Origin of the sequence: Sinorhizobium garamanticum (assembly GCF_029892065.1) — a bacterium.
In the GTDB taxonomy this organism is placed as follows: Bacteria; Pseudomonadota; Alphaproteobacteria; order Rhizobiales; family Rhizobiaceae; genus Sinorhizobium; species Sinorhizobium garamanticum.
The window spans coordinates 1,916,779-2,110,000 of record NZ_CP120373.1 but is presented as its reverse complement, the minus strand read 5'-3'; the positions used below and the strand labels follow the sequence as shown (position 1 = coordinate 2,110,000).

The 193,222-nt window shown below is 61.9% G+C and carries 183 protein-coding genes, 2 tRNA genes, 1 other RNA gene and 1 pseudogene (2 of these 187 running past the window's edge); 88 read left to right on the top strand and 99 right to left on the bottom strand.

From position 1 onward, the window contains the following. Positions 1–1,641, top strand: the 3' portion of a protein-coding gene (locus PZN02_RS09750; protein ID WP_280661355.1) for a M23 family metallopeptidase. Its footprint begins 315 nt before the window's first position; 1,641 of the gene's 1,956 nt are visible here — the last part of the coding sequence; its start codon lies off the left edge, out of view; its stop codon occupies positions 1,639–1,641. A gap of 84 nt (positions 1,642–1,725) precedes the next feature. Here PZN02_RS09750 and clpB read toward each other — a convergent pair whose 3' ends face one another. From clpB to PZN02_RS09720, 6 genes are all read right to left on the bottom strand, one after another. Next, positions 1,726–4,332 carry an ATP-dependent chaperone ClpB gene (gene clpB, locus PZN02_RS09745; protein ID WP_280661354.1) on the bottom strand — a complete coding sequence of 869 codons (2,607 nt, stop codon included), beginning with the start codon at positions 4,330–4,332 and terminating at the stop codon, positions 1,726–1,728. A gap of 435 nt (positions 4,333–4,767) precedes the next feature. After that, positions 4,768–5,418 carry a DUF4167 domain-containing protein gene (locus tag PZN02_RS09740; protein ID WP_280661353.1) on the bottom strand — a complete coding sequence of 217 codons (651 nt, stop codon included), beginning with the start codon at positions 5,416–5,418 and terminating at the stop codon, positions 4,768–4,770. A 334-nt stretch (positions 5,419–5,752) separates the two neighbouring features. Next, complete coding sequence (gene prmC, locus PZN02_RS09735; RefSeq protein ID WP_280661352.1) at positions 5,753–6,634, bottom strand: peptide chain release factor N(5)-glutamine methyltransferase; 882 nt, start codon at positions 6,632–6,634, stop codon at positions 5,753–5,755. A 6-nt stretch (positions 6,635–6,640) separates the two neighbouring features. After that, positions 6,641–7,723, bottom strand: coding sequence for a peptide chain release factor 1 (prfA, locus tag PZN02_RS09730; RefSeq protein WP_280661351.1), 1,083 nt, complete (start codon positions 7,721–7,723; stop codon positions 6,641–6,643). Between the two features lie 171 nt (positions 7,724–7,894). Further along, positions 7,895–10,162: a phosphoenolpyruvate--protein phosphotransferase gene (gene ptsP / locus PZN02_RS09725; RefSeq protein WP_280661350.1), complete on the bottom strand. Its 2,268-nt coding sequence runs from the start codon at positions 10,160–10,162 to the stop codon at positions 7,895–7,897. A gap of 92 nt (positions 10,163–10,254) precedes the next feature. Then, positions 10,255–11,529: an aspartate kinase gene (locus PZN02_RS09720; RefSeq protein WP_280661349.1), complete on the bottom strand. Its 1,275-nt coding sequence runs from the start codon at positions 11,527–11,529 to the stop codon at positions 10,255–10,257. A gap of 586 nt (positions 11,530–12,115) precedes the next feature. Here PZN02_RS09720 and PZN02_RS09715 point away from each other — a divergent pair. Continuing rightward, positions 12,116–13,645, top strand: coding sequence for an ABC-F family ATP-binding cassette domain-containing protein (locus PZN02_RS09715; RefSeq protein ID WP_280661348.1), 1,530 nt, complete (start codon positions 12,116–12,118; stop codon positions 13,643–13,645). Between the two features lie 67 nt (positions 13,646–13,712). Here PZN02_RS09715 and PZN02_RS09710 read toward each other — a convergent pair whose 3' ends face one another. Next, positions 13,713–14,258 carry a methyltransferase domain-containing protein gene (locus PZN02_RS09710; RefSeq protein ID WP_280661347.1) on the bottom strand — a complete coding sequence of 182 codons (546 nt, stop codon included), beginning with the start codon at positions 14,256–14,258 and terminating at the stop codon, positions 13,713–13,715. Between the two features lie 85 nt (positions 14,259–14,343). Between PZN02_RS09710 and PZN02_RS09705 the strand changes: the two genes are divergently transcribed. Further along, positions 14,344–14,889 (top strand): dihydrofolate reductase family protein, encoded by a 546-nt coding sequence (locus PZN02_RS09705; protein ID WP_280661346.1) that lies wholly within the window; start codon positions 14,344–14,346, stop codon positions 14,887–14,889. A gap of 259 nt (positions 14,890–15,148) precedes the next feature. After that, entirely contained in the window at positions 15,149–15,895 is a 747-nt protein-coding gene (ubiG, locus tag PZN02_RS09700; protein ID WP_280661345.1) for a bifunctional 2-polyprenyl-6-hydroxyphenol methylase/3-demethylubiquinol 3-O-methyltransferase UbiG, read from the top strand. A gap of 65 nt (positions 15,896–15,960) precedes the next feature. On the opposite strand, the gene PZN02_RS09695 is transcribed toward ubiG, so the two are convergent. The 4 genes from PZN02_RS09695 to PZN02_RS09680 all read right to left on the bottom strand — a co-directional run bounded on the left by PZN02_RS09695 (position 15,961) and on the right by PZN02_RS09680 (position 18,365). Next, complete coding sequence (locus tag PZN02_RS09695) at positions 15,961–16,389, bottom strand: DUF1178 family protein (RefSeq protein ID WP_280661344.1); 429 nt, start codon at positions 16,387–16,389, stop codon at positions 15,961–15,963. After that, complete coding sequence (locus PZN02_RS09690) at positions 16,386–17,243, bottom strand: carbon-nitrogen hydrolase family protein (protein ID WP_280661343.1); 858 nt, start codon at positions 17,241–17,243, stop codon at positions 16,386–16,388. The genes PZN02_RS09695 and PZN02_RS09690 overlap by 4 nt, the downstream gene beginning before the upstream one ends. 71 nt (positions 17,244–17,314) lie before the next feature. Continuing rightward, positions 17,315–17,572: a glutaredoxin 3 gene (grxC, locus tag PZN02_RS09685; protein ID WP_280661342.1), complete on the bottom strand. Its 258-nt coding sequence runs from the start codon at positions 17,570–17,572 to the stop codon at positions 17,315–17,317. 46 nt (positions 17,573–17,618) lie between these two features. Further along, complete coding sequence (locus PZN02_RS09680; protein WP_280661445.1) at positions 17,619–18,365, bottom strand: ComF family protein; 747 nt, start codon at positions 18,363–18,365, stop codon at positions 17,619–17,621. A gap of 88 nt (positions 18,366–18,453) precedes the next feature. Here PZN02_RS09680 and PZN02_RS09675 point away from each other — a divergent pair, with 88 nt between their 5' ends. Then, positions 18,454–19,341 (top strand): methyltransferase domain-containing protein, encoded by an 888-nt coding sequence (locus PZN02_RS09675; RefSeq protein WP_280661341.1) that lies wholly within the window; start codon positions 18,454–18,456, stop codon positions 19,339–19,341. Between the two features lie 89 nt (positions 19,342–19,430). Here the strand turns inward: PZN02_RS09675 and PZN02_RS32225 are convergent, their stop codons facing one another. The 6 genes from PZN02_RS32225 to PZN02_RS09645 all read right to left on the bottom strand — a co-directional run bounded on the left by PZN02_RS32225 (position 19,431) and on the right by PZN02_RS09645 (position 24,073). After that, complete coding sequence (locus PZN02_RS32225; protein ID WP_425336280.1) at positions 19,431–19,745, bottom strand: Flp family type IVb pilin; 315 nt, start codon at positions 19,743–19,745, stop codon at positions 19,431–19,433. A 1-nt stretch (position 19,746) separates the two neighbouring features. Then, the gene (locus tag PZN02_RS09665; protein WP_280661340.1) at positions 19,747–20,067 is read right to left on the bottom strand and encodes a hypothetical protein; all 321 of its coding nucleotides are present in this window, start codon (positions 20,065–20,067) and stop codon (positions 19,747–19,749) included. A 341-nt stretch (positions 20,068–20,408) separates the two neighbouring features. Next, positions 20,409–20,822 carry an 8-oxo-dGTP diphosphatase MutT gene (gene mutT / locus PZN02_RS09660; protein ID WP_280661339.1) on the bottom strand — a complete coding sequence of 138 codons (414 nt, stop codon included), beginning with the start codon at positions 20,820–20,822 and terminating at the stop codon, positions 20,409–20,411. Positions 20,823–20,882: 60 nt separating this feature from the next. Continuing rightward, a complete protein-coding gene (locus PZN02_RS09655; protein WP_280661338.1) occupies positions 20,883–21,728 on the bottom strand; it encodes a GNAT family N-acetyltransferase in 846 nt (281 codons plus the stop codon). 33 nt (positions 21,729–21,761) lie between these two features. Continuing rightward, on the bottom strand, positions 21,762–23,003 hold the full coding sequence (argJ, locus tag PZN02_RS09650) for a bifunctional glutamate N-acetyltransferase/amino-acid acetyltransferase ArgJ (protein WP_280661337.1): 1,242 nt from the start codon (positions 23,001–23,003) through the stop codon (positions 21,762–21,764). A 215-nt stretch (positions 23,004–23,218) separates the two neighbouring features. Next, on the bottom strand, positions 23,219–24,073 hold the full coding sequence (locus tag PZN02_RS09645; protein ID WP_280661336.1) for a peptidylprolyl isomerase: 855 nt from the start codon (positions 24,071–24,073) through the stop codon (positions 23,219–23,221). A gap of 243 nt (positions 24,074–24,316) precedes the next feature. Here PZN02_RS09645 and secA point away from each other — a divergent pair, with 243 nt between their 5' ends. The 3 genes from secA (at position 24,317) to PZN02_RS09630 (ending at position 29,891) form a co-directional block, all read left to right on the top strand. Beyond that, the gene (secA, locus tag PZN02_RS09640; RefSeq protein WP_280661443.1) at positions 24,317–27,028 is read left to right on the top strand and encodes a preprotein translocase subunit SecA; all 2,712 of its coding nucleotides are present in this window, start codon (positions 24,317–24,319) and stop codon (positions 27,026–27,028) included. Positions 27,029–27,225: 197 nt separating this feature from the next. Next, positions 27,226–28,620: a lipopolysaccharide biosynthesis protein gene (locus PZN02_RS09635; RefSeq protein ID WP_280661335.1), complete on the top strand. Its 1,395-nt coding sequence runs from the start codon at positions 27,226–27,228 to the stop codon at positions 28,618–28,620. Further along, complete coding sequence (locus tag PZN02_RS09630; protein WP_280661334.1) at positions 28,617–29,891, top strand: GNAT family N-acetyltransferase; 1,275 nt, start codon at positions 28,617–28,619, stop codon at positions 29,889–29,891. The genes PZN02_RS09635 and PZN02_RS09630 overlap by 4 nt, the downstream gene beginning before the upstream one ends. A gap of 11 nt (positions 29,892–29,902) precedes the next feature. On the opposite strand, the gene PZN02_RS09625 is transcribed toward PZN02_RS09630, so the two are convergent. Together PZN02_RS09625 and PZN02_RS09620 are read right to left on the bottom strand one after the other, a co-directional pair. After that, the gene (locus PZN02_RS09625) at positions 29,903–31,540 is read right to left on the bottom strand and encodes an AMP-binding protein (protein ID WP_280661333.1); all 1,638 of its coding nucleotides are present in this window, start codon (positions 31,538–31,540) and stop codon (positions 29,903–29,905) included. A 110-nt stretch (positions 31,541–31,650) separates the two neighbouring features. Continuing rightward, positions 31,651–31,735, bottom strand: a tRNA-Leu gene (locus PZN02_RS09620). 213 nt (positions 31,736–31,948) lie between these two features. Between PZN02_RS09620 and PZN02_RS09615 the strand changes: the two genes are divergently transcribed. Then, positions 31,949–32,458 carry a disulfide bond formation protein B gene (locus PZN02_RS09615; RefSeq protein WP_280661331.1) on the top strand — a complete coding sequence of 170 codons (510 nt, stop codon included), beginning with the start codon at positions 31,949–31,951 and terminating at the stop codon, positions 32,456–32,458. A 103-nt stretch (positions 32,459–32,561) separates the two neighbouring features. Here PZN02_RS09615 and PZN02_RS09610 read toward each other — a convergent pair whose 3' ends face one another. Both PZN02_RS09610 and PZN02_RS09605 read right to left on the bottom strand, forming a co-directional pair. Further along, complete coding sequence (locus PZN02_RS09610) at positions 32,562–33,119, bottom strand: HNH endonuclease (protein ID WP_280661330.1); 558 nt, start codon at positions 33,117–33,119, stop codon at positions 32,562–32,564. 106 nt (positions 33,120–33,225) lie between these two features. After that, entirely contained in the window at positions 33,226–33,873 is a 648-nt protein-coding gene (locus tag PZN02_RS09605; protein WP_280661329.1) for a DNA-3-methyladenine glycosylase family protein, read from the bottom strand. Positions 33,874–34,029: 156 nt separating this feature from the next. Between PZN02_RS09605 and gluQRS the strand changes: the two genes are divergently transcribed. After that, entirely contained in the window at positions 34,030–34,914 is an 885-nt protein-coding gene (gluQRS, locus tag PZN02_RS09600) for a tRNA glutamyl-Q(34) synthetase GluQRS (RefSeq protein WP_425336279.1), read from the top strand. A 105-nt stretch (positions 34,915–35,019) separates the two neighbouring features. Here the strand turns inward: gluQRS and PZN02_RS09595 are convergent, their stop codons facing one another. Then, on the bottom strand, positions 35,020–35,922 hold the full coding sequence (locus tag PZN02_RS09595; protein WP_280661327.1) for a YihY/virulence factor BrkB family protein: 903 nt from the start codon (positions 35,920–35,922) through the stop codon (positions 35,020–35,022). A gap of 122 nt (positions 35,923–36,044) precedes the next feature. Between PZN02_RS09595 and PZN02_RS09590 the strand changes: the two genes are divergently transcribed. From PZN02_RS09590 to PZN02_RS09560, 7 genes are all read left to right on the top strand, one after another. Next, complete coding sequence (locus PZN02_RS09590) at positions 36,045–36,878, top strand: SDR family oxidoreductase (RefSeq protein ID WP_280661326.1); 834 nt, start codon at positions 36,045–36,047, stop codon at positions 36,876–36,878. A gap of 23 nt (positions 36,879–36,901) precedes the next feature. Further along, on the top strand, positions 36,902–37,105 hold the full coding sequence (locus PZN02_RS09585) for a twin transmembrane helix small protein (protein ID WP_280661325.1): 204 nt from the start codon (positions 36,902–36,904) through the stop codon (positions 37,103–37,105). A 17-nt stretch (positions 37,106–37,122) separates the two neighbouring features. Further along, complete coding sequence (locus PZN02_RS09580) at positions 37,123–37,695, top strand: cob(I)yrinic acid a,c-diamide adenosyltransferase (protein WP_280661324.1); 573 nt, start codon at positions 37,123–37,125, stop codon at positions 37,693–37,695. A 30-nt stretch (positions 37,696–37,725) separates the two neighbouring features. Further along, positions 37,726–38,517 (top strand): rhomboid family intramembrane serine protease, encoded by a 792-nt coding sequence (locus PZN02_RS09575; RefSeq protein ID WP_280661323.1) that lies wholly within the window; start codon positions 37,726–37,728, stop codon positions 38,515–38,517. Positions 38,518–38,807: 290 nt separating this feature from the next. Beyond that, complete coding sequence (locus PZN02_RS09570; RefSeq protein WP_280661322.1) at positions 38,808–39,557, top strand: electron transfer flavoprotein subunit beta/FixA family protein; 750 nt, start codon at positions 38,808–38,810, stop codon at positions 39,555–39,557. A gap of 24 nt (positions 39,558–39,581) precedes the next feature. Further along, the gene (locus PZN02_RS09565) at positions 39,582–40,511 is read left to right on the top strand and encodes an electron transfer flavoprotein subunit alpha/FixB family protein (protein WP_280661321.1); all 930 of its coding nucleotides are present in this window, start codon (positions 39,582–39,584) and stop codon (positions 40,509–40,511) included. 157 nt (positions 40,512–40,668) lie between these two features. Further along, a complete protein-coding gene (locus PZN02_RS09560) occupies positions 40,669–41,541 on the top strand; it encodes a 3-hydroxybutyryl-CoA dehydrogenase (protein WP_280661320.1) in 873 nt (290 codons plus the stop codon). A 3-nt stretch (positions 41,542–41,544) separates the two neighbouring features. Here PZN02_RS09560 and tlpA read toward each other — a convergent pair whose 3' ends face one another. Further along, a complete protein-coding gene (tlpA, locus tag PZN02_RS09555; RefSeq protein WP_280661319.1) occupies positions 41,545–42,240 on the bottom strand; it encodes a thiol:disulfide interchange protein TlpA in 696 nt (231 codons plus the stop codon). Between the two features lie 25 nt (positions 42,241–42,265). On the opposite strand from tlpA, the gene argH reads away from it, so the two are divergent. From argH to PZN02_RS09535, 4 genes are all read left to right on the top strand, one after another. Then, positions 42,266–43,669, top strand: a complete 1,404-nt coding sequence (gene argH, locus PZN02_RS09550; RefSeq protein ID WP_280661318.1) for an argininosuccinate lyase — start codon at positions 42,266–42,268, stop codon at positions 43,667–43,669. Between the two features lie 120 nt (positions 43,670–43,789). Further along, positions 43,790–43,981, top strand: a complete 192-nt coding sequence (lptM, locus tag PZN02_RS09545) for an LPS translocon maturation chaperone LptM (protein ID WP_136508852.1) — start codon at positions 43,790–43,792, stop codon at positions 43,979–43,981. Between the two features lie 14 nt (positions 43,982–43,995). Further along, a complete protein-coding gene (gene lysA / locus PZN02_RS09540) occupies positions 43,996–45,264 on the top strand; it encodes a diaminopimelate decarboxylase (RefSeq protein WP_280661317.1) in 1,269 nt (422 codons plus the stop codon). A gap of 249 nt (positions 45,265–45,513) precedes the next feature. Then, positions 45,514–48,147, top strand: a complete 2,634-nt coding sequence (locus PZN02_RS09535) for a TIGR02302 family protein (RefSeq protein ID WP_280661316.1) — start codon at positions 45,514–45,516, stop codon at positions 48,145–48,147. Positions 48,148–48,570: 423 nt separating this feature from the next. Here the strand turns inward: PZN02_RS09535 and PZN02_RS09530 are convergent, their stop codons facing one another. The 3 genes from PZN02_RS09530 to PZN02_RS09520 form a co-directional block, all read right to left on the bottom strand. Next, positions 48,571–48,930 (bottom strand): response regulator, encoded by a 360-nt coding sequence (locus PZN02_RS09530; protein ID WP_136508849.1) that lies wholly within the window; start codon positions 48,928–48,930, stop codon positions 48,571–48,573. A 328-nt stretch (positions 48,931–49,258) separates the two neighbouring features. Continuing rightward, complete coding sequence (gene hpt, locus PZN02_RS09525; RefSeq protein ID WP_280661315.1) at positions 49,259–49,804, bottom strand: hypoxanthine phosphoribosyltransferase; 546 nt, start codon at positions 49,802–49,804, stop codon at positions 49,259–49,261. 68 nt (positions 49,805–49,872) lie between these two features. Then, positions 49,873–50,505, bottom strand: a complete 633-nt coding sequence (locus PZN02_RS09520) for a hypothetical protein (protein ID WP_280661314.1) — start codon at positions 50,503–50,505, stop codon at positions 49,873–49,875. A 163-nt stretch (positions 50,506–50,668) separates the two neighbouring features. Between PZN02_RS09520 and PZN02_RS09515 the strand changes: the two genes are divergently transcribed. The 5 genes from PZN02_RS09515 to PZN02_RS09495 all read left to right on the top strand — a co-directional run bounded on the left by PZN02_RS09515 (position 50,669) and on the right by PZN02_RS09495 (position 54,345). Continuing rightward, a complete protein-coding gene (locus tag PZN02_RS09515) occupies positions 50,669–50,857 on the top strand; it encodes a hypothetical protein (protein WP_280661313.1) in 189 nt (62 codons plus the stop codon). 22 nt (positions 50,858–50,879) lie between these two features. Next, positions 50,880–51,503, top strand: a complete 624-nt coding sequence (ftsE, locus tag PZN02_RS09510) for a cell division ATP-binding protein FtsE (protein ID WP_234887029.1) — start codon at positions 50,880–50,882, stop codon at positions 51,501–51,503. Next, a complete protein-coding gene (locus PZN02_RS09505; protein WP_280661312.1) occupies positions 51,496–52,500 on the top strand; it encodes a cell division protein FtsX in 1,005 nt (334 codons plus the stop codon). The genes ftsE and PZN02_RS09505 overlap by 8 nt, the downstream gene beginning before the upstream one ends. 197 nt (positions 52,501–52,697) lie before the next feature. Continuing rightward, positions 52,698–53,399, top strand: coding sequence for a YdcF family protein (locus tag PZN02_RS09500; protein ID WP_280661442.1), 702 nt, complete (start codon positions 52,698–52,700; stop codon positions 53,397–53,399). Between the two features lie 160 nt (positions 53,400–53,559). Then, complete coding sequence (locus PZN02_RS09495; RefSeq protein ID WP_280661311.1) at positions 53,560–54,345, top strand: lysophospholipid acyltransferase family protein; 786 nt, start codon at positions 53,560–53,562, stop codon at positions 54,343–54,345. A 73-nt stretch (positions 54,346–54,418) separates the two neighbouring features. On the opposite strand, the gene PZN02_RS09490 is transcribed toward PZN02_RS09495, so the two are convergent. Both PZN02_RS09490 and PZN02_RS09485 read right to left on the bottom strand, forming a co-directional pair. Beyond that, positions 54,419–54,991 (bottom strand): gamma-glutamylcyclotransferase, encoded by a 573-nt coding sequence (locus PZN02_RS09490; protein ID WP_280661310.1) that lies wholly within the window; start codon positions 54,989–54,991, stop codon positions 54,419–54,421. A 29-nt stretch (positions 54,992–55,020) separates the two neighbouring features. Further along, positions 55,021–55,167 carry a hypothetical protein gene (locus PZN02_RS09485; protein WP_280661309.1) on the bottom strand — a complete coding sequence of 49 codons (147 nt, stop codon included), beginning with the start codon at positions 55,165–55,167 and terminating at the stop codon, positions 55,021–55,023. A gap of 67 nt (positions 55,168–55,234) precedes the next feature. Here PZN02_RS09485 and PZN02_RS09480 point away from each other — a divergent pair, with 67 nt between their 5' ends. Beyond that, on the top strand, positions 55,235–56,248 hold the full coding sequence (locus PZN02_RS09480) for a DUF2125 domain-containing protein (RefSeq protein WP_280661308.1): 1,014 nt from the start codon (positions 55,235–55,237) through the stop codon (positions 56,246–56,248). A gap of 124 nt (positions 56,249–56,372) precedes the next feature. On the opposite strand, the gene PZN02_RS09475 is transcribed toward PZN02_RS09480, so the two are convergent. The 3 genes from PZN02_RS09475 to PZN02_RS09465 form a co-directional block, all read right to left on the bottom strand. Beyond that, positions 56,373–57,299: a prephenate/arogenate dehydrogenase family protein gene (locus PZN02_RS09475; RefSeq protein ID WP_280661307.1), complete on the bottom strand. Its 927-nt coding sequence runs from the start codon at positions 57,297–57,299 to the stop codon at positions 56,373–56,375. Next, positions 57,296–58,402: a histidinol-phosphate transaminase gene (gene hisC, locus PZN02_RS09470; RefSeq protein WP_280661306.1), complete on the bottom strand. Its 1,107-nt coding sequence runs from the start codon at positions 58,400–58,402 to the stop codon at positions 57,296–57,298. Before hisC ends, PZN02_RS09475 begins: the two co-directional genes overlap by 4 nt. Positions 58,403–58,488: 86 nt before the next feature. Continuing rightward, complete coding sequence (locus PZN02_RS09465; RefSeq protein ID WP_280661304.1) at positions 58,489–59,241, bottom strand: class I SAM-dependent methyltransferase; 753 nt, start codon at positions 59,239–59,241, stop codon at positions 58,489–58,491. A gap of 109 nt (positions 59,242–59,350) precedes the next feature. Here PZN02_RS09465 and gloB point away from each other — a divergent pair, with 109 nt between their 5' ends. Both gloB and PZN02_RS09455 read left to right on the top strand, forming a co-directional pair. Next, entirely contained in the window at positions 59,351–60,121 is a 771-nt protein-coding gene (gloB, locus tag PZN02_RS09460; protein WP_280661303.1) for a hydroxyacylglutathione hydrolase, read from the top strand. After that, positions 60,121–60,561: a cupin domain-containing protein gene (locus PZN02_RS09455; protein ID WP_280661302.1), complete on the top strand. Its 441-nt coding sequence runs from the start codon at positions 60,121–60,123 to the stop codon at positions 60,559–60,561. Before gloB ends, PZN02_RS09455 begins: the two co-directional genes overlap by 1 nt. A gap of 4 nt (positions 60,562–60,565) precedes the next feature. On the opposite strand, the gene yddG is transcribed toward PZN02_RS09455, so the two are convergent. Together yddG and PZN02_RS09445 are read right to left on the bottom strand one after the other, a co-directional pair. Continuing rightward, positions 60,566–61,456, bottom strand: a complete 891-nt coding sequence (gene yddG / locus PZN02_RS09450; RefSeq protein WP_280661301.1) for an aromatic amino acid exporter YddG — start codon at positions 61,454–61,456, stop codon at positions 60,566–60,568. Positions 61,457–61,562: 106 nt separating this feature from the next. Continuing rightward, positions 61,563–62,339 carry a DUF3108 domain-containing protein gene (locus tag PZN02_RS09445; protein ID WP_280661441.1) on the bottom strand — a complete coding sequence of 259 codons (777 nt, stop codon included), beginning with the start codon at positions 62,337–62,339 and terminating at the stop codon, positions 61,563–61,565. Between the two features lie 365 nt (positions 62,340–62,704). Between PZN02_RS09445 and rpmB the strand changes: the two genes are divergently transcribed. Together rpmB and PZN02_RS09435 are read left to right on the top strand one after the other, a co-directional pair. Beyond that, positions 62,705–62,995, top strand: coding sequence for a 50S ribosomal protein L28 (rpmB, locus tag PZN02_RS09440; protein ID WP_280661300.1), 291 nt, complete (start codon positions 62,705–62,707; stop codon positions 62,993–62,995). A gap of 143 nt (positions 62,996–63,138) precedes the next feature. Then, positions 63,139–63,777 carry a VUT family protein gene (locus tag PZN02_RS09435; protein WP_280661299.1) on the top strand — a complete coding sequence of 213 codons (639 nt, stop codon included), beginning with the start codon at positions 63,139–63,141 and terminating at the stop codon, positions 63,775–63,777. A gap of 88 nt (positions 63,778–63,865) precedes the next feature. On the opposite strand, the gene PZN02_RS09430 is transcribed toward PZN02_RS09435, so the two are convergent. From PZN02_RS09430 to PZN02_RS09415, 4 genes are all read right to left on the bottom strand, one after another. Beyond that, positions 63,866–64,861 (bottom strand): esterase-like activity of phytase family protein, encoded by a 996-nt coding sequence (locus PZN02_RS09430; protein ID WP_280661298.1) that lies wholly within the window; start codon positions 64,859–64,861, stop codon positions 63,866–63,868. A gap of 129 nt (positions 64,862–64,990) precedes the next feature. Then, complete coding sequence (cobT, locus tag PZN02_RS09425) at positions 64,991–66,886, bottom strand: cobaltochelatase subunit CobT (RefSeq protein WP_280661297.1); 1,896 nt, start codon at positions 66,884–66,886, stop codon at positions 64,991–64,993. A gap of 103 nt (positions 66,887–66,989) precedes the next feature. Beyond that, positions 66,990–67,985, bottom strand: coding sequence for a cobaltochelatase subunit CobS (gene cobS, locus PZN02_RS09420; RefSeq protein WP_136508830.1), 996 nt, complete (start codon positions 67,983–67,985; stop codon positions 66,990–66,992). A 76-nt stretch (positions 67,986–68,061) separates the two neighbouring features. Beyond that, positions 68,062–68,697, bottom strand: a complete 636-nt coding sequence (locus tag PZN02_RS09415; protein ID WP_280661296.1) for a J domain-containing protein — start codon at positions 68,695–68,697, stop codon at positions 68,062–68,064. 241 nt (positions 68,698–68,938) lie between these two features. Here PZN02_RS09415 and PZN02_RS09410 point away from each other — a divergent pair, with 241 nt between their 5' ends. After that, complete coding sequence (locus PZN02_RS09410; RefSeq protein ID WP_280661295.1) at positions 68,939–69,220, top strand: BolA family protein; 282 nt, start codon at positions 68,939–68,941, stop codon at positions 69,218–69,220. Positions 69,221–69,282: 62 nt separating this feature from the next. On the opposite strand, the gene PZN02_RS09405 is transcribed toward PZN02_RS09410, so the two are convergent. The 3 genes from PZN02_RS09405 to PZN02_RS09395 are packed head-to-tail and all read right to left on the bottom strand — an operon-like array spanning position 69,283 to position 72,303. After that, on the bottom strand, positions 69,283–70,590 hold the full coding sequence (locus tag PZN02_RS09405) for an HlyC/CorC family transporter (RefSeq protein WP_280661294.1): 1,308 nt from the start codon (positions 70,588–70,590) through the stop codon (positions 69,283–69,285). After that, positions 70,587–71,720, bottom strand: coding sequence for a 3-dehydroquinate synthase (aroB, locus tag PZN02_RS09400; RefSeq protein ID WP_280661293.1), 1,134 nt, complete (start codon positions 71,718–71,720; stop codon positions 70,587–70,589). Before aroB ends, PZN02_RS09405 begins: the two co-directional genes overlap by 4 nt. Then, a complete protein-coding gene (locus PZN02_RS09395; RefSeq protein ID WP_280661292.1) occupies positions 71,713–72,303 on the bottom strand; it encodes a shikimate kinase in 591 nt (196 codons plus the stop codon). Before PZN02_RS09395 ends, aroB begins: the two co-directional genes overlap by 8 nt. Positions 72,304–72,516: 213 nt before the next feature. On the opposite strand from PZN02_RS09395, the gene PZN02_RS09390 reads away from it, so the two are divergent. From PZN02_RS09390 to PZN02_RS09365, 6 genes are all read left to right on the top strand, one after another. After that, positions 72,517–72,666 (top strand): hypothetical protein, encoded by a 150-nt coding sequence (locus PZN02_RS09390; RefSeq protein WP_280661291.1) that lies wholly within the window; start codon positions 72,517–72,519, stop codon positions 72,664–72,666. Beyond that, positions 72,663–73,616 carry a site-specific tyrosine recombinase XerD gene (xerD, locus tag PZN02_RS09385; RefSeq protein ID WP_280661290.1) on the top strand — a complete coding sequence of 318 codons (954 nt, stop codon included), beginning with the start codon at positions 72,663–72,665 and terminating at the stop codon, positions 73,614–73,616. Before PZN02_RS09390 ends, xerD begins: the two co-directional genes overlap by 4 nt. Positions 73,617–73,679: 63 nt before the next feature. Continuing rightward, positions 73,680–74,633 carry an acetyl-CoA carboxylase carboxyltransferase subunit alpha gene (locus PZN02_RS09380; protein WP_280661289.1) on the top strand — a complete coding sequence of 318 codons (954 nt, stop codon included), beginning with the start codon at positions 73,680–73,682 and terminating at the stop codon, positions 74,631–74,633. 213 nt (positions 74,634–74,846) lie between these two features. Beyond that, positions 74,847–76,283, top strand: a complete 1,437-nt coding sequence (locus PZN02_RS09375; protein WP_280661288.1) for a L,D-transpeptidase family protein — start codon at positions 74,847–74,849, stop codon at positions 76,281–76,283. Then, positions 76,283–76,519, top strand: coding sequence for a sulfurtransferase TusA family protein (locus PZN02_RS09370; RefSeq protein ID WP_280661287.1), 237 nt, complete (start codon positions 76,283–76,285; stop codon positions 76,517–76,519). Before PZN02_RS09375 ends, PZN02_RS09370 begins: the two co-directional genes overlap by 1 nt. 131 nt (positions 76,520–76,650) lie before the next feature. Beyond that, on the top strand, positions 76,651–77,133 hold the full coding sequence (locus tag PZN02_RS09365; protein ID WP_280661286.1) for a methyltransferase family protein: 483 nt from the start codon (positions 76,651–76,653) through the stop codon (positions 77,131–77,133). 55 nt (positions 77,134–77,188) lie between these two features. Here the strand turns inward: PZN02_RS09365 and PZN02_RS09360 are convergent, their stop codons facing one another. Both PZN02_RS09360 and PZN02_RS09355 read right to left on the bottom strand, forming a co-directional pair. Continuing rightward, a complete protein-coding gene (locus PZN02_RS09360) occupies positions 77,189–78,334 on the bottom strand; it encodes a CobW family GTP-binding protein (protein ID WP_280661284.1) in 1,146 nt (381 codons plus the stop codon). Between the two features lie 95 nt (positions 78,335–78,429). Further along, positions 78,430–79,518: a D-alanyl-D-alanine carboxypeptidase family protein gene (locus PZN02_RS09355; protein ID WP_280661283.1), complete on the bottom strand. Its 1,089-nt coding sequence runs from the start codon at positions 79,516–79,518 to the stop codon at positions 78,430–78,432. Between the two features lie 288 nt (positions 79,519–79,806). On the opposite strand from PZN02_RS09355, the gene PZN02_RS09350 reads away from it, so the two are divergent. Next, complete coding sequence (locus PZN02_RS09350) at positions 79,807–80,970, top strand: M20 aminoacylase family protein (RefSeq protein WP_280661282.1); 1,164 nt, start codon at positions 79,807–79,809, stop codon at positions 80,968–80,970. Positions 80,971–80,996: 26 nt separating this feature from the next. Beyond that, on the top strand, positions 80,997–81,461 hold the full coding sequence (locus PZN02_RS09345; protein ID WP_136508815.1) for a winged helix-turn-helix transcriptional regulator: 465 nt from the start codon (positions 80,997–80,999) through the stop codon (positions 81,459–81,461). A 289-nt stretch (positions 81,462–81,750) separates the two neighbouring features. On the opposite strand, the gene PZN02_RS09340 is transcribed toward PZN02_RS09345, so the two are convergent. Then, a complete protein-coding gene (locus tag PZN02_RS09340) occupies positions 81,751–82,797 on the bottom strand; it encodes an NAD(P)-dependent alcohol dehydrogenase (protein ID WP_280661281.1) in 1,047 nt (348 codons plus the stop codon). Between the two features lie 217 nt (positions 82,798–83,014). On the opposite strand from PZN02_RS09340, the gene PZN02_RS09335 reads away from it, so the two are divergent. Continuing rightward, positions 83,015–83,956, top strand: coding sequence for an AraC family transcriptional regulator (locus PZN02_RS09335; RefSeq protein ID WP_280661280.1), 942 nt, complete (start codon positions 83,015–83,017; stop codon positions 83,954–83,956). 55 nt (positions 83,957–84,011) lie between these two features. Here the strand turns inward: PZN02_RS09335 and PZN02_RS09330 are convergent, their stop codons facing one another. Continuing rightward, positions 84,012–86,939 carry an aminotransferase gene (locus tag PZN02_RS09330; protein ID WP_280661279.1) on the bottom strand — a complete coding sequence of 976 codons (2,928 nt, stop codon included), beginning with the start codon at positions 86,937–86,939 and terminating at the stop codon, positions 84,012–84,014. Positions 86,940–86,970: 31 nt separating this feature from the next. Further along, positions 86,971–87,714 (bottom strand): histidine utilization transcriptional repressor HutC, encoded by a 744-nt coding sequence (gene hutC, locus PZN02_RS09325; RefSeq protein ID WP_280661278.1) that lies wholly within the window; start codon positions 87,712–87,714, stop codon positions 86,971–86,973. A 133-nt stretch (positions 87,715–87,847) separates the two neighbouring features. On the opposite strand from hutC, the gene hutF reads away from it, so the two are divergent. From hutF to PZN02_RS09290, 7 genes are all read left to right on the top strand, one after another. Beyond that, entirely contained in the window at positions 87,848–89,224 is a 1,377-nt protein-coding gene (hutF, locus tag PZN02_RS09320; RefSeq protein ID WP_280661276.1) for a formimidoylglutamate deiminase, read from the top strand. A gap of 33 nt (positions 89,225–89,257) precedes the next feature. Beyond that, positions 89,258–90,292, top strand: a complete 1,035-nt coding sequence (locus PZN02_RS09315) for an ABC transporter substrate-binding protein (protein WP_280661275.1) — start codon at positions 89,258–89,260, stop codon at positions 90,290–90,292. A 150-nt stretch (positions 90,293–90,442) separates the two neighbouring features. Further along, positions 90,443–91,300, top strand: coding sequence for an ABC transporter permease (locus PZN02_RS09310; RefSeq protein ID WP_280661274.1), 858 nt, complete (start codon positions 90,443–90,445; stop codon positions 91,298–91,300). Continuing rightward, positions 91,293–92,120, top strand: coding sequence for a quaternary amine ABC transporter ATP-binding protein (locus tag PZN02_RS09305; RefSeq protein WP_280661273.1), 828 nt, complete (start codon positions 91,293–91,295; stop codon positions 92,118–92,120). Before PZN02_RS09310 ends, PZN02_RS09305 begins: the two co-directional genes overlap by 8 nt. Further along, the gene (locus PZN02_RS09300; RefSeq protein WP_280661440.1) at positions 92,113–93,600 is read left to right on the top strand and encodes an HAL/PAL/TAL family ammonia-lyase; all 1,488 of its coding nucleotides are present in this window, start codon (positions 92,113–92,115) and stop codon (positions 93,598–93,600) included. The genes PZN02_RS09305 and PZN02_RS09300 overlap by 8 nt, the downstream gene beginning before the upstream one ends. Then, the gene (locus PZN02_RS09295) at positions 93,597–94,181 is read left to right on the top strand and encodes a HutD/Ves family protein (protein ID WP_280661272.1); all 585 of its coding nucleotides are present in this window, start codon (positions 93,597–93,599) and stop codon (positions 94,179–94,181) included. Before PZN02_RS09300 ends, PZN02_RS09295 begins: the two co-directional genes overlap by 4 nt. 364 nt (positions 94,182–94,545) lie before the next feature. Continuing rightward, the gene (locus tag PZN02_RS09290; protein WP_280661271.1) at positions 94,546–94,851 is read left to right on the top strand and encodes a hypothetical protein; all 306 of its coding nucleotides are present in this window, start codon (positions 94,546–94,548) and stop codon (positions 94,849–94,851) included. Positions 94,852–95,349: 498 nt separating this feature from the next. On the opposite strand, the gene PZN02_RS09285 is transcribed toward PZN02_RS09290, so the two are convergent. The 4 genes from PZN02_RS09285 to PZN02_RS09270 form a co-directional block, all read right to left on the bottom strand. Further along, a complete protein-coding gene (locus PZN02_RS09285; protein WP_280661270.1) occupies positions 95,350–96,156 on the bottom strand; it encodes a hypothetical protein in 807 nt (268 codons plus the stop codon). Between the two features lie 251 nt (positions 96,157–96,407). Next, positions 96,408–96,484 (bottom strand) — tRNA-Met (locus PZN02_RS09280). A 135-nt stretch (positions 96,485–96,619) separates the two neighbouring features. Further along, the gene (gene mnmA, locus PZN02_RS09275) at positions 96,620–97,816 is read right to left on the bottom strand and encodes a tRNA 2-thiouridine(34) synthase MnmA (protein ID WP_280661269.1); all 1,197 of its coding nucleotides are present in this window, start codon (positions 97,814–97,816) and stop codon (positions 96,620–96,622) included. A gap of 198 nt (positions 97,817–98,014) precedes the next feature. After that, positions 98,015–98,761 (bottom strand): helix-turn-helix transcriptional regulator, encoded by a 747-nt coding sequence (locus PZN02_RS09270; RefSeq protein WP_280661268.1) that lies wholly within the window; start codon positions 98,759–98,761, stop codon positions 98,015–98,017. Positions 98,762–99,240: 479 nt separating this feature from the next. Here PZN02_RS09270 and sciP point away from each other — a divergent pair, with 479 nt between their 5' ends. Together sciP and PZN02_RS09260 are read left to right on the top strand one after the other, a co-directional pair. Continuing rightward, entirely contained in the window at positions 99,241–99,516 is a 276-nt protein-coding gene (sciP, locus tag PZN02_RS09265; RefSeq protein ID WP_003527546.1) for a CtrA inhibitor SciP, read from the top strand. Between the two features lie 192 nt (positions 99,517–99,708). Next, positions 99,709–99,990 carry a GNAT family N-acetyltransferase gene (locus tag PZN02_RS09260; RefSeq protein WP_280661267.1) on the top strand — a complete coding sequence of 94 codons (282 nt, stop codon included), beginning with the start codon at positions 99,709–99,711 and terminating at the stop codon, positions 99,988–99,990. Between the two features lie 276 nt (positions 99,991–100,266). On the opposite strand, the gene PZN02_RS09255 is transcribed toward PZN02_RS09260, so the two are convergent. Next, on the bottom strand, positions 100,267–100,617 hold the full coding sequence (locus tag PZN02_RS09255) for a flagellar export protein FliJ (RefSeq protein ID WP_280661266.1): 351 nt from the start codon (positions 100,615–100,617) through the stop codon (positions 100,267–100,269). 443 nt (positions 100,618–101,060) lie between these two features. Here PZN02_RS09255 and ctrA point away from each other — a divergent pair, with 443 nt between their 5' ends. Further along, a complete protein-coding gene (gene ctrA, locus PZN02_RS09250; protein ID WP_280661265.1) occupies positions 101,061–101,762 on the top strand; it encodes a response regulator transcription factor CtrA in 702 nt (233 codons plus the stop codon). A 395-nt stretch (positions 101,763–102,157) separates the two neighbouring features. Here the strand turns inward: ctrA and PZN02_RS09245 are convergent, their stop codons facing one another. Together PZN02_RS09245 and chpT are read right to left on the bottom strand one after the other, a co-directional pair. Then, entirely contained in the window at positions 102,158–102,520 is a 363-nt protein-coding gene (locus PZN02_RS09245) for a response regulator (RefSeq protein WP_153436523.1), read from the bottom strand. Positions 102,521–102,878: 358 nt separating this feature from the next. Continuing rightward, positions 102,879–103,523 (bottom strand): histidine phosphotransferase ChpT, encoded by a 645-nt coding sequence (gene chpT, locus PZN02_RS09240; RefSeq protein WP_280661439.1) that lies wholly within the window; start codon positions 103,521–103,523, stop codon positions 102,879–102,881. A 355-nt stretch (positions 103,524–103,878) separates the two neighbouring features. Between chpT and PZN02_RS09235 the strand changes: the two genes are divergently transcribed. Beyond that, positions 103,879–104,466, top strand: a complete 588-nt coding sequence (locus PZN02_RS09235; RefSeq protein ID WP_280661264.1) for a DUF1134 domain-containing protein — start codon at positions 103,879–103,881, stop codon at positions 104,464–104,466. 226 nt (positions 104,467–104,692) lie between these two features. Further along, positions 104,693–105,853 (top strand): coiled-coil domain-containing protein, encoded by a 1,161-nt coding sequence (locus tag PZN02_RS09230; protein ID WP_280661263.1) that lies wholly within the window; start codon positions 104,693–104,695, stop codon positions 105,851–105,853. A 121-nt stretch (positions 105,854–105,974) separates the two neighbouring features. Here PZN02_RS09230 and PZN02_RS09225 read toward each other — a convergent pair whose 3' ends face one another. Further along, complete coding sequence (locus tag PZN02_RS09225) at positions 105,975–106,805, bottom strand: TrmH family RNA methyltransferase (protein ID WP_280661262.1); 831 nt, start codon at positions 106,803–106,805, stop codon at positions 105,975–105,977. A 10-nt stretch (positions 106,806–106,815) separates the two neighbouring features. Continuing rightward, complete coding sequence (locus tag PZN02_RS09220; RefSeq protein ID WP_280661261.1) at positions 106,816–107,202, bottom strand: hypothetical protein; 387 nt, start codon at positions 107,200–107,202, stop codon at positions 106,816–106,818. 29 nt (positions 107,203–107,231) lie between these two features. Here PZN02_RS09220 and PZN02_RS09215 point away from each other — a divergent pair, with 29 nt between their 5' ends. Next, positions 107,232–108,260, top strand: a complete 1,029-nt coding sequence (locus PZN02_RS09215; protein ID WP_280661260.1) for an RluA family pseudouridine synthase — start codon at positions 107,232–107,234, stop codon at positions 108,258–108,260. A 309-nt stretch (positions 108,261–108,569) separates the two neighbouring features. After that, a complete protein-coding gene (gene rpoH, locus PZN02_RS09205) occupies positions 108,570–109,475 on the top strand; it encodes an RNA polymerase sigma factor RpoH (RefSeq protein ID WP_342394713.1) in 906 nt (301 codons plus the stop codon). Between the two features lie 273 nt (positions 109,476–109,748). Here rpoH and PZN02_RS09200 read toward each other — a convergent pair whose 3' ends face one another. Both PZN02_RS09200 and PZN02_RS09195 read right to left on the bottom strand, forming a co-directional pair. Beyond that, positions 109,749–112,025: a hypothetical protein gene (locus PZN02_RS09200; protein WP_280661258.1), complete on the bottom strand. Its 2,277-nt coding sequence runs from the start codon at positions 112,023–112,025 to the stop codon at positions 109,749–109,751. A gap of 63 nt (positions 112,026–112,088) precedes the next feature. After that, entirely contained in the window at positions 112,089–113,387 is a 1,299-nt protein-coding gene (locus tag PZN02_RS09195) for an adenylosuccinate synthase (RefSeq protein WP_280661257.1), read from the bottom strand. Between the two features lie 205 nt (positions 113,388–113,592). Between PZN02_RS09195 and PZN02_RS09190 the strand changes: the two genes are divergently transcribed. Beyond that, a complete protein-coding gene (locus PZN02_RS09190) occupies positions 113,593–114,483 on the top strand; it encodes a DMT family transporter (protein WP_280661256.1) in 891 nt (296 codons plus the stop codon). A gap of 116 nt (positions 114,484–114,599) precedes the next feature. On the opposite strand, the gene serA is transcribed toward PZN02_RS09190, so the two are convergent. The 14 genes from serA to tolQ all read right to left on the bottom strand — a co-directional run bounded on the left by serA (position 114,600) and on the right by tolQ (position 131,660). Continuing rightward, positions 114,600–116,195 carry a phosphoglycerate dehydrogenase gene (gene serA / locus PZN02_RS09185; RefSeq protein WP_280661255.1) on the bottom strand — a complete coding sequence of 532 codons (1,596 nt, stop codon included), beginning with the start codon at positions 116,193–116,195 and terminating at the stop codon, positions 114,600–114,602. A gap of 80 nt (positions 116,196–116,275) precedes the next feature. Beyond that, on the bottom strand, positions 116,276–117,454 hold the full coding sequence (locus PZN02_RS09180; protein WP_280661254.1) for a phosphoserine transaminase: 1,179 nt from the start codon (positions 117,452–117,454) through the stop codon (positions 116,276–116,278). A gap of 163 nt (positions 117,455–117,617) precedes the next feature. Further along, positions 117,618–118,466, bottom strand: a complete 849-nt coding sequence (locus tag PZN02_RS09175) for an outer membrane protein (protein WP_280661253.1) — start codon at positions 118,464–118,466, stop codon at positions 117,618–117,620. Positions 118,467–118,664: 198 nt separating this feature from the next. Then, the gene (locus tag PZN02_RS09170) at positions 118,665–119,420 is read right to left on the bottom strand and encodes a hypothetical protein (protein ID WP_280661252.1); all 756 of its coding nucleotides are present in this window, start codon (positions 119,418–119,420) and stop codon (positions 118,665–118,667) included. A 74-nt stretch (positions 119,421–119,494) separates the two neighbouring features. Beyond that, positions 119,495–120,253, bottom strand: coding sequence for an outer membrane protein (locus PZN02_RS09165; RefSeq protein WP_280661251.1), 759 nt, complete (start codon positions 120,251–120,253; stop codon positions 119,495–119,497). A 319-nt stretch (positions 120,254–120,572) separates the two neighbouring features. Beyond that, positions 120,573–121,925: a phosphoglucosamine mutase gene (gene glmM, locus PZN02_RS09160; RefSeq protein WP_280661250.1), complete on the bottom strand. Its 1,353-nt coding sequence runs from the start codon at positions 121,923–121,925 to the stop codon at positions 120,573–120,575. A 437-nt stretch (positions 121,926–122,362) separates the two neighbouring features. After that, entirely contained in the window at positions 122,363–124,300 is a 1,938-nt protein-coding gene (gene ftsH, locus PZN02_RS09155; protein WP_280661249.1) for an ATP-dependent zinc metalloprotease FtsH, read from the bottom strand. Positions 124,301–124,358: 58 nt separating this feature from the next. Continuing rightward, complete coding sequence (gene tilS, locus PZN02_RS09150) at positions 124,359–125,738, bottom strand: tRNA lysidine(34) synthetase TilS (protein ID WP_280661248.1); 1,380 nt, start codon at positions 125,736–125,738, stop codon at positions 124,359–124,361. Positions 125,739–125,748: 10 nt separating this feature from the next. After that, the gene (gene ybgF, locus PZN02_RS09145) at positions 125,749–126,774 is read right to left on the bottom strand and encodes a tol-pal system protein YbgF (RefSeq protein ID WP_280661247.1); all 1,026 of its coding nucleotides are present in this window, start codon (positions 126,772–126,774) and stop codon (positions 125,749–125,751) included. A 203-nt stretch (positions 126,775–126,977) separates the two neighbouring features. Then, entirely contained in the window at positions 126,978–127,508 is a 531-nt protein-coding gene (pal, locus tag PZN02_RS09140) for a peptidoglycan-associated lipoprotein Pal (protein ID WP_280661246.1), read from the bottom strand. Positions 127,509–127,989: 481 nt separating this feature from the next. Next, the gene (gene tolB / locus PZN02_RS09135; protein ID WP_280661245.1) at positions 127,990–129,300 is read right to left on the bottom strand and encodes a Tol-Pal system beta propeller repeat protein TolB; all 1,311 of its coding nucleotides are present in this window, start codon (positions 129,298–129,300) and stop codon (positions 127,990–127,992) included. A gap of 80 nt (positions 129,301–129,380) precedes the next feature. Then, entirely contained in the window at positions 129,381–130,451 is a 1,071-nt protein-coding gene (locus PZN02_RS09130; RefSeq protein WP_280661244.1) for a hypothetical protein, read from the bottom strand. A gap of 9 nt (positions 130,452–130,460) precedes the next feature. Next, positions 130,461–130,913 carry a protein TolR gene (tolR, locus tag PZN02_RS09125; RefSeq protein ID WP_173509197.1) on the bottom strand — a complete coding sequence of 151 codons (453 nt, stop codon included), beginning with the start codon at positions 130,911–130,913 and terminating at the stop codon, positions 130,461–130,463. 27 nt (positions 130,914–130,940) lie between these two features. After that, positions 130,941–131,660 (bottom strand): protein TolQ, encoded by a 720-nt coding sequence (tolQ, locus tag PZN02_RS09120; protein ID WP_280661243.1) that lies wholly within the window; start codon positions 131,658–131,660, stop codon positions 130,941–130,943. 289 nt (positions 131,661–131,949) lie between these two features. Between tolQ and PZN02_RS09115 the strand changes: the two genes are divergently transcribed. From PZN02_RS09115 to ligD, 3 genes are read left to right on the top strand one after another with little or no spacing between them, the layout of a single operon-like run. Continuing rightward, the gene (locus tag PZN02_RS09115; protein WP_280661242.1) at positions 131,950–132,246 is read left to right on the top strand and encodes a hypothetical protein; all 297 of its coding nucleotides are present in this window, start codon (positions 131,950–131,952) and stop codon (positions 132,244–132,246) included. Between the two features lie 10 nt (positions 132,247–132,256). Then, positions 132,257–133,111: a non-homologous end joining protein Ku gene (ku, locus tag PZN02_RS09110; protein ID WP_280661240.1), complete on the top strand. Its 855-nt coding sequence runs from the start codon at positions 132,257–132,259 to the stop codon at positions 133,109–133,111. A 9-nt stretch (positions 133,112–133,120) separates the two neighbouring features. Next, positions 133,121–135,718, top strand: coding sequence for a DNA ligase D (ligD, locus tag PZN02_RS09105; RefSeq protein ID WP_280661239.1), 2,598 nt, complete (start codon positions 133,121–133,123; stop codon positions 135,716–135,718). A 30-nt stretch (positions 135,719–135,748) separates the two neighbouring features. Here the strand turns inward: ligD and ybgC are convergent, their stop codons facing one another. Then, positions 135,749–136,216: a tol-pal system-associated acyl-CoA thioesterase gene (ybgC, locus tag PZN02_RS09100; protein WP_280661238.1), complete on the bottom strand. Its 468-nt coding sequence runs from the start codon at positions 136,214–136,216 to the stop codon at positions 135,749–135,751. Between the two features lie 130 nt (positions 136,217–136,346). On the opposite strand from ybgC, the gene PZN02_RS09095 reads away from it, so the two are divergent. From PZN02_RS09095 to PZN02_RS09085, 3 genes are read left to right on the top strand one after another with little or no spacing between them, the layout of a single operon-like run. Then, positions 136,347–137,567 (top strand): NAD-dependent epimerase/dehydratase family protein, encoded by a 1,221-nt coding sequence (locus PZN02_RS09095; protein WP_280661237.1) that lies wholly within the window; start codon positions 136,347–136,349, stop codon positions 137,565–137,567. After that, positions 137,564–138,442, top strand: a complete 879-nt coding sequence (locus PZN02_RS09090) for a glycosyltransferase (protein ID WP_280661236.1) — start codon at positions 137,564–137,566, stop codon at positions 138,440–138,442. Before PZN02_RS09095 ends, PZN02_RS09090 begins: the two co-directional genes overlap by 4 nt. Next, on the top strand, positions 138,439–139,368 hold the full coding sequence (locus PZN02_RS09085) for an NAD-dependent epimerase/dehydratase family protein (RefSeq protein WP_280661235.1): 930 nt from the start codon (positions 138,439–138,441) through the stop codon (positions 139,366–139,368). Before PZN02_RS09090 ends, PZN02_RS09085 begins: the two co-directional genes overlap by 4 nt. Positions 139,369–139,494: 126 nt before the next feature. On the opposite strand, the gene PZN02_RS09080 is transcribed toward PZN02_RS09085, so the two are convergent. The 4 genes from PZN02_RS09080 to ruvC form a co-directional block, all read right to left on the bottom strand. Then, positions 139,495–140,397: a metallophosphoesterase gene (locus tag PZN02_RS09080; protein WP_280661234.1), complete on the bottom strand. Its 903-nt coding sequence runs from the start codon at positions 140,395–140,397 to the stop codon at positions 139,495–139,497. Position 140,398: 1 nt separating this feature from the next. Then, complete coding sequence (ruvB, locus tag PZN02_RS09075; RefSeq protein ID WP_280661233.1) at positions 140,399–141,439, bottom strand: Holliday junction branch migration DNA helicase RuvB; 1,041 nt, start codon at positions 141,437–141,439, stop codon at positions 140,399–140,401. Positions 141,440–141,603: 164 nt separating this feature from the next. After that, complete coding sequence (gene ruvA / locus PZN02_RS09070) at positions 141,604–142,221, bottom strand: Holliday junction branch migration protein RuvA (protein WP_280661232.1); 618 nt, start codon at positions 142,219–142,221, stop codon at positions 141,604–141,606. Positions 142,222–142,284: 63 nt separating this feature from the next. Continuing rightward, on the bottom strand, positions 142,285–142,797 hold the full coding sequence (gene ruvC / locus PZN02_RS09065; protein WP_280661231.1) for a crossover junction endodeoxyribonuclease RuvC: 513 nt from the start codon (positions 142,795–142,797) through the stop codon (positions 142,285–142,287). A 271-nt stretch (positions 142,798–143,068) separates the two neighbouring features. On the opposite strand from ruvC, the gene PZN02_RS09060 reads away from it, so the two are divergent. After that, complete coding sequence (locus PZN02_RS09060) at positions 143,069–144,070, top strand: LLM class flavin-dependent oxidoreductase (protein ID WP_280661230.1); 1,002 nt, start codon at positions 143,069–143,071, stop codon at positions 144,068–144,070. Between the two features lie 88 nt (positions 144,071–144,158). Here PZN02_RS09060 and PZN02_RS09055 read toward each other — a convergent pair whose 3' ends face one another. From PZN02_RS09055 to PZN02_RS09030, 6 genes are all read right to left on the bottom strand, one after another. After that, the gene (locus PZN02_RS09055; RefSeq protein WP_280661229.1) at positions 144,159–144,905 is read right to left on the bottom strand and encodes a YebC/PmpR family DNA-binding transcriptional regulator; all 747 of its coding nucleotides are present in this window, start codon (positions 144,903–144,905) and stop codon (positions 144,159–144,161) included. 146 nt (positions 144,906–145,051) lie between these two features. Then, complete coding sequence (locus PZN02_RS09050; RefSeq protein ID WP_280661228.1) at positions 145,052–145,885, bottom strand: MBL fold metallo-hydrolase; 834 nt, start codon at positions 145,883–145,885, stop codon at positions 145,052–145,054. Positions 145,886–146,274: 389 nt separating this feature from the next. Continuing rightward, the gene (locus PZN02_RS09045) at positions 146,275–149,454 is read right to left on the bottom strand and encodes an efflux RND transporter permease subunit (protein WP_280661227.1); all 3,180 of its coding nucleotides are present in this window, start codon (positions 149,452–149,454) and stop codon (positions 146,275–146,277) included. Then, positions 149,451–150,611, bottom strand: a complete 1,161-nt coding sequence (locus PZN02_RS09040; protein WP_280661226.1) for an efflux RND transporter periplasmic adaptor subunit — start codon at positions 150,609–150,611, stop codon at positions 149,451–149,453. The genes PZN02_RS09045 and PZN02_RS09040 overlap by 4 nt, the downstream gene beginning before the upstream one ends. Before the next feature lie 287 nt (positions 150,612–150,898). Beyond that, complete coding sequence (locus PZN02_RS09035) at positions 150,899–151,723, bottom strand: TIGR00282 family metallophosphoesterase (RefSeq protein ID WP_280661225.1); 825 nt, start codon at positions 151,721–151,723, stop codon at positions 150,899–150,901. Positions 151,724–151,729: 6 nt separating this feature from the next. After that, entirely contained in the window at positions 151,730–152,311 is a 582-nt protein-coding gene (locus tag PZN02_RS09030) for a 5-formyltetrahydrofolate cyclo-ligase (RefSeq protein WP_280661224.1), read from the bottom strand. A gap of 337 nt (positions 152,312–152,648) precedes the next feature. On the opposite strand from PZN02_RS09030, the gene PZN02_RS09025 reads away from it, so the two are divergent. Further along, positions 152,649–152,864 carry a helix-turn-helix domain-containing protein gene (locus tag PZN02_RS09025; RefSeq protein ID WP_280661223.1) on the top strand — a complete coding sequence of 72 codons (216 nt, stop codon included), beginning with the start codon at positions 152,649–152,651 and terminating at the stop codon, positions 152,862–152,864. Here PZN02_RS09025 and PZN02_RS09020 read toward each other — a convergent pair. Continuing rightward, positions 152,840–153,073: a hypothetical protein gene (locus tag PZN02_RS09020; protein ID WP_280661222.1), complete on the bottom strand. Its 234-nt coding sequence runs from the start codon at positions 153,071–153,073 to the stop codon at positions 152,840–152,842. The genes PZN02_RS09025 and PZN02_RS09020 overlap by 25 nt on opposite strands. 109 nt (positions 153,074–153,182) lie before the next feature. Between PZN02_RS09020 and PZN02_RS09015 the strand changes: the two genes are divergently transcribed. After that, positions 153,183–154,046, top strand: a complete 864-nt coding sequence (locus PZN02_RS09015) for a LysR family transcriptional regulator (RefSeq protein WP_280661221.1) — start codon at positions 153,183–153,185, stop codon at positions 154,044–154,046. A 23-nt stretch (positions 154,047–154,069) separates the two neighbouring features. On the opposite strand, the gene ssrS is transcribed toward PZN02_RS09015, so the two are convergent. From ssrS to PZN02_RS09000, 3 genes are all read right to left on the bottom strand, one after another. After that, positions 154,070–154,228, bottom strand: a non-coding RNA gene (ssrS, locus tag PZN02_RS09010) — 6S RNA. A gap of 55 nt (positions 154,229–154,283) precedes the next feature. Beyond that, complete coding sequence (locus PZN02_RS09005; protein ID WP_280661220.1) at positions 154,284–154,661, bottom strand: cell division protein ZapA; 378 nt, start codon at positions 154,659–154,661, stop codon at positions 154,284–154,286. A gap of 10 nt (positions 154,662–154,671) precedes the next feature. Then, positions 154,672–154,941: a DUF4164 domain-containing protein gene (locus tag PZN02_RS09000; RefSeq protein WP_136508101.1), complete on the bottom strand. Its 270-nt coding sequence runs from the start codon at positions 154,939–154,941 to the stop codon at positions 154,672–154,674. 521 nt (positions 154,942–155,462) lie between these two features. On the opposite strand from PZN02_RS09000, the gene tkt reads away from it, so the two are divergent. The 6 genes from tkt to PZN02_RS08970 all read left to right on the top strand — a co-directional run bounded on the left by tkt (position 155,463) and on the right by PZN02_RS08970 (position 162,666). Continuing rightward, positions 155,463–157,445: a transketolase gene (gene tkt / locus PZN02_RS08995; RefSeq protein WP_280661219.1), complete on the top strand. Its 1,983-nt coding sequence runs from the start codon at positions 155,463–155,465 to the stop codon at positions 157,443–157,445. Between the two features lie 71 nt (positions 157,446–157,516). After that, a complete protein-coding gene (gene gap / locus PZN02_RS08990; RefSeq protein ID WP_280661218.1) occupies positions 157,517–158,527 on the top strand; it encodes a type I glyceraldehyde-3-phosphate dehydrogenase in 1,011 nt (336 codons plus the stop codon). Positions 158,528–158,532: 5 nt separating this feature from the next. Further along, a complete protein-coding gene (locus PZN02_RS08985; protein WP_280661217.1) occupies positions 158,533–159,123 on the top strand; it encodes a putative glycolipid-binding domain-containing protein in 591 nt (196 codons plus the stop codon). Next, entirely contained in the window at positions 159,123–160,322 is a 1,200-nt protein-coding gene (locus PZN02_RS08980; RefSeq protein WP_280661216.1) for a phosphoglycerate kinase, read from the top strand. Before PZN02_RS08985 ends, PZN02_RS08980 begins: the two co-directional genes overlap by 1 nt. 244 nt (positions 160,323–160,566) lie before the next feature. Then, complete coding sequence (locus PZN02_RS08975; RefSeq protein ID WP_280661215.1) at positions 160,567–161,592, top strand: class I fructose-bisphosphate aldolase; 1,026 nt, start codon at positions 160,567–160,569, stop codon at positions 161,590–161,592. A 156-nt stretch (positions 161,593–161,748) separates the two neighbouring features. After that, a complete protein-coding gene (locus tag PZN02_RS08970; protein ID WP_280661214.1) occupies positions 161,749–162,666 on the top strand; it encodes a PhzF family phenazine biosynthesis protein in 918 nt (305 codons plus the stop codon). 127 nt (positions 162,667–162,793) lie between these two features. Here the strand turns inward: PZN02_RS08970 and PZN02_RS08965 are convergent, their stop codons facing one another. After that, positions 162,794–164,686, bottom strand: coding sequence for an adenylate/guanylate cyclase domain-containing protein (locus PZN02_RS08965; protein WP_280661213.1), 1,893 nt, complete (start codon positions 164,684–164,686; stop codon positions 162,794–162,796). A 265-nt stretch (positions 164,687–164,951) separates the two neighbouring features. Beyond that, the gene (locus PZN02_RS08960; protein WP_280661212.1) at positions 164,952–165,107 is read right to left on the bottom strand and encodes a hypothetical protein; all 156 of its coding nucleotides are present in this window, start codon (positions 165,105–165,107) and stop codon (positions 164,952–164,954) included. Positions 165,108–165,350: 243 nt separating this feature from the next. Between PZN02_RS08960 and PZN02_RS08955 the strand changes: the two genes are divergently transcribed. The 3 genes from PZN02_RS08955 (at position 165,351) to rcdA (ending at position 168,153) form a co-directional block, all read left to right on the top strand. Next, the gene (locus PZN02_RS08955; RefSeq protein ID WP_280661437.1) at positions 165,351–166,655 is read left to right on the top strand and encodes an MFS transporter; all 1,305 of its coding nucleotides are present in this window, start codon (positions 165,351–165,353) and stop codon (positions 166,653–166,655) included. Further along, positions 166,642–166,830, top strand: a complete 189-nt coding sequence (locus tag PZN02_RS08950; protein ID WP_280661211.1) for a DUF1192 domain-containing protein — start codon at positions 166,642–166,644, stop codon at positions 166,828–166,830. The genes PZN02_RS08955 and PZN02_RS08950 overlap by 14 nt, the downstream gene beginning before the upstream one ends. 804 nt (positions 166,831–167,634) lie before the next feature. Continuing rightward, positions 167,635–168,153, top strand: a complete 519-nt coding sequence (gene rcdA, locus PZN02_RS08945) for a protease adaptor protein RcdA (RefSeq protein WP_280661210.1) — start codon at positions 167,635–167,637, stop codon at positions 168,151–168,153. Positions 168,154–168,289: 136 nt separating this feature from the next. On the opposite strand, the gene rpmE is transcribed toward rcdA, so the two are convergent. Continuing rightward, a complete protein-coding gene (gene rpmE, locus PZN02_RS08940; RefSeq protein WP_153436416.1) occupies positions 168,290–168,511 on the bottom strand; it encodes a 50S ribosomal protein L31 in 222 nt (73 codons plus the stop codon). A gap of 206 nt (positions 168,512–168,717) precedes the next feature. Here rpmE and PZN02_RS08935 point away from each other — a divergent pair, with 206 nt between their 5' ends. After that, a complete protein-coding gene (locus PZN02_RS08935; protein ID WP_280661209.1) occupies positions 168,718–170,520 on the top strand; it encodes an ABC transporter transmembrane domain-containing protein in 1,803 nt (600 codons plus the stop codon). 179 nt (positions 170,521–170,699) lie between these two features. After that, positions 170,700–171,692 (top strand): Bug family tripartite tricarboxylate transporter substrate binding protein, encoded by a 993-nt coding sequence (locus PZN02_RS08930; RefSeq protein WP_280661208.1) that lies wholly within the window; start codon positions 170,700–170,702, stop codon positions 171,690–171,692. Positions 171,693–171,829: 137 nt separating this feature from the next. Here PZN02_RS08930 and PZN02_RS08925 read toward each other — a convergent pair whose 3' ends face one another. From PZN02_RS08925 to PZN02_RS08900, 6 genes are all read right to left on the bottom strand, one after another. Beyond that, complete coding sequence (locus PZN02_RS08925) at positions 171,830–173,479, bottom strand: FAD-binding dehydrogenase (RefSeq protein WP_280661207.1); 1,650 nt, start codon at positions 173,477–173,479, stop codon at positions 171,830–171,832. Between the two features lie 179 nt (positions 173,480–173,658). Continuing rightward, complete coding sequence (locus tag PZN02_RS08920) at positions 173,659–174,690, bottom strand: peptidoglycan -binding protein (RefSeq protein WP_280661206.1); 1,032 nt, start codon at positions 174,688–174,690, stop codon at positions 173,659–173,661. Between the two features lie 4 nt (positions 174,691–174,694). Then, positions 174,695–175,795: a MotA/TolQ/ExbB proton channel family protein gene (locus PZN02_RS08915; RefSeq protein WP_280661205.1), complete on the bottom strand. Its 1,101-nt coding sequence runs from the start codon at positions 175,793–175,795 to the stop codon at positions 174,695–174,697. 247 nt (positions 175,796–176,042) lie between these two features. Next, positions 176,043–176,843, bottom strand: coding sequence for an inositol monophosphatase family protein (locus PZN02_RS08910; protein WP_280661204.1), 801 nt, complete (start codon positions 176,841–176,843; stop codon positions 176,043–176,045). A gap of 333 nt (positions 176,844–177,176) precedes the next feature. Beyond that, positions 177,177–178,343 (bottom strand): tetratricopeptide repeat protein, encoded by a 1,167-nt coding sequence (locus PZN02_RS08905; protein WP_280661203.1) that lies wholly within the window; start codon positions 178,341–178,343, stop codon positions 177,177–177,179. 9 nt (positions 178,344–178,352) lie between these two features. Continuing rightward, a complete protein-coding gene (locus PZN02_RS08900; protein WP_280661202.1) occupies positions 178,353–179,006 on the bottom strand; it encodes a thiamine phosphate synthase in 654 nt (217 codons plus the stop codon). A 206-nt stretch (positions 179,007–179,212) separates the two neighbouring features. Between PZN02_RS08900 and PZN02_RS08895 the strand changes: the two genes are divergently transcribed. Further along, entirely contained in the window at positions 179,213–179,992 is a 780-nt protein-coding gene (locus PZN02_RS08895) for a sulfite exporter TauE/SafE family protein (RefSeq protein WP_280661201.1), read from the top strand. An 89-nt stretch (positions 179,993–180,081) separates the two neighbouring features. After that, positions 180,082–180,342: an ArsR/SmtB family transcription factor gene (locus PZN02_RS08890; RefSeq protein ID WP_153436425.1), complete on the top strand. Its 261-nt coding sequence runs from the start codon at positions 180,082–180,084 to the stop codon at positions 180,340–180,342. 198 nt (positions 180,343–180,540) lie between these two features. On the opposite strand, the gene PZN02_RS08885 is transcribed toward PZN02_RS08890, so the two are convergent. Further along, on the bottom strand, positions 180,541–180,714 hold the full coding sequence (locus PZN02_RS08885; RefSeq protein WP_136508173.1) for a YdcH family protein: 174 nt from the start codon (positions 180,712–180,714) through the stop codon (positions 180,541–180,543). A gap of 213 nt (positions 180,715–180,927) precedes the next feature. Between PZN02_RS08885 and PZN02_RS08880 the strand changes: the two genes are divergently transcribed. From PZN02_RS08880 to PZN02_RS08855, 6 genes are all read left to right on the top strand, one after another. Then, positions 180,928–181,131, top strand: a complete 204-nt coding sequence (locus PZN02_RS08880; RefSeq protein WP_034855051.1) for a YdcH family protein — start codon at positions 180,928–180,930, stop codon at positions 181,129–181,131. A 69-nt stretch (positions 181,132–181,200) separates the two neighbouring features. After that, positions 181,201–181,665: a 5-(carboxyamino)imidazole ribonucleotide mutase gene (gene purE / locus PZN02_RS08875; RefSeq protein ID WP_168799271.1), complete on the top strand. Its 465-nt coding sequence runs from the start codon at positions 181,201–181,203 to the stop codon at positions 181,663–181,665. Further along, complete coding sequence (locus PZN02_RS08870) at positions 181,662–182,711, top strand: 5-(carboxyamino)imidazole ribonucleotide synthase (RefSeq protein ID WP_280661200.1); 1,050 nt, start codon at positions 181,662–181,664, stop codon at positions 182,709–182,711. The genes purE and PZN02_RS08870 overlap by 4 nt, the downstream gene beginning before the upstream one ends. Positions 182,712–182,884: 173 nt before the next feature. Continuing rightward, a complete protein-coding gene (gene ykgO / locus PZN02_RS08865) occupies positions 182,885–183,010 on the top strand; it encodes a type B 50S ribosomal protein L36 (RefSeq protein ID WP_280661199.1) in 126 nt (41 codons plus the stop codon). A gap of 99 nt (positions 183,011–183,109) precedes the next feature. Continuing rightward, positions 183,110–183,718 carry a tetratricopeptide repeat protein gene (locus PZN02_RS08860; protein WP_280661198.1) on the top strand — a complete coding sequence of 203 codons (609 nt, stop codon included), beginning with the start codon at positions 183,110–183,112 and terminating at the stop codon, positions 183,716–183,718. A gap of 143 nt (positions 183,719–183,861) precedes the next feature. Beyond that, on the top strand, positions 183,862–184,911 hold the full coding sequence (locus tag PZN02_RS08855; RefSeq protein WP_280661436.1) for an alpha/beta fold hydrolase: 1,050 nt from the start codon (positions 183,862–183,864) through the stop codon (positions 184,909–184,911). On the opposite strand, the gene pyk is transcribed toward PZN02_RS08855, so the two are convergent. Then, positions 184,878–186,317 (bottom strand): pyruvate kinase, encoded by a 1,440-nt coding sequence (gene pyk / locus PZN02_RS08850; RefSeq protein WP_280661197.1) that lies wholly within the window; start codon positions 186,315–186,317, stop codon positions 184,878–184,880. The two genes, PZN02_RS08855 and pyk, sit on opposite strands and share 34 nt — an antisense overlap. Next, positions 186,317–186,706 (bottom strand): annotated as a pseudogene (locus tag PZN02_RS08845) (DUF1036 domain-containing protein); the annotation flags it as partial. The pseudogene PZN02_RS08845 and the gene pyk, both read right to left, overlap by 1 nt. 279 nt (positions 186,707–186,985) lie before the next feature. Between PZN02_RS08845 and PZN02_RS08840 the strand changes: the two are divergent. The 3 genes from PZN02_RS08840 (at position 186,986) to PZN02_RS08830 (ending at position 188,645) form a co-directional block, all read left to right on the top strand. Continuing rightward, entirely contained in the window at positions 186,986–187,780 is a 795-nt protein-coding gene (locus PZN02_RS08840) for an N-formylglutamate amidohydrolase (RefSeq protein WP_280661196.1), read from the top strand. 115 nt (positions 187,781–187,895) lie between these two features. Beyond that, positions 187,896–188,201 carry a DUF1244 domain-containing protein gene (locus PZN02_RS08835; protein ID WP_280661195.1) on the top strand — a complete coding sequence of 102 codons (306 nt, stop codon included), beginning with the start codon at positions 187,896–187,898 and terminating at the stop codon, positions 188,199–188,201. A gap of 177 nt (positions 188,202–188,378) precedes the next feature. Further along, positions 188,379–188,645, top strand: a complete 267-nt coding sequence (locus PZN02_RS08830) for a DUF2312 domain-containing protein (RefSeq protein ID WP_280661194.1) — start codon at positions 188,379–188,381, stop codon at positions 188,643–188,645. Positions 188,646–188,874: 229 nt separating this feature from the next. Here PZN02_RS08830 and PZN02_RS08825 read toward each other — a convergent pair whose 3' ends face one another. Both PZN02_RS08825 and PZN02_RS08820 read right to left on the bottom strand, forming a co-directional pair. Next, complete coding sequence (locus PZN02_RS08825) at positions 188,875–190,746, bottom strand: peptidoglycan L,D-endopeptidase MepK (protein WP_280661193.1); 1,872 nt, start codon at positions 190,744–190,746, stop codon at positions 188,875–188,877. Between the two features lie 180 nt (positions 190,747–190,926). Continuing rightward, positions 190,927–192,471 (bottom strand): sigma-54-dependent transcriptional regulator, encoded by a 1,545-nt coding sequence (locus tag PZN02_RS08820; protein WP_280661192.1) that lies wholly within the window; start codon positions 192,469–192,471, stop codon positions 190,927–190,929. A 187-nt stretch (positions 192,472–192,658) separates the two neighbouring features. On the opposite strand from PZN02_RS08820, the gene PZN02_RS08815 reads away from it, so the two are divergent. Beyond that, on the top strand, positions 192,659–193,222 hold the 5' portion of the coding sequence (locus PZN02_RS08815) for a M3 family oligoendopeptidase (protein ID WP_280661434.1). 1,308 nt of this gene lie beyond the right edge of the window; 564 of the gene's 1,872 nt are visible here — the first part of the coding sequence; the start codon lies at positions 192,659–192,661; its stop codon lies beyond the right edge, outside the window.

The following is a 193,222-nucleotide window of genomic DNA, read 5'->3' as shown; positions in this document are numbered from 1 at the left end:
GTGATGGAAGTCTCGACGATGATCCATGACGGCGAGAAGGAGGTCGTCCGCCGGCAACCCTTCGTCCATGTCAAGATGGCGCTCGCGGCCAATCATCAGACGTCCGAAAACTATCCCGCATTCGACCCGCTGGCGATCTTTGCGACCGACGACGCGGACGCCGAAGCTCCGGCAGCAAGGACGGGTACCATCTACGGTTCGGATGTCGAATCCGAAGTGGCGCTGAAAACCGTCGACTTTCCGCTGAAGGGATCAGGCTTGACCTTCGGCCCATCCATGTCGCTCGACGAGGTGGAGGAAAACGTCCGCACCAACGGCTCGGTCCTGACGGAGGGCAATACGCAGGTCGCTTCGCTCTTCTACGTCGACCCGCAACGCTTCGCGTCGGATGCAGGCGATCTCGATCTGATCCAGGGGCTTTCTGCCCGGATCGTCGAGGAGAACATGAGCGTTTCGGCCTACGAGAACATCACCAAGCAGAGCACCGAATACGCTGACGACGTCATCCCGGTACGCCGCCCGACGCCGATCGCAACCGTGATGGTGAATGCTGGCTATGCCAAGGCGCAGGCCGAGGATGCCGGAGGCTATATCGCAGAGGCCCTCGGCGCCAAGGAACTGGCGGCCGGCGACGTCCTGCGCATCGGCATCATCCAGAAAGGCGAAGAAGCGCGCATCGTGCGCGCCACCATTTACTCGCGCAACCGTCACGTGCTCACCATGGCCGTCGACGACCAGGGCCGTTTCATCCCCGGTGCCGAGCCGCCGAAACTCGATGCGGTCGCGACCGCCTTCGACGACAACGGCACCCCGGTCGTTACCAGCGGCCACGATCTGCCGCGCGTCTACGACGGTATCTATCGAGCCGCTCTTTCCTACGGCATGAATTCCGACATGGTGGCCCTGGTCGTCAAGCTGTTGGCAAGCAATGTCGATTTCCAGGCACAGTTGAAGCCCACGGATTCGCTCGAGGCCTTCTTCTCGGTCACCGACGAAAGCGGGCTCGCGACGGAGGACTCAGAACTTCTCTACGTGAACGCCAAGTTCGGCGACGCCGAGACCCGGTTCTACCGTTTCCAGGATCCGGACGACAATTCGATCGACTACTTCGACAAGGACGGCAAGAGCATCCGCCAGTTCCTTTTGCGCAATCCCGTTCCGAACGGCCATTTCCGTTCCGGGTTCGGCATGCGCCGCCACCCGATCCTCGGGTTTTCCCGCATGCACACGGGTGTTGACTGGTCCGCGCCGCGCGGCACGCCGATCATCGCCGCCGGCAACGGCACGGTCGAGAAAGCCGGCTGGGATTCCGGCGGCTACGGCAACCAGACGCTGGTCCGCCATGCCAACGGCTACGTCTCGTCCTACAACCACCAGAGCGCGATCGCCAAGAACGTCAAGCCGGGCGCCAAGGTCGTCCAGGGCCAGGTGATCGGCTGGGTCGGCACGACCGGGCTTTCGACCGGTCCGCATCTGCACTACGAGCTGATCGTCAACGGCAACAAGGTGGATCCCCTGCGCATCCGCCTGCCCGGCGGCAAATCGCTTAAAGGAGAAGCGCTGGCGAAGTTCGAAAAGGAACGCGAACGGATCGATGAACTCCTCGGCAAGGACGAGGGCAACGAGGTCGCGAGCAAGTAACACTTACCGCAGCGTGTTCATGTGAAAAGGCCGCCCTTTCGGCGGCCTTTCATGTCCTTGATGCTCTACAGCGCCGCGCGTAGCTTACGCTGCTTCCTTCTCGGTGGAGGTTCCGCGCTTGAAGTTCAGCCGGTCGGAGCCGGCGAGAACCTTCACGACCGAGCCGTCCGGGAACTCGCCCTGCAGCATCTTCTCAGCCAGCGGATCCTGAACATATTTCTGGATCGCCCGCTTCAAGGGTCGCGCGCCATAGGCGGGGTCATAGCCCTTGTCAGCCAGGAAGGCCCGCGCATCGTCCTCCAGTTCGATCGTGATCTTGCGATCGGCAAGCAGCTTGCGCAGCCTTTCGAGCTGGATGTCGACAATCGCCCCCATTTCCGAGCGACGCAGGCGGTGGAACAGGATGATCTCGTCCACGCGGTTCAGGAATTCCGGACGGAAGGCGGCTCTCACCACCTCCATCACCTGATCGCGAACCGCATCGCTGTCCTCGTTCTCGCCAAGCGCGGTCAGGTATTCCGCACCGAGGTTCGAGGTCATGATGATCATCGTGTTCTTGAAGTCGACCGTACGCCCCTGGCCATCGGTCAGGCGGCCGTCATCGAGCACCTGCAAGAGCACGTTGAAGACATCCGGGTGGGCCTTCTCGATCTCGTCGAAGAGCACGACCTGGTAAGGCCGGCGGCGAACGGATTCCGTGAGCGCCCCGCCCTCTTCATAACCGACATAGCCGGGAGGCGCACCAATCAGCCGGGCAACCGAGTGCTTCTCCATGTACTCCGACATGTCGATCCGCATCAGCGCCGTTTCGTCATCGAAGAGGAACCGGGCAAGCGCCTTGGTCAGCTCCGTCTTGCCGACGCCAGTAGGCCCGAGGAAGATGAACGAGCCGATCGGCCGGTTCGGATCCTGGAGCCCGGCGCGCGAACGCCGGACCGCGCGCGACACGGCCTGCACCGCATCGCCCTGGCCGACGACCCATTTTGCCAGTTCGTCCTCCATCCTGAGCAGCTTCTCGCGCTCGCCTTCGAGCATCTTGTCGACGGGGATGCCGGTCCAGCGCGAAACGATATGGGCAATGTTGTCGGGAGTGACGACCTCCTGCACCATCGCATCGGCGCCTGAACCGTCCTGGCTTTCCGCTTCGGCAAGCTCCTTCTCGAGTTTCGGGATCACGCCGTAGGCAAGCTCGCCGGCGCGCTGGAATTCACCTTTGCGCTGAACGATCTGAAGCTCGTTGCGTGCCTCGTCGAGCTGCTTCTTGAGATCGGCAGCTTGCCCGAGCTTGTGCTTTTCAGCCTGCCAGCGCGCCGTCAGCGCGGCAGCCTCTTCTTCGAGAGAGGACAAGTCGAGTTCCAGCTTCGCGAGACGATCCTTGGAGGAAGCGTCGGTCTCCTTCTTCAGGGCTTCGCGCTCGATCTTCAACTGAATGACACGCCGGTCGAGTTCGTCGAGTTCCTCCGGCTTGGAGTCGACCTGCATCCTGAGGCGCGATGCAGCCTCGTCCATCAGGTCGATTGCCTTGTCCGGCAGGAAACGGTCGGTGATGTAGCGGTTGGAAAGGGTCGCGGCGGCCACCAGCGCGGAATCCGAGATCCGCACCTTGTGGTGCTGCTCGTATTTTTCCTTGAGACCGCGCAGGATCGAGATCGTATCCTCGACCGTCGGCTCATCGATGAACACCGGCTGGAACCGGCGGGCAAGGGCCGCGTCCTTCTCGACATGCCTGCGGTATTCGTCGAGCGTCGTCGCGCCGACGCAGTGCAATTCGCCTCGCGCAAGCGCCGGCTTCAAAAGGTTCGAGGCGTCCATCGCCCCGTCTGCCTTGCCGGCACCGACCAGCGTATGCATCTCGTCGATAAAGAGGATGATCTCGCCCTCTTCCGAGCGCACCTCGTTGAGCACGGCTTTCAGCCGCTCCTCGAACTCACCGCGGAACTTCGCACCGGCAATCAGCGCACCCATGTCGAGCGCCATCAGGCGTTTGTCCTTGAGGCTCTCCGGCACGTCGCCATCGACGATCCGGAGCGCCAGACCTTCGGCGATCGCCGTCTTGCCGACGCCCGGTTCGCCGATCAGCACCGGATTGTTCTTCGTCCGGCGCGAAAGCACCTGGATCGTACGACGGATTTCGTCGTCGCGGCCGATGACCGGGTCGAGCTTGCCCTCCCGCGCTTCGGCCGTCAGGTCGCGCGCGTATTTCTTGAGCGAGTCGAAGCCTTGCTCGGCATTGGCGCTGTCTGCGGTACGCCCCTTGCGGATATCGTTGATGACCTGGTTGAGCTTGGTCGGCGTGACGCCTGCCTTCGACAGGATCGACGCCGTGGCAGCCGAGCTTTCGATGGCCAGCGCCAGGAGCAGGCGCTCGACGGTCACGAAGCTGTCGCCGGCCTTCTTCGCGGCCTGTTCGGCTGCGGTGAAAACCTTGGCGAGCGGCTGCGACAGGTAGACGGAACCATTGCCGCCGGAAACTTTCGGAAGCTTGGCCAGAGCTTGGGCAGTGCCGGCTCGCGCCTCGCGTGCATCACCGTCGGCGCGCTCGATCAAAGACGCGGCCATGCCCTGATCATCGTCGAGCAATACCTTGAGGACGTGCTCGGGCGTGAACTGCTGGTGTCCCTCTGCCAGCGCATAGGTCTGCGCCGATTGCAGGAAACCGCGGACACGCTCGGAATATTTCTCGATATTCATTCTCTACCTCCATAGCCCGGCGAGCCCATCTTCGTGGCACTGGCCGGCGTTTCAGGATCAGGCTCCCGCATTCGGCAAGCCTGTCACTCCAGCGCCGCGCGTCTTATCAGACGCGCAAAGGTCGCTGACGCTTTGAAATGCTGCATAATTTCATCCTTAGATCGATTTCGATCTAAGGAATTATGCAGTGAGAGCTCGTCCTCGCATTGCGCGTGATCAAGTCTTCGAAGCGGAATATGGGGCAGCGTTTTCAGAAATTAAAGAGCCGTCGCGGCAGCCGCTCAGGAAATCTCGACGGGCACGTGGAGCGATCCGATTCCGGCAAAAACGTCAGGGTCCGGCGCGTGAGCAGCTGACATTAAAAAAACCGGCCGCTAAGCGGCCGGGTTTTCAACAATCCGTGGGCAGAGGCCGTAAGCGCAGCCGTGAAGGAGCTTATTCCGAGGTAGCAAGCGCCGGCGCATCGCCGGCAGCTTCTCCGTCCGACTGGGCTTCGCCCGACGCTTCGTCCTGCGCGCCGCGGCGCGGCTGACGGCGTGGGCGGCTCGCACTGCGACGGCGAGAAGCCGGGCGGCTAGACGCCGACGCCGGTGTTTCCTCTTCCATTGCTACTTCGGCAGGCGTGCCTTCGATCACTGGCTGCGGACCGGAACCATCGATAACCGGCTGAGGTGCGCTCACCGCGGGGCCGGCTGCAGTCGGGGCAGCGGGCGCGTCCTCGGAATAGACCTGATCCAGATCATCCTGATCGCGATCGATCACGTCCCGGTCCTGATAATCCTGGCGCTCTTCGCGCTGGAAACGATCCTGCATCTGCGCCTGGGCGGCCGCGATGATGCGGTTATAGTGCTCGGCATGCTGCAGGTAGTTTTCCGCCATAACGCGGTCACCAGAACTCTGGGCGTCGCGCGCAAGGGCACCGTATTTCTCGGCGATGTGCTGGGCGGTACCGCGAATCTTCACATCGGGGCCTGAGCTATCGTAAGTCCGCGTAAGCGGATTTGAACCCTTGCGGTTATGGTTGTTTCCGCTGTTATTGTTGTTATTTCGCCCACGGCCGCGCTTGTTTTGCTGTCCTGGCCTCATAGTATATTCACCCGAATTTTCTTGATAATGATGATCATGTGGTTCCGTATCCCGGCGGGATCAGTCCGCGCCCGAGAAAACACGCGCCGCAACAGACCACATATCGCGGTCTCGGCGCTGGCTGACGTCAAATTAACAGGTACCCGCACAAGGCACTGTCGAACCCTAGCAACTCTTTCTTGAGAGCAATCCCCGTGGCCAGGTCATACCGGAGCGAATCTTTGGTCGATGACCTTACTGCCCAGTGCGCGGGGGCAAACTAGCCCGCTTCCTTTAGGATTCCAAGCCCTTTCTTTGCCCTTCAAGAAAAGAGATGTGCCGATGCAGCATTTTTTCAACGGTGGCTGCCGCATTCCCCGTCGCGCTTGAATACAAGGACTCGGTCGTTGCCGCCGAGGTCCCTCGCGCTGCCACGCAAACGGAACCCTTGCGCTGCGAACAGCGCCGCTACCGCCTGCTTTTGATCGAAACCGATTTCCAAGCCTATTACGCCGTCTGCTTCAAGATGACGATCAGCGTGAAGGGCAATGGCACGATAGGCATTCAGCCCGTCGTCTCCGCCATCAAGAGCAGCGGCCGGATCATGGAATTTCACTTCCGGCTCAAGCTCTTCGACAACTTTGGACTGGATATAAGGCGGATTTGAGACGATCACATCGAACCGCCCCTCGACCTTTTCGAACCAGTTACTCCGAAGCGTCTGAAAGCGTCCGGCAAGGCCGTTGCGCTCCGCGTTGTCGCGCGCCGTTGCCAAGGCGTCTTCCGATATATCGGTACCGAGACCGCGGGCTTCAAGTACCTGATCGAGAAGAGCGAGACAGATTGCCCCTGTTCCGGTGCCGAGATCGACGATCCGGCAGGTCCCCTTGCTGGCGACAATCCGCCGCATATGCGGGATCATGCAGTCAACCAGTGTCTCCGTATCCGGTCTCGGTTCGAGCGTGTCCTTCGAGAGTTTGAGGGTCAGTCCGTAGAATTCTCTTTTGCCCAGGATACGGTAGACCGGCTCACGCGCCGCGCGGCGGGCGACCGCGGCACGGACGCGCGCGACGTCGGCGTCATCGACCGCCTCCCCTCCCCGTATCATCAATGCAGCCAGTGAAAGCCCGAGCAGCCCGGAAATCAGATGCCGCGCATCGAGCGCAGCCGTCTCGATACCGGCGGCCTTCAGCCTGTCGCGGCTCTCGGCAAGAAGGCGGTCGAGCGTCTCGGCCATCGCGGCTCAGCCCTGCTGCTCGCCGAGCAGCGCGAGCTGGCTCGCCTGATGATCCGCCAGCAGCGCATCCACGACATCGTCGATCTCGCCTTCCATCATCCGGTCGAGCTTGTAGAGCGTCAGGTTGATGCGATGATCCGTGATGCGGCCCTGCGGGAAATTATAGGTGCGAATACGCTCCGAGCGATCGCCGGAACCCACCTGGCTCTTGCGATCCGCCGACCGCTCGCTGTCGGCGCGCTGGCGCTCCATGTCGAAGAGCCGCGAGCGCAGCACCTGCATCGCCTTGGCACGGTTTTGATGCTGCGATTTTTCCGAACTCGTGACAACGATGCCTGTCGGAATATGTGTGATGCGGACCGCCGAGTCGGTGGTGTTAACATGCTGGCCGCCGGCGCCCGAAGACCGCATCGTATCGATGCGGATGTCCTCGGGCCGGATCTCGATATCGATCTCTTCAGCCTCGGGCAGGACCGCTACCGTCGCAGCGGAGGTATGGATGCGACCGCTCGCCTCGGTCTCCGGCACGCGCTGCACCCGGTGGACGCCGGATTCGAACTTCAATCGCGAGAAAACTCCACGACCGGACACGGTGGCGATGATTTCCTTGTAGCCGCCGGCCTCGCCCTCGCTTGCGGAAAGGACCTCGACACGCCAGCCCTTTGTCGAGGCATAGCGCTCGTACATTCGGAAGAGGTCGCCAGCAAAGAGTGCCGCTTCCGAACCGCCCGTGCCGGCGCGGATTTCAAGGATCGCGCTTTTTTCGTCAGCCGCGTCCTTCGGCAGGAGCAGGATCTGAATTTCCTGCTCGAGCGCTTCGATCTGCTCTTCGACCTCGGGCTTTTCCATCTCCGCGAGGTCGCGCATTTCCTTGTCCGTCGTCCGGTCGCCAAGCATCGCATTGATGTCGGCGAGCTCGGCCGTGGCCTTCTCATAGGCACGGATCTTCGTCACGACCGGCTGCAGCTCGGAATACTCCGAGGCCAGTTTCACATAGACGTCTGCCGCCGGCCCGGCCGACATGCGAGCTTCGATTTCACCGAACCGGCGCTCCAGTTCGCGCATCTTTTCAACGGGAAGCTTTGCCAAATGTAACTCCAAATGCGTTCGCCCCGCCCGGCATCATCCGGGCGTGGCTACTGCATGATTCCTTAAATCGGAATCGATCTAAGGACAAAATCATGCAGCAACTCAAAGCTCTACAGCGACCTTTGCGCGTCTGATTAGACGCGCGGCGCTGTAAGGACGCTTCAATCCTATCTAAACCGGTATGCCGTTCGCCGCGGCGAAATCGACAAGGAGCTGCCGAACGGACGTTTGCGATTTTACATCGTCGAGCGCAGCTTCCAGGATCTCGGCCAGCTTGCTGGCATCGAGCGCCAAAAGCATCGCCTTGACCGGCCCGACTGCGGTCGGCGACATCGACACCGAGCGGAAGCCGAGGCCGAGCAGCGCCATCGCCGACAACGGCTTGCTCGCCATTTCGCCGCAGAGCGTGACCGGCGTGTCGTTGCGCTCGCCGGCCCGCACTATTTCGCGCAGGATGCGCAGGAATGGCCGGTCGAGAATGTCGAAACGATCGGACACGCGGGCATTGCCGCGGTCGACGGCCATCGCGAACTGGAAGAGATCATTCGAACCGACGGAAACGAAATCCACCTCGGCCATCAGTTCGTCGAGCTGCCACATCAGGGCCGGAACTTCGAGCATCGCACCGAACTGCAGCTTGCGCGGCAACTGCTCGCCAAGCTTCGACTGACGCTCGATTTCCTTCTGCAAAAGTTCGCGCGCAGTCTTGAGCTCGGAGACTTCCGTCACCATCGGCAGCATCAGTTTGAGTTCTGCGCCGGCGGCTGCTCGCAGCATCGCCCTCAACTGCGTGCGTAGAAGCCCCGGCCGGTCGAGCGAAAGCCGGATCGCGCGCCAGCCGAGCGCCGGGTTTTCCTCTTCCGCCGCGCGGAAATAAGGTACGACCTTGTCGCCGCCGATGTCGAGCGTACGGAAGGTCACCGGCTTGCCGCCCGTTTGCTTCAGCACGCTGCGATAGAAGGCCTCCTGTTCCTCGGCCTTCGGCATGGTCGAAGCGATCATGAATTGCAACTCTGTGCGGAAAAGGCCGATGCCTTCCGCCCCCGCTTCGTTCAGATGCGGCAGATCGACCAGCAGGCCGGCGTTCATCTGCAGCGTGATGCGCTTACCATCCTTCGTCAGCGGCTCGACGTCTTTCAGTGCACGAAACTGCGCTTGCCGGCGGGCACGGAACCGCACTTTCTCCTCGTAGGCCCGCTGCAGGTCGGCCAACGGCCGCAAATGCACTTTCGCGTCGTCGCCGTCGACGATGATCGCGTCACGGTTCTCGGCAAGCGCCACGGCACCCGCCGCCTGCCCCACGACCGGAATCCCCATAGCGCGGGCGACGATCACTACATGGCTCGTGACCGCGCCCTCTTCAAGGACCAGGCCGCGCACTCTCTCTCGCGGATAGTCGAGCAGTTCCGCCGCACCCATGGCGCGGGCGACGACGATCGCGTCATTCGGGAAATCGGTGGCCGAAAGCTTGGCGCCATAGCCCGAAAGCTGACGCAGCAGCCGATTGGCGAGGTCGTCGAAATCGTGCATCCGCTCGCGGAGATAGGGATCCGTGAGCCGGATCATCCGCGCCTTGGTCTCGCTCTGGACGCGTTCGACGGCCGCTTCCGCCGTCAGGCCATTGCGGATCGCTTCTTCAAGCTTCCTCACCCAGCCGCGATCGTGAGCGAACATCCGATAGGTTTCGAGCACCGCCCGATGCTCGCCCTCCATCGACACGTCACGGCGCGACAGCATGTCGTCGATCGAGATGCGGAGCGACCCGAGCGCCTCGGCGAGGCGCTGCAGCTCCTGTTCGGTATCCTCGTTGAGCAGGTTCGTGACGACGATTCTCGGCTCGTGCAGTACGACGTAGCCGAGACCTATGCCTTCGCCAAAGCTGTTGCCCTCGATCGAGACCGGGCGTGAAAGATCGAGTTCGAGCCCCGGCTTGGTGATCTTCTTCAATTCGCCGGTCGCGACCATCTCGGCGAGAACCATCGCCGTTGTTTCGAGCGCCTCGACCTCGTCCTCGCGATAGTTGCGCATCGCCTTGTTCTGCACGACGAGAACGCCGAGCGCGCGCCCCGTGCGCAGGATCGGCACGCCGAGGAAGGAGTGGTAGATCTCTTCGCCCGTCTCCGGCAGGTAGGTGAAGGCTGGATGAGACTGCGCGTCGGACAGATTGAGCGGCCGTGCCGAGGCGGCAATCGTGCCGACGAGACCTTGCCCCATCTTCAACTGCGCCAGGTGAACCGCGGTCTTGTTCAGACCTTCGGTGGCGTAAAGTTCGAGCACGCCATCGGAACGCAGCACGTAGACGGAGCACACTTCCGCGACCATGTTCTGTGCGATTTGGCGCACGATCCGGTCCAGGCGCTCCTGCGGCTCGAGCGGTTCCGCCATGAGCTCGCGCAACCGCTTGAGGAGAACGCGCGGACCTGCGGAAAGGTCTCTCATCGCGTAAGGTCTCCAGAATAAGAATTACCGACGACATATATCAGGATCCGCGGCCTTTCGAGCCGCGAATCCCAAATCGAAATGTCTGCTGTTTAACTCTTATCCAGACCGTAGGCGGAATGCAAAGTGCGAACCGCCAATTCCGCATATGGACCGTCGATCAGAATGGATATCTTGATTTCGGACGTGGTAATCGCCTTGATGTTGATTCCCTTGTCGGCAAGCGCCCGGAAGGCCGATGCGGCGACGCCCGCATGGCTGCGCATGCCGATACCGATCACCGAGACCTTGACGAGGCCGGATTCCGACTGGGCGACGTCGTAGCCGATCTTTTCCTTGTTGTCGGAAAGTACCTTCAACGCCTTGTCGACATCGCCGGAGGGCACGGTGAAGGTCATGTCCGTCTTCGAGCCGTCTTCCGAGATGTTCTGGACGATCATGTCGACGTTGATATGGGCTTCCGCCAGCGGACCGAAGATCGCGGCGGAAACGCCCGGCCGGTCTGCCAGGCGGCGCAGCGAAATCTGAGCTTCATCCTTGGCATAGGCAATGCCGGTTACGACTTCCTGTTCCACGATCTCATCCTCATCACAAATCAGCGTTCCGGGCGGGTTCAGAAGGTCACCCATGCCCGGCGCATCGGGATCCTCGAAAGAAGAGCGCACGAAAGTGCGAACCTTGTGCACCATGGCGAGCTCGACCGAGCGCACCTGCAGCACCTTGGCGCCGAGCGAGGCCATTTCCAGCATTTCTTCGAAGGCGATTTTCTTCAGCCGCCGCGCCTTGGGCTCGATCCGCGGGTCGGTGGTGTAGACGCCGTCGACATCGGTGTAGATATCGCATCGCTCGGCCTTGACGGCAGCAGCGATGGCGACGGCCGAGGTGTCGGAGCCGCCACGGCCGAGCGTCGCCATGCGATTGTCCGGACCGAGACCTTGGAAGCCGGCGATGACCGCCACCTGGCCCTCGCCCATGCGGCGGATGATGTCCGCGCCTTCGATATCGAGGATGCGCGCGGCACCGTGGGCATTGTCGGTCTTGATCGGGACCTGCCAGCCCTGCCAGGAGCGCGCGTTGATGTCCATCGATTGCAGCGCGATCGCGAGCAGCCCGGAGGTGACCTGCTCACCGGAGGCGACAACCGCATCGTATTCACGCGCGTCGTAAAATGGGGCGTTCGAACCGGCAACCTTCGGCATGTTCTCCACCCAGCCGACCAGTTCGTTGGTCTTGCCGGACATGGCGGAAACCACGACGGCGACCTCGTGGCCGGCATCGACTTCACGTTTCACATGGCGGGCGACATTGTAGATGCGTTCCAAATTTGCGACGGACGTTCCGCCGAATTTCATCACGATGCGTGCCATTTCGCCTCTACCGGTACCGATGTTTGCGCGCGAGCGCGCGACAGGGAAAGCGTCCCCCGCCGGCGGCTGACGATCAAAAAAGCTTGGGACTTCTCGGACATCGGCCAGTCACCGCTACGGGGAGCGGAAAGTCGCGGCGTCTCTTAGCGGATCAATGGGCGACGTGCAATGGCAAGGCGACGGAATGGCCTTGGTTTCGGCGGGCGTTTGGGATGGTTTTGGGCCCTCTTGTCTCGCCTAGGTTGCAAGTCTTTTTCCGCGATGCTAAGACACCGCAACTCAAGTGATGAAGGGAGGGCTGCGCGTGATTACTTATTTTCGGCACCACCGCCAGCGTGGCCCCGTCTCCGCCCTGCAAATGCGTTTGCAGGGCTGACCAGAGACTGAATCTCTTTCTCATCGTTTCCTGGTCTGCCCAGTCGTCGTGCGGAGCCGAACCATAAGGTTCGTTGGCACCGCCCATCGTCACCAAACCGAGCCGAATGGCCCCAAGCAACGTGCTGACGTTTGCATCCGGCCATCCGCTTCCGCTCCTTCCGCACTTGTCGGAAACGGAAGCATAGCTCGGGCAGTCCAGAGAACCACAATGGCCTTGATCAACGTAAAGAACCTCGGCGTCACCTTGGGCGCGCCGCTCTTTTCGAACCTCAACCTTTCGATCGCAGCCGGCGACCGCATCGGCATCGTCGCCGCCAACGGCCGGGGAAAATCCACGCTCTTGAAATGCATCGCGGGCGGGTTTGATCCGACAGCCGGCGAAATCACGCGCTCGCGCGGCCTTACTGTCGGCCATGTCGAGCAAGCGGTACCGGCCGCCATCTTGGACAAGCCATTCTACGAAGCGGTCCGCCAGGCGTTGCCGGAGGAACAGGCAGAGACCGAGAGCTGGCGGGTCGACGTCATGCTGGATTCGCTCGAAGTTCCGCTGGAGCTTCGCGAACGGCCGATCGCGGAGCTCAGCGGCGGCTGGCAGAGGCTCGCGCTACTTGCCCGCGTCTCGGTCACCGATCCGGACGCGCTGCTGCTCGACGAACCGACGAACCATCTCGATCTTGCCAAGATCATGCAGCTGGAAAATTGGCTCAACAGCCTGCCCCGCGACGTTCCCGTGCTGATCTCCAGCCATGACCGCGCCTTTCTCGACGCAACCACGAACCGCACGCTGTTTCTGCGTCCCGAGCAGTCTCATGTGTTTTCGCTGCCCTATTCGCGCGCCCGCAGCGCGCTGGACGAGATCGATGCCTCGGATGGACGGCGTTATCAGAAGGAGATGAAGACGGCACAGCAGCTGCGCCGGCAGGCGGCCAAGCTCAACAATATCGGTATCAACTCCGGCAGCGATCTCCTGACCGTCAAGACGAAGCAGTTACGCCAGCGGGCGGAGCGCATGGAAGACGCGGCACGACCGGGCTTTCAAGAACGATCATCCGGGGCGATCCGGCTTGCCAACCGCGGCACGCACGCCAAGACCCTGGTGACACTCGACGATGTGCCCGTGGAAGCGCCTGACGGACGCCCGCTCTTCAAAACAGGCAAGCTCTGGATCTGCCAGGGCGACCGCATCGTGCTGCTCGGCCGCAACGGCGCTGGAAAATCGTGTTTCATCAACCTGATCAGGACGGCGATATCCGGACCGGGTCCCGCGTCGGAAGGCATCAAGACGACGCCGTCTGTTGTGCTCGGCTATAGTGATCAGGCCCTCGCCGGCCTGCCGGATGAGGACACGCCGCTTGCAGCCCTCGGCCGGCGTTTCGAGATTGGCGATCAAAGGGCGCGCGCCCTGCTGGCGGGCGCCGGCCTCGGCATCGACCTCCAGACGCGACCGATCGCTGTCCTTTCGGGCGGGCAGAAGTCGAGGCTTGCCATGCTTGTCCTGAGGCTCACCAATCCGAATTTCTACCTGCTCGACGAGCCGACCAACCACTTGGATATCGAAGGACAGGAAGCGTTGGAGTCGGAATTGATGGCCAACCAAGCGACCTGCCTACTCGTCTCGCACGACCGCAGCTTCGTGCGCGCCGTCGGCAATCGCTTCTGGCTGATCGAAAACCGACGGCTCGTCGAGGTCGAGGAGCCGGAGGATTTCTTTGCCTCCGCGGCACCTGGTCCGATGTGAGTGCACACCCTACGGCATCCCGCCCGCTGGCGGGTGCCGTATGGTCGACGGAACAACACAACTCACTTCACCGCTTCGGTTCGTCGGCACCAGCGACCGGCTTTGGAGGAAGGGCGATGACACAGGCGACGTCGCAACCCTCAAGCCTGTGCGTCAGCACCGCTTCCACTGTCCAGGCATTGCGCCTTATGCCCGCCTCAAGTCGGCGAGCAACGTCGTCGGCGCTGCGGGAGGGCTCGTCATGGAAGAGGAAGAGCCGTCCCGTAGGCGAAAGGTGCCGCCTCAGCACCATAAGCTCGCGCGCGGGGTCGGCGCGCGCGAAAACGCCGACGCGCAAGGCGAAGGCTTTGTCGAAACGCGCTTCGCCGAAATCCGCGGAGGCGAGCTCGGCGGTACGAAATTGCGCGCGGCCGGCGGCAAGATGAACGGCATTTCGCCGCTTTGCCGCCGCGATCATCGTCGCCGAACGGTCGACCGCGACGATGCGACCATTGGTCAGCCTGTCGCAAACCATCGTCACCGCGACCCCATGGCCGCAACCGATTTCCAGGATCTGCTCGGACGCTCCCGGCGATAGTACGTCGACCGCCCAGCCTATCCTGTCGTTCGGCACCGCCACCTCCTCGCCCAACCGTCATTACCGCCATGCATACTGATATCAAAACGGCGGCCGCACATCGTCACAGGGAGGAAAGACAATGCGCAAGATTATCATGTGGGACATGGTCAGCGTCGACGGCTTCTTCGAGGCGCCGGATCATGACATAAGCTGGTTCATCTTCGAGGACGAACTCGCTGCCTATATCGGCGAGACGCAGATGGAAGCAGGCACGCTGCTCTTCGGCCGTTCGACCTATGAAATGATGGCGGCCTATTGGCCGGCGGCCGAGGGTGACATCGCCACGTTCATGAACAGCGTCGAGAAGTTCGTGTTCTCTCGAACGCTGACGAGCGCCGACTGGAACAACACGACGCTCGTTTCAGGCGATGCGGTCGCCGAGGTGGAACGGCTGAAGCGCCTCGACGGCGGAACGATCTTCATCTTCGGCAGCGCCGATTTCGCCTCGACCCTGACGGCGGAGGGTCTCGTTGACGAATACCGCCTCGGCATCAATCCCGTGCTGCTCGGCAAAGGCGTTCCGCTCTTCCAGAACATTCCGGAACGCACGAATCTGAAGCTCACACATACGCGCCCGCTCAAATCCGGCGTCGTCATCCTGCATTACCAGCCGCAGTCCGCTTGATCTCCTCTTCGCCGGTCCGGGCGCCTACAGCGCCGGGCGTCTAATCAGACGCGCAAAGGACGCTGTAGCACTTCGAATTACTGCATGTTTTTTAATCGGCTACGATTTAAGGAAACATGCAGTAGGGTCTCGACGGCCTGCGTGACGGTTAAGCTCGCCCCTTGACATCGCCCTTCGATCGTCCGACTTCACGATCAGAACGGAGATATGTCGAGCGGGTCGAACCTTATCCGCCGGCGCGAAATGCAGGGAGGCTCTGATGAGCGACACGGCACGCACCACGATCGATCAGAGCGAAGTGGACCGGTTTTCTGCGATGGCGGCGGAATGGTGGGACCCGACCGGCAAGTTCCGGCCACTGCACAAGTTCAATCCGGTGCGCCTTGCCTATATCCGCGACAAGGCATCGGAACATTTCGGCCGTGACCCCAAGGGTCCGCAGCCGCTCAAGGGCCTGCGGCTGCTCGATATCGGCTGCGGAGGCGGGCTGCTCTCCGAGCCGATGGCGCGCATGGGCGCAGATGTCCTCGGCGCGGACGCATCGGAAAAGAATATCGGAATCGCCAAGACCCACGCGGCCGGGAGCGGCGTTTCCGTAGATTATCGCGCAGTCACCGCGGAGGCGCTCGCCGAAGCCGGCGAAAGCTTCGATGTCGTCCTCAACATGGAGGTGGTGGAACATGTCGCCGACGTCGATTTCTTCGTCACCACCTGCGCCCACATGGTGCGCCCGGGCGGGCTGATGTTCATAGCTACCATCAACCGCACGGTGAAAGCCGCCGCACTCGCGATCTTCGCCGCGGAAAACCTGTTGCGCTGGCTCCCGCGCGGCACCCACCAATACGAGAAGTTGGTTCGTCCGGAGGAACTGGAAAAGCCGCTCGAGGCAAGCGGCATGGAAATCGCCGACCGCACCGGCGTGTTCTTCAACCCGCTCGCCAATCAGTGGAACCTGTCGAAGGATATGGACGTCAACTACATGATCGTCGCCAAACGGCCGCTCTGAATATTGAAACCTCGCATTCCAAGCGGAGAACTACCCACTTTTCCGGAATTACTTGAGCAGCGGGCTCAGTTCGCATCATCCGGCAGCACAGGCAGGGGTGCGATCTCGATACCTTCTTCCAGAAGCGCCACCGCCTCTTCCGCGCTCGCCTTGCCGATCAGCCCGCGCTGCTCGGCCTCGCCATAATGGATCTTGCGCGCCTCTTCCGGGAAACGTTCGCCGACGTCCTCGGCATTCTCGCGGATCGAATTGACCAGTTCGCGGATCTTGGCGATCGTTTCTTTCTGGGCCCGATCCATCACCAGCGCGCGTGTCCCCTCCTTCTTGCGCGCGGTCGACACCGACGGCGCCATCAGCTGCTTGCTGACGGAGTGAGAGCCGCACGTGGGACAGGCGACCAGACGCCGCTCGACCTGGGAATCGAAGTCGTCGCTCGACGCGAACCAGCCTTCGAAGTCATGGCCATTATCACACGAAAGGTTGTAACGGATCACGCTGCAACGCCTCCTTTCCCGGTCGGCGTCACCTCGTCCAGCACGAAACTGCGGGCATTCTTGAGATTGGGTATCTTTGCGCGCGCGCCATGCACGGCGGCAGTGTCGATATCGGCGATGATAACGCCCTCGCGGGCCGGGCCTGCCTCGGCGAGCACGCTACCCCACGGATCGACAATCATCGAATGACCGAAGGTTTCCCGACCATCCTCGTGCTTTCCAGCCTGCGCCGCGGCGATGACGAAAAGGCCGTTTTCGATGGCGCGGGCGCGCAGCAGGATCTCCCAATGCGCCTCGCCGGTCTGCTTGGTAAAGGCTGCAGGCACGGACATGATCTCGGCGCCGGCAACGGCCTGCTGGCGGAAGAGCTCGGGGAAGCGGACGTCGTAACAGATGGAAAAGCCCAGCTTGCCAAAGGCAAGATCGGCGACACGGGCCGTGGTGCCGGGTCGATACGCCGCACTCTCGCGCCAGCTTTCGCCATTCTCCAGATCCACGTCGAACATGTGGATCTTGTCGTAGTCGCAGATCTTGACCCCGTCCGGCCCGAAGAGGAAGCCGCGATTGGCGATCTTACCGTCGGAAAGCGCAATCGGCGTCGAGCCGATATGGAGATAGACACCGAGCTCGCCGGCAAGGGCCGAGGCCTCGCACACGACGATGTCGTTCGCCTCGTCCTTCAGCACGGAACGAAGCCCCGCCCGATCGCGCTGGATGGCACCGGTCATTTCCGGGGTCTGGATATAGGTTGCGCCTTGAGCGGCCGCCTCGCGGACGAGCTTCGCCATCGTCTCCACGTTTCTTGCGGGATCGACGCCGGAGCACATCTGGACGGCAGCAGCTTTAAAACTCATCGTTCTTCTCTCCGTAGCCATCCGCACTCGCGCCAGGGCTCTGCTCGTGCGCGATGGCTGCGCCTCGAGCGCTAGGCGACGAGCATCTCGTCGAGCTTGCCGGCGCGGTCGAGCGCATGCAGGTCGTCGCAGCCACCGACATGGAGGTCGTTGATGAAGATCTGCGGGAAAGTCATGCCACCGTTGGACTTTTCGATCATCGTCTGGCGCAGACCCGGATCATGGGTCGCATCATGTTCGACGAAGCCGACGCCTTTGGTTTCAAGAAGTTTCTTTGCTGCCGAGCAATAGCCGCAGAACTGACGCGTATAAATGACGACCGAAGCCATATTGTTGAACCGCTCCTTCACAGGCACGACGCCGGATATTTGATTGTCATATAGGACCGGATATGGCTCTTGCAAAGGTCAAAACCGTGACGTCTCCGGCCCCTGCCCGCTTCAGCGCACGGGTGGCGGCCGAGACGGTTGCACCGGTCGTGTATACATCGTCAACGAGTATAATTCTTTTCCCGCTGAGACCCGGTCCGCCGCTTTCAGGGACGACGAAAGCGCCGCGGACATTCTCCTCACGCGCCCGGGCGCCAAGACCGACTTGCCGGCTGGTACGTTTGATGCGGCGAAGCACGTCCGGTCGGTAGGGTTTTCCCGCATGCCCCGCGATGACACGGGCGAGCTCGGCGGCCTGGTTGAACTTTCGCCGCCAGAGGCGGAATGCGTGGAGCGGAACCGGTACGATCATGTCGGCGGCCGCAACCGCGCCATCGCTCGCACGGATCATCCATTCGCCCATCATCGGCGCGAGATCAGTGCGGTCGCGGTATTTCAGACCGTGGACGAGATCGCGAACGATACCGTCGTGGATCGCCACCGAGCGAAGCCGATCGAAGACAGGCGGCTCGGCGATGGCTTCGGGGGAGACGGAACCGGGTCCCGGATCAAAGGCAAAGGGCAGCCCGAGGATCTCACAATAGGGGCGCTCGATCAGCCGGAGGCCGGACCAGCAGGCCGGGCATACGGCATGATGATCGCCAGTCAGGCGGCCGCAACCGCAGCAGACCGGCGGATAGACGATCCCGACGGCGTCGCTCCCGAGGCGGCGCAAGAGCGCCGCCCAACGCAAGGCCCGATTTCGCCATCCTTCCGATTCCATATGGTTGACTTTGTCCACGTCAGGGTTTCTTTGCATCCGTGATTTCGGAGAGAGTATCGTGGAAATCCTCTTTGACCAGAGCCTCGTCGAGGCGCACCGCCACAGGGCCCTCATCAACGGCGACCAGAAGGCAACCTTCCTGCTCGATATCGTGGCGCGGGAGCTTGCCGAGCGCGTCAGCGTCGTTGAACGGCATTTCGACCGGGCAATGGAATTGCATGGCTACACCGGCCCCACGGCCCGCTCGCTTGCCGCAACAGGCAAGGTCGGAACCATCGAGCGGGTGGAAACGGAGAAAGGTTTCGGTTCCGGCGACCAACCTGTTACAGTCGCCCCGCTGGAGCGGATACCCGCCGCACCGGAGTCGCTCAATCTCCTCGTGTCACCACTTTCGCTGCATCTGACCAACGATACACCCGGCGTCTTCATCCAGGCCCGTCGCGTGTTGAAGCCGGATGGCCTGTTCCTTGCGGCGATCCCGGGCAACGGCACGTTGCAAGAGCTTCGCGAGTCGCTTCTCGCCGCCGAGGCGGAACTCAGCGGCGGGGCGAGCCCAAGGGTCATTCCCTTTGCCGACGTTCGCGAAATGGGTGCTCTGCTACAGCGGGCAGGCTTTGCCCTGCCGGTCGCTGACGCCGAAACCTATACGGTCCGCTACGATTCGCTTTTCGGGCTGCTGAAGGACCTGAGGGCCATGGGCATGGCCAACCCGCTGGCGGCCCGCAGTCGCGTGCCGGTTACCCGGCGGTTCTTCCTGAGGGCAGCCGAGATCTATGCGGAACGCTTCTCCGACCCCGATGGCCGCATCCGCGCGACGTTCTCGATCATCTATGTTTCCGGTTGGGCGCCGCACGAGAGCCAGCAAAAGCCCTTGAGGCCAGGTTCCGCGAAGCAAAGGCTGTCCGAAGCGCTCGGCGTCAACGAACATCCGTTGAAAGAAAGCTAGGCGACACCACAGCGCCGGGCGTCTATTCAGGCGTCGCTGCAGCGCTTTGAATTGCAGCAGACGCCGCCTTTCGGCGCCGCCGGGCGTCCTCAACCCCGGTTCGACTCCATCGTATCCACCACCCTGTTGAAGAGGTCGAGCAGCGAATCGGAGAAACTCTCCAGACCGACCAGGAGACTGATGGAAATAAGCGCGGCGAGGAGGCCGTATTCCACTGCTGTGGCGCCGTCTCTGCTGCGAATGAAGCCTGCGAGCTTGGCCATGCGCCCCTCCTCCCGTTCGATCACCTTGAACGGCAAATGCCGGGCTGCAGCGCCATACGTTTTTTCGGACGCAGCACTTTGAATTTCTGCACGTCTGTGGATCGGCTCCGATCTAAAGAACAGGCAGGCCCGGCCGTTCAACTCAGCATCCGCTCCTGCTGCCATCCGCGTCGATGATGCAGACGGCGCCCGGCATTTCCTGCAGCACGCTGCGGCGTACAGTGTAGCGCCTGCTGGTGCCGTTCGAAGGAATCGAGCCGGTCGAAATATTGTCGTAGTTCATCGGCGTATTCGCCAGCATGCGCTTGTCCGCCTTTGACGACAGCATCGGCGTGAGGATCAGCGTCAGCGCAATCACCGCCGTTCCGAACAGCAGCGACAGATTGAGCACGCCCGTCCGGCGGGCCTGGCTCGCCGCCAGATCCTTGTCCTGAACTGTCCTCCAGAAATCTTCGTCCACCATCCCAGCCTCGCAAACACGTAAAAGAGCGGCGGGCGAAGCACCCTTCCCAAGCCTCGACCTGACCACACCTGCTCGAAACCGGCGCCACGGCATAAACCGGCAGGCACCGAAACTGATGGCGCTATCATGCCGCGAGGGTGATAAACTTTTGATTAATAAACTTCGAGATTTCCGGTAGATTCGCGTCCTACAGCGCCGCGCGTCTTATCAGACGCGCAAAGGACGCTGTAGCACTTTGAAGTGCTGCATGTCTTTGTCCTTAAATCGAGGTCGATTTAAGGAGACATGCAGTAAGGCGGAAACAATCGGGCCAAACGCAATGGCGTGCGGCCATTTCAGAATCAGAGCAAATCCATCAGAAATGGGATCAGCGGTTCGTCCGCCGGAGGCATCGGATAGTCGCGCAGCGCTTTCGGCCGGACCCACTTGATCGTCTGGCCTTCGCGTCCCTCGGCAAAGCCCTCGTATCGCCGGCATACAAAGAGCGGCATCAGCAGGTGGAAATCATCGTAGCTGTGGCTTGCGAAGGTGAGCGGCGCAAGGCATGCGACCTTGGTGCGGATGCCGAGTTCCTCCTCCAGCTCACGGATCAGCGTCGCCTCTGGCGTTTCACCGGGCTCCACTTTGCCGCCAGGAAACTCCCAAAGCCCGGCAAGCGATTTTCCCTGCGGACGCTGTGCCAGCAGAATGCGGCCGTCGGAATCGACCAGAGCGCAGGCGGCGACCAGCACGATCTTCTTTCCCTCGATGTCCATGCCCCAGGCCCTCCTGCATGTTCCCTTAAAGCGGAGCCGATTTAAGGACAAAAACGAGTGCTACAACGACCTTTGCGCGTCTGAAAAGACGCACGGAGCTGTAGGTGTCCGATAGAGATAGTGATAGACCTCGGTGAAGCCCGCCTTGCGGTAAAGTTCGACCGCCGCTTCGTTGTCCGCCTCCACCTGCAGCCAAGCCTTCTTCGCACCCTTGAGGCGCGCCCAGCGGAGCGACGCATCGAGCAGCGCCGAACCGACGCCCCTTCGGCGCACGGCCTCGGCGACTGCGAACTGCATGATTCCGGCCAGATCGTTGTCCTGGACCACCAGCGATACGGCGGTCGGGCCGATCTCAAGGTCTTCGAACAGGAACAAACCGCATTCCGGCTTGATGGCATTGATGATTTCAGTGAGCGCCGGCTTGGTCTGCGGCTCTTCCTTGCCGATCAGGATGCGCGCATCGACGAAACGACCGACATCCTTGATAGGGAGGTGGTCTATGCCGTCGCCGAATTCGCGCTCGGCCAGGTCCGCCGTCAGCACTAGGCTGTGCCCGAATGCGGCCCAGCCTTCATTGTCCATGTAGGCGACCAATTGCGGTGGCGTCAGCGGCGTCTGACGAACGGTGAGCGGACGGCCGTAGTCAGAGAAGTGCTTACCCGCCTTTTCGAGCCGGATGGCAATGTCACGGTAATCCGACGGATCGAGCGGGTTGACCGAGTTCAGGCGTTTGGACGCATGTCCCGCCGTAAGGCGGATCAGCCAGCTGCCGTCATACTGAACGCTCGCGGCCGGCCAGGCGCGGAAGCCGACGGCTTCCAGGCGGCGCACACTCGGAAGATCAACCATGATCGTTTCCCCAACCGCCGCGTTCGTCGTCGGCGGCTGCCTGTCATTCGATGTCATTCTTTCGCAACCTCGGACCAAGGAACCAGAGCGTCAGCTTCTGTAGTCGCCGTTGATCTCGACATATTCCTTGGTCAGATCACAGGTATAGACGGTCGCGCGGCCCGGACCGAGGCCGATGTCGACACGGATCGGAATGTCTTCGCCTTTCATGACGGCGCTTGCTGCCGCCTCCGAATAGTCCCGATCCCGCTCGCCCTCGACGGCAACGCGCACATCGCCGAACCAGATCGCCAGCCGGTCTCGTTCGGCCATCTCTCCGGATTTGCCGACAGCCATGACCACCCGGCCCCAGTTCGCATCCTCGCCGGCAACGGCCGTCTTGACGAGCGGCGAATTGGCGATCGACAGCGCAATCCGCTTGGCCGCTGCATCGCTCTCCGCACCCTCGACGGTTACGATCACCATCTTGCGGGCGCCCTCGCCGTCGCGCACGACCTGCAGAGCCAGATCACGCAGCACATCATTGAGGGCGGCGCGGAAGGCGTCGAGGCGCGGATCGGTGGCATCCACGACCTTCGCCTGACCGTCCTTCGCCGCCGCGCCGGTTGCAAACAGCATCAGCGTGTCGGAAGTGGAGGTATCGCTGTCGACCGTGACGGAGTTGAAGGTCGGGCCGACGCCGGCGGAAAGCAGGGCTTGAAGCGCTGGCGGCGCGATATCCGCGTCTGTCACCACGAAGGAAAGCATCGTCGCCATGTCGGGCGCGATCATGCCCGCACCCTTGGCAATGCCGTTGATCGTCACCGTGACGCCGCCGATCTCAGCGCTGCGGGTCGCGACCTTCGGATAGGTATCGGTGGTCATGATCGCCTTGGCGGCCTCGAACCAGAAATCTTCCTTGGCGGAGGTCGCAAGACCATCGAGCACGCCGGCGAATTTGGTCGCATCGAGCGGTTCGCCGATCACGCCGGTCGAGGCAAGGAAGATCTCGCTCTCGTTGCATCCGACAGCCTTGGCTGCGGACTGCGCCGTGAGTTCGGTCGCCTCTCGCCCCTTCTTGCCGGTGAACGCATTGGCATTGCCCGAATTGACGACAACGGCACGGGCAGCGCCTCCCGACAGATTCCTGCGGCAGAAATCGACCGGCGCCGACGGACATTTCGATCGGGTGAAGACACCAGCAACCGCTGCGGGCTCGTCGAAGATCATCATCAGCACATCGGTGCGGTTCTTGTACTTGATCCCTGCCGCGGCCGTAGCCATGCGCACACCTCGAAGCGGCGGCATTTCGGCGAAGGTTTTCGGAGCGAGCGGAGAAACAGAGCCGGACATGGGATGAACCTGCTTTGGAGAACCGTGGATGATGTTGCGACAAATGCCCGACCGGCACCGAAACCGTCGGGCATCGACATTGAGTGAAACCGGATGTCGTTCAGCCCTCTACAGCGCCGCGCGTCTAATCAGACGCGCAAAGAACGCTGTAGCACTTTGAATTGCCACATGTTTTTATCCAAACATGCAGTAGACCAAACGCATCCAGCAAAGGCTTACTTCGTTTCCTGCGGTTTGTTAGCGTCGTCATAGGCTTTCTTGAGCGCCGGATCCGAGATTTCGACGCCGGTTTCCTTCTTCGCGGAAGCCAGAAGTTCAAGATATTTGTCGCGCATGACGAGCTGACGAACCTGCGGCTCGACCTGTTCCAGCGTCGGCGGCGCCTGCGGGCGCTTGTCCTCGACGAGGATGACGTGGAAGCCGAACTGCGTCTTCACCGGGGTCTTGGTGTAGCTGCCCTTTTCGAGGGCGAAGGCGGCCACTTCGAATTCCGGCACCATCCGCCCCTTGGCAAAATAGCCCAGATCGCCGCCGTCATCCTTGTTCGGATCGGACGACTTGGCCTTGGCGAGCTCGACGAAGCTCTTGCCGGCCTCAAGCTCCTTAATCACGGCCTTTGCCTCGTCCTCGGTCTTCACCAGGATATGGCGGGCCTTGATCTCTTCCTGTGCCGGGATTGCGGCAATTTCCTTGTCGTAGCGTGCCTTGACGTCTTCCTTCGTCACCGCGTCCACGACATGCTTCTTGAAGAACGCATTGTGCAGCTCGCGCTCGGTGAGGTAGGCGATACGCTGCTTGAAGACGGCGTCGTCCTGCAGACCCTCCTTCTCAGCGTTCTTTGCCAGAAGCTTGACGTCGATGACGGCCGAAAGCGCGGCGGCGCGTTTCTGCTCTTCCGGCATCTGCTGAAGCTGCGGATCAAGACCACTGAGAGCGAGATTGAGTTCGGACTGATGGACTTCCTGCCCGCCAACTGTCGCGATCACTGGATCGGTCTCTTCGGCGCGCGCTCCGTTAACAGCGATCGCCACGACGAATGCCGCAGCCGCCAAAGTCTTGTATCTGGACATTTCACTAACCTTTCACCATTGGCCGCCGGCGCGATTGCCACTGGCCGTTGCGGCTGCACAACACCAGAATGTGGCCGTTCTGTAACCATCCGGCAGTGCAAGTGCGTTGACATAATCCGACCCCCCTCTTATCTGTCACGCAACCTCGCGTCCAGAACAGTTTCCGGGCGTTTCATGGCATTATGTGGTTTTTCAAGCCCAACCTGAAACCCCAGGCGACAAATGAAAGAAAGGGCCATTCATATGGTCAGTCTCGGCGGCTTAGCCCGCAAGTTGTTTGGTTCCGCCAATGAGCGCCGCGTCCGTAGTTACCAGGGCCGGGTGGACGCCATCAACGCGCTTGAAGCCGAAATGAAGGCGCTCAGCGATGAAGCGCTGGCGGCAAAGACCACGGAATTCCGCCAGCAATTGGCCGACGGCAAGACGCTCGACGACATCCTCGTCCCCGCCTTTGCCGTCGTGCGTGAAGCCGCGCGCCGCGTGCTCGGCCTGCGTCCCTTCGACGTCCAGCTCATCGGCGGCATGATCCTGCATGAGCGCGCCATCTCCGAGATGAAGACCGGTGAAGGCAAGACGCTCGTCGCGACGCTGCCCGTCTATCTCAATGCGCTTGCCGGCAAGGGCGTGCATGTCGTCACCGTCAACGACTATCTGGCCCAGCGCGACGCCGGCATGATGGGCCGCGTCTACGGCTTCCTCGGTCTGACGACCGGCGTCATCATTCACGGCCTCAGCGACGAGCAGCGCCGCGAAGCCTATGCCTGCGATGTCACTTACGCGACGAACAACGAACTCGGCTTCGACTATCTGCGCGACAACATGAAGTATGAGCGCTCGCAGATGGTGCAGCGCGGTCACTTCTTCGCGATCGTCGACGAAGTGGACTCCATCCTGGTCGACGAGGCGCGCACGCCGCTGATCATCTCCGGTCCGCTCGACGACCGCTCCGACCTCTACAATACGATCAACGAGTTCATTCCGCTGCTTGCGCCGGAAGACTACGAGATCGACGAGAAGCAACGCTCGGCCAATTTCTCGGAAGATGGCACCGAGAAGCTCGAAAACATGCTGCGCGCGGCCGGCCTCCTGAAGGGCGAGTCGCTTTACGACATCGAGAACGTCGCGATCGTCCACCACGTCAACAATGCGCTGAAGGCCCACAAGCTCTTCACGCGCGACAAGGACTATATCGTGCGCAACGGCGAGATCGTCATCATCGACGAGTTCACCGGCCGCATGATGCCGGGCCGCCGCTATTCCGAAGGCCAGCACCAGGCGCTGGAAGCCAAGGAAAAGGTGCAGATCCAGCCCGAGAACCAGACGCTCGCCTCGATCACCTTCCAGAACTACTTCCGCATGTACGAAAAGCTTGCCGGCATGACCGGCACGGCATCGACGGAGGCCGAGGAATTCGGCAATATCTACGGCCTCGAAGTGGTCGAAGTCCCGACCAACCTGCCGATCGTGCGCCTCGATGAGGATGACGAAGTCTACCGAACGGCCGGCGAGAAGTACAAGGCGATCATCGACGAGATCAAGTCGGCGCATGAACGCGGGCAACCGATGCTGGTCGGCACCACCTCTATCGAAAAGTCCGAGCTGCTGGCCGAGATGCTGAAGAAGACCGGCTTCACGAAGTTCCAGGTGCTGAACGCACGGTATCACGAGCAGGAAGCCTTTATCGTCGCCCAGGCCGGTGTGCCGGGCGCGATCACGATCGCGACCAACATGGCCGGCCGCGGTACCGACATCCAGCTCGGCGGCAATCCTGACATGCGCATCCAGCAGGAACTGGACGACATGGACCCCGGCCCCGAGCGCGAGGCGCGCGAAAAGGCGATCCGCGAAGAGGTGCAGAAGCTCAAGGAGAAGGCGCTCGCTGCCGGCGGTCTCTATGTTCTCGCCACCGAGCGCCACGAGAGCCGCCGCATCGACAACCAGCTGCGCGGCCGCTCCGGCCGTCAGGGGGATCCCGGTCGCTCGAAGTTCTTCCTGTCGCTCCAGGACGATCTGATGCGCATCTTCGGGTCCGATCGCATGGACGGCATGTTGCAGAAGCTGGGCCTGAAGGAGGGCGAAGCAATCGTCCATCCGTGGATCAACAAGGCGCTTGAGCGGGCCCAAAAGAAGGTCGAGGCACGCAACTTCGACATCCGCAAGAATCTGTTGAAATATGACGACGTGCTCAACGATCAGCGCAAGGTCATCTTCGAGCAGCGCATCGAGCTGATGGACGCGGAGAGCGTCACCGAGACGGTCACCGACATGCGTAACGAAGTGATCGAGGACGTCGTCAGCAAGCGGATTCCCGAACGCGCCTATGCCGAGCAATGGGACGTCGAGGGCCTGAAGGCGGATGTCCAGCAGTATCTCAATCTCGACCTGCCGATCACCGAGTGGGCTGCGGAAGAGGGTATTGCAGAGGACGATATTCTCGAACGCATTACAGAGGCCGCCGACAAGGCCGCGGCTGACCGGGCCGAACGCTTCGGTCCCGACATCATGCAATATGTCGAGCGCTCTGTCGTGCTGCAGACGCTCGACCATCTCTGGCGCGAACACATCGTCAACCTCGACCATCTTCGTTCGGTCATCGGCTTCCGTGGCTACGCCCAGCGCGATCCGCTGCAGGAATACAAGTCCGAAGCATTCGAACTGTTCCAGGCCCTGCTCGGCAATCTCCGCCAAGCGGTGACGGCACAGTTGATGCGCGTTGAGCTGGTGCGCGAGGCACCCGACGCACCGCAGCCTCTGCCGCCGATGGAAGGCCATCACATCGATCCGCTGACCGGCGAGGACGACTTCGCGCATGCTGGTGCGCCGCTGCTGGCCGCGGCACCGGCGAACCGCAATCCGGCCGATCCCTCGAGTTGGGGCAAGGTAGCGCGCAATGAGCCCTGCCCTTGCGGCTCGGGCAAGAAATACAAGCATTGCCACGGAATGTACGAAGCATGATCGAATGCCGCCTTCGGGCGGCATTTTCATAAGATGCGTTCGGCCCGGCCGCGGCGCGTTGCCGGCAGGCGTAACAGCCCTCCTGCGGCTGCCGCGCTGAACCGTTTGTTAACGCTGATCTGGCAGAAGTGAGGCCCTGTATTGCGTAGTGTCAGGGTGTCCTCGTGTTCATGGCGGTATGTCAATCGGCCGGACGAATGTTGCCGTCGGCGCTGAGGCAACGCCTGTCTCCGCTGCTGGTGAGGCTTGGACCGATCGCGTCCGGCTCTGATCCCAAGAGTCGCGCGCAACGCACGGCGCTGATTGCTTTTGCAGTCCGCATCTTCAGTGCAGCCATTGCCCTCGTCTCACAGATCGTTCTCGCTCGCCTGATGGGCGAGTTCGAATACGGGGTCTTCGTCTTCGTCTGGGTGCTGGCCATCCTGTTCGGCAACCTGTCCTGCCTCGGCCTGCACGCCGCGGTCATCCGCTTCGTGCCGGAATATCAAACGGCAGGCGCCGTGGCGGAAATCCGTGGGCTCACGACCGTGGCGCGTATCTTTGCGCTGTTGTCGGCGACCGCGCTCGCCACCATCGGCGGCATCGGTCTCTGGTTCTTTGCCGACATCATCGAGCACTATCATCTCGTCGCCCTTTATCTCGGCCTTTTCGCCCTGCCGATGATTGCGCTCGGCGACGTGATGGACGGCACGGCCCGCGCGCATAGCTGGCCGCTCGCGGCGATGAGCCCCACCTTCATCATCCGGCCGCTGCTCATCCTCGCCTTCATGGTGCTGGCCACCGCCGCCGGCTTGCCCAATTCGGCGAAGACGGCAATGGTTGCCGCGTTGGCGGCCACCTACGTCACGACGCTCGGGCAATTTCTCGCAATGACATCGCGCCTGCGCAGACGTTATGTTCATGGGCCGATGAAGATCAAGCTCGGACCATGGCTGCGCCTCTCCGTGCCGATATTTCTCGTCGAAGGCTTCGGTTTCCTGCTGACCAATTCCGATGTCGTGATCGTCGGGCTCTACCTGCCGCCAGACGACGTCGCGATCTACTTTGCGGCCGCCAAGACCATGGCTCTCGTTCATTTCGTCATGTTCGCCGTGAAGGCGGCGGCGGGGCCGCGTTTCTCCGAGGCGATGGCTTCCGGTGAAAGCCGCCGGCTCGCCGAAATCGCAACCGAAAGCGCACACTGGTCCTTCTGGCCCTCGCTCGCGATGGGCGGCACGGTGCTAATCGCCGGTCGTTTCCTGCTGTCGCTGTTCGGCCCCGCCTTCACCGCCGGCGCGCCGTTGATGGCGATCCTGTTTGCCGGGATTCTGGCCAAGGCCTTCGTCGGCCCCGTCGAAACCCTGCTCACCATGGCGGGCCGGCAGAAGCTCTGTGCGATCCTTTACGCGACCGCGCTCGCCGTCAACATTGCGCTGAACGTTGTCCTCATCCCGGCCTTAGGCCTGACGGGCGCGGCTTTCGCCGCAGCCGGCGCGATGGTCTTCGAGGCGGCAATTCTGCACCTCGCGGCAAGACGCACTTTCGCCATCCCTCTCCTCGCTTTCGCGGGCGCAGGAAGCGGCAACGACAAGAACGAGGCGGTCCGTCCATGATCGGCAATACACCCTTTCCCGGAGACACAAACGGCAGGGCGAGCCGCCTGCTCGGCGGATTGGCACAACCCGGCTTCGACGCGTCGCAACCCGAGCAGACCGTCAGCGTCGGGCGGCCCGGTCGCCACCTTTCGATCTATTCCGCAAGGGCTGGCTACGAGTTGCAGCGAGAGCTGGATTACCTCTCCAACCGCGCGATAGAACCGAACGTATTCTTTGCTGGCCGCTTCCTCGCTCCGGCCATGCCGCGCCTCGAGGACCGTGTCATCCGGCTCGCCGTGATCCGGGACAATGACGAGCGCCGCAGCCGAATGCGCTTCCTCATGCCGTTTTCGATCGAGAAGCCGGGCTTCGCAATCGGTGCGTCCATCATTCGCGCCTGGTCCAATCCGTTCGGCCCGCTGGGCGTGCCGCTGCTCGATGCAGAAGGTGCGGCCGAAACGATCAGCAATCTCTACGAAGCGCTGGCCGCCCCCTCCTCCGGTCTGCCGCCGGTGCTCGTGCTGCCGGATGTGAGGCTCAAGGGTCGGTTCGCACAGCTCGCACGCGCCGTCGCGATCAGCGAAAACCTGCCGCTCACCGTCACCGACACCTTTGAACGGCCGATGCTCGAAAGCCTGCTCGACGGTCCGACCTATCTGCGCAAGGCAATCAAACGAGGACATTTCAAGGAACTGCGCCGTCAGTGGAAGAACCTCGAAAAACATGGGCGGCTGATTTACAACGTCGCGCGCCAGCCGGAGGAGATCCGGTTGCGCATGGAGGAATTCCTGGCGCTTGAGGCTTCCGGTTGGAAGGGGCGCGAACGCAGCGCCATGATCACGGATCGCTTCCGCGCCGCCTTTGCCCGCGAGGCGATCACCAATCTCGCCGAGACGGATAGCGTCCGCATCCACACGCTCGATCTCGACGGCAAGGCGATCGCCGCCATGGTCGTTCTGCTCATGGCCGGCGATGCCTATACGTGGAAGACCGCCTATGACGAGCGATATGCCATATATTCTCCCGGCAAGTTGCTCCTCGCCGAGCTAACGGAATGGCACCTTGACGATGCCAACATAACTCGCTCCGATTCCTGCGCGGTGCCGGACCACCCGATGATCGCCCGCTTCTGGCAGGAACGCGAGGAGATGGGAACGCTCGTCATCGGCCTGCAGCAGAACCGTGACCGCGACGTTCGCCAGGTCGCGGCGCAGCTCCACCTCTATCGCAATACCCGTAACATGGCACGGCTGCTGCGCGAGAAGATACGGGCGCTTGCCGGCCGCTGACGTCGCCGCCGCTACTCCCGAAGCGCTTCGGCAGCCGCCCGGTCGCGCAAGAGCCGGCGGATTACTTTCCCTGAGGTCGTCAACGGCAGGCTGTCGACGAAATCGATCTCGCGCGGGTATTCGTGCATGGAGAGCCTGGTCTTCACCCAGTCGCGGATTCCGGCGGTGGTCTCTTCATCGGCGGAGGCGCCGGGCTTCAGCACCACATAGGCCTTGACGATCTCCGTGCGGAGCGGATCGGGCTTGCCGACAACCGCTGCCAGTTGAACGTCCGGATGACCAGCCAGGCAATCCTCGATCTCGCCGGGTCCGATGCGGTAACCCGACGAGGTGATAACATCGTCGTCGCGCCCGAAGAAGGTGAAGTAACCCTCCGCGTCCATCACGCCCTGATCCCCGGTCGTCATCCAATCGCCGATGAACTTCGTTTCCGTCGCCCGCTCATTGCGCCAATAGCCGAGGAACATCACCGGGTCCGGGCGCTGGACAGCCACCTGCCCGACCGTGCCCGCGGGCAGAACCCTCCCCTCGCCGTCAATGATCGCCACACGGTGACCAGGCGCCGCCTTGCCCATGGAGCCGGGCTTCAAGACACCGAGGTCCGCGGCCGAAGAAATGACGATATTGCATTCAGTCTGGCCATAGAACTCGCTGACCTCGATCCCGAGCGCTGCCTTTGCCCATTCGAAGGTCTCCCGCCCGAGCGCCTCGCCGGCGGAACCGATCGTCCGCAGCTTGAGGGTGTAACGGTCACGCGGCCGGTCGACGGCCTTCAGGAGCCGAAGCGCCGTCGGCGGAATGAAGGCATTGCGCACGTCCATCTCTTCCATGATCCGGAAGGCCATGTGCGGGTCGAATTTCTGCGCCGGCGACGAAACCACCGGCACGCCCAGCAGCAGCGACGGCAGCAGCGCGTTCAGAAGCCCCCCGGCCCAGGCCCAGTCGGCCGGGGTCCACATCCGGTCGCCCGGTTGCGGCAGGAAATGATGATGGAACTGGAAGCCCGGTAGATGGCCAAGCAGGACGCGATGCCCGTGCAGCGCCCCCTTCGGAGGCCCGGTCGTTCCCGAGGTGTAGATCATCAGCGCCGGATCATCCGGCGTCGTATCGGCGGCAGCAAAACGCCTCCCGCTGTTCGCGAGCCGGTCGAAACGAAGCGTGCCTGGTTCGTCCTCATCTTCCGCCAACACGACGAGACCGAGGTCCGGCAACTTCTCCCGGATCCCCTCAAGCCGCTCGTACCCGAACCGGTTGGTGACGATCGCAGTCGCAGCAGCATCCAGCAGGCGATATTCAAGCGCATCGACGCCGAACAGCAAAGCGAGCGGCAAGGCAATCGCGCCGAGTTTATAGATCGCAGCATGCGCGATTGCCGCCTCGAAACCCTGCGGCAGGAAGATCGCGACGCGATCACCGCGCTTGACGCCATGGTCCGCCAATCCGGCCGCAAAGGCGGACGAGCGCGCCGCGAACGCGCCATAGCTCAGAGACAGATGCGCGCCATCAGGCCTGAAATGCTGAAGGCAGACACGCTCCGGCTCCCGCTCCGCCCAGGCATCGCTGACTGCGACACCGATGTTGAACTTCTCCGGAATCCGCCAGCGGAAATCGCGGTAAAGTTCGTCGTAGGTTTCGATCTTCGGGAGCATGGGCGGCCGCAACAGATTTTTTCCGTCATGCAGCTAACATTTTCGCACCCGCCTGTTCAATGGAGGTGCGGCCGCGAGAAGATGTCGGGTGTTCTGCGGTATTTGTATGGTGGTGCCCCATGCCGGGGTCGAACCAGCACTCCTTTCGGAACTCGATTTTGAGTCGAGCGCGTCTACCAATTCCGCCAATGGGGCTCAGGCTGTGATGTCAGCGGTTTGCGATTTACACGATCGATTTCGCGCCGGTCAACCGCGAAAATGCATTTCGCCGCCCGGCGATCACAAAAGCGTGCAAACGGTGTGGCTTGCGGGCAATTTACAGCGCCGCTGATCCTTCCTAAGAAAGCGTCGTAATTGCATGGCCGGCCGCCGAGGCCGTCCACCCTGTCGCTCGACTGCGAGGTATCCATGACCGCAGCTTCCGCCGCCCAACGCCAGCATCTCGTTGGCGCCGTTCTCGTCACGCTCGGCATGGCGGCAGCGGTCGGCGGCGCGCTCGGCTTCGAGCACATCGGCGGCTATATCCCCTGTGCGCTTTGCCTGTTGCAGCGCAATCCCTATTACTATGGCATTCCGCTCGGCATCCTTGCGGTCGTTTCGAGCGCTCTCAAGTTACCGGCATGGATCACGCGAACGCTGCTTCTGCTCGTCGGCATCCTGATGCTCGTCGGCGTCGGCATGGGCATATATCACTCGGGCGTCGAATGGCATTTCTGGGAGGGACCGTCGACCTGCGCGACGGCTGCTCAGGGGATCTCGTCCGATGTCGGGGACCTGCTCGGCGATCTCGATGCGAAACACGCCCCCTCCTGCACGGACGCGGCGCTGCGCGTGCTCGGCCTCTCCTTCGCCGGCTGGAACGTGATCGCGAGCCTTATCCTGGCCGCAATCGCGTTGCGCGCTGCCGCCAAGGCTTGATGACGCCTACTGCATGTTTCCAAAAAACATGCAGCGATTCAAAGTGCTACAGCGTGTTTGCGCGTCTGATCTGATAAGACGCGCGGCGCTGTAGGCCTGACGGTTACGGCTGCAGTTCGACATCCCAGTAGAGATAGTCCATCCAGCTTTCGTGCAGATGGTTCGGCGGGAAGAGCCGGCCGTTGTTGTGCAGGTCCTGCACCGTCGGCTGGTACGGCCTCTGATGCGGGAACATGTTGGCCTGCTTCGGCAGCTTGCTGCCCTTGCGCAGATTGCAGGGCGAACAGGCCGCGACGACATTTTCCCAGGTCGTCTGGCCGCCATGGGCGCGCGGCACCACATGGTCGAAGGTCAGGTCGTCAGGCGATCCGCAATACTGACACTCAAACTTGTCGCGGAGGAAGACGTTGAACCGGGTGAAGGCCGGATGGCGCGACGGCTGCACATAACTCTTGAGACAAACGACGCTCGGCAGCCGCATCGAAAAGCTTGGCGACGAGACTGAATGTTCGTATTCGGCGAGGATTATGACGCGGTCAAGGAAGACGGCCTTGATCGCGTCCTGCCAGGACCAGAGCGACAAGGGGTAGTAGCTCAGCGGCCGGTAGTCGGCGTTCAAGACGAGCGCCGGCAGGGCCTGCGGTGAGACTGCAATCGTCAAGCGTATTCTCCTGATCGATTCGGCATCTGCACCTTCTATATTAGTCGTGTTGCAACAGGATTGTGAAGCCACAAAGAAAAACGGCGTGAAGGATTCGCTTTTTTCTTCAAGGCGTCACCGGCAGCGCGTCACGTCGCAATTCCTGTGCATAATAGGCCCAGAACAGCCGCGCGGCGACGCTGCGCCACGGTGACCAGGAGGTCGCGAGCGAATCAATTTCGCGTGCTGTCGGGCGCAGATCGAACGCGAGCGCATGGCCGATGGCGTTCTGGAGCGCAACGTCGCCGGACGGAAAGACGTCCGGATGGCCGGCGCAGAAAAGCAGGTAGACTTCCGCCGTCCAGCGACCGATCCCCTTGATTGCCGTCAATTCGTGGATCGCCACGGTGGCCTCGGCGTTGCAGATGGCATCGAGATCGATCTCGCCCGCCGCTGCGGCAGCCGCGACACGCCGCAACGTGTCGGCCTTGGCGCGGGAGAGACCGAATTGCCGGCAATCTTCGTCGTCGAGCGAAAGGACTGCGTCCGGCCTGATCTCGCCGAGGGCGGCCTCCATGCGCCGCCAGATCGCGGCGGCGCTCGCCTTTGAGACCATCTGCGAAACGATGATGTTGGCGAGACCGCGATACCCGGGATCCGTTCGCCTGAGTGGAACCGGCCCCGCCTTGGCGATCACGTGCTCGAGACGGGCATCGAGCATCACCAGACCGGCAAGCCCGGCCTCGATATCCTCGTGCGTCCGGATGATCCGCATGCGCCCTCCACTGCATGTTTCGTTAAATCGTAACCGATTTAGGGACAAAAACATGCAGCAAATCAAAGTGCTATAGCGTTCTTTGTGCGTCTGAAAAGACGCATGGCACTGTAGAAAGCGGATGACCTCTATACCGCTTCCATGCCAAAGGGAACGATGTCCATTTTGCCAGAGCAACCCGTTTTTCGTTTCGCACCGAGCCCGAACGGCCTGCTGCACCTCGGGCATGCCCTGTCCGCCATCCTCAATCATGACATGGCGGCCGCCACCAACGGACGCTTTCTGCTGCGTATCGAGGATATCGACCGCGCGCGTTGCCGCCCGGAGCTGGAACAGGCGATTTTCGACGATCTCGGCTGGCTGGGTCTCAGTTGGGAGCACCCGGTGCGCCGCCAGTCCGAACACTTCGACCTTTATGCCGCGATGCTTCAGCGCTTGCAGGCAATGGGCATCGTCTATCCATCCATAATGACGCGCGGGGAGATCAGGGCGGCGGTGGCCACGGCGGAGGCAGAAGGGTCCGTCTGGCCGCGCGATCCGGACGGAACGCCGATTTATCCGGGTCGCGAGCGCAAACTATCGCTTGGCGAGCAAGCCGCTCTCATCGCCGGCGATCGGCCCTTTGCCTGGCGCCTCGACGTCGAAAAAGCGATCGATCTCGTTCCCGGTCCTTTGACGTGGCAGGAGACCGGCGCGGGCCCTGCCGGAGAAACGGGCCAGATTCCGGCCGATCCCACAAGCTGGGGCGATGTGATCCTTTCGCGTTCGGACGCGCCATCGAGCTACCACCTCTCGGTCGTCATCGACGATGCGCTGCAGGGTGTCACCCATGTCGTGCGCGGACGCGACCTCTACCATGCGACTTCGGTCCATCGCTTGCTCCAGCGGCTTCTCGATCTGCCTGAACCGGTCTACCACCATCACCGCCTTATCCTCGGGCCGGATGGCAAGAAGCTGTCGAAGAGCAACAAGGACACCGGGATTGCGGCTTTCCGCGCTGCCGGAAAGACGCCTGCGGATATTCGTGAGATGGTGTTATGAGCGGGGTGAGGAAAAGTGTGCGCGGTTTTCCGCCCGCATCCCGCTCTAACTTATTAAAATAGATCACGATGATGTTGGGTCGATTCGACCGAACATCATCGTGATCTATGAGCCATTCTCGCCGGTGCGATCGCCATTCTCTCGCTGGCCCAGGAAATTGCGCATGACGAGGCGTTTGACGCGGTATTTCAGAATGGCGGCATTGATCTCGGCGCCGATGATGAAGATTGCGCCGACCATGTACAGAAACACCAGAACGATCACGACCGAGGCGAGACCGGCATAGGTGGCCACATAGCTGGAGAAGGCTCTGAGGTAGTAGGCAAAAGCGTAGGCTCCGATCGACCAGAACACCAGAGTGAGGACGATTCCGGGAAGGACATCGACCACTTTGCGATGACCGTCCGGAAGCCAGAGATGTGATACCAGCAGCCCGCCGGTGAGCATCACCAGGGCCAGCGTCAGCCCCCAATCTTCGACCGTTGCGAGGACGGTGTCGAGCCAGGGCAGCCATTGGTCGGCATTGCGCACCGCAAGCGGCACCGCAACGAGCAGAAGGCTGATAACGGCAAGGATCAGCACGCCTGCGATCACGAAGCCAAGACTCGCAAGCCGCGTAATGTACCAGGGGCGGCTTTCCGCCACCCGGTAGGCGCGGTTTAGCGCAATCCTGAGCGCTTCGACGCCGTTGGAGGCGAAATAGGCGGCGGCGAGCACCGAGACGGTGAGCAAGCCGCCGCGCGGAATCGTCAGCACCCGCACGACCTCATCGGCCACCGGTTTGGCGATCGATTCCGGCCAGGCATCGAAAATCAGATGGACGGCGGTCTCGGCAAACTGGTCGGCGCCGAGGAAGCTGCCGAGGGCGGTGCCGAAGATCAGGAATGGAAAGACGGCCATCAGCGAGGACAGCGCCACATGGCTCGCCATCGCCCAGCCGTCGTCCTCGCTGAAATGCCAGAGCGCATCAAACACGACCTTCCAGATGATGCGAACGAGGGCTGGCATTCCATCTCCGAGCTTGCAGTATCCACGCGCACCGACAGACGCCCGTGTAACACACGCAATTCAATTGTATCCCACGGATGAATATGGGAAACGGGGGGTGGATTTCTACAGGAATCGACCGGATGTCCGATCGCCCCACCATCATCGTCACAGGCTGCTCTTCCGGCATCGGCGCCTATTGCGCCCGCGCGCTGAAGGCGGACGGCTGGCGCGTCTTCGCGACCGTTCGCCGGCCTGAAGATCAGACGGAACTGGAGGCCGAAGGCATCGAGACCTTCATCATGGACTACACCAGGCCGGAAACGATCGTCGCGCTGGCGGAGGCGGTGATGGCCCGTTCGGGCGGGCGCATCGACGCCCTGTTCAACAACGGTGCCTATGGTCAGGCGGGTGCGGTCGAGGACCTGCCGGCCGAGGCGCTCAGGCTGCAGCTCGAAACCAACGTCGTCGGCTGGCATGAGCTGACACGCCGCGTGATACCGGCGATGCGCGCCCGCGGCCACGGCCGCATCGTCCAATGCTCGTCTATACTCGGCATTGTCCCCTATCGCTGGCGCGGTGCGTACAATGCGTCGAAATTCGCCATCGAGGGACTGTCGCTGACGTTGAGAATGGAGCTTGCCGGCAGCGGCGTCTACGTCAGCCTGATCGAGCCGGGGCCGATCGCGTCGAAATTCACGGCCAATGCCATCCCCTATATCGAGCGCTTCATCGATCTCAAGAATTCCGTCCACCGCGCGGAGTATGAGCGGCAGATGCGACGTCTGCGCGGCGAAAGCAAGCCAGCACCGGGCAAGCTCGGGCCGGACGCCGTCTACGCCGTTTTAAAACATGCGCTGACATCGCGCCGGCCGCGACCGCACTATATAGTAACAAGACCCGCCAAGCAGGGTGCACTGCTGAAGAAGCTCCTGCCGGCCACCCTATTCTATCGCATCATCGGCCGCCTCGGCTGACAGAAATTGGAGGGATATGCATCATGTCCACTTTCTTCACCGGCCTGACCCTGCTCGTCATGGGTCTGGTCGTCATCGTCCTGATCCGCGGTCTTTTCAACATGGCCACGGGCGGCAGCGGCAATACGTCGAACAAGCTGATGCAGGCGCGCATCGTGCTGCAGGCGATCGCCATCGCGCTGATCATGCTGACGCTTTGGATCACCGGCGGCGGACGGCCGAGCTGAGAAAGGGCGACGGCACCATGGTACGGCTCAACAAGATCTATACGAGAACAGGCGACGACGGCACGACCGGACTTGTTTCCGGGCCACGTCGCGCGAAATGCGACCTGCGCGTCGAGGCCTACGGCACGGTCGACGAGGCGAACGCCCTGGTCGGCCTTGCGCGCCTGCATACAGACGGCACGCCCGATCTGGACGCGATGCTGATGCGCATCCAGAACGACCTCTTCGACCTTGGAGCGGACCTTGCAACACCGGATACCGGCGAGACGCTGGACCATGAACCGCTGAGGATCGCAGCCGCTCAGGTTGCAAGGATCGAGGGCGAGATCGACCGCCTCAACGCCGATCTCGAACCCTTGCGGTCCTTCGTTCTGCCGGCCGGCAGCCCGGCTTCTGCGGCCCTGCACGTTGCCCGCACCGTCGCGCGACGCGCCGAACGCCAGATCGTTGCACTTGCAGCCGGTGAGATCGTCAGCCGCGACGCGATCGCCTATATCAATCGCCTCTCAGACTTCCTTTTCGTGGCCGCTCGCTGGGCAAATGACAAGGGACGTTCCGACGTGCTTTGGGTTCCGGGCAAGAACAGGTAACGTTCGTCAAGAATCACGCTCGGGGGCCGCATGTTCATACCGCTTCACGACAGCAACGCGCTGAAGCACATCAGCATGCAGTACGTGACGATCGCACTGATCGCTACGAACGTCGCGGTCTGGCTGGTTACCGGCCCAATCGCCACGGAAGAATTCGCAAACGCGGCCGTGCTCGGGCTCGGCTACATCCCGGCCGTGATCTTCGAGTATGCCGACCTCGACCCGTCGTTCGTCATCGTGCCCGATCAATTCACGTTCGTCACCTATTCGTTCCTGCACGGCGACTTCTCGCACCTTGCGATGAACATGCTGTTTCTCTGGGTTTTCGGCGACAATGTCGAGGACGCGCTCGGGCATTTTCGCTTCCTCGTCTTCTACTTGCTGTGCGCGGCCGCGGGCGCGCTTGCGCACGGTCTGCTCGATCCTGCCTCGGAAGCGCCGCTGATCGGCGCCTCGGGCGCCATCTCTGGTGTCGTCGCCGCCTATTTCCTGCTGCATCCGAAGGTGCGAGTGTGGGTTCTCGTCCTCTTCCGCATTCCGTTGCCGCTGCCCGCGGCAATCCCGCTGGCGTTCTGGATCGGCCAGCAATTCTACATGCTGGTGGTCGACTCCGGCAGCGGTGTCTCCTGGAGTGCTCATGTCGGCGGCATTGTTGCGGGGCTTCTGCTCGTGGTTGTTTTGCGACGTCGCGGCGTTCCGCTTTTCGATCGCACGATCGTCAGTCCGCGCGCCGTCGCGCATCGTGAGGAGCGCCCGGCTGACGTCGACGCCAGCGCCGCGAGCGCCCGCAAACCGCCTACTCCATGGGGGCGTCCGACCTGAGCGCCGACGGGGCCGCACAATGTGCGTGCAGATATGAGTCGCAATTTCAATATGTTGATCGTTTCGCGGGTGGTAAGGTCCGTGCCCTTTGGCGTTCCGTGCCGGCGGCTTGCCAAGCGCCCTTCTGACGTGTACGTAAACGTCATTCGAAATCTCGAGGTTATATCGATTTAGCTTCGCGAACGGCGATTGTAATTGGAGAAAAAACGCGTATCGATGTCGCCAACCGACAATCAGGCAGCTCTGTTTAGGGGCATTTTCCTGCGAAAGCTCTTGGAGGGAATGAATCCATGAAAATCCTAGTAACGGTGAAGCGGGTCGTCGACTTTAACGTCAAGATCCGGGTGAAGGCGGATGGCACCGGCGTCGAGCTTGCCAATGTCAAGATGTCGATGAACCCGTTCGACGAGATCTCGGTCGAAGAGGCGCTCCGCTTGAAGGAAGCCGGCAAGGCGAGTGAAGTGGTAGTGGTGTCGATCGGTCCGGCCAAGGCCGAGGAGACGCTCCGGACCGCGCTCGCCATGGGTGCCGACCGGGCGATCCTGGTCGAGACCGAAGACCAGGTCGAGCCGCTTGCCGTTGCCAAGATCGTCAAGGGCGTGGCCGAGGCCGAACAGCCGGGGCTGATCATCGTCGGCAAGCAGGCGATCGACGACGATTCCAACCAGACCGGCCAGATGCTCTCGGCGCTCTTGGGCTGGGCCCAGGGCACCTTTGCCTCCAAGGTCGAGATCGGTGACGGCAAGGTCAATGTCACCCGCGAAGTCGACGGCGGTCTGCAGACGGTGGAACTGAAGCTGCCGGCGGTGGTGACCACCGATCTCAGGCTGAACGAGCCGCGTTATGCCTCGCTGCCGAACATCATGAAGGCGAAGAAGAAGCCGCTCGACAGACACACGCCGGCCGATTTCAGCGTCGACACGAGCCCGCGGCTGAAGGTGTTGAAGACGGAAGAGCCGTCGGGCCGCAAGGCCGGCATCAAGGTCAAGTCGGTCGCCGAGCTCGTCGAGAAGCTCAAGAGCGAAGCCGGCGTTCTGTAAAGGTTAGGAAAGGGAGATCTCATAATGGCCATTCTGCTTCTGGCTGACCACGACAATACCAACCTTTCCGACCAGACGGCCAAAGCGCTGACGGCGGCTACCAAGATCGGCGGTGACGTCCACATTCTCGTCGCCGGTTCGGGCGCCAAGGCCGTCGCCGAACAGGCGGCGAAGCTTGCCGGTGTCGCCAAGGTGCTCGTCGCCGACGACGCCTCGCTCGCCCACAATCTCGCCGAGCCGCTGGCCGCCACGATCGTCTCGCTTGCCGGCGGCTACGACACGCTCATCGCCGCCGCCACCTCGGTCGGCAAGAACGTCATGCCGCGGGTTGCCGCCCTGCTCGACGTCGCCCAGGTCTCGGAAATCATCGAGGTGGTTGCGGCCGACACCTATCGGCGGCCGATCTATGCCGGCAACGCCATCCAGACGGTGCAGACGAGCGAAGCCAAGCGGGTGATCACCGTGCGCACCGCCGCCTTTGCCGCGGCTCAGGATGGCGGCTCGGCCGCGATCGAGACGGTCTCGGCCGCCGCCAATCCCGGCGTTTCGAGCCATGTTGCCGATGCGCTGTCGTCGTCGGACCGGCCGGAACTGACCTCGGCGAGGATCATCATCTCTGGCGGCCGGGCGCTCGGCTCGTCGGAGAAGTTCAAGGAAGTGATCCTGCCGGTCGCCGACAAGCTCGGTGCCGCCGTCGGTGCATCGCGTGCCGCCGTCGATGCCGGTTATGCCCCGAACGACTGGCAGGTCGGCCAGACCGGCAAGGTGGTCGCCCCCGACCTCTACATCGCCTGCGGCATCTCCGGCGCCATCCAGCACCTCGCCGGCATGAAGGATTCCAAGGTGATCGTCGCGATCAACAAGGACGAGGAGGCGCCGATCTTCCAGGTCGCCGACTACGGCCTCGTCGCCGACCTCTTCGACGTCCTGCCGGAACTTGAAAAGGCGCTGTAACCACGCGTAAAACGCGTTTGCCTCCGGCATGAAAAAGGCTGGAAAAAGCGCGGGCTTGGCATTAACAATCGTACCGGGCCGGCCCGAACGGTCCGGTACTTTCGTTTCTGCGGCTGCGAAGCTGCCGAAAATCTCTTGAGGATGGATGTAAGCTTCAATGATCAAGACGGTCGGAATTGTTGGCGCTGGTCAGATGGGCTGCGGCATTGCCCATGTTTCGGCAGCCGCCGGATACAAGGTGCAGCTCTACGACCTTGCTGCGGACCGCATCGAGGCCGGGCTTGCGACCATCAACGGCAATCTCGCCCGTCAGGTTTCCTCCGGCAAGATGACCGACGAGGACCGCAAGAAGGCGCTTTCCCTGATCAAGGGTTCCGCCGACATCAACGATCTCTCTCAGGCCGACCTCGTCATTGAGGCGGTGACGGAAGACGAAACCGTCAAACGCAAGATTTACGGCCAGGTTTGCCCGATCATGAAGCCGGAAGCGCTTCTTGCAACCAACACCTCTTCGCTGTCGATCACGCGGCTCGCTTCCGCGACCGACCGGCCGGAGCACTTCATGGGCATCCACTTCATGAACCCGGTTCCGGTGATGAAGCTGGTGGAACTCGTACGCGGCATTGCGACCGATGAAGAGACGTTCAAGGCAGCGAAGGAATTCGTCGCCCGCCTCGACAAGACCGTAACCGTCGCCGAGGATTTCCCCGCCTTCATCGTCAACCGCATCCTGCTGCCGATGATCAACGAGGCGATCTACACCCTCTACGAGGGCGTTGGCAGCGTGGATGCCATCGATACGGCGATGAAACTCGGCGCCAACCATCCGATGGGGCCGCTGCAACTGGCCGACTTCATCGGTCTCGACACCTGCCTTTCGATTATGCAGGTGCTGCATGACGGCTTGGCCGACTCGAAGTACCGCCCCTGTCCGCTGCTGGTCAAATATGTCGAGGCCGGCTGGCTCGGCCGCAAGTCCGGCCGCGGCTTCTACGACTATCGCGGCGACGTGCCCATTCCGACGCGCTGACGGTCAGCTGCCGGCCACGGTGCCCAGCGCTGCCTTAATGAGCCCCTTCGCATCTTCGCTGTCCCACGCGGCGGGACCGTTCATCGATCCGATCAGGCAGCCCTTCTCGTCGAGGAGGAGCGTAGCAGGAAGGCCGAAGGCGAGGCCCTCCTTCTTGAGCGTATTGAACACGCCCATAGACGCATCACGGTAGTAGCCGAGCTCGTGAACTCCGATCTCATCGAGGAAGGCCTTGGGCTTTTCGTCGGCGCCGGTGTCGATGTTGATCGCGACGACCGCGAAGCGGTCGCCACCGAGCGCTTTCTGCAGCTCATTCAACGCCGGCATCTCTTCCCGGCAGGGCACGCACCAGGTCGCCCAAAGATTGACGAGGATCGTCTTGCCGGCGAAGGCGGCTAGTGTCAGCGGTTTTCCATCGGGGCCGTTAAAATCGAGACCACTGATCGGACGCGGGTCGGCCGCCGGCGTCATGGCGGCGACCTGGCCCTTCATGAACGGGGTCAGCGAGGCAACCTTTTCCTTGGTTTGTGGACAGCTCCCGCCTTCCGCCGTCTGCGTCGCTGCACTGTCGCCGGATCCTGTGGCATTGCCAGACCCCGTCTCCTTCACGTATACCGCAGCCGCGCCGACGATCACGCCGAAAAGGGCGGCGAGCGCGAACAACCGGATGGCCAGGGGAGTTTTCTTCTGGTCTGGCATTTCATTCTCCAAGGCGGGCATCCTCATGGCTGACGGCAGTTCCGAGACGAAATCCTCCAACCAGATGTGGGGCGGGCGCTTCGCCTCTGGCCCGGATGCGATCATGGAGGAGATAAACGCCTCGATCGGCTTCGACAAGAAGCTCTATGCCCAGGACATCCGCGGCTCAATAGCGCATGCGACCATGCTGGCGCATCAAGGCATCATTTCTGCCGAAGACAAAGACAAGATCGTTCACGGGCTTAACACGATCCTGTCAGAGATCGAAAGCGGTGCGTTCGAATTCTCACGGCGCCTGGAAGACATTCACATGAATGTCGAAGCGCGGCTGGCAACCCTGATCGGGCCCGCTGCCGGCCGACTGCACACGGCGCGCTCGCGCAACGACCAGGTCGCGCTCGACTTTCGTCTGTGGGTGAAGGAAGAGCTGCAGAAAACGGAAAAGGCCCTGACAGCGCTGATCGCCGCCTTCCTGGATCGCGCCGAAGAACATGCCGATACCGTGATGCCCGGGTTCACCCATCTGCAGACGGCGCAGCCGGTCACCTTCGGTCACCATTGCATGGCCTATGTCGAAATGTTCGGCCGCGACCGCTCGCGCGTCCGCCACGCGATCGAGCACATGGACGAAAGCCCGATCGGCGCTGCAGCTCTGGCCGGCACGGGCTTCCCCATCGACCGGCACATGACGGCAAAGGCGCTTGGCTTCCGCGAGCCGACCCGCAATTCCATCGACACCGTCTCCGACCGCGACTTCGCACTGGAGTTCCTTTCGATCGCCTCGATCGCGGCGACCCACCTGTCGCGCCTCGCCGAAGAGATCGTCATCTGGTCGACGCCGCAATTCGGCTTCATCCGCCTGTCGGACGCGTTTTCGACCGGGTCGTCGATCATGCCGCAGAAGAAGAACCCCGACGCCGCCGAGCTCGTCCGCGCCAAGACGGGCCGCATCAACGGCTCGCTGATCGCACTGCTGACCGTGATGAAGGGCTTGCCGCTCGCCTATTCGAAGGACATGCAGGAGGACAAGGAGCAAGTCTTCGACGCCGCCGAGAGCCTCGAACTGGCAATCGCAGCGATGACCGGCATGGTGCGCGACATGACCGTGCGTGCCGATCGGATGAAGGCTGCCGCGGGCTCCGGCTATTCGACCGCAACCGACCTTGCCGACTGGCTGGTCAGAGAAGCGGGCCTGCCCTTCCGTGACGCCCATCATGTGACCGGCCGCGCCGTTGCGCTTGCCGAACAGAAGGGTTGCGATCTCGCCGATCTCTCGCTCGCCGACCTGCAGTCGATCAACCCGGCGATCACCGGGAAGGTCTTCGACGTGCTCACCGTCGAGGCCTCGGTCGCAAGCCGCACCAGCTTCGGCGGCACGGCGCCTGCCGAGGTGCGTAAGCAGATCGCCTGGTGGCGGGCCCGCAACTAGACAGCGCAGAAAAAGGGTGCACAAGGCCCTGAAAAATCGATAAGACATCGCACCAGAGCGGGACGGGAAACCCGCCCGCTCCAACTCACTCGGCTCCCGTTCCGGCAAAGGAAAATGACGATGACATTGACGAAGGCAGCCCGGCTTGCGCTTGTGCTCGCTATCCCCGGGCTGGTTCTCATCGGTTGTGGGCGTAAGGGCGATCTCGACCGACCGGGCGCCACGACGCTCAACACGAAGGCGCCGGCGGGAACCGTCGAAGAGAAGGATACGGTAGAGGACCGGCCCTTCCTGCTTGATCCCCTCCTCTGAACCGAGCGAACCCCGTGAACCATTTCCAATACCGTGACGGAATTCTCTACGCCGAAGACGTCCCCGTGACGGACATCGCAAGAGCCGTTGGAACACCCTTCTATTGCTATTCCACCGCAACGCTGGAACGCCACTACCGGGTCTTCGCGCAAGCCTTCGCCGACGTTGACGCCATGGTCTGCTACGCCATGAAGGCCAATTCGAACCAGGCCGTGCTGAAGACGCTGGCTCGGCTTGGCGCGGGGGTCGATGTGGTTTCCGAGGGCGAACTCCGTCGCGCGCTTGCCGCCGGCGTGCCGGCGAACCGGATCATGTTTTCCGGCGTCGGCAAGACCGCGCACGAGATGGATTTCGCCATCGAGGCGGGGATCTATTGCTTCAATGTCGAGTCCGAACCGGAGCTCGAGGTCCTGAACCAGAGGGCACTAAGGGCCGGCAAGCAGGCGCATGTTTCCTTCCGCATCAATCCGGACGTCGATGCCCGCACGCATGCGAAGATTTCGACCGGCAAGAAGGAGAACAAGTTCGGTATTTCCTGGGAGCGGGCGCGTAGCGTTTATGCCCATGCGGCCACCCTGCCCGGCATCAAGGTCACCGGCATCGACATGCATATCGGCAGCCAGATCACGGAGTTGCAGCCGTTCGATGATGCCTTCAAGCTGCTGCGTGAGCTCGTCGATACCCTCAGGTCCGATGGCCATGTGATCGACCACGTCGATATCGGCGGAGGTCTCGGCATTCCCTACAAGGAAGACAACAATCCGCCGCCATTGCCCGATGCCTATGCCGACATCGTCAAGAACCAGCTTAAGGGCCTTGATTGCCGCATCGTCACCGAACCCGGCCGGCTGATCGTCGGCAACGCCGGTATTCTCGTCACCGAAGTGGTCTACGTAAAAGATGGCGGCGACAAGACCTTCGTCATCGTTGACAGCGCGATGAACGACCTGATCCGCCCGACGCTCTACGAGGCCTATCACGAAATCCGGCCGGTGAGGATTTCCGCTGCCAATGCGCCGCGCATCAAGGCCGACGTGGTTGGCCCTGTTTGCGAAACTGGCGACTACTTGGCGCTCGATCGCGAGATGGCGATGCCGAAACCGGGCGATCTCTTCGCAATCGGCTCGGCCGGTGCTTACGGCGCCGTGCAGTCGGGTACCTACAACAGCCGCCTGCTCGTGCCGGAAGTGCTCGTCAAGGGCGACCGCTTCCACGTCGTGCGTCCGCGTAAGGACTATGACAGTCTGATCGGCCTCGACTCGGTGCCGGACTGGCTTGACTGAGCCGCTCTCGTTCGGTTTCTGGCTGAGAGACCGCATGGCCGCGCGGCGATCACGATTTGTTGTCGCCCTCGTCTTCGCCACAAACGGTGTTATCCTGCGGTGCAAGGATTACTACGCGCCGTGCGTCTTTTCAGACACGCACGGACGCTGTAGCACTTTGAATTGCTGCATGTTTTATCCTTGATCGGCTAGGATTTAAGCATACATGCAGAAGAGCGACCATGAGCGACCGAAAGGGAACTTGGGCGGATGACGCAATTCCGGCGGGACGACACGCCACAAACGAAGCCCTTTGCCAGGATGCTGGCAACCAAGAGGTTTTTCGCCCGCTTGGTCCTTTTGGCGGAGCAGGTTCTGCCCCGCGCGCTGACGCCTGCGTCAATCGTTCTTCTGTTCCTCTCCGCAGGCTGGCTTGGCTTCTTCCGCGTCGCGCCGTTGTGGCTGCACGCCGCAATCCTTCTCGTCTTCTTCGCAGGCTTGTTCTTCTCGCTCCTGCCGCTGACCCGGGTCCGCTGGCCGGAACACACCGATGCCGACCGGATGCTCGAAGAGCGCAACGACCTGCCCCATCAGGCGATCCGCGTCCAGGACGACACGCCGGCAACGGAGGGAGCATTCGGGGCGGCGCTGTGGCGGGAGCACCAGGCGCGCATGGCCCGAATGGTCCGTGCACTGGACACCGGCCTTCCGCGCCCCGACATCGCGCGGCATGACCCCTGGGCACTCAGGGCGGTCCCCGTGCTGCTCGCCTGCCTTGCATTTGCCTACTCCTATTCGAACCGCGCGGGGCTGGTAACGGACGCTTTCCGGCTACCCCAGCAACAGGTCGTCGCGGCGGACATCCGCATCGACGCCTGGGTGACGCCGCCGGCCTATACCGGCCGCGCGCCGATCTTCCTGACCGGCCGGCAGGACACGGCCTCCGCTCAGGAGCAGGCCCTGGCTCAGGAAAAGGCCCTCATCACCGTGCCGCAGTTCAGTGATTTGACGGTCAGGATAACCGGTGCCGGACCGGAGGCGCGCGTGAGCTACGTCGAGTCCGGCGGAACGGGACCGATCGTCATTCCGGCTTCCGCGGACAAAGCGAAATCGGAGCCAAAGACGGAGCCGCAGGAAACCGTGCAGGCGCCGCGAAACGGCGTCCGCAACCATCTCTACAAAATAACAAAGGACGGAACGCTTTCGGTCGGCGGGCAAAGCTGGAACTTCAAGATCACGCCGGACAGCGTCCCGGACATCGCTTTCGATGGCGCCCCGCGCCCGACCGCGAATGCGTCGCTCGAAATGAGCTTCCTCGCGCATGACGACTACGGCATCTCGCAGGCCTGGGCTGAGATCAAGCCGTTGGACGAGCCGCCTGCCGGCGCCCGGTCGCTCTACCCTCCGCCCGAGTATCGCCTCGACCTGCCGCGCCGCAATGCCCGTGAGGCCAAAGGGACCACGAGCCGGAACCTCAGCGAGCATCCGCTCGCCGGAAAGCGTGTGCGCATCACCCTGGTCGCCCGCGATGCCGCCGGCCAGGAAGGCCGAAGTGTGCCGCAGGACATGATCCTCCCGGCCCGGCAGTTCTTCGAACCGCTCGCCGCCGCCGTTGCCGAGCAACGACAGGTCTTCGCGCTTAACGTCAACGACCTGCCACGCGCGATCGATCTCAACGACGCACTGACGCTCTACGCGGAGCAGACGATCCCCAATCTTACGCATTTCCTGCTGATCCAGTCGGCGCGCACGCGCATGGCGCTCGCGCGCAACGACGACATGCTCAGGGACGCAGCTGATCATCTCTGGGAGATTGCTCTCGGCATCGAGGACGGAGATCTGTCGCTCGCCGAGCGGCGGCTGCGCGACGCCCAGCAGAAGCTTTCCGATGCACTGGACCGCGACGCGCCCGACGAGGAAATCGCCAAGCTGATGCAGGAATTGCGCCAGGCGATGCAGGAATACATGCAGGAACTTGCACGGCAAGCCGCGAAAAATCCGCGCATGGCGGTCAACCCCGACCAGAACAACGTGCTGCGCCAGCAGGACCTGCAAAAGATGATGGACCAGATCGAAAACCTGGCCCGATCCGGCTCACGCGATCAGGCGCGCCAACTCCTCTCCGAACTGCAGAGAATGATGAACAACCTGCAGGCCGGGCGCATGCCGCAAATGGGCGAGCAGAACAACGCCATGCGCCAGCAGATGGACAAGCTCGGCCAGTTGATGCAGCAGCAGCAACAGTTGATGGACGAGACCTTCAAGCTTGACCAGGCGCTGCGCGACCGCATGCAACGTGGCGATCCGCTACAGGGCGAAGACAACGAACTTTTCGGCCAGGACATGCCGCAGGATCCCGGGCAGCGAAACGATCCCAACGGCCAGCCCAACCCGCTCGACGACATGACCGCCGAACAGTTGAAGGAAGCCTTGAAGCAACTGAGGCAGCAGCAGGAAGGGCTTGGCAAGCAGCTCGGCGAGCTGCAGAAGGGCCTCGAGCAGCTTGGCGTCAAGCCCGGCAAGGGCTTCGGCGAAGCACAGCGCGAGATGAAGGGAGCGGCCGACGCTCTTGGCGAAGGCCAGGGCGAACAGGCTGTCGGCAGTCAGGGCCGGGCGTTGCAGGCCTTGCGCGAAGGCGCACAGGACATGATGAACCAGATGCAGGCCCAAGGGCAGCAGGGTCCCGGACAGGGCGTTCCGCAATACGGCCAGAATGGACGCGACCCGCTCGGCCGTCGTCAGCAGAACGTCGGTCCCGACTTCGGCGACCAGGTTAAGGTTCCGGACGAAATCGACACCCAGCGCGCCCGCGAAATCCTCGACGCGATCCGCCGCAAGCTCGGTGACAGCCTGTCTCCGGAAGCCGAGCGGCAATATCTTGAACGCCTGCTCGATATGCGTTGACCGCCACATGATTCCGTACAGCAAATCAAAGTGCTAGAGCCCTTCAGGGTTAAATGGAAGCAGTTCTGCCGGAGCAGGTTTTCGTCAGGGCAGAGGCGATCGGCGAGGGGCGTACCCGGATGTACGTCCAAGCCGATCGCCTCTGAGCCTGGCGGAAAGATGCCCGGCCCTCCGGGTTGGCTGAAACGGGCCGCCTGATCGACCGGCCGGCTTGGCCGTATGCTTTGGCTACGCCGCGCGCCGGCCGGTCGACCATCCGACTCCGTTTGAGCCAACAGAACTGTTCCATTTAACCCTGAAGGGCTCTAGAGCGACCCTTGCGCGTCCGATTGGACGCGCAGCGCTGTACGGTGTGCGTGTAGAAGCACGCACATAACCGGCCGTCGCCGGCAAGCGGCGAAGGCCGGAAATCGGAAATGGCTGTCAGGCGACGAGCGCCAAGGCGACCGCCTTGCGAATATCGGGCAGCGAAAACGGCTTGGAAATCACATCGACAACCTTGCCCGAGAGATCGTCCGCGCGTTCGCGCTGTTCCGCATAGCCGGTCATCAGCAGGATCTTGAGCGCGGGAAACGCGGCAGAGGCCTGATGCGCCAATTCGATGCCATCCATCACCGGCATGCGGATGTCGGATAAGAGCAGATCAAAGGCCTGGCTTTGCAGGCAGGCGAGCCCGTCGGCTCCATCTCCCGCCTCGACAGTTTCATGTCCATCGAGTCGCAATGCGCGCGCCACAAATGAGCGCAGGGCATCCTCATCCTCGGTAATCAGGATTCTCGCCATCATGGCCTCCCGTGTTCGCTCCCATAGAGCGCCATGCGTCCCTTGAAGTGGCAAAGGACGCTCATCTCGTTGAACTCGAGCATCATGCCTGCTGAAACCGCTGCCGATTTCGAGCATATGCCGACGCCACGTTTCGGCATGGCCGAAGCCGTGACGCCCATCCAAACAACCAGCTTTTCGTTTGCTTTCGGTAAACGCCGCAGCGTCGATTTTCAGAAAAGGCGGCGCATCATTGCTTGGACAGTCCGGCCCAAGGACAGATCATGCAGCATTCAAAGGGCTCGCAGCGACCTATGCGCGTCTAACTAGACGCCCGGCGCTGTAGGTATCACTCAGCGTCGCCCGTGACGACGCCGACGAATGGCAGTTCGCGGAAGGCGTAGGCGACGTCCATGCCGTAGCCGACGACGAAATGGTCCGGGCACTCGAAGCCGACATAATCAGCCTCCAGATCGACCCGCCGCTTCACCCGCTTGTCCAAGAGAACGGCGATCGTAACATTGCGCGCGCCGCGCTCCAGAAGCAGGTCCTTGGCGAAACGCAATGTCCGGCCGGATTCGAGAATGTCATCGATCAGCAAGACATCGCGATCGTGCACGTCGCTGTCGATGTCCTTGGTGATCTTCACGCCCTTGGATTCTGTTCCCGTACCGTAGCTCGACAGCGTGATGAATTCGACCTCCGGTGCGAGACCGGCGTCATGCATGGCGCGGATGAGATCGGCCGCGAAGACGAACGAGCCTTTCAATATCGAAATGACCAGCAGATCCTTGTGCGGGCCGCGAACGATCGCATCGGCCATTTCGTGATTGCGGGCAGCGATCGTCTCGGCGCTGTAAAGGACTTCGATGTTCTTGCCGCGGACGACGGGCATGCGGGGCTCTCCAGCACTTCATTGCGGAAGACAAGGAGCGCCTTCCTTTCAAGCGCCGCTTAGCACAATCAGAGCCGAGAAACACTGTTTTCGGCGAAAGAAACCGTCACGTCAGGCATTTTTCCGCCCGCGTAAGGAAGGCGGGCAGCGAAATGACGGCTCTCGCCGGGTGCAATCGACGCGCCATCGGGCATCAAACGCGTTGCTGTCACCTTGCGTCCGTTGCTTCTGACGTCGACCACGACAAGCGGCAGACGCTGCTCGATGCCGGAGCGGTTGTCGATGCTTCCGTAGACCGAAAGCACCTGCATGCCGCCGGCATAGTCGAAGGAAGTCGTGACGCCTTCGATCGACAGAGATTGGGTGTCCGCCTGGCCTCCGCTGAAAAGTCCCGCGATCAGAAGAAACACCCCAAGGCCCAGCCCGCTGACCAGCCCGGCGAAACGGCGGGGCGGCATGCGGCGCAACCTCGCCTCGACGACCGTCAGAAATTGCCCAGACGGCTTTCCGCGCCTGCGGCGAACGACTCGCCCGTTGTCGTTGAAAACCGGATAGGGGCTTGGCCGCACGATGGTGGCGATGGTCTCGAATTCGGCGTCGACATAGTCGAGGTTTCTGGCCGGGGCGCCACTTGGACGCGCCTCCCGTTCCGGGGGAAGCAGATCGACGCGTGCGGTGGTTCTTGAGCGAAATGCCTGCATGGGTTCCCCTCGGGATCGCTCCCTCGCTCCTCCCGGAGCATCGTGCACGCGGATCGGCAGCGCGACCGGCGGCAGCCTTGAGCGGAGCTTGCGGGCAATGCCTGTAACCAGCCTGTGCAAGAAACAGGGCATTGCATCAAATCCTGACGACACGTAAACGGAAATGGTTAATGTTTCGGAAAGAAGCCGTGAAAGCGACGCCTTTTCATGGAAAGTTAACCGCCGCTTAACCACCGTGCCGCACATCGATTGTACCCAGGCGGACCTGCTGCCCTCTGCGCGGACGATCGGCTTGGCGGCGGATGTCGAAGGTCGTGACGAGAAACTGGGCTGGCCCATTGATTCACTTTGAGAACGTCGGATTGCGCTATGGCATGGGACCGGAAATCCTCCGGGACCTGACATTCGACATCCCACGCCGGTCGTTTCAGTTTCTCACCGGACCGTCGGGCGCCGGCAAGACGACCTTGCTGCGGCTGCTCTTTTTGTCGCTGCAGCCGACGCGCGGGTTGATCCGCATGTTCGACCGTAACATCTCCTCCATCCCGAGGGACGAATTCCCGATGCTGCGCCGGCGCGTCGGAATTGTCTTCCAGGACTTCCGCCTGCTTGACCATCTGACGACCTACGAAAACGTCGCCCTGCCGCTGAGAGTGCGCGGCAAGGAGGAGGCAAGCTACCGCGCGGATGTGCTCGAACTTCTCAAATGGGTCGGGCTCGGCGAGCGCATCAACGTGCTGCCGCCTGTGCTCTCGGGTGGCGAAAAACAACGTGCAGCGATCGCCCGAGCTCTGATCGACCGGCCGGAGATCCTGCTCGCCGACGAGCCGACGGGTAACGTCGACCCGCCGATGGCGCGCCGGCTGCTGAACCTCTTCCTGGAGCTCAATCGCCTTGGAACGGCGGTGGTGATAGCGACCCACGACCTGTCTTTGATGGACCAGGTCGAAGCCCGGCGCATGATCCTGTCACAGGGACGGCTCGACATCTATGAATGAGAACAGCGTCCCCCGCCGCGAACCCGAACAGCAGCAGCGCCGCGCCGAGATGCGCGTGCGCCCGACCGGTCCGATCGTGCCTTCGGCCAACGTTTCCGGCCATGCACTGATGTGCGTCATCGCGATCATGTCCTTCCTCGCCTGCCTGACGCTCGGCGGGGTCAGCATGGTACGGGCGACGGCGCAAAGCTGGCAGTCCCAGATCTCCCGGGAAATCACCATCCAGATCAAGCCCGACGACAAACTCGACATGGAAAAGGCGCTCGCCGATGCGCGCGACCTGGCGCTGACCTTCAGCGGCACGACCGGCGGGAAGATTGTCGACCGGGCCGCCACGGCCCGGCTGCTCGAGCCGTGGCTCGGCGAGGGGCTCGATCTCGACGAACTGCCTGTGCCGCGACTGATCGTCGTTACGATCGACGAGAACAACCCGCCCGATTTCGCCGCCATGCGCGAGGCGCTGACGGAAACCATCCCGCAGGCTTTTCTCGACGATCATCGCACCTGGGTCGACCGTCTGGTGGCAATGGCCAATACCACCGCGATGATTGGCAGCGGCGTCCTCGCGCTGGTTTTCTCGGCCATGGTTCTGACCGTCGTCTTCGCAACCCGCGGCGCGTTGTCCGGCAACCGTCACATCGTCGAAGTGCTGCATTTTGTCGGTGCGGAGGCGAGTTTCGTGGCCTCCGAGTTCCAGAAGCACTTCCTCCGAATCAGCCTGAAAGGCGCCGGTGCGGGCGGCTTGCTGGCCGCGCTTTCCTTCGCCATGGCCAGTTTCTGGCAATCGCAGACGCTCGCCACCCCAGAATCGGACCAGGCAACGGCGCTGTTTGGCCGATTTGCCATCGGCTACACCGGCTATCTCGGCATTTTCGCGATCATAATCGTCATCGCCCTGCTGACGACTCTGACGGCTCGCCTTACAGTCATGCGGACGATCTACGAAATAGATCTCATCCGGTCGGATCCCGGCCGGACGGACACCTATCAAAGCTGACAGCCATGAACCGCGCTCACGCCATCTATTCCTTGCCGCAATCTGCGGCTACTGCATGATTCCTTAAATCGGGATCGATTTAAGGACAAAATCATGCAGCAATTCAAAGTGCTACAGCGACCTTTGCGCGTCCGATTGGACGCGCGGCGCTGTATTTGAAGAGAATCATGATGGGGCAAGAACTGCGCGAGAGCGGAATGGCCGAGAGGGGCAGATGGCGAGAGAGGGCCGCGCGCCGCCGTCGGTCCCGCAGCCTGGTGCGCAAACTTCTGCGACGGACGTTTTTTGTGCTCCTCATCTTTCTCGCCGTTTTCGTCGCCGGTTTCCTGCAATTTGCCGATACGGTCGCATCGCTGCAGCCACCCACACGTCCAAAGGCCGATGCAATCGTCGTCCTGACGGGTGGTTTCCAGCGGATCGATCAGGCGGTGGATCTTCTGAAATCCGGAGCAGGCAAGCGTCTGTTGATTTCCGGCGTCCACCCGACCACGACGGGAAGCCAGATACGCCGAAACACGCAGAGCTCGGCCGATCTCTTCAAATGCTGCGTCGACATCGGGCATGAAGCGATCGACACGATCGGCAACGCCACGGAGGCTGCGCAGTGGATCCGCGACCGCAGCTATCGGAGCGTGCTCGTCGTCACCAACAATTATCACATGCCGCGCAGCCTTCTGGAGTTGCGGCGCGCCAAGCCGGACACGGAATTCATCGCCTATCCGGTCGTCAATTCCGATCTGAAGACGACCAACTGGCTGCGCAACCCTCTGGTCCTGAAGGCCATTCTGCTTGAATATGGCAAATATTCCGTCGCCTCCCTGCTCGACATGATGGGCGCGCGGCCGACGAACGGCCTGAGGGAGGCTATTTCCTCTCGGGTGACTCCGGCGGAAGAGTAGATAGCCAAACGGCACGAAGCAGAGTCGACCGCGACTTTTGCGCTGGTAAAAGCCTGCGTGGACGTCGCAGCGGTTTTCCTTGGCGACATATTCGTGTAGGCAGCGGAGAGCGGCCGGCCCCGGCCGCCAATGCCGCCCAGCCCTCATCGAGAGCCACCTGATGATCATCCTGCGTTCGATCCTTTTCAATATGGTTTTCTATGCCAATCTGGTCGTGCAGATGATCGTGTTGACGCCGATCTATTTTATTGTACCCCGCAAGAAGGCCTGGTTCGTGCCGAAGAATTGGGTGCGCAGCAACCACTGGCTCCTGGAGAAGATTGTCGGCACGACATTCGAAATCGAAGGTTTGGAGAATATTCCGGAGGGGTCTTACATTTTCGCGCCCAAGCACCAGTCCTTCTGGGATGCCTATGCGCTCCTGCCATGGCTCGACGATCCGTTCTACATCCTCAAGCGCGAACTCACCTGGATACCGCTGTTCGGCTGGTACATCATCAAGCAGCGCATGGTGCCGGTAAACCGCGCGGCGCGCGGCAAGGCGATGACCGACGTTATGGAGCGCACCAAGAACGAGATGGCGACCGGGCGGCAATTGATCATCTATCCGGAAGGCACGCGCCGTCCTCCGGGTGCACCGCCCGAGTACAAATATGGCATCGCCCGCCTCTACCGCGATCTGAAAGTTCCGGTCGTGCCCGTTGCCATGCATCCAGGCCTCTTCTGGCCGCGACGCAAATTCCTGCGCTTCCCCGGTCATTTCAAGGTGCGCATCCTCCCGCCGGTCGAGGCCGGGATGGATCCAGATGCGTTTCTCAAAAAGCTGGTCGAGGTAACCGAGGCCGCAAGCGACGAACTGCTGGTCGAGACCGTCAAGGCCAACCCGCATCTGCCCTTGCCGGAGACGGCAAAGCAGCGGCTGCGCGAACTCGGTCAGGCTTCCTGAGCCATAGCCGCGCCACTGCATGCTTCCCTAGGTCGGCGCGGATCTAAGGACAAACACGCAGCACGTCAAAGTGCTACAGCGTCCTTTGCGCGTCTGGAAGGACGCGCGGCGCTGTCGTCGCGGTCAATCTTGCAACGACATCCTCCAGCCACTGGTCGCGAATCCCCATTTCCCTGAGATGGGCGAGCGTATTGAGCACGTATTCGCTGTTCTGCCCGGACTTGCCGGAGGCGGTCGCGACCGTTTCCGCCGCTTCCGCCGCGCTGAGTGCCCCGGCGTATTGGGCGTGACCGCGGTCGACCACATAGGCAAGCGCCGGCACACGGCGCCCGTCGGCAAGCTGAACCGGCATGGTCCGCTCCCTGTAGACTTGCGTTACAAGTTCGCGCTCGCGCAGATAGTCGACCACATCGGCCTTTTCTCCTCCGGGCACGCGAAATGCCGTGCCGATGCAGGAGCCGCCATAGTCGAGGCCGAGCACAAGACCGGGCCGCTGCTGCGTGCCGCGATGCACCCATGAATGCACGCAGAGGGAGCGCCTGTAGCCGAAGGCGCGCGCCGTCGACTTCTCCTCAAAACGGAAACCCGGGTTCCACATCAACGACCCGTAGCCAAAGACCCAAAATTCGTCCATATCCACTGCCATTCAATCTTAGCCGCCTGCCACACGTCGCATCATTCGCCAACGCTGTCGCGATCGATCAAGCCGAAACGTCGTCGGCACACGGAAGAGAGGGCGGCAACCGTATACAGGAATGGAAAATAGTTTGCAGGATCGGCAACCGCCACCCGGAACGGAATGAGAAAAAGCCGTTTCTTCATCTCCACCTTCGATCACAATGATCCGAAGCGGTTCCAGCCACAGCAGTAATTGGAGTACGCGATTAGAATGACCGTCACCGATGTCGCCAACGGATCACCAGCCGGCAAGAAATTCCTCTGGCTGACAGTGGGCGTCGTGCTCGCCGCCGGCATTTATTCGGCCGGCTGGTTCTTCGCTGCAGACCAGATCGAAAAGCGACTGACAACCTACCTCTCGGAAAAGCGGGAAAATGGTCTTGGCGGTGAGTGCACGGAGATGGACGTGCGCGGCTTTCCGTTCCGCATCGGCCTCTTCTGCGACGAACTGCGGCTCGACGACAATGTTCGCGGCGCTTCCGCATCCTTCGGCGCCTTGAGAACGGCCGCCCAAGTCTATCAGCCGGGGCATGCCGTCGTCGAACTCGACGGTCCCGCCGAGGTCCGGATGTCACCTGGCCTGACGCTCTCGGCCGATTGGACGCTGCTGCACGCGAGCCTCAAGGCGACGATGTCGGGCCTCGACCGCACGTCGATCGCCTATGACAATCTCACGGGAACGGCGCGTTGGCCGCTCACGGGCGACAGCCTGGGTTTCGGCGCAAGCCACGGCGAGATGCACCTGCGCCAGAACGGCGAAGACCTCGACGCCGCCCTGAGCGTGGAGAAGCTCGACCTGCGCCCGGAGCAAGGGCCGAGCCTCGCCTCCCCGGTCGATGTCGCAGCGGATGTCACTGTCGTCGGCAAGGCCGGATGGATGCAAGCAGGTGCCCTTTCAGAGCACATGCTTCGCGGCAGCAGCGGCGAACTGCGTCACTTGACGCTTGACGCCGGCGACGGAATGAGCGCGAAGCTTTCGGGCCCCTTTTCGGTAGATGATCAGGGCCTGATTTCCGGCGAATTCTCGCTGACGATGATGAATATCGATGCCTGGCGGGCGAGCCTCGTGAAGGTGATTCCGGACGAAACGGACCTGATCGACAACATCGCCAACATGCTGAAAGCGTTTGCCGGCGGCAAGAATGAGGCAACGGTGAAGCTCAACGTCCGCGACGGTACCGCCTTCCTGGCCTTCATTCCGGTCGGCGTATTGCCGCCACTCTGAAGCGCCTACTGCATGTTTCCTTAGATCGTAGCCGATCTAAGGATAAAAACATGCAGCAATTCAAAGTGTTACAGCGTCCTTTGCGCGTCTGACAAGACGTGCGGCGCTGTAAGCGCAGTACCGATTATTTGGGATCCATTGCATGCCGGCCGAAGTCCGGCATCGCCGTGTCCTGGCCCGCCTGAATGATCGAGCGACGGATTGCCCGCGTGCGGGTGAAGAGGTCGAACAGCTTGTCGCCGTCGCCCCAGCGGATCGCTCGCTGCAGGTAGGCTAGGTCCTCGGAAAAGCGGGCCAGCATTTCGAGGATCGCGTCCTTGTTGTGCAGGCAGACGTCACGCCACATCGTCGGGTCCGAGGCTGCGAGGCGCGTGAAGTCGCGAAAGCCGGACGCCGAATATTTGATGACCTCAGACTCGGTGACCGCTTCCAGGTCATCTGCCGTGCCGACGATGTTGTAGGCGATGATGTGTGGAACGTGCGAGACGATCGCCAGCACTTTGTCGTGATGCTCCGGATCCATCTCGTCGACCATCGAGCCCATCGTCTCCCAGAAAAGCCTGAGCTTCGCGACGGCCTCTTCGTCGGCGCCGGTGGGCGGCGTCAGGATGCACCAGCGTCCGCGGAAAAGTCCGACGAACCCGGCGTCGGGGCCGGAATGCTCGGTGCCCGCGATCGGGTGGCCGGGGATAAAATGAACCGTGTCGGGCAGATGCGGCGCCATCTGCGCGATGACCGAGCCCTTTGTGGAACCGACATCGGTAACGATCGCGCCGGGCTTCAAATGCGCGGCGATTTCCGCGGCGACGGCACCGGAAGCGCCGACCGGCACCGAAACGACGACGAGGTCGGCACCCTTGACCGCCTCGGCTGCCGAAAGCGTGTAGCGGTCGCCGAGGCCGAGCTGTTCAGCCCGGGTGAGCGTCGCCGCACTCCGCGTCGAAACGACGAGCGTGCCGGCAAGCTGCTTTTCGCGGATTTCCCGGGCGATCGACGATCCGATCAGGCCAATGCCGACGAGGGCGATCGTTTCGAACTGTTGAGCCATCATTCTTGTCCCATGAATTCAGTCAGTGCGGCGATGACGCCTTCGTTCGCTTCCTCGGAACCAATGGTCATGCGGAGCGCATTGGGAAAGCCGTAAGCGCGCACGGCGCGCAGGATGAAGCCGCGAGCCGTCAGGAATGCATCCGCCTCCTCGGCCGTCCTCCCGCCGTTTTCCGGAAAGTGGATCAGCACGAAGTTGGTGACCGAAGGCGTCACCCGCAGGCCGATTTCCTGCAAGGCCGCTGTGACCTTCGCGAGCCATGTAAGATTGTGATCGACGGCCGCGGCAACGAAGGCCTGGTCGCGGATCGCTGCCGCGCCCGCCGCAATCGCCGGCGCATTGAGATTGAACGGGCCGCGCACACGGTCCACGGCGTCCACGATCTCGCGCGGGGCAAACATCCAGCCGATGCGAAGCCCGGCGAGCCCGTAGATCTTCGAGAACGTCCGCGTCATCACGACATTGCGATTGGCCGACACCAGTTCAAGGCCCGCCTCATAGTCGTTGCGCCGGACATATTCCGCATAGGCGGCGTCGAGCACCAGCAACACGCCGGCGGGAAGGCTCGCGTGCAGCCGGCGGACCTCGTCCACCGGGATATAGGTGCCTGTCGGGTTGGCCGGATTGGCGATGAAGACGATCTTCGTCCGCTCTGTCACCGCCGCAAGGATCGCGTCGACATCGACACGTGCGTCTTTTTCCTTGACCGTAACCGCTGTGGCGCCCGCCGCCATGATCTGGATCTTATAGACGAGGAAGCCGTGCTCGGTAACGATCCCCTCGTCGCCTGGGCCGAGATAGGTGTGGCAGAGCAGCCCGAGCAGCTCGTCGGAGCCGTTGCCGCAAACGATATTGGCCGGGTTGAGGCCGTGAACCGCAGCGATCGCGTCCTTGAGAGCCTGCGCCTGGCCATCCGGATAACGTTCGAGATTGAAAGCCGCCTTCTGGAACGCCTCGATCGCGCGCGGGCTGGCGCCGAGCGGCGTCTCGTTAGACGAAAGCTTGTGGACCTTGGCAACACCCGGCGCATGTTCCTTACCTGGCACATAGGCGGCAATGTCCAGAATTCCGGGACGCGGCTGCGGGCTCTTTGAAACAAGGTTCATCGGATCGGCTTTCACGGGAGAAATGTGGCAAAGCCAATACCGGGGCCGAGGAAATTTGTCGAGTGCGACGTGGTAAGCGCCCCGACTTACGATCGACTGCGCGTGCTTGGCACCCCATGGGGTGCCAGCACCGGAACGAAGACGCGACGCGAGGCGCGGACGGCCACCGGAAGCCCCTGATAGAGCCGCTTTTGCGCCTCTACGATGATCACTCCCGAAAACACCGGCCAAAAGGAACGGCCAAAGCGCTCCAGGCTGTGTCGCAGGCGCAGAACGATCTTGCGCTTCGACGGCGGAAAGAACAGTGCCTCGGAGGTCGCGCCGGGCGTGAAATTCGTCTCGCGCAAAAGCGCCGTCAACTGTCCGCGCGAATAGGGCCGCCCCGAGCCGAAAGGTGTGTGCTCCATCCGCGCCCAGACGCCGCGGCGATTCGGCACGACGATGACCAGCCGGCCACCGGGCGCGAGAACGCGCCAGATCTCCTTCATCGTTTCGCGCGGGCTTTCGGCGAACTCCAGGGAATGAACCATCAGGACGCGGTCGATCGAAGCGTCAGGCAATGGCAGTTCCTCGTCGAAGACCAGCGCCGTCGAGGACAACTCCGCGACAGGCCAGTTCACCGCCCCCTGCCCGGCCGGCATGAAGGCGAAGGTCCGCTCCGTATCGGCGCGGAACCGCTCAAGGTAGGGCACGGCATAGCCGAGGCCGACCAGCCGCTCCTCAGGCAAGCGTGCCCAGACCGAGGAGAGCGCCATGCTGACGGAATGCTCCGCCATCCGGCCCAGCTCGGAATGATAAAATTGACGAAGGTCGACGATATCCGTGTGCATGGCCAACATGTTAGCTTTGGAACGGTAGACTTCAAGGCGAGCCTCGCTACATTCGGCTGGAGCGGGGGGACGCAGTTTCGCCCGCATGCCACGTCACGCCCGATCGGAGGACCTCATCATGGCCGCGCTCGAACTCGACCTCTTCCTCTGCCGTACCGATAATTTTGGTGTGCTTCTCCATGATCCGGAGAGCGGCGCAACGGCATCGATCGATGCTCCAGAAGAACGACCGATTCTCGACACGCTGGAGCGGCGGGGCTGGCGCCTCACGCATATCCTGACGACCCACCACCACGGCGACCACGTGGCGGCGAATGTCAGCCTGAAAGAACGCTTCGGCGTCACGATCATCGGCCCGAAAGGCGAGGCATCAAAGATCCCCGGCATCGACAGGAGCGTTGGCCAAGGGGACCACTTCGATTTTGCCGGGCATCCGGTCGAGGTCATCGAAACGCCGGGACATACAGCCGGCCACATCTGCTTCCATTTCCCCAAGGATAAGTTGCTGTTTGCAGCGGATACGCTGTTTGCGCTCGGCTGCGGGCGGCTCTTCGAGGGAACGGCCGAGACCATGTGGCAATCACTCAACCGGCTGATGGCGCTCCCGGACGACACGTCCGTTTATTTCGGCCACGAGTACACGCTCAGCAATGCGCATTTCGCCGTGACGATCGATCCCGAAAACGCAGCGCTCAAGGCGCGTGCCGCCGAAATCGAGGAGACGCGGTCGGACGGCGGGTACACCGCGCCAACGACGATCGGCCTCGAAAAGCGGACCAACCCGTTCCTTCGCGCAGGCGACCAGAAGATCCGCAAGCATCTCGGCCTGGAGAGAGCGAGCGACGCGGAGGTGTTTGCAGAGATCCGCAAGCGCAAGGATAATTTCTGATGGACGTCCCACGGGGTCTTACGCCGGCCGCAATCGTCGACGCGCTTGGATTAGCGAGACATCCGGAGGGCGGCTGGTATGTGGAAACCTTCCGCGATGATGGCGCGCCACGCAGCCATTCGACGGCGATCTACTATCTGCTCGAAAGGGGCGAGCGTTCGCACTGGCATCGCGTCCGCGACGCGGCCGAGATCTGGCACTACTACGCGGGCGCCCCTCTCGAACTCAGCATCGCCGAGCCGGGCAAGTCGGCCTCGCGTTTCCGGCTTGGTCCGGACCTGCTTGAGGACGAAAGGCCGCAGCACGTCGTTCCCGCCAATTGGTGGCAGTCGGCCGCCTCACTCGGAGACTGGACGCTCGTCGGCTGCACCGTGGCGCCCGGCTTCGACTTTTCCGCATTCGAGATGGCGGCACCCGGCTGGCAGCCGCCAGAGAGCTGACCCCCTACTCCGCCGGCTGCGGTGCGGCGCTCCTCTTGCGAAAGATCATATCCTTCGCCGCCAGCACGGCACCGCCGGTCACGAGCAGGCAGGCGGCGGCAATACGCCAGGAAGGGTCTGCAAAGCCGAACAGGATCAGGATGAGCGTCGAGAAGACCGGTGCGACATAGCTGGCCACGCCGAGAAGCTGGATGTCTCCATTCTTCACGCCGAAGTCCCAGGCATAGAAAGCCGCGCCGACCGGCAACAGGCCGAGTCCGGCGACCGCCAGCCATTCGAAAGCCGTCTGCGGCCAGATCGTCGATTCGAGACCGAGGTGGCAGAGGAAGGAAAGGATGGACGTCGCAAGGCAGAAACCGGTGACGACATCGGTCGAAACCGCGTCGAAGCGGCGCGTCAGCAGCGAATAGCCCGACCAGGTGAAGGCGCAGAGGAATGCCGCGCCGTAGCCGAGCGTATAGGCTTCGTCGAAGGCGATGCCGTTACGTGCGATGATCAGGATCGTGCCGCCAAGTCCCGCGAGCGCGCCGGCGATGTGATACCAGCGAAGCTTTTCGCCCGGCAGCAGCGCCGAGCCGACCACGATCAGCAGCGGCCAGAGATAGGCGATCAGGCCCGCCTCGACGGCCGGGGCGTTTCGAAGCGCGGTGAAATAGAGAAAGTGATAGCCGAAAAGCCCGGCAATTCCGGTGATCCAGACCTTGGCCGGCTGCTTCAGCAGCTTGAATCGCTCCGGCTTCAGGGCAAGCACGGCGATGCCCGGCAGGCTACCGATGAGGAAGCAGATCGCCGACAGCTGGAACGGCGGCATTTTGCCCGAAGCGGCGGTAAAGAGCGCCAGCAGCGACCACATCAGGATCGCAGAAAAACCGATCAGCGTTGCCTTGAACTTCATTCCTGCCCCCACGCCCGGCCCACATGCGTGAAAGCCGTGTCAAATCAACCATGCCATGCATAGTTAGCGTCCGTTCGCGACGGACGAAAGAGAATTTCGGGATCGATCAATCGCCGAACCGCGTCGCGGAAACCGTCACGGGGCCAAGCTTCGTCGGAATACGGACATAGACCGGGGCATAGACATCGACGGCCTCGGCCCTTGCAAACCAGACCTCCATCGTCTCCAGCCGGCGCAGATATTCGACATCCTCGCGCCCCTTCCTATACCCCGCTTTCGGGACGAAGCGGACACCGCAGACAATGACTTCGCCCTCGAATCCTCTGGTCTTGAAGCTTCGGGTCCCCTTGGGCGAGAGCTTGATGTCGAGCCGCGATTCGCCATCGAAGATCGGCAGCGTGTTGGGGCAGACCCTGCTCTTCCCCGGAATAATCAGCCCGGAGAGCGGGTCCAGCACGTTGCGCATGTCACGGCTCGTGACCGGCACCCAGTTCTTCGGCAGCGGGTTGCGTTTCGGGGTCATGCTCGCGCGCACGACATTGCCGTTGCGGAAGGTCACGCTGATTGCGCGTGACTTTCTGCCACTGCGATAGGACATCGAATATTGCGAGGCGCGCAGATGATCATTCGCGATCACCCCGGAAACGCGTGTCTGCCCGGACGTGCGACTGATGATGTCGACGAGTCCTGCGGAATTCAGCGTGCCGGAAATCGTGTAGCGATTCTTTACAAGTTGGGTGTGGAAAGTGGCGCGAGCCAAAGGCAGGCCGGCAAGCGCAATACTGTAATCCGTTTGATGCTCGATATCCGCAGCCAAGGATGCTGTGGAAAACATCATGGCAGTCAGCAATGCTGATGCCCGGAAGCCATTGCGCCTTTTCATGCCCGAAAGCCCTGTCGTTCCTTGCCCGTTGCAATCCTCTGGGATGCAAGCGGTTTGCGGCTTTTTTTGCGCCAATTGCTCAAAAACCGGCCGCCGCAAGCAGAACGAGCGGCACCTTTTCGTTGCACGGCGTTTTGAGAGAAATAGCGCAGTGAATAACGGCTTGGAATGGGTATCGGCAGAGATTATTGTAGCGGCGGCAGCGATCGCGTTGCGGTTTTTCGAGAATGCGCAGTGTTTGGCTTGACTGGCAGGCCTTCTGTGACTATAGAACCGCGACTTTCCAATAATGGCCAACAGGAACGCGGCCTGGGCTCTGGGCCCGCTACCGCATTGTCCGGCGGCGATAAGAGAATAGGTGTACCATGTCCCGTAGTTGCGAATTGACCGGCAAGGGCGTCCAGTCGGGCCACAATGTCAGCCACGCCAACAACAAGACCAAGCGCAAGTTCCTCCCGAACCTGTGCAACGTCACGCTGATTTCCGATGCTCTCGGCCAGCGCTTCCGTCTGCGCGTTTCCGCAGCCGCTCTCCGCTCGGTCGAACACCGCGGCGGTCTCGACGCTTTCCTGCTGAAGGCTAACGAGAACGAGCTGAGCATGCGCGCTCGCCTGCTGCGCCGCCAGATCGTCAAGAAGACCGCTGAAGCAGCCTGATCGGCGCCAGCTCTTCCGACAAGACTTGAAGGCTTGCGGACTTCGTCCGGCAAGCCTTTTTCTCGTGTCGAGACCTATTCAGTCGCCCGGGCAAGCGCCCGGTCCCGGTTTCTCCAACTGGTGGCATCACCCAGGATAAAAAAATGCTGATCAACCGCACCTTCTTTGTCTATGTCGCAGTTATGACCCTCGTGGTCGTGGCGTCGAATTTCCTCGTCCAGTACCCGCTTCCGGGCTCCATTGCCGGCATGAACCTCGGCGATCTGTGGACCTGGGGCGCTTTCAGCTATCCCTTCGCCTTCCTCGTCACAGATCTCACCAACCGCCATTTCGGACCGCGGATCGCGCGGCGCGTGGTCGTCGCCGGTTTTGTCGCCGGCGTCACTTTCTCGATCTACCTCGCGACGCCGCGCATCGCGATCGCCTCCGGCTCGGCGTTCCTGTTCGGTCAGCTCCTCGACATTTCCGTGTTCAACCGGCTGCGTCGGCAGACCTGGTGGCAAGCGCCGCTCGCCGGCTCCCTCATCGGCTCGGCTTTGGACACCGCGATGTTCTTCTCCTTCGCCTTCGCACCGCTCTTCGTGTTCTTCGGACCGAACGACAGCTTTGCGCTCGAAGCCGCTCCCCTGCTCGGCGTGCTTGCAGCAGGGGCGCCGCGCTGGATTTCCTGGGCGCTCGGCGATCTTCTGGTGAAGATCCTATGTGGCATCGTGCTGCTGCTGCCCTATGGAGCGCTGATGAGCGTCATCAAGCCGATGCCGGCGGCCAACGCCACCGCATAAGGCCAGTGAAGAACGGAAATGACGGGTCGCGATGCGGCCCCGTTTTCGTTTGCGACTTTCCACGCTCCCGACGAAGAGCTGAGTTAACTCAATCCACGACCAGCCGGAATTCGAGCATCAGGTTGCGCTCGAGAATCGAATGGTTGTCATCGGAAACGACGATCACGCGAATCTCGCGGTCGGGCCGCACGACGACATCCAGCCCCTCCATATTGTCGATCTGGTAGCTCATGTCGGCCTGGAGCAGCACCTCGCCGTCGACGACGGCGCCGGGATGGATGTCGCCGGCGGCAACCCTGCGAATGCGCATGCCGAGGCCGGAGGCCAGATTGAACCGGCGTTCCAAGAGAAGCAGATCGCCGTTTGGCAGGAAGTCGCCGTCGGTGACCGCATAAGGATCCTCGCGAACGACCGTGAATGCACCCTTCATCGGCCCCTCGAGAATGCTCGCCAGAAGGTTGTCCGCTTTGTCGACGCTGCGTTCCGCAACCACGACCGCAGCGCCCTGAAGCGGACTGTTCTTTGGCGAGACCGCGATCGTTTCAAGGCCACCGTTGATACGCAATTCTTCGATGGGAAACGGCAGGACCATATGTCCGACGGGTCTTGATCGCGCGAAACCCGGATCGGGATAGACCTCGATGCGGGCTAGTTGCTCGAAGCTGACGATCGCCTCACCGTCGCGCAGCGCCAACCCTTCCGAGTCCACCCTCCATTTTTCGAGCTCGGCACCGCCGTCCCCATCGATCATCGAGGTCACGGTCAGGTCGGTCAGCCCCAGCGGCCTGCCTCTATCGTCCCGGACGACGGCTCCCTCCACCCAGTGGCCGGTATCCATCACGGCGACGAAGGAATCGCTGCCCGGGCGGAACCGGATCGCGGAAATCGCGCCGAGCAGCGGGTTCGGCGAGGTTATTTCAATGCCACCGATGAATTCGAGTCCGCCAAACACTGTCTCATTGGAGCCGGCTTTGAACTGCCTTATCTGCCGCGCCTGAACCGGCACGATCTCGGTCGTCGGCTCCGGCTGCGCGATTGCAGGCGATGCCAGAAGGGAGAGGAGGACAAGGCTTTGACGGAGCATCTAAAAGGGACCTTCGGAGGGCAATGCGAGGGCGTGACAAGCCGCGACGGCATTGCCGCTATCAAATCGGGCGTAGAAGCCTTCGCAGGCGGAAACTCAATCAGTGCCGGGCCGTGGATCGGCTGATCACTACCCCGCGCGGCGCATGCGCCCTGGGCGTCGATGCAGGCTTTCGTCCTCGAAGAGCCCTGCGAGCTGCTCCGTCATCGCACCCGCCAGTTCGTCCGCGTCGACAATGGTCACCGCGCGGCGATAATAGCGCGTCACGTCGTGGCCGATGCCGATCGCCAGAAGCTCAACCGGCGAACGGGTCTCGATCTGCTCGATGACGGCGCGCAGGTGACGTTCGAGATAGTTTCCAGGGTTCACAGACAAGGTGGAATCATCGACCGGCGCGCCGTCAGAGATCATCATCAGGATGCGCCGTTGCTCCGGCCGCGCCAGCAGCCGGTCGTGCGCCCACATCAGCGCCTCGCCATCGATGTTCTCTTTCAGCAAGCCTTCGCGCATCATCAGCCCGAGATTGCGGCGCGCCCGACGCCAAGGGGCATCGGCGGATTTATAGACGATGTGCCTCAGATCATTGAGACGGCCGGGTGCCTGCGGCTTGCCGCTCGCCAGCCATTTCTCGCGCGACTGCCCGCCCTTCCACGCCTTGGTGGTAAAGCCGAGGATCTCCACCTTGACGCCGCAACGCTCCAGCGTGCGGGCGAGAATGTCGGCGCAGGTCGCCGCAACCGTGATCGGTCGGCCGCGCATCGAGCCGGAATTGTCGATCAGCAGCGTCACCACAGTATCGCGGAAGGTCGTGTCCTTCTCGCGCTTGAAGGAAAGTGGCTGCATCGGGTCGATGATGATGCGTTGGAGCCGGGCCGTGTCGAGATAGCCTTCCTCGAGGTCGAATTCCCAGGAGCGGTTCTGCTGCGCCATCAGCCGGCGCTGCAGCCGGTTGGCGAGGCGGCCGACCGCCCCTTGCAGGTGGGCCAGCTGCTTGTCGAGGAACGCACGGAGGCGATCGAGCTCCGCCTCGTCGCAAAGCTCCTCGGCGGTGATCGTCTCGTCGAACTCGCGCGTAAAGACGGTGTAGTCGACCTTCTCATTGAAATCCGCAAAGGGGTGGTTCGGCCGCTTGACCTCGCCGGGCGTCTCGCTCTCCTCTTCGCCCTCGTCCTGAAGGTCGTCATCGGAAATCTCGGCGCCGTCCATCTCGCCTTCTTCCATCTGCTCCTCGGCAGACTGGTTCTCATCGGCGGGGGCTGCGTCGGAGCCTTCTTCCTCGTCGCTGGCGTTCTCGTCCTGCTCCTGGCTGCGCGGTTGGTCCTCGTCGGTCTCGCTTTCCTGCTCGTCCGGCTCGATATCGTCCTCGCCGTATTTCTCGGCGACATCCATCGACGACAGCATGTCGCGCACGACGCGAGCGAAGGCCTGCTGATTGGTAATCGCGGCGGGCAGGTTGCGCATGTCCGCGGCCGCCTTGCTCTCGATGAAATCGCGCCAGAGGTCGAGCACCTTGCCGGCCGATGCTGGTGGCTTCTGCCCGGTCAGCTTTTCGCGCACGAGAAGCGCCACCGCCTCTTCGAGCGGCGCATCCGACTGGCTCTCGATCGCCGCGAAATTCGCCTTGGCGTATTTCTCGTCGAGCATCGAGGAGAGGTTGTCGGCGACACCCGCCATCCGGAGCGCACCGATCGCCTCGACGCGCGCCTGTTCGACGGCATCGAAGATCGCCCGCGCATCCGCTCCCTGCGGCGACATCGTCGCATGGACGCGTGCGTCGTGGCACGCCTTGCGCAGTGCCATGGAGTCGCCCAGGCCTCGCGCCACGGCAAGCTCCTGCCGGGTCGGGCGTTTGGAGAGTTCCGGAAGCCGGATGCGCTCGCCCGCCATTCCGGGGCGTTCGTTTGCGAAGGCGACCTCGATCTCGGCATCGCCGGCAATCGACCGGATACAGCCGGAAAGCGCCCGCTTGAACGGTTCAGCGGCGTTTTCCCTCGTGTTCGGTTTCGCCTTGGAGTTCGAGCTCACGACAAATCCTTTTCAGCCAGATACGGTGACATCCGGGTGCTTAAATCCGCTTGACTGTGAAGCCTGAGCGCCGGCTTCTACCCGAAGCCGGCGTCAGAAAGCCTTAGGCTGTGGCTTCCAGCACGATATTGGCGGCGCTCTCCTTGAGCTCAACGCCGAAGGCCCGCTGGTAGTGCTCGGCGACCAGCGCCCGCTCCAGCTCGTCGCACTTGTTCAGGAACGTCACTCGGAAGGCGAAGGCGATATCGCCGAAGATATAGGCGTTCTCCGCCCAGGTGATCACGGTACGCGGGCTCATGACCGTCGAAAGGTCGCCATTGATGAAAGCCGCACGCGTCAGATCCGCGACGCGAACCATCTTGGATACCGTCTCCCGTCCCTTGTCGGCGGTAAAGCCCTTGACCTTGGCGGCGACGATGTCGACCTCCTTGTCATGCGGCAGATAGTTGAGCGTCGTGACGATCGACCAGCGGTCCATCTGCGCCTGGTTGATCTGCTGCGTACCGTGATAGAGGCCGGTCGTGTCGCCGAGGCCGACCGTGTTCGCGGTCGCAAACAGGCGGAAGGCCGGATGCGGGCGAATGACGCGGCTCTGGTCGAGCAGCGTCAGGCGACCGGAGGATTCAAGCACACGCTGAATGACGAACATGACGTCCGGTCGGCCGGCATCGTATTCGTCGAAGACGAGCGCGACATTGTGCTGATAGGCCCAGGGGAGGATGCCGTCCTTGAACTCGGTGACCTGCAGCCCGTCCTTGACGACGATCGCATCCTTGCCCACGAGGTCGATACGGCTGACATGGCTGTCGAGGTTGACGCGCACGCAGGGCCAGTTGAGCCTCGCCGCAACCTGTTCGATATGGGTGGACTTGCCGGTCCCATGGTAGCCGGCAACCATCACGCGCCGGTTGTGAGCGAATCCTGCAAGAATGGCGAGCGTCGTTTCGCGATCGAAGAGATAGTCCGGGTCGAGATCGGGGACATAGGCGTCGCCCTTCGAATAGGCAGGAACGCGCAAATCCGTATCAATGCCGAAGACCTCCCGGACAGAGATCGTCGTGTCAGGGAGGTTGGAAATGTCGAGGTCAATCTTACTCATCATGTCTCCAGAGCGGCCGCCGGTCGGCACCCGCGCATTCGCCTGCAAAAAGTGCTTTCTGTCATAATCCGCGTTGTTAGCAGAAACCAGCCTGTTTTAACAATTGATAGGCTTGAATAACCGCGCGAAAACGGTCCTCCGATCCCCTGTCTCCGCCATTCGCATCGGGGTGGTGCTTCTTCACGAGCTCCTTGTAGGCCGCCTTAATGTCGGCAGCTGTTGCCGAGGCAGCGAGGCCAAGCGTTTCGAAGGCTTTGCCTTCGAGGGTCTTCAGCTTGCGCAGGCGCGGTTCATGCCGAGCCGACCGGGCGCGCGCCTCGTTGAAGAAGCCGAACGGATCGCGCATGCGGGCCTGCGCCCCCGCCGTGCCGGAGCGCATCTGCGACTGAGTTGGGCCGTTTCGGGCGCTCTTGTTGACGCCGACGGTCCAGGTCGGACGATGGCCCGTCACGGCTTCCTTCTGGTAGCGCGCGATCTCCGTGTCGGAGAGCCCGGAGAAGTAATTGTAGCCCTTGTTGTATTCCTTCACATGCTCGAAGCAGAACATGAAATATTCGCCCTCGGCATTGCGGCCGACGGGAGCTCGATGCATCGCCTTCTTGTCGCAGCCGTCCCACTGACATACGGGCGCAGAGGGCTCTGCGCGCGGCTCCACCTTGCGGCGCGTACGGATGCGATCGAAGTATTTTGAATCGAGTTTCATAGCCGACATTATGGGGTTTGGAGGCCCCTACAACAAGAATTGACAAAGACGAATGTTGCTGGCTTTGTGCGAGCATTTTGCGCCGCCAGGGCGTGGACGGCACTGCCTCTGGCAGCAACTAGAGCGGGATGAGGAAAAGTGTGCGGTATTCCGCCCGCATCCCGCTCTAACTTATTAGAATCGATCCCGTTTATGATTTTGGGTCGATTCGAGCCAAAATCATCGTGATCTAGGGAAATAGGACGGAACAATGTCGCTGCAAAGCCGGATCGAACAGAAACTCCTCGAAGCCTTCCATCCCGAGCGCCTTGCGGTGATCAACGAAAGCCATCTGCATGCCGGTCACCAGCCCGGCTTCGACGGCGAAGGCGAAACGCATTTCCGGATCAGGATCGTCTCCAGCGCATTTTCCGGCATGAGCCGGGTGGCGCGCCACCGCGCGATCAACGACCTCTTGAAGCCGGAGCTCGATGCGGGTCTGCACGCGCTCGCGGTTGAGCCGGCCGCACCGGGAGAGCCGACGAGCTGGTGAGCCGCTTGGCGTGGTCTCTAATCTTTGAACTGCGCAATTCCCGGCAGAAACCGTGAACCACCCTAACCGATCGACGTTCCATCCTCGGCCGGGCGGATGCGCAGCTTGGTGATCCGGTTCTTGACCCGCTTCATGACGATGAAGCGCTTGCCGTAGAAGGTGAAGGCCTGCCGTTCCTCCGGAATGCTCTTCGATTCATGGATGACGAGACCCGCGACGGTGGTTGCCTCCTCGTCGGGCAGCGACCAGTCCAGCGCCCTGTTGAGGTCGCGGATCGGCACCGAGCCGTCGACGACGATCGATCCGTCAGCCTCCTGCAGCACGCCCTGGATGTCGATGTCGTGTTCATCGGCAATATCGCCGACGATCTCCTCGAGGATATCTTCGAGCGTCACGAGACCCTGTACCTGGCCGTATTCGTCGACGACGATGGCGAGATGCAGCTTGCGCCGCAGAAAGGCGTTGAGCTGGTCCTTGAGGTTGGTCGTATCCGGCACGAACCAGGGCTTCTGCGCGATCTTGACGATATCGACACTCGCTGGCTCGACGTCCGGTTCCGCAAGCGCGCGCAGAAGATCCTTGGAATGGACGACGCCGATGATGTTGTCGGTCGATCCACGCCAGACCGGCAGGCGCGTGAATGGGCTTTCGAGGATTTCCCGAACGCAGACCTCCGACGGGTCTTCCGCATTGACAGCCTGCATGGCGGTGCGGTGGATCATGATGTCGGAGACCTCGAGTTCACCGAGATCCAGCACGCCACCGAGCCGGTCGAGGTCCGCCTTGATCACGGATCCCTCCCGGTGAAGCAGGTCAACCGCGCCGCGCAGTTCCTCGTGCGCCGACAACATCGGCTTGTCGGAGGCAACGTTCACGCCAAAGAGGGTCAAAAGGCGCCGGACGAACGTGTTGATGAGTGCTGATACCGGGCCGGCAACAGCCATGAAGGGCCTTACCAGCGGTGCCACGGCGAGCGCGAACCGATCCGGTGAGGCAATAGCCCAGCTCTTCGGCAGCACTTCGGCAAAGACGACAAGCAGCACCGTCATGCTAACCGTGGCGATTGCCACTGCGGAACTGCCAATGAGGCCGATCAGAAGGCTCGTGGCCAGCGATGTCGCCAGAATAGTGACGAGGTTGTTGCCGAGGAGCAGCGTTCCAACGAGGCGGTCACGCCGCTCGATCAGCCGATTGACGATACCCGCCCGGCGATCGCCGTTGCTCTCGAGGGTGTGCATCCGCGCCCGGGAGGCCGCAGTCAAGGCAGCCTCCGATCCGGAAAAGAACGCCGAGAGCAACAGCAGGCAAATGACCGAAACGAGAGACGGCCAATGCTCCAACACGAATGCCCATAGCGTGTCGCTGGTCATCGGGGATGTTTTTCCTTGAGGAAGCTCAGCACCTCGGAAGCCGGAACATCATCGGCGACAAAGGACTGGCCGATGCCCCTGGTCAGGATGAAGGTGAGTTTGCCGCCCTTCACCTTCTTGTCCTGGGCGATCGCGTCCATCAGCCGCTCGGCGGGCGGCAGGCTGCCGGGTATGTCGGCCATCCGCGTCGGCAGGCCGACCGCTTTGAGATGGGTTTCCACGCGCCGCGCATCGTCCGGGCTCGCGAGGTTCATGCGGGCAGAAAACTCGTGTGCCAGCACCATGCCGATCGCGACGCCCTCGCCGTGCACCAAACGCGCACTGTCATATTCCGTCGCAGCTTCCAGAGCGTGGCCGAAGGTGTGTCCGAGATTGAGAAGCGCGCGCAAGCCGTTCTCGCGTTCGTCGGCAGCCACGACGTCGGCCTTCGCCTGGCAGCTGACGGCAATGGCCTCGATCCGAGCCGGCCCTCCGGCGAAGACGGACTGCCAGTTCCGTTCGAGCCACTCGAAAAATTCCGGCTTGTCGATCAGGCCGTATTTGGCGACTTCGGCGTAACCCGCCCGGAATTCGCGCGGGCTTAAGGTATCGAGCACGTCGGTGTCGGCGAGGACGAGATCCGGCTGATGAAAGACACCGATCAGGTTCTTGCCATGCGGCGAATTGATCCCGGTCTTGCCGCCGACGGAAGAATCGACCTGCGCCAGCAGCGATGTCGGAACCTGGATGAAGCGCGAGCCGCGGCGGACGATGCCAGCCGCAAAGCCGGTAAGATCGCCGATGACGCCACCGCCGAGCGCGATCACCGCGTCGTTCCGCTCGATCCTGGCGCCGAGCACGGTCTCGCAGACCGGAATGAGATGATCGAAGCTCTTCGTCTTCTCGCCAGCGGGCAGCACGAGCGACACCGCATCGATGCCATTTACATTGAGGCTCGCCATCAGCGGCTGGAGATAGCGAGGCGCCACGTTCTCGTCGGTGATCACCGCCATCTTCCGGCCCTTGAGGCGCGACGCGATTTCCTTGCCGGCCGCGGCGATGAGGCCGGGGCCGATGAGAATGTCATAGGAGCGATCTCCAAGGTCGACGCGGACCTTGCGTTCGGCGGCGGATGTCACATGGCTATTCATGACTTTGAGCTTTCTGGCGATCGGCGATGGCGGTGAGAACCTCCTCGACGATCATTTCCTTCCTCACGTCGCGCGAAAGGACGGTCAGATCCGCCTCCGCATAGATCGGGTAACGCGCGCGCATCAGGTTTTCGAGCGTCTGTTTCGGGTTCTCGGTTTTCAGAAGCGGCCGGGTGTCGCGCTTGTTCACCCGCTCCCACAGCACGTCGAGATCCGCATTGAGCCAGATCGTCATGCCGCCCTTCTTGATCTGTCGGCGCGAGCGTTCGTTGATGTAGGCGCCGCCGCCAGTCGAGACCACCCGGGGACCGGACCTCAGCAGTCGTTTCAGCACGCGGGCCTCGAGCGCCCGAAATTCTTCCTCGCCATAGGCGGCGAAAAGCTCGCTGATCGTCATGCGGGAAACCCGCTCGATCTCATGATCGGAATCGATGAAGGGAATGCCGAGCGCCTGCGCGGTCAGTCGGCCGATTGCCGATTTTCCCGCTCCCATCAATCCGATGAAAACGAGATTGCGCTTACCGAGGGCGAGCTTCGCCCGTTCGGCAAGCGTCGCGGAAACCGGTTCGGTCACGTCGTTCATTGCACTTCATCTTCCCCATTCCCCTCCGATATCGACAAATCGACGGGGAGCGTCAAGTCGTCGCGCTTGCCACGCGACGCTTCTTGAACTCGGCGGCGGGGCCGTTCATATAGTTCATCCGCTGCAGACGCATGGAAGGTCGCTGCAGGACTTTGAAGAACAACTGCATGATTTTAACCGGCGCCGATTAGGACTCATGCAGAGGAGACCGAAATGCCGACCCTTTTCCGCTTCCTGTTCTTCTTGGCCGTTTTTGGCGCCATCGTCTATGGCACGATGGTCGCGCTCGTGACTTTCGTCGAGCCGGTCGAACGGGACGTAACGGTGCGCATTCCATCGGAACGGGTCAACAAACCGCAATGACCGACCGATCCGCCGCCTATGTCGAATCCTTTCTGGAAATGATGAGCGCCGAGCGCGGCGCGGCGACCAATACGCTGCAATCCTATGAGCGCGATCTGGAAGACGCGCGCTCCTTCCTGCGGACCTGTGGCACACGGTTGACCGATGCCTCGGCCGACGACTTGAGAAGCTACCTTTCGCATCTCGCCGGCGAGGGCTTCAAATCCTCGTCGCAGGCGCGCCGTCTGTCGGCTTTGCGGCAATTCTACAAGTTTCTGTACGCCGAGGGCCTCCGGGGCGACGATCCAACCGGGATCCTCGACGCGCCGAAGAAGGCGCGCGCGCTGCCGAAGACGCTTAGCATCGATGACGTCTCCAGGCTGATCGATCAGGCGGAAACCGAAGCTGCCACCGGCGGCGAAGACGCGCTGGTGAAACTGCGCATGCACGCGCTGATCGAGCTTCTCTATGCGACGGGGATGCGTGTCAGCGAACTCGTCTCTCTGCCCGCAAGCGTGCTCTCGCAGAACGGCCGCTTCCTCGTCATTCGCGGCAAGGGCAACAAGGAAAGACTGGTGCCGTTGTCGCAGGCCGCCATCAGCGCCATGCGCGCCTATGGCGACGCGCTTCGGTCGAAGAATGCGGAGGCCGATCGGCCCGAGGAGAGCCCATGGCTCTTTCCTTCCTACGGCAAGGCCGGCTATCTGCCGCGCCAGGTTTTCGCACGCGACCTCAAAGGCCTCGCGGCGCGCGCCGGCATAAGGGTCGCGACGATCTCGCCACACGTGCTGCGCCATGCCTTCGCCAGCCACCTGCTTGCCAACGGCGCCGACCTGCGCGCCGTGCAGGAACTGCTCGGCCATTCAGACATTTCAACGACACAAATCTATACGCATGTGCTCGAAGAACGGCTGCATGACCTCGTGCAAAACCATCACCCCCTTGCCAAACAGGCGAAAAAACAGGATTAGGACCGCCGGGCAGGCTGGCTTCGACCGGACAGCCCTGTCGCAAATTGATCGGAAACGCATCTCATGCACAACTATCTCGATTTCGAAAAACCCATTTCTGATCTCGAAGGCAAGATTCTCGAACTGAAGAAACTTGCCAGCGAAGATGAGAGTGTGAACACATCCGACGAGATCGCACGGCTTGAGGTGCGCGTACGCGACGCGATGGCCGAGATCTATTCCAAGCTGTCGCCGTGGCAGAAGACCCAGGTCGCCCGCCACCCGTCACGCCCGCATTTTCTCGACTACGCAGCCGAACTTTTCACCGAATTCACGCCGCTTGCCGGCGACCGCAACTTCGGCAACGACGATGCAATCCAGGCGGGGCTCGCCCGCTTTCGCGGCATGCCCGTCGCCGTCCTCGGTCAGGAAAAAGGCAACGACACCAAGTCGCGCATCAAGCACAATTTCGGCAGCCCGCGTCCGGAAGGCTACCGCAAAGCGATCCGCGTCATGGAGATGGCCGACCGCTTCGGCCTGCCGCTGATCACGCTGGTCGATACGGCAGGTGCCTATCCGGGCGTCGGCGCCGAGGAGCGCGGCCAGGCCGAGGCAATCGCCCGCTCGACCGAGATGTGCCTCAACGTCAAGGTGCCGATCGTCACCGTGGTCATCGGCGAAGGCGGCTCCGGCGGGGCGATCGCGATCGCAACGGGCAACCGCGTATATATGCTGGAGCATTCGATCTACAGCGTCATCTCGCCGGAAGGCGCGGCGTCGATCCTGTGGCGCGATTCAACGCGCGCCAAGGAGGCGGCCAGCAACATGAAGATCACCGCCGAGGACCTGAAAGCCCTCGGCATCATCGACGGCATCATTCCCGAACCGGTCGGCGGCGCCCATCGCGACCCGGTATCGGTCATCAGCCGCACCGGAACCGTGATCGCCGATGCACTCAAGGAGCTGTCCGGCCGCAAGGGTGAAGAACTGCGGGCGGACCGCCGGCAGAAATACCTCAACATCGGCCGAAATCTCTGAACCATTGCGATTAAAAACGCGGCAACGGCAACCGGAAATCAAACTGTGGCCAAATCTTGGCCATATTCGTGCGGTCATGAAAGACGGCGTGCGCGGGGGGATCCTGCAGGGTTAAGATTTCGTGAAGAATAATCGCTTACTGATTCGTTGAGGGCGCTCCTCGACGGGCGCTGCGCTCAATGACGGATTGTGTTTTTTAACGGGCCTCTGCCGATGCGTTTCAGGAACCTTGTCGCTACCGCCGCTATTGCTGCCGCGCTCGCCGGCTGCACCAACGAGACCCTGGATTCGGTCAACCTCTCCTCGGTCAAGAGCAAGACCGAGTATCAGCTTTCGAGCAAGATGACCGCGAAGATGCGCGAACTGGGGATGCAGAAGACCTCTCCGATCGCGCTGCGGATCTTCAAAGAGGAAGGCACGCTCGAAGTCTGGAAGGCCAACGCGGCGAACCGCTTTCAACTGCTGAAGAGCTACAAGATCTGCGCGTGGTCCGGAAAGCTCGGTCCGAAGGTGAAGGAGGGCGACCGGCAGGCCCCGGAAGGGTTCTATCCGCTGTTCCCGCACCAGCTGAATCCCAATTCCAACTATTATCTCGCGATCAATACGGGTTTCCCCAATACCTACGACAAGGCGAACGGCCGCTCAGGCACGCATCTGATGATCCATGGCGCCTGCTCTTCGTCGGGCTGCTACTCGATGACCGACGAGCAGATCATCGAGATCTTCGCGCTTGCGCGTGACGCCTTCAAGGGTGGGCAGCAAAGCGTCCAGCTCCAGGCCTTTCCCTTCCGTATGACCGCGGAGAACATGGCCCGTCATCGCAACAACCCGAACATCGAGTTCTGGAAGATGCTGAAGGCGGGCTACGACCAGTTCGAGGTGACGAAGCGCCCGCCGGAAGTGAATGTCTGCGAGAGGAAATACGTCTTCAACCAGCAAAGCGACGGCACGTTCAATCCCATGGGCCAATGCCCCGCCATGTCGACGCCGCCGGCGTTGCAGGTGGCGATGGCAGGCTTCGAGAAGGACTATCAGCGCGATTACGACAAGGCGCTGAAGAAGTACGAAGGCATGGTCTGGTATGAGCCGACCGAAGCGGAACGCAAGGCGATCGTAGCCGAACAGCGCAAAGGCCGCGAGCTCGCCTATGCTCCAACGGGCAACTCCCTCGACGCCGGCAAGCTGATGAAGGTGAGCGACCTCGAAAAGAAGCTCGCTGACCAGAAGGCGGCCGAGGAAGCCAAACAGGCGGCGCTGATCCAGAAGGAGGCGCTGGAGAAAGCGACCCGCGGCGGCGCGAGCGTGCCGGTGCCGCAGGCAAGCCCAGTCGAGCGTCCTGTTCTACAAGCCGCCATCCAACCGGCGCCGGCCCGGAAATCCTTCTGGAACCTTTTCTCGGCAAGCGAGCCGGAAGCCGCCGCCGCGCCGACGGTCCAGGCGCCCGAGCAGCCGGCCGCCATTAAGCCGGGTGCGCCGCAGCCCGCGGCAACCCAGCAGCCGTCGGCAGCCGACCAGAAGCAGGCACCCGCGCCGGCCGAAAACGACGCACAAGTGGCCGCGGCTCCGGCGGAAAACCCGCAGGCGGCAGCCGAACAACCCGCCGCCGAGCAGCCGAAGAAGCGCCCGTTCTGGAAGATCTGGGGCAATTGATGCCGGACGAGCCCAGGACCGTCTATGATCTGAGGGGGCTGAAATGCCCCCTTCCCGTTTTGAAGACGCGCAAGCGAATGCAGACGCTCGCTCCGGGTGCCCTGCTCGAAATCGAGACGACGGATCCGCTCGCGGTGATCGACATTCCGCATTTCTGCAACGAGGACGGACACCGGCTCGAGGAAGCCGCGCCGACCGAAGGCGGCCATCGCTTCGTCATCCGCAAGAAAACTTAGCGGATCCACCGAAACATCGCCGCTTCTGCTTTCCCGCATTTCGCGCCGGTTCCGGCTGCTCTCGACATCGACACGCTCCAAGGCAGTCGGAATTCTTGCTATGATCAGCGAAATACAATGCGGGCTGCACAATGAACGATGCCAGCGGCAATTTGCACGACAGTTCCGGCGCGGCGGTGCGACCGCCGATCGTCTGGGCCCTCGCCGTCGTTGCGGGGCGCCTGATTGACGTGCTCTACCCATTGCCCTTCCTGCCGACGGCAGTGCCGGCCGGTTGGTTAGGCGCCATCGTGTTCCTCGCTGGTCTGGCACTTTTGATCTGGGCGGCGACGACCTTCCGCCGGGCGGGAACGCACATCCCGACCACCCAGCCGACGACGACGATCGTCGAAGAGGGGCCCTACCGCTACAGCCGTAATCCGATCTATATCGGCATGTTTCTCGGCCTGATCGGCCTCGCCGTCGGCTTCGACAGCCTTTGGCTCCTCATCCTGCTGGTGCCGTTTTACTTCGTCATCCGCTACCTGGTGGTCGCCCGAGAGGAAGCCTATCTCGAACGCAAGTTCGGTGACGCCTATCGGAGCTACAAGAGCCGCGTCCGCCGCTGGTTGTGAAAATCAAAACCGCGGCCCGACTAGGAGACCCAACCGATTCCTGCGCACTGCCGGTCTAGAATTTCATGCCGGGAACTGCGAGGGGATTATCGGAGAGCGCTTGCGCGTCCGGCCGGTCGATCCGGGGTTTGCCGGTGAAGGCATCGAAGAGGTCGCGCACGAACACTTCCTCGAGCCCCTTCGTGATCAGCACCATGCGCGTGCGCTGGTCGGCGGGATCGGGCCAGGCGGCCAGCCGCTCCGGCGTATGAAAAACGGTCTGCACGCCGTGCAGGACAAGCGGCCGTTCAGGATTGTCCGCCACGGAAACGACTGCCTTCATCCGCAGCAGCTTATCGCCATGGGCCGAGCGTAGAAGATCGATGAACATTTCAAGCGCCATCGGCTCGATCGGACGATCGTGGACGATACTGAAGGACCGGATGTCCGAGCCGTGGCGCGTGACGTCGTGATGGTGGTGGTCGTGACGCCCACGATGATGGTCATGCCCATGGTGATCGTGGTCATGATCATGGTGATCGGCGTGCGCCTCGTCTTGAAGCCAACGGCCGACGTCGGCGACCTTGGTCGATGTGTCATAGAGACCGCAGGCGAACAGATCCGCACGGCCGGCCTCGTCCGCATCACCGTCGATGATGGGCGCGCGGAGATTAAGGTCCCTGAGCCGTTGCAAGAGCGCATCGCGCCCCGCGTCATTGGCGAGCTTGGTCTTGCTGATGACGAGCCGGTCGGCGACCGCGACCTGTTTCAAGGCTTCCACGTGATTCGCGATCGTCTGCAGGCCGTTGACGGCGTCCACGACCGTGACGACACCGTCCAGCCGGAAGTTCTGCGCGATGACCGGATTGCCGAGCACCGCTTGTAGCACCGGCGCCGGATCGGCAAGCCCGGTCGTTTCGATGACGACGCGTCTCAGCGGTTTGATGCGACCGGTCTGCATCCGGTCCATGAGGTCGGCGAGTGTATCGACAAGCTCGCCGCGCACCGTGCAGCAGAGGCACCCGTCGGAAAGCTCAATCACACCATCGCTCGACGCCTCGACCAGCAGGTGGTCGATCGAGACATCGCCGAATTCGTTGATGATAACCGCGGTATCGGCGAGGTTGGGATCCTTGAGCAAGCGATTGAGAAGCGTCGTCTTGCCCGCACCGAGGAAGCCGGTGAGGATCGATACCGACACCACCGGCAATGGACCGTTCATGGCGGACTCCGTCTTAGATCACGCTGATTTCGGGTCGAATCGTCCGAAATCTAATTGAGACGCGGGATGCAGCCGAAGGCCGCATATTATCCCGCTCAGAAACTCGGGCGAGGAACCGGGATCGGCACGTTGGCGATCTCGGTAGCATCACCCTGCGCCGCGACATCGCTGCCGGCCTTGGCGATCTTGTCGCCGCTGCCGGGAATAAGCCCAGCAAACGCAAGCTTCAGCGGGCGATTGATTTCGCGGATGTAGGGCGAAAGCAGCTTCTGGCGACCGGCTTCATCCCGGCCTTCGCTGCGCACCTTCGCCGCGGCCTTGGAGCAGATCTCCTTGCTGACATCGGCAACCATGTCGCGGCCTTCGCCATAGGGGGCGATCTGCGTCAGAGACTGCTTGTTGGCATCGCTGGTCGTCAGCGCCATCTGCAACAGCCGAGCGGACTCGTCGGCCCGGGCGCCAAGACTGTCTTCCCCGAGGACAACCGAAATGACGCTGCGGCCACCGCGCGTCGCCGACGAGACCTGGTTGAAGCCAGAGGCGCAGATAAAGCCGGTCTTCATGCCGTCCGCGCCGTCGAAGCGGCCGATCAGCATGTTGTAATTGGCATAGTCCTTCTTGCCGGTGGTGAAGCCCTCCAGCGAGAAATAGGAAGCATATTCGGGGAACTCGCGCTTCAATGTGACGGCGAGCACGGCGAGGTCGCGCGCCGTCGTGTACTGCCCCTCACCGGGCAGTCCGTTGGCATTGATGAAATGCGACGAGGTCAGCCCGATACGGCGTGCCTCGGCATTCATCCGCTCGATGAAGGCCGGTTCGGATCCGCCGACCGTTTCCGCGATGGCAACGGCGACGTCATTTGCTGATTTCACCAGCATCATCTTGAGCGCGCTATCGAGCGTCATCGCCTGGCCGGGCTTGTAGAACATCTTGCTCGGCGGTTCGGACGCAGCGTTCTTCGTCATCACGACCGGGCTTTCCAGCGTCAACTGCCCCGTCTTGATCGCCCGAAACGTCGTGTAGGCGGTCATCAGCTTGGTCAGCGATGCCGGGTACCATCTCTTGAAGATGTCCTGATGCTCATAGACCTTGAGCGAGTTGACGTCGACGACCAGCCGCGGATTGGCAGATGCGGGAAGCATCGCCGCCAGGAATGCCGCACAGGCTCCCACGAGAACGCCCATCGCCCTCGCCCCGTCACGCCCCAAGAATCCACCTGTCACCACAATCCGACCTCGAATTTCCGCAATTGCCTCGCCTCGTCCCGGTATTTAGCCTATATGGCGAGGAGATGGCAAAGCCCAATCCATGGCTGCCGCGCCAATCCACTGCGCGCTTACAGCGCCGCGAGTCCAATCAGACGCGCAACGGTCGCTGTAGAGCTTTGAGTTTCTGCATTGATTTTATCCTTAAATCGGTTCCGATTTAAGGAATCATGCAGTAGTGACCGAACAGACCGACAGGACGACCCTATGCCGATTCTCAACCGCGCTGCCGAACTCCAAAACGAAGTGACCGAGTGGCGGCGCCACCTGCACATGAATCCCGAACTGCTGTTCGCGGTGGAAAATACGGCAGCCTTTGTGGAAAGGAAACTGAAGGAATTCGGCGTTGACGAAATCGTGACTGGTCTTGGCAGGACCGGTGTCGTCGGCATCATCCGCGGCAATCTCGGTGCCGGCCGGACCATCGGGCTCAGGGCCGATATGGACGCCCTGCCGATCATCGAGACGAGCGGCAAGCCCTGGGCATCGGCGACCGCCGGCAAGATGCACGCCTGCGGCCATGATGGCCACACGGCCATGCTGCTCGGCGCGGCAAAATATCTCGCTGAGACGCGCAATTTCGCGGGCTCCGTGGCGGTCATTTTCCAGCCGGCGGAAGAAGGCGGCGGCGGCGGCAACGAGATGGTCAAGGACGGCATGATGGAGCGTTTCGCGATCGCGGAGGTCTACGGCATGCACAATATGCCGGGCATGCCGGTCGGCCATTTCGGCAGCCGCATCGGCCCGATCATGGCGTCCACCGACGAGTTCACCATCACCATCAACGGCCGCGGCGGGCATGCGGCCCAGCCGCACAAGACCATCGATCCAATCGTCGTCGGCGCGCAGATCGTCAACGCACTCCAGACGATCGCCTCGCGCACCGTCGATCCCCTCGGATCCGTCGTCGTCTCGGTCACCAAGTTCAACGCCGGCTTCGCCCACAACGTCATTCCCGAGCAGGCGGTCCTCGCCGGAACCGTCCGCACCCTGATGCCGGAAGTGCGCGACACCGGCGAGGCGCGCATCCGCCAGATTGCCGAAAGCATCGCCGGCGCCTACGGCGCGACGGTGAACGTCTGGTACGGCCGCAACTATCCCGTGACGGTCAACCATGCCGACGAGACCGCCCACGCCCTTGCGGCAGCCGCGACGGTTGCCGGCGCCGCCCAGGTCAATGCTTCACTCGACCCGATGATGGGCGGCGAGGATTTTTCCTACATGCTGCTTGCCCGCCCCGGCGCCTTCATCTTCATGGGCAACGGCGACACGGCCGGCCTTCACCATCCGGCCTACGACTTCAACGACGAGGCAATCCCCCACGGCATTTCCTATTGGGTGAAGCTCGCTGAAACGCGACTGGCCGCCTGAGAGACAAAAAGGGGGAGGCGGCGGCAATGCACCAGATCGACAAGACGGATCGCAGAATCCTGAACATCCTGCAGGCGGATGGGCGCATCACCAATCTCGAACTGGCGGACCGCATCGGCCTCTCGCCGACGGCAACCAGCGAGCGGCTGCGACGACTGCTCAAGGAGGGCTATGTCTCGGGCTTCGGTGCACGCCTCGACCCGCACAAGCTCGGTTTCGGTCTGCTCGTCTTCATCGAGGTCATGCTGGACAAGACGACGCCGGAAGTCTTCGATCAGTTTGCGATCGCCATCAAGCAGGCTCCCGCCGTGCTCGAATGCCACATGGTCGCCGGCGGCTTCGACTATCTGGTCAAGACCCGCTTCGAGGACATGACCGCCTACCGCAACTTCCTAGGGCAGGTGCTTTGGACGCTGCCCGGCGTCAAGGAAACCCGCACCTACGCGGTCATGGAAGAGATCAAGAACGACGGTCCGCTGCCGCTCGTCTAGAGCAACAGGTCTGGGCAGCGGCATCTCCGGGATGCGCAGTTAACACCCCCCTCTGCCCTGCCGGGCATCTCCCCCACAAGGGGGGAGATTGGCAAGTGGCGATGCCTCGCTCCACCAATGGTTCGGCCTGCTGGCTCTGGATATCGTGTGCTTATAGGGGCAGGCGGTTGCTCCAGCCGATCTCCCCCCTTGTGGGGGAGATGCCCGGCAGGGTAGAGGGGGGTTATGGGGCCCCTCCAGCCCCCTAAAGCGCCATATGTGCGGCAAGGCATACGGCGCAGTAAGGAAGTCACGCTTTGAGCGAAGCCATGTCGATCACGAAGCGGTAGCGCACGTCGCTCTTGATCACCCGCTCGTAGGCCTCGTTGATCTGATCCATCTCAATCGTCTCGATCTCCGAAACGATGCCGTGCTCACTGCAGAAATCCAGCATTTCCTGGGTTTCCTTGATCGAACCGATCATCGAACCAGAAATACTGCGCCGTGCAGGAACCAACGAGAAGGCGTGGACCGGTACCGGGTTCTCCGGAATGCCGACAAGCACTAGGTCGCCATCGACCTTCAGGAGATTGAGATAGGCGTTCCAGTCGATCTCGGCGGCAACCGTGCAGATGATCAGGTCGAAACTCCCGGCAAGCGCCTGGAACGTCTCCGGATCGTTGGTCGCGTAATAATGATCCGCGCCGAGTTTCAGTCCGTCCTCCTTTTTCGAGAGGCTCTGGCTCAGCACCGTGACTTCGGCGCCCATGGCGTGGGCGAGCTTCACGCCCATGTGCCCGAGGCCACCCATGCCGACGATTGCCACCTTCTTCCCCGGCCCCGCCTTCCAGTGACGGAGCGGCGAGTAAAGCGTGATGCCGGCGCAAAGCAACGGGGCGGCGGCGTCGAGCGGGAGGTTCTCGGGAATCGAAAGCACATAGCCTTCCTTGACGACGATATGATCCGAGTAGCCGCCCTGGGTCGGGGTCTTTCCGTCGGCCTCGACGCCATTGTAGGTCACGACCAGACCCGGAAGATAATGTTCCAGATCGAGATCGCGGGTGGCGCAGGTCGTGCAGGAATCGACAAAGCAGCCGACGCCGGCGCGGTCGCCGACCTTGAACTTCGTGACGTTTGATCCGACCGCCGAAATAATGCCGACGATCTCGTGGCCCGGCACCATGGGAAAAGTGGAGTTGCCCCATTCATTGCGGGCCTGATGAATATCGGAGTGGCAAACGCCGCAATATTTGATGTCGATGACCACATCGTCGTCGCGCGGTTCGCGGCGCTCGAATGTGAAAGGCGTAAGCGGCTTCGAAGCATCGGTCGCCGCATATCCTCTAGCTATAGCCATGGGTCTGTCCTTGATGTCTTGGGAATAATGCGCTGAGGCGTGGACCGCCAGCGACAGGGCGGACTATGCTGTCCCGGAGCCATGATGCGTTAGTGCGATCCTGCAAAAGTTTTGCACAATCCTGCATCAATGACGGCCGCGCCGTGGCGAGGCCGTGCCGGGAACCTATCTGAACGGCAGACCGCGCAGACCTAAGATACTGGAAAGGCCGCTGAATATGACGACGACACGACAGACGCCACGCTTGGAGATGATCGATATCATTGCCCGTATCGCCGAGAAAGATGGGGACCACGTAACGCTCGTACCCGGTCTCAGCGTCCACCGGCATTCAAGCACTGCGAAACCGAATTGCGCAGCTTACAAGCCGAGCTTGGCGATCATCGTGCAGGGCGCCAAGCGCGTGGTGCTCGGCGACGAGACCCTCGTCTACGGCGCTTCGGACTATCTGTTGACCTCGATTGACCTGCCGGTCATCTCCCAGGTCTCACAGGCGTCGCCGGAAGAGCCCTACATGAGCCTGGCGTTCCAGATCGATACCGGCAAGATCCCGGCACTGCTGGATCTGATCGGTGACCACCGGGCGAAGCCGTCGGCCTCCGCGCGCGGAATGACGGTCAGCAAGATAACACCTGATCTCGAAGACGCGACGCTCCGCCTGCTGCGGCTGCTCGAGCGCCCGGACGACATCGCCGCCCTTCTGCCGTTGATCGAGCAGGAACTCCTCTACCGCCTGCTCACCGGGCCGCACGGCACGAGGCTCAGGCAGATGACGACGGCGGAAAGTCAGCCGCACCAGATTGGTCGCGCCGTGGCATGGCTGAAGGAGCACTATGCGCACCCGTTGCGCATCGACGATCTTGCGAGCCGCGTCAGCATGAGCGTTTCCTCGCTTCATCATCACTTCAAGGCGATCACGGCGATGAGTCCGCTGCAGTATCAGAAGCAGCTCCGGCTGCAGGAAGCGAGGCGCCTGATGCTGGAAGAGCGTCTCGATGCAGGCGATGCCGGCCATCAGGTCGGCTATGAGAGCCAGTCGCAGTTCAGCCGCGAATATTCCCGTCAATTCGGCGAGCCGCCGGCGCGCCATATCGGCCGCGTTCGCCGCAGCCTCGTCGAACGATTGAGTGGCGAGAGGGAGATGCTGAGCGAGGGCTAAGTCCAGCTCAGCAAATCCTATGTCCGGCTGCGGCCACCTGTGAGGGGAGCTCTGATCACCAGCCCTCTTCCAGCACCCGCTCCAGCATCGCGGCAAAGAAGTCGGCGCTCTCGTGGCTGAGGCAGAGCGGCGGCTTGATCTTCAAGACATTCAGGTGATCGCCGGTCGGCTGCATGATGACGCCGAGTTCAAGGAGGCGGTTGCAGATCGCCGCCGTCTCCTCCGTCGCAGGCTCCAGCGTTTCACGGTCACGGACGAACTCGACGCCGAGATAAAGCCCCATGCCGTGGACCGCGCCGACGATCGGAAAGCGGTCGCCGAGCGCCTGCAGCCGCGCCTTGAGATGGTCGCCGACCGTGCGGGCATTCTCCTGCAAGGCCTCGTCGTGAAGAATGTCGAGCACGGTCAGGCCCACGACGGAGCTTACCGGACTGCCACCGGCCGACGAGAAGAAGTAGCCTTCCTTCTCCAGCGCCTCCGCGATCTCGCGCCGCGTGATGACGGCGCCGAGCGGATGGCCGTTGCCCATGCCCTTGGCGACCGTGATGAGGTCCGGAACGACGCCCTGCTCTTCGAACCCCCAGAAATGGTGGCCGAGGCGGCCGTAGCCCACCTGTACCTCATCGGCGATGCAGACGCCGCCTCTTGCCCTCACCATGGCATAGACGGCCTCGAGATATCCGGGCGGCAGCGGGATGCCGCCGGCGTTGCCATAGACCGCTTCGCAAATGAAGCCCGCAAGGCCCACCCGACGTTCGTCGAGTTCCTCCAGTTGCTCGGTAACGTCGCGAACATAGTTGCTGGTCGAGCCTTCTCCGCGAAACGGTCCGCGATAGGTGTTCGGGGAAACGACCGGATGCACCCAGTCGGGCCGCGTCGTCAGCGCCTGCGGATTGTCGGCGATCGACGTCGAGACCGCATCGCTCGCGATCGTCCAGCCGTGATAGGCTTCGAGCAGCGAGAGCATGTGACGCGCGCCGGAATGTGCCCAGGCGAGTCGGATCGCAAGGTCGTTTGCCTCCGAGCCGCTGTTGACGAGAAAAACCGTGTCGAGCCCCTCGGGCGCCAACCCGGCGAGCCGCTCCGAAAATTCCGCCACCGATGCATAGTGGAAGCGCGAATTGGTGTTGAGCAGCGACCATTGCCGGCCAACCGCCGCCGAAAGGCGCGGATGGCCGTGGCCGACGATCGTGACATTGTTGACCATGTCGAGATAGGCACGGCCCTCGACATCAAAGAGATGTTCCTTCCAACCCCGCTCGATCTGCGGCGGCTGGCGATAATAGTTCTTCTGGGCCCGTGCGAAATGGCGTTGCCGGCGCTGAAGCAGTTCGCCCGCTGCCGGCAAGGGCGCATCACAGTCGAAACCGAGCATTTGGGCGGGCGACGGGCAGAGTGCCCGCCAGGCTTCTGCCTGGCTCGCTGTGGCGAAGGGCGGCGGGTCGATGTCCGCTTCCCTGCAGAGCTGGACGCGGATGAAGCCCAGCGCTGGCGGATCGCCGGGAACGACGCCGATCGGCGCTCCGGCTTCGATCGCGCCTTCGGCGGCATCGGCCGGTTCGACGCCATTGAGATGGAGATGCAGCCCATCGGCCGATAGAACCAGTTTTTCGCCGCGCCGCCCGAGATTGCCCGCGAAAGGCGCATGGACGACAGTTTGTCCATGCAGACAGAGATCGACGTGCAGAGCGAAGGTCGCAGGCGACCTTGCTTGGAGAAGCCGCGTTTCGGTCAGGCGGAATTCGCCGTATCGCGTAGCGGAGGCGCCGGCCGCCCGCGCCGCCGACTGCAAGAGCAGCGCTTCGGTATCCTCATAATGCCAGCGGTCGGCCGGAAGATGAGGCCCAAGGAGCGAAAGATCGACGATACCGACGCGGGAGGGTTCGATGTCCGGCAGCAGCCGGCCGGCCGTCAAGGGCACGGTCAATGCCGCCCCCTTCCCTACGGCCTGGTGGATTGCCCGCTCCATCAGGCCGAAAGGCACCGACAGCGCGACATCGAGGATTTCACGCTCATGGGCGGCGTTTCCACGCACATAGGCGTTGTCGGGATCGATCTCCAACTGCTGTTCCGTACTTGCGACCAGAATCCCCGCTCGTGCCACGATGAGTGGCCAGAGCGCCTTCAGCTCGACATCCGTCAGCGGGGATGCCGCGTGGAAGGCCTGGACCGCCGGCAGGATGAAGAACGGGTCGCCATCGGCATGGTGAAGCAGCGACGCACAGGTGACCGCCAGTTCGGCGACGAGCCACCCCTTGAGGACGTCACCGAAGTCGATCACGCCCTCGGGCACAAGCCTGCCACCTGCCTCCACCCTGCTCACGACGTTGTCGTCCGTGACGTCCTGATGGATCGCCTGCACCCGCAACTCCGGCATCAGCGGCTGCACGCGCCGCATCGCGGCGACCATTGCCTCGGCGACGCGCTTGCGCAAATCCACGTCGGTCATGGTCTGCAGCAGTTGCAGCGCGACCGGTCCGGCCCGTCGGAGGTCCCATTGCAGTTCGCGTTCGAGCCCGGGATGATCGAGCCCCTTGAGTGCCGCAGCCAGCCGGCCGGCGAGGTCGCCAAGTTCCGCCACCGTTTGCGCCGGAAGATGCTTGCGGCGGGTCAAAGGCGTGCCGTCAAGATAGGTGAGCAGCCGGAACTGATAGGGCACGTCCCGGACGGCAGCGACGACAATCTCCTCGCCATTCAGCGCCGAGATGACGGCCGGCACCTTCGGAGCGCCCGAGGTGGCGCCAAGATGATGCAGGGCTGCATTCTGCGCCTCAAGTTCGACCCGTGCATATTCCATCCGGCAGATTTTCAGGACGAAACTGCCATCCTCCGTATCCACGCGGTAGTTTCGATCCTGCTGGCTGCCGAGCTCGGTCAGCGCGCCGGAAAGGTTGTATTGTTCCGATAGAACGCGTTTCGCCTCCTCGGCGGAGACGTCCGGTCTTGCGAGTTGCGTGCGGAGCTTGAGCGTTTCTCCGTCCATGCTTCCATTCCCGTTTATTCGCGGGACCGCCTCACTGCGAGACGCCCTCAAGGCGATAGCGCGTGCCCGGATAAAGCAGCCGCGCGGTGGTCACGCTCGCCGTTTCCGACCAGGTCCGGCGACGGATCATCAGGCACGGTTCGTTGCGGCCGATCGCGAGAAGCTTGCATTCCCAGGGCTTGGGCGACACCGCCTCGACGATCTGCTCGGTGCGGGTGATCGGCGCCACCAGGGTCAGATAGGCGTTCGGGGTCATGGCTCGGAAATCCTGCGCCATGTATTCAGGGCAGACAGCCGGGTTGACGAACCGATCCTCGATCTGGATCGGCATCTCGTTCTCGCTGTGGACCATGATCGAATGGAACACCCTGGCTCCCGTCGGAAGCCCGAGTGCGTGGCCGATCTCGGGGCTCGCCGGCTCCTCCTGCAACACGGTCAGCCGGGAGGTGTGTCGATGGCCGCGCTCGCGGATCTCGTCCGCGATGTTGCGGACCTCGAGGAGCGCCGTGCTGCCCTTATGGGCCGCAACAAAGGATCCGACCCCCTGAACCCGAGTGATCGCGCCTTCGCTAGCAAGCTCTCGCAACGCTCGGTTCGCCGTCATCCGGCTGACGCCGAGATCCGCGACGATATCGTTTTCGGACGGTATCCGATGATTGGCGGGCCATTCGCCGCTCTCGATTCGGCTGCGAATGAATTGCTTTACCGCCTCATAGCGCGGCACGGGTCCTTCAGCGAAAGTCGGTATGTCGCTTGTCCCCCCCCGTAGCGTCATTGTCTACTCCCATCTTACGCCGATAAGGCGGCGACCGTCCGGCAATGGATGACCTTTTCGTCCATTTTAGCCTTGCGCGCCACCATAAAATATCTATAGTTCCATATACAACCACGTACAGGAAAATCGCGACATGGCAACTTTTCCCGTCCAACGGCTCTTCGCGGAACGTGCTCTCCTTCCAAGCGGCTGGGCCGAAAACGTGGCCATTACCCTTGACGGTAGAGGCGCCATCACATCGGTCACATCAGGCCAATCCATCGCGGAAGGCGATGAGCGACTTTCGGGACCGGTGGTTCCGGCGATTGCCAACCTTCACTCCCATGCGTTTCAACGCGCCATGGCCGGCCTCGCGGAAGTGGCGGGCACGGGAGACGACAGTTTCTGGACCTGGCGCGAGGAAATGTACCGCACTGTCGGCCTCGTCGACCCTGATGACGTCGAGGCCATCGCCGCCAAGCTTTACATGGAGATGCTGAAGGGCGGCTTCGGCCGCGTGGTCGAGTTCCATTATCTTCATCACCAGGCAGACGGCACCCCTTATGCCGATCCGGCCGAAATGTCGCTCCGGATATTGAGCGCGGCCAAGGCGACGGGCATCGGTCTGACCCATCTGCCCGTCTTTTATGCCCATACCAATTTCGGCGGTGCGGCGCCTAATCCCGGCCAGCGTCCGTTCCTGCATGATCCGGATCGCTTTCTCGCTCTTCTCGATCGCCTCGGCCCCGCCTGTTCGAAGGCTGGCGCAAAACTCGGCTATGCCATTCATTCCTTGCGCGCCGCGACGCCGGACGAGATGCGGACAATTCTCGATGCGGCTCCGGCCTCCGGCCCCATTCACATTCATGTGGCCGAGCAGACGCGCGAAGTCGACGACTGCCTGGCATGGAGCGGCCGGCGGCCGGTCGAATGGCTGCTTGACGAGATGCCCGTCGACGCACGCTGGTGCGCCATCCACGCGACCCACATGACGGCTGAGGAAACGAAGCGGCTGGCTGCTTCGGGGGCGGTCGCCGGCCTTTGCCCCGCAACCGAGGCCAATCTCGGCGACGGCATCTTTCCCGCAGTCGAGTTCATCGCCGAGGGCGGCCGCGTCGGCATCGGCACCGATAGCCATGTCGCAACCAGCATCGCGGAAGAACTGCGCCTTCTCGAATACGGCCAGCGGCTGCGCGATCGCCGGCGCAACCGGCTCGCCGCCGGTCCCGGCGCGTCCGTCGGGCGATCGATCTTCGAGGCCGCCCTTGCCGGCGGGGCGCAAGCCGCCGGTCTCGACGCACCCGGCATCAAAGCCGGCGCACACGCCGATCTCGTCGTCCTCGACGGGGCCAATCCCTATATCGCCGCGGCAAGCGGCAACCAGCTTCTCGACCGCTGGCTCTTTGCACTTGGCGGCGAAACGGTCCGCGACGTCATGGTCGCCGGCCAATGGAAGATCCGCAACGGACGCCATGATCGGGAGGAAGACATAGACCGCGCCTTCGGGCGGGTTCTGACGAAACTGAAATAGTATCGAAGCGACGATCAAAAAAGGGGAATGCGCATGTCGATCAGCACACTGAAACTCACCCTCGCCGCCGCCGGCCTGATGGTTGCGGCCTCCACCGGCAGCGCCAGCGCCTCCTATTGCGGCGACGGCAAGACCGTGACTTTTGCCGGCATCGACTGGGAAAGCGGTGCCTTCATCACCGAAGTCATGAAGGCGATCCTTGCCAAGGGTTATGATTGCCAGGTGGATTCCATTCCGGGCAATTCGGTGACGCTCGAACAGGCGACAGCCAACAACGATGTCCAGATCTTCGCCGAAGAATGGCTTGGCCGCTCCGATGTCTGGAACAAGGCCGTCGAGGAAAAGAAGGTCGTCGCCGTCGGCAAGACTTTCGTCGGCGCCAGCGAAGGCTGGTTCGTGCCGGACTACATCGTTCACGGTGATCCCTCGCGCAACATCGAGGCGAAGGCGCCGGACCTGAAGAGCGTGTCGCAGCTTTCCGACCCGAAGATCGTGGAGATCTTCGCGGATCCGGAAGAGCCGTCCAAGGGCCGCTTCCTGAATTGCCCGTCCGGCTGGACCTGCGAAGGCGTAAGCTCCGCCAAGCTCGAAGCTTACAAACTCGGCGAAACCTATGTGAACTTCCGCCCCGGCACCGGTACGGCGCTCGATTCGGCGATCACCTCGGCCTATCTGCAGGGCGAGCCGATTCTCTTCTACTATTGGTCGCCGACCGCGATCATGGGCAAGTTCAAGCTCGTCCAGCTTGAAGAGCCGGCATACAACGAGGCCTGCTGGAAGGAACTGAGCAGCGCCAACGGCAAGCGTGACGAAGGTTGCGCCTTTCCCTCGGTCGACGTTGCCTACGGCGTGAACAGCACCTTCGCTGCGGAGGCGCCGGAGATCGTCGCTGTCCTCGAAAAGGCAACCTTCCCGCTTGAGGACGTCAACGGTAGTCTCGCCTACATGGCCGACAACAAGGTCGACGCCACGGCCGCCGCTGCCGAGTTCCTGAAAACCAAGGCCGACGTCTGGGGCAAGTGGGTCTCCGACGACGCGCGCGGCAAGATCGAAGCAAGCCTGAAGTAACGACAGTTTTGCCGAACCGTGCCCGCCACGCCTCTTCCGCCTTCAGCATGGGACAGGGGCGTGGCGGCCATGGCTTAAAAAGCTGTTTCCGCAGAGCAGGCACGCTTGCGGTGAAGACCGCCAAGGCGCCTGAACAAGGAACGACATCCGATGTTTCCGGACTCTCTCAATCTTTCCATCCGGGCGCCTGTGAATGACTTCATCCAAGCGCTCGTCACCAACTATGGCTGGGTCTTCAAAGCGATCAGCGGCGTCATCCTGAAAGCCGTGCTGTTCATCGAATGGATCCTGCGCGGCCTGCCCTGGTGGCTCGTCATCCTCGCCTTCATGGCGCTCGCCTGGCAGAGCTCGCGTCGCTGGTCGCTGACCGTCGCCGTTGGCGCCCTGCTGCTTGCCGTTGGCGTGCTCGGCCTCTGGGACCTGACCATGCAGACCCTGGCGCTGATGCTGATGGCAACGATCGTCTCGGTGGTGATCGGCGTGCCGATGGGCATTCTCGTCGCCAAGAGTCGGGTCGTCCGCAATATCACCCTGCCCGTGCTCGACGTCATGCAGACGATGCCGAGCTTCGTTTATCTCATCCCCGCGTTGATGCTTTTCGGCCTCGGCAAGGTGCCGGCGATCCTCGCCACCATCATCTATGCGGTCCCGCCGCTGATCCGTCTCACCGATCTCGGCATCCGCCAGGTCGACAGCGAGGTTGTCGAGGCAGCGACCGCCTTCGGTGGCAGCCCGGCACAGATTCTTTTCGGCGTCGAATTGCCGCTCGCGACGCCAACGATCATGGCGGGTCTCAACCAGACGATCATGATGGCGCTTTCGATGGTGGTGGTCGCTTCGATGATCGGTGCGCGCGGTCTTGGCGAACAGGTGCTGAACGGCATCCAGACGCTCGACGTCGGCAAGGGCCTCGAGGCTGGCATCGGCATCGTCATTCTCGCGATCGTGCTCGACCGCATTACCCAGGGCTTCGGCAAGACCCGGACGGAGGACGCCCGCAATGGCTGACATCGAAATCCGCAACGTCTACAAGATTTTCGGGCACGACTCGAAGACGGCGCTCGCCATGGCCAAAGACGGCCTGGACAAGGCCGCCATCCTCGCCCGCTCCGGCTGCAGCGTTGGCCTTAACAACGTCAGCCTCAAGATCGGCGCCGGCAAGATCTTCGTCATCATGGGGCTTTCCGGCTCCGGCAAGTCGACGCTGGTACGCCATATCAACCGGTTGATCGAGCCAACGAGCGGCGAGGTTGTCTTCGATGGCAGCAACATTCTCGATCTGCACGCCAAGGCGCTGCGTGCATTTCGCATGCGCCGCGTCAGCATGGTCTTTCAGAGTTTCGCCCTGATGCCGCATCGGACCGTGCTGCAGAACGTCGTCTACGGCCAGCGCGTGCGTGGCGTATCGAAAGCCGATGCGCGCGGCATCGGCATGAAATGGATCGAGACGGTCGGACTAGCGGGCTACGACGCGAAATTCCCACATCAGCTTTCCGGCGGCATGAAGCAGCGCGTTGGCCTTGCCCGGGCGCTTGCCGCCGACACCGACGTGATCCTAATGGACGAGGCTTTCAGCGCCCTCGATCCGTTGATCCGCGCCGACATGCAGGACCAGCTTCTGCAATTGCAGCAGAATCTCTCGAAAACCATCGTCTTCATCACCCACGATCTTGATGAAGCGCTGCGCATCGGCTCGGAAATCGCGATCCTAAAGGACGGCCAGGTCGTGCAGGTCGGGACGCCAGATGATATTCTGGGCAATCCGGCAAACGACTATGTCGCGCGCTTTGTTCAGCGTCGGCAAGGAAGACCCGAAGCCCATGCCTGAGACGATCACCATAGATGGACCGCTCACCTGGCGAGAGATTGCCACTGTCGCTGGGGGAGCCCGCCTCGCCATGTCGGATGCCGCCCGCAAGCGGGTCGTCGATGCGCGACGGATCGTCGATGCGCTGGTCGAGCGTGGTATCCGCGGTTACGGAATTAATACCGGCGTTGGCGCCCTTTGCGACGTGGTCATCAGCCGCGAGAATCAGCAGGCTCTTTCGCGCAACATAGTCCTCAGTCATGCCTGCGGCGTGGGTGAGCCGCTCGCAAACGTGGAGGCGCGCGCGGTGATGGCGGCGCAGATCGCCAACTTTGCCCATGGCTACTCAGGTGTTCGAATCGAAATCGTCGAGGCCCTGCTTGCGCTTCTCAACGCCAACATCATTCCACTGATCCCGTCGCGCGGCTCGGTCGGCTATCTCACCCATGCGGCGGCAATTGGCCTGGTGCTGATCGGGCATGGATCAGCGATGCACGGAACCGAACGATTGAGCGGTGCCGAAGCCCTTGATCGCATCGGTCTCGAACCCTTGCGACTCGAGGCGAAGGAAGGCCTCAGCCTCGTGAACGGCACGCCCTGCGCCACAGGCCAGGCCGCACTGGCCCTTGCCCGTATGGAGCGGCTTCTCGACTGGGCGGACGCGGCCGCTGCGATGACCTACGAAAATCTCGGCAGTCAGGCAAATGCCTTCGCCGAGGGACCGTTGGCGCTGCGGCGATCACGCGGCCTTCAGACCGTCGGCAAGAGATTGCGTGACTGGCTGGCGCAAAGCCCCATGCTTGCCGAAACGGCCGGGACCCGCACACAGGACCCATTGAGCCTGCGTGCTGTGCCACACGTGCACGGCGCCGCTCGCGACACCTTCGACCATGTGGCCGAGGTTGTGAACCGCGAGCTTTCGAGCGTCACGGATAATCCGGCGGTCTCCGGCACGCCGGAAGAACCGGAGGTACATTCCCAGGCACACGCGGTCGGTGCCGCCCTCGGCCTCGCCATGGACGGTCTCGCGATCGCCGCGGCTGAGATCGCAGCCATCTCCGAGCGTCGCATCGATCGGTTGGTGAACCCGCTCGTCAGCGGCCTTCCCGCCTTTCTCGCCGGCGACAGCGGCGTTGCGTCGGGCTACATGATCGCGCAATACACGGCAGCGGCGCTTGTGGCGGAGAACCGTAGGCTGGCGGCACCGGCAAGCCTCGACGGCGGCATCACTTCTGCGCTTCAGGAGGACATTCTCACTCACGCGACACCCGCTGCCTTGAAGACGCTCTCGATCCTCGACAATCTCGAGCGAATCCTGGCGATCGAGCTGCTCGCGGCCGCTCAGGCCTATGATCTGCAACCACGATCCGGAACCAAGGCGAAGCGGACGGCCTCCCTCTATGGCCGCATTCGCGAAACGATCTCGACCTATGCCGACGACCGGCCTATGAACGAGGATTTCGACCGAATTCGCAATCTGATGCAAGGAGCTACGCTATGAAGATCCTGCGCTCGAACGAATACAGGCACATGCCGTGGAAGAACGGCGGCGGTGAAACCGTGGAAATCGCCGTCTCTCCGGAGCGCGCGTCGCTTTCCGATTTCGATTGGCGCATCAGCATGGCGACCGTCGCGAGCGATGGCTCTTTCTCCAGCTTCCCCGGCATCGACCGCACGCTCTCGATCCTCGAAGGCGCCGGCATGACGCTGGCAATCGAAGGCCGGCAGCCGAAGCTGCTGACGGTCGCGGATGCGCCCCTCTCCTTCCCCGCCGAGGCGTCGACATCGGCAACGCTTCGGGACGGCCCGGTGATCGATCTTAACGTCATGACGCGACGCGGCGTGCTGAAGCACCGCGTGCGGCGGCTTCACGTCGAGGGCTCGCAGTCGCTCGAATCCCACGCCCGGGAGCTCATCGTCTTCTGTCACCGCGGAAGCGTCACGCTGGCGACGGAAGGCGTGAACGCAACGCTTCATGCGCTGGACGCGGCGATCCTCGTCCAGCCACTTCCCCTCACGCTGACGGCGGACATCGCGTCCGGGCTCTTCCTTGTCGAGATCGTGCCAGGCGGCGCGGCCTGAGCGGGGCAGGCCGTCTCGCCGACGATGATGTTCGCTCGCAGCGAGCTCGTCGCCCGACGGACCGCGTCGATTTCGGAAGCGATCAGCCGGAGGCGCCCTTGCGCGGCAATTTCGGCGGCGATCCAATCCGCGACAGGTGTGGCCACATGACCGTAGCCGGCATATTGACCGCCCCTACTCCCTTTGGCGGGCGCCCTAATTCTTGACTGCAACCCGGGCTGTGAGAGCCTACTGTAAGATCCTCAAATCGAAATCGTTCTGAGGGATCTTGCAGCGATTCAAAGTGCTGCAGCGATCTTTGCGCGTCTCAAGCACGCGCAGCGCTGTAGGAGGTTTCGGTTGTGGTCGAGGAAACGGTGCCGCGATGCTCGAAAAAGACAGAAAACGTCGTGCCGCCCAGATTCCCTCCGGTAGCTGGCCGCCACGCATGATGGCTGAGATGGCGGCCGGTTACGTTGGCGAAAAGCACGTCGAGGACTTCCTCGAGCGAATCGGGACAATTTACCCGCAGCCACGCCTCGTTGAAGGCCCCAGGCGCAAATTCTGGTACCGGGAAGATCTGGACAAGGCCATGAATATGGCACTAGCGAGCTCGCCGCGGTTCAGCGAAAAACTCCAGGCAAAAATGGCGGAACGCAGAGCCGCGCGGCGAGCCCGCGTCAAAGCCTGATGATGCCATTAACCCAATATTCCACCCGATCCTGGAGCGAGTTGCCTTGCGCTTTTGCCTCGCTCCAGGCCGCGCGGCGATACCGGCCTTCGGTTGCGATCTGATCGATCGCCAAGAGGCCACACAGTCCAACAATGAGGAGTAGCAAGCCGCGCATTCAGGAATCTTAGCGATAAATGATTTAGTAAATCCTAAATTTTATCGCACAAATGCAGCAGATCGGCATGCGGGCCTTTATTTGCAGAAGCGTACCGGAATCGAAGAATCCGACCTTCCTCTCCAACCACTCCATGGATAGCGTCGCACCGTAGTTTCCGCTGGAGCTACATCTTTCCCCCGCATCCCATGAAGGCAACGGGATGCGAAACTTGCCCCGCCATCGCGCGGGGCTTTTTCTTGGGGGGCAGCCGGTGGCCTCGTATGAAGCTCGCACACTGTGACCGATCGGCACACTTCAACCTGACGCGCTGCGCCGATGCTCGAAACGTCCATAGACCACTAGATCCCTGGTCCGCCTTGCTCTTCTGCTTCCATCTCCCGAAGCATCTCCTTCAGGCTTTCATAACCCGCGGCGTCATGTTCGCGGCCAAATACCTTCTTGAACCAGACCGACGTAAATTCGAGGCGGTGAATGGACGCTCGAAATTGCTCGCCTGTCGTTGGGCGGAAGAAGTGGGTGAAGGTGCCAGATGCAAGGACGCCGACTTTGACCAGCTCTTGGATCGTCGCAACCAGGAGCGCCGGGACAAAGAAAGGCCCCATATGGGCATCCTCTCCCGGCGCCGGGCGCAGCATCCCGAGGCCTTCAAAAGTTGGATGCCCCGCTAGCTTACACAAGAGCTTGTAGTGCTCGGCGCGCTTCATTTCTTTGAAACCATCCCGCTGATCCAGGGCTTTTCGGACGACCACAGGGCCGAACTCTTTATTTCGCTGGTCTTCTGGAACGGCTTTCCACCGCTCAATCAGTTGCCTGTCGGTGGAGAAGTAGTCCAACAGGAAAGACGTCTCGAGAATATCGCGAATGTGCATGGCGGCCGCCTGATAGTAGCCGCTCAATAAGAGCTTCATGGCTGACCCCAGGGCGTTGAAGAGACGGGCACCCAGCAGTTTGACGATGAGCTGTTCCTCAGTCTCCTCATCGTAGCTGACGCGGTAGAACTGGAGTGTGTCCATTACTCGCTCAATCATTAGGACGTGCAGCAGCAAGTCTTCATCCCCTGAAATAAGCTCAAGGGAGCTGCGGCTCACCGCCTCTTCGCCGGCGTGGAGTGAGATCAGGTTCTCTGGAATTCGATTCTTGCTCATCGCGTCATCCCGAGTTGTTCGATCGGGAGTCTTACGCGAGTCGATCTTAGTCGGAGAAGGTGGCTAGCCCATAAGGCTGCTTTGAAGGCCCTTTAAGCGCATCAAAGTGGTTTTTTTGACGAGGGCGCGGAAGTTTTATTTCTCCGGATTTCACTGTCAAAATCCGAAAAAGTGTGGCGGGCTATAACGAGGTTGTCACCCATGTCTTAGGGACAAACTGTTACCTATGTCTGCGGTATGGACTGTTCTGTTGGTAGCGGAGGAGGGATTCGAACCCCCGACACAAGGATTATGATTCCTCTGCTCTAACCTACTGAGCTACTCCGCCGCCGGTGCCGTGGAAGCCTCCTCTGGGAAGCCCGTCTCGGCTGGACGGGCGGCTTATAAGGTGCTGTTCCGGCTAGTGTCAAGCAAAGTCTGCTGGAAAATGTGAACTTTTCCTGACGTTGCTGGTCACGCCGTCTCAAGCCGCCGCCGGCGCCTGCAAAAGCGCCTTGAGTGCCGCTTCCGCGCCGGGCTCGCGCTCGGATTTGCGAATGAAGCCGCCGCCATAGACGCGCGCGTCTTCGCCGGTGCCGGAATAGAGGGCGCAGGCCTGGCCGGGCGCGACGCCCGCCTCCCCTTCGGCAAGCTCGACATGAAGGCCGTCGGCATCGCTTTTCAGGACTGCTGCCATCGGCTGTCGGGTGGAGCGCACCTTGGCGAAGCAGTCGAAGCCGCGGACGGCTGCCTGCTCAAGCTCCTCGTCACCCAGCCAGTTGACGTCGCGCAGATAGACGCGGCGCGTCTCCAGCGCCTCCTTCGGGCCGACGATGACGCGGCGCGAGCGGGCGTCGAGATAAACGACGTAAAGCGGTTCGCCGGTGGCGACCCCGATGCCGCGCCGCTGGCCGATCGTGTAGTGCAGAATGCCATCGTGGCTGCCGAGCACGCGGCCGTCGAGGTGGACGATCTCGCCGGCAAGCGCCGCATTCGGCTTCAGCTTCGAGACGATGTCGCTGTATTTGCCCTGCGGCACGAAGCAGATGTCCTGGCTGTCGGCCTTCTTGGCGACGATCAGGCCCATGTCTTCGGCCAGCGCCCGCGTCTCGGCCTTGGAAAGGCCGCCCAGGGGGAAGCGCAGGTAGTCGATCTGTTCTTGCGTGGTCGCAAACAGGAAATAGCTCTGGTCCCGCTCGGCATCCGTCGGCCGGTAGAGCGCGCGCTGCCCCAAGTAACGCGGGTTCGGGCTCGGCCGCGAACGAATGTAGTGGCCGGTGGCGAGCGCATCGGCACCGAGTTCCTTGGCGGTCGCCAGCAGATCGGCGAACTTGACCGTCTGGTTGCAGGCAACGCAGGGGATCGGCGTCTCGCCGGCGATATAGCTTTCGGCGAAGGGATTGATCACCGTTTCGCGGAAGCGCGCTTCATAATCCAGCACATAATGCGGAATGCCAAGCGTCTCGCAGACGCGCCGCGCGTCATCGATGTCCTGGCCGGCGCAGCAGGAACCGGCGCGATGCACCGCCGCACCGTGATCATAGAGCTGCAGCGTGATGCCGAGTACGTCATAGCCCTCGCGTTTGAGCAGCCCCGCCACGACGGAGGAATCGACGCCGCCGGACATGGCGACGACGACGCGCGTATCTTCGGGCTTGCGGTCAAAATCGAGACTGTTCACGGGATCCAATCCGGCATTGCGGCGCACGCGCCGATCGCTTGTGCCGCCCTGTTTCATGCTCTTGCCGTGGGCCTTCCGCAAAACGCGGCGCCGGGCGGCATTTTCAAAGTTTTCTGTGCCGCGACATATAGAAACTTGTCCGCCTTGCGGCAAGAGCGGAGGTTTTGGGGCGGAGGTCTTGGCGGCTGAACGACGCTGTCAGATCAGCTTCATCCGCATCGCCCGGGCGATCGCCTGCATTCGGTTGACGGCATCGAGCTTGCGGGTCGCGCTCTTGAAATAGCTGCTGACCGTATAGGCGGAAATGCCGAGAATGATGGCGATCTCGTCGCTGCTCTTGCCGGCCGCCGCCCAGCGCAGGCACTCGATCTCGCGGCCGGACAACTTTTCACGCACCGTGCTGCCCGCATCAAAGGTGCGCTCGAGGCACTCGAAAAGCTGCACGAGCGTCAGATAGAGCATCGCGCATTCGGCACCGACCGGCTCCTCTCGAGCGCCCGAAAGCATGACGATGAACGGCTCCCCATAGGTCGTATGCAAGAGCAAGGCAAAATGACGCGCCATGTCGGGATCGACCTGCAAGTGGCGAACGGACACTTCCCCTCCATCCTTGCTTGCTGCGTCCAGGAGCTCCGCGCCGCCCGCTATCGGCAGCTTCGTCTGGCGCAGGCGCTCGACGAGGACGCTCGCGTGAAAGGCGCCGGAGGCATCGTACTGGCGAACCAGCTCGGCCGGCCAATTGCTGAGCACCAGGCTTTCGGAAAACCGCTGCTGTTCGGCGAGCGGCAACCGCGCGATCAGGAAGCGTTGAAAGCGGTAGCGCGCGATCAATCTGCGCATCAGGTGCAGAAGCTCGTATTCGGTGCGCACCGACGCCGGATCAAATTCGAAAAACGTCTCCGCGTCAGCCTCGCGCCGCAAGGCCGGTTCACTCGATTCCTTCATACCTTGTCACCACGTTGCCGGCGCGTCCGCCTGGCCGAAATTGAACGCTTCCTTACAACCGGGCATCGTCTTCGACGCCAGCTGAAATACAACCGGCCCCGTTCCGCCGGTCGCGCAAGCAACGCGGCCGATCAAGAAAATATGCTGTGCCCAGGAGATAATTCCGGGAGCGTACACGCGAACGCTCATTCTTTGATGGGCGCCTCGTTACCAAAAATTTTAGTTGAAGTGAAATGTGGTAATTGCATGGCTCCCATGTGAAAACCGCGCAAAACTTGGGTTTTCCATGCAAAGCACAGCAAATGCGGAGCAATTAGGATAACGCGCCCTGCCCCTGGTCTTTTGAACGCTCCGGAGCGCTCCAGCCGCTTCGAAGTGTCTCAAATTATGAGCAAATTGTTACCTGCGGCTTAGGCAAATGTTAAATGTGGCAGGCTAAGGTCGCGACCATATGGTCTTGAGTTTGTGTAGAGAGTCCCATGACCGAAATGATGCGACCACGCGTAAAGTATGTCATCGGCCCCGATGGCAGCCCTCTGACGATCGCGGATCTGCCGCCGGCGAACACCCGGCGCTGGGTCATCCGCCGGAAGGCTGAAGTCGTCGCCGCCGTGCGCGGTGGCCTTTTGAGCCTTGAAGAGGCATGTGAACGGTACACGCTAACCGTCGAGGAATTCCTTTCCTGGCAGTCCTCCATCAACGACCACGGTCTCGCCGGGCTGCGGACCACGCGCATCCAGCAGTATCGCCACTGATTTCGCCCGACAGGTCCATAGTTCGACACCGGCGGTTCCGGGATCTGCCCGCACCGCCGGTGTTGTTTTGTTCGCATGATGCTGCTTGCGCACATCCTCGCAGCATTCTTTGTATTTTTCCCCGTCGATTCCGATCTCGGACAATATGCTGTAGCATCCCCGCCGGCAGCAACAGATGCGGAGCGAAGATCGATGGAAATCGCCCACGAGGAAATCAATGCGAAGGGCCGCTATTCGGCGGTCGTGGAGGGCCACACCGGCGAGATGACCTATTCTCGGTCCTCGCCGACCTTGATCATCATCGATCACACGCTCGTGCCGGATGAGTTGCGCGGCAAGGGTGTCGGGCAAGCGCTCGCAAAGCACGCAGTCGAGGAAGCGCGAAAAGGTGGCTGGAAGATCATCCCGCTCTGCCCCTTCATGCGCGCCCAAGCCATGCGGCACGCGGAGTGGCAGGACGTGATCCAGGCATAGACAGGCCTGCTGCGCGAGCGGCTAACTCTTTGAAGCTACAGCGCAGCGCGTCTTATAAGACGCGCAAAGGGCTCTGTAGACGCGTAGCTCCGCACGGCCAAAGAATCGCAAGAGCGCGAAATGCGGTCTGCTGCCATGCTTCGCTTCCATTTCAACGAACAGCTTGTCCGGTCAACAGCTTAACCCGCCTTGCATCTGGACATGCGAGGCGGGTTCCCTTCAGGCTGCAACAAGCCGCCTGCCGATCAAGCCGGAGACGGCAGCGCTGCCGTCCCATCAGGCGCGCATGCGGGCACCCGTATCTCGTTCTTCGAGCGCCGCCGCTTTCGCGTATTCGGCCTGGACCTCCTCCAGCGCAAGTTCGGCCGCATCCTGCTGCGCCTTCAGCTCGCGAATCGATACCTGGAGATTGTCGGCTCTTTGGCGGGCGGCCTTGGCGAAGGTGGGATAGGCAAAATGCGCGGGATCGGAGATTCCCGATTTCTTCTCTTCGAATATAATCTGACTTTCCAGATCCTTGGTCATTCGCTCGAACTCAGCCATCATCATCTGAAGCTGGTTCAACTGACGCTGCTTCTCCCGGACCTGAAACTCCTTCAGGCGGACAAGGCTCTCACGTGCTTTCATACGCAATACTCCCGTGGATACCGAGACCCCGGTTACTGATACTGACCCGTCGTGCCGGCCCCATGGTGGCCGGAAACAAAAAATCGAAGCGAGCTTAACAAAGGCCTACCGCTGGTAACCTTTCGTTTACGGGCATCGTTAATCATAGGTGTGATGATTTAAGGCTCCGTAAATGCTGAAGCACGAAATGTGGCACTTCGCCATTACCGAGTCGGAAGAGTCAGATAGCGGCGTTTCCTCATGTACTACATGAGAAATGTCATTTGAGATTCACCTTTTGAATCAGGAGACTGCTAAAAATATTTAACAATCTCGATACACCTTGCCAGAGTGAATCAGAATTTGTTAACCATTTGGTGGCAGCCTCCAAATCAGGCAACGACTGGATCCGTATCGCGTAAGGGGGCCACGGACGACCTTGGGCGGCGGAAAAGGGGAAAAAAATGCGGGTTCTACTGATCGAAGACGATAGCGCGACAGCTCAAAGCATTGAGCTCATGCTTAAGTCCGAGAGTTTCAACGTTTATACGACCGATCTTGGTGAAGAAGGCGTCGATCTCGGCAAGCTTTATGACTACGATATCATTCTTCTCGACCTGAACCTTCCGGACATGTCCGGTTACGAGGTCCTGAGGACCCTGCGCTTGTCGAAGGTGAAAACCCCGATCCTCATCCTGTCGGGCATGGCGGGAATTGAAGACAAGGTGCGCGGCTTGGGCTTCGGCGCCGACGACTACATGACCAAGCCGTTCCACAAGGACGAACTGGTCGCGCGCATCCACGCGATCGTCCGTCGCTCCAAGGGCCACGCCCAGTCGGTCATCTCGACCGGCGAGCTGATTGTCAATCTCGACGCCAAGACCGTGGAAGTCGGCGGCCAGCGCGTGCATCTGACCGGCAAGGAATATCAGATGCTGGAGCTCCTCTCGCTTCGCAAGGGCACGACGCTCACCAAGGAAATGTTCCTCAATCATCTTTACGGCGGCATGGACGAGCCCGAGCTGAAGATCATCGACGTCTTCATCTGCAAGCTGCGCAAGAAGCTCGCAAACGCCGCCGGCGGCGCCAACTACATCGAGACCGTCTGGGGACGCGGCTATGTGCTACGCGAGCCGGAAGGCAACGACTACCTGGAAACGGCCTGATTTCAGTAGCATCGCGGTCGAGAGCCCGCATTTCCTCGTCCGCTCGAACAGCTATCATACAATCGAAGAACCCGCCCGCCTCTCGGGCGGGTTTTCTTTTGGGGTCGGCCTTCGCCGCGTTCGCATCGGCAAAGAAAAACGACGGCGCCGCAGTTTCTCTTGCTACATGTTTCCTTAAATCGGATCCGATTTAAGGAAACATGTAGCAAATCAAAGAGTCACAGCGTCCATTGCGCGTCAATTAAAGACGCGCGGCGCTGTGTCGAGTCGAATTGGACGTGCCGCAGGCGCAAAAATGCCGCGGAATTGCCGCGGCCCGTGTAGATCATGCAGCGATTCAAAGTGCTACAGCGACCTTTGCGCGTCTCAAAAGACGCGCGGCGCAGTAAAGGCCGTCAGGCGGCCATCGACTGGCTGGCAAAGACGCTCGTCAGAATCTTGCGGTCGAAGGGCTTCAGCAGGAAGTCGTCGGCACCGGCGCGCTTACCTGCCATCATCTTCTTCAGGTCGGCCTCGACAACGCAATAGTAGATGCGCACCGACGTGCCGTTCGGCAGGTGCCGGATATTGGCAATCAGATCGAGGGCGCCATCCAGCGCCGCGTCGACGATCAGAATGTTCGGCAGCTCGGCCTCGCAGCGCACCAGCGCATCAAGGCTGCTCGGCGCCTCGAGCACCAGAAATCCCATGCCCGAAAGGATGCGCTTTCCAACTTTCCTGACAGCTTCCGAGCCATCAGCAATCATCAAGCGCCGCATGTCCAAACTCCTTTACGCTCTACTCGCACGCGCATCCATGAAACAAATCCTATACAGATTTGGCAAAGAAACCGTTACGACGATTACTTAATATTTTCTTTTGGCGGGGACGCCGAAGCTCAACACGTCTCGATCGCTCGAGAGACGAGCGCAACCCAAGGCCGCATATGAAAGACCCCCTCCGGCAGACTGACGCCGAAGGGTCGGTTACGTGTCGATTATATCGCCCGGCGAAGGGGACGGAGAGGATGCCCCTCATGCATGTCGCCTAAAAGTGTGCAACGGTTTTGGGACAACGACATGCACAATAGCAATGACCTAAAGCGCGTCGCACGCGTCCGATTAAACGCGACGCGCTTTAGGCCTCGGACTTCGCCGTGAATACGATCTCCTCGCCGGTCGAAACGACATCGATCGTCATTCCGGCCTCCTCGCCCAAAAGGACGGTGTAGTAGGGCTGGATCGAATGCGCGTCGACAGCCTCTTCCGGGGTGCCTGAGAGCAATTCCACCAGCTTCGGGTTGACCCGCATCATTCGCCCCTTGGCGACGAGCGTGAAGGTCGCGTCGAATTCAGGATTTTCGAGCGTGACATCGATCGAACCGCCGCGCGGGATCGAGCCATAGGCGATCAGGAAGAGATTGAGGAGAAGCTTGACGCGGTTCTTGGCGATGATCGCGCGCGGGCCGCTCCAATTGATCTCGGTCTTCTTTTCCGCAGCGGCGAAGTCCTTCGCCGCCTTTTCGGCTTCGCCCGTGTCGATCGATGCGCCAACCGACCCGGAGGCACCGAAAGCAAGGCGCGCGAACTTCAGGCGGACGGAGGCGTTGAGGGCACTGGTGCGGATCAGATCCATCGCGTCGGCATCTGCTCCCCCCTCGTCTAGGAGCTCAAGGCCGTTGTTGATGGCGCCGACTGGCGAGATGATGTCGTGGCAAACCCGGCTGCAGAGCAGTGCGGCCAGATCGGGTCCCGTCAGTGTCAGGTTCGGATTCTTTGCCATCATTCTTCCTTGTTCGCTATCCGTCTGCCGGCGCCGCCGCCGCACGTTCTTGCCCCGCAACCAAAGCTTCCGCACGACCATGGCACGGGCCATGAATCGCGCGGGCGCGGCCGGTTATCAATAGGCCATAATGACATCACATTTGGTAAACCGATTGTTAAGATGATCGGTTCAAATTGCTGGTGCATCCCGAATTCAGCGGGAATCGCTGGAGGATGCGCGGCCGGAACCAGTTTTCACGCTTTTCCGCGCCCGCCCCTGGAAATGGACAAGACCCGCGCCGGACGCGCAACCGATGCAAATACCGGCCATGACAGCCGGCGCAGGTCACTTTTCGTGCCTGACGGAGGAAACGATGCAGCCGTTCATGAAGGCAACCACAGTGGTTGTCCGCGCTATCCTGACGATGATGCTGATAGCCGGCACCATATCTGCCGCCAACGCCCAGTCCCCGAACAACAGCCAGTACACGATGCAGGAAATCGTCGATGCCGGCCACAGCTTCTTCGGGGAGACCTCGGGTGGACTTGCCAAGGTCGTCGAGCGCGCCTTCGAGCGCTACGGCCTGCCGAATGGCTACATTCTCGGACAGGAAGGCTCCGGCGCCTTCATCGCCGGCCTCACCTACGGCGAGGGCGAGCTCTATACGAAGAACGTGGGACAGCACACGGTCTTCTGGCAGGGGCCCTCGCTCGGGCTCGATTGGGGCGGCCAGGGCAGCCGCGCCATGATGCTCGTCTACAATCTCCCCAGCGTTCCGGCACTCTACAAGCGCTTCGGCGGCGTCTCCGGCTCGGCTTACGTTGTCGCCGGCATCGGCATGACCGTATTGACGGACGACCAGGTTGTCGTCGTGCCGATCCGAACCGGCATCGGCGCAAGGCTCGGCCTCAATGTCGGCTACCTCAAGCTGACGCAGCAACCGACGTGGAACCCCTTCTGAGGCGTTCCGAACGGCTGCTTGTTCCGGCGGACCGCTGACCGGGCCTTCGCGAAACTAACCTCACCTCTCCGTCTCACCGGAACCTTGGCGCGCCTGAAAAGGCGCGCTTTCCTGTTGCAGCACTTGCAGCATTCCAGCCATCATGTTTACTGCGGGAAAAGCACTGAGATGGCGCCCGGCCTCTGCGGCGGGCAGCGCATCCGGTCCAGATTGAAACGGCCAGCTCGTGATTGAATTTGCGCTCCTCTTTGCCCTTGGCTTTCTGACGGCGGTGGTCATTGGCCTGATGATCGCCCCCGCCATTCAAAGGCGCATCGTGCGCTTTGCGGAGGATCGCCTGAAGGCGACCATGCCTCTCAGCCCCCAGGAGGTGCGCGCGCAGAGGGATGCTGCCCGCGCGACCTATGCGGCCGAAAATGCCAAGGCCCAGCAGGCGCTGCGGCGCGAACGCGACAAGAGCGTCAAGCTGATGCTGCAAAACGAAAACACCCTGCGCGAGGCGCGCAGGCTTGCCGGGGAGAATGCCGATCTGCAGGCCCAACTGGCCGACATGAACGTGGCAGCGGCCGACATGCGTTCCACGGTCCGCCAACTCGAACAACGTCTCGAGCAGATGAAGGCAACCTTCGAGACTTCGGAAAGGGACAACGGCGCCAAGAGCGATGCGATCCGCACGCTCAACGGCCAGATGGACAAACATACAGCGGATATCGACAATCTCCGGATAGACCTCGCCGCTCGCGAAACCGAGATCGAGCATCTGAAGAGCCGGGTCGCCGCGCTGCACGACGAGCGCCAGGCACTGCGCGGCGATCTCAAGGCGGAGAATGCCCGCGCACGGGAAATGGAGCTGCAGCTCAGTAAGGACGAGGCCCGGATACGCCAGCTCGAAGCCGCCGTCGCGCGCGAAGCCGCCACCAATGCACAGCGCGAAAATGCGCTCGCGCAGCGGGCGGACGAAATCGAAAAATTGAAGGCGCGCCTGAAAGAGTTAAATCACGAGATGCGGGAAGCGGCGAAGGTCCTTCGCGCCGCTGGCCTCGCCATTCCGAAAAAGGCCGTCGCTGCAGCGGCCGTGGATAGCAAGAGCGCCGAGCTACACAAAAAGGCGATGCAAGGCCCTGACACGACCATGTTGTCCGAAGACCTGCGTAATCGCGCCACAGCGCTTTCGGAGCGCCTGACAAACGCCAAGTCCGCCGCGCATGACGAGGCGCTCCGGCAAGAGATCGCCGATATCGCCGCGGGCATGATTGCGCTGACGGCAGCCAGCGAAGGCAAGGCCTCACCGATCCGCACCCTGCTCGCCGGGGAGGAGACGGACCGCGCGCCGACCCGCAAGAGCCTCGCAAGCCGCGCCAAGGAAATCCTGCCTCCAGAGCGCTAGCGCCTCGGCCCGAAAATCGGACCCGATTTTCGGAAAGCACGATGCGTAGGTTCAAAGAGTTACAGCTCCTTCGTGAGTCCTAAAAGACGCACGGCGCTGTAGCGGCCGGAAAGCGCGAGCTTCAAAGTCGCCCGTTGATCAGCGCAACCTGATGCAGTGCTATGCCGGCGGCCATGGCGACGTTCAGACTGTCGAGACCCGGCCGCTGGCGGATGCGCGCCGTACGGATCGCAGACAGGATAGCCTCCGGCAGCCCTTCGCCTTCGGTGCCGACGAGGAGCGCGGTGCGCGGCGCCGGCGGAATGTCGCTGATGTCGACCGTTCCGCGCGGCGACAGCCCCCAAATTGCGAACCCGGCGACTTGAAGTCGTTCGATCAGCGCAGCCCCCATCCCTTCCCGTGCGAACGGCATCGTGAGCACCGATCCGACCGACACCCGGATCGCCTTGCGATACATCGGATCGCAGCTCGCTGCATCCATCAGGACCGCATCGACGCCGAAGGCAGCGGCGTTGCGAAACAACGAGCCCATGTTGTCGTGGTTCGAAATCCGGCAAGCGGCGAGGACGAAGCTCTCTGCCGGAAGGCTCCCGATAAGCGAGTCCCGGTCCGGCATCGCATCGCTCCGCCCGAGCGCGAGCACGCCGCGATGCATGTTGAAGCCGGCGATCGTGTCGAAGACCCGACCATCCGCCACGTAGACGGGGACATCGGCCGGAAATTCGGCAAGCACCTCGGTCAAGCCGGCAACGCGGCTCTCGAGCAGCAGGATTGCCTCCGCGGCGATGCCACGCCGGGCGCGATGAGCGGCAGCCAGCATACGGAGCACGACCGTGCCTTCGGCGATGAAACGACCCTGCCGCCCCGTCAGATCACGCTCCTTGATCGCGACAAACCCGGCGATACGGGCGTCGGATGGATCATCGATGCGGACGAGGGAGGGCAGCGTCATGGCAATGCCGTCAATTGGTCCTGATGGTGATGTCAGCGACGATGCGCCCAGCAGGAATGTCGAACACGATCGCACGCGGCTCGGCGCCGGGCAGGCTGCCATAGAAAAGCACTTGCGACCCGGAGAGCGCGACATTGCTCACCGAGAACCCGGCCGGCAGAGCGGCGATCGCGCTTACCGGCGCGTCGCCCGGCACGTTCACGGCCGCCATAGGAGCTGCCTCGGCGCCGTCATTCGTGCGGGTCAGCTTGTAGACAATCGTCCCAAGGACAGCCATAAGCATGACAAGCATCACGCCGGCCGAGACGAGCTGCAGGCGCACCATCTTGCGACGGACATTTTCCATCGCGGGATCAAGCGGCTTTTCTTCCTGTTCATCGGGCTCGAATGCAGTCATGGCTGGCTTTCTGTCGGAATTGAAACGGAATGAACGATCCCTTTAAACAAGCGGCCGCCAATAGGAAAGTCCTGAAGGCCAACGAGGACGCGGCGGGAAGGCTGGACGCCTTCCTCACGGCCGCGCTTTCGGGCGAATTTTCCCGCAATCGCATCAAGAGCCTGATCGAGCAGGGCGCTGTCTCCGTCAACGGCCAGACGATCGTCGAGCCGAAACGGAAAGTGCATCCCGGCGACGTGTTCGAGATTGCCTTGCCTGAGCCCGAGGACCCCGATCCGAAAGGCGAGGCGATCTCTCTCGACGTGCTTTTTGAGGACGACGACCTGATCGTCCTTGTGAAGCCGGCCGGCCTGGTCGTGCACCCGGGTGCTGGCAACTGGACAGGCACGCTCGTCAACGCGCTTATCCACCATTGCGGCGACAGCCTCTCCGGCATCGGAGGCGTCAGGCGGCCGGGTATCGTTCACCGGCTCGACAAGGAAACGAGCGGCGTCATGGTCGTGGCAAAAAATGATGCCGCCCACCGTCATCTTTCGGACCAGTTTGCCGACCACGGGCGCACCGGACCGCTCGAGCGCGCCTATCAGGCGGTAGTCTGGGGACGCCCCCGGCAATTGAAGGGCACCATCAACGCCTCACTGGGACGGGCCGCAGACCGAACGAAGCGGGCCGTCAAGCACGAGGAGAGCGACGACGCACGCGAAGCCATTACCCATTATGAAGTGGTCGAGCGCTACCATGAAAAGCCGGATGGCACCTGCCTCGCCTCGACCGTGACATGTCACCTCGAAACGGGCCGCACCCACCAGATTCGCGTCCACATGGCCCATATCGGCCACCCGCTGATCGGCGACCCCGAATATGGGGCAGCCTTCCGGACCAAGGCCAATCTGCTGCCCGAACTGGCGAAAGCCGTGGTCAACCGCTTTCACCGGCAGGCGCTCCACGCGTTTATGCTGCAATTCGAGCACCCGACGACAGGCGAGACGATGCATTTCGAGGCACCCATGCCCCCGGACATGGAAGCCCTGGTTGCGGCCTTGCGCGCCGAAGAGTGATACTTACAGCGCCACACGCCTTATCAGGCGCGGACGCTGTAGCGCTTTGAATTGCTGCATGTTTTTATCCTTAGATCGAGTGCGATTCGAGGAAACATGCAGCAGCTCTTGAATTCCCCGTCCCGGATTCCAATCTTATAGAAGCTTCAACTCGCGACATTCCCTTCCCCGGTCTCACGACAGCGTGAAACTGGACTCCTTGAATCATGCTTTCGCCGTACTTATCTATTAGGTTCGTGGGGTCTTAACGAAGACCCACAGCCCGGTCTGCCGTCCCGGAGGCCGGAGACGCAAAAAGGGGGGTGCTTCATGGCCCGCAATACTTTGCCGACCATTACCGCTGGAGAGGGCGGTCTCAACCGTTATCTCGACGAAATCCGCAAGTTTCCGATGCTCGAACCGCAGGAAGAGTACATGCTCGCCAAGCGGTACCAGGAACATGACGACCGCAGTGCCGCGCACAAGCTGGTGACAAGCCATCTTCGCCTCGTCGCCAAGATCGCGATGGGCTACCGCGGCTATGGCCTGCCGATCGGCGAAGTCGTATCGGAAGGCAATGTCGGCCTGATGCAGGCCGTCAAGAAATTCGAGCCCGATCGTGGCTTCCGGCTTGCGACCTACGCGATGTGGTGGATCAAGGCAGCGATCCAGGAATACATCCTGCGCTCCTGGTCGCTCGTCAAAATGGGCACGACCGCCAATCAGAAACGGCTGTTCTTCAACCTGCGGCGGCTGAAAGGCCGCATACAGGCGCTCGACGAGGGAGACCTCAAGCCCGAGCAGGTGAAGGAAATCGCGACGACCCTGAAGGTCAGCGAGGACGAGGTCGTTTCGATGAACCGCCGCCTTTCGGGCGATGCCTCGTTGAACGCGCCGATCAAGGCAAGCGAGGGCGACTCCGGCCAGTGGCAGGATTGGCTTGTCGATGACCACGACAACCAGGAAGAGATCCTGATCGAACAGGACGAACTCGACAATCGCCGGGCCTTGCTCGCCAGCGCGATGAAGGTGCTGAATGATCGCGAGCGTCGCATTTTCGAGGCCCGTCGCTTGGCAGAGGAACCGGTAACGCTGGAAGACCTCTCGTCCGAGTTCGACATCAGCCGCGAACGCGTCCGGCAGATCGAAGTGCGTGCTTTCGAGAAAGTACAGGATGCCGTCCGCAAGGCGGCCCTGGAGCGCTCGAGCGCCCTGCGTGTCGTCGAAGGCGCGTAAAGGGTCGACTTGCTACAGCGGCGCACGTCTTATCAGACGCGCAAGGACGCTGTAGCACTTTGAATTGCTGCATGTTTTCATCCCTAAATCGGCTGCGATTCACAGGGACAAACGAAAATCCCGGCCGGGTTGCCCCGCCGGGATTTTTTGCATCGCTGTCTCATTACAGCGCCGCGCGTCGTATCAGACGCGCAAAAGGACGCTGTAGCACTTTGAAATGGTGCATGTTTTTTCCTTAAATCGGTTCCGATTTAAGGAAACATGCAGCAGCGGCTATTGGCTGCTTGCGGCCGTGTTGCCAAGCGAACTCCACGCCTGCATGGCCTTGTTGAAGGCTTCGACGCCGGCCGCACCTTTCTCCAGCGTCAGCAGGGCGCGGCGTCCATTCCGGTAGGTAATCGGAATATCGATCCAGCTGCGGCTGCGCAGCAGTTCCGTATTGTTGCTGACCGCTTCGGCGAAGTCGTTGAGCGCGATCATGTGGAAATCGTCGGTGATCTTCGCCGGGACGGCGATCAGTGGATCACCACGGTCCTGCTCGGTGCGCTTCATCGAAACACGCTGGACACTGTCAATAGCGCCGCCCTCGAAGTTTTCTGGCAGCGAGAACACGAATTCGACCACGTGGCTTGCCGGCAGCGACGGATCGGCATTGCGCTTGATCGTCATCAGCGCGGTCAAACCGCGATCGGGAACGGTGATCTGCGCCTGGATGGCGGGCTCGGGCTTGGCGTCGCCGCCCGGGGATTCATCCTTGATCGACCAGGCGACGGTGCCAGGAATCGCTGTCGGGGAAGACTGGCCGAGCCGCTCCTCGTAAAGGAACATCTTCTCGCCATCGGCGACGGAAATCTCTGCTTGAGGCGTCTGGCCTGCGTTCTGGCCGGCGGTCCGGCCCTGTGCCGTTGCGGCTTGCTCTCCCGCCGGCGGCTGTGGTGCGGCGCCACCAATTTGCGCCGGTCCAGCCTCCGTCTGGGGAGCGACGGATTTGCCCTCCTGGGAGACTTCCGTGCCGTTCGCGCCAGCCGGCCCGTCGTCCGCTTCGGAGCCATCGGCAAGCAGACGCTGGGTGAACTTGGTCGAGCTGTCCTCAGGCCGAGCCGTTTCGTCAGGCGCACCCGGCTGTCCGCTTGATTGACCAGCAGGCGCGTTCTGACCGTCCGGCGTTTCGGGGGCTTCCGGTGCTGCCGGCATGATCTTCGCGATAACCCCTGAAAGCCAGGCGTTGCCCGCCTCCCTGTTCTGCCAATAGGCATAACCGCCGCTGCCGAGGAGAAGCGCAATGACGGCGCCGATCGCCAGCCGCTTGAAATTGAACCGGGAAGGTTTGGGCGTCGCTCGGTAGGACGATGGCCGGGCTGGCGCGGAAACCGGAGGCTGCTCCCGACCGTTCTCCTTGGCCGCTCCGTTTGCAGCCGCCGCTGCCCCGTTGTTCTCGCCAAAGCCGAGCAAGTCGTCGATGTGGTCCCAGGCGGTGCTGGCACGCTCTTCCTGGCTTGCGGGCACAGGCGCTTTTTCCACCGGCCACGACCATTCGGAAATATCGTTTTCGCCAGCCTTGTCCTTTTTGCTCTCCGTTGTGGTCGCGAAAGGATCGCCATCGTCGAAGGACCAGGAGCGCGACGGCTCCGCCTCGCGGGCATGCTGCGCGGGCTCGGCCTCTTCCGGTTCCACCGGATGAATGCCCAAAAGCTCGGGTTTCGACGAAGGTGTATCCTCGGGTGCCGCCTGGGTGTCGGCCGCCTGCGTCGTCGGAGGTGTATCCTCCCACTCCGGCAGGGCCCACTCCGACGTGGCCGATTTATTCGTTTCCTCCTCGCTCGGCAGCGGCTCGGAGTGTACAGGCTCCGCATGATCGGGCTGAGGCTCAACCTGCTCGCCGTGGAGTTCGTCTGCGCGCGGCTCAGGTTCCCCGATATGTTCAACCGGCGGCGCCCGCTCGGCTTCGCGTTCGCGCGCGGCCGGCTGCTCCTCGGTCGAAGAAGGCCATTGTGCGGCGGTTTCCTCAGTGGGCTCTTCTGTCTCTGCTTCCCGCGCCGGTTCGGACGGAGCGCCGTCGTCATAGGCGGCGTCCGGCTCGTGTGCCGCAGCCTCGTTGATCGGCGCAGCGTGCGGCTCCTCGTCCCCGGCCTCGGCGCTGACCGGAGTCGGCGACACCGGTTGCTCGACGCTCGGCTCCTCGCTTGCGGGTTCCTCAATCGGCTCTCCAGACGGCGCCTGTTCCGGTTCAGGGGCGCTCGCGGCCGTCTCGGGCTCGACCGAGGCGGGCGGCTCTTGCTCGATCGCCGTTTCAGCTACGCCCGGCTCGACCGCGCCGGCGTCCTCGACCGCGGGAAGCGCTTCCGCGTATTCGCTTTCGACCTCGCCGATTGCCTGTTCCAGCTTGTTCAGCTGGCGATTGATCATGTCGTCCGATGGCCGCGGGCTCATGTTTTCGAGTTGCCGGCGCACAGCACTGCGCGCCTTCTCGTAAACCTTGCCTCGCATTTCCGGTGTGTTTTCCGACAGGCCGTCAACGGTCCTGCGAATAACTGCAACAAAATCTGCCATCAGAACTTTCTCATACTCCCAGGCATGTGCCCACAATCACGACGCGACTGTCGTTGCGCGACACTAGTCCTCAAAAGGATCCGTCACAAGTATTGTGTCGTCGCGTTCCGGGCTCGTCGAAAGAAGTGCAACCGGCGCGCCAATCAGTTCCTCGACCTGGCGAACATACTTGATCGCTTGTGCCGGAAGATCGGCCCAACTACGGGCACCAACCGTCGATTCCTTCCAGCCTTCAAGCGTAATGTAGACTGGCTTTACCGAAGCTTGCTGCGCCTGACTTGCCGGAAGGTGGTCAAGCTCCTGTCCGTCCAGAGTATAAGCGACGCAAATCTTCAACTCGTCGAGGCCATCGAGCACGTCGAGCTTGGTGAGCGCGATGCCGGTGATGCCGTTGGCGGCAACCGATTGGCGCACGAGCGCGGCGTCGAACCAGCCGCAGCGGCGCTTGCGCCCCGTAACGGTCCCGAATTCATGGCCGCGTTCGCCGAGGAACTGGCCGATCTCATCGTTAAGCTCGGTCGGAAACGGTCCTTCGCCGACGCGCGTCGTATAGGCCTTGGTGATGCCGAGGATATAGCCGAGCGATCCCGGCCCCATGCCGGAACCGGCAGCGGCCTGACCGGCAACCGTGTTCGACGAGGTGACGAAGGGATAGGTGCCGTGATCGATATCGAGCAGCGTGCCCTGCGCACCCTCGAAGAGGATGCGCGCGCCCTTGCGGCGCTCCTTGTCGAGCAGCAGCCAAACCGTATCCATGAACGGCAGCACACGCGCTGCGACGGAGGAGAGTTCGTCCATGATCGCCTTGTGGCTGATCTCCACCTCGCCCAGCCCGCGGCGCAGCGCGTTGTGGTGCGTCAGCAACCGATCGACCTTCGCCGGCAAGGTATCGAGGTCACCAAGGTCCATGACGCGGATGGCGCGGCGGCCCACCTTGTCCTCATAGGCCGGGCCGATGCCGCGGCGCGTCGTGCCGATCTTGGTGCCGCTGTTCGAGGCGGCATCCTCACGGAATCCGTCGAGCTCCCGGTGCAGCGACAGAATGAGCGTCGCATTGTCGGCGATACGCAGATTGTCCGGCGTGACCTTCACGCCCTGCTTGGCGAGCTTGTCCATTTCCGCAATCAGCGCATGGGGATCGATCACGACGCCGTTGCCGATGACGGCGAGCTTGCCGGGACGAACGACGCCGGAGGGGAGCAGGGACAGCTTATAGCTGACGCCGTCGATCACCAGGGTGTGGCCGGCATTGTGGCCGCCCTGGAATCGCACGACGATGTCCGCGCGCTCCGAGAGCCAATCCACGATCTTGCCTTTGCCTTCGTCGCCCCACTGGGATCCGACCACCACGACATTCGTCATAATTTTCTTCCTGTTCGCACGCGCACAAGGGATTGCGCCATCCTGAAACCCGCGCATCTATACTGTGTTGTCCTGCGGAAAGCGACCCCGTTGTGACCCGCGCGACGCCCTTTTTCGCATGACAAGCGACGGATTTAGCGCCTATATCTCTGCCGCTCTCCCGCCTCTCCGGCACCCACTCCCGTCCCACATGGATCGCAGCATCGTGAACGCCAGGGCCTATTTCTATCTCGCAATAACTTCGCTTTTTTGGGGCGGCAATTCGGTCGCAGGCAAGATGGCCGTCGGGCACGTCAGTCCGATGATGCTGACGACGCTGCGCTGGATGGTCGCGCTCGCCGTCATCCTGGCATTGATGACGCCGCAGATCCGTCGCGACTGGGACAAGATCCGTGAGCACTGGCTGCAATTGCTGGCCTATGGTGCCGTCGGCTTCACGATGTTCAATGCGTTCCTCTATTCCGCCGTAAAATATACGAGCGCCATCAACGCCGTGATCCTGCAGGCCGGCATTCCGATGCTGATCTTCCTCTTCAACTTCGTCCTCTTTCGGACGAGGGCTTCGGTCGCGCAGATCATCGGCTTCACCGTGACGCTGATCGGCGTCTTGATCACCGCCGCGCATGGCGACCTTCTCAGCCTGTTGCAGTTGCAGTTCAATTTCGGCGACGCACTGATGATCCTCGCCTGTATCGTCTATGCCGCCTATACCGTCGGGCTGCGCTGGAAGCCGAACATGCACTGGCAGAGCTTCATCGCGGCGCCGGCCTTCGGGGCGCTCCTGAGCGCCATCCCGCTTCTCATCTGGGAATTCTCAAACGGCAGCGCGATCGTACCCGATGCCACCGGCTGGGCGATCGTAATCTATGCTGCGATCTTCCCGTCGCTGATGTCGCAGGTTCTCTACGTGCGTGGCGTGGAAATGATCGGCGCCAATCGCGCCGGGCTGTTCATCAACGCCATCCCGGTGTTCGGAACGCTTCTTTCCGTGCTTCTTGTCGGCGAGACGTTCCATCCCTTTCACCTGGTGGCACTGCTGCTGGTCCTTGGCGGCATTGCCATCGCGGAACGCGGCCGCCCCAAACTGCCGCGCTGACAAGACGGCGCCGGCGTGACCTCATTTGCCTCGAATGCGAGCCGCATGGAAAATGCCACAGGGCCGCACATCTGAAAGACGTGCGGCCCTGTGGCCGAGTTGCGGACGGGTTCCGCTTAATCGATATTGAACACCAGTTGCTTCGCCTGGCGGATCGCCGCATTCGCGCGCAGCTTGTCGAGCACCTTCTCTGAGACGGGACCGTCGACATAAAGCAGCGCGATGGCATCGCCGCCTTCCTTCTCGCGGCCAAGCTGGAAGTTGGCGATGTTGACGCCAGCGTCACCGAGCGTCGTGCCGATGAAGCCGATCATGCCGGGGACGTCGGTGTTGGTCAGATAGACCATGTGCTTGCCGACATCGGCGTCGAGATTGATGCCCTTGATCTGGATGAAGCGCGGCTTGCCGTCAGAGAAGACCGTGCCGGCGACCGAACGGGTCTGGTTCGCTGTCGTCACCGTCAGCTTGATATAGCCGTCGAAGACACCGGATTTATCGCGCTTCACTTCGGAAAGGATCACGCCCTTTTCCTTGATCATAACCGGCGCGGAAACCATGTTGACGTCCGCCACCTGTGGGCGGATCAGGCCGGCGAGAACCGCACTCGTCAGCGCCTTGGTGTTCATAGCCGCCGTGGAGCCGTCATAGAGGATTTCGATTTCCTTGATCGCGCTTTCCGTGACCTGGCCGACGAAGGCGCCGAGAACGTCGGCGAGCCGGATGAAGGGCTTGAGTATCGGCGCTTCCTCGGCCGTGATCGACGGCATGTTGATGGCGTTCGAAACGGCGCCGTTGACCAGATAGTCGGACATCTGCTCGGCGATCTGCAGCGCCACGTTCTCCTGCGCTTCCGTCGTGGAAGCGCCGAGATGCGGCGTGCAGACGACGTTCGGCAGCCCAAAGAGCGGACTTTCAGTGGCGGGCTCCACCTCGAAGACATCGAAGCCGGCGCCGGCGACATGACCGGACTTCAGCGCCTCGGCAAGCGCGCTTTCAACAACGAGACCGCCACGGGCGCAGTTGATGATGCGCACACCCGGCTTCATCTTGGCGATTGCTTCTGCGTCGATGATGTGGCGGGTCTTGTCGGTCAGCGGCACGTGCAGGGTGATGAAATCCGCCCGCGCAAAAAGCTCGTCGAGTTCAACCTTGACGACGCCCATCTCCTCGGCGCGCTCCTTCGACAGGAACGGATCATAGGCGATGACATGCATCTTCAGGCCGATGGCGCGGGCACAGACGATCGAGCCGATATTGCCGGCGCCGATCACGCCGAGCACCTTGCCGGTGATCTCGACACCCATGAACTTCGATTTTTCCCACTTGCCGGCCTGGGTGGAACCGTCGGCTGCAGGAAGCTGCCGGGCGACGGCAAACATCAGCGCGACCGCATGCTCGGCCGTGGTGATCGAGTTGCCGAAGGGCGTGTTCATGACGATGATACCGCGGCGCGAAGCAGCCGGGATGTCGACATTGTCGACGCCGATGCCGGCACGGCCGACGACTTTGAGATTGGTGGCCGCAGCGATCAGCTTCTCTGTCACCTTGGTGGCGGAGCGGATGGCGAGACCGTCGTAGTTGCCGATGATCTCGGCGAGTTTTTCCTTGTCCTTGCCGAGCTTCGGCTGGAAATCCACTTCAACGCCGCGGTCGCGGAAGATCTGGACGGCGGTTTCCGACAGTTCATCGGATACGAGAACGCGAGGTGCCATGAGAGGCCTCCTTAAGGATCAGTTCTGAAAGGGATGCGGGATTGGCTTCGCTCGGTGGCGAGCGAAGCTTATCGCTTGGATCAGGCGGCGGCCTGCGACAGCGTCGCCTTCTGGGTCTCGAAGGCCCAGGTGAGCCACGGCATCAGCGCTTCCATGTCGGAAGTCTCGATGGTGGCACCGGCCCAGATCCGCAAACCGGAGGGCGCATCGCGATAGTGACCGATATCGTAGGCGACACCTTCCTTTTCGAGCAGGGCAACGACGCCCTTCGCGAAGGCAGCCTGGCCGTCGGCATCGAGGGCGAGCACGTCCTTGTCGACGATCTTGAGGCAGACGGAGGTGTTGGAGCGGGTTTCCGCCTTGGTCGCCAGATTGGCAATCCACCCGTTGGCGTCGACGAAGCGATGGATCGCGCCGGCATTGGCGTCTGCCCGGGCGATCAGCCCCTTGAGGCCGCCAACCGACTTCGCCCAAAGGAGCGCATCGATATAGTCTTCGACGCAGAGCATCGACGGCGTGTTGATTGTTTCGCCGGCAAAGATGCCCTCGATCAGCTTGCCGCCGCTGGTCAGACGGAAGATTTTCGGCAGCGGCCATGCCGGTGCATAGGTGAGCAGCCGTTCGACTGCGCGCGGTGAAAGAATGAGGACGCCATGAGCCCCCTCACCGCCGAGCACCTTCTGCCAAGAGAAGGTGACGACGTCGAGCTTGGCGAAATCGAGATCCTGAGCGAAGGCGGCGGAGGTCGCGTCGCAGATCGTCAGGCCCTTGCGGTCCGCCGGGATGAAATCGGCATTCGGCACGCGCACGCCCGAGGTTGTGCCATTCCAGGTGAAGACGACATCACGGTCGAAATCGACCTTGGCGAGATCCGGCAGTTCCCCATAGCCGGCTTCGAACTTGCGAACGTCGGCAAGTTTCAGCTGCTTGACCACGTCGGTCACCCAGCCGGCACCGAAGCTTTCCCAGGCAAGCATATCGACGCCGCGGGCGCCCAGCAGCGACCAGAGCGCCATTTCGACAGCGCCGGTATCGGAGGCGGGCACGATACCGATGCGGTAATCGGCCGGCACTTCAAGAATTTCACGGGTAAGATCAATGGCCTGCTTGAGCTTCGTCTTACCGATCTTGGCTCGGTGCGAGCGACCGAGAGCGGCATCGGAGAGAGCGTCGAGCGTCCAACCAGGTCGCTTCGCGCAAGGGCCAGAAGAAAAATGGGTGTTTGCCGGACGCACGTCCGGCTTGGCAGGCTTCGTCATAATGCTATCCTCTCAGATAGAAGCCCCTCGTTGGGGAGGGGTGTCCCGCCGTCGGGAATATTGTGGGTCCGAGAGGAAGTCAAGCGGCTTGCGTCGCTTTTGAAAAAATTTTCGGCGTTCCGGGCAAAGTTCGTACACCGTCAGTGCGACTGCCGAATGATTGTTACCAGAGCGAGAGGCGCAGGCCTGCGCGGATCTCATGGCGTGAAAGGCCGTCGTCGTGGCCCTTGGCGCCGCTGGCACCGGCAAGCGCCTCCGCTCCGAACCCGAACATGTCTCCATCCGCTATGTGGGAATAGCGATAGCCGAGATCGAGTTTCAGCCGGTCGGTGATGTCGTAGGAGACACCGGCCATGAGCGCGTAGGTGAAGCGCCAGCTATCCTCTCCGCGATAGGACGTGCCACCTGCCCCGCCGGCGCAGGCGCCGCCGCCGGCGACGCAGGTCGCCGTCTCGCGGACAGTGTTCCAGTTGATGTTGGTGGCGCCGATGCCCGCGCCGAGGTAGGGCGTGAATCCGGCGAGCGTCGCCAGGTCGGCGTAGCCGTTCGCCATCAGACCGAGCGCGGAGAAATTGGCGTCATGCGAAAAAGCGCATGACGTTCCGGCGCCCTGGCCCACGCAGGGAGCGGCTGACAGCGACGAGCCGTCGAACCGACCCTCGAAATACTCCGCCGTTATGTCGGCGCGCACGATGTCGTTAAACCGATAGCCGATGCCGATCGTCCCCGAGATCGGCTTGTCGAAGCGGGCATTGTCGAACGGGACATTGTTGTAGGTGCCCGTTCCGGCGTCGAAGGTACGATAGGAGGGGTCGCCCTCGTCGCGCCATGGCGCATAGCCGATGTCGCCGCGCAGATAGAGGCCGCCGACATCGCTTGCTTCGGGGGAAATGGTGATCTCCGGGGCGTCGAGCAATTCGTCGTCGGCTGCATATGCCGCACCGGACGCCAGCAGACCAGCGCCCAGACCAGCGCCAAGTGCGATCCCGCAGATCCCGTGCCGCCAGTCCATCCGTATGCCCTTTCGTCAATGCCGTCGGTCCGACCTTCGTGACGGCCGGACCTGCGTTAACTATTGGCAGGGACAAGTTAACCAGCGGTTAAGCATGTTGTTTGACGAAAAATTTAGGAAATCGGTCCGGTGACGGCCGGAGCGTTAGGACGACGATCGCCGGAAGTATCCGGAAGGCTGGTTCGAATGGGAACCTGATCATCGGTCGCCACGCGACGCGCGCGCTGCCAGGTCCCGCACATAGGAAAGCATATCGGTGCGCCGCGACGCGGTTCGCACGAGCAAACCGCCTTCGCCAACGATTGCCCTTGCTTCTGTGAAGAAGTGACACCCCTCTCTTTCGATTCCGGTAATCACTTCCTCGACGTCATCGGTGACATTCCGCGAGATCGCGCCCATTTTCCCGAATATGGTCGTGCAGAAGCCTTTATCCCGAGCCGTGGCGACACCGGCGTCATTGAAGAAAAAGATGGCCTGAACGAGATTGTCGCGACCCGGCCCAACGGCGGCATATGGCTTTCCCCAGTATCTCGCAATCGTCTTCCGCCATTCGTCGGAAGCGAGGCGATCCTTCGGCAAATGAGAAAATTTGATGTCGCGTGTGATGCTGTAGAGGACCCCGCCCAACAGTGGCGAGGTAAAGTCGAGCCGATAAACATCGGAAAGCGGCGACTGGCCGCGCGACTCCAGCGAGATCGATTCGGTAAAGGTTGCTGACGCCGCGTCCTGCTTCGTCTTTACCGCTTCGCGATTTTCCGTCTTCTGCCAGTGCGCGTATTTCCGTGAAATGACCGCTTCGACCTCGGAGAGAGTCATTCCGATTTCGAAATCGTGCCCGGGAAGGAACCTTTGCGCGACGACGTCGTTCGGATCGGCCAAAGCGAACTTCGGGGCCGATCCGGCATGGGCGAGCGTGGCGAAGAGGAAAAAGAAGCAGGTCGCGAGCGTCTTCATCTGTTCGTGCTTTAACCGCAATGGAAAGGGGCCGCGTGGCGGCCCCGAACGAATGTCTGATCCTGCGCTCCGCGCTATTGCAGCGCGTAGCGCATGCCCAGCTTGAAGTCGTGCGAGGTGATGTCCTCGAAATTCATCGGGGCGTTGTTTACGGTGTCGTCGTAGCTGCGGATATTGTCGGTCTTGGCGTCACCGAGATTGACGTAGCTATAACCGAAATCGATCGCCAACCGCTCGGTCGCCTGGTAGGCGACGCCGGCGTGCAGCGCCCAGGCAAAGTTCCAGGTCGAATCTTCGTCAGCATAGGCGACGCCGACCGTCGGCACGTTGATGTCGCGGAAGCCCGAGAACGTGTTGCGCGAAGCACCGATGCCGGCGCCGACATAGGGCTTGACGCCGTACCAGTCGCCGATGTCGACATAGGCGTTGGCCATCAGCAACCATTCCGACTTGGCGCCGTCATAGTCGTTCGTTCCGTCCCATATCCCGTCGCCGTCGCCGTCATAGCGGTCGAGGGCGGTGAAATCCGCCTTGCCGCGATATTCAACGATACCATCGAGGCGGAGCCAGTCGTTGAACTGATAGCCGATACCGCCGCCCGCCAGCGGCGCGCTGTCGAAGCTGCCATCGTCCAGGAAATCATGAACGGCGACGTCATCCATCAACTCGTGATGCATTCTGTCGAGCCGCTGGTTGCTCATGCCAAGATGGCCGCGCAGATACCAGCCGCCAGGCGCTACAACCGGCGCAGGATCTTCGACGTAAAGGTCGGCAGCCAAAGCTGGAGTGCCGCACAGTAACGCCGCAATAAATGCAATCAAAGGTCTCTTCATAATATGCCCCGCGAATATTCTGACCCGCGCCGCGTTGCCTGGCCGGATACTGCAACTGTTGTTGCGTCAGAAATCGCATGCCGCGGTTAACATCGGATTAAGCATAGAAATTTACTGTGTTTTTTAACGATTGCTGATGTTCAGCGACAATCATTCAATGCGTTGCTGCAATAAAAAAGCCGGCAATCGATGCCGGCCTTGCAAGCTGTTCAGCGTTGCTGATCATTCATTGTTCGTTGAAACAGCGAACGCTTTAATTCTCTGAATCTATGCAATTACGGCGAGACCGTTAAGCACTTTTCCTGAAGTTGCTTTAAGGTCAAGCCGCGCTGCGCACACTGCCGATCACGTTGACGAGTTCGTCGACGATGCGCTCCACCTGGCTGCGGTCGTCGCCTTCCGCCATGACGCGGATCAGCGGTTCTGTTCCAGACGGGCGGATCAGCAGGCGGCCATTCTTGGCAAGGCCCGCCTCGGCATCGGCGATGGCCTGCTGCACGGACGGATGCTCGAGCGGCTTGCCCGCAGATATGCGAACATTCTTCAGAATCTGCGGCACGGGCTCGAAGCGGTGGCATACTTCGCTGACCGACTTGCCCTGCCGCTTGACCACAGCAAGGATCTGCAGCGCAGCCACCAGGCCGTCGCCGGTCGTTCCGAAATCGGAGAGCACGATGTGGCCGGACTGTTCGCCACCCACGTTCAGGCCGTCCTGGCGCATCTGCTCGACGACATAGCGGTCGCCGACCTTGGTGCGATGCAGTCCGATGCCCCGGCCCCTAAGGTAACGCTCGAGGCCGAGATTCGACATTACCGTCGCGGCTATGGCGCCACCCTTCAGCATTCCGTCCGTAGCCCAGCTGTCAGCGATCACCGCCATGAGCTGGTCGCCATCGACGACGGTCCCGTTTTCGTCGACGATCAGGACCCGGTCCGCATCGCCGTCGAGGGCGATGCCGATATCGGCCCTGACTTCATGAACCTTTTTCGATAGGGCGGCCGGATGCGTCGAGCCGCATTCGAGATTGATGTTGACGCCGTTCGGCTCCGTCCCGATCGTCACCACTTCGGCGCCGAGTTCCCAGAGTGCCGACGGAGCAACCTTGTAGGCGGCGCCGTTGGCGCAGTCGATGGCAATCCGCAGCCCCTTCAGCGTGACGTCGCGCGGCAGCGTCCGCTTCGCCTGTTCGATATAGCGATAGATGTCGCCATCGACGCGCTTGGCGCGGCCGATATCCTCGGGCTTGGCAAGCTGGCCGGACATATCCTGGTCGATGAGCTCCTCGATCTTTTCCTCGATGTCATCGGAAAGCTTGTAGCCATCGGGTCCGAAGAGCTTGATGCCGTTGTCGCGGAACGGATTGTGCGAAGCCGAGATCATCACGCCGATGTCGGCGCGCAGCGATCGCGTCAGCATGGCGACACCCGGCGTCGGGATCGGTCCGAGCAGGAAGACGTCTAGTCCGGCGGCCGTAAAGCCGGCGACCATCGCATTTTCGAGCATATAACCGGAAAGGCGCGTGTCCTTGCCGATCACGACACGGTGGCGGTGCGCTCCATTACGGAAGATCGTTCCGACGGCGATGCCGACACGCATGGCGAGATCTGGCGTCATCGGGAAAATATTGGACTGGCCGCGAATGCCGTCAGTGCCGAAATATCTACGCTTCATAAGAACTCCATGGTCCTGCTTCGGCAGGATAGACTTTACCGACCGCGTCTGTCTGCGTGTTCCGCGATTGGATTTCATATCGCCGGACCTCGTATCCAGAGTTTGACGCTCTACAGCGCCGCGCGTCCAATCGGACGCGCTACGGTCGCTGTAGCACTTTGAACTGCTGCATGATTTTGTCCTTAAATCGATTCCGATTTAAGGAATCACGCAGTAGCGGCTCCCTCTTTGCTGCAGCCTGCTCGCGTCCAGCGCAGAAGTCAGGCATATTTGAATCATCTTTGGCATAAAACCGCAGCAAACGGCAGCAATCCTATCATCAGAAATCATTACATCGCGTTACCAAGCGCGCGAAAGACACTCTGGACGAATATACCCAACAAAAAGCCGCCGCTCCTTCCGGCGCGGCGGCCTCCGATTTCATTGTTCGACAGGTCCTATTGCGGTTGCGGTTCGAAGCCGCCTTCCGGCTCCTCGCCCTTGGCACCGGCTTCTTTCTTCGTGCCGGCGGAGGGCACGGCCGAGCCGCGATGCGGAGGCGTATCGTCTCCGAGGTCGCGTGCAGGCTTCTCGCCGCGGATCAGCGCCTTGATTTCCTCGCCGGTTAGAGTTTCGTATTCCAGCAGGCCTTCCGCGAGCGCCACGAATTCGTGGTTCTTCTCCGTCAGGATGTGACGCGCCGTTCCGTAAGCGTCGTCGATCAGGCGGCGGATTTCGTTGTCGATCTTCTGTGCGGTCGCTTCCGAAACGTTCTTCTGCTGCGCCACGGAGTGTCCAAGGAAGACCTCCTGCTGATTCTCGCCATACGCGACCTGTCCGAGCTGATCGGAGAAGCCCCATTGCGTCACCATCGCACGCGCAAGCTTTGTCGCCTGCTCGATATCGGAGGACGCGCCGGAGGTGATGTTCTCCTTGCCGAAGGTCAGTTCCTCGGCAACGCGACCACCCATCATGATGGCGAGGCGCGAAATCATCCACTTGTAGCTCATCGAGTAGCGGTCGCCCTCAGGCAATTGCATCACCATGCCGAGCGCGCGGCCGCGCGGGATGATGGTCGCCTTGTGCAGCGGATCGGCGGTAGGAACGTTGAGCGCAACGATGGCGTGGCCGGCTTCGTGATAAGCGGTCAGCTTCTTCTCGGCCTCGGTCATGGCGGAGGAGCGACGCTCCGCACCCATCATGATCTTGTCCTTGGCGTCCTCGAACTCCTGCATCGTGACGAGGCGCTTGTTGCGACGTGCCGCCATCAGCGCAGCCTCGTTGACGAGGTTCATGAGGTCCGCTCCGGAGAAGCCCGGCGTGCCGCGTGCCAAGATCTTGAGGTCGACATTCGGTGCCAGCGGCACATTGCGGACATGCACCTTGAGGATCCGTTCGCGACCATTGATGTCCGGGTTCGGCACGACGACCTGCCGATCGAAGCGGCCCGGGCGCAGCAGCGCCGGATCGAGCACGTCGGGACGGTTGGTCGCGGCGATCAGGATGATGCCCTCATTGGCTTCGAAGCCGTCCATTTCGACGAGCAACTGGTTCAGCGTCTGCTCGCGTTCGTCGTTGCCGCCGCCAAGGCCGGCACCGCGGTGACGGCCGACGGCATCGATCTCGTCGATGAAGATGATGCAGGGAGCATTCTTCTTCGCCTGCTCGAACATGTCGCGGACGCGCGACGCACCGACACCGACGAACATCTCGACGAAGTCCGAGCCTGAGATCGTGAAGAAGGGCACGTTCGCTTCACCGGCGACCGAGCGGGCAAGCAGCGTCTTACCGGTGCCGGGAGGGCCGACCAGCAATACACCGCGCGGGATACGCCCACCGAGGCGCTGGAATTTCTGCGGATCGCGCAGGAATTCGACGATTTCCTCGAGGTCCTGTTTGGCCTCGTCGACGCCGGCGACATCGTCAAACGTGACGCGGCCATGCGCTTCGGTCAGGAGCTTGGCCTTTGACTTGCCAAAGCCCATCGCCCCACGAGAGCCGCCTTGCATCTGCCGCATGAAGAACAGCCAGACGCCGAGGATCAACAGCATCGGCAGCAGCGTGCCGATATAGCTCAGGAAGCCCGACGAACCGTCGGTTTCCGGACGCACGGTAACGGTGACGTCCTTGGCTTCGAGCCGTTCAGTCAAAGCGGTATCGACGGAAGGCGCGTATGTCTGGAAGGTGGCGCCGCTTTCGGAATAGCTGCCAATCACCTTCGGGCCGGTGATCACGACTTCCTTGACGCGGCTGGCGTCGACGTCCTTCAGAAACTGCGAGAATGGAATTTCGCGTGAACCGGCGCGCTCCGTCGGCTGCTGGAACATGCTGAACAGCGCAATTAGGAGAAGCGCTATGATTGCCCAGAGGGCAAAATTACGAAAATTAGGGTTCATCGAACTCCCCGGAACCTGTTGCAGCCCGTACATTTTTGCCGAGCTACAGTCTTGTTCCTTAACATAAGGTTCTGGCGTCGCGTTGCCAAGGCAAACCGCCAGGTCCCTCTCCATTTCTGTCAAAAAGATCGTGTACCGGCGGAGCGGGGTAACGTTCACGCCCGAACAGCAACGCGACCGCATCCGCCATAGTCCGGTCAAAACCGGGCAAAAAGGTGTCGTAAAGGGCGATGCGGCATTCGACTTTCGCCCGGATCGAGCCGGCGATTTCGGCTTGCGCCGGAGCGATCTGCGGCGCGGCCCGAGCGGCCCGTTTGGCGACGCCGGGCGGCAGGCCGGCGTCAATAAGCCTCTGATTCCATTGGCTATCCTGCTGCGGAGCAGTTACTACCACCGGGTGGCGTTCGCCGTTCGTTACGTTGAAACGCCCGTCCCACACGCTCGTCGCGCCGGGATCGATAACGCAAGCGGACAGGCTGCGCGCCTCACGGTAGAGATAGAGACCGTTCGGGCGCCTGTCGTAGACGACCCCTCCCGCCGTCATCCGTCCCGGCATGCCCTTTTGCAGAAAGCCGGATATGCGCTCGATCGTCGCATGCCCCGGCAAATGATTGCGGCCGCCGAGGACTGCGGCAACGGACAGAAGCGCGCGGCGCCAATCGGCATCGTTCATGTTCCCCGCCTGTGCCAACTCAACCTCAGCCACTATCGTCTCGTGGACGCGAACATGGCTCTCGATCAAGGCGGCTGCCCGCGCCGACGACGCGGCCCTTTGCGCAGCGCTCCACGGGGCTATGGGCGCCTCTTGCGAGCCTTTGAGCTCGGAGCGCACACGAACGCGCTCGAACCGGGGGTTGGCGTTGCTCGGATCATCGAACCATTCGACACCCCGCGCGGTCAGGAATCCCCGTATGTCGGCACGGCTCAGGCCAAGGAATGGTCGCAACACCCAGATCCGGCGCCCATAAAGCATGGTGCTCGCCATGCCGGCGCCGCCCGGTCCATACCCCTCGCCGCGTGCACGGCGCATCGCGATCGTCTCAAGCTGATCATCTCGCGTATGTCCGGTGGCAATGCAATCGGCGTCGAGCGCGGCGGCAGCATCCGCGAGCAGTTCATAGCGTTTCTGGCGCGCTGCCGCCTGGATGCCGGTTTGCGGCTTGTCGCCTTGCCAGCGGCGGACAAGGTGGGGAATGCCGAGCTCGGCACAGAACGCCGCCACGGCTGCTGCTTCCTCTGCGGATTCCGGTCTCAAACCATGATCGATCGTGCAAGCGGCGAGCGAGAATCCTTCGCGATCTCCGTTGCCGATCGCGGAATGCAGGGCGACAAGAAGGCCCTTGGAGTCGCTGCCTCCGGAGACGGCCGCGAGAATCCGGCAAGGTTTGGCGAAGGAACGCAGGAATTGTCTGGCCGCGGCAATGACGGTTTCGGGCACGCGGCGCGCCTCAGCAGCCAAAGCGGCTCTGCTCGCTCGAAACCTTTGCCTTCACGGCGGGCGAAGCCTTGGGGTAGCGCTTGTTCACCTCGCGCAGCGTGGCGCAGGCGGTTTCCTTGTTGTCGAGAGCGCCGAGCGACATGCCGAGCTTCAGCAGCATCTCTGGCGCCTTGGGCGATTTGCCGTGCGCCTGATGCGCGTTCAGGAAGGTCTTCGCTGCGTCGCTGTACTTGCCCTGCGAATATTGGGCTTCACCCATCCAGAAACTGGCGTCGGCCGCCTTGTCGCCACTGGGAAAGACGTCGAGATAGTCACGGAACTCCTGTTCCGCCATGGCGTAATCGCCGGAAAGCACGTGCCCGTACGCCGACTGGTAGAGATCGCCGGGATTGTCGAGAGAAGCGGTTTGCTGCTCGGTGCCCGGATTGGCGTTGATACCCGCATCGCCGGCGGAATTCGCCATCCCGGTGTCGACGCCGGGGAGCGTGGCGTTGACGCCGGGCTGGGCGTCAGTGGTCGCCGATATCGGATTGCCGCTCTCGTCGAAAATGATCTGCCCCAACGTCGTCGGCGGCGCAGCACCCGTCGAGCCGGGATTAGCCGCCATGTCGTTGCCGCTGACAGGAGGTGCCACCGAGGTCTGGCTATCCGTCACCCCAGGGGTGACGGACGCCTGATCACTGGATTTCGGCGTTTCGAGTGCGCCGCTCTTCTTCGAAGAGGACTTGCCGTTTTCGAGATCCTGGAAGCGGAACTCATTGTCCTCCTGGAACTTCCGGATCTGTTCCTGCATCTGCAAGAGCTGGAAGCTCATTTCTTCGATACGCCCATTGAGCGAGCGGATCTGTTCCTCGAGTTGACCGACCCGTCCGGGGTCGGCCGACTGCACCTTCACCACCGGCAAGTCCTGTTTGCTGGCGGCGTCGGTATGGGTCGAGCGGGCGAAGAGCCCGGAAAGTGGCATGGCATTCGCCGCTGGCCCGAGACCCGAGAGGGCCACAAGACCAATCAGTCCTGCCACGACAAATTTCTTCATTTCGTTTGTCCTGTTCGAATACCGAATACTCCCCACCCCTGTGATCACGGTCCGCGATACTCGATACTGTCGCCGATTCTAAAGGTGAGTGCCGCACAGTTTTCCAATCGCTGTGAAAAAGCAACGGAGTTCGGCTAAAGTGTGGTAAAAAAGAAAAGGCGGCCCACGGCCGCCCCTTCAAACTCACTTCAGTGGCCGTACGATTACATGCTAGCGCCGCCGAGAACGGTAACGGCGCGGCGGTTCTGCGACCAGCAGGAAATGTCGTCGCAGACAGCAACCGGCTTTTCCTTGCCGTACGAAATCGTGCGCATACGGTTTGCGGGAACGCCGCGGCTGGCGAGATAGTCGCGGGTCGCAGCGGCACGGCGGGCGCCGAGCGCCAGGTTGTACTCGCGGGTGCCGCGCTCGTCGGCGTGGCCTTCGACGGTGATCGCGTAGTTCGGGTACTTCGCCAGCCACTGGGCCTGACGGTCGAGTGTCGCCTGGGCGTCGGCGCGGATGGAGCTGGAATCCGTGTCGAAGAAGATGCGGTCGCCGACGTTGACGGTGAAGTCCTGCTGCGAGCCCGGCGTTGCAGCACCTGCGCCAAGGCCGAGGCCGGCGGCATCATTCGGCAGGTTCTTTTTGGAAGCGCAGCCGGCAAGAGCGAGCGTCATGACGAGAGCGATCATGACAGGATTGCGGGCGATGGACTGCATGCGGCTCGCGGCCGGGGTGTCAATTCGGCTCATGGGCCGGGTCTCCTTGGAAGTGTCTGATTCACGGTTGCCAGACTGTAACCGGAAGCGGTTAATTGCTTTTCAACTGATATGGTTAACAAATCGATAATTTGCGTTGGGCGCCTGCTAGACCAGCACTTTGCGGCGAGAAAGCGGCACATCGGCCACATTTACCGTCGCTTCTGTGGACACCCGATCACGATGATCTTGGATCGATCGCAAATGTGATCGGCTCTGGTCACGCTATCCGGAGATGCGCAGCGGTCCTACAGCGCCGCGCGTCTGATCAGACGCGCAAAGGACGCTGTAGCACTTTGAATTGCTGCATGTTTTTATCCTTAAATCGCCTACGATTTAAGGGAACATGCAGTGGGCTGCGATACGTACAAAAACAAATACATGAAGCGCGCCGCATGAATCGGTCGCGGCGCGCTTCAGCAAGTAGAGACGCGGGATGCGGGCGGAGAGCCGCTCACACTTCTCCTCGTCCGCTCTATTCCATCAGAGGAGACCAGGCCGGGTCGGATGCAAAGCCTTGTGTCTGGACCGGTTGCTCGTTGTAACCCGTGAGGTCGATCGAATAGAGCTGCGGCCCGCCGGCACCGGCGTTCTGGCGGAAGAACATCAACACGCGGCCGTTCGGCGCCCAGGTCGGGCCTTCGTTGTGGAAGCCGGTGGTGAGGATGCGCTCGCCCGAGCCGTCCGGCTTCATGACCCCGATCGAGAACTTGCCACCCGACTGCTTGGTGAAGGCGATGAGATCGCCGCGCGGAGACCAGACCGGCGTCGAATAGGAACCGTCACCGAAGGAAATGCGCGTCTGGCCCGAGCCGTCGGCGCCCATGACATAGAGCTGTTGCTTGCCGCCGCGGTCGCTTTCGAAAACGATCCGGCTGCCGTCCGGCGAATAGGAGGGCGACGTGTCGATCGCATTGGTGTTTGTCAGCCGCGTCGTGGTGCGCGAGCGCAAGTCCATCGTGTAGATATTGGCGTTGCCTTCCTGCTGCAGGCTCATGATCACCCGCTGGCCATCCGGCGAGAAACGTGGTGCGAAGGTCATGCCCGGGAAGTTGCCGACCACCTCGCGCTGCCCGGTTTCGAGCTGCAGCAGGTAGACGCGCGGCTGCTGGTTCTCGAACGACATGTAGGTGATTTCCTGACGGTTCGGTGAGAACCGCGGCGTCAGCACGATGTCGTTTGAATTGGTGAGCGCGCGGGCATTGGCGCCGTCCTGATCCATGATCGCGAGCTGGCGTTTGCGCGCGGTCTTCGGGCCGCTTTCGGCGACATAGACGATGCGGGTGTCGAAGTAGCCCTTTTCGCCGGTGATCCTCTCATAGATCGCATCGGCGATGATATGGGCGACGCGACGCCAGTTTTCCGGCTGGGTGTAGAATTGCTGTCCCAGCATCTGCTGACCGGCAAAGGTATCCCACAGACGGAACTCCGCCTTCAGCCGGCCGTCGCCTTCCTGGGTGACGCGTCCCGTGACGAGCGCCTGGGCATTGATGACCTTCCAGTCCTCAAATCGCGGGGCAGCGTCCGGGTTGGAAATCTTCTCGATGAAGGCGCCCTTGTCGATCGGTGCGAAAAGGCCGGAGCGCTTGAGATCGGCAGCAACGACGTCGGAGATCTTCTGAGCGAGTTCGCCTTGCAGGAAGTCGGTCACTGCAATCGGCAGCGGCTCGACGTTGCCCTTGTTGATGTTGATCTCGACGAGTGCGCTTGCCGGCGAAGCAATGAGCCCACAGCCTGCGAACATCACCATCAGAAGGCGGAAAAAATTGCGTCTCAGCATTTCCATAAAGCCTTTCAGCCTTTCATTTTTCTGTACCGGTGAGGAACGGTGCGCGCGATTTTCCGCCGCATCCCGCCCCAACCTGTTTAGAGCATCGAGCTTGGGTCGAAGTTGACGACCACCTCGCTCCAGGAATCATATTTGTCGGCCGGCAATCCCTTGAAGGGCGCGGATTTCAGGATGGCGCGTCGCGCTCCACCGGCGAGCGCCCGCCGCGCGGCATCGGAGCCACCCGTCGCTTCGACTTCCGGTTCCCCGACCAGTTCGCCGTTCGGGTCGAGCCGCATCGTCACCTTGATGCGGACGTCCGTGGCATCGGCCATTCCGGGGATGATCGACCAATTGTTCTGGATCTGGCCGCGAAGCGCATCCATCTCGCTCTGCGAAAGCGTGTTGCCGCTGGTCGTCTTCTTGCCGCCGAGCGCTGCTTCTTCGGTCGAGCGCTTCGCGCCGCCGCCGGACGATTCCTGCTTGTTGAGCAGCGCCGCGATTTCGTCGGCGTTGAAGTCGCTCTCCTTGGCGGAGGATGCCTTCTTCTGCTCTTTCTTGGTCTCTTCCTTCTTGCGCTCCGGCGTCTTGGCGGTCTGCGCCGGCTTTTCGACCTTGGGCTTAGCCATCGGCGTCGGCACCTTGTCGGGCAGCGCCTCGGCCTCCGGATTCTCGGCCGGCTGTTCCTCCGCCGGCGCCGGTTCCGGCTTGGTCTCGGGCTTCACTTCCTGCTTCGGCTCGGGCAGTGCGGCAACTTCCGTCGCGGGCTCGGACGCCGGCTCGGGCTCCTCGACCTTCTGTATCTCATCCTTAACCGGATCCGGTGTCGGCAGCGCCTTCTCGGTCTTCTCCGGAGCGGCGGCCGATTCATTCTGGACCGGCTTCGTGTTGGGCGTGGGCGGCGTTTTCAGATCCACGTCGTTGTCGCCGATATTCTCGGCGTTCTCGACCGGCGTCGGCTTTTTGGTCGGAACCGGGGACGCCTTCTCCTTCGCTGGAGCCTTCTTGTCACCTTGCTGGATCTGCGTGATCGATTCGATCGGTACGATATCGACCGGCAGCGCCTCGACATCCGCGACCTCGAAGTCGGCCGGGCTACCGAGCGAAACCAGCGCCCAGGTCAGCACCAGGGCGTGGAGGACAGCAGATGTTGCGAGACTGCCCTTCATGAGCGAGGATCACTTTTCCTGTTCTTGCAGCGTGACAAGGCCGAGATTCTTGAAGCCGGCCGCCGATATCCGCGCCATGACCTTCATCACCGTGCCGTAGTCGGCATTGGTATCGCCGCGCACATAGATGCGCTCGTTGTAGCCGGTGGTGGCAATTGCCTCGAGTTTCGGAACGACCTCGTCGATGGCGATCGGCGTTTCCTGCAGGAAGATTTCCCCGGCCGGATTGACCGAAACGGTAATCGGCTGGGTGTCGGAGTTGAGCGCCTTGGCCTGCGTCTCCGGCAGATCGATCGGCACGCCGACCGTCATCATCGGTGCCGCCACCATGAAGATGATGAGCAGCACCAGCATCACGTCCACGAAGGGCGTGACGTTGATTTCGCTCATGATTGCCTTCTTGCCGTTGCGCCGACGACGCCCGCCGCCCGAACCCTTGGCTCCGCCAACTGCCATACCCATCAGCGTGGTCTCCGTGCTCGAGCGTCGTTATTGCGCAGCCTGGCGCGGGGACTGCAGCTTCTCGTCGATCTGCCGCGACAAGATGGCGGAGAATTCATCGGCAAAGGCTTCCATGCGTGCAGTCAGCTTGCCGGCGTCGGCGGAAAACTTGTTGTAGGCGATAACGGCGGGGATAGCAGCAAGCAGGCCGATGGCGGTCGCAAGAAGCGCCTCGGCGATACCGGGCGCGACGACGGCAAGGTTGGTCGATTTCGAGCCGGCGATTGCCTGGAACGAGGTCATGATGCCGACAACGGTGCCGAAGAGACCGATGAAGGGGGCGGCCGAGCCGATGGTCGCGAGCGAGCCGAGCCTTGCCTCGAGCGTTTCGGACTCGCGAGCGAGCGTCACGTCCATGGCACGGTCGATACGCATCTGCAGGCCGATCGGCGAGCGGGCGCCGCGCTCGAAGCTCTTCTTCCATTCGCGCATGGCGGAGACGAAGATCGCGCCCATGCCGGCCGTCTGCCGGTCGGAGAGCGTGCGATAAAGCTCCTCGAGCGATTGACCGGACCAGAAAACCTGCTCGAAATTGTCGAGCTGGCGGCGGACACGGCCGAAGTTCAACGTCTTGTCGACGACGATACCCCAGGTCCAGACCGAGGCTGCGATCAACCCCAGCATGACCAGCTTCACGACAAAGCCCGCTTCCATGAACAGCGACCAGAGGGTCACATCGCTCGTCGCGGCCAATCCAACCTGTTCCATCGTTTCCAGTCCCCGAATCCAAATACCCGGCAAGAGCGGTTCATGCTCATGACCGGGTCGCCCAAACGTCCTGTTGCAAAAATGCCCCGGCATCGCCGCTGATCGCGGCATTGCGATCTAATGCTTCAGGTTGCCTTCTTGCCGTCAATTTTGGTCAAAGGATGACGTGCACTGCACAAATCCTAATGCACGGATTAAGACACCACTATGGTTAAGGGAGTGTTACCGGGCAGACATTCCTGTGGCGGACGCTCTGGAACTTCACCGCGCCATAGCACGTTTCCCTCGCATGACCCTCCATGTGTCCGGAAAAGCCGATGAGAAATCAGCGCCACCGCGGCTCGACCCGCGCGACCGGTTGATCCTCGCGCTTTACGCGCAATTGAAGGCCGAGCGGGAGACTCGTTGCGCCTTCGAGGAGGCGATCGCAAACGGTGTGCTTTCGAAGGAGGTGCTTCAGGCGCTGCTCGCTGATCCCGTCCCTGCCGTCACCGGCGAGCATATCGCTGCCATCGAGCGCGTGCTTGCCCGTGACCCTCCTCGCAACGACCGGAAGCCGGAGCCCCGCCGCAGGCTCGGCCGGTGAAGGAGGAACCATGCCGGCTCGCGCGCTTTGGAAAGGTCAACTTCGTCTCTCGCTGGTTTCGATCCCGGTCGAATTGTTCAGTGCGACCCGCCCGGGCGCCAGCGTCTCCTTCCGCCAGATCCACAAGCCTTCGGGCAAGCCGATCCACTACCAGAAGGTGGTGGAAGGCGTCGGGCCGGTCGACGTCGACGACATCGTCAAAGGCTACGAATACGAGGACGACAAATACGTTCTCCTCGAACCGAAGGAAGTGGATTCCATAAAGCTCGAGACAAAGAAGACCCTGGAACTGGTGCAATTCGTCGGCGTGGCCGATATCTCGCCCCTCTATTTCGACAGGCCGTACTATCTCGTCCCGGCAGATGAGCTCGCGGAGGACGCCTACCGGGTCGTGCGCGATGCGCTCCGGCAATCAGAAAGGATAGGGCTCGGCCAACTGACACTGAGAGGCCGCGAATACCTGGCGGCGGTCAAACCCTGCGGCGACGGCCTGCTCCTGGAGACGCTGCGCTATGCGGACGAACTCAGGAAGGCCGACCCGATGTTCTCCGACATCTCGGGCAAGAAAGCGGAAAAGGAGCTGCTCGAGGTCGCCAGCGCCCTTATCGAAAAGAAAACCGCGCCCTTCGACGCCAACGCCTTCAAAGACAACTATACGGCGGCCCTGAAGGAACTCGTCAAGCGCAAGATGAAAGGCAAGTCGACGCGCGTCACCGTCGAGGAGGGCGAGCGCCCAGAGCGGCGCGGGGACAATGTCGTCGACCTGATGGCGGCGCTGAAGAAAAGCCTCGAAAGCGGCGAGGGCAAGAAATCGCAGCCAAAGGCGCAATCCGCCTCGCGCCGTGGCCGGCGGAAATCGGCATGAGGACGATCCATGGCTGCTCGCAATGAACCCCTTTCCGAATACAACCGGCGCCGCGACTTTAGGAGGACAAGCGAGCCCAAAGGAACTGTCGCCCGGGCACACGCTGGCAGGAAACGCTTTCTGGTTCAGAAACACGATGCCACCCGCCTGCACTACGACTTCCGGCTCGAATGGGAGGGAGTGCTGAAAAGCTGGGCCGTAACACGCGGCCCGAGTCTCGATCCGGAAGACAAGCGCCTTGCAGTGCGCACCGAAGACCATCCCTTAGCCTATGGCGACTTCGAAGGCACGATACCGGAAGAAGAGTACGGCGGCGGCACGGTGATGCTCTGGGACACCGGCTGGTGGGAGCCCGAAGGCGACCCATCCGAAGGCCTGAAGAAGGGCAAGCTCTCGTTTCAATTGCACGGTAAGCGGATGAGCGGCGGCTGGGCGCTTGTGCGCATGCGGCCGCGAGACGATGGGAAGCGTGAAAGCTGGCTGCTGATCAAGGAAAACGACAAAGCCGCCTCAGAGGACGGTGAGAGCCTCGTCGAAAAGAACCTGACGAGTGTCCGCACCGGCCGCACCATGGATGAAATTGCTGAGGGCAAGGGCGAAAAACGGGCACGCGTCTGGCATTCGAACAAGAGCACGGCGGCCAATCTCAACGCCGGCGCAGTTGCCGAGAACAAAGATCGACGCAAGCGCTCAACGCGAAAATCCACCGGAAAGCTGCCCGCCTTCAAGGCACCGCAGCTTGCGACCCTGGTTAGCAAGGCACCCGCCGGAGACGAATGGTTGAACGAAGCCAAGTTCGACGGCTACCGCTTGATGGTCGCTATCGGCGGCGGCACCGTCCGTTGCTACACGCGCAACGGTCTCGATTGGACCGAGAAGTTTCCGGCTATTGCCTCCGCTCTTGCCGAGCTCGATTGCAAGTCCGCGCTGATCGATGGTGAGGTGGTGGCGCTGTCGGAGGAAGGCTCGACTTTTTCGGCCCTGCAGAAGGCACTGAGGACCGGCGCCACCACACGGCTCTACGCCTTCGATCTCGTCGAACTCGACGGCAAGGACCTGAGCCGCAAGCCGCTTGTCGAGCGAAAGGAGCGGCTGAAGGCTTTGCTCGACACGCTCGACACCACCTCGACCGTTCAGTACAGCGAGCACGTTGAAGGCAACGGCAAACATGTGCTGGCCGCCATATGCAAGGCCGGACAGGAAGGTATTATCGCGAAGGAGGCGAATGCTCCCTATCGCAGCGGACGCACGCGAAGCTGGCTGAAGGTCAAATGCACAAAACGCCAGGAGTTCGTCATCGGCGGCTATAGCCCGTCGACGAAAAAAGGGCGCGCCTTCGCGTCAATCCTTCTCGGCACATTCGAGGGTGATAAGCTGGTTTACCGGGGCGGTGTCGGCACCGGCTTCGCGCAAAAGACCCTGGAAGAGCTCGCGGCCGCCTTCGCAAAGCGCAAGCGCAAGACGTCTCCGTTCGACAGCGTGCCAAGGGAAAGGGAGCGGGATGCCGTCTGGCTGACGCCCGATCTTGTGGCAGAGGTGGATTTCACCGAGCTTACCCATGACGGATATGTCCGCCATGGCTCATTCGAGGGATTGCGCGAGGACAAGGAGGCCAAGGCCGTGAAACTGGAAACACCGAAGCCGACGGACGCCGCAGCGGAGACCGGGAAGGGCAAACGCGCGACCAGGCCCCGCACAGTGGCGCCCGCCAAGGGCGATGCCGATGTCCTCGGGATTCGCATCTCGCATCCGGACCGCGTTCTCTTTGCCGGCCAGGGCGTCACCAAGATCGACCTTGCCCGCTATTACGCCGTCGTTGCGGACAGAATGCTGCCTTTCGCGGCCGACCATCCTGTTTCGCTGGTGCGTTGCCCGCAAGGCGGACAGCGGCAGTGTTTCTACCAGAGGCATGCCAGCGACGGCTTTCCGCAGGAGATTCGCGAAGTCGCGATCAAGGAGGTCTCGGGCGAAACCGAGAAATATATGTACGTTCGCGACGCCAAAGGCCTCGTTGCCTCGGTGCAGATGGGGACGCTGGAATTTCACATCTGGGGCGCCACGATCGACAAGCTGGAAACGCCCGACCGTCTGGTCTTCGATCTCGATCCCGATCCAAGCGTCGACTTCGCCACGGTGAAGCGCGCGGCGGTAGCGCTGCGCGACGAACTATCAGATGCCGGCCTGACATCCGTTCCCATGGTGACCGGCGGCAAGGGCGTCCATGTCATCGTGCCGCTGGTTCGACGCGCGTCTTGGGACGAGGCTAAGGGTTTCGCCAAGAAAATGGCGCAGCGTTTCGCGGATCGGGATCCGGATCGTTTCATCGCCACCATGTCCAAGGCCAAGCGCAAGGGCCGGATCTTCATCGACTGGCTCAGAAACGAGCGGGGCGCCACGGCCATTTGCCCCTACTCCACCCGCGCCCGCGAGGGCGGGCCCATTGCGACACCGGTCGACTGGGACGAGCTCGCCGAGCTTGAGGCCGCCAACAGCTTCCGCATCGCCGATGTTCTCGCGCGGATCGAAGCCGGAACAGACCCTTGGCGCGACGCCGGTGAGACCAGGCAGACGCTGACGAAAAAGATACTGAGCTCGGTCGCCGACTGATTTGCGATTATTCTGATCGTCTGGCCGGGGCTACTCAACCCGGGTCGGGGTCTTGTGTCCCGCCGCCAGGAACTTTATCGCCAGCGCTTCGGGCAACCGGCGTGGTCGGCCCTGCCCGTTGATGACGGCGATGATGACCTTGGCGGCGATCAGCAACACGCCATCGCGACGGATCTCCTGCTGCAGCACCATTTTGGCGCCACCGGCCCTCTCGGTCGTCGTCTCGATCGTGAGGATGTCGTCCATGCGCGCCGGCAACTTGAAGTCGATCTCCATGCGGTGAACGACGAAGACGAGGCCTTCCGTATCGCCTTCGATGGCAAGCGATGCCTGTTCGACGCCGAGCAACCGCAGATAGTCGGTTCTGGCCCGCTCCATGAAATGCAGGTAGCGCGCGTGATAGACAACGCCGGAAAAATCGGTGTCCTCGTAATAGACTCGCTGCACGAGTCGATGGCCGTTTTCGGTCAGTTCGCCCGCGAGCGAAATTAGTGACATAGTCTCATTCTCCGGGAGGATTTTTCTTTTTCTGTGCAGGAACAAAAAGCCATTTGCAAGCATTGCAGCTTTGTCACAATCCTATCCTATCACCTCACCATGTCCTTCTTCGCGATCAGGAGAACCGTGCATGAAGATTGCAATCCTCGGCGGTGATGGTTTCGTCGGCTGGCCGACCGCGCTGCACCTATCCGATGCGGGCCACGACATCCACATTCTCGACAACCTTTCCCGCCGCTGGATCGATACGGAGCTGGGCGTCCAGTCGCTGACCCCGATGGACTCGATCCAGGAGCGCACCCGGATATGGCATGCCGAGACCGGCCGGCGCATCCACTTCAAGCTGATGGACCTCGCCCGCGACTACGAACTTCTCAAGAACTGGCTCGCCGAGCATCGCCCGGACGCGATCGTCCATTTCGCCGAACAGCGCGCGGCGCCCTATTCGATGAAGAGCGACCGGCACAAGAACTACACGGTCAACAACAACGTCAATGCCACGCACAACCTGTTGAACGCGATGGTCGAGCTCGACCTCGACGCCCATCTCGTTCATCTCGGGACAATGGGCGTCTATGGTTATTCGACCGTCGGCGCGGCGATCCCCGAGGGCTATCTGCCGGTCGGGATCGAGACAACGGATGGCGAGACCGTGAGCCAGGAGATTCTTTATCCGTCCAATCCCGGCTCGATCTATCACATGACCAAGTGTCTCGATCAGCTTCTCTTCCAGTTCTACGCCAAGAACGACGGTCTCCGGATCACCGACCTGCACCAGGGCATTGTCTGGGGCACGCACACCGAACAGACGCGTCGGCACCAGCAGCTCATCAACCGCTTCGACTACGACGGCGATTACGGCACGGTGCTCAACCGCTTTCTGATACAGGCGGCGATCGGCTACCCGCTGACGGTTCACGGCACCGGCGGCCAGACCCGCGCCTTCATCCACATCCAGGATTCGGTCCGCTGCATTGAACTCGCGCTCAACAATCCGCCGGCGCGCGGCAGCCGTGTCGAGATTTTCAACCAGATGACCGAGACGCATCGCGTCCGTGATCTCGCCGAAATGATCGCCGCGATGACTGGCTCCAGGATCGCCTGGCTTCCCAATCCGCGCAAAGAGGCCGCCGAGAACGAGCTTGTCGTGCACAACGAGAAATTCCTGGCGCTTGGCCTCGATCCGATCCGCCTTCAGGACGGGTTGCTTTCGGAAATCGTCGATGTGGCAAAGAAATTCGCCTACCGCGTCGATCGTTCGCGTGTCCCGGCAGTCTCCGCCTGGACGAAGGACATTGCCCCGTTGATCAATCACGATCCGGAAGGCAAGCGGCTGAAATCCGTTTCATGACTCCTGCAACGCCTCAGCCGGGGGGGCCAAGTCCCTCCTCGCCTCCTGCCGCCCGCCAGGCCTTCGTGACGCTCGTCACCCATGCCGACTATGCGCTCGGTGCACGCGCACTTTTGCGGTCGATCCGGCTGACCCGGACGCCGGCGGATATCGTCGTCCTCTACACCGGCGGGGTGGACGCCGCCGCGCTCGAGCCGCTCACGGAATTCGATTGCCGCCTCGTCGAAACGGAGCTCCTGCCCCTCTCGGACGACTTCAACACCCGCCATGCGCGCCGCAACGTCCACGAGAAGGCGCCCTTCACCAAGGGCCGGAAACCCGAATTCCATTCGCCGCTCGACAATTTCTGCAAGCTCCGGCTCTGGCAACTCGTCGAATACGAGCGCTGTGTCTTTATCGACGCCGATGCGATCGTGCTCCGCAACATCGACAAGCTCTTCCGCTACCCGGAATTTTCCGCCGCGCCCAACGTCTACGAGAGCCTCGGCGATTTTCACCGGCTGAATTCCGGCGTCTTCGTCGCTGAACCGTCGATCGAGACATTCGACAAGATGCTCGCGGTTCTGGACGCGCCGGGGGCCTTTTGGCCGCGCACCGACCAGACATTCCTGCAGAGCTACTTTCCCGACTGGCATGGCCTGCCGGTGACGATGAACATGCTGCAATATGTCTGGTTCAATCTGCCGACGCTCTGGGACTGGCGCTCCATCGGCGTGCTGCATTACCAGTATGAGAAGCCCTGGGAGGCGGATCACCCGCGCGCCGACGCTCTTCGGCCGCTTATCGAGCTCTGGCACGCCTATCTGACTGGAGAGAATATTCCGGACCTCGACACGCTCGACAATCCGGCGCAACCCGGCACCGGAACCCCATGACTCGCGTCCTTGTTTCCGGCGGCACCGGCTTCGTCGGCCGTTTCATCGTCGAGCACCTTATCGCTCACGCTTACAAGGTTACGGTGGCCGGTCGCATGCCCCCGGCCACCGGGTTCTTCTCGCAGCCGGTAGCCTATGTTCCGCTCCGCCTCGATCCGGATGCAGACCAGATTTCCGCTTTCGACGACATCTATTATTTCGTCCATGCCGCCTTCGAGCACGTCGAGGGCAAGTATCGTGGTGGCGAAGGCGCGGATCCGGAGGGCTTCCGCCGCGTCAACCTCGACGGCTCGGTCCGCCTCTTCGACGAGGCACGCGCCGCCGGGGTTCGCCGCTGCGTGTTTCTGTCTAGCCGTGCCGTCTATGGCAAAACGCCGGCCCCCGTTTACGACGAGACGTCGCCCGCGGTGCCCGACACGCTCTACGGGACGGTGAAGCTGGCCTGCGAAGACGCCTTGAAAGCAATGACCAGCCACGGCTTCGCCACGACCAGCCTGCGCGTGACTGGCGTCTACGGGCCGGCGGGTGTCGGGCGGAAACACAAATGGAGCAGTCTTTTCGCCGACTATCTCGCAGGCAAAGCAGTTCCGCCACGCGCCGGCACAGAGGTTCACGGCGACGATGTGGCGGCGGCCGTGAGACTTGTGTTGGAGGCGGAGACAGTCAAGGTCTCCGGCAAAGTCTTCAACGTCTCGGATGTGCTCACCGACAACCGTGAAATCCTCTCCATTCTCCAGAAGGCAACCGGCTGCTCCCATCCGCTGCCGCCTGCGGCGGAGACGCCCGCTTTCAAGGAAATGTCGACGGATAGGCTGCGTGCGCTCGGCTGGACGCCCGGTGGACCCGAACGGCTGGCTGCGACGATCCGCGAATTGGCGGAATACGGGACCGCGAACGCCGGCGACTCCCCCTCTCCTCGGGTTTAACCCGAGGACTAACCCTCTCCCCGCTCGAGGGGCGAGAACGTGGGCGCCGCGAGTCTCCTCGCTCCGGGAGAAGGTGGCGGCAGCCGGATGAGGGGCGAAATCCAATCGAAAGACGCCGACCGCAACCTACCCAAGATCGATAACAACGATTTCCGGCGGAACGCCGAAGCGAATCGGCGCGATCGAGCAACCGAGACCACCGGAGACGATCAGACTGCGATCCTCTTCGACGATATGGCCATAGGCATACCGGTCGCCAAACCGGGACGGCACGACTGGCGCAAGACCCGCGAACCGAACCTGTCCGCCATGGGTATGGCCGGATAGCGTCAAGGAGACTCGCGCCGGCACTTCCGGAAAGATGTCGGGCTCATGCGCCAGAAGAATGACCGGCGCGTTATCGCTCACCTGAGCTAGCGTGCCATCGAGATCATCAAGACCCGTCATCGAGCGCCGGCCCCATTTCTTGCCAGGCAGAAGGGCAAGCTGGTCCTCGAGACCAGCAAGCCAGAACCCATGTCCGTCCTTTTCCAGGCGGATGGCGCGGTTGCTGTGGACCGCAATGCCGACATTCGACAGCGCCCGATGCCCGAAGGTCTCGCCGCCGCCGTTCTTTTGCGCGGTTCTGTCCTCCCACCAGTCGTGGTTGCCCATGATCGCATGGACGCCGAGCGGGGCCTTGAGCGTGGCGAGGGCCTTCGACCATTCGCTGGAGTGGACATAGCGTGTGACCAGGTTCATGCCGGAGGCATAGTCGCCGAGAAGAACCGTGATATCGCCGCCGAGATCGTTCGCCTGCGCGCAGATGGAGGCGATACGGCTGGCCGGCATCCACGGCTCGCAGGCATGAAGATCGGCAAGCGCGACCACGCGAAGCTTCAGACCAGGCGTCCAGCCGGGCGGCGTCAGTGTGTAGCGGGCAATATTCAGTCGCGCGAGCGGCTCGATGGCAAAGGCATAGCTGCCGAGTGCCGCGAAACTTGCGAAACCGCCACCGAGCGTCTGCAGGAATCCTCGGCGGGTGAACACTTCAGTCGTCCTCCAGCGTCAGGCGGAACTGAGTCGTCTCGATATCCTTCGGCGGATTGAGGCCGAGATGCTTCCAGGCATTCGCCGTCAGCACCCGGCCGCGCGGCGTGCGCTGGATGAACCCCTGCTGGATCAGATAGGGTTCGATGATGTCCTCGATCGCATCGCGCGGCTCGGAAAGCCCGGCCGCAATCGTCTCGATGCCGACCGGTCCGCCGCCGAAATTGTGGGCGATCATCGTCAGGTAACGGCGGTCCAACTGGTCGAGCCCCATGCTGTCGACAAGCAGGCGGGTCAGCGCCTCGTCGGCGATCTGCCGCGTCACGGCCTCCGCCCGGGCAACCTCGGCGAAATCGCGCACGCGCCGCAGAAGACGGCCGGCGATCCTCGGCGTCCCGCGTGCGCGGCGGGCGATTTCGCGTGCCCCCTCGTCGGTCATGCCGAGGCCCATCAGCCGCGCCCCGCGGCGGACGATCAGCTCCAGTTCCTCGACCGTGTAGAAATTGAGCCGCACCGGAATGCCGAAGCGGTCGCGCAGCGGCGTCGTCAGCAGGCCGAGGCGGGTAGTCGCCGCCACCAGCGTGAACTTGGAAAGGTCGATCTTCACCGAACGCGCCGCCGGTCCCTCGCCGATGATGAGGTCGAGCTGGAAATCCTCCATGGCCGGATAGAGAATTTCCTCGACCGCCGGGTTCAGGCGATGGATCTCGTCGATGAACAGCACGTCGCGCTCTTCGAGATTGGTGAGCAGCGCCGCGAGATCCCCGGCCTTGGCGATGACCGGTCCGGAGGTGGAGCGGAAGTTGACGCCGAGTTCCTTGGCCATGATCTGAGCGAGAGTCGTCTTGCCGAGACCGGGCGGACCGACAAAAAGCACGTGGTCGAGCGCCTCGCCACGATTGCGCGCCGCCTCGATGAAGACCTTGAGGTTGGCACGCGCCTCCGCCTGGCCGGTGAACTCGTCCAGCGACTGCGGACGCAGCGTCTGATCGAGGTCCTCGCCTCGCTTTTCCGGCGCAATCAGGCGTGCGGCTTCACTCATTTCAGACTTCCATTTCGGGTTGCACCGCGCCATTGCGCCGTGCGCGGACCAAAGCCAGTCATCGCCATCGATTCCGCGCGCTCAACCATATTGTCATCGCATCGCCGGATCCAGCGCGGATCGCGTCATTCCATTGCTTTGTGACCGTAGCAGGGCCCGGCCCCTCACCGCGCCAGTTCCTTCAACCCGAGGCGAATGAGCCTGGCGCTGTCGCCGCCCTCACCGCCGTTTTTCAAGGCCGCCGCAACGGCATTTGCCGCCTGATCGCGCGAATAGCCGAGATTGGTCAAGGCCGAAACGGCGTCCGCGACCGGCGCCGAGGCAACGCCCTCGCCCAGTTCCTGCTTGAGGCTGATCGCAGCGGATGGCTCGCCGGCAAAGGCAGGCGCCTTGTTCTTGAGTTCGGTGACGATACGCACGGCCACCTTGGGGCCAACACCCGGGGCGCGAGAGACCGATGTCTTGTCCTGCAGTGCGATCGCGCTCGCAAGCTCGCTGGGCGTCAGCGTCGAAAGCACCGCAAGCGCTACCTTGGACCCCACGCCCTGGACGCTCTGGAGCAGGCGGAACCACTCACGCTCGATGGCCGTCAGAAAGCCAAAAAGCTTGAGCTGATCCTCGCGCACATAGGTCTCGATAAAAAGCATCGCCGCTTCGCCCGCCGATCCGAGCTTGCCGAGAGTCCGCGCAGAACAATGGGCGACATATCCGACGCCATGCACGTCGAGAACGACGTGATCCTCGCCGATCTCGTCAATGGTGCCCTTGAGCTTGCCGATCATCTGACCTTGTCTTTCTGGATGGATTTGGACCGTTGCCGTTTAAACAGATTCCGATAGATGGCCCTACCCCGCAAGCGCCGCAAGCCGGCTGGTGATCGCCTGCCGGTTGTGCGCGTGGCAGATGGCGATTGCGAGCGCATCGGCGGCATCGTTGCCCTTGAACTGAACCTTCGGCATCAGCACCTTCAGCATCATGTGGATCTGCTGCTTCTCACCATGACCGACGCCGATCACCGCTTTCTTCACCGCATTCGGCGCATATTCCGCCACTCTGAGACCCGCACGAGCCGGAACCAGCATGGCGATGCCGCGTGCCTGGCCGAGCTTAAGTGTCGCTGTCGCGTCCTTGTTGACGAAGGTCTGCTCCACGGCGGCCTCATGCGGCTGGTAGCTGTGCACGACGTCGGCAAGCCCGTCATGCAATTGGCAAAGGCGTGATGCAAGATCCATTTCGCCGTCCGACGTGACCGTGCCGGAGGCTACGAAACGCAGCGAATTGCCCAAGGTTTCGATGACGCCCCACCCGGTGCGCCGAAGGCCCGGATCGATGCCGATGATGCGAATCGTATTCTGCATGCCTCACCCTATGTCGGTCAGCCAGACGCTGCCAGCAAAAAGTGAACAAAACAAAAACATTACACAGGAATGGTCGGCGCAGTGGCGAAAACGGCCTACAGCGTGGTGCGTCTTTTCAGACGCACAAAGGACGTTGGAGCGCTTTGAATTGCTGCATGTTTTTGTCCTTAAATCGGTTACGATTTAAGGAAACATGCAGTGCCACTCTTGGCTTTAAGAAACTTGAACCTACATTGCGATCGATCAATTTCTCTTAATTGAAGGTCTTGCCATGATCCCGTTCTCCGTTCTCGACCTGTCGCCGATTACCGAGGGCGGCAGCGTCGCCCAGTCGCTCGAAAACTCGCGCCGGCTGGCAATGGCCGCAGAGGAGAACGGTTACAAGCGCTTCTGGCTCGCCGAACATCACGGAATGAAGGGAATCGCCAGCGCAGCGACGTCGCTCGTCATTTCCCACGTGGCGTCGGCGACACGATCGATCCGCGTCGGCTCGGGTGGAATCATGCTGCCCAATCATTCGCCCCTCGTCATCGCCGAGCAATTCGGCACGCTCGCCGCGCTCTATCCAGGCCGCATCGACCTTGGCCTCGGCCGCGCGCCCGGCACCGACATGAGAACGGCACAGGCGCTCCGGCGCAACATGGAGACGAGCGCCAACAATTTCCCGAACGATGTCGTGGAGCTCCAGGCGCTGCTCGGCCCGGTCACCGAAGACCAGAAGATCATCGCGGTCCCCGGCGCCGATTCCAATGTGCCGATCTGGCTGCTCGGTTCCAGCCACTTCAGCGCTCACCTCGCCGGCATGCTCGGCCTCCCCTTCGCTTTCGCCTCGCATTTCGCACCCGACATGCTGCTCACCGCCCTCGAAATCTACCGCGAGCGCTTCACGCCGTCGCCTGAGCTCGACAAGCCGCATGTGATGGTCGGCGTCATGGGCGTCGCCGCCGATACCGACGAGGAGGCGAACTATCTCTTTACCTCGATGCAGCAATCCTTCGTGGCACTGCGCCGCAATGCCCGCGGACGCTTTCCGCCGCCGGTCAAATCCATGGAGGGGCTTTGGAGCGACGACGAAAAGATCTTCGTCGACCACGCGATGAGCTACGCGGTCGTCGGCGGTCCTGAAACCATCCGCAGCAACATCCGGGCGTTCATCGAGCAGACCGATGCCGACGAGTTGATCATCTCCATGCCGATCTTCGATATGGAGGCGCGGCTGCATTCGTTGAGGCTGTTTGGCGAAGCGCACCGTCATCTCGCTGTGGCCGCCTGAAAGATCGTCGCCTTCTCGGCACGGCTGAAACAAAAAAGACCCGCGCTCCATTTTGGAGCGCGGGTCGTTTCGTAGATCAAAAGAAACGTCAGGCGGAAAGCCTTGCCAGCACCTCGTCGGAAACCTCGAAGTTCGAATAGACGTTCTGAACGTCGTCATCGTCTTCGAGATTGTCGATCAGCTTCATTAGCGACTGTGCCTTTTCCTCGTCGACCGGCACAGTGTTCTGAGGCTTCCAGATCGCCTTGACGGTTTCCGCTTCGCCGAGGACCTCTTCGAGGGTCTTGGAGACTTCGCCAATATTCTCAAAGCCGCAGATGATCGTGTGGCCATCCTCGTCCGTCGTCACATCATCGGCACCTGCTTCGATGGCCGCTTCCATGACCTTGTCGGAATCGCCGACGGAAAGCTTGTAGGTGATTTCGCCCACGCGATCGAAGGAGAAGGAAACCGAGCCGGTTTCGCCAAGTGCGCCGCCAGCCTTGGTGAAGGTCGAGCGCACATTGGAGGCGGTGCGGTTGCGGTTGTCGGTCAGCGCCTCGACGATGACAGCGACGCCGCCCGGACCGTAGCCCTCGTAGCGAACTTCCTCGTAGTTCTCCGCATCGCCACCCGACGCCTTCTTGATCGCCCGCTCGATGTTGTCCTTCGGCATCGACTGGGCCTTGGCGTTCTGGATCGCCAGCCTGAGGCGCGGGTTCATCGCCGGGTCAGGCATGCCCGACTTTGCGGCAACGGTGATCTCGCGCGCGAGCTTGGAAAACATTTTCGAGCGCACCGCATCCTGACGGCCCTTGCGGTGCATGATGTTCTTGAACTGTGAATGGCCAGCCATGGCGCCCTCTGCATGCATGAATTATCGGGATGGGGCGCCTTATAGTTTTATTGCCACGTCCCGTCCAGCAGGGGCCGGGTCTTTTCAGGGAGAGGAAATCCGGCGCCGGCAAGGCGCAGCAAGCGCGCCTCGGATAGGCAAATGTCTCACATCCCCTGGAGGACGTGGATCAGCGGTTTGCTCGGCAGGGAACGCAGAGAAACCTTGACGCTCGGGCCGGTGGCGAAGCTCTTGTCGTAGTCGTCGCCGAACATTGCCAGAAAGTCGTTGATCAACGGCGGCCGGTGCATCGGCAGGATCAGCGCCGCGCGCAGTCGCGACACGACACGGCTCATGCTTTCGGCGCCCATGGTCAGGCCACCGTCGACTGGAACCATCAGCACGTCGAGCCGGCCGATCTGGCGGTAGTGGCTGTCGTCGAGTTCGTAGTGCAGATGGCCGAGATGGCCGATGCAGAGCCCCGCGACCTCGAAGATGAAAATCGAATTGCCATTGGGCTCCATACCCTCGAAGCCGGAGCGTATGTCCGTCACGACATTGCGGATATAGGCATCGCCGACGACGAGATCGTGGTCGGCCGCCTCGCCATTGTCGCTCCAGCCGTGCAGGACGTGGCGAATGCCCGGATCTGGCGTCAGCGTGTAGTGACTGGAATGGGCCTTGTTCATCGTCACCACGGTAGGTGGCGCCGAAGTCTGGAACCAGCCGTTATAGTCCGTGGCGATCGAAATACCGTCCGGCGTTTCGATCAGGAATGTCGAGTGGCCGAGATAGGTTATGTTGACCTCGCTATCGGCCGCGCTCACCCGCATTGCCCCCGGAACTGCGAAGCGGGCGAATGTCGCTTTCGGCGTGGCTTCCGCGATCGCCTGGCATTGGCTCACTGGCGGTGAAGGCTGCTGCGCATGCGCATGTTCCGGCCAGAACGTATGGATCAGCCAGATGGCAGCCAGGGTGTAGGCAAGGTATCGGAGCAGCATCCTTCACCTCTCACACGCGTTTTTAGAGCCGGATGAGGGAAAGTGTGCGCGGTTTTCCGCCCGCATCCCGCTCTAACTCATTAGAATCGAGCACGGTTATGACTTTAGGTTGATAAGACCTAAAGTCATCGTGATCTGGCGGGTGGCAGGATTATTCAAGGTCGCGGTCCCGTCCAGCGCCAAACTGGCGCTGGCGCTCACAATCGCGTCATTGTCCGCATTTCTCGAACGCAGGGACCGAATGCGTCCTACAGCGCCGTGCGTCTTTCAGACGCACAAAGGACGCTGTAGCACTTTGAATTGCTGCATGTTTTTATCTTTAAATCGGAGACGATTTAAGGAAACATGCAGTGGGCGCGGAACCGTGGCGCAGGACCGGCAAGACCCACTCACTCTGCAGGGGCGCCCGGTGCTTCCTCGACAGCCCTCACGCGTTTTCGGCCAAGCGAGCGCAGCGCCACATAGAACACAGGCGTCAGGAACAGACCGAGGAGCGTAACGCCGAGCATGCCGGAAAAGACCGCCGTGCCGAGCGACTGGCGCATTTCGGCGCCGGGACCAGTTGCGATCACCAGCGGCACGACGCCGAGAATGAAGGCAAAGGCGGTCATCAGGATTGGACGCAGCCTGATCCGGCTCGCGTCGATCGCCGCCTCGACCGGCGTCTTGCCCTCCTCCTCGCCCTGGCGGGCGAATTCGACGATCAGGATCGCGTTTTTCGCTGCGAGGCCGATCAGCACGATAAGGCCGATCTGCGTGAGCACGTTGTTGTCGAACCCTCGGATGGAAACGCCGAGAAGCGCGGCGAGAACGGCAAGCGGGACGATCAGGATGATCGCCAGCGGCAACACCCAGCTCTCATATTGCGCGGCCAGCGCGAGGAAGACGAAGATCACCGAGAGCGTAAAGATGAAGACGGCGGTATTGCCGGTCTGGCGCTCCTGGAAGGCAAGCTCTGTCCACTCGAAGGTCGTGCCCTGCGGCAGCATCTGGGCGGCGAGCTGCTCCATCTTGTCGAGCGCCGTGCCGGTGGAGACGCCGGGCGCCGGATTGCCCTGGAGCGGCACGGAAACATACATGTTGTAGCGCTGAACGAGCGACGGCCCGCTGGTATCGCGGATCTCGACGAGCGTGCCGAGCGGTACCAGCGCACCTGACGCAGAACGCACCTTCAGAGCGAGGATATCGTCTCGTTCCACGCGATATTGCTGATCGGCCTGGGCGCGCACCTGGTAGACGCGACCGAATGCGTTGAAGTCGTTGACGTAGGACGTGCCGAGGTTGATCGAGAGCGTCTCGAAGATATTCGGGATCGGCACGTTTAGCGCCCGTGCCTTGTCGCGGTCGATCGCCAGGAAGAACTGCGGGCTGGAGTCCGAGAAGGTAGTGAATACGCCGGTCAACCCTTCGGTCTGGCTGGCTGCCCCCATCATCTGGCGGGCGAGCGCCAGTGCCCGGCCCATGTCAGCGTTCTGGCGGTCCATAATCTGCATCTTGAAGCCGCCGGAATTGCCGATACCGCGCACCGACGGCGGTGGAATGGCGATGATGAAGGCCTCCTGGATGCTCTGCATCGCGCCGAAGATCTCGCCGATGATCTGGCTCGCGCTCTGGTTATGCTCGAGCCTTTCCTCGAAACTGTCGAAGGGCGTGAAGATGACGCCGGAATTGGACGCGTTGGTGAAAGTCGCACCGCTAAAGCCGGCAAAGGCGACCGCGTCGCGGACGCCCGGCACCTCGCGGATCATCGCGGATGCACGCTGCACCACCGCGTCGGTTCGCGCGAGCGATGCGCCATCCGGGAGCTGGATGACGACAATGGCATAGCCCTGGTCCATCGTCGGGATGAAGCCGCGGGGCACGGCCTGCGCCATGTACCAAGTGGCGCCAAGAAGAGCGGCGAAGACGACGAGCGAGGCGCCAATCGCCAACCGTGTCCTGACGAGGTGACCCACCACCCATTTGTAGCCATCGGCCATCCGGTCAAAGCCGCGGTTGAAGCCGTTGGCGAAAGCCCGGCCGAGCCGCGTCAGCGGATTGCGGCTCTCATGCTCATGGTTCTCATGCGGCCGCAGCAGAACGGCGGCAAGCGCCGGCGAGAGCGTCAGCGAATTGATCGCGGAGATCACCGTCGCGACCGCGATTGTTACGGCGAATTGCAGATAGAACTGGCCGGCTATGCCCGGGATGAAGGCGGTCGGCACGAACACCGCCGTCAAGACGAGCGAAATCGCGATCACCGCCGCGCCCACTTCGTCCATCGTCACATGCGCCGCCTCCCTCGGTGTCATGCCTTTCTCGAGATTGCGCTCGACGTTCTCGACGACGACGATCGCGTCATCAACGACGATGCCGATCGCAAGCACCAGCCCGAAGAGCGTCAGCATGTTCAGCGAGAAGCCGAAGGCGAAAAGCAGCGCGAACGTACCGATCAGCGAGACGGGGATGGCGACGATCGGAATGATCGCCGTGCGCCAAGACTGCAGGAAAACGATCACGACGAGGGCCACGAGGATCGCGGCCTCGCCGATCGTCTTGTAGACCTCATTAATGGACTCCGCGATGAACTCAGTCGGATTGTAGATGATCCGGTATTCCAGCCCCTCCGGGAAATCCTTCGAGAGCTCCGTCATCGTCGCCTGGATTGCTTCCGCCGCGGCAAGCGCGTTGGTACCAGGGCGCGAGAAGATGCCGAGCGCGACGGCGGGGCTGCCGTTCAGGTAGCTGTTTCTGACGTATTCGCGGGCGCCAAGCTCGACGCGGGCGACATCCTGCAACTGCACAAGCCTGCCATCTTCCGTGGCCTTGACGATCACGTAGCGGAACTGTCGTGCGTCGCTGAAACGGCCGTCTGTGGTGACCGTATATTCGAAGGCATTGTCGCCCGCGATCGGCGGGCCGCCGATCGCGCCGCCCGAGACCTGGACGTTCTGCTGGCGCAGCGCCTCGACGACGTCGCCCGCTGTCATGCCGTAGGCGGAGAGTTTCTGCGGATCGAGCCAGACGCGGAGCGCATATTCTCGCTCGCCGAACAGGATAACGTCACCGACGCCGTCCAGCCGAACGAGGATGTCGCGGATGCGCGTGCGGGCGTAGTTGGAGACATAGAGCTGGTCGTAGCGGTCGTTCGGCGAAAGCAAGTGAACGACCATCATCAGGTCAGGCGAGCTTTTGGTCGTGGTGATGCCGATGCGCCGAACCTCCTCGGGAAGGCGGGGCTCGGCGATCGAGACGCGATTTTGCACCAGCACCTGCGCCTGATCGAGGTCCGTACCCAACTCGAAGGTGATCGTCAGCGCCATCGAACCGTCGGCGGTCGAGTAGGACGACATGTAGAGCATGTTTTCGACGCCGTTGATCTCCTGCTCGAGCGGCGTGGCGACCGTGTTGGCGACGGTATCGGCATCGGCGCCCGGATAGGAAGCGCGCACGACGATGGTGGGTGGGGCGATTTCCGGGTATTGCGCCACCGGCAACTGAAAATAGGCAATGCCGCCAACGATCAGCAGCACGATCGAGAGCACCGAAGCGAAGATCGGCCTGTCGACGAAAAAATGCGCGAATCTCATTGGGCGCTCTCCGCCGCTTGCGCTGCCTCCTGCGGCAGCACGACGAGCTCTGGCTTCACTTTTACGCCCGGCCTCACGCGCACGGTACCATTGACGATGATCGTCTCGTCTCCCGTCATACCGCTCCGAATGACCCGGTAGCCATGCAGTCGCGGTCCGAGGCGCACGGGCTTGGTCACGACGCTGCCATCCTGGCCGACCTCGTAGACGACGCGTTCGTTCTGGTCGGCGGCGATCGCCTCATCAGGAATAAGGATCGCCTTGTAGGTGTTCGAGCCTTCCACTTCCACACGCCCAAAGAGCCCCGGCTGGAGGATGAAGTTCGGGTTCGCGAACCGGGCACGCACACGCATCGTGCCCGTCTGGTTGTCCACCCTGTTTTCCGAGAAATCGAGCTTGCCTTCGAAGGGCGGTTCGGTGGCGTCGGCGATCGTCACCCGCACGGTGAGCGCGCCGCCACCCTCCTGGAGCGCACTGCCGCGTTCTCGAGCGGTCCTGGCGTAGGAAAGCAGGCGGCGCTCGTCGACATCGAAATAGAAGTCGATCGGGTCGAGCGAAACGATGGTCGTCAACACCGTCTGATCCGCCTGGACGAGGTTGCCTGGCGAGATCAGGCGTCGATCGACGCGGCCGCTCAACGGCGCGGTGATCGTCGTATACTCGAGATCGAGCTTGGCCCGCTCGACGGCCGCCTCGGCGCCACGTACATTCGCCTGCGCTGCGAGCAGCGCACGGCGGTCGTCATCGAGCCTGGACACGGAGAGCGTGCCGCTTCCGGCGAGCGATTCCGTCCGCTTGAACGTGGTCTCCGCGAATTCAAGTGTCGAACGCGCCGCTTCCAGCGAGGCTTCCGCCTGGGAGAGAGCGGTGCGGAACGGTCGCTGGTCGATGACGAAAAGCTTGTCGCCTTTCTTCACCAATGCCCCGTCAGTAAAAAAGACCTCATCGAGATAACCGCCGACACGAGACCGGATGGCGACCTCGTCGACAGGCTCGAAGCGACCAATGAATTCGTCAGCGTCGATCACGTCGCGCACGACCGGCTTGGCGACGGTTACAGTCGGCGCCGGCGGTGCGTTCTGGGCTGCCGCAAGCGATGCGGCGAAAAGAAAGAACGAAACGCTGAAGATCGCGGGCAACGGCCACTTTGGCAACATGCACGTCCTCCGAAAGCACTTGAAAGCCGAATTCGCCCGGATCTCAACGTTCGGGCTGGCGACACTGAAACCCGAAGCAGGAGCGTCCGGGCGGCACTAAATGGAAAACTTGCAAAACAGCGGCCGCATCCCGTGCGGCTCTGATTTTGACGCTAACCTGCCACCATTTGGCAGGACTGTCACTTGAAAAAACGCAATTCCAGGAAGACGATACGACCGTCGCAAACCGCCGCGGCAAGCGCAAGAATCGAGCGGAAAAATGCAGGCTCGCGCGCGCAGCGCCCGGTTTACGACCAGAACTCGGGGATCGTTTCGCCGAGCCTCGGACCGAGCCGCAGCGGCGCGATCTTCTCCGCGAGGCCGGTGCGATCGGAAATCTCGACGCCAACGCCGCAGATGGTTGCCGGGCCGGAAGCCGCCTCGAAGCGGCCCTTCGGCATCTTGGAGATGAACCGGTTGAGCGGCTCTTCCTTGTCCATGCCGAGCGACGAGTCAAAGTCGCCGCACATTCCGGCATCGCTGATATAGGCGGTGCCACCGTTGAGGATCTGGTGGTCGGCGGTCGGGACATGGGTGTGGGTTCCGACCACGAGGCTGGCGCGGCCATCGACGAAGTGTCCGAAGCACTGCTTTTCGCTGGTGGCCTCGGCATGGAAGTCGAAGACGATGGCGTCGGCCTGCTCCCCGAGCGGACAGGCGTCGAGGATCGCCTCGGCGGCCTTGAAGGGATCATCGAGTTCGGGATGCATGAAAACCCGCCCCATGACGTTGGCGACCAGCACACGGGCGCCATTACGGGCAAAGAAGAGATTGGAGCCACGCCCCGGCGTTCCGGCCGGATAGTTGGCAGGGCGCAGGAACTGTTCATGCCTCTCGCAGAAGACCACCGCTTCCTTCTGGTCCCAGACATGGTTGCCGGTCGTCACCACGTCGGCGCCGGCATTGATCGTTTCCAGGAAGATGTCTTCGGTGATGCCGAAGCCGCCGGCGGCGTTCTCACCGTTGACGATGACGAAGTCGAGCTTCAGGTCGCCGACCAATCCGGGAAGGCGCTCCCAGACCGCCGTGCGGCCCGTCTTGCCAACCATATCTCCCAGAAAAAGAAGCCGCATACCCATTCAATCCTGTCTGAAATGCCGAAAACCGCTCTCCGTCAGCACAGCGTCCAGCGCGACGTCGTGCGGTTCAGCCGGCACTGATGCCACTTCCTGGCAGTCGAAAGCAATCCCGATCAGTCGCGGAATGTGACCTTTGCGGCGCAATCGGTCGATTGCGCGGTCATAATAGCCGGCGCCATAGCCGATCCGGTGCCCGGCCGAATCGAAGGCGGAAAGCGGCACGAGCATGATATCGGGATCGAGTTCGGGCGCATCCGGCCCGGGGCCGGTCGTGCCGAAGCCGGTTCCGACCACCGCCACGCCGTCGACGAGTTCGCGAAAGACAATGGTCTTCTTGTCCACGATCACCGGCAGGCAGAGCCGGGCGCCGCGGTCCTTGAGCCGCACCATCAGCGGACGGATGTCCGCTTCCGACCGAATCGGCCAGAAACCGGAGACGACGTGGCCGGGATCGAGAGCGATGATATCGCCGGCGTGGTCGGCCATGGACAGGCTCGCCTCGATGCGCACCTCCAACGGCATTTCATCACGCAGTGCCAGGCGTTCCTTTCTAAGCGCTGCCTTCAAATCCTTCGGTGACATCCGACGACCTCTTCCTGCGGGTTCGTGCCCTTCATAGCGCAATGCATCCAGTAGCTGGAACCACGCCGCCGCCGCTTTTGCAACCCTACAGCGCCGCGCGTCTTTTATCCTTAATTGGCTACGATCTAAGGAAACATGCAGGTAGCGACAATCCTGTGCGCCTTTCCCATTTCGGCACAGCATTAGGGCTGCATTCATCACCGCGCGTGGTTCCGCTTTCGCACGTCACCCTCAGCGTGCAAATAAGTTTGCGTTTTCAAATAATTAGCAGAGTCCAATTCGCGCGAAAAGATGCGGCGGCGGGGCCTTAATGGGTGAGAGTGGGCGGACAGACAAGATGAACCAACTCGATCCCCTCGAACTGCGTTGCCTCACGCTGGCCGCCTGCGGCAGGACCAGGCAGGACATGGTGCGTGAGACCGACATTCCGATGGAACGCATCAACAGCGCGCTCGATGAGGCGATGCGAAAGCTTCAGGCGAGCAATCTCGCGGAAGCCATCTTTCGCGCGGCAAGGCTCGATCTGCTTCACAACATCCAGTGGGAACGATAGACCGACTCCAGGCGCGTGGCGTCGAGGTCCGGAAGTCTTCCGGGCTCGTCCGACAGTCCAGCGTCGCTGAGCAATCGCGGATTGTGCCACGGTGCCTCGCAACACGGCGCAGCGTATGAGGTCTGCCACGCGCGCCAGCGCGCAAAAAGCCCGCGCAGTTGCGTGGCGAAGGAGAGGCCGGCGGAACCGGCAAGGAAGGGCACACTCATGAGCGGGACTCCGCAAGGCGCTCGACAGTGTTGAATTCTCCACCCTCCGTTGACATCCGGCAAACGAATTGCAAACATAACTACCATCAGATTTTCTGATGGCTATGAAATGTCTCTTCCGCTCGACAGCGACCTCCTGAGAACCTTCCTTGCGGTTGCCGACGCCGGCAATCTGACCAAGGCGGCCGACAGCGTCGGGCGCACCCAGTCAGCCGTGAGCATGCAGATCAAGAAGCTTGAAGATGCGCTCGGCGACACGCTTTTCGACCGACATTCGCGCGGGGTCGCGCTGACGACGCAAGGCCGGCGCCTTGTCGACAATGCGCGGCGCATCGTGGCGCTCCTCGATGATACTGCGGCCGCCATGCGCCAGCCCGCACTGGACGGTTCGGTCAGGATCGGGATTCCCGAGGAGTATATCAACTCCACCCTTCCAAGAGCGTTGGGCGCGTTCGCCGCCATACACCCCGGCGTGGAGGTCACGGTGCAACAGGGTACCTCGATGTCCAATCGGGCAGCCCTTGAGGCAGGCGAGATCGACATTGCTGTCGTTTTCGAGCCGGGCGGGCGAACCAAGAACGAGGTCCTCATGGTCGACCCCACTGTCTGGGTAACCTCGGATCAACACGGCACACATGAGCGGCAGCCTCTGCCTATAGCCACATACACATACGCCACGGGCGGATGGTGCGATGATCTGGCGATGCAGAATCTGAAGAGGCGTGGAAGGCGCAGTCGCGTCGCCTATGTCAGCCGAACGAGCGGCGGTCTGATCGCGGCCGTCGTTTCCGGTCTTGCGATCGCGCCGCTGTCGCGCAGCGCCATACCGCCCGGCTGTCGCGAACTGACCGAGGACGACGGTTTTGGCATCATCGACATGTCGAACGTCGTGCTGCGCACCAGGCCGGAAAATCGATCACCGACGATCGATGCGATGGCTGATGCCATCCGCAGCGCCTTTTTGGGCACTTGATGATCTGCCACGAGAAGGAAAAGGTGCGATCCACGACGACCGGTGGATTGTTTACGATCCCGGGTGCCTACAAAGTAGGTGGGCGCCGTGTGTCCGAACCCACGAGTTCGGCCAGGGACAACTCCCTTGAGATCGTGTATGGCCCCGGGGATTGTGGTTCCTGTCGGGAAGCGCAGACCGCGCGCTCAGATATAGAGGCTCTTTGCCGTTTTCGCCAGAGGTGTTTTTTAAAGACGATCAGTTGGCCGGAATACCGGCGCGACCATTGAGCTTGGCTGCGATGTTGTGGATCTGGGCGGTCACTTCGCTCAGCGCCGAGGCCAACGCCTCCTCGCTCTTCGCCTGCTCGGAAAGCGCCACGTCGCGGCCACTCGTCAGATTGTTCATTTCCGTCTCGAGGCTCTTGAGCCGGCGATTGACCTCGCTGAGTTCATCCATGACCATGATGCCGGCCATCACCGTCAGTCGCAGGTCGCCGATTTCTCCGAACTGTCCCTTAAGGTGGGCCACATATTGATCGAATCTCGCCGCGAGGTCGCTCAGGTGGTCTTCTTGCCCTTCCTCGCAGGCCATCCGGTAAGCCTTGCCGTCGATCGTCACCGTTACCTGCGCCATCGCGTAAACCTCAACGATCCAACACCGCTCGAATGGTTTCCATCGCCGTCACCAGGCGACGGGACACTTCGCGGTTGACCTCTTCCAGCCGGTTGGCTCGAAACTGGGACTGGTCGAGTTCCTGTGCCAGCCGCGCCCGGTCGGTGTTGACCCGCCGCACCTCGCCTTCGAACTCACTCAAATCCCTTTCCTTGTCGAAACGACCGTCGATCGCGCCCTCGAGCGACTGGACCGCGTTCCGTAGCTCCTCGATCGCCGCTTTGACCGTCTTTGCCGGCATGCTCCCGATACCTCTCTAGAGCGGGATGAGGAAAAAGTGTGAAGCGGATTTCCGCCCCGCCCTAAATCAATCTGCCGCTGCATGATTCCTCAAATCGAAATCGATTTAAGGACAAAATCATGCAGCATTTCAAAGCGCTACAGCGACCTTACCGCGCCCGATTGGGCGCGCGGCGCTGTAGGGTCGTCTGCGCGTTCTCCGAACGCGGCGCTCCGGAAGAGCCGAATCGCCAGACGCAGTCCGCTGCTTCGCCTCGGTTCTTTTTAAACCCATTATACAAGTCTCAACAATGCCCCGTGCGGCAAAACGCCGTCGGAAGCTGTGGATCATTGCTCCCGAGCAATCGCACTCATACTGTAGGCTGCCGCACAAGAAACGATATCGAAAAGCACGTCGCCATTTGGCCGCGGAAGGCCCGTATTTATTGACTCGCGTGGAGCACCTGCTATGTGTCTGCCGCTTCTCACACGGTCTTGGAGGATAGAGACCGTCCCTGGCCACCGAACTCAAACGGAACAGTCATGATCTCTCGCGAAAAACACGATCGGATGGCAAATGCGATCCGCTTCCTCTCCATGGACGCCGTCGAGAAGGCAAATTCCGGCCACCCGGGTCTCCCAATGGGCGCTGCCGATATCGCAACCGTGCTCTTCACGCGGTACCTGAACTTCGACCCCAAGAACCCCGCCTGGCCCAACCGCGACCGTTTCGTGCTTTCGGCTGGCCACGGCTCGATGCTGCTTTACTCGCTGCTCTATCTTACGGGCTACGAGGACATCACCATCGACGAGATCAAGAACTTCCGCCAGCTTGGCTCGCGCACGGCCGGCCACCCGGAATACGGCCATGCGGCCGGCATCGAGACCACCACGGGTCCGCTCGGCCAGGGTCTTGCCAATTCGGTCGGCATGGCGATCGCCGAACGCAAGCTGCGTGACGAATTCGGCAGCGACCTGATGGAGCACTATACCTACGTGCTCGCCGGCGACGGCTGCCTCATGGAAGGCGTCAGCCAGGAAGCGATCGCGCTGGCCGGCCACCTCAAGCTCAACAAGCTGATCGTCTTCTGGGACGACAACAACATCTCGATCGACGGCCCGATCTCGATCGCGGATTCGACCGACCAGCACGCGCGCTTCCGCGCCTGCAACTGGAACACCATCGCAGTCGACGGCCATGATCCGGATGCGATTGCTGCAGCGATCGAACAGGCCCAGAAGTCCGACAAGCCGACGATGATCGCCTGCAAGACCGTCATCGGATTCGGCGCCCCGAACAAGGCCGGTACGCACAAGGTCCATGGTTCGCCGCTCGGCGCCGACGAAATCGCCGCGACCCGCAAGGCGCTTGGCTGGGAAGCCCAGGCCTTCACTGTTCCCTCGGACGTGCTCGACGCCTGGCGCCTCGCCGGCCTTCGCTCGACCAAGGTGCGGAAAGACTGGGAAGAGCGCCTGGAAAAGACCGAGACCGAGAAGAAGGCACAGTTCATCCGGCGCTTCGCCGGCGAACTCGAAGGCGGCCTTGCCTCCGCAATCAGCGCCTACAAGCAGAAACTCGCCGAGACCAAGCCGTCGCCCGCAACCCGCAAGGCCTCCGAGGACGCGCTCGAAGTCATCAACGGCGTTCTCGCCGAGACGGTCGGCGGCTCTGCCGACCTTACCGGCTCGAACAACACCAAGACCAGCCAGACCCATTCGATCACGCCGGATAACTTCTCCGGCCGCTACATCCACTATGGCGTACGCGAGCACGGCATGGCGGCGGCGATGAACGGCATGGCGCTACACGGCGGTCTCATCCCCTATTCCGGCGGCTTCCTGATCTTCTCGGATTATTGCCGCCCGTCGATCCGCCTCGCCGCGCTGATGGGCATTCGCGTCATCCACGTGCTGACGCACGATTCCATCGGTCTCGGCGAAGACGGCCCGACCCACCAGCCGGTCGAGCACATGGCTGCGCTGCGCGCCATTCCGAACCTGCTGATGTTCCGTCCCGCCGACGCGACCGAAACGGCCGAATGCTGGCAGCTTGCGCTCGAAAACCACAACCGCCCGTCCGGCATTGCGCTGACCCGCCAGAACCTGATGGCGGTGCGCACCGAATATGAGGAAACGAACCTCTGCGCCCGCGGCGCCTATGACCTGATCTCCGCAAGCGATGCCGAGGTGACGATCTTCGCCACCGGCTCGGAAGTCGAGATCGCCGTCAAGGCCTGCCAGACGCTCACCACCAAGGGTGTTTCGACGCGCGTCGTGTCGGTTCCCTGCTTCGAGCTTTTTGCCGAACAGAGCGAAGATTACCAGCGGGCGATCATCGGCACTTCGCCGGTCAAGATCGCCGTCGAGGCCGGCATCCGGCAGGGGTGGGATCACTTCATCGGCACCGATGGCACGTTCATCGGCATGTCGAGCTTCGGCGCTTCCGGTCCCTACAAGGACCTCTACAGACATTTCGGCATCACGCCGGAAGCCGTCGTAGCGGCTGCAGAAGCCAAACTGTCCTGATCAAGCCCGAGGGCGCTCCCAAAGGGCGCCCTCTTTCCGTACAATGCCATTCTGACAGGGAGAGACCCGACATGACAGTGAAAGTCGCTATCAACGGTTTTGGCCGCATCGGCCGCAACGTGCTCCGCGCGATCGTCGAATCCGGCCGCACCGACATCGAAGTCGTCGCCATCAACGATCTCGGCCCGGTAGAGACGAATGCGCACCTGCTGCGCTTCGATTCCATCCACGGCCGGTTCCCGGCAGACGTGAAGGTCGAGGGCGACGCCATCGTCATCAACAACGGCAAGCCGATCAAGGTAACCGCCATCCGCAACCCGGCTGAACTGCCGCACAAGGAACTCGGCGTCGATATCGCGATGGAGTGCACCGGCATCTTCACCGCCCGCGATAAGGCGGCCGCCCATCTCGAAGCCGGCGCCAAGCGCGTCATCGTCTCGGCCCCGGCCGACGGCGCCGACCTGACCGTCGTCTACGGCGTCAACCATGACAAGCTGACGAAGGAACACCTCGTCATCTCCAACGCATCCTGCACGACCAACTGCCTAGTGCCGGTCGCCAAGGTGCTGCACGACGCCATCGGCATCGACCACGGCATGATGACGACGATCCACTCCTATACCAACGACCAGCCGTCGCTCGACCAGATGCACAAGGATCTCTACCGTGCGCGTGCGGCGGCGCTGTCGATGATCCCGACCTCGACGGGTGCTGCCAAGGCCGTCGGCCTCGTGCTGCCGGAACTGAAGGGCAAGCTTGACGGTGTCTCCATGCGCGTGCCGACCCCGAATGTCTCGGTCGTCGATCTCAAGTTCGTCGCCAAGCGCGAGACGACCAAGGAGGAGGTCAACGCGGCCATCAAGGCTGCCGCCGACGGTCCGCTCAAGGGCATTCTCGGCTATACGCTTCAGCCGAACGTCTCCGCCGACTTCAACCATGACCCGCATTCCTCGATCTTCCACATGGATCAGACCAAGGTGATGGAGGGCAAGTTCGTGTCGATCCTGTCCTGGTACGACAACGAGTGGGGCTTCTCGAACCGCATGGCGGACACGGCGGTCGCCCTCGGCAAGCTCCTGTAAGACCGATGTTTCGGGCCCTTTCCTCAACGACGGTGCGATGGCGCCCGCTCGAGGGGGAAGGGCTCGAACATCTTTGCCTCAGGGCACTCGAAGCAACGGCCGGCGCGGCGATCCGCGCCGAAAGCGTCGTCATCGGCGAGCGCGGCGGCCGTCCTTATGGCCTGCGTTACCGGATCGATTGCGACGCGCACTGGCAGGTGATGTCGTTCCTGATCGAAACGACGGACGGCAAAACATTGCATCTGCTCTCGGACCGCCAGGGGCATTGGCGCGACCTCAACGGCGTCGCCCTCCCTGAATTCGACGGCTGCATCGACATCGACCTGGCCGGCACACCCTTCACCAACACGCTCCCGATCCGCAGGCTCAACCTCAACCGGAAAGCCGGTACGACAAAGCTCAAGATGCTCTTTGTGCCGTTCGACACCTTCGAACCCACGGTCGACGGCCAGCATTACACCTGCCTCGAGAACGGCAAGCTCTACCGCTTCGAGGCAGAGGATGGAAGCTTCACGGCCGACCTGCCGGTGGACGAAAACGGCCTCGTCATCGACTACCCTACCCTTTTCCAGAGACTATCACCGGAGACTATCTGATGACTTTCAAGACTCTCGACGATCTGACCGACATCGCCGGCAAGCGCGTACTGGTGCGCGTCGATCTCAACGTGCCGGTCAAGGATGGCCAGGTGACCGATACGACCCGCATCGAGCGCGTTGCCCCGACCATCCGCGAGCTTTCCGAAAAGGGCGCCAAGGTCATCCTGCTTGCCCATTTCGGCCGTCCGAAGGGCGAACCGGTCGCCGACATGTCGCTGAAGGCAATCGCGCCCGCCGTTGAGGAAATTCTCGACCAGCGCGTTCATTTCGCCGCCGACTGCATCGGCGACAAGGCCACCAATGCCATTGCCGAGATGAACGACGGTGACGTGCTCCTGCTTGAAAACACCCGCTTCCACAAGGGCGAGGAAAAGAACGATCCGGCTTTCGTCACGGCGCTGGCGGCCAATGGCGACATCTATGTCAACGACGCCTTCTCCGCCGCTCATCGCGCCCATGCCTCGACCGAGGGGCTCGCGCATCATCTTCCGGCCTATGCGGGCCGCACCATGCAGGCCGAGCTCGAAGCCCTCGAAAAGGGCCTCGGCAATCCGAAGCGCCCGGTCGTCGCGATCGTCGGCGGCGCCAAGGTTTCCACCAAGATCGACCTCCTGCAGAACCTTGTGAAGAAGGTCGACGCCCTCGTCATCGGCGGCGGCATGGCCAATACCTTCCTTGCCGCACAGGGCATCGATGTCGGCAAATCGCTCTGCGAGCATGATCTTGCGGACACGGCAAAGTCGATCATTGCCGCCGCGTCTGCCGCCGGCTGCGCCATCGTGCTGCCCGAAGACGGCGTCGTCGCCCGCGAGTTCAAGGCCGGTGCTGACAACGAAGTCGTGGACATCAAGGCGATCCCCACCGATGCGATGGTGTTGGATGTCGGCCCGAAATCGGTCGGCGCGGTCAACGACTGGATCTCTCGGGCTGAGACGCTGGTGTGGAACGGTCCGCTCGGCGCTTTCGAAATCGCACCGTTCGACAAGGCGACCGTCGCTGCCGCAAAGCATGCGGCGGCCCGCACCCGGACCGGCTCGCTCGTCTCCGTCGCCGGCGGCGGTGATACGGTTGCGGCTCTCAACCACGCCGAAGTCGCGGACGATTTCACCTATGTTTCGACGGCCGGCGGCGCCTTCCTCGAATGGATGGAAGGCAAGCCACTGCCGGGTGTCGACATCCTCAACCAGCAGAAGTGAAGCAAGCCTCCGACCCGGGCGACACAGCGCCCGGGTCGGAGATGCAAAAATAATTATGATATTTCAAACGATTAAAATAATTTAAATCGTTTTAGTCGATTTTCGTGCCATTTTCCCGGACAATTTCTTCTGTTATCGCGCCATTATTCGGAACGCGGCGGACGCACATCTGCGCCTCAGACCGAACTTGTTTTCATTCGTCGCCCGCTCCGTTGGTGATCGGCGCTGTCTAAGGAGAAAAAACATGAGCGATAGACTGGAAGATATTGCGGTTGCGATGGTGGCCAACGGCCGGGGCCTGCTCGCCGCTGACGAGTCGACCGCAACAATCAAGAAGCGCTTCGACAGTATTGGACTGGAATCCACCGAGACCTCGCGCCGCGATTATCGCGAGATGCTGTTGCGCTCGGACGAGGCGATGCGCGAATACATCTCCGGCGTCATCCTCTATGAGGAAACCCTGTTCCAGAAAGCGGCGGACGGCACGCCGCTGGTCGAAATCATCCGCAAGTCCGGCTCGATCCCCGGCATCAAGGTCGATACCGGCGCCAAGCCAATGCCCTATTTTGCCAAGGAAACGATCACCGAAGGCCTTGATGGTCTCGCAGCGCGGCTTGCGAAGTATCACGAGGCCGGTGCCCGCTTTGCCAAATGGCGTGGCGTCATCGCAATCTCGGACGCCCTTCCTACCTGGGGTGCGATCAAGGCCAATGCCCATGCGCTTGCCCGCTATGCGGCCCTCTGCCAGGAAGCCAAGATCGTGCCGATCGTCGAGCCGGAGGTGCTGATGGACGGCGCCCCCGGCGACCACTCGATCGAGCGCTCGGAAGAAGTGACCGAATGGGTACTGCGCACCGTCTTCGAAGAACTCGGTGACGCGCGGGTGAAGCTCGAAGGCATGATCCTGAAGCCGAGCATGGTGATCGACGGCAAGAAGGCACGCAAGGCGTCCGTCAGCGAGGTTGCCGAGCGCACGGTCAAGGTGCTGAAGCGCACCGTGCCTTCCGCCGTTCCCGGCATCGCTTTCCTCTCCGGCGGCCAGTCGACGGAAGAAGCAACCGCACATCTCTCCGCCATCAACACGGCACACGATCTGCCCTGGAAGCTTACCTTCTCCTATGGCCGCGCCCTGCAACAAGAGGCGCTTAATGCGTGGAACGGCAAGGCGGAAAACGTCGCCGCCGGCCAGCGCGCCTTCATCCATCGCGCGAAGATGTGCAGCCTCGCTGCCAAGGGCAGTTGGAAGAAGGACCTCGAAAAGGCGGCTTGAGCGGCGCGAAGTTAAGGGGAGCGAGGAAAAGGCCCGGCGGCAGCGATGTCGTCGGGCCTTTGTCTCAACGCCTGCAATTGTCAGGGAGACAAGTTCGCTGTTTCGGACGGCCGGTCAAGGCTCTAAATCCTTGCTTCGATCGAGCAGGAGCCTGCAATGACAACCGTTTCCTTCGTCACTGTCGATGTTTTCACTTCCGAACGCTTCGCCGGAAACCAGCTTGCCGTGATCCCGGACGCACGCGGACTGACCGATCGTCAAATGCAGGCGATTGCCACAGAATTCGGCTATTCCGAAGTCACCTTTGTTCTTCCACCGGACGATCCCGCAAACACCGCCCGCGTGCGCATTTTCACGCCCACGACCGAAGTGCCCTTTGCCGGACATCCGAATGTCGGCACCGCCTTCGTGCTCGGTCGACAATCGGAAATCTTCGGCAAGTTGCCGGGCGACAACCTGCGTTTCGAGGAAAAGGCGGGACTGGTCGAGGTGGCCCTCTTGCGCCAAGACAGCGTTGTTACCGGCGCGAGCATCGTCGCGCCACAGCAGCTTGCCGTCGGACCCATCATTGACGCAGCAACCATCGCCGCCTGCGCCTCACTCCGCCCGGAAAGCGTGAGCGATCGCTGCCACGCGCCGGTGCGGATTTCCGTCGGCCTTGCCTTCGCCGTCGCCGAAATCCGGGATGTGGAAACGCTCTCAACGGCGCGTCCGAACGTCAGCGCCTTCGACGAGGCGAATGATCGTTATCCGCTTGCCGAAGACAGTTTCAGCCTGTTCCTCTACGCCCGCACACAGCACCAACCGTGGCAAATAAGAGCCCGCATGTTCGCGCCACTCGACAATGTCATCGAGGACCCGGCAACCGGCAGCGCTTGCGCCGCACTCGGCGCCTATCTCGTCTCGCTTCTTCCGGAGGCCGACGCGGAAATCGAACTTATGATCGAGCAGGGCGTCGAGATGGGCCGGCGCAGTCTGATGGCGGTTACCGTCAGCAAGCAGGGCGGCGCGGTCGGTAAGGTTAGCATCTCGGGTGATTGCGTGACGGCGATGCACGGATCGATCGAGCTATGACGTTCGGCCGGGACAGCGCTGCTGCATGCCTCCCTAAATCCTAGCCGATCCAAGGGTAAAGGCATGCAGCAATTCAAAGCGCTACCGCTATCTTTGTGCGCCTAAAAAGACGCTCGGCGCTGTAGGTTCAGCGGGGCGCATCCTCGCAGTCCTTGATCGCATCAAGGAGCGCCTGGAAGCGGGGATGGTCGCGAATGGGGTCGAGATCCGAGTCCTGCTTGAACCAGTGGAAGTGGTAGCTCGAGCTCTGCGGCACGACCGTCTCGAGGAGATCGAGCGCGCGCTCGCCCTCGCCGAGAAGCGAATAGACGCAGGCGGCATTGTATTGCGCGACGACGTCGTCCGGGTCGATGGCCAATGCGCGGGCCAGCCATTCCTTGGCGCGCTCGGCTTCGCCCATATGTGCAAGCGCCAATGCACCGCGATGGGCCGGGCTGGCGTTTTCCGGGTGCCGTTCCAGCGCGCTTTTTGCCCGTTCGATGCCGATGCGCGCCCAGCGCTGACGCTCGGGTTCCATGCCGAGTGAGAAATAGCAACCCATCAAATGAATTGGCGAAAAATAGTCGTCCGGCCGGATCCCGGCCGCACGCTCGAAGAATCCGATCGCTTCTTGAAATCGACCCTGTGCGAACAGGAAGCGGCCATAGTATAAATTCGCCTCGTAGAGCGAAGGCTCAAGCGCCAGCGCCTGGCGGAACTCGCGCCCCGCCTCCTCCGTTTGCCCGTCGTGAGTGAGGGCCAACCCGCGTGAGGCATGCGCTTCTGCCAGGTTTGGATCAAGGGCCAGCGCCTTGGCGCTCATGTCGAAAATACTCTCGAGCGGAAACTCCTTTTCGTGCCAGTCCCTGATCGCGCATTCGCATTCGGCAATCCCCGCATAGGCACGGGCATAGTTCGGATCGAGCTCGACGGCCTTCAAAAACATCCGGCGCGCAAGCAGGAGGTAGGACCGGGTCCAGGTACGCGAGAACTGCCGGCCGCGCAGGTAATAAGTATAGGCCTCCACGGATGTGGTCGGATCGCTTTCGATCGCCTTCTTCTCTTCCGGCAGCAGCTTGATCCTGAGCTGGTCGACGATCGCGTGCGTGATCTCGTCCTGGATCATGAAAATGTCCGTGAGCTCGCGATCGTAGCGGTCGGCCCACAGATGCCCGCCGGTCTGGGCATCGATAAGCTGGCCGGTGATGCGGACGCGCTCACCCACCTTGCGGACACTGCCTTCGAGAATGAAACGGACGCCGAGTTCCTGGGCGATCTGCTTCACCTTCACCGGCTTGCCCTTGTAGGTGAAGACGGTGTTCCGGGCGACGACATGCAGGCGCGAGATCTTCGAGAGATCCGTGATAATGTCCTCGGTAATGCCGTCGGAGAAATATTCCTGCTCCGGATCTTGGCTCATGTTCGTGAAGGGAAGAACGGCCACCGAAAGCTCATAACCGGGTTCCACCATGACGATGGCCGGCCCCGCTGGTTTCTGGACCGCCACGTCGCCGAAGGAGATGGTGTAGACGCGCACACTCGGGGCAATGTTCTTCAGCGCATGCTCGCCCTTGTCGACGAAGCCGAGGTCAAGCCGCGAGCCGACGTGATCGCGCACCGAGGCCGAAACCGCGATGCCGGAGGGATCGGCCAAGCCTTCTAGTCTGGCCGCAACGTTTACGCCGTCACCGAAAATGTCACCGTCTTCGACGATGACATCGCCGAGGTGAACACCGATCCTGAGCTCGATGCGCCTGCTCCTTGGCAGGCCCTCGTTCCTGGCGAGCATGCCGCGCTGAATTTCCGCGGCACAGGCAACCGCATTCACCACACTCGAAAATTCGACGAGCATGCTGTCGCCTGCAAGCTTGACGACACGTCCCTTGTGGTTTGCGATCTTGGGCTCCAGGAACTCGCGACGATGCCTTTTCATCGCTGCCAGCGTGCCGGCTTCGTCGGTGCTCATGAGGCGGCTGTAACCCACGACATCGGCAGCGAGGATAGCGGTCAGACGACGTTCCAAGAGACCCTCGATTTTCATCTTGTGTCCGAACAAGCTAACTTATCCCTTTATGGGCTGGATGTCGTGCGGATACTTCCCAACTTCACCGCCAGAATAGCACGGCGCATTTGGCGGATCTGTTTCAAATGGAACCAGTTCCGCGAGGCCTCAACCACTCCGGGTACTGCCGCTCGAAAGCACGTTCGGGGCAGTCAAAGCAATTCCAGGAAAGTGCGTAGCGTTTTTCCGTCCGGAATTGCGTGACGTGAGAGCCTAGATCATTTCATCGTTTCAATGAAATGATCTACGGGCGCACAAGCACGGTGACCATCATCACCGCGATCGCGAAAACCGCGATCTTCCAGAAGTCGCGGCGTTGCCGAAGCCCCGGCAAGCCGAGTGGCTTGATGACTTGAACGCACATCGCCAGCAGTAGGAGAGCCGGCAGGATCTTCGACATTCGTTCATTCCCCGAAAGCTATGTTGGTCGCGACGGAACGCGATGCCAACGCGGGATGGGCCGGAAAACCTTTGTGCACTTTTTCCATCTCTCTCGTCGGCGCCATATCGCCGTCACTTTTCGTCGCATAGAGGGCTATTGTTTCCGCCGCCGATTTGCAATGACAGGTGGCACAAAATCCGGCTGGCAATTGCGGGAACTCACCCCTAGCTTGCTGACGGCAGAACGATTTTCGGATTGATGATGAGAAATAACCTGCTTCCCGTCACCGCGCTCCTGCTTGGCACTCTGTTTCTCTTCCTTGGAAACGGTCTGCAGAGTCTGCTCCTGCCGGTCCGCGGCACGGCCGAGGGATATCCGACAACCATTCTCGGCCTCCTTGGCACGTCCTGGGCCTCCGGTTTTGTGCTCGGCTGCTTCTTAGGGCCGAACGTCGTCAAGCGTATCGGGCATGTGCGCGCATTCAGTGTCTTCGCGGCGTTGATCGCGATCATCTCACTACTCACCGGCATCCTGGTCGATCCGATCTGGTGGGTTGCGTTGCGCGCGGTCACGGGTTTCTCGACCGCCGGCACATCGATGATCATCGAAAGCTGGCTGAACGAGCGCGCCACCAATGAAAGCCGCGGCGTGATCTTCTCGCTCTACATCGCGATCACGCTTTTCGGCGTCGTCGGCGGCCAGATGATGATACCTTTTGGCGAGACGTCGACGACCTTCTTTTTCATGATCTGCGGCATTCTCTATTGCGTCGCGATGCTGCCGACGCTGCTTTCCAAGGCCGCCACGCCGCAACCGCTGAAACAGGTCCGGCTCGATCTGCGCGGCCTCTATCGCAATTCGCCGGTTTCCTTTCTCGGCATCCTGCTGGTCGGCATCGCCAATGGCGCCTTCGGCACGCTTGGCGCCGTTTTCGGCCGCCAGGCCGGCCTTACCGACAGCACGGTCGCGACGATGATGAGCGTGGCAATCTTTGCGGGAGCCGTCATGCAATTGCCTGCGGGCCGTATTTCCGACCGTATCGACCGACGCTACGTGCTGGCCGCGCTTGCCGGCGTCGGCGCGCTTGCGGGTCTGCTGATCTTCCTCGTCGAACCGAGCCAGGTCTGGATCGTGTTGACGCTGATCGCCATCTACGGTGCCGCCGCCAATGCGCTCTATCCGATCGCGGTCTCTCACGCCAACGACTTCGCCACAACAGAAGAATTCGTCAAGGTTTCGGGCGGCCTCTTGCTGCTCTACGGTATTGGCACGATCATCGGCCCGACGATCGGTGGACCGGTTATGACAGCGACGGGGCCCTACGGCCTGTTCATGATCACGGCTTGCGCGCATATGTTGATCACGGCCTATGCAATTGTCCGCAGCCGTCGCCGTGCACCGGTTCCGGTCGCCGAGCGCGACGCCTTCTCGCCGGTCAATGCGGGTACGCCGACGACGCCGGAAAGCCTGCAGCTTTCGCCGCGTGCCGCGCCGCTGGATGAGCTACGCGACGAGGATGTCAGCGACAACCCCGAGGAAGAGGAGAGATCGAATGAGCCTGTTTGACGACGACCTCCCAAAGAAGAAGAGAGCCCACGAGATCGGCAGCGATCTGTCGCTGCTCTCGGTCGATGAACTGACGGCGCGCATCGCGCTCTTGACGGAGGAGATTGCGCGATTGGAGGCCGAACGGGACCGCAAGTCGGCGAGCCGGTCGGCGGCCGACAAGCTCTTTCGCTAGAGCGGGACGAGGAAAAGGGTGCGCGGACTTCCGCCCGCATCCCGCGTCTCAACTTATTAGAATCGATCACGACGCGGAGGCGCTTTCTTTGCGCCTCGCGACCCGAAATGAACGCAACTTAACGGCAAATTAAGCATTTTCGGCGATTGTCGAGTCATCCGGTTTCCCCGGACTCAGACATTTTCTCCGACTGGCGAATGGGTCTGATTTTTCTCCCTGTTTTACCTTGAGAGCCGCTTTTCGCGGCTCTTTTTTTGTCTTCAGCGCCGCGCGTCCTATTAGAGCCCTTCAGGGTTAAATGGAACAGTTCTGTTGGCTCAAACGGAGTCGGATGGTCGACCGGCCGGCGCGCGGCGTAGCCAAAGCATACGTCCAAGCCGGCCGGTCGATCAGGCGGCCCGTTTCAGCCAACCCGAAGGGCCGGGCATCTTTCCGCCAGGCTCAGAGGCGATCGGCTCGGACGTACATCCGGGTACGCCCCTTCGCCGATCGCCCCTGCCCTGACGAAAACCTGCTCCGGCAGAACTGCTTCCATTTAACCCTGAAGGGCTCTAGACGAGCAAAGGACGCTAAAGCACGTCGAATCGCTGCATGATTTTGTCCTCAAATCGACTCCGATTTGAGGAATCATCCAGTAGCGCACAGGGCATTTCAAAGAATTGTGGAGATTAACCCTTTCTTAAGAATACCCTTGCGCGGAATGCGGTATGGGATCATTCTTCAACCATAGAGGGGGCCAGGGAGCTTTTCCCGGGAGTCGCCCGTTACCCGACCGTGATGCGTTTGAACTAGGGAAAACAGGCAATGTCCGAGAGAGGATTGAATACCGTCAGTTTCGCGGGGCACGCTGCGTCCTCGGCGCAGTTCAAGGCACTCTATGCAGAAGGCATGGGCCTGGTCGAGGAAACCGCGAGCTATCTCGACGGGCCGGGCCGCCTGGCCTCCAAGGCGCTGCCGCGCATGGCCTCGGTGCTCTACGCCGCAGAGTCGATGCGGCTTACCACGCGGCTGATGCAGATGGCCTCCTGGCTTCTCCTTCAGCGCGCCGTCAACAACGGCGAAATGAGCCGTGATCAGGTTCTTTCGGAAAAGAGCAAGGTGCGCCTCGACAGCTTCAACGTGGATCGCAACGCGCCGGGCTGGAACGATCTCCCCGAGATGTTCCGCGACCTGATCGAACGGTCGCTCCGCCTGCAGAACCGTGTCGCGATACTCGACCGCGAGATTTACCGGCCGCAGGAGGCGACGAACTTCGTTCCGGACAACCAGAACGGCGTCAAGGCGCAGATCAAGCTGCTGCAGACCGCCTTCGGCACCAACTGACGTCGGCACCGATCTTCCCTGACAATCTCGAACCCGGCCACGCGCCGGGTTTTTTCATGTTAGCCATGCGGGTTTGCGGCGGACAACAAAAAAGCCCGGCAAAGCCGGGCTTCGAACACGCCGTGAAGGCGAGCGATCAGAGGCCGAGGCCTTCGAAGCGCTTCTTGAACTTGGAAACGCGGCCGCCGCGGTCGACGAGCTGCTGGTTGCCGCCCGTCCAAGCTGGATGCGACTTCGGATCGATTTCCAGGTTCATGGTGGCGCCTTCCGCACCCCAGGTCGAGCGGGTTTCGTATTCAGTACCGTCGGTCATGACCACCTTGATCATGTGGTAGTCGGGATGGATGTCTGCCTTCATAACAATCTTCCTAGAGTTCCAGGGTCCAATTGTCGCAAGGCATTGCGACTTTGGGACCGAACACGTAAATGAAGCCGCAGACCGCTCTTGGGCCGCGGCTCCCCAATTCGATGCCGTGCCTATACATGAAGGTCTGCGGGATAACAAGTGCCGCGCGGAAGACTTATCAAGGAAAAGCCCTTCCGGGGCAGGCGATCGGGGGTCATGTGTCCAGACGAGAAAACCAACCGCCAGCCGGCAGATCCATTCGCCCGTTGGCCACAGTGCTCCCCTACCTGGCGCGATATCGCCGGCTGGTGATCGGAGCGGGGATCTCGCTGACGCTCGCCGCTATCACTACCCTGACCTTGCCGTTGGCCGTTCGGCGGATGATCGACAACGGCTTCTCCAATTCCGATTCCGGCTTCATCAACACTTATTTCTCCATGCTGATGGTGCTGGCCGTCGTCCTCGCCCTTGCCAGTGCGGCGCGCTACTACTTCGTCATCTCGCTCGGCGAGCGCATCGTCGCCGATCTCCGCCGCGACGTCTTCGCGAAGGTTACGCGGCTTTCCGCGTCCTTCTTCGACGTCAACCAATCCGGAGAGATCGTTTCGCGCCTGACGGCCGACACGACTCAGATCAAGTCAGCCGTTGGCGCCACGGCCTCGGTGGCGCTGCGCAATCTGATCCTCTGTCTCGGCGCCATCGGCATGATGATCTATACCAGCCCGAAGCTCTCGAGCCTCGTGCTTGCCGCGATCCCGGTGATCGTCTTCCCTCTCGTCGGTTTCGGCCGGTCCGTCCGCCGGCGCTCGCGCCAAGCGCAGGACACGCTTGCCACGGCCTCCGCCTATGCCGGCGAGGCGATCGCCGCGGCCCGCACGGTCCAGGCCTTCAATGGTGAGGAAAGCGCCAACCGGCACTTCGGCAGCGCGGTGGAGGACGCCTATGGTGCCGCCCGCGCGGCGATCCGGGCGCGGTCGATCCTCACTGGATTCGCCATCACCATGGTCTTCGGCAGCGTCGTCGCGGTGCTCTGGTTCGGCGCGCGCGACGTGCTTGCGGGCACGCTTTCGGCGGGCACACTCAGCCAGTTCCTGCTCTATTCGGTGTTCGCCGCCGGCAGCCTCGGCGCGCTCTCGGAAGTCTGGGGCGAGCTCTCGCAAGCGGCAGGTGCCGCCGAGCGCCTCAACGAACTGCTGACCGAAGTACCGCAGATCCAGGCGCCAGAGCATCCGGTCGCCATGCCCGTGCCGGCAGAGGGCGCCATCGCGTTTGCCGACGTTCACTTCGCCTATCCCGCGCGCCCGGACTTTAAGAGCCTGAACGGCCTGAGTTTCGCGGTCAAGCCGGGCGAAACTGTCGCCATCGTCGGCCCCTCCGGCGCGGGCAAAAGCACCGTCTTCTCGATGCTCCTGCGCTACTATGATCCGGCCAAAGGGACCGTTACCGTCGACGGCATCGACGCCCGCACGGTTGACCTCAAGGAGTTGCGCGACCGCATCGCCATTGTGCCGCAGGATACGACGATCTTCGCCGCCTCCGTGCACGACAACATTGCCTTCGGCGCAGCGGATGCAAGCCGGGAAGCCGTGCGCGCAGCAGCCGTCGCCGCACAAGCCGACGAATTCATCGCGAAGCTGGATCAGGGCTACGACGCTCAGGTCGGCGAGCGCGGGGTGACGCTTTCCGGCGGTCAGCGTCAGCGCATCGCGATTGCGCGAGCGATTCTCAGGAACGCGCCGATCCTTCTGCTGGACGAAGCAACCTCCGCGCTCGACGCCGAGAGCGAGACTTTGGTGCAGACGGCGCTCGATGGTCTGATGCGGCAGCGCACGACTATTGTCATCGCCCATCGGCTCGCGACCGTGCTCAAGGCCGACCGCATCCTTGTCATGGATCATGGCCGCATCGTCGAGGAAGGCACGCATGCGTCGCTGATCCGCCAGGGCGGCCTTTACGCGAAACTCGCCCGGCTGCAGTTCGACCACGGCGCGGAAGCGCTCTTCGTCGCGGCGCGAACTTAGCGCATGTCGCCCAAAAGCGCGCAGCATCCATTCCCATTGGAGGCGCCGCGCTTAGACTTTCGTCGTCCAACCGCGGCTGATCCAACCTCCGCCATTGCACAGCGGCAGCCGGACCCTATTGTTAAGGACCCGGCCTTTCGCAGCCGGCATCGTCACGACGAGTTTGGGAGGATTTCCGCATGGCATTCACGAGACTGACCCGCCGCGCCGCCATCGCCTTCGGCCTGACCGCGCTTTCCGCGCTGAGCCTTGGCACGACGGCACAAGCCCAGGACTTTCCGGACCGGCCAATAACCCTGGTTGTTCCCTTCGCTGCCGGCGGCTCGACAGACGTGGTCGCGAGAATCATTGCCCAGAAGATGTCGGAAGACCTCGGCCAGCAGATGGTCGTCCAGAACGTGGCGGGTGCCGGCGGCAATCTCGGCGCGGCCAATGTCGCGCGTGCCGATCCGGATGGCTATACGATCCTCATGGCCACGGTCGCGACTCATGCGCTCAACCCGCTGATCCTGAAGACAAAGCCTTATGATCCAGAGAAGGATTTCGCGCCCATCTCGCTCCTCGTCGTCGTTCCGAACGTACTGGTCGTCAATCCGGAACTGCCAGCCAAGAATGTGCAAGAACTGCTTGCCCTGCTCAAAGCGGCGCCGGACCAATACAGCTACGCCTCCTCCGGCAACGGAACGCCGCTCCACCTCTCGGGCGAGCTCTTCAAGAAGATGGCCGGCGTTGAGATGCAGCACATCCCGTACAAGGGCTCCGGGCCGGCGCTGAACGACGTCATCGGCAACCAGGTGCCGATCATGTTCGACAACCTTCCTTCGTCATCCGGACACATCAAGGCCGGGACCCTGCGGGCACTCGCCATCACCACCGCCGAACGCGCACCCTCGTTCCCCGATCTCCCGACCATCGCCGAATCCGGTATTCCGGGCTACGAGACCTATACCTGGAACGCGCTCTTCGCGCCGGCCAACACGCCCCAGCCGGTGATCGCGCGATTGAACGAGTCCGCGAAAAAGGCGCTTGCCGATCCGGCGGTCCAGAAGCGCATGGAGGAGTTCAGCGCGAAGATCGTCGGCTCGACGCCCGAGGAACTCGGCGCCCATGTCGCCGCCGAACTCGCGAAGTGGACGCCAGTCGTGCGTGACGCGAACATCCAGATGGATTGACGCTTTGAGGCAAGCGCTCGCGCATCGCCCCTCATCCCGCTGCCGCGACCTTCTCCCCGTTTCGACGGGGAGAAGGAACAAGCGGCGAGCAGTTCCCTCGACCCGCTTGCGGGGTAAGCTGAGGGGCAATCACGGGCTCAAACGTCCGTAGCCGCATTCCGGCCCGCGGCGCGGCCGGAGAAGATGCAGCCGCCGAGGAAGGTCCCCTCGAGCGCGTTGTAGCCGTGCATGCCTCCACCACCGAAGCCCGCCACTTCGCCTGCAGCGTAGAGACCCGGCACCGGCTCACCGGAAAGCTCCAGCACTTGCCCCGCAAGATTGGTCTGCAGGCCGCCGAGCGTCTTGCGCGTCAGGATGTGCAACCGAACGGCGATCAACGGTCCCGCCTTCGGGTCAAGGAGGCGGTGGGGCCTTGCGGTTCGCAGCAATCGGTCGCCGCGATAGGCCCGCGCTCCGCGGATAGCGATCACCTGGGCGTCCTTGGAGAAGGCATTGGCGATCTCGCGGTCGCGCGCCTCGATCTGCGCCCTGAGATGTGGAGCCAAAAGCCGGTTCTCGCCCGTCAGCCGGTTCATTGCCTCGACGAGATCCTCCAGCCGGTCGCGGACGATGAAGTCCTCGCCCTTGTCCATGAAGGCCTGGACCGGGCCGGGCGGATTCTTGCCGAGCCGTTTCAGGAGAAGCGCCAGGCTCTTGCCGGTGAGATCGGGATTCTGCTCCGATCCGGAAAGGGCGAATTCCTTCTTGATAATCGCTTTTGTCAGGATGAACCAGCTGTAGTCGTGGCCGCTGCGGCGGATCGCCTCAAGAGTGCCTAGCGTGTCAAAACCCGGCATCGCAGGTGCTGAAAAGCGGTTGCCGTCGGCATCGCACCAGAACGAGGACGGCCCCGGCAGAATGCGAATGCCGTGATCCGGCCAGATCGGGGCGAAATTCCTGAGGCCCTCGGTGTAGTGCCACATGCGGTCGGCGTTGATGACGGAGCCGCGCGCTCGGGCTGCAATTTCGAGCATACGGCCGTCGACATGATGCGGCACGCCGCTCACCATCGTCGCCGGAGGTTGCCCGAGCCGGTTGCGCGGCCAGTTGCGGCGTACAAGCTCGTGATTGCCGCCGATGCCGCCGGAACTGACGACGACCGCTCCCGCCGAGATCTCGAAGTCACCGACGACGTCGCGGCTGCTGCGCTCTCCCCGCGCCACCGGATCCGCCTTGAGGATCGTCCCGCGGGCGCCTGTTACCACACCATCGGTCGTCAACAATTCGTCCACCCGGTGGCGGAAGCGGAATCGCAGCAAGCCGCGGCTTTCCGCTTCCCGGGTCAGTCGGACGAAGGGCTCGAGAACGGCGGGACCGGTGCCCCAGGTCACGTGAAAGCGCGGGACCGAATTGCCATGGCCATGGGCAACCCCGCCCCCGCGTTCGGCCCAGCCGACTACGGGGAACCAGCGAAGCCCAAGCGAGTGCAGCCAGGCGCGCTTCTCGCCGGCGGCGAAGTCGAGATAGGTATCAGCCCAGAGCCGCGGCCAATGATCTTCCGGCCGGTCGAATTGCGACGAGCCCATCCAATCCTGGCGCGCGAGATCGCGGCTGTCGCGAATTCCCATGCACCGCTGCTCGGGACTGTCGATGAAGAACAGTCCTCCGAGCGACCAGAAAGCCTGGCCGCCGAGATTCTGCTCCCCCTCTTGATCGAGAACGATCACCTTGCGGTCGCGGGCCGCAGCTTCGGACGCCGCCACGAGCCCGGCAAGGCCCGCACCGATGACCAGCACATCACAATCCATGAAAGGCGCCCTCTCCCTACAGCGCCGTGCGTCTCTTCAGACGCATGGCTCTGTAATACCTTGAATTACTGCATGATTTTATCCTTAGATCGCATTCAATCTAAGGAATCTTGCAGCAGCATCCTTCGACGTAGCTGTTACGCAGACGTCAAGGTCAATTCAAGGGCTCGGAGCTGTCGCTATTTCTCTGTCAGCTTCAGCTCAATGCGCCGGTTCTGTGCTCGAGCTTCAGGGTCCTCGCCCTCGGCGATGGGCTGAAATTCGCCGAAACCTGCGGCCACCAGCCGGTCCGCCGGCACGCCCCTGGACATCAGGAACTTCACGACCGATGTCGCGCGGGCCGACGACAGTTCCCAGTTGTCGGCAAAACGGCCGGATCCCGACAGTTGCACATTGTCGGTATGGCCATCGACGCGCAGGACCCAGTTGATCTCGGCGGGGATTTCTTTCGCGAGATCAAGAAGCGCGGTGGCGAGTTTCGCCATCTCCGCCTGGCCCTCCGGATTGAGGTCGCTGCTGCCCGATGGGAAGAGCACTTCCGATTGGAAGACGAAGCGGTCGCCGACGATGCGGATGTTTTCGCGGTCGGAAAGGATTTCCCGCAGGCGACCGAAGAAGTCAGAGCGGTAGCGGTTGAGTTCCTGCACGCGCTGGGCGAGCGCGACATTCAGGCGGCGGCCGAGATCGGCGATCTTGGCCTGGGATGCCTGATCCTTCGCCTCCGACGCCTGAAGCGCGCCTTCGATGGCGGCGATCTGGCTGCGCAGCGCGGCGATCTGCTGATTGAGGAGCTCGATCTGGCTCATTGCACGCGCGCTGACCTGCTTCTCGGATTCCAGCTCCGATCCCAGCCGGCCGATCTTCTGGTTCGCCGCCTCAGTGCTGCCGGCGCCCTGATCGAGCAGCGCCTGCAGGCGCGAGCGCTCACCCTCCGACTGGGCAAGCGAGGCCTGGAGGTTGGCAAGAGAATCCTCGAGATCCTGTTTGCCGCTCTTTTCCAGTGCGAGAAGCTGCGTCAGTTCATTGATCTGGCTGTTCAGCCGGTTCAGCACCTCGTCCTTGCCGCTGATCTCGCGCCCAAGCAGGAACTGCGCCAGCACGAATACGCTCAAGAGAAACATGATCGACATCAGCAACGTCGACAGCGCGTCGACGAAGCCTGGCCAATAATCAATCGTTCGGTGACTGCGACCTTTGCGCGCAAGGGCCATGGGCTCAGTCGCCTCCGCTCTCGTCTACGCGGCTGAGCTGCGCAATCGACTTGTCGCCATGCACCGTGATCCTCTCGGCCTGGCCGATGCGCGCCGTCAGCTTGTCGAGCGTCTTGCGCATCGCCTTCGCTTCCTCCTGCTGCGCTTCGATCCAGTCTCGAAGCATCTGTTGCTCGCCACGCATATTCTTGACGAGGCCCTGGATACCCTCGGCCAACGAGGCCATTGCGGCCGTCGTGCGTTGATTTGCGCCACCCTCCTGGTTGAGCCGCATCAGCTGATCGGTCAGCCGGCGCAGCTCTTCGATGGGCGGCTCCCCGGGAATGCTGATCGGCGAGGACATCCCCGACCCGACATCGGTCACCGAGGAAAGCCAGTTTTCGAGTTCCGTGTAGAAGCGGTTCTGTGCGCGGCCGGCCTGCAGGTCGAGGAAACCGACGATCAGTGATCCGGAAAGCCCGAAGAGCGAAGCGGAAAACGCCGTTCCCATGCCGGTGAGCGGCGCCGACAGGCCGCTCTTCAGCGAGCCTAGTAAATCTTCGGTGGTGCCGCTGCCGGCGTCCAGGGATTGGATGACGGTGTTGATCGACCCGATCGTGCCGAGCAGGCCCCAAAAGGTGCCGAGCAGGCCGAGGAAGACGAGAAGGCCGGCGAGATAGCGGGTTATGTCCCGCGATTCATCGAGGCGCGTGGCAATGGAATCAAGGATCGAGCGCAAGGCGATCGCGGAAATCGCAGTCGTCTGGCGACCGCCGATCAGCGACCGCATCGGCGCGAGCAGGACCGGATCACGCCCGACCTTGTCGGCGCTTCCGGCGGCGCGAAAGGAGTTGAACCAGCGGACCTCGGGCCTCAGGCCCAGGACGTGATTGAAGGCGAGCAGGATGCCGATCAGCAGGACACCGAGAATGAGCCCATTCAAGCCCGGATTGCCGACAAAGGCATCACGGGCCTGGCGGAAAAGAATGGCAGCGACGAAACCAACGATGATCAGGAAAAGGACCATCGTCCAGAAATAGGGCATGGGGCTCGAAAGCTTGTGCGGATTGTAGTTCTCCTCCACGCTCTCCCGACCGCTCCATCCGGACAGATTCAGTTTCGTCATAGGTTAGTCAGACTCCCGGGTTCACTCCAGCACCGCGCCCCCTCAGACACGCAAGTTTTTGCCGCAACGCTTTGAATTTCCGCGGCATTTCTCGAAAGCGAATGCGATTCGAGAATTTGCGTAGTCGGCGGCAGCACGGCACCGCTGGCCCGGAGACTAGTGGAACTTTGCGCCAAATTGAAGGGAAAACGAAGGCCCCCGGCACATAACGCACCGGAGGCTGCAAAGCTCTGGAGACGGCTGCTGCTTACTTCGCCGGAACCGGGCGATGGATCACCTCACGCAGCGCCTTGGCGATATATTCATTGCCGCAAACGACCGAGCCGTCCTCGAGCGGCTTGCTGCCGCCATCGACATCGGTTGCCCAGCCGCCGGCCTCGCGGATGAGCAGGATGCCGGCCGCAATATCCCACGCGGCAAGGTCCCGTTCCCAGTAGCCGTCATAGCGACCTGCGGCCACGTAGGCGAGATCGAGCGAGGCGGAACCGAAGCGCCGGATGCCAGCAACTTCGCCCATGACATGGCGAAGTTCGATCAGATATTTGCCGTGATTGCCGCGGCCGAGATGCGGTGTCCCGGTGGCGATGACGGCGTCCGACAGGTTCTTGCGGGCGCCGACGCGCAGCCGGCGGTCGTTGAGGAAAGCCCCACCGCCCTTCTCGGCCGTGTAGAGTTCATCCGTTGCCGGATTGAAGACGACGGCACCGACGATTTCGCCCTGACGCTCCAGCCCGATCGAAACGGCAAAATGCGGGATGCCGTGCAGGAAGTTGGTTGTGCCGTCAAGCGGGTCGACGATCCAGCGATGCGCGCCGTCGGTCCCCTTGATCTCTTCGCCCTCTTCGCCGAGGAAGCCATAGGTCGGCCTCGCCTTCAACAGCTCTTCGCGGATGATCCGTTCGGCCTTTCGGTCGGCCTGGGAGACATAGTCGCCCGGTCCTTTCAGCGAGACCTGGAGGTTCTGAACTTCGCCGAAATCGCGCGCCAGCGACTTGCCGGCCTTGAAGGCGGCCTGGACCATGACATTGAGAAGGGCAGAACGGGCCATGTGGCGATCCTTATGATAGCGAAGGCCGGCCGAGCCATCTCGAACCGGACATTGAACCTGTCTGACGTATCCCGCATGAGGCCGCGCCTGGCGCGAGCGAAGCTGCGAGTTTCGTCGTCAAAAAACCGAGTGAAATCACTCCGTCCGCAGGGCCGAAGTAAGAAATGAGGAAGCTGCGGACAAAACCGCGGCTTCAAGACCACAAAAGCCGCAGAAGTTCAAGCGAAATAGCATTGCCGCCGCCAAACGACGCCCGCGACCGGCGCCTTGGCGCAGCAACTCAAAGTGCCACAGCATCCTTTGCGCGTCTGACAAGACGCGCAGCGCTGTAGGTCAGGAGGAACGGAACTTGTTCGCAGCGGCGAGCGCCGATTTCTGCTGCGTTTCGTTGAGGCCGAGATAGAAATCCTCGAGTGCATCGTCCTTGAGTCCGGCGCGGCGCGACAGCACATACCACTTCGCCGCCTCGACCGGATCCGGGCGCGTGCCGATCGCATTGACATAGAGGTGTGACAGCCGGTTCTGCGCGACGACATTGCCGCTTTCCGCCGAGCGCTTCATCCAGGCGAAGCCTTCTTCGAGGTTGCGGTCACCGGCGATCCCTTCGACAAACCAGATGGCGATGTCGAGTTGCGCCGTATCGTAGCCGGCGCGGGCGGCGCGCAGCAGCCATTCGCGGGCACGCGCGCGCTTGTTCTCCTCTATGCCGTCAACATTGATATAGATCTGCGAAAGAGCATATTGCGCATCGGCGATGCCCTGCTCGGCGGATTTCTCGTAATAGGGCATTGCCGCCTTCAGGCCCTTCTCGCCCGGCATGTCGGCAACCAGCGTTTGCCCATAATTGAACTGGGCCGAAGCGTTGCCGAGATCGGCCGCCTTCTTCATCAGCTCTTCGGATTTCTTCCTGTCGCGCTTGACGTAGCGCCCCTCCATCAGGATCAGGGCATATTTGAACATGGCCGCCGGATCGCCGTTATTGGCGGCCTGGCCGTACCAGAAGGCGGCCTCCTTGGCGTTGCGCGCAACGCCAAGACCCTGCTCGAGGATCGAAGCAACCAGAGTCTGGGCCGCGGGATCGCCGAGTTGCGCCCGCGGCAGCGCCAGATCCATCGCCGTCAGATAGTAACCGCGCTGGAAAGCGCCAAAGGCATCGTCCACTTTTCCGGTGAACGGCTTTTCGGCCGGAAGCGCCGGCAATTGTGCGCCCATGCGATCAATGACATTGACGCCCTTGGACGGCGTGCTCCCGTCTCCGGCCTTTGTCTTTTTTGCCGGATTGGTATCGAGTTTCTGCTGCGGAGCCGCACCTTCCGGCAGGATAGCCCCGTTGAAGGGTGTGATCCGCCCGCGCTTCGGCACATTCCCCTCGTCCGCGGCCCCCTCGCCCGCGGGCGCGCCCGTCGCCGGCTGTTGCGCGCGAGCCGGCACCGCCGCGAGAGCGACGACTATAAAGAGGACTGCAGCCCGGCTGGGCTTCGACGACAAGCGGCTCAACATCGGACCGTCTTAATCTTCAAACCGTGGCGCTTTTTCGTCAAGCAGCGCGTTGACAGCGGCGACGACCGCCGGCGCCTGCTCCGGGTCGCCAAAGACGGCGAGACGAAGCGCCACGAACTCGGCCGCCGTTTCGGCAACCGCAAGCGCCGACTGCGGATCGGTGCCGCCCATGACGACACAGGGGATTTCGACCATCGACGCCCACCATTCGGCAAGTGCCAGATTTTTCGGATGCGGCTCCGGCTTGATGTCGCCATCGGTGCGACCGAAGAAGACGTAGTCCGGCCTGAGTTCGCCGATTTCCAGCGCATGATGGCGGTCGGAGGCATTGCCGCCGCCAACGATCAGCTTCGGCGTGTGCTTCTCGATCGCTTCGCCGAGCACATCGGGTCCTCCGGCGATATGCAGGCCATCCGCCTTGGCGCGTCCCGCAACGCGCGTGTCACCCTCGATCAGCGCCGCCGCCCCCGCCTTCTGGATCACCGGCACCAAGAGCTCGGCGTGCTGCTGGAACTCGCCGTCGCTGAGGCCGTATTGCGGCAGGATGACGGACGCCACGTCGCCTCCCCGCAAAGCACTGGCGAGCACCTTCGAACGCTGTGCGGGATCCGGCATATCCGGCACAACCAGCACAAGGCGGCAGCGGTTTTCTACATTGCTCATGGTATCCGTTCCTGGCGGCGCCCGCTTCATTGCATGATTCCTTAAATCGGAATCGATTTAAGGACAAAATCATGCAGCACTTCAAAGTGCCACAGCGACCTTAGCGCGTCCGATTGGACGCGCGGCGCTGTAGGAGCAAAAGCCGTCGCTCGATTTCGTTCGGGAAAACCGATAGACGGAGATGACAAAAGGATCAACCGCCACCTATGCTTCCCGGTCTCGACTTCTATCTCGTCGCCATCCCCGCAGTCCTGCTCGTCGGCCTCAGCAAGGGCGGCATGGGCGAGGCGCTTGCGTTGATGGGCGTTCCGATCCTGTCGATGGCGGTGTCGCCCGTTCAGGCGGCAGCACTGCTGCTGCCGATCCTGATCGCCATGGATGTCGTCTCCCTGTGGATCTGGCGCAAGCACGGCGACCGGAAGACGCTCACGATGCTCCTGCCCGGCGCGATTGCCGGCATCGCCATCGGCTGGGCAACCTCCGCCTATGTGCCGCGCGACGCCTTGAGGCTGATCATCGGCCTTATCACGGTCGTCTTCGTGCTGCGCTATGTCTATACCGTCTGGCGCAGCCGCAATGGCGCCCCGATCAGCCCCAAGAAGCAGCGCGCCGGTCCGGCCGCGCTCTGGGGCTCCTTTGCCGGTTACGGCAGTTTCGTCGCCCATGCCGGCGGCCCGCCTTTTCAGATCTATGCGTTGCCGCTGAAGCTCGATCCGCGTGAGTATACGGGCACCATCGTGCGCTTCTTCGCGGTCCTCAACGCCGTGAAACTCATTCCCTATTTCGCCCTCGGCCAGCTCGATATCAGCAACCTGAAGACATCCGCCACGCTTTTCCCGCTGGCGATGGTGGCAACCGCCTGCGGCGCCTGGATCGTCCGGCGGATGAGACCTCAGATCTTCTATCCCTTCATGTACACAATGGCCTTTATTGCCGGATCGAGACTCGTCTGGGATGGCTTAGCGAGCCTCATGGCTGGCAGGTGACGCGTCGCGAATTGCTGCAGGGCGGAACCGCTTATACCGCAGCGCACAATTTTCTTGCCGCTTACATAGAATTCGCTTAACGTTCGCTCATGACCATTGCGGACCCATTCGATGCCATCGCGGATCCGAACCGGCGCTACCTGCTGGAGGAACTCAGACGCGCACCGAAGACGGTGAACGAATTGGCCGAAGGCCTGCCGATCAGCCGTCCGGCCGTGTCGCAGCACCTGAAGGCGCTGCTAGACTGCAATCTCGTGTCGGTTTCATCGAGCGGAACCAGGCGGATCTATGCGATCCACAAGCCCGGCTTCGACAAGCTGAACCTGTGGCTCGACCAGTTTTGGTCCTGATGCATGTCGCCCAAAAATGCGCAGCAGTTTGGGATAATGACATGCATAAGGAAGAAGGTTTGAAACTGAATGCCCGACACAAATAGACCGGGCGTCAGGCCCGGTCCAGGTTCTGTATATTCCGTGATGGGATTGGTTTTGACCTTGTTGCGTTGTCACTGGGAAAGACGACAACGCCTCCCGAAATACCGTTCAGAATCAGTGGGTCGAGGAACGGAGTCTTTCGATTTCGTCCTTGATGCGCAGCTTCCTTCGCTTGAGTTCGCTAATCAACTCGTCCTCGCAGGACGGTGAGTTGAGAGCTGCGTGGAGCTCCTGTTCCAGGGCGCCATGTTTTTTCTCAAGCGTTGCAAGATGAGCCTCAATGGTCATTTGGCAGTCCCTTCCTTTTGCTTGCATCCGGCAGGTAAATGCCGGATGTTCCATGGTGGTAACCTTACCACTCTGCCACGCCATTTTTCATTTGTCGAAGGCGAAATGATGACGTCTGATAACTTCCCGTTCCCACCCAAGATGTGGTAGAGCGGCGCATGAAAATTCCGGATCGCAGGTCGATTGCGATCGGGCTTATGGGGATCGTTTTGCATGCCGGACCAGGACCAGGCCGAACTCAGACTGACCATCGCGCGCCTGAGGCAGGAACATGAAGACTACGACGTCGCCATCAACGCCATGATTGAGACCGGCTGCGACGCCTTGCGCATCCAGCGCATGAAGAAGAAGAAGCTGGCCATCAAGGACAAGATCACCAAGATCGAAGATCAGATCATCCCAGATATCATCGCCTGAAGACATCATCGCCTGAAACGGATCAAGACAGACGTGACAGACACGACCACCCCGCCCGTCGCCATCATCATGGGAAGCCAGTCGGACTGGGAGACGATGAAGAATGCGGCCGACACGCTCGAAGCGCTCGACATCGCCTACGAGGCCCGGATCGTTTCCGCTCATCGCACGCCGGACCGGCTGGTGAGCTTCGCCAAGGGCGCGCGTGACGAGGGCTTCAAGGTGATCATCGCCGGCGCCGGTGGCGCGGCGCATCTGCCGGGCATGTGTGCATCGATGACGCCGTTGCCGGTCTTCGGCGTTCCAGTGCAGTCGAAGGCGCTTTCCGGTCAGGACAGCCTGCTTTCAATCGTGCAGATGCCGGCCGGTATTCCCGTCGGCACGCTGGCGATCGGAAAGGCGGGAGCGATCAATGCGGCGCTGCTTGCCGCCGCCGTCCTCGCACTTAGCGACGACGATCTCGCCGACCGCCTCGACGACTGGCGCGAGCAGCAGACCGTCTCGGTCGCCGAGTACCCGGTGGACGAGGCATGAAGACCATCGGCATTATTGGCGGCGGTCAGCTCGGCCGCATGCTGGCGATGGCGGCTGCCCGCCTGAATTTCCGCACCGTCATACTCGAACCGCAGCCGGACTGTCCCGCCGCCCAGGTCGCGAACGCCCAGATCGTCGCGCCTTACGACGACGCGCACGGGCTTGATCAGCTCGCCGCGGTTTCGGATCTCATCACCTATGAGTTCGAAAACGTACCTGTTTCCGCGGCTATAAGGTTGGCGGCCTCGCGCCCGGTCTTCCCGCCGCCGAAGGCGTTGGAAGTGGCCCAGGACCGGGTCGTAGAAAAGCGTTTCATCAATGATTGCGGCATTGCCACGGCGCGCTTCCATGCCGTCGACAGCCAGGTCGACCTGGAACTGGCACTTTCCGACTTCGGCGGCGCAGGCGTGCTCAAGACCCGGCGGCTTGGCTATGACGGCAAGGGCCAGCGCATGTTCCGCTCAACCGCGGACGACCCTGCCGGAGCCTTTGTGGCGCTGGGGCAGGTGCCCCTCATCCTCGAAAGCTTCGTGCCCTTCGAGCGCGAGATCTCGATCATCGCTGCCCGCGGCCCCGACGGCAGCAGCGCCTGTTTCGACCCGGCAGAAAACGTGCATCGGAACGGCATCCTCCACACCTCCACCGTGCCGGCGTCGGTGGGCTCCGCGACGGCAGACGCCGCGCGGGCGGCGGCAACCGCCATACTCGACGCGCTCGGTTACGTCGGCGTGATCGGAGTCGAGTTCTTCGTGCTGGCCGACGGCAGCGTCGTCGCCAACGAGATCGCTCCGCGCGTCCACAATTCCGGCCATTGGACGGAAGCGGCCTGCGTCGTCTCACAGTTCGAGCAGCATATACGTGCCGTCGCCGGCCTGCCACTCGGCGACACCGCACGCCATTCGGACTGCGTGATGCAGAACCTTATTGGCGACGATATTGCCGAGGTTCCAGGCTTGCTTGCCGAACGCAACGTGCTCGTTCACCTCTACGGCAAAGCCGAGGCGCGCGTCGGCCGCAAGATGGGCCATTTCACCCGCCTGAGCTGAGCGAACGCCCACAGATTTGCGCTGTGCGGAAGTAAAATCCCCTGTCTTGCGGTTGACACAATAAGGGCGACACGATATGTGCCTGCCTACTTGGAGCGCGCTCAATGGCGCGCTTTTGATTGTTAGAGATTACCGGGCGAATTTTCGTTCCCCGAAACCTGCGGATCAGGAAAATGAAGATCAAGAATTCGCTCAAGTCGCTGAAGGCCCGTCACCGCGAAAACCGCCTGGTTCGTCGCAAGGGCCGCGTCTACATCATCAACAAGTCGAACCCTCGCTTCAAGGCACGTCAGGGCTGACGCCCCCCCGGGCAGCGATCTAAGTTGCCCTGCCTTATTGGCGGTTCGCCCCTGGTGATCCTCCATATTTGATTTGATCTTGTTCCATGGCGGGCTACGATGTCCGCCATGCGTATTTTTGTGATCTCGATTCTGGCATCTCTTGCCACGTTCGCCGTCTCCCCCGGCAATCCGCTCTGGGCAGCGGAGCCTACGCCGCAAACGGAAACGGCAAACCTCACCACACCGAAACAGCGTCTCGATTCCTTGTTCGCGGACCTGAAGAAGGAACGCGATGAAACCAGGGCGCGGCAGGTGGCCGACCGCATCCGCCTGGAATGGCAGGATTCCGGCAGCGCCACCGTGAACCTCCTGATGCAATGGGTCGACAAGGCGGTCGCCGACGACAAGAACCCAGTCGCGCTCGACATTCTCGATCAGGTGATCGCTCTCGCCCCGAATTACGTGGAAGGCTGGAACCGCCGCGCCACCTTGCACTATCAAATGGGCAACTACCGCAAGTCGATGTCCGACATAAATCGCGTGCTTGCGATCGAACCACGGCATTTCGGCGCCCTTGCGGGCATGGCGACTATGCTCAGCGCCGCCGGCAAGGACGAACTGGCGATGCGCGCCTGGCAACAGTTCCTCGACATCTACCCGTCCGATCGAAAGGCACAGGAGCAGCTTGGCGAACTGGCGGAGAAGCTCGCGGGCAGCCGGACCTGAGCCGGCGCCAAGCTAATCCGTCATGGAGCAGGCAGCTTGACCGAGGCGATCCGGATATAGCAAGCTTGCAGGGATTGCTTCCAAGGCACATGCGGTAGAACCTGCATCTTTCTCGAACGCAATTGAGGAAGACCGATCCGATCATGCTCGCGGCGTTGCTGCTTCTCGCCACTCTGACGATCACCAGCGTCGGCTATAGTGTCTGGCAGGCACGACGTATATCCGCCCTCTTCCCCAACCTGGGCGACCTTGTCGACGTCGGCGGCTTCCGCATGAACTGCGTCCACGTCGACGCTCCCGGCAGCCCCGATCTGCCGCCGATCGTCTTCATCCACGGTGCCGGCGGCAATCTGCTCGATCAGATGCATGCTTTCAGGCCGGTGCTCGAAGGGCGGGCAGAGCTGCTTTTCGTCGACCGGCCGGGACACGGTTATTCGGAGCGGGGCGGAACCGTCAATGGCTTGCCGGACGGTCAGGCGGAAGCGATCGCCAGACTGATGGAGAGACGCGGCATCGATCGCGCCATCGTCGTCGGCCATTCCTTCGGCGCTGCAATTGCTGCAAGTTTTGCGCTCCGTCACCCTGAACGAACCATGGGAGTCGTTCTTCTCGCACCGGCGACGCATCCCTGGCCTGGCGGAATCGACTGGTACTTCTCGTTGGCGACGCTGCCTTGTCTCGGCTGGCTCTTCGCCCATACGGTCGCCACCCCGCTCGGCCTGCGCCGCATCGACAGCGCTACGCGCTCGATCTTCTCGCCCAATGAGCGCCCGCTGGATTACATCGGCAAGACGGCTCCGCATCTGGTGCTGCGGCCGACGACCTTTCTCAACAATGCGATCGACGTTGCCAACTTGCACGCCTATGTGACGCGTGTCTCTCCGCGCTATGCCGAGATCGCTGCACCGACGGTCGTCATCACCGGCGACAGCGACGCCATCGTTCTGGCCGATGTCCATGCGCGCGGCCTTGCGCGCGACATTGCCGGATCGGAGCTATTATGGATCGCCAATCTCGGCCACAAGCCGGATTACGTGGTGACCGATGTCGTCGTTGCGGCGATCGAGAAACTGGCAGGCAAGCCGCGCGACCTCCAGGAGGCAGCGCGGCTGGCGGAAGCCCGCCTCGCGGTCAACGACGCTTCAATGCAGGAGAAGTCCTATACGCCGGTAAGTCCATCCGAGCCGATATAGGCGATGCGCAGCATGTTGGTGGCACCCGGCGTTCCGAGCGGGACACCGGCGGAGATGATGATGCGGTCGCCCGGCTTCCCGAAACCCTCCGTCGCGACGATGCGGCAGGCCCGGTTGACCATGTCGTCGAGATCTTTCGCATCCTCGGTGACGACACAGTGCAGACCCCAGACGACCGACAGGCGCCTTGCCGTCTCGACGATCGGCGACAGCGCGATGACCGGCACCTGCGGCCGCTCGCGCGCAGCGCGCAGGCCCGTTGCGCCTGACGACGTATAGGTGACGATCGCCGCGAGCCTCAGCGTTTCGGCGATCTGGTGAGCAGCGAGCGAAATCGCGTCGGCGCCGGTCGCCTCAGGCGGCGTGCGCTGCGCATAGATAATGCCCGGATAATGCGGATCGCGCTCGACGTTGCTCGCGATCGAGGCCATGGTCGATACCGCCTCGACCGGATACTCGCCGGAGGCGGACTCGGCCGAAAGCATCACGGCGTCGGCGCCCTCGAACACTGCCGTCGCCACGTCGGACACTTCCGCACGGGTCGGAACCGGCGAGGAAATCATCGACTCCAGCATCTGAGTGGCGACGACCACTGGCTTGCCGGCCCGCCGACAGGCGCGCGTCAGTTGCTTCTGCAGGCCGGGCACGGATTCAAGCGGCATCTCCACGCCGAGGTCTCCGCGCGCCACCATCAGCGCGTCCGAAAGCTCGATGATCTCGTCGATGCGTTCGATCGCCTGCGGCTTTTCGATCTTCGACATCAGGCCGACCCGGCCGCGGGCAATCTTGCGGACTTCGGCGAGATCTTCCGGCCTCTGGATGAAGGAGAGCGCCACCCAGTCGACCTGCCCTGTCGCCAGCACGGCGTCGAGATCGACGCGGTCCTTCTCCGTCAGCGCGCCGACGCCGAGCAGCGTGTCGGGCAAGCTCACGCCCTTGCGGTCCGATATCCTCGTACCGGAGACAACGGTCGTGACAATGCTCTTGCCGTCCGTTTTCTCGGCCCTGAGGTGCAGCTTGCCGTCGTCGATCAGCAGGCGATCGCCGGGTTTGACCGCCTCAAGAATTTCCGGATGCGGAAGATAGACGCGGGTGTTGTCGCCGGGGATCTCCTTGTTGTCGAGCGTGAAGGTCTGCCCGATCTTGAGCTCGACCTTGCCCTCGGCGAACTTACCGACGCGCAGCTTGGGACCCTGCAGGTCGGCGAGAATGCCGATCGGTCGGCCGCAACGGGATTCGACACTACGGATCTTCTCGATCAACGAGCGCATGACGTCGTGGCTCGCATGGCTCATGTTGATACGGAACAGATCGGCTCCCGCCTCATGCAGCCTCTGGATCATCTGCTCGTCGGCCGACGACGGTCCGAGCGTGGCGAGGATTTTGACTTTTCTGTTCCGCTTCATCAATTCTGGCTTTCCTGCGTGCCGGGCGTGTCGGAAAGCTGAACCATCCAGCTGCCCTGCCGCCCCGTGTCGTATTCCTTGAATCCCATGCGCTGGAAGCCGCGCGCGAAGCAATCCTGCACGCCGGTGATCTTGAACTCGTTTTCGGCGACGCACATGTTGACCTCGCCGGTCCAGCGGCCGCCACGAGCCGCATCTTCCGCGTAGAGATAATAGTATCTGGATTGAAGTTCGCCCTCGATCAGGGTTGCGCAGGTCGTTGCCGGCACCTGCCACCAGCCTTCCGTCACCCAGCCTTCCTTGGCGCGGTAGCCGATCGCCACGCCAACCAGGGTTTGCGTGCCGTTGCAGACACGAAAATCGGCACGAGCCTCGTCAGCGACCATGAACGACGTGGAGGTTGCCAACAAAAACAGGAGGGTGGCCCAGAACGTTCCCAGGCGCGTTTTCGCTTTGGAAAAAGGATATCTCGACACGGCTTCCAACGGAACTCCGTTTTGATTTGCGTGGCACTTTCTTGCGATGCCCAGCCCCGAAAGTCAACGCAACACTAATCGATTACAATTGGCATTCTGGTGACAAGAAGCACAAGTGTTTCGCCTTTTTCTTGCGAACGGCCGTTGCGCATGCGATCACGAGCCGGCGTTCGCGGATCAAGCAGGAGCGGCATGCAGCACTATTCCCCTTACGAGATCATTGAAGGCAATCCGGCGAATGGTCTCGTTCTTCTAGCCGACCACGCCATGAATCGTCTTCCGCCAGAATATGGCAAGCTTGGGCTGCCCGACAGCGCCTTCACCCGGCACATTGCTTATGACATCGGCGTCGAGCCGCTTACACGGGAACTGGCCGCAGCACTTGATGCGCCGGCCGTGCTCGGTTGCTTCTCGCGGCTGCTGATCGATCCGAACCGCGGCGAAGACGACCCGACGCTGATCATGAAGATCTCAGACGGTGCGATCATCCCGGGCAATCATCCGATCACCGACGAGGAATGGGAGAACAGGCTCAACCGCTTCCATCGCCCCTACCACCGCGCCGTTTCCGAAACCATCGCACGAGCCGCGGCGGCAGGCGGCAAGGCGCCGCTGGTCATCTCGCTTCATTCCTTCACGCCGGCTTGGAAGGGTGTCGCCCGGCCGTGGCACGCCGCAGTGCTCTGGGACAACGATCCGCGCGCTGTGTTTCCGTTGATCGAACGGCTCGAAGCAACAGACGATATCGTCGTCGGTAACAACGAGCCCTATGATGGCGCGCTGCGCGGCGATACCATGTATCGCCATTGCATGACCCCAGGCATTGCCCATGCGCTGATCGAGATCCGCCAGGACCTGATCGCCGAGCCGGCCGGCGTCGCCGCCTGGGCCCGGCGTCTTGCCCCCATCCTGGCGGAACTCAACGGTTTGCCGACGCTGCACGACTATCAGCGCCACCCCTCGCGCACGGGCGCTTGCGACGACTGACCCTGCATGCTTCCTTGAATCGCTCCGATTTAAGGGTAGAACATGCAGCAATTCAAAGTGCTGCAGCGTCCTGGAGCCTCTGATCAGGCTCGCGGCGCTGCAGAAGGAGACCATCATGACCGAACTCAGCCAGGATCAGCAGACCGCCTTCGAGGCGGCAGCCTTCCGGCGGCTCGTGGCGCATCTGCGCGAACGCAGCGACGTCCAGAATATCGATCTGATGAACCTTGCCGGCTTCTGCCGCAACTGCCTCTCCAACTGGTATCGCGAGGCGGCCGAGGCCTCCGGCATAGAGATGAGCAAGGAAGAATCGCGCGAGATCATCTACGGCATGCCGTATGAGGAATGGCGCGCGCGGCATCAGACGGACGCATCCGCCGAGCAGAACGCCGCCTTCGAGCGCAACCGCCCGAAAGAATAGCATTCCCAGCGATGCCAATTGCGCAGGAGACGCGACGGCGGCGGAAAGCCGCGCCGCTTTTTCCGGGATCGTGTCCGGGGAAATAGCGCCGCTGTTGCGCAATCACCCTTGACCTCGGCGGCGGTTCGCGGCAGGTCACAGCACCCAGAAAATTCATTCCCCATAAAGGAGAAGACCATGGCGGATGCTCACGGCGTCGCACGCGATCAGCTTCGTGCTTTCATCGAACGGATCGAACGGCTGGAAGAGGAAAAGAAGACAATCGCGGACGACATCAAGGATGTCTACGGCGAGGCCAAGGCAATGGGCTTCGACGCCAAGATCCTGCGCAAGGTTATTTCCATTCGCAAGCAGGACCATGACGAGCGCATGGAACAGGAAGCAATCCTCGACACCTACCTGCAAGCGCTGGGCATGGTTCCGGCAGCCGAAGACGCGGCATAAGCTCTTCTACTGGGTGCTTTCCTTAAATCGTAGCCGATTTGAGGATAAAAACATGCAGCAATTCAAAGTGCTACAGCGTCCTTTGCGCGTCTGAATAGACGCGCGGCGCTGTGGCGGATCTCAAGCAAAAAACCCGCCGGTGTGAACTGACCCCCCCGAAAGTTGGACATCCACTTTCGGTGGTCAGTTCACGAGGCGGGCTTTTCTGTTTTCTCGAGAACGGCGGCGATCAGTTGGTGCTGAACTTCTTCACTTCCATGAAGTTCACCGCGGTGCCGCTGAAGCGTGCCGTGTCGACTACGCGCACGCCGCTCGTGAAGCCGGCGGCATAGACCGCCGTCGGCGCTGCGCGAAGCGTCTTGCTGACGAAGCGCGGTGCCTTGACCGGTTTCGACAGAGTGGCGACGCGACTGGTCGAAAGGGCCCATTCCGAAATGATCTTCTGCGTCAGCTTCGGCTCAGTGCGGACAGACGAACGGCTGGCCGCCTCGGCATCCTGCTTCTTCGGCCGGCTGCCCTTTGCTGAAACTTCGGCTTCAGTATCGAAGGCGCTATCGAAGATCGATTCCTTCGAACTTGCATCCGACCGGGGCGCATAGGCAGCCATTTCGATCGGCTGCGCGGCTGGTTCGGGTTCTGTTGTCGGCGCCGCAAGTGCCACACGCGTCGCCGCCTGCGCGGCGGTGTCACGCGGCGCCTCGGCGGAGGCTACAACCGGGCGATCCGCTAAAGCCGGAACCGCAACCTCGGCTACCGCAACCTCGGCTTCGGCAACGGCCGCGAGCGCGGCTTCTCCGGCCGGGCGCATTCCCGGGACCGGCACGAAACCGAGCGCCTGAGCATCCCCGGCCGCGGGGTCGGCGGACGCCACAAGCGTTCCGGTGGCAATCAGCTCGTTCACATCGCGACGGTCAAGCATCTGCGGAACGGGCACCTTCAGCGTGCTGAGATCCGCATATTCCGACGGGACGGCCGGCGTCTGCTGCATAGCCGCGGCCAGCGCCTCCTGGGCGTTGTTTTGCGCGGGCGCGACGAGCGCTACCGCGACACCGCCATTGGCCGGAGCATCCTTGAAGGCCGGGCGAACGGCCGGAACCGGTGCATTGATGTTCTGCTGTTCTTCCGAGGTCTGGCCGGCAACCGAACCGGCGACACCCGGAAGCGCTTCCTGCGCAGCCGGCGCAGATGCAGTCTGAGCCTTGGCCGGAGCCTCGCTCTCGCCGTCGTCCGCAGCGCCGGCGGCGATTGCAGCTGGTTCTTCATCCTCGTCGCCGCCACCGCCGAAGAGCATGGCGAAGAGATTGCCGCTGCGCTTGCCGCTGGCGTCACCCGGTCCCTTGGCGCCGCCGCCGGCAACCTCGATGGCCGACGCGCCGACGCGCCGCTTGTAATCGGCAACAGCCTGCTGGTAGCCCGGCAACGGCTTGCCGTCAGACGGCACGTGCATGGTCTTGCCATCGGGGAAGAGACGCGCGAGCTCGTTACGCGTCATGCGCGGCCAAGCGCGCACGCCGCCGACGTCCATGTGGACGAAAGGCGAGCCGGAGGTCGGATAATAGCCGACGCCGCCCACCTGGAACTTCATGCCGATTTCGCGCAGCGACTTGAGCCGCACGTCAGGGATATAGAAATCCATCGCCTTGCCGAGCATATGCTGGCTCTTCTTGGCGACACCCTTCGAGCGGGACCGCAGCATGCCGTTTGTGGCCGGAGAGCGATAGGCGGAAACGACGTGAATATAGTCGCGCGAACCGCTCTTCTGGTAGACTTCCCAGACGAGGTCGAGAAGCCGCGGGTCCATCCTGGTCGGCTCGTTGCGCCGCCAGTCGCGTAGAAAACGGTTGATCTGCTGCAAACCCTTGGAATCGTAGCGGCCATTGCGCTTGAAGGTGATCTGCGCCTTTTCCTTGGTATGGATGAAATAAAGCTTCAATGTCCGGGTCTGGCCGGCGGCTTCTACCGGAGGTGCCATGCCGGGCGTGACGAGGGACGCCGCCAAAGCGATGGAAGCGAGAACCTGCGGCGCCTTACGGGCAATCGCCGAACAGACTCTGCGCGCTAAGAAGCCGACTGGCTTCTTCAAACCGAACAAATTTGGCATTCAATCCCCGTCCGACGGACAACCGTGCTCTGCTGTCTCAGATGACTGTCAAATAAGGTGACAGCATGGCAAATATGCCACAGTAGTCACCGCCCCTTATAATATAGTGAACAGTTCACTAACAAGGTCTAAACGGCGGTGACCTAATTGCACGGCTAATCAGTTGTGAATGCGTCGAATTTATGCGGCCTCACGCAACGGATCATCTGGATCTATGCCGTAATCCTTGAGCTTTCGGTAGAGCGTCGAGCGGCCGATACCGAGTTTTCGCGCCACTTGACTCATCTGCCCGCGATAGAACTTCAAAGCAAAGCGAATCAGTTCTTCCTCGACCTCGGCCAGTTTGCGCACATCGCCACCCTCATCGACGCTGGCGATGGCGTTCTCGAGGCGACTGTCTGCTCCATGCTCGCTGGACGTCGGTTGTTCCGCGACTTTGGAATCGCCACGCGTGCCGGAAGCATATTCGGCGACCGCAGACGCACGCTCCGGTCCAGCCTCGCCCCAGGAGAAGCCGGAGCGATCGGCGACGACGTAGCCAGGGATCTGGGTCGCGATCTGCGGAAAATCCTTGACCGTGAGTTCGTTACCCTCCGCAAGCACCACTGCGCGGAAAATCGCGTTCTCGAGTTGGCGGATATTGCCCGGCCAATCGTAGGCCGTCAGCAGCGCCATGACACCGCTCGACACCGTCAGCGGCTGACTGAGCCTCTGCTCGGCGGCAAAGCGCTCGACGAAGGCGCGCACCAGCACGGGAATATCTTCCTTGCGCCGGCGCAGCGCCGGAATGGTGATCGGGAAGACATTGAGGCGATAGTAGAGATCCTCCCGGAACCGGCCTTCGCGCACCTCGTTGATGAGGTCCTTGTTGGTGGCCGAGATCAGCCGCACGTTGACCTTCTGCGGATGACGCGCGCCAACAGTCTCTATCTCGCCCTGCTGGACGGCGCGTAAGAGCTTGACCTGAACATCGAGCGGCAGATCGCCGATCTCATCGAGGAAGAGCGTTCCGCCGTCCGCATCGACGAACTTGCCCGTGTGCTTTTCGGTTGCGCCGGTGAAGGCGCCCTTCTCGTGACCGAACAGGATGCTTTCGACCAGATTGTGCGGGATCGCGCCGCAGTTGACGGTGACGAACGGCTTGCCGGCCCGGTCGCTTGCCGATTGGATCGCGCGCGCCACCATCTCCTTGCCGACGCCGGATTCGCCTTCAAGCACGATCGGGATATTCGACTGCGCGGCGCGACGGGCAAGATCGATCACCCGGATCATCGCCGGGCTCGCCGAGACGATGTCGTCGAAACCAATCGCGCCCCCGCGCGACCGGCGCGACGTTTTCACCTTGCCGTCGCGGTGCGCCATTTTGAGCGCATTGCCGATCGCGACCGCGAGCCGCTCCGGCGATACGGGCTTGACGAGGAAATCGAAGGCCCCGGCCTGCATCGCCTGGACAACCGTTTCGATGCCGCCTTGCCCGGTCTGGACGATTACGGGCGTATCGACGCCACGTTCGGCAAGCGCTTCGAGAAAACCATGGCCGTTCATCTCGGGCATCAGGAGGTCGAGCAGGATGACATCGATGATACCGCCCTTGCGCACCAAAACTTCGAGCCCGCTGCGCCCGTTTTCGGCGAGATGCGCGACGTGGCCCAGCCGTTCGATCATGTTCGTCAGCAACCGGCGCTGGACCGGATCATCATCGATGACAAGAATATGTGATGTCACGAAAGCCTCCTGCTTAGGACACGCGGTACTCTTTGGCCAACCTCATGTGCCAAATCATGCCAGCTATTCGTGCCATAAAGGGCTGAAGATCATGTTTTGAGAAAAGCTTGCATTTTATCCATTGGCGGCGATAGCAATGGGGCCCCTATGCCCTGCTGCTTCCGCCACGAACACGGGAAATCCAATGATGCCTCTATCCACTCGAAACCCTGCCGCTTCTGCCATTCAATTCGCTCTTCGTGCGACGGCCGGACAGGCGCATGCTGCTGCCGCCGACCTCGGCGATCTGCCGTCCTGGCGGCTTGAAGATCTTTACGCGTCCGCCACGTCGGAAGCATTCCGCGCCGACATGGCGAAGGCGGATGCCGCCGCGATCGCCTTTGAGAAGAAATGGAAAGGCAAGCTTGCGGATGCCGCCGGCAAGACCGGCGACGAGGGAATCGGCGCAGCGGTGAAGGAGTTCGAGGCGCTCGAGGATCTGATGGGCCGCATCGCCTCGTTTGCGGGGCTCACCTATTTCTCCGACACGTCCAAGCCGGCGAACGGCAAACTCTATGGCGACGTCCAGTCGAAGCTCACCGACATGTCGGCGCATCTCCTGTTCTTCTCGCTGGAACTCAACCGTATCGAGGACAGCATCATCGATGCGGCTCTGACAAAGGACAGCCTTGCGGCACACTACAAGCCGTGGATCCTCGACCTGCGCAAGGACAAGCCCTATCAACTCGACGACAAGCTGGAGCAGCTCTTC

Bases quoted from the DNA above. Each gene is read 5' to 3' on its own strand.
- PZN02_RS09355 (WP_280661283.1), bottom strand. From the start codon at position 79,518: ATGGGCGTTCTCGTGGGAGCCTGTGCGGCATTCCTGGCGGCGATGCTT.
- PZN02_RS09060 (WP_280661230.1), top strand. From the start codon at position 143,069: ATGATCCCGTTCTCCGTTCTCGACCTGTCGCCGATTACCGAGGGCGGC.
- PZN02_RS09220 (WP_280661261.1), bottom strand. From the start codon at position 107,202: ATGACTGCATTCGAGCCCGATGAACAGGAAGAAAAGCCGCTTGATCCC.
- PZN02_RS08970 (WP_280661214.1), top strand. From the start codon at position 161,749: ATGACAACCGTTTCCTTCGTCACTGTCGATGTTTTCACTTCCGAACGC.
- PZN02_RS08965 (WP_280661213.1), bottom strand. From the start codon at position 164,686: ATGAAAATCGAGGGTCTCTTGGAACGTCGTCTGACCGCTATCCTCGCT.
- PZN02_RS08830 (WP_280661194.1), top strand. From the start codon at position 188,379: ATGGCGGATGCTCACGGCGTCGCACGCGATCAGCTTCGTGCTTTCATC.
- ruvB (WP_280661233.1), bottom strand. From the start codon at position 141,439: ATGAGTGAAGCCGCACGCCTGATTGCGCCGGAAAAGCGAGGCGAGGAC.
- PZN02_RS09025 (WP_280661223.1), top strand. From the start codon at position 152,649: ATGAACCAACTCGATCCCCTCGAACTGCGTTGCCTCACGCTGGCCGCC.
- PZN02_RS09520 (WP_280661314.1), bottom strand. From the start codon at position 50,505: ATGCAGGCATTTCGCTCAAGAACCACCGCACGCGTCGATCTGCTTCCC.
- PZN02_RS09505 (WP_280661312.1), top strand. From the start codon at position 51,496: ATGAATGAGAACAGCGTCCCCCGCCGCGAACCCGAACAGCAGCAGCGC.
- PZN02_RS08855 (WP_280661436.1), top strand. From the start codon at position 183,862: ATGCTCGCGGCGTTGCTGCTTCTCGCCACTCTGACGATCACCAGCGTC.
- PZN02_RS08880 (WP_034855051.1), top strand. From the start codon at position 180,928: ATGCCGGACCAGGACCAGGCCGAACTCAGACTGACCATCGCGCGCCTG.
- PZN02_RS09050 (WP_280661228.1), bottom strand. From the start codon at position 145,885: ATGCTGCTCCGATACCTTGCCTACACCCTGGCTGCCATCTGGCTGATC.
- PZN02_RS09350 (WP_280661282.1), top strand. From the start codon at position 79,807: ATGCCGATTCTCAACCGCGCTGCCGAACTCCAAAACGAAGTGACCGAG.
- PZN02_RS09270 (WP_280661268.1), bottom strand. From the start codon at position 98,761: ATGAAGGAATCGAGTGAACCGGCCTTGCGGCGCGAGGCTGACGCGGAG.
- PZN02_RS09495 (WP_280661311.1), top strand. From the start codon at position 53,560: ATGATCATCCTGCGTTCGATCCTTTTCAATATGGTTTTCTATGCCAAT.
- PZN02_RS09115 (WP_280661242.1), top strand. From the start codon at position 131,950: ATGACCCTCCATGTGTCCGGAAAAGCCGATGAGAAATCAGCGCCACCG.
- PZN02_RS09095 (WP_280661237.1), top strand. From the start codon at position 136,347: ATGAAGATTGCAATCCTCGGCGGTGATGGTTTCGTCGGCTGGCCGACC.
- PZN02_RS09030 (WP_280661224.1), bottom strand. From the start codon at position 152,311: ATGTCACCGAAGGATTTGAAGGCAGCGCTTAGAAAGGAACGCCTGGCA.
- PZN02_RS08930 (WP_280661208.1), top strand. From the start codon at position 170,700: ATGGCATTCACGAGACTGACCCGCCGCGCCGCCATCGCCTTCGGCCTG.
- gloB (WP_280661303.1), top strand. From the start codon at position 59,351: ATGGCCGCGCTCGAACTCGACCTCTTCCTCTGCCGTACCGATAATTTT.
- rpoH (WP_342394713.1), top strand. From the start codon at position 108,570: ATGGCCCGCAATACTTTGCCGACCATTACCGCTGGAGAGGGCGGTCTC.
- ruvA (WP_280661232.1), bottom strand. From the start codon at position 142,221: ATGATCGGCAAGCTCAAGGGCACCATTGACGAGATCGGCGAGGATCAC.
- PZN02_RS09405 (WP_280661294.1), bottom strand. From the start codon at position 70,590: ATGACCAGCGACACGCTATGGGCATTCGTGTTGGAGCATTGGCCGTCT.
- PZN02_RS09285 (WP_280661270.1), bottom strand. From the start codon at position 96,156: ATGAGCAAGAATCGAATTCCAGAGAACCTGATCTCACTCCACGCCGGC.
- PZN02_RS09315 (WP_280661275.1), top strand. From the start codon at position 89,258: ATGTCGATCAGCACACTGAAACTCACCCTCGCCGCCGCCGGCCTGATG.
- PZN02_RS09560 (WP_280661320.1), top strand. From the start codon at position 40,669: ATGATCAAGACGGTCGGAATTGTTGGCGCTGGTCAGATGGGCTGCGGC.
- serA (WP_280661255.1), bottom strand. From the start codon at position 116,195: ATGGCACCTCGCGTTCTCGTATCCGATGAACTGTCGGAAACCGCCGTC.
- PZN02_RS08925 (WP_280661207.1), bottom strand. From the start codon at position 173,479: ATGGATTGTGATGTGCTGGTCATCGGTGCGGGCCTTGCCGGGCTCGTG.
- lptM (WP_136508852.1), top strand. From the start codon at position 43,790: ATGACATTGACGAAGGCAGCCCGGCTTGCGCTTGTGCTCGCTATCCCC.
- PZN02_RS09375 (WP_280661288.1), top strand. From the start codon at position 74,847: ATGCGTTTCAGGAACCTTGTCGCTACCGCCGCTATTGCTGCCGCGCTC.
- PZN02_RS08870 (WP_280661200.1), top strand. From the start codon at position 181,662: ATGAAGACCATCGGCATTATTGGCGGCGGTCAGCTCGGCCGCATGCTG.
- rpmB (WP_280661300.1), top strand. From the start codon at position 62,705: ATGTCCCGTAGTTGCGAATTGACCGGCAAGGGCGTCCAGTCGGGCCAC.
- rcdA (WP_280661210.1), top strand. From the start codon at position 167,635: ATGTCCGAGAGAGGATTGAATACCGTCAGTTTCGCGGGGCACGCTGCG.
- PZN02_RS09235 (WP_280661264.1), top strand. From the start codon at position 103,879: ATGCAGCCGTTCATGAAGGCAACCACAGTGGTTGTCCGCGCTATCCTG.
- PZN02_RS09490 (WP_280661310.1), bottom strand. From the start codon at position 54,991: ATGGCAGTGGATATGGACGAATTTTGGGTCTTTGGCTACGGGTCGTTG.
- gluQRS (WP_425336279.1), top strand. From the start codon at position 34,030: ATGTCCATTTTGCCAGAGCAACCCGTTTTTCGTTTCGCACCGAGCCCG.
- hpt (WP_280661315.1), bottom strand. From the start codon at position 49,804: ATGCCCGTCGTCCGCGGCAAGAACATCGAAGTCCTTTACAGCGCCGAG.
- cobS (WP_136508830.1), bottom strand. From the start codon at position 67,985: ATGAGTAAGATTGACCTCGACATTTCCAACCTCCCTGACACGACGATC.
- PZN02_RS09580 (WP_280661324.1), top strand. From the start codon at position 37,123: ATGGTACGGCTCAACAAGATCTATACGAGAACAGGCGACGACGGCACG.
- PZN02_RS08905 (WP_280661203.1), bottom strand. From the start codon at position 178,343: ATGTTGAGCCGCTTGTCGTCGAAGCCCAGCCGGGCTGCAGTCCTCTTT.
- ligD (WP_280661239.1), top strand. From the start codon at position 133,121: ATGGCTGCTCGCAATGAACCCCTTTCCGAATACAACCGGCGCCGCGAC.
- xerD (WP_280661290.1), top strand. From the start codon at position 72,663: ATGACCGACCGATCCGCCGCCTATGTCGAATCCTTTCTGGAAATGATG.
- PZN02_RS09690 (WP_280661343.1), bottom strand. From the start codon at position 17,243: ATGAGTTTTAAAGCTGCTGCCGTCCAGATGTGCTCCGGCGTCGATCCC.
- argH (WP_280661318.1), top strand. From the start codon at position 42,266: ATGGCTGACGGCAGTTCCGAGACGAAATCCTCCAACCAGATGTGGGGC.
- PZN02_RS08960 (WP_280661212.1), bottom strand. From the start codon at position 165,107: ATGTCGAAGATCCTGCCGGCTCTCCTACTGCTGGCGATGTGCGTTCAA.
- PZN02_RS09395 (WP_280661292.1), bottom strand. From the start codon at position 72,303: ATGAACGACGTGACCGAACCGGTTTCCGCGACGCTTGCCGAACGGGCG.
- PZN02_RS09055 (WP_280661229.1), bottom strand. From the start codon at position 144,905: ATGGCTGGCCATTCACAGTTCAAGAACATCATGCACCGCAAGGGCCGT.
- PZN02_RS08840 (WP_280661196.1), top strand. From the start codon at position 186,986: ATGCAGCACTATTCCCCTTACGAGATCATTGAAGGCAATCCGGCGAAT.
- tlpA (WP_280661319.1), bottom strand. From the start codon at position 42,240: ATGCCAGACCAGAAGAAAACTCCCCTGGCCATCCGGTTGTTCGCGCTC.
- PZN02_RS08895 (WP_280661201.1), top strand. From the start codon at position 179,213: ATGCTTCCCGGTCTCGACTTCTATCTCGTCGCCATCCCCGCAGTCCTG.
- PZN02_RS09340 (WP_280661281.1), bottom strand. From the start codon at position 82,797: ATGGCTATAGCTAGAGGATATGCGGCGACCGATGCTTCGAAGCCGCTT.
- PZN02_RS09435 (WP_280661299.1), top strand. From the start codon at position 63,139: ATGCTGATCAACCGCACCTTCTTTGTCTATGTCGCAGTTATGACCCTC.
- secA (WP_280661443.1), top strand. From the start codon at position 24,317: ATGGTCAGTCTCGGCGGCTTAGCCCGCAAGTTGTTTGGTTCCGCCAAT.
- tkt (WP_280661219.1), top strand. From the start codon at position 155,463: ATGATCTCTCGCGAAAAACACGATCGGATGGCAAATGCGATCCGCTTC.
- prmC (WP_280661352.1), bottom strand. From the start codon at position 6,634: ATGGCCGAGACGCTCGACCGCCTTCTTGCCGAGAGCCGCGACAGGCTG.
- PZN02_RS09720 (WP_280661349.1), bottom strand. From the start codon at position 11,529: ATGGCACGCATCGTGATGAAATTCGGCGGAACGTCCGTCGCAAATTTG.
- PZN02_RS09645 (WP_280661336.1), bottom strand. From the start codon at position 24,073: ATGTCCAGATACAAGACTTTGGCGGCTGCGGCATTCGTCGTGGCGATC.
- PZN02_RS09605 (WP_280661329.1), bottom strand. From the start codon at position 33,873: ATGCGGATCATCCGGACGCACGAGGATATCGAGGCCGGGCTTGCCGGT.
- hisC (WP_280661306.1), bottom strand. From the start codon at position 58,402: ATGAACCTTGTTTCAAAGAGCCCGCAGCCGCGTCCCGGAATTCTGGAC.
- PZN02_RS09045 (WP_280661227.1), bottom strand. From the start codon at position 149,454: ATGAGATTCGCGCATTTTTTCGTCGACAGGCCGATCTTCGCTTCGGTG.
- PZN02_RS09015 (WP_280661221.1), top strand. From the start codon at position 153,183: ATGTCTCTTCCGCTCGACAGCGACCTCCTGAGAACCTTCCTTGCGGTT.
- tolB (WP_280661245.1), bottom strand. From the start codon at position 129,300: ATGGAAATGCTGAGACGCAATTTTTTCCGCCTTCTGATGGTGATGTTC.
- PZN02_RS08910 (WP_280661204.1), bottom strand. From the start codon at position 176,843: ATGGCCCGTTCTGCCCTTCTCAATGTCATGGTCCAGGCCGCCTTCAAG.
- PZN02_RS09245 (WP_153436523.1), bottom strand. From the start codon at position 102,520: ATGCGGCGCTTGATGATTGCTGATGGCTCGGAAGCTGTCAGGAAAGTT.
- PZN02_RS09175 (WP_280661253.1), bottom strand. From the start codon at position 118,466: ATGGACTGGCGGCACGGGATCTGCGGGATCGCACTTGGCGCTGGTCTG.
- PZN02_RS08920 (WP_280661206.1), bottom strand. From the start codon at position 174,690: ATGGCCCTTGCGCGCAAAGGTCGCAGTCACCGAACGATTGATTATTGG.
- PZN02_RS09615 (WP_280661331.1), top strand. From the start codon at position 31,949: ATGACCGCAGCTTCCGCCGCCCAACGCCAGCATCTCGTTGGCGCCGTT.
- PZN02_RS08975 (WP_280661215.1), top strand. From the start codon at position 160,567: ATGAGCGATAGACTGGAAGATATTGCGGTTGCGATGGTGGCCAACGGC.
- PZN02_RS09300 (WP_280661440.1), top strand. From the start codon at position 92,113: ATGCCTGAGACGATCACCATAGATGGACCGCTCACCTGGCGAGAGATT.
- PZN02_RS09165 (WP_280661251.1), bottom strand. From the start codon at position 120,253: ATGAAGAGACCTTTGATTGCATTTATTGCGGCGTTACTGTGCGGCACT.
- PZN02_RS09085 (WP_280661235.1), top strand. From the start codon at position 138,439: ATGACTCGCGTCCTTGTTTCCGGCGGCACCGGCTTCGTCGGCCGTTTC.
- PZN02_RS09335 (WP_280661280.1), top strand. From the start codon at position 83,015: ATGACGACGACACGACAGACGCCACGCTTGGAGATGATCGATATCATT.
- PZN02_RS09295 (WP_280661272.1), top strand. From the start codon at position 93,597: ATGAAGATCCTGCGCTCGAACGAATACAGGCACATGCCGTGGAAGAAC.
- ybgC (WP_280661238.1), bottom strand. From the start codon at position 136,216: ATGTCACTAATTTCGCTCGCGGGCGAACTGACCGAAAACGGCCATCGA.
- grxC (WP_280661342.1), bottom strand. From the start codon at position 17,572: ATGGCTTCGGTCGTCATTTATACGCGTCAGTTCTGCGGCTATTGCTCG.
- mutT (WP_280661339.1), bottom strand. From the start codon at position 20,822: ATGGACATCGAGGGAAAGAAGATCGTGCTGGTCGCCGCCTGCGCTCTG.
- ykgO (WP_280661199.1), top strand. From the start codon at position 182,885: ATGAAGATCAAGAATTCGCTCAAGTCGCTGAAGGCCCGTCACCGCGAA.
- aroB (WP_280661293.1), bottom strand. From the start codon at position 71,720: ATGAATAGCCATGTGACATCCGCCGCCGAACGCAAGGTCCGCGTCGAC.
- PZN02_RS08860 (WP_280661198.1), top strand. From the start codon at position 183,110: ATGTCCGCCATGCGTATTTTTGTGATCTCGATTCTGGCATCTCTTGCC.
- PZN02_RS09430 (WP_280661298.1), bottom strand. From the start codon at position 64,861: ATGCTCCGTCAAAGCCTTGTCCTCCTCTCCCTTCTGGCATCGCCTGCA.
- ctrA (WP_280661265.1), top strand. From the start codon at position 101,061: ATGCGGGTTCTACTGATCGAAGACGATAGCGCGACAGCTCAAAGCATT.
- PZN02_RS09000 (WP_136508101.1), bottom strand. From the start codon at position 154,941: ATGCCGGCAAAGACGGTCAAAGCGGCGATCGAGGAGCTACGGAACGCG.
- PZN02_RS09380 (WP_280661289.1), top strand. From the start codon at position 73,680: ATGCACAACTATCTCGATTTCGAAAAACCCATTTCTGATCTCGAAGGC.
- PZN02_RS09455 (WP_280661302.1), top strand. From the start codon at position 60,121: ATGGACGTCCCACGGGGTCTTACGCCGGCCGCAATCGTCGACGCGCTT.
- ubiG (WP_280661345.1), top strand. From the start codon at position 15,149: ATGAGCGACACGGCACGCACCACGATCGATCAGAGCGAAGTGGACCGG.
- PZN02_RS09020 (WP_280661222.1), bottom strand. From the start codon at position 153,073: ATGAGTGTGCCCTTCCTTGCCGGTTCCGCCGGCCTCTCCTTCGCCACG.
- PZN02_RS09390 (WP_280661291.1), top strand. From the start codon at position 72,517: ATGCCGACCCTTTTCCGCTTCCTGTTCTTCTTGGCCGTTTTTGGCGCC.
- ptsP (WP_280661350.1), bottom strand. From the start codon at position 10,162: ATGAGAGACCTTTCCGCAGGTCCGCGCGTTCTCCTCAAGCGGTTGCGC.
- ftsE (WP_234887029.1), top strand. From the start codon at position 50,880: ATGGGACCGGAAATCCTCCGGGACCTGACATTCGACATCCCACGCCGG.
- PZN02_RS09535 (WP_280661316.1), top strand. From the start codon at position 45,514: ATGACGCAATTCCGGCGGGACGACACGCCACAAACGAAGCCCTTTGCC.
- PZN02_RS09740 (WP_280661353.1), bottom strand. From the start codon at position 5,418: ATGAGGCCAGGACAGCAAAACAAGCGCGGCCGTGGGCGAAATAACAAC.
- chpT (WP_280661439.1), bottom strand. From the start codon at position 103,523: ATGGCAAAGAATCCGAACCTGACACTGACGGGACCCGATCTGGCCGCA.
- PZN02_RS09465 (WP_280661304.1), bottom strand. From the start codon at position 59,241: ATGTTGGCCATGCACACGGATATCGTCGACCTTCGTCAATTTTATCAT.
- PZN02_RS08950 (WP_280661211.1), top strand. From the start codon at position 166,642: ATGAGCCTGTTTGACGACGACCTCCCAAAGAAGAAGAGAGCCCACGAG.
- PZN02_RS09500 (WP_280661442.1), top strand. From the start codon at position 52,698: ATGGCCGAGAGGGGCAGATGGCGAGAGAGGGCCGCGCGCCGCCGTCGG.
- PZN02_RS09475 (WP_280661307.1), bottom strand. From the start codon at position 57,299: ATGATGGCTCAACAGTTCGAAACGATCGCCCTCGTCGGCATTGGCCTG.
- clpB (WP_280661354.1), bottom strand. From the start codon at position 4,332: ATGAATATCGAGAAATATTCCGAGCGTGTCCGCGGTTTCCTGCAATCG.
- PZN02_RS09595 (WP_280661327.1), bottom strand. From the start codon at position 35,922: ATGCCAGCCCTCGTTCGCATCATCTGGAAGGTCGTGTTTGATGCGCTC.
- PZN02_RS09665 (WP_280661340.1), bottom strand. From the start codon at position 20,067: ATGGTGGACGAAGATTTCTGGAGGACAGTTCAGGACAAGGATCTGGCG.
- tolR (WP_173509197.1), bottom strand. From the start codon at position 130,913: ATGGGTATGGCAGTTGGCGGAGCCAAGGGTTCGGGCGGCGGGCGTCGT.
- PZN02_RS09090 (WP_280661236.1), top strand. From the start codon at position 137,564: ATGACTCCTGCAACGCCTCAGCCGGGGGGGCCAAGTCCCTCCTCGCCT.
- tolQ (WP_280661243.1), bottom strand. From the start codon at position 131,660: ATGGAACAGGTTGGATTGGCCGCGACGAGCGATGTGACCCTCTGGTCG.
- PZN02_RS08890 (WP_153436425.1), top strand. From the start codon at position 180,082: ATGACCATTGCGGACCCATTCGATGCCATCGCGGATCCGAACCGGCGC.
- PZN02_RS09715 (WP_280661348.1), top strand. From the start codon at position 12,116: ATGGCCTTGATCAACGTAAAGAACCTCGGCGTCACCTTGGGCGCGCCG.
- PZN02_RS09180 (WP_280661254.1), bottom strand. From the start codon at position 117,454: ATGACGAAGCCTGCCAAGCCGGACGTGCGTCCGGCAAACACCCATTTT.
- sciP (WP_003527546.1), top strand. From the start codon at position 99,241: ATGACCGAAATGATGCGACCACGCGTAAAGTATGTCATCGGCCCCGAT.
- PZN02_RS09575 (WP_280661323.1), top strand. From the start codon at position 37,726: ATGTTCATACCGCTTCACGACAGCAACGCGCTGAAGCACATCAGCATG.
- PZN02_RS09570 (WP_280661322.1), top strand. From the start codon at position 38,808: ATGAAAATCCTAGTAACGGTGAAGCGGGTCGTCGACTTTAACGTCAAG.
- purE (WP_168799271.1), top strand. From the start codon at position 181,201: ATGGGAAGCCAGTCGGACTGGGAGACGATGAAGAATGCGGCCGACACG.
- yddG (WP_280661301.1), bottom strand. From the start codon at position 61,456: ATGAAGTTCAAGGCAACGCTGATCGGTTTTTCTGCGATCCTGATGTGG.
- PZN02_RS08825 (WP_280661193.1), bottom strand. From the start codon at position 190,746: ATGCCAAATTTGTTCGGTTTGAAGAAGCCAGTCGGCTTCTTAGCGCGC.
- ruvC (WP_280661231.1), bottom strand. From the start codon at position 142,797: ATGCAGAATACGATTCGCATCATCGGCATCGATCCGGGCCTTCGGCGC.
- glmM (WP_280661250.1), bottom strand. From the start codon at position 121,925: ATGAAGCGTAGATATTTCGGCACTGACGGCATTCGCGGCCAGTCCAAT.
- PZN02_RS09310 (WP_280661274.1), top strand. From the start codon at position 90,443: ATGTTTCCGGACTCTCTCAATCTTTCCATCCGGGCGCCTGTGAATGAC.
- PZN02_RS08955 (WP_280661437.1), top strand. From the start codon at position 165,351: ATGAGAAATAACCTGCTTCCCGTCACCGCGCTCCTGCTTGGCACTCTG.
- PZN02_RS09195 (WP_280661257.1), bottom strand. From the start codon at position 113,387: ATGACGAATGTCGTGGTGGTCGGATCCCAGTGGGGCGACGAAGGCAAA.
- hutF (WP_280661276.1), top strand. From the start codon at position 87,848: ATGGCAACTTTTCCCGTCCAACGGCTCTTCGCGGAACGTGCTCTCCTT.
- PZN02_RS09345 (WP_136508815.1), top strand. From the start codon at position 80,997: ATGCACCAGATCGACAAGACGGATCGCAGAATCCTGAACATCCTGCAG.
- PZN02_RS09040 (WP_280661226.1), bottom strand. From the start codon at position 150,611: ATGTTGCCAAAGTGGCCGTTGCCCGCGATCTTCAGCGTTTCGTTCTTT.
- PZN02_RS09485 (WP_280661309.1), bottom strand. From the start codon at position 55,167: ATGAAGAAACGGCTTTTTCTCATTCCGTTCCGGGTGGCGGTTGCCGAT.
- rpmE (WP_153436416.1), bottom strand. From the start codon at position 168,511: ATGAAGGCAGACATCCATCCCGACTACCACATGATCAAGGTGGTCATG.
- PZN02_RS09415 (WP_280661296.1), bottom strand. From the start codon at position 68,697: ATGTCGGCTATGAAACTCGATTCAAAATACTTCGATCGCATCCGTACG.
- PZN02_RS09630 (WP_280661334.1), top strand. From the start codon at position 28,617: ATGATCGGCAATACACCCTTTCCCGGAGACACAAACGGCAGGGCGAGC.
- PZN02_RS09530 (WP_136508849.1), bottom strand. From the start codon at position 48,930: ATGGCGAGAATCCTGATTACCGAGGATGAGGATGCCCTGCGCTCATTT.
- PZN02_RS09585 (WP_280661325.1), top strand. From the start codon at position 36,902: ATGTCCACTTTCTTCACCGGCCTGACCCTGCTCGTCATGGGTCTGGTC.
- PZN02_RS09170 (WP_280661252.1), bottom strand. From the start codon at position 119,420: ATGAAGACGCTCGCGACCTGCTTCTTTTTCCTCTTCGCCACGCTCGCC.
- PZN02_RS09515 (WP_280661313.1), top strand. From the start codon at position 50,669: ATGGTTAATGTTTCGGAAAGAAGCCGTGAAAGCGACGCCTTTTCATGG.
- pal (WP_280661246.1), bottom strand. From the start codon at position 127,508: ATGAGCCGAATTGACACCCCGGCCGCGAGCCGCATGCAGTCCATCGCC.
- PZN02_RS09365 (WP_280661286.1), top strand. From the start codon at position 76,651: ATGAACGATGCCAGCGGCAATTTGCACGACAGTTCCGGCGCGGCGGTG.
- PZN02_RS09200 (WP_280661258.1), bottom strand. From the start codon at position 112,025: ATGGCAGATTTTGTTGCAGTTATTCGCAGGACCGTTGACGGCCTGTCG.
- PZN02_RS09590 (WP_280661326.1), top strand. From the start codon at position 36,045: ATGTCCGATCGCCCCACCATCATCGTCACAGGCTGCTCTTCCGGCATC.
- PZN02_RS09445 (WP_280661441.1), bottom strand. From the start codon at position 62,339: ATGAAAAGGCGCAATGGCTTCCGGGCATCAGCATTGCTGACTGCCATG.
- PZN02_RS09305 (WP_280661273.1), top strand. From the start codon at position 91,293: ATGGCTGACATCGAAATCCGCAACGTCTACAAGATTTTCGGGCACGAC.
- PZN02_RS08900 (WP_280661202.1), bottom strand. From the start codon at position 179,006: ATGAGCAATGTAGAAAACCGCTGCCGCCTTGTGCTGGTTGTGCCGGAT.
- PZN02_RS09480 (WP_280661308.1), top strand. From the start codon at position 55,235: ATGACCGTCACCGATGTCGCCAACGGATCACCAGCCGGCAAGAAATTC.
- PZN02_RS09410 (WP_280661295.1), top strand. From the start codon at position 68,939: ATGTCGCTGCAAAGCCGGATCGAACAGAAACTCCTCGAAGCCTTCCAT.
- PZN02_RS09290 (WP_280661271.1), top strand. From the start codon at position 94,546: ATGCTCGAAAAAGACAGAAAACGTCGTGCCGCCCAGATTCCCTCCGGT.
- PZN02_RS09360 (WP_280661284.1), bottom strand. From the start codon at position 78,334: ATGAACGGTCCATTGCCGGTGGTGTCGGTATCGATCCTCACCGGCTTC.
- pyk (WP_280661197.1), bottom strand. From the start codon at position 186,317: ATGAAGCGGAACAGAAAAGTCAAAATCCTCGCCACGCTCGGACCGTCG.
- ybgF (WP_280661247.1), bottom strand. From the start codon at position 126,774: ATGAAGAAATTTGTCGTGGCAGGACTGATTGGTCTTGTGGCCCTCTCG.
- PZN02_RS09655 (WP_280661338.1), bottom strand. From the start codon at position 21,728: ATGACATCGAATGACAGGCAGCCGCCGACGACGAACGCGGCGGTTGGG.
- PZN02_RS08915 (WP_280661205.1), bottom strand. From the start codon at position 175,795: ATGACGAAACTGAATCTGTCCGGATGGAGCGGTCGGGAGAGCGTGGAG.
- PZN02_RS08985 (WP_280661217.1), top strand. From the start codon at position 158,533: ATGTTTCGGGCCCTTTCCTCAACGACGGTGCGATGGCGCCCGCTCGAG.
- PZN02_RS09255 (WP_280661266.1), bottom strand. From the start codon at position 100,617: ATGAAAGCACGTGAGAGCCTTGTCCGCCTGAAGGAGTTTCAGGTCCGG.
- PZN02_RS08835 (WP_280661195.1), top strand. From the start codon at position 187,896: ATGACCGAACTCAGCCAGGATCAGCAGACCGCCTTCGAGGCGGCAGCC.
- gap (WP_280661218.1), top strand. From the start codon at position 157,517: ATGACAGTGAAAGTCGCTATCAACGGTTTTGGCCGCATCGGCCGCAAC.
- PZN02_RS08980 (WP_280661216.1), top strand. From the start codon at position 159,123: ATGACTTTCAAGACTCTCGACGATCTGACCGACATCGCCGGCAAGCGC.
- argJ (WP_280661337.1), bottom strand. From the start codon at position 23,003: ATGTCCGGCTCTGTTTCTCCGCTCGCTCCGAAAACCTTCGCCGAAATG.
- PZN02_RS09635 (WP_280661335.1), top strand. From the start codon at position 27,226: ATGTTGCCGTCGGCGCTGAGGCAACGCCTGTCTCCGCTGCTGGTGAGG.
- PZN02_RS09035 (WP_280661225.1), bottom strand. From the start codon at position 151,723: ATGCGGCTTCTTTTTCTGGGAGATATGGTTGGCAAGACGGGCCGCACG.
- PZN02_RS09260 (WP_280661267.1), top strand. From the start codon at position 99,709: ATGGAAATCGCCCACGAGGAAATCAATGCGAAGGGCCGCTATTCGGCG.
- PZN02_RS08885 (WP_136508173.1), bottom strand. From the start codon at position 180,714: ATGACCATTGAGGCTCATCTTGCAACGCTTGAGAAAAAACATGGCGCC.
- PZN02_RS09130 (WP_280661244.1), bottom strand. From the start codon at position 130,451: ATGAAGGGCAGTCTCGCAACATCTGCTGTCCTCCACGCCCTGGTGCTG.
- PZN02_RS09625 (WP_280661333.1), bottom strand. From the start codon at position 31,540: ATGCTCCCGAAGATCGAAACCTACGACGAACTTTACCGCGATTTCCGC.
- PZN02_RS09225 (WP_280661262.1), bottom strand. From the start codon at position 106,805: ATGACGCTGCCCTCCCTCGTCCGCATCGATGATCCATCCGACGCCCGT.
- PZN02_RS09565 (WP_280661321.1), top strand. From the start codon at position 39,582: ATGGCCATTCTGCTTCTGGCTGACCACGACAATACCAACCTTTCCGAC.
- ku (WP_280661240.1), top strand. From the start codon at position 132,257: ATGCCGGCTCGCGCGCTTTGGAAAGGTCAACTTCGTCTCTCGCTGGTT.
- ftsH (WP_280661249.1), bottom strand. From the start codon at position 124,300: ATGAACCCTAATTTTCGTAATTTTGCCCTCTGGGCAATCATAGCGCTT.
- PZN02_RS09705 (WP_280661346.1), top strand. From the start codon at position 14,344: ATGCGCAAGATTATCATGTGGGACATGGTCAGCGTCGACGGCTTCTTC.
- PZN02_RS09330 (WP_280661279.1), bottom strand. From the start codon at position 86,939: ATGGACGGAGAAACGCTCAAGCTCCGCACGCAACTCGCAAGACCGGAC.
- PZN02_RS09370 (WP_280661287.1), top strand. From the start codon at position 76,283: ATGCCGGACGAGCCCAGGACCGTCTATGATCTGAGGGGGCTGAAATGC.
- PZN02_RS09005 (WP_280661220.1), bottom strand. From the start codon at position 154,661: ATGGCGCAGGTAACGGTGACGATCGACGGCAAGGCTTACCGGATGGCC.
- hutC (WP_280661278.1), bottom strand. From the start codon at position 87,714: ATGACGCTACGGGGGGGGACAAGCGACATACCGACTTTCGCTGAAGGA.
- PZN02_RS09215 (WP_280661260.1), top strand. From the start codon at position 107,232: ATGAACGATCCCTTTAAACAAGCGGCCGCCAATAGGAAAGTCCTGAAG.